215 protein-coding genes, 8 pseudogenes, 1 riboswitch and 1 other annotated feature (1 of these 225 cut by a window edge) are annotated in these 230,686 nt (G+C 35.9%); of the genes and pseudogenes, 188 read left to right on the top strand and 35 right to left on the bottom strand.

The window, feature by feature from the left end:
• From murD to pyrE, 31 genes are all read left to right on the top strand, one after another.
• Window positions 1-880: the 3' portion of a UDP-N-acetylmuramoyl-L-alanine--D-glutamate ligase gene (gene murD, locus DN392_RS24040; RefSeq protein ID WP_064056442.1), read on the top strand. 473 nt of this gene lie to the left of the window's left edge; only the last 880 of its 1,353 coding nucleotides appear in the window; the start codon falls outside the window, past its left edge; it ends in the stop codon at window positions 878-880.
• A 90-nt stretch (window positions 881-970) separates the two neighbouring features.
• Window positions 971-2,062, top strand: a complete 1,092-nt coding sequence (gene spoVE, locus DN392_RS24035; RefSeq protein WP_000753517.1) for a stage V sporulation protein E — start codon at window positions 971-973, stop codon at window positions 2,060-2,062.
• A gap of 104 nt (window positions 2,063-2,166) precedes the next feature.
• Window positions 2,167-3,261 carry an undecaprenyldiphospho-muramoylpentapeptide beta-N-acetylglucosaminyltransferase gene (gene murG, locus DN392_RS24030; RefSeq protein ID WP_001265424.1) on the top strand — a complete coding sequence of 365 codons (1,095 nt, stop codon included), beginning with the start codon at window positions 2,167-2,169 and terminating at the stop codon, window positions 3,259-3,261.
• Window positions 3,262-3,322: 61 nt separating this feature from the next.
• Window positions 3,323-4,228 (top strand): UDP-N-acetylmuramate dehydrogenase, encoded by a 906-nt coding sequence (gene murB, locus DN392_RS24025; RefSeq protein WP_000437052.1) that lies wholly within the window; start codon window positions 3,323-3,325, stop codon window positions 4,226-4,228.
• A 98-nt stretch (window positions 4,229-4,326) separates the two neighbouring features.
• Window positions 4,327-5,097, top strand: coding sequence for a cell division protein DivIB (divIB, locus tag DN392_RS24020; protein WP_000798232.1), 771 nt, complete (start codon window positions 4,327-4,329; stop codon window positions 5,095-5,097).
• Window positions 5,098-5,497: 400 nt separating this feature from the next.
• Window positions 5,498-6,805 (top strand): cell division protein FtsA, encoded by a 1,308-nt coding sequence (gene ftsA, locus DN392_RS24015; protein ID WP_001087543.1) that lies wholly within the window; start codon window positions 5,498-5,500, stop codon window positions 6,803-6,805.
• A gap of 39 nt (window positions 6,806-6,844) precedes the next feature.
• Window positions 6,845-7,999, top strand: coding sequence for a cell division protein FtsZ (gene ftsZ / locus DN392_RS24010; RefSeq protein ID WP_000888983.1), 1,155 nt, complete (start codon window positions 6,845-6,847; stop codon window positions 7,997-7,999).
• Between the two features lie 313 nt (window positions 8,000-8,312).
• A complete protein-coding gene (gene spoIIGA / locus DN392_RS24005) occupies window positions 8,313-9,230 on the top strand; it encodes a sigma-E processing peptidase SpoIIGA (protein WP_000261976.1) in 918 nt (305 codons plus the stop codon).
• A 19-nt stretch (window positions 9,231-9,249) separates the two neighbouring features.
• Window positions 9,250-9,969: an RNA polymerase sporulation sigma factor SigE gene (sigE, locus tag DN392_RS24000; protein ID WP_000976947.1), complete on the top strand. Its 720-nt coding sequence runs from the start codon at window positions 9,250-9,252 to the stop codon at window positions 9,967-9,969.
• Between the two features lie 157 nt (window positions 9,970-10,126).
• Entirely contained in the window at window positions 10,127-10,906 is a 780-nt protein-coding gene (sigG, locus tag DN392_RS23995) for an RNA polymerase sporulation sigma factor SigG (RefSeq protein ID WP_000197753.1), read from the top strand.
• A 172-nt stretch (window positions 10,907-11,078) separates the two neighbouring features.
• Window positions 11,079-11,357 carry a YlmC/YmxH family sporulation protein gene (locus DN392_RS23990; RefSeq protein ID WP_000619414.1) on the top strand — a complete coding sequence of 93 codons (279 nt, stop codon included), beginning with the start codon at window positions 11,079-11,081 and terminating at the stop codon, window positions 11,355-11,357.
• Between the two features lie 117 nt (window positions 11,358-11,474).
• Entirely contained in the window at window positions 11,475-12,293 is an 819-nt protein-coding gene (pgeF, locus tag DN392_RS23985) for a peptidoglycan editing factor PgeF (protein WP_064459842.1), read from the top strand.
• Window positions 12,290-12,964 (top strand): YggS family pyridoxal phosphate-dependent enzyme, encoded by a 675-nt coding sequence (locus tag DN392_RS23980; RefSeq protein WP_000218035.1) that lies wholly within the window; start codon window positions 12,290-12,292, stop codon window positions 12,962-12,964. The genes pgeF and DN392_RS23980 overlap by 4 nt, the downstream gene beginning before the upstream one ends.
• A 19-nt stretch (window positions 12,965-12,983) precedes the next feature.
• Window positions 12,984-13,454, top strand: a complete 471-nt coding sequence (locus DN392_RS23975) for a cell division protein SepF (protein WP_000119131.1) — start codon at window positions 12,984-12,986, stop codon at window positions 13,452-13,454.
• 6 nt (window positions 13,455-13,460) lie between these two features.
• Window positions 13,461-13,724, top strand: coding sequence for a YggT family protein (locus tag DN392_RS23970; protein WP_000259082.1), 264 nt, complete (start codon window positions 13,461-13,463; stop codon window positions 13,722-13,724).
• 15 nt (window positions 13,725-13,739) lie between these two features.
• Entirely contained in the window at window positions 13,740-14,507 is a 768-nt protein-coding gene (locus tag DN392_RS23965) for a YlmH family RNA-binding protein (protein WP_064459843.1), read from the top strand.
• 89 nt (window positions 14,508-14,596) lie between these two features.
• On the top strand, window positions 14,597-15,103 hold the full coding sequence (gene divIVA / locus DN392_RS23960; protein WP_001131609.1) for a septum site-determining protein DivIVA: 507 nt from the start codon (window positions 14,597-14,599) through the stop codon (window positions 15,101-15,103).
• 51 nt (window positions 15,104-15,154) lie between these two features.
• Window positions 15,155-15,379, top strand: a binding site (T-box leader).
• A 71-nt stretch (window positions 15,380-15,450) separates the two neighbouring features.
• A complete protein-coding gene (gene ileS2 / locus DN392_RS23955) occupies window positions 15,451-18,216 on the top strand; it encodes an isoleucine--tRNA ligase (protein ID WP_000455964.1) in 2,766 nt (921 codons plus the stop codon).
• 157 nt (window positions 18,217-18,373) lie between these two features.
• Window positions 18,374-18,703, top strand: coding sequence for a TraR/DksA C4-type zinc finger protein (locus tag DN392_RS23950; RefSeq protein WP_001004658.1), 330 nt, complete (start codon window positions 18,374-18,376; stop codon window positions 18,701-18,703).
• Between the two features lie 124 nt (window positions 18,704-18,827).
• On the top strand, window positions 18,828-19,286 hold the full coding sequence (gene lspA / locus DN392_RS23945; RefSeq protein ID WP_088321345.1) for a lipoprotein signal peptidase LspA: 459 nt from the start codon (window positions 18,828-18,830) through the stop codon (window positions 19,284-19,286).
• Window positions 19,287-19,290: 4 nt separating this feature from the next.
• Entirely contained in the window at window positions 19,291-20,199 is a 909-nt protein-coding gene (locus DN392_RS23940) for an RluA family pseudouridine synthase (RefSeq protein WP_000005846.1), read from the top strand.
• A gap of 203 nt (window positions 20,200-20,402) precedes the next feature.
• Window positions 20,403-20,945, top strand: coding sequence for a bifunctional pyrimidine operon transcriptional regulator/uracil phosphoribosyltransferase (pyrR, locus tag DN392_RS23935; protein ID WP_001156490.1), 543 nt, complete (start codon window positions 20,403-20,405; stop codon window positions 20,943-20,945).
• Window positions 20,946-21,091: 146 nt separating this feature from the next.
• On the top strand, window positions 21,092-22,375 hold the full coding sequence (uraA, locus tag DN392_RS23930; RefSeq protein ID WP_000435919.1) for a uracil permease: 1,284 nt from the start codon (window positions 21,092-21,094) through the stop codon (window positions 22,373-22,375).
• Between the two features lie 148 nt (window positions 22,376-22,523).
• Window positions 22,524-23,438, top strand: a complete 915-nt coding sequence (gene pyrB, locus DN392_RS23925) for an aspartate carbamoyltransferase (protein WP_048565657.1) — start codon at window positions 22,524-22,526, stop codon at window positions 23,436-23,438.
• On the top strand, window positions 23,422-24,708 hold the full coding sequence (pyrC, locus tag DN392_RS23920; RefSeq protein ID WP_001108374.1) for a dihydroorotase: 1,287 nt from the start codon (window positions 23,422-23,424) through the stop codon (window positions 24,706-24,708). The genes pyrB and pyrC overlap by 17 nt, the downstream gene beginning before the upstream one ends.
• Window positions 24,705-25,802 carry a carbamoyl phosphate synthase small subunit gene (locus DN392_RS23915; RefSeq protein ID WP_000828668.1) on the top strand — a complete coding sequence of 366 codons (1,098 nt, stop codon included), beginning with the start codon at window positions 24,705-24,707 and terminating at the stop codon, window positions 25,800-25,802. Before pyrC ends, DN392_RS23915 begins: the two co-directional genes overlap by 4 nt.
• Window positions 25,787-29,005 carry a carbamoyl-phosphate synthase large subunit gene (gene carB, locus DN392_RS23910; protein WP_149238109.1) on the top strand — a complete coding sequence of 1,073 codons (3,219 nt, stop codon included), beginning with the start codon at window positions 25,787-25,789 and terminating at the stop codon, window positions 29,003-29,005. The genes DN392_RS23915 and carB overlap by 16 nt, the downstream gene beginning before the upstream one ends.
• Window positions 29,002-29,781 (top strand): dihydroorotate oxidase B electron transfer subunit, encoded by a 780-nt coding sequence (pyrK, locus tag DN392_RS23905; protein WP_000983347.1) that lies wholly within the window; start codon window positions 29,002-29,004, stop codon window positions 29,779-29,781. Before carB ends, pyrK begins: the two co-directional genes overlap by 4 nt.
• Complete coding sequence (gene pyrD / locus DN392_RS23900; protein WP_001081053.1) at window positions 29,778-30,707, top strand: dihydroorotate oxidase B catalytic subunit; 930 nt, start codon at window positions 29,778-29,780, stop codon at window positions 30,705-30,707. The genes pyrK and pyrD overlap by 4 nt, the downstream gene beginning before the upstream one ends.
• Window positions 30,692-31,408, top strand: a complete 717-nt coding sequence (gene pyrF / locus DN392_RS23895; RefSeq protein WP_000083487.1) for an orotidine-5'-phosphate decarboxylase — start codon at window positions 30,692-30,694, stop codon at window positions 31,406-31,408. The genes pyrD and pyrF overlap by 16 nt, the downstream gene beginning before the upstream one ends.
• Window positions 31,405-32,037, top strand: coding sequence for an orotate phosphoribosyltransferase (gene pyrE, locus DN392_RS23890; protein WP_071742760.1), 633 nt, complete (start codon window positions 31,405-31,407; stop codon window positions 32,035-32,037). Before pyrF ends, pyrE begins: the two co-directional genes overlap by 4 nt.
• Window positions 32,038-32,074: 37 nt before the next feature.
• Here the strand turns inward: pyrE and DN392_RS23885 are convergent, their stop codons facing one another.
• The 3 genes from DN392_RS23885 to DN392_RS23875 all read right to left on the bottom strand — a co-directional run bounded on the left by DN392_RS23885 (window position 32,075) and on the right by DN392_RS23875 (window position 34,582).
• The gene (locus DN392_RS23885) at window positions 32,075-32,752 is read right to left on the bottom strand and encodes an HAD family hydrolase (protein WP_000575809.1); all 678 of its coding nucleotides are present in this window, start codon (window positions 32,750-32,752) and stop codon (window positions 32,075-32,077) included.
• Between the two features lie 22 nt (window positions 32,753-32,774).
• Entirely contained in the window at window positions 32,775-33,029 is a 255-nt protein-coding gene (locus tag DN392_RS23880; protein WP_001003934.1) for a YbeF family protein, read from the bottom strand.
• Window positions 33,030-33,196: 167 nt separating this feature from the next.
• Complete coding sequence (locus tag DN392_RS23875; protein WP_064056438.1) at window positions 33,197-34,582, bottom strand: hypothetical protein; 1,386 nt, start codon at window positions 34,580-34,582, stop codon at window positions 33,197-33,199.
• Between the two features lie 168 nt (window positions 34,583-34,750).
• Between DN392_RS23875 and DN392_RS23870 the strand changes: the two genes are divergently transcribed.
• On the top strand, window positions 34,751-35,113 hold the full coding sequence (locus DN392_RS23870) for a YoqO family protein (protein ID WP_001169219.1): 363 nt from the start codon (window positions 34,751-34,753) through the stop codon (window positions 35,111-35,113).
• A 15-nt stretch (window positions 35,114-35,128) separates the two neighbouring features.
• Window positions 35,129-35,497: a YoqO family protein gene (locus tag DN392_RS23865; RefSeq protein WP_001209170.1), complete on the top strand. Its 369-nt coding sequence runs from the start codon at window positions 35,129-35,131 to the stop codon at window positions 35,495-35,497.
• 32 nt (window positions 35,498-35,529) lie between these two features.
• Here DN392_RS23865 and DN392_RS23860 read toward each other — a convergent pair whose 3' ends face one another.
• Window positions 35,530-36,054 carry a DinB family protein gene (locus DN392_RS23860; RefSeq protein ID WP_071742765.1) on the bottom strand — a complete coding sequence of 175 codons (525 nt, stop codon included), beginning with the start codon at window positions 36,052-36,054 and terminating at the stop codon, window positions 35,530-35,532.
• An 82-nt stretch (window positions 36,055-36,136) separates the two neighbouring features.
• Entirely contained in the window at window positions 36,137-37,207 is a 1,071-nt protein-coding gene (locus DN392_RS23855) for a M24 family metallopeptidase (protein ID WP_000172797.1), read from the bottom strand.
• A 444-nt stretch (window positions 37,208-37,651) separates the two neighbouring features.
• On the opposite strand from DN392_RS23855, the gene DN392_RS23850 reads away from it, so the two are divergent.
• Window positions 37,652-38,815 (top strand): lysozyme inhibitor LprI family protein, encoded by a 1,164-nt coding sequence (locus DN392_RS23850; protein WP_071742767.1) that lies wholly within the window; start codon window positions 37,652-37,654, stop codon window positions 38,813-38,815.
• 49 nt (window positions 38,816-38,864) lie between these two features.
• Here DN392_RS23850 and DN392_RS23845 read toward each other — a convergent pair whose 3' ends face one another.
• Window positions 38,865-40,574, bottom strand: a complete 1,710-nt coding sequence (locus DN392_RS23845; protein ID WP_000863260.1) for an Rqc2 family fibronectin-binding protein — start codon at window positions 40,572-40,574, stop codon at window positions 38,865-38,867.
• Window positions 40,575-40,679: 105 nt separating this feature from the next.
• Between DN392_RS23845 and DN392_RS23840 the strand changes: the two genes are divergently transcribed.
• From DN392_RS23840 to spoVM, 17 genes are all read left to right on the top strand, one after another.
• Complete coding sequence (locus DN392_RS23840) at window positions 40,680-43,403, top strand: calcium-translocating P-type ATPase, SERCA-type (RefSeq protein ID WP_048565651.1); 2,724 nt, start codon at window positions 40,680-40,682, stop codon at window positions 43,401-43,403.
• A gap of 99 nt (window positions 43,404-43,502) precedes the next feature.
• On the top strand, window positions 43,503-44,378 hold the full coding sequence (locus DN392_RS23835; RefSeq protein ID WP_000563110.1) for a YicC/YloC family endoribonuclease: 876 nt from the start codon (window positions 43,503-43,505) through the stop codon (window positions 44,376-44,378).
• 67 nt (window positions 44,379-44,445) lie between these two features.
• Complete coding sequence (gene remA, locus DN392_RS23830) at window positions 44,446-44,709, top strand: extracellular matrix/biofilm regulator RemA (protein WP_001251456.1); 264 nt, start codon at window positions 44,446-44,448, stop codon at window positions 44,707-44,709.
• Window positions 44,710-44,722: 13 nt separating this feature from the next.
• On the top strand, window positions 44,723-45,340 hold the full coding sequence (gmk, locus tag DN392_RS23825) for a guanylate kinase (RefSeq protein ID WP_001257740.1): 618 nt from the start codon (window positions 44,723-44,725) through the stop codon (window positions 45,338-45,340).
• 2 nt (window positions 45,341-45,342) lie between these two features.
• The gene (gene rpoZ / locus DN392_RS23820) at window positions 45,343-45,555 is read left to right on the top strand and encodes a DNA-directed RNA polymerase subunit omega (protein ID WP_000933965.1); all 213 of its coding nucleotides are present in this window, start codon (window positions 45,343-45,345) and stop codon (window positions 45,553-45,555) included.
• A gap of 172 nt (window positions 45,556-45,727) precedes the next feature.
• Window positions 45,728-46,933: a bifunctional phosphopantothenoylcysteine decarboxylase/phosphopantothenate--cysteine ligase CoaBC gene (gene coaBC, locus DN392_RS23815; RefSeq protein WP_000911722.1), complete on the top strand. Its 1,206-nt coding sequence runs from the start codon at window positions 45,728-45,730 to the stop codon at window positions 46,931-46,933.
• Window positions 46,930-49,335 carry a primosomal protein N' gene (gene priA, locus DN392_RS23810; RefSeq protein WP_000666707.1) on the top strand — a complete coding sequence of 802 codons (2,406 nt, stop codon included), beginning with the start codon at window positions 46,930-46,932 and terminating at the stop codon, window positions 49,333-49,335. The genes coaBC and priA overlap by 4 nt, the downstream gene beginning before the upstream one ends.
• An 11-nt stretch (window positions 49,336-49,346) precedes the next feature.
• Window positions 49,347-49,817, top strand: a complete 471-nt coding sequence (def, locus tag DN392_RS23805) for a peptide deformylase (RefSeq protein ID WP_000279468.1) — start codon at window positions 49,347-49,349, stop codon at window positions 49,815-49,817.
• A 23-nt stretch (window positions 49,818-49,840) separates the two neighbouring features.
• Window positions 49,841-50,785, top strand: a complete 945-nt coding sequence (fmt, locus tag DN392_RS23800) for a methionyl-tRNA formyltransferase (RefSeq protein ID WP_000598793.1) — start codon at window positions 49,841-49,843, stop codon at window positions 50,783-50,785.
• A complete protein-coding gene (rsmB, locus tag DN392_RS23795; RefSeq protein ID WP_001249653.1) occupies window positions 50,782-52,116 on the top strand; it encodes a 16S rRNA (cytosine(967)-C(5))-methyltransferase RsmB in 1,335 nt (444 codons plus the stop codon). The genes fmt and rsmB overlap by 4 nt, the downstream gene beginning before the upstream one ends.
• A 4-nt stretch (window positions 52,117-52,120) precedes the next feature.
• On the top strand, window positions 52,121-53,209 hold the full coding sequence (gene rlmN, locus DN392_RS23790; protein WP_000450539.1) for a dual-specificity RNA methyltransferase RlmN: 1,089 nt from the start codon (window positions 52,121-52,123) through the stop codon (window positions 53,207-53,209).
• A 4-nt stretch (window positions 53,210-53,213) separates the two neighbouring features.
• Window positions 53,214-53,966, top strand: coding sequence for a Stp1/IreP family PP2C-type Ser/Thr phosphatase (locus DN392_RS23785; protein WP_000648694.1), 753 nt, complete (start codon window positions 53,214-53,216; stop codon window positions 53,964-53,966).
• Window positions 53,967-53,974: 8 nt separating this feature from the next.
• On the top strand, window positions 53,975-55,948 hold the full coding sequence (gene prkC / locus DN392_RS23780) for a serine/threonine protein kinase PrkC (protein ID WP_071742769.1): 1,974 nt from the start codon (window positions 53,975-53,977) through the stop codon (window positions 55,946-55,948).
• 268 nt (window positions 55,949-56,216) lie between these two features.
• Window positions 56,217-57,098, top strand: coding sequence for a ribosome small subunit-dependent GTPase A (rsgA, locus tag DN392_RS23775; RefSeq protein WP_001113945.1), 882 nt, complete (start codon window positions 56,217-56,219; stop codon window positions 57,096-57,098).
• 2 nt (window positions 57,099-57,100) lie between these two features.
• On the top strand, window positions 57,101-57,745 hold the full coding sequence (gene rpe, locus DN392_RS23770) for a ribulose-phosphate 3-epimerase (protein ID WP_064056435.1): 645 nt from the start codon (window positions 57,101-57,103) through the stop codon (window positions 57,743-57,745).
• 99 nt (window positions 57,746-57,844) lie between these two features.
• Complete coding sequence (locus tag DN392_RS23765) at window positions 57,845-58,525, top strand: thiamine diphosphokinase (protein ID WP_002096352.1); 681 nt, start codon at window positions 57,845-57,847, stop codon at window positions 58,523-58,525.
• A 66-nt stretch (window positions 58,526-58,591) separates the two neighbouring features.
• Entirely contained in the window at window positions 58,592-58,672 is an 81-nt protein-coding gene (gene spoVM, locus DN392_RS23760; RefSeq protein WP_001213599.1) for a stage V sporulation protein SpoVM, read from the top strand.
• 73 nt (window positions 58,673-58,745) lie between these two features.
• Here spoVM and rpmB read toward each other — a convergent pair whose 3' ends face one another.
• Window positions 58,746-58,934, bottom strand: a complete 189-nt coding sequence (gene rpmB, locus DN392_RS23755) for a 50S ribosomal protein L28 (protein ID WP_000124776.1) — start codon at window positions 58,932-58,934, stop codon at window positions 58,746-58,748.
• A 375-nt stretch (window positions 58,935-59,309) separates the two neighbouring features.
• Here rpmB and DN392_RS23750 point away from each other — a divergent pair, with 375 nt between their 5' ends.
• The 56 genes and pseudogenes from DN392_RS23750 to dpaB all read left to right on the top strand — a co-directional run.
• Window positions 59,310-59,672, top strand: coding sequence for an Asp23/Gls24 family envelope stress response protein (locus tag DN392_RS23750; RefSeq protein WP_000021109.1), 363 nt, complete (start codon window positions 59,310-59,312; stop codon window positions 59,670-59,672).
• A 22-nt stretch (window positions 59,673-59,694) separates the two neighbouring features.
• Window positions 59,695-61,371, top strand: a complete 1,677-nt coding sequence (locus DN392_RS23745) for a DAK2 domain-containing protein (protein WP_000027123.1) — start codon at window positions 59,695-59,697, stop codon at window positions 61,369-61,371.
• Window positions 61,372-61,654: 283 nt separating this feature from the next.
• A complete protein-coding gene (gene recG, locus DN392_RS23740; RefSeq protein ID WP_001006891.1) occupies window positions 61,655-63,703 on the top strand; it encodes an ATP-dependent DNA helicase RecG in 2,049 nt (682 codons plus the stop codon).
• Window positions 63,704-63,791: 88 nt separating this feature from the next.
• A complete protein-coding gene (gene fapR, locus DN392_RS23735; RefSeq protein ID WP_000747352.1) occupies window positions 63,792-64,385 on the top strand; it encodes a transcription factor FapR in 594 nt (197 codons plus the stop codon).
• Window positions 64,382-65,374: a phosphate acyltransferase PlsX gene (gene plsX / locus DN392_RS23730; protein ID WP_000684108.1), complete on the top strand. Its 993-nt coding sequence runs from the start codon at window positions 64,382-64,384 to the stop codon at window positions 65,372-65,374. The genes fapR and plsX overlap by 4 nt, the downstream gene beginning before the upstream one ends.
• A 14-nt stretch (window positions 65,375-65,388) precedes the next feature.
• Window positions 65,389-66,333 carry an ACP S-malonyltransferase gene (fabD, locus tag DN392_RS23725; protein ID WP_000516944.1) on the top strand — a complete coding sequence of 315 codons (945 nt, stop codon included), beginning with the start codon at window positions 65,389-65,391 and terminating at the stop codon, window positions 66,331-66,333.
• Window positions 66,333-67,073: a 3-oxoacyl-[acyl-carrier-protein] reductase gene (gene fabG / locus DN392_RS23720; RefSeq protein ID WP_088321346.1), complete on the top strand. Its 741-nt coding sequence runs from the start codon at window positions 66,333-66,335 to the stop codon at window positions 67,071-67,073. The genes fabD and fabG overlap by 1 nt, the downstream gene beginning before the upstream one ends.
• Window positions 67,074-67,142: 69 nt before the next feature.
• Window positions 67,143-67,376, top strand: coding sequence for an acyl carrier protein (gene acpP / locus DN392_RS23715; RefSeq protein ID WP_000786062.1), 234 nt, complete (start codon window positions 67,143-67,145; stop codon window positions 67,374-67,376).
• A gap of 58 nt (window positions 67,377-67,434) precedes the next feature.
• On the top strand, window positions 67,435-68,172 hold the full coding sequence (gene rncS, locus DN392_RS23710; protein ID WP_001146867.1) for a ribonuclease III: 738 nt from the start codon (window positions 67,435-67,437) through the stop codon (window positions 68,170-68,172).
• A 147-nt stretch (window positions 68,173-68,319) separates the two neighbouring features.
• Entirely contained in the window at window positions 68,320-71,889 is a 3,570-nt protein-coding gene (gene smc / locus DN392_RS23705) for a chromosome segregation protein SMC (protein ID WP_048565647.1), read from the top strand.
• 15 nt (window positions 71,890-71,904) lie between these two features.
• Window positions 71,905-72,894 (top strand): signal recognition particle-docking protein FtsY, encoded by a 990-nt coding sequence (ftsY, locus tag DN392_RS23700; RefSeq protein ID WP_000007661.1) that lies wholly within the window; start codon window positions 71,905-71,907, stop codon window positions 72,892-72,894.
• A gap of 133 nt (window positions 72,895-73,027) precedes the next feature.
• Window positions 73,028-73,360: a putative DNA-binding protein gene (locus DN392_RS23695; RefSeq protein WP_000891061.1), complete on the top strand. Its 333-nt coding sequence runs from the start codon at window positions 73,028-73,030 to the stop codon at window positions 73,358-73,360.
• A 12-nt stretch (window positions 73,361-73,372) separates the two neighbouring features.
• Window positions 73,373-74,722, top strand: coding sequence for a signal recognition particle protein (gene ffh / locus DN392_RS23690; protein WP_000863466.1), 1,350 nt, complete (start codon window positions 73,373-73,375; stop codon window positions 74,720-74,722).
• A gap of 100 nt (window positions 74,723-74,822) precedes the next feature.
• The gene (gene rpsP, locus DN392_RS23685; protein WP_000268750.1) at window positions 74,823-75,095 is read left to right on the top strand and encodes a 30S ribosomal protein S16; all 273 of its coding nucleotides are present in this window, start codon (window positions 74,823-74,825) and stop codon (window positions 75,093-75,095) included.
• A gap of 14 nt (window positions 75,096-75,109) precedes the next feature.
• The gene (locus DN392_RS23680; RefSeq protein WP_000737397.1) at window positions 75,110-75,337 is read left to right on the top strand and encodes a KH domain-containing protein; all 228 of its coding nucleotides are present in this window, start codon (window positions 75,110-75,112) and stop codon (window positions 75,335-75,337) included.
• A 121-nt stretch (window positions 75,338-75,458) separates the two neighbouring features.
• Window positions 75,459-75,974: a ribosome maturation factor RimM gene (rimM, locus tag DN392_RS23675; RefSeq protein ID WP_000170282.1), complete on the top strand. Its 516-nt coding sequence runs from the start codon at window positions 75,459-75,461 to the stop codon at window positions 75,972-75,974.
• Window positions 75,974-76,708, top strand: coding sequence for a tRNA (guanosine(37)-N1)-methyltransferase TrmD (gene trmD, locus DN392_RS23670; RefSeq protein ID WP_000686894.1), 735 nt, complete (start codon window positions 75,974-75,976; stop codon window positions 76,706-76,708). The genes rimM and trmD overlap by 1 nt, the downstream gene beginning before the upstream one ends.
• A gap of 146 nt (window positions 76,709-76,854) precedes the next feature.
• Window positions 76,855-77,199 (top strand): 50S ribosomal protein L19, encoded by a 345-nt coding sequence (rplS, locus tag DN392_RS23665; RefSeq protein ID WP_001186518.1) that lies wholly within the window; start codon window positions 76,855-76,857, stop codon window positions 77,197-77,199.
• Window positions 77,200-77,300: 101 nt separating this feature from the next.
• Window positions 77,301-77,852: a signal peptidase I gene (gene lepB / locus DN392_RS23660; RefSeq protein ID WP_000711855.1), complete on the top strand. Its 552-nt coding sequence runs from the start codon at window positions 77,301-77,303 to the stop codon at window positions 77,850-77,852.
• Window positions 77,853-77,872: 20 nt separating this feature from the next.
• Entirely contained in the window at window positions 77,873-78,763 is an 891-nt protein-coding gene (ylqF, locus tag DN392_RS23655; RefSeq protein ID WP_000236708.1) for a ribosome biogenesis GTPase YlqF, read from the top strand.
• 51 nt (window positions 78,764-78,814) lie between these two features.
• Complete coding sequence (locus tag DN392_RS23650) at window positions 78,815-79,588, top strand: ribonuclease HII (RefSeq protein ID WP_001174726.1); 774 nt, start codon at window positions 78,815-78,817, stop codon at window positions 79,586-79,588.
• A 194-nt stretch (window positions 79,589-79,782) separates the two neighbouring features.
• On the top strand, window positions 79,783-80,943 hold the full coding sequence (sucC, locus tag DN392_RS23645) for an ADP-forming succinate--CoA ligase subunit beta (RefSeq protein WP_088321347.1): 1,161 nt from the start codon (window positions 79,783-79,785) through the stop codon (window positions 80,941-80,943).
• Window positions 80,944-80,962: 19 nt separating this feature from the next.
• On the top strand, window positions 80,963-81,865 hold the full coding sequence (gene sucD, locus DN392_RS23640) for a succinate--CoA ligase subunit alpha (protein WP_000115178.1): 903 nt from the start codon (window positions 80,963-80,965) through the stop codon (window positions 81,863-81,865).
• Between the two features lie 87 nt (window positions 81,866-81,952).
• The gene (dprA, locus tag DN392_RS23635) at window positions 81,953-82,822 is read left to right on the top strand and encodes a DNA-processing protein DprA (protein WP_000818023.1); all 870 of its coding nucleotides are present in this window, start codon (window positions 81,953-81,955) and stop codon (window positions 82,820-82,822) included.
• 144 nt (window positions 82,823-82,966) lie between these two features.
• On the top strand, window positions 82,967-85,045 hold the full coding sequence (topA, locus tag DN392_RS23630) for a type I DNA topoisomerase (RefSeq protein ID WP_001286953.1): 2,079 nt from the start codon (window positions 82,967-82,969) through the stop codon (window positions 85,043-85,045).
• A 48-nt stretch (window positions 85,046-85,093) separates the two neighbouring features.
• Window positions 85,094-86,398, top strand: a complete 1,305-nt coding sequence (gene trmFO, locus DN392_RS23625; protein WP_000211997.1) for an FADH(2)-oxidizing methylenetetrahydrofolate--tRNA-(uracil(54)-C(5))-methyltransferase TrmFO — start codon at window positions 85,094-85,096, stop codon at window positions 86,396-86,398.
• Between the two features lie 65 nt (window positions 86,399-86,463).
• A complete protein-coding gene (gene xerC / locus DN392_RS23620) occupies window positions 86,464-87,363 on the top strand; it encodes a tyrosine recombinase XerC (RefSeq protein ID WP_001101235.1) in 900 nt (299 codons plus the stop codon).
• Between the two features lie 43 nt (window positions 87,364-87,406).
• Window positions 87,407-87,949 (top strand): ATP-dependent protease proteolytic subunit HslV, encoded by a 543-nt coding sequence (gene hslV, locus DN392_RS23615; RefSeq protein ID WP_000526271.1) that lies wholly within the window; start codon window positions 87,407-87,409, stop codon window positions 87,947-87,949.
• A gap of 22 nt (window positions 87,950-87,971) precedes the next feature.
• Window positions 87,972-89,363 carry an ATP-dependent protease ATPase subunit HslU gene (hslU, locus tag DN392_RS23610; protein WP_000550070.1) on the top strand — a complete coding sequence of 464 codons (1,392 nt, stop codon included), beginning with the start codon at window positions 87,972-87,974 and terminating at the stop codon, window positions 89,361-89,363.
• Window positions 89,364-89,440: 77 nt separating this feature from the next.
• Window positions 89,441-90,220 (top strand): GTP-sensing pleiotropic transcriptional regulator CodY, encoded by a 780-nt coding sequence (gene codY / locus DN392_RS23605; RefSeq protein ID WP_000421290.1) that lies wholly within the window; start codon window positions 89,441-89,443, stop codon window positions 90,218-90,220.
• 351 nt (window positions 90,221-90,571) lie between these two features.
• Window positions 90,572-91,273 (top strand): 30S ribosomal protein S2, encoded by a 702-nt coding sequence (gene rpsB / locus DN392_RS23600; RefSeq protein ID WP_000111484.1) that lies wholly within the window; start codon window positions 90,572-90,574, stop codon window positions 91,271-91,273.
• Window positions 91,274-91,376: 103 nt separating this feature from the next.
• Window positions 91,377-92,264, top strand: coding sequence for a translation elongation factor Ts (gene tsf / locus DN392_RS23595; RefSeq protein WP_001018585.1), 888 nt, complete (start codon window positions 91,377-91,379; stop codon window positions 92,262-92,264).
• 66 nt (window positions 92,265-92,330) lie between these two features.
• Window positions 92,331-93,053: a UMP kinase gene (gene pyrH / locus DN392_RS23590; RefSeq protein ID WP_000042667.1), complete on the top strand. Its 723-nt coding sequence runs from the start codon at window positions 92,331-92,333 to the stop codon at window positions 93,051-93,053.
• Window positions 93,054-93,055: 2 nt separating this feature from the next.
• Window positions 93,056-93,613, top strand: a complete 558-nt coding sequence (frr, locus tag DN392_RS23585; RefSeq protein ID WP_000531506.1) for a ribosome recycling factor — start codon at window positions 93,056-93,058, stop codon at window positions 93,611-93,613.
• A gap of 85 nt (window positions 93,614-93,698) precedes the next feature.
• Window positions 93,699-94,475: an isoprenyl transferase gene (gene uppS, locus DN392_RS23580; RefSeq protein WP_000971311.1), complete on the top strand. Its 777-nt coding sequence runs from the start codon at window positions 93,699-93,701 to the stop codon at window positions 94,473-94,475.
• A gap of 17 nt (window positions 94,476-94,492) precedes the next feature.
• Complete coding sequence (gene cdsA / locus DN392_RS23575; RefSeq protein WP_000813597.1) at window positions 94,493-95,284, top strand: phosphatidate cytidylyltransferase; 792 nt, start codon at window positions 94,493-94,495, stop codon at window positions 95,282-95,284.
• 23 nt (window positions 95,285-95,307) lie between these two features.
• Window positions 95,308-96,450 carry a 1-deoxy-D-xylulose-5-phosphate reductoisomerase gene (gene dxr / locus DN392_RS23570; protein WP_000790363.1) on the top strand — a complete coding sequence of 381 codons (1,143 nt, stop codon included), beginning with the start codon at window positions 95,308-95,310 and terminating at the stop codon, window positions 96,448-96,450.
• A gap of 16 nt (window positions 96,451-96,466) precedes the next feature.
• Complete coding sequence (gene rseP / locus DN392_RS23565) at window positions 96,467-97,723, top strand: RIP metalloprotease RseP (protein WP_001090235.1); 1,257 nt, start codon at window positions 96,467-96,469, stop codon at window positions 97,721-97,723.
• Window positions 97,724-97,832: 109 nt separating this feature from the next.
• Complete coding sequence (locus tag DN392_RS23560) at window positions 97,833-99,533, top strand: proline--tRNA ligase (protein WP_000814330.1); 1,701 nt, start codon at window positions 97,833-97,835, stop codon at window positions 99,531-99,533.
• A gap of 125 nt (window positions 99,534-99,658) precedes the next feature.
• Window positions 99,659-103,960: a PolC-type DNA polymerase III gene (locus DN392_RS23555; protein ID WP_000060008.1), complete on the top strand. Its 4,302-nt coding sequence runs from the start codon at window positions 99,659-99,661 to the stop codon at window positions 103,958-103,960.
• Window positions 103,961-104,293: 333 nt separating this feature from the next.
• Window positions 104,294-104,764 (top strand): ribosome maturation factor RimP, encoded by a 471-nt coding sequence (rimP, locus tag DN392_RS23550; protein WP_000359098.1) that lies wholly within the window; start codon window positions 104,294-104,296, stop codon window positions 104,762-104,764.
• A 17-nt stretch (window positions 104,765-104,781) separates the two neighbouring features.
• Entirely contained in the window at window positions 104,782-105,888 is a 1,107-nt protein-coding gene (gene nusA, locus DN392_RS23545) for a transcription termination factor NusA (RefSeq protein ID WP_000102596.1), read from the top strand.
• 11 nt (window positions 105,889-105,899) lie between these two features.
• The gene (rnpM, locus tag DN392_RS23540; protein WP_000071127.1) at window positions 105,900-106,172 is read left to right on the top strand and encodes an RNase P modulator RnpM; all 273 of its coding nucleotides are present in this window, start codon (window positions 105,900-105,902) and stop codon (window positions 106,170-106,172) included.
• Window positions 106,173-106,484 (top strand): YlxQ family RNA-binding protein, encoded by a 312-nt coding sequence (locus DN392_RS23535; RefSeq protein WP_001286521.1) that lies wholly within the window; start codon window positions 106,173-106,175, stop codon window positions 106,482-106,484. It begins immediately after the preceding gene.
• Between the two features lie 4 nt (window positions 106,485-106,488).
• Window positions 106,489-108,549 (top strand): translation initiation factor IF-2, encoded by a 2,061-nt coding sequence (gene infB / locus DN392_RS23530; RefSeq protein WP_000036353.1) that lies wholly within the window; start codon window positions 106,489-106,491, stop codon window positions 108,547-108,549.
• A complete protein-coding gene (locus DN392_RS23525; protein WP_000582364.1) occupies window positions 108,546-108,827 on the top strand; it encodes a DUF503 domain-containing protein in 282 nt (93 codons plus the stop codon). The genes infB and DN392_RS23525 overlap by 4 nt, the downstream gene beginning before the upstream one ends.
• 15 nt (window positions 108,828-108,842) lie before the next feature.
• Window positions 108,843-109,199 (top strand): 30S ribosome-binding factor RbfA, encoded by a 357-nt coding sequence (gene rbfA, locus DN392_RS23520; protein WP_000776445.1) that lies wholly within the window; start codon window positions 108,843-108,845, stop codon window positions 109,197-109,199.
• An 86-nt stretch (window positions 109,200-109,285) separates the two neighbouring features.
• Complete coding sequence (gene truB / locus DN392_RS23515; RefSeq protein ID WP_046957399.1) at window positions 109,286-110,209, top strand: tRNA pseudouridine(55) synthase TruB; 924 nt, start codon at window positions 109,286-109,288, stop codon at window positions 110,207-110,209.
• Window positions 110,210-110,252: 43 nt separating this feature from the next.
• A complete protein-coding gene (gene ribF / locus DN392_RS23510; protein ID WP_000766715.1) occupies window positions 110,253-111,224 on the top strand; it encodes a bifunctional riboflavin kinase/FAD synthetase in 972 nt (323 codons plus the stop codon).
• Window positions 111,225-111,324: 100 nt separating this feature from the next.
• Window positions 111,325-111,594: a 30S ribosomal protein S15 gene (gene rpsO / locus DN392_RS23505; protein ID WP_001229392.1), complete on the top strand. Its 270-nt coding sequence runs from the start codon at window positions 111,325-111,327 to the stop codon at window positions 111,592-111,594.
• A gap of 160 nt (window positions 111,595-111,754) precedes the next feature.
• Window positions 111,755-113,893, top strand: coding sequence for a polyribonucleotide nucleotidyltransferase (pnp, locus tag DN392_RS23500; RefSeq protein ID WP_000076761.1), 2,139 nt, complete (start codon window positions 111,755-111,757; stop codon window positions 113,891-113,893).
• Window positions 113,894-114,045: 152 nt separating this feature from the next.
• Window positions 114,046-114,945, top strand: a complete 900-nt coding sequence (locus DN392_RS23495; RefSeq protein ID WP_000647536.1) for a polysaccharide deacetylase family protein — start codon at window positions 114,046-114,048, stop codon at window positions 114,943-114,945.
• Between the two features lie 86 nt (window positions 114,946-115,031).
• Window positions 115,032-116,273 (top strand): M16 family metallopeptidase, encoded by a 1,242-nt coding sequence (locus DN392_RS23490; protein WP_000593006.1) that lies wholly within the window; start codon window positions 115,032-115,034, stop codon window positions 116,271-116,273.
• Window positions 116,274-116,402: 129 nt separating this feature from the next.
• Complete coding sequence (locus DN392_RS23485) at window positions 116,403-116,654, top strand: YlmC/YmxH family sporulation protein (protein WP_001239751.1); 252 nt, start codon at window positions 116,403-116,405, stop codon at window positions 116,652-116,654.
• A gap of 274 nt (window positions 116,655-116,928) precedes the next feature.
• Window positions 116,929-117,831 carry a dipicolinic acid synthetase subunit A gene (gene dpaA / locus DN392_RS23480; RefSeq protein ID WP_000954740.1) on the top strand — a complete coding sequence of 301 codons (903 nt, stop codon included), beginning with the start codon at window positions 116,929-116,931 and terminating at the stop codon, window positions 117,829-117,831.
• A pseudogene (gene dpaB / locus DN392_RS23475) lies at window positions 117,828-118,253 on the top strand (dipicolinate synthase subunit B); the annotation flags it as partial. The gene dpaA and the pseudogene dpaB, both read left to right, overlap by 4 nt.
• Window positions 118,254-118,285: 32 nt before the next feature.
• Here the strand turns inward: dpaB and DN392_RS23470 are convergent.
• Window positions 118,286-119,833: a recombinase family protein gene (locus DN392_RS23470; RefSeq protein WP_061672303.1), complete on the bottom strand. Its 1,548-nt coding sequence runs from the start codon at window positions 119,831-119,833 to the stop codon at window positions 118,286-118,288.
• 184 nt (window positions 119,834-120,017) lie between these two features.
• Between DN392_RS23470 and DN392_RS23465 the strand changes: the two genes are divergently transcribed.
• Together DN392_RS23465 and DN392_RS30950 are read left to right on the top strand one after the other, a co-directional pair.
• Window positions 120,018-120,251, top strand: a complete 234-nt coding sequence (locus tag DN392_RS23465; protein WP_071742778.1) for a hypothetical protein — start codon at window positions 120,018-120,020, stop codon at window positions 120,249-120,251.
• 115 nt (window positions 120,252-120,366) lie between these two features.
• Window positions 120,367-120,536 (top strand): annotated as a pseudogene (locus DN392_RS30950) (N-acetylmuramoyl-L-alanine amidase); the annotation flags it as partial.
• Between the two features lie 191 nt (window positions 120,537-120,727).
• On the opposite strand, the gene DN392_RS23460 reads toward DN392_RS30950, so the two are convergent.
• From DN392_RS23460 to DN392_RS23450, 3 genes are all read right to left on the bottom strand, one after another.
• The gene (locus tag DN392_RS23460) at window positions 120,728-121,108 is read right to left on the bottom strand and encodes a hypothetical protein (protein WP_088321349.1); all 381 of its coding nucleotides are present in this window, start codon (window positions 121,106-121,108) and stop codon (window positions 120,728-120,730) included.
• Between the two features lie 192 nt (window positions 121,109-121,300).
• Window positions 121,301-121,753, bottom strand: a complete 453-nt coding sequence (locus tag DN392_RS23455; RefSeq protein WP_088321350.1) for a YrhA family protein — start codon at window positions 121,751-121,753, stop codon at window positions 121,301-121,303.
• A 487-nt stretch (window positions 121,754-122,240) separates the two neighbouring features.
• Window positions 122,241-122,729: a hypothetical protein gene (locus DN392_RS23450; protein ID WP_061673284.1), complete on the bottom strand. Its 489-nt coding sequence runs from the start codon at window positions 122,727-122,729 to the stop codon at window positions 122,241-122,243.
• A gap of 4 nt (window positions 122,730-122,733) precedes the next feature.
• Between DN392_RS23450 and DN392_RS30945 the strand changes: the two are divergent.
• Window positions 122,734-122,919, top strand: a pseudogene (locus tag DN392_RS30945) (N-acetylmuramoyl-L-alanine amidase); the annotation flags it as partial.
• A gap of 232 nt (window positions 122,920-123,151) precedes the next feature.
• On the opposite strand, the gene DN392_RS23440 reads toward DN392_RS30945, so the two are convergent.
• Both DN392_RS23440 and DN392_RS23435 read right to left on the bottom strand, forming a co-directional pair.
• Window positions 123,152-123,562, bottom strand: coding sequence for a hypothetical protein (locus DN392_RS23440; protein WP_064056432.1), 411 nt, complete (start codon window positions 123,560-123,562; stop codon window positions 123,152-123,154).
• A 20-nt stretch (window positions 123,563-123,582) separates the two neighbouring features.
• Window positions 123,583-123,945: pseudogene (locus DN392_RS23435) on the bottom strand (EndoU domain-containing protein); the annotation flags it as partial.
• Between the two features lie 241 nt (window positions 123,946-124,186).
• Here DN392_RS23435 and DN392_RS23430 point away from each other — a divergent pair.
• Window positions 124,187-124,516, top strand: a pseudogene (locus DN392_RS23430) (N-acetylmuramoyl-L-alanine amidase); the annotation flags it as partial.
• 151 nt (window positions 124,517-124,667) lie between these two features.
• Here the strand turns inward: DN392_RS23430 and DN392_RS23425 are convergent.
• Window positions 124,668-125,177, bottom strand: a complete 510-nt coding sequence (locus DN392_RS23425) for a hypothetical protein (protein ID WP_088321351.1) — start codon at window positions 125,175-125,177, stop codon at window positions 124,668-124,670.
• 365 nt (window positions 125,178-125,542) lie between these two features.
• Here DN392_RS23425 and DN392_RS23420 point away from each other — a divergent pair.
• A pseudogene (locus DN392_RS23420) lies at window positions 125,543-125,872 on the top strand (N-acetylmuramoyl-L-alanine amidase); the annotation flags it as partial.
• 215 nt (window positions 125,873-126,087) lie between these two features.
• Here the strand turns inward: DN392_RS23420 and DN392_RS23415 are convergent.
• From DN392_RS23415 to DN392_RS23395, 5 genes are all read right to left on the bottom strand, one after another.
• Window positions 126,088-126,456 (bottom strand): hypothetical protein, encoded by a 369-nt coding sequence (locus tag DN392_RS23415; RefSeq protein WP_016135238.1) that lies wholly within the window; start codon window positions 126,454-126,456, stop codon window positions 126,088-126,090.
• Window positions 126,457-126,466: 10 nt separating this feature from the next.
• Window positions 126,467-128,020 carry a T7SS effector LXG polymorphic toxin gene (locus tag DN392_RS31100; protein WP_064056229.1) on the bottom strand — a complete coding sequence of 518 codons (1,554 nt, stop codon included), beginning with the start codon at window positions 128,018-128,020 and terminating at the stop codon, window positions 126,467-126,469.
• Window positions 128,017-128,379 carry a DUF3958 family protein gene (locus tag DN392_RS23405; RefSeq protein ID WP_016135236.1) on the bottom strand — a complete coding sequence of 121 codons (363 nt, stop codon included), beginning with the start codon at window positions 128,377-128,379 and terminating at the stop codon, window positions 128,017-128,019. Before DN392_RS23405 ends, DN392_RS31100 begins: the two co-directional genes overlap by 4 nt.
• 41 nt (window positions 128,380-128,420) lie before the next feature.
• Complete coding sequence (locus tag DN392_RS23400) at window positions 128,421-128,696, bottom strand: TIGR04197 family type VII secretion effector (protein ID WP_016135235.1); 276 nt, start codon at window positions 128,694-128,696, stop codon at window positions 128,421-128,423.
• 615 nt (window positions 128,697-129,311) lie between these two features.
• A complete protein-coding gene (locus tag DN392_RS23395) occupies window positions 129,312-129,809 on the bottom strand; it encodes a hypothetical protein (protein WP_061672266.1) in 498 nt (165 codons plus the stop codon).
• Window positions 129,810-130,010: 201 nt separating this feature from the next.
• On the opposite strand from DN392_RS23395, the pseudogene spoVFB reads away from it, so the two are divergent.
• From spoVFB to DN392_RS23220, 34 genes and pseudogenes are all read left to right on the top strand, one after another.
• Window positions 130,011-130,199, top strand: a pseudogene (gene spoVFB, locus DN392_RS23390) (dipicolinate synthase subunit B); the annotation flags it as partial.
• Between the two features lie 150 nt (window positions 130,200-130,349).
• A complete protein-coding gene (gene asd, locus DN392_RS23385) occupies window positions 130,350-131,396 on the top strand; it encodes an aspartate-semialdehyde dehydrogenase (protein WP_000414854.1) in 1,047 nt (348 codons plus the stop codon).
• A 23-nt stretch (window positions 131,397-131,419) separates the two neighbouring features.
• The gene (gene dapG, locus DN392_RS23380) at window positions 131,420-132,652 is read left to right on the top strand and encodes an aspartate kinase (protein WP_000692480.1); all 1,233 of its coding nucleotides are present in this window, start codon (window positions 131,420-131,422) and stop codon (window positions 132,650-132,652) included.
• A gap of 11 nt (window positions 132,653-132,663) precedes the next feature.
• A complete protein-coding gene (gene dapA / locus DN392_RS23375; protein WP_088321353.1) occupies window positions 132,664-133,542 on the top strand; it encodes a 4-hydroxy-tetrahydrodipicolinate synthase in 879 nt (292 codons plus the stop codon).
• A 759-nt stretch (window positions 133,543-134,301) separates the two neighbouring features.
• Entirely contained in the window at window positions 134,302-135,972 is a 1,671-nt protein-coding gene (locus DN392_RS23370) for a ribonuclease J (protein WP_000823081.1), read from the top strand.
• 104 nt (window positions 135,973-136,076) lie between these two features.
• Window positions 136,077-136,826: a translocation-enhancing protein TepA gene (gene tepA, locus DN392_RS23365; RefSeq protein ID WP_000139828.1), complete on the top strand. Its 750-nt coding sequence runs from the start codon at window positions 136,077-136,079 to the stop codon at window positions 136,824-136,826.
• On the top strand, window positions 136,823-137,026 hold the full coding sequence (locus DN392_RS23360) for a YlzJ-like family protein (protein WP_000605020.1): 204 nt from the start codon (window positions 136,823-136,825) through the stop codon (window positions 137,024-137,026). The genes tepA and DN392_RS23360 overlap by 4 nt, the downstream gene beginning before the upstream one ends.
• Before the next feature lie 211 nt (window positions 137,027-137,237).
• Complete coding sequence (locus tag DN392_RS23355) at window positions 137,238-139,622, top strand: DNA translocase FtsK (protein WP_001118773.1); 2,385 nt, start codon at window positions 137,238-137,240, stop codon at window positions 139,620-139,622.
• Between the two features lie 203 nt (window positions 139,623-139,825).
• A riboswitch (purine riboswitch) is annotated at window positions 139,826-139,927 on the top strand.
• A 233-nt stretch (window positions 139,928-140,160) separates the two neighbouring features.
• A complete protein-coding gene (locus DN392_RS23345; RefSeq protein ID WP_000114177.1) occupies window positions 140,161-140,883 on the top strand; it encodes a GntR family transcriptional regulator in 723 nt (240 codons plus the stop codon).
• An 88-nt stretch (window positions 140,884-140,971) separates the two neighbouring features.
• Window positions 140,972-142,039, top strand: a complete 1,068-nt coding sequence (locus DN392_RS23340) for a BMP family lipoprotein (protein ID WP_000730589.1) — start codon at window positions 140,972-140,974, stop codon at window positions 142,037-142,039.
• Between the two features lie 108 nt (window positions 142,040-142,147).
• Window positions 142,148-143,680 (top strand): ABC transporter ATP-binding protein, encoded by a 1,533-nt coding sequence (locus DN392_RS23335; protein ID WP_000456916.1) that lies wholly within the window; start codon window positions 142,148-142,150, stop codon window positions 143,678-143,680.
• Window positions 143,673-144,731: an ABC transporter permease gene (locus tag DN392_RS23330; protein WP_001074492.1), complete on the top strand. Its 1,059-nt coding sequence runs from the start codon at window positions 143,673-143,675 to the stop codon at window positions 144,729-144,731. The genes DN392_RS23335 and DN392_RS23330 overlap by 8 nt, the downstream gene beginning before the upstream one ends.
• Window positions 144,732-145,691, top strand: a complete 960-nt coding sequence (locus DN392_RS23325; protein ID WP_000008847.1) for an ABC transporter permease — start codon at window positions 144,732-144,734, stop codon at window positions 145,689-145,691.
• 198 nt (window positions 145,692-145,889) lie between these two features.
• Entirely contained in the window at window positions 145,890-147,164 is a 1,275-nt protein-coding gene (gene yfmF, locus DN392_RS23320; protein WP_000772422.1) for an EF-P 5-aminopentanol modification-associated protein YfmF, read from the top strand.
• Window positions 147,165-148,451, top strand: a complete 1,287-nt coding sequence (gene yfmH, locus DN392_RS23315; RefSeq protein ID WP_064472412.1) for an EF-P 5-aminopentanol modification-associated protein YfmH — start codon at window positions 147,165-147,167, stop codon at window positions 148,449-148,451. It abuts the gene before it with no gap.
• 99 nt (window positions 148,452-148,550) lie between these two features.
• Entirely contained in the window at window positions 148,551-149,264 is a 714-nt protein-coding gene (gene ymfI, locus DN392_RS23310; protein ID WP_000759596.1) for an elongation factor P 5-aminopentanone reductase, read from the top strand.
• A gap of 75 nt (window positions 149,265-149,339) precedes the next feature.
• Window positions 149,340-149,588: a DUF3243 domain-containing protein gene (locus DN392_RS23305; protein ID WP_000114455.1), complete on the top strand. Its 249-nt coding sequence runs from the start codon at window positions 149,340-149,342 to the stop codon at window positions 149,586-149,588.
• Between the two features lie 139 nt (window positions 149,589-149,727).
• Window positions 149,728-150,513 (top strand): DUF3388 domain-containing protein, encoded by a 786-nt coding sequence (locus tag DN392_RS23300; RefSeq protein ID WP_000574107.1) that lies wholly within the window; start codon window positions 149,728-149,730, stop codon window positions 150,511-150,513.
• 21 nt (window positions 150,514-150,534) lie between these two features.
• On the top strand, window positions 150,535-151,446 hold the full coding sequence (locus tag DN392_RS23295) for a helix-turn-helix domain-containing protein (protein ID WP_000137490.1): 912 nt from the start codon (window positions 150,535-150,537) through the stop codon (window positions 151,444-151,446).
• 63 nt (window positions 151,447-151,509) lie between these two features.
• The gene (pgsA, locus tag DN392_RS23290) at window positions 151,510-152,088 is read left to right on the top strand and encodes a CDP-diacylglycerol--glycerol-3-phosphate 3-phosphatidyltransferase (RefSeq protein ID WP_001052976.1); all 579 of its coding nucleotides are present in this window, start codon (window positions 151,510-151,512) and stop codon (window positions 152,086-152,088) included.
• Between the two features lie 20 nt (window positions 152,089-152,108).
• Entirely contained in the window at window positions 152,109-153,347 is a 1,239-nt protein-coding gene (gene cinA / locus DN392_RS23285; RefSeq protein ID WP_048565642.1) for a competence/damage-inducible protein CinA, read from the top strand.
• Window positions 153,348-153,489: 142 nt separating this feature from the next.
• On the top strand, window positions 153,490-154,521 hold the full coding sequence (gene recA, locus DN392_RS23280; RefSeq protein WP_048563306.1) for a recombinase RecA: 1,032 nt from the start codon (window positions 153,490-153,492) through the stop codon (window positions 154,519-154,521).
• 480 nt (window positions 154,522-155,001) lie between these two features.
• Window positions 155,002-156,567: a ribonuclease Y gene (gene rny / locus DN392_RS23275; RefSeq protein WP_000099731.1), complete on the top strand. Its 1,566-nt coding sequence runs from the start codon at window positions 155,002-155,004 to the stop codon at window positions 156,565-156,567.
• A gap of 154 nt (window positions 156,568-156,721) precedes the next feature.
• Window positions 156,722-157,516: a TIGR00282 family metallophosphoesterase gene (locus DN392_RS23270; protein WP_001221093.1), complete on the top strand. Its 795-nt coding sequence runs from the start codon at window positions 156,722-156,724 to the stop codon at window positions 157,514-157,516.
• 149 nt (window positions 157,517-157,665) lie between these two features.
• The gene (spoVS, locus tag DN392_RS23265; protein ID WP_000404341.1) at window positions 157,666-157,926 is read left to right on the top strand and encodes a stage V sporulation protein SpoVS; all 261 of its coding nucleotides are present in this window, start codon (window positions 157,666-157,668) and stop codon (window positions 157,924-157,926) included.
• Between the two features lie 58 nt (window positions 157,927-157,984).
• The gene (locus tag DN392_RS23260) at window positions 157,985-158,908 is read left to right on the top strand and encodes a dipeptidase (protein ID WP_000688022.1); all 924 of its coding nucleotides are present in this window, start codon (window positions 157,985-157,987) and stop codon (window positions 158,906-158,908) included.
• Window positions 158,909-159,135: 227 nt separating this feature from the next.
• Complete coding sequence (locus tag DN392_RS23255; protein ID WP_000625433.1) at window positions 159,136-160,893, top strand: 2-oxoacid:acceptor oxidoreductase subunit alpha; 1,758 nt, start codon at window positions 159,136-159,138, stop codon at window positions 160,891-160,893.
• Window positions 160,880-161,746: a 2-oxoacid:ferredoxin oxidoreductase subunit beta gene (locus tag DN392_RS23250; RefSeq protein WP_000190158.1), complete on the top strand. Its 867-nt coding sequence runs from the start codon at window positions 160,880-160,882 to the stop codon at window positions 161,744-161,746. Before DN392_RS23255 ends, DN392_RS23250 begins: the two co-directional genes overlap by 14 nt.
• A gap of 429 nt (window positions 161,747-162,175) precedes the next feature.
• On the top strand, window positions 162,176-163,705 hold the full coding sequence (gene miaB / locus DN392_RS23245; protein WP_001005405.1) for a tRNA (N6-isopentenyl adenosine(37)-C2)-methylthiotransferase MiaB: 1,530 nt from the start codon (window positions 162,176-162,178) through the stop codon (window positions 163,703-163,705).
• 3 nt (window positions 163,706-163,708) lie between these two features.
• Window positions 163,709-164,140 carry a YlbF/YmcA family competence regulator gene (locus DN392_RS23240; protein ID WP_000649386.1) on the top strand — a complete coding sequence of 144 codons (432 nt, stop codon included), beginning with the start codon at window positions 163,709-163,711 and terminating at the stop codon, window positions 164,138-164,140.
• Between the two features lie 125 nt (window positions 164,141-164,265).
• Window positions 164,266-164,808, top strand: coding sequence for an outer spore coat protein CotE (gene cotE / locus DN392_RS23235; protein ID WP_001288802.1), 543 nt, complete (start codon window positions 164,266-164,268; stop codon window positions 164,806-164,808).
• Between the two features lie 181 nt (window positions 164,809-164,989).
• Window positions 164,990-167,662: a DNA mismatch repair protein MutS gene (mutS, locus tag DN392_RS23230; RefSeq protein ID WP_046957390.1), complete on the top strand. Its 2,673-nt coding sequence runs from the start codon at window positions 164,990-164,992 to the stop codon at window positions 167,660-167,662.
• An 8-nt stretch (window positions 167,663-167,670) separates the two neighbouring features.
• Window positions 167,671-169,614: a DNA mismatch repair endonuclease MutL gene (gene mutL, locus DN392_RS23225; RefSeq protein WP_000516494.1), complete on the top strand. Its 1,944-nt coding sequence runs from the start codon at window positions 167,671-167,673 to the stop codon at window positions 169,612-169,614.
• A gap of 270 nt (window positions 169,615-169,884) precedes the next feature.
• The gene (locus DN392_RS23220) at window positions 169,885-170,871 is read left to right on the top strand and encodes a choloylglycine hydrolase family protein (protein WP_088321354.1); all 987 of its coding nucleotides are present in this window, start codon (window positions 169,885-169,887) and stop codon (window positions 170,869-170,871) included.
• Window positions 170,872-171,237: 366 nt separating this feature from the next.
• Here the strand turns inward: DN392_RS23220 and DN392_RS23215 are convergent, their stop codons facing one another.
• On the bottom strand, window positions 171,238-171,423 hold the full coding sequence (locus DN392_RS23215; protein WP_000461129.1) for a hypothetical protein: 186 nt from the start codon (window positions 171,421-171,423) through the stop codon (window positions 171,238-171,240).
• Between the two features lie 482 nt (window positions 171,424-171,905).
• Here DN392_RS23215 and DN392_RS23210 point away from each other — a divergent pair, with 482 nt between their 5' ends.
• Window positions 171,906-174,689, top strand: coding sequence for a dynamin family protein (locus DN392_RS23210; protein ID WP_088321355.1), 2,784 nt, complete (start codon window positions 171,906-171,908; stop codon window positions 174,687-174,689).
• A 98-nt stretch (window positions 174,690-174,787) separates the two neighbouring features.
• Here the strand turns inward: DN392_RS23210 and DN392_RS23205 are convergent, their stop codons facing one another.
• From DN392_RS23205 to DN392_RS23190, 3 genes are all read right to left on the bottom strand, one after another.
• On the bottom strand, window positions 174,788-176,707 hold the full coding sequence (locus tag DN392_RS23205; protein WP_064470349.1) for an LTA synthase family protein: 1,920 nt from the start codon (window positions 176,705-176,707) through the stop codon (window positions 174,788-174,790).
• A gap of 465 nt (window positions 176,708-177,172) precedes the next feature.
• Window positions 177,173-178,510: an NAD(P)/FAD-dependent oxidoreductase gene (locus tag DN392_RS23195; RefSeq protein WP_064470350.1), complete on the bottom strand. Its 1,338-nt coding sequence runs from the start codon at window positions 178,508-178,510 to the stop codon at window positions 177,173-177,175.
• Window positions 178,511-178,776: 266 nt separating this feature from the next.
• A complete protein-coding gene (locus tag DN392_RS23190; RefSeq protein ID WP_088321356.1) occupies window positions 178,777-179,574 on the bottom strand; it encodes a cell wall hydrolase in 798 nt (265 codons plus the stop codon).
• A 339-nt stretch (window positions 179,575-179,913) separates the two neighbouring features.
• Here DN392_RS23190 and DN392_RS23185 point away from each other — a divergent pair, with 339 nt between their 5' ends.
• The 11 genes from DN392_RS23185 to DN392_RS23135 all read left to right on the top strand — a co-directional run bounded on the left by DN392_RS23185 (window position 179,914) and on the right by DN392_RS23135 (window position 190,172).
• The gene (locus DN392_RS23185; RefSeq protein ID WP_064469400.1) at window positions 179,914-180,894 is read left to right on the top strand and encodes a phosphatidylinositol-specific phospholipase C; all 981 of its coding nucleotides are present in this window, start codon (window positions 179,914-179,916) and stop codon (window positions 180,892-180,894) included.
• A 223-nt stretch (window positions 180,895-181,117) separates the two neighbouring features.
• Window positions 181,118-182,833 carry a methyl-accepting chemotaxis protein gene (locus DN392_RS23180; protein WP_000008152.1) on the top strand — a complete coding sequence of 572 codons (1,716 nt, stop codon included), beginning with the start codon at window positions 181,118-181,120 and terminating at the stop codon, window positions 182,831-182,833.
• Between the two features lie 223 nt (window positions 182,834-183,056).
• Window positions 183,057-184,466 (top strand): glycoside hydrolase family 1 protein, encoded by a 1,410-nt coding sequence (locus tag DN392_RS23175; protein ID WP_000671623.1) that lies wholly within the window; start codon window positions 183,057-183,059, stop codon window positions 184,464-184,466.
• A gap of 30 nt (window positions 184,467-184,496) precedes the next feature.
• Window positions 184,497-185,204: a GntR family transcriptional regulator gene (locus DN392_RS23170; protein ID WP_001274905.1), complete on the top strand. Its 708-nt coding sequence runs from the start codon at window positions 184,497-184,499 to the stop codon at window positions 185,202-185,204.
• Between the two features lie 215 nt (window positions 185,205-185,419).
• Complete coding sequence (locus DN392_RS23165; protein WP_000006469.1) at window positions 185,420-185,611, top strand: hypothetical protein; 192 nt, start codon at window positions 185,420-185,422, stop codon at window positions 185,609-185,611.
• Between the two features lie 53 nt (window positions 185,612-185,664).
• Window positions 185,665-186,345 carry a bacillithiol biosynthesis deacetylase BshB2 gene (gene bshB2, locus DN392_RS23160; protein WP_088321362.1) on the top strand — a complete coding sequence of 227 codons (681 nt, stop codon included), beginning with the start codon at window positions 185,665-185,667 and terminating at the stop codon, window positions 186,343-186,345.
• A 23-nt stretch (window positions 186,346-186,368) separates the two neighbouring features.
• Window positions 186,369-187,142, top strand: a complete 774-nt coding sequence (locus DN392_RS23155) for an alpha/beta fold hydrolase (protein WP_000273472.1) — start codon at window positions 186,369-186,371, stop codon at window positions 187,140-187,142.
• A gap of 67 nt (window positions 187,143-187,209) precedes the next feature.
• Window positions 187,210-188,643, top strand: coding sequence for a MocR-like pyridoxine biosynthesis transcription factor PdxR (gene pdxR / locus DN392_RS23150; RefSeq protein ID WP_064056207.1), 1,434 nt, complete (start codon window positions 187,210-187,212; stop codon window positions 188,641-188,643).
• A gap of 30 nt (window positions 188,644-188,673) precedes the next feature.
• A complete protein-coding gene (locus DN392_RS23145) occupies window positions 188,674-189,030 on the top strand; it encodes a CidA/LrgA family holin-like protein (protein ID WP_000878480.1) in 357 nt (118 codons plus the stop codon).
• A gap of 23 nt (window positions 189,031-189,053) precedes the next feature.
• Window positions 189,054-189,725, top strand: coding sequence for an LrgB family protein (locus tag DN392_RS23140; protein ID WP_000242956.1), 672 nt, complete (start codon window positions 189,054-189,056; stop codon window positions 189,723-189,725).
• A gap of 21 nt (window positions 189,726-189,746) precedes the next feature.
• Window positions 189,747-190,172 (top strand): YfmQ family protein, encoded by a 426-nt coding sequence (locus tag DN392_RS23135; RefSeq protein ID WP_000214627.1) that lies wholly within the window; start codon window positions 189,747-189,749, stop codon window positions 190,170-190,172.
• 22 nt (window positions 190,173-190,194) lie between these two features.
• Here the strand turns inward: DN392_RS23135 and DN392_RS23130 are convergent, their stop codons facing one another.
• Together DN392_RS23130 and DN392_RS23125 are read right to left on the bottom strand one after the other, a co-directional pair.
• Complete coding sequence (locus DN392_RS23130) at window positions 190,195-190,665, bottom strand: CBO0543 family protein (protein ID WP_000359642.1); 471 nt, start codon at window positions 190,663-190,665, stop codon at window positions 190,195-190,197.
• Entirely contained in the window at window positions 190,571-191,749 is a 1,179-nt protein-coding gene (locus tag DN392_RS23125; RefSeq protein WP_000286276.1) for a DUF2515 domain-containing protein, read from the bottom strand. The genes DN392_RS23130 and DN392_RS23125 overlap by 95 nt, the downstream gene beginning before the upstream one ends.
• Before the next feature lie 306 nt (window positions 191,750-192,055).
• Here DN392_RS23125 and DN392_RS23120 point away from each other — a divergent pair, with 306 nt between their 5' ends.
• Genes DN392_RS23120 through DN392_RS23105 form a run of 4 tightly spaced genes read left to right on the top strand, consistent with a single transcriptional unit; the run spans window position 192,056 to window position 195,409 of the window.
• Entirely contained in the window at window positions 192,056-193,042 is a 987-nt protein-coding gene (locus DN392_RS23120; protein WP_000932620.1) for a UDP-N-acetylglucosamine 4,6-dehydratase family protein, read from the top strand.
• Window positions 193,039-193,950, top strand: a complete 912-nt coding sequence (locus DN392_RS23115) for an SDR family oxidoreductase (protein ID WP_000739088.1) — start codon at window positions 193,039-193,041, stop codon at window positions 193,948-193,950. Before DN392_RS23120 ends, DN392_RS23115 begins: the two co-directional genes overlap by 4 nt.
• Window positions 193,951-193,975: 25 nt before the next feature.
• Window positions 193,976-194,296 (top strand): DUF6572 domain-containing protein, encoded by a 321-nt coding sequence (locus DN392_RS23110; RefSeq protein WP_001014808.1) that lies wholly within the window; start codon window positions 193,976-193,978, stop codon window positions 194,294-194,296.
• Between the two features lie 48 nt (window positions 194,297-194,344).
• Entirely contained in the window at window positions 194,345-195,409 is a 1,065-nt protein-coding gene (locus tag DN392_RS23105) for an undecaprenyldiphospho-muramoylpentapeptide beta-N-acetylglucosaminyltransferase (protein ID WP_088321357.1), read from the top strand.
• A gap of 95 nt (window positions 195,410-195,504) precedes the next feature.
• Here DN392_RS23105 and DN392_RS23100 read toward each other — a convergent pair whose 3' ends face one another.
• Complete coding sequence (locus tag DN392_RS23100; RefSeq protein ID WP_142292452.1) at window positions 195,505-198,225, bottom strand: EAL domain-containing protein; 2,721 nt, start codon at window positions 198,223-198,225, stop codon at window positions 195,505-195,507.
• Window positions 198,226-198,663: 438 nt separating this feature from the next.
• On the opposite strand from DN392_RS23100, the gene DN392_RS23095 reads away from it, so the two are divergent.
• From DN392_RS23095 to DN392_RS23085, 3 genes are all read left to right on the top strand, one after another.
• Window positions 198,664-199,479: an alpha/beta fold hydrolase gene (locus tag DN392_RS23095; RefSeq protein ID WP_000898923.1), complete on the top strand. Its 816-nt coding sequence runs from the start codon at window positions 198,664-198,666 to the stop codon at window positions 199,477-199,479.
• Window positions 199,480-199,509: 30 nt separating this feature from the next.
• Entirely contained in the window at window positions 199,510-200,085 is a 576-nt protein-coding gene (locus DN392_RS23090; RefSeq protein ID WP_064470356.1) for a histidine phosphatase family protein, read from the top strand.
• A 316-nt stretch (window positions 200,086-200,401) separates the two neighbouring features.
• Window positions 200,402-200,719: a hypothetical protein gene (locus tag DN392_RS23085; RefSeq protein ID WP_064449181.1), complete on the top strand. Its 318-nt coding sequence runs from the start codon at window positions 200,402-200,404 to the stop codon at window positions 200,717-200,719.
• Between the two features lie 92 nt (window positions 200,720-200,811).
• Here DN392_RS23085 and DN392_RS23080 read toward each other — a convergent pair whose 3' ends face one another.
• Window positions 200,812-201,450 carry a YczE/YyaS/YitT family protein gene (locus tag DN392_RS23080; protein WP_061672289.1) on the bottom strand — a complete coding sequence of 213 codons (639 nt, stop codon included), beginning with the start codon at window positions 201,448-201,450 and terminating at the stop codon, window positions 200,812-200,814.
• Window positions 201,451-201,643: 193 nt separating this feature from the next.
• Between DN392_RS23080 and pepT the strand changes: the two genes are divergently transcribed.
• Window positions 201,644-202,876, top strand: coding sequence for a peptidase T (gene pepT, locus DN392_RS23075; RefSeq protein ID WP_061672290.1), 1,233 nt, complete (start codon window positions 201,644-201,646; stop codon window positions 202,874-202,876).
• A 37-nt stretch (window positions 202,877-202,913) separates the two neighbouring features.
• Here pepT and DN392_RS23070 read toward each other — a convergent pair whose 3' ends face one another.
• Genes DN392_RS23070 through DN392_RS23060 form a run of 3 tightly spaced genes read right to left on the bottom strand, consistent with a single transcriptional unit; the run spans window position 202,914 to window position 204,929 of the window.
• Window positions 202,914-203,825, bottom strand: coding sequence for a DNA-3-methyladenine glycosylase family protein (locus DN392_RS23070; RefSeq protein WP_000125663.1), 912 nt, complete (start codon window positions 203,823-203,825; stop codon window positions 202,914-202,916).
• Window positions 203,822-204,352 carry a methylated-DNA--[protein]-cysteine S-methyltransferase gene (locus tag DN392_RS23065; RefSeq protein WP_088321359.1) on the bottom strand — a complete coding sequence of 177 codons (531 nt, stop codon included), beginning with the start codon at window positions 204,350-204,352 and terminating at the stop codon, window positions 203,822-203,824. The genes DN392_RS23070 and DN392_RS23065 overlap by 4 nt, the downstream gene beginning before the upstream one ends.
• Window positions 204,333-204,929, bottom strand: coding sequence for a bifunctional transcriptional activator/DNA repair enzyme AdaA (locus DN392_RS23060; protein WP_061672292.1), 597 nt, complete (start codon window positions 204,927-204,929; stop codon window positions 204,333-204,335). Before DN392_RS23060 ends, DN392_RS23065 begins: the two co-directional genes overlap by 20 nt.
• A 154-nt stretch (window positions 204,930-205,083) precedes the next feature.
• On the opposite strand from DN392_RS23060, the gene DN392_RS23055 reads away from it, so the two are divergent.
• The 11 genes from DN392_RS23055 to DN392_RS23005 all read left to right on the top strand — a co-directional run bounded on the left by DN392_RS23055 (window position 205,084) and on the right by DN392_RS23005 (window position 215,481).
• Window positions 205,084-205,842 carry an exodeoxyribonuclease III gene (locus DN392_RS23055; RefSeq protein WP_088321360.1) on the top strand — a complete coding sequence of 253 codons (759 nt, stop codon included), beginning with the start codon at window positions 205,084-205,086 and terminating at the stop codon, window positions 205,840-205,842.
• Between the two features lie 298 nt (window positions 205,843-206,140).
• Entirely contained in the window at window positions 206,141-207,106 is a 966-nt protein-coding gene (locus DN392_RS23050; protein ID WP_061672294.1) for an iron-hydroxamate ABC transporter substrate-binding protein, read from the top strand.
• 27 nt (window positions 207,107-207,133) lie between these two features.
• On the top strand, window positions 207,134-208,141 hold the full coding sequence (locus DN392_RS23045; RefSeq protein WP_061672295.1) for a FecCD family ABC transporter permease: 1,008 nt from the start codon (window positions 207,134-207,136) through the stop codon (window positions 208,139-208,141).
• A complete protein-coding gene (locus DN392_RS23040; protein WP_061672296.1) occupies window positions 208,134-209,156 on the top strand; it encodes a FecCD family ABC transporter permease in 1,023 nt (340 codons plus the stop codon). Before DN392_RS23045 ends, DN392_RS23040 begins: the two co-directional genes overlap by 8 nt.
• A 14-nt stretch (window positions 209,157-209,170) precedes the next feature.
• Window positions 209,171-209,992 (top strand): ABC transporter ATP-binding protein, encoded by an 822-nt coding sequence (locus DN392_RS23035; protein ID WP_000025778.1) that lies wholly within the window; start codon window positions 209,171-209,173, stop codon window positions 209,990-209,992.
• A 17-nt stretch (window positions 209,993-210,009) separates the two neighbouring features.
• A complete protein-coding gene (locus DN392_RS23030) occupies window positions 210,010-210,828 on the top strand; it encodes an alpha/beta hydrolase (RefSeq protein WP_064470359.1) in 819 nt (272 codons plus the stop codon).
• 276 nt (window positions 210,829-211,104) lie between these two features.
• Complete coding sequence (locus DN392_RS23025) at window positions 211,105-211,332, top strand: hypothetical protein (RefSeq protein WP_000849098.1); 228 nt, start codon at window positions 211,105-211,107, stop codon at window positions 211,330-211,332.
• A 292-nt stretch (window positions 211,333-211,624) separates the two neighbouring features.
• Window positions 211,625-211,927, top strand: coding sequence for a metal-sensing transcriptional repressor (locus DN392_RS23020; RefSeq protein WP_000349635.1), 303 nt, complete (start codon window positions 211,625-211,627; stop codon window positions 211,925-211,927).
• A 190-nt stretch (window positions 211,928-212,117) separates the two neighbouring features.
• Window positions 212,118-212,324: a copper chaperone CopZ gene (gene copZ / locus DN392_RS23015; protein WP_000436981.1), complete on the top strand. Its 207-nt coding sequence runs from the start codon at window positions 212,118-212,120 to the stop codon at window positions 212,322-212,324.
• Window positions 212,325-212,419: 95 nt separating this feature from the next.
• Window positions 212,420-214,840, top strand: coding sequence for a heavy metal translocating P-type ATPase (locus DN392_RS23010; protein WP_088321361.1), 2,421 nt, complete (start codon window positions 212,420-212,422; stop codon window positions 214,838-214,840).
• A 161-nt stretch (window positions 214,841-215,001) separates the two neighbouring features.
• Window positions 215,002-215,481: a GNAT family N-acetyltransferase gene (locus tag DN392_RS23005; protein ID WP_000910418.1), complete on the top strand. Its 480-nt coding sequence runs from the start codon at window positions 215,002-215,004 to the stop codon at window positions 215,479-215,481.
• Between the two features lie 19 nt (window positions 215,482-215,500).
• Here the strand turns inward: DN392_RS23005 and DN392_RS23000 are convergent, their stop codons facing one another.
• On the bottom strand, window positions 215,501-215,773 hold the full coding sequence (locus DN392_RS23000; RefSeq protein ID WP_001043902.1) for an HU family DNA-binding protein: 273 nt from the start codon (window positions 215,771-215,773) through the stop codon (window positions 215,501-215,503).
• Window positions 215,774-215,914: 141 nt separating this feature from the next.
• Window positions 215,915-216,730 (bottom strand): formate/nitrite transporter family protein, encoded by an 816-nt coding sequence (locus DN392_RS22995; RefSeq protein ID WP_000110532.1) that lies wholly within the window; start codon window positions 216,728-216,730, stop codon window positions 215,915-215,917.
• 196 nt (window positions 216,731-216,926) lie between these two features.
• Between DN392_RS22995 and DN392_RS22990 the strand changes: the two genes are divergently transcribed.
• Window positions 216,927-217,820 (top strand): metallophosphoesterase, encoded by an 894-nt coding sequence (locus tag DN392_RS22990; RefSeq protein ID WP_001095328.1) that lies wholly within the window; start codon window positions 216,927-216,929, stop codon window positions 217,818-217,820.
• A 145-nt stretch (window positions 217,821-217,965) separates the two neighbouring features.
• On the opposite strand, the pseudogene DN392_RS22985 reads toward DN392_RS22990, so the two are convergent.
• Window positions 217,966-219,057 (bottom strand): annotated as a pseudogene (locus DN392_RS22985) (chitinase); the annotation flags it as partial.
• A 420-nt stretch (window positions 219,058-219,477) separates the two neighbouring features.
• Here DN392_RS22985 and gabP point away from each other — a divergent pair.
• From gabP to entD, 8 genes are all read left to right on the top strand, one after another.
• The gene (gene gabP, locus DN392_RS22980) at window positions 219,478-220,872 is read left to right on the top strand and encodes a GABA permease (protein WP_000360103.1); all 1,395 of its coding nucleotides are present in this window, start codon (window positions 219,478-219,480) and stop codon (window positions 220,870-220,872) included.
• A gap of 133 nt (window positions 220,873-221,005) precedes the next feature.
• Window positions 221,006-221,344 (top strand): hypothetical protein, encoded by a 339-nt coding sequence (locus DN392_RS22975; protein ID WP_074651352.1) that lies wholly within the window; start codon window positions 221,006-221,008, stop codon window positions 221,342-221,344.
• A 317-nt stretch (window positions 221,345-221,661) separates the two neighbouring features.
• Window positions 221,662-222,204: a DUF420 domain-containing protein gene (locus DN392_RS22970; RefSeq protein WP_000228316.1), complete on the top strand. Its 543-nt coding sequence runs from the start codon at window positions 221,662-221,664 to the stop codon at window positions 222,202-222,204.
• Between the two features lie 116 nt (window positions 222,205-222,320).
• A complete protein-coding gene (locus tag DN392_RS22965) occupies window positions 222,321-223,484 on the top strand; it encodes an iron-containing alcohol dehydrogenase (protein ID WP_048565634.1) in 1,164 nt (387 codons plus the stop codon).
• Between the two features lie 158 nt (window positions 223,485-223,642).
• On the top strand, window positions 223,643-224,392 hold the full coding sequence (locus DN392_RS22960) for a DeoR/GlpR family DNA-binding transcription regulator (protein ID WP_000957283.1): 750 nt from the start codon (window positions 223,643-223,645) through the stop codon (window positions 224,390-224,392).
• Entirely contained in the window at window positions 224,392-225,303 is a 912-nt protein-coding gene (pfkB, locus tag DN392_RS22955; RefSeq protein WP_000640837.1) for a 1-phosphofructokinase, read from the top strand. The genes DN392_RS22960 and pfkB overlap by 1 nt, the downstream gene beginning before the upstream one ends.
• 13 nt (window positions 225,304-225,316) lie before the next feature.
• On the top strand, window positions 225,317-227,176 hold the full coding sequence (locus DN392_RS22950) for a PTS fructose transporter subunit IIABC (RefSeq protein ID WP_088321636.1): 1,860 nt from the start codon (window positions 225,317-225,319) through the stop codon (window positions 227,174-227,176).
• A 346-nt stretch (window positions 227,177-227,522) separates the two neighbouring features.
• Entirely contained in the window at window positions 227,523-228,455 is a 933-nt protein-coding gene (gene entD / locus DN392_RS22945) for a cell wall-binding protein EntD (protein WP_000734618.1), read from the top strand.
• A gap of 62 nt (window positions 228,456-228,517) precedes the next feature.
• Here the strand turns inward: entD and DN392_RS22940 are convergent, their stop codons facing one another.
• Window positions 228,518-228,763 carry a hypothetical protein gene (locus DN392_RS22940; RefSeq protein ID WP_000814419.1) on the bottom strand — a complete coding sequence of 82 codons (246 nt, stop codon included), beginning with the start codon at window positions 228,761-228,763 and terminating at the stop codon, window positions 228,518-228,520.
• A gap of 181 nt (window positions 228,764-228,944) precedes the next feature.
• Here DN392_RS22940 and miaA point away from each other — a divergent pair, with 181 nt between their 5' ends.
• Together miaA and hfq are read left to right on the top strand one after the other, a co-directional pair.
• Window positions 228,945-229,898, top strand: a complete 954-nt coding sequence (gene miaA / locus DN392_RS22935; protein WP_000504945.1) for a tRNA (adenosine(37)-N6)-dimethylallyltransferase MiaA — start codon at window positions 228,945-228,947, stop codon at window positions 229,896-229,898.
• 21 nt (window positions 229,899-229,919) lie between these two features.
• A complete protein-coding gene (gene hfq, locus DN392_RS22930; RefSeq protein ID WP_000813896.1) occupies window positions 229,920-230,144 on the top strand; it encodes an RNA chaperone Hfq in 225 nt (74 codons plus the stop codon).
• Between the two features lie 80 nt (window positions 230,145-230,224).
• Here the strand turns inward: hfq and DN392_RS22925 are convergent.
• Window positions 230,225-230,686 (bottom strand): Gly-Xaa-Xaa repeat protein (locus tag DN392_RS22925; protein ID WP_149238108.1); only part of this gene is annotated, 462 nt, incomplete at its 5' end.

The raw sequence follows: 230,686 nt of genomic DNA, 5'->3' as shown, positions 1-230,686 counted from the left end.
AAAAGAAAATGAAGTTGTAGTTACAGAACTTTCATCGTTTCAACTGATGGGAGTAGAATTGTTCCAACCTAAAATTGCTGCGTTTTTAAATTTATTTGAGGCCCACTTAGATTATCACGGGACGAAGAAGGAATATGGTTTAGCAAAAGCAAATATTTTTAAAAACCAAACAGAAAATGATTATAGTGTAATAAATGCAGATGATGCAGATGTGATGGCTTTATCTGCTTATAGTAAAGGGCAAAAAGTACTATTCTCGACAACGAAAGAAATTGAAGATGGTGCGTGTATAAAAGAGAATGCTCTTTGTTTTAAAGGTGAAAAAGTTGTTGAAGTAGGCGATATCGTTTTACCTGGTCAACATAATTTAGAAAATATTTTAGCAGCGATGAGTATCGCAAAATTATTAGGTGTTTCTAATGAAGCGATTACGGCGGTGTTAAAACGTTTTACAGGTGTAAAACATCGTTTAGAATATGTAACAACTATTAACAATCGTAAGGTTTATAATGATTCAAAAGCAACGAATATGTTAGCGACTGAGAAAGCTTTATCTGCGTTTACACAACCGATTGTGTTATTAGCAGGTGGGCTTGATCGTGGAAATGAATTCGATGATTTAATTCCGTATTTCAAAAATGTAAAAGCAATTGTGACATTTGGACAAACAGCTCCAAAATTAGTAAGAGCTGCAGAAAAAGCGGGATTAGATACAATTGAAAGTGTCGATACTTTAGATGAAGCGGTAGTGAAAGCTTATGCTCATTCTACAGATGGCGATGTAATTCTTCTTTCTCCAGCATGTGCAAGCTGGGATCAATTTAAAACATTTGAAGAAAGAGGAGACATGTTTATACAAGCTGTGCATAAACTTATATAAAGTAAATCAAAACATCAGTAGGCTAATACCTACTGATGTTTTGTTACATAGGGCAAAAGTTTCTGCCTAAAGAGGTGGTGTTTATGGGTAATGAAGAAAACCCCTGATTTTATTCTCATCATCGTTACACTTGCGTTGTTAACAATCGGAATGGTTATGGTGTATAGTGCGAGTGCGGTTTGGGCCTCTTATAAAATGGGGGACTCATTCTTTTTTGCAAAAAGGCAATTGCTATTTGCAAGTATTGGTGTAGTGGCAATGTTTTTAATTATGAAAATTGATTATTGGGTGTGGCGTACGTATTCAAAAGTAATTTTGCTAGTTTGCTTCATTCTTCTTATTCTTGTTCTTGTTCCTGGGGTAGGACTTGTTCGAGGAGGAGCGCGAAGTTGGATTGGAATCGGGGCATTTTCCATTCAACCGTCAGAATTTATGAAGTTTGCGATGATTATTTTTTTAGCAAAATTTTTAGCGGAACGACAAAAATTAATTACCTCTTTTAAACGTGGTTTACTACCAGCTCTTAGTTTTGTATTTCTTGCTTTTGGGATGATTATGTTACAGCCAGATCTTGGCACAGGAACGGTAATGGTTGGGACATGTATTATTATGATATTTATCTCGGGAGCAAGGGTCTTTCACTTTGCAATGTTTGGTTTGCTTGGTGTAGCAGGATTTGTAGGGCTAATTGCATCAGCACCGTATCGAATGAAACGTATTACATCATATTTAGATCCGTGGTCAGATCCGCTTGGAAGTGGATTTCAAATTATTCAATCGTTACTCGCAATTGGACCTGGTGGATTATTCGGGCTTGGACTTGGACAAAGTAGACAAAAGTTTCTTTATTTACCTGAACCGCAAACAGACTTTATATTTGCAATCTTATCCGAGGAATTAGGTTTTATTGGTGGTTCATTTGTGTTATTATTATTTAGTCTATTATTATGGCGTGGGATTCGTATAGCTTTAGGAGCGCCAGATTTATATGGTACGTTTTTAGCAGTAGGTATTGTGGCGATGATTGCGATTCAAGTAATGATTAATGTTGGTGTTGTAACAGGATTGATGCCTGTAACAGGTATTACTTTGCCGTTTTTAAGTTATGGTGGATCAAGTTTGACATTAATGTTAATGGCAGTAGGTGTATTATTAAATATAAGTCGCCATTCTCGCTACTAAACCCTGTTTTATAAGACAGGGTTTTTCGTATGTGCGCGAAGAAACATGATGTATATAGAAATAAATACGACTGAAATAAGAAAAGAGAAGCGGAGGAGTTAGTAGTGCGTGTATTAGTAAGTGGTGGGGGCACTGGAGGTCATATTTATCCGGCTCTTGCTCTAATAAGAGAAATAAAAAAATTAAATCCGGAAGCAAGGTTTTTATATATTGGTACGGAGAGTGGATTAGAGAGCACAATCGTTCCAAAAGCAGGCATACCGTTTCAATCTATTGTTATAAGTGGATTTAAGCGTAAAATATCGTTAGATAACGTGAAAACGGTGATGCGTTTCCTAAAGGGTGTACAAGATAGTAAACGATATATTCGTCGTTTTAATCCGGATATTGTGATTGGAACGGGTGGATATGTATGTGGACCAGTTGTATATGCTGCAGCAAAATTAGGTATTCCAACCATTGTACATGAACAAAATAGTGTACCTGGTGTAACGAATAAATTTTTAAGCCGCTATGTTGATAAAGTTGCGGTTTGTTTTGAAGCGGCTGCAGAACATTTTCCACAGTCAAAAGTGGTGATGACAGGAAATCCAAGAGCATCAGAAGTAATGGATCAGAATGGAATGAAAGGAAAACGTTCAGTAGGTTTATCTCTTCCTAAAAAATCGGTACTTATTTTTGGTGGAAGTCGTGGGGCTAGACCGATTAACGATGCTTTCGTAGAGGCAATTGAACAGTTTGGAAATAAAAGTTACGAAATATTGTATGTAACAGGTGAAGTTCATTATGACAAAGTGATGGAAGCAGTGAAGCAAAAAGGGAATCCGAATAATGTTATTATTAAACCTTTCATTCATAATATGCCAGAGGTACTTACAGGGGTAGATCTTGTTGTTTCAAGAGCGGGGGCAACAACACTTGCAGAATTAACCGCGTTAGGTAAGCCAAGTGTGTTAATACCTAGTCCTTACGTAACAAATAACCATCAGGAAAAGAATGCACGTTCCGTTGTCGATAAAGGAGCAGCAAAAATGTTGCTTGAAAAAGACTTAACAGCAGAAACGCTTATTCGTGATATTGATGAGATTTTATTAGATGCACAAACATTACAAAATATGAAGCTGGCTGCGGGGCAATTAGGTATTCCAGATGCAGCAAATAAGCTGTATGAAGTAATGAATAAGCTTGTAAAAAAATAACGTTAGGTGAACGCCCTGCATACTACTGTAATAAGGATACTTAGTATGGGGGAGATTGTTTATGGAGCAATTAGTAAATGAGCTTATAGAAGCAAATGTTGGTCGCGTGTTAGTGAATGAAGCGTTAGCGCGTTATACCACTATGAAAATAGGTGGACCAGCTGATATTTTAATTGTGCCAAAGCATGTTGCCAGTATTGAAAAAACGTTGCAGTTAGTAAAAAAATATAAAACAAAGTGGACTGTAATTGGTCGAGGTTCGAACCTTCTTGTATCTGATCTAGGTATAGAAGGTGTCGTTATTCGTTTAGGAGAAGGATTAGACCACTTAGAAGTCGAAAAACATAGAGTAAGAGTTGGTGGTGGGTATCCCCTTATTAAATTATCAACTTTACTTAGTCGTCAAGGGTTATCCGGTCTGGAATTTGCCAGTGGTATTCCAGGAAGTGTTGGTGGTGCAGTGTATATGAATGCTGGAGCACATAAATCGGATATATCAAACATATTATCAAAAGCTCTTATTTTGTTTGAAAACGGAACAATTGATTGGTTAACACATGAAGAAATGGAGTTTTCCTATCGTACTTCTGTATTGCAAACGAAACGTCCTGGTATTGTTTTGGAAGCTGAGTTTCAATTGCAGGTAGGAGAGCGTGAGGGAATCGTAAGCGTCATGCAAAAGAATAAAGACTACCGTCGTGAAACACAGCCGTGGAATCATCCTTGTGCAGGAAGCATATTTCGGAATCCAATCCCATACTTTGCAGGAGACTTAATAGAAAAGGCGGGGCTTCGTGGTTATCAAATAGGCGGAGCTCAAATTTCTGAAATGCATGGGAATTTTATTATTAACACTGGGGGAGCCAGTGCGCAAGATGTCTTATCTTTAATTGCATTAATAAAACAAACAATCAAGGATAAATTTGGCGTAGAAATGCATACAGAAGTAGAAATCATTGGAAGATAACGGTTATTCGTTCCGCTCATTATCATTTATGTTATAATAAGAAGATAAGAACGGCATGAGGAACATGCCGTTTTTTATGTTACGTAGGGGGATCGTACATGAAAAATAGTAAAGTGATTAAACTACAGGATCGTGTACCAAAGTTAAAAAATCAACAGAAGAAAAACAAGAAAAATGTTAATCATCGGTTGATTTTATACATATCAATTTTATTTTTATTAGTGCTCTTTTTAATTTATTTTCGGTCTCCGCTAAGCAATATCAAAAAGATAAGTGTGTTTGGAAATCATTATATGACAGATGAACAAGTGATGAAGGAATCAGGTGTGACGTATGATACAAGTTATTTCCGAGTGACAGCACATAAAGCAGAAGAAAACCTAACGAAACGAAAAGAAATTAAAGCAGTAAATGTAAAAAAACGTTTTCCAAATAAAATTGATGTTCATATTGAAGAATATTTAACGATTGGTTATATAAACAAAGATGGGAAATTACAACCGTTACTAGAGAACGGGAAAACACTTGATGTACTTCCGAATGGAAAACTTCCTGTTGCAGCACCAATTTTTGAACCTTTTAAAGAGGAAAAAATGAAGGAGTTAATTGCTGAGCTTGAAAAATTAACACCAACTATTTTAAGGTCTATTTCTGAAATTCGTTATTCACCGACGAATGCGAATGAAGATCACCTTACTTTATATATGAACGAAGGGTACGAAGTGAGCACTACGATTCAAAATTTCGCAAAGCGTATGGAAGCTTATCCGCTTATCTTAAAAACAATTGAACCGGGTAAAAAGGTATTAATTGATTTAGAAGTAGGGGCATATACGAAAGAATTAGGAGCGGAAGAAAAAAAAGAATAGAACGATAGTTTTTACTACGTCCCTGTAGAAAAAACGAAACGAACGTTCTATTGAATGCATCTGAATTTACAAGAATGGTTCATTTGATGAAAAAGATGTAAAAATTCTTAGATTCATACTAGGATTGGTACAAGTTTCACTTTTCTATGAGTACATCTTAGTGTAGACTTATACTTGGCGGTAATCTTTACACTTGAAATAGAATTATTTCAAGATAAGCAGTTATTCACAGTTTACTGCGATATTCTTAAATGAATGTTAAATAAAAATAAGAAAAATATAGGGTTAAAAAAGGGAAACGTATAAAGACGTTGAATATTTTTCTTATAAATAGTAAAGTTGCGATTGTTGTTCCATATATTGAGTTGTATGGTATAAATAAAGAAGGAGGTGCCAAAGAATGAACAGCAATGAAATATATGTTAGTCTTGACATCGGTACATCCAATGTTAAAGTCATCATTGGTGAAATGGTTAATGACAGCTTAAACATTATTGGTGTTGGAAATGTAAAATCAAATGGTTTAAAGAAGGGATCGATAGTTGATATAGACGAGACTGTTCGATCAATTAAAAAAGCAATTGAACAAGCTGAGCGCATGGTGGGAATCCACATTGAGCAAGTTGTAGTAGGTGTCAATGCAAACCAGGTACAGCTACTTCCTTGTCACGGAGTAGTCGCTGTTTCAAATGAAGATCGTGAAATCGGGAATGAAGATGTCTTACGCGTTCTAGATGCAGCACAAGTTGTGTCAATTGCTCCAGAGCGTGAGTTTATTGATGTGGTACCTCGACAGTTCATCGTAGACGGTCTTGACGAGATTAACGATCCACGCGGGATGATCGGTGTAAGATTAGAAATGGAAGGTACACTTATAACAGGCTCGAGAACTTTACTACATAACCTACTTCGTTGTGTAGAAAAAGCAGGTCTTGAAATAGTTGATATTTGTCTTCAACCTTTAGCGGCTGCAACAGTTGCTATATCTTCAGATGAGAAACATAGAGGAGTAGCCCTTGTTGATATGGGGGGAGGATCTACAACTTTATCTATTTTTAAAGATGGAGAGTTACAAGCGACGAGCGTATTACCGTTAGGTGGAGACCATATAACGAAGGATATTGCGATTGGGTTGAAAACTTCAACAGACAATGCAGATCAAATAAAGTTGAAATATGGACATGCTTTTTATGATACAGCATCTGAAGAAGAGATGTTTACGGTTCCTATTATGGGAAGCGATCAAACAGAACAATATTCTCAGTTGGAATTATCGGATATAATAGAGGCTCGTGTAGAGGAAATTTTAATGTTTGTTCAAGATGAAGTGCGTAAGTTAGGAGTAAAGCAAGTAGCTTCTGGCTATGTACTAACTGGTGGAATTGCTTCTATGCCGGGTGTTCTTGATCTTGCATATGATATTTTACATGAAAATGTTCGTATAGCGACTCCTGATTATATTGGTGTGCGTGAGCCCCAATATACAAGTGGAGTAGGATTAATTAAACATTCTTATCAAAAAGCTAAATTACGTGGGAAAAATGTGCAGGAAAAGCAAGAACATTTTGAACCAGTACCAGCACCAGCACCAACGCCGGTACAACAGCAACCTGCGAAACAAAAAACTCGTAATCAAAACAATAATAATCAAAATGATGAACGTATGATGTCAAAAGTAAAACGTGTATTCCGTTATTTATGGGATTAAAATTGGACACGAAAAATGAGGTTCTAGGGGGATTTCGACATGTTAGAGTTTGATACTACTCAAGATCAATTAGCGAATATAAAAGTTATCGGTGTCGGCGGTGGCGGAAACAATGCTGTAAACCGTATGATTGAACACGGTGTACAAGGTGTAGACTTTATCGCTGTGAATACTGATGCACAAGCATTAAATCTATCAAAAGCTGAAACAAAAATGCAAATTGGTGGAAAATTAACACGTGGACTTGGTGCAGGTGCAAACCCTGAAGTAGGGAAAAAAGCTGCAGAAGAAAGTAAAGAACAGATCCAAGAAGCACTTCGTGGTGCGGATATGGTCTTCGTAACTGCTGGTATGGGCGGCGGAACTGGAACTGGTGCAGCTCCAGTTGTTGCTCAAGTTGCAAAAGAATTAGGTGCATTAACAGTTGGTGTTGTGACACGTCCATTTACATTTGAAGGACGTAAACGTGCAACGCAAGCAGCATCTGGTATTGCGGCATTTAAAGAAAATGTAGATACGCTTATTGTAATTCCAAACGATCGCTTATTAGAGATTGTTGATAAAAATACGCCGATGTTAGAAGCATTCCGTGAAGCAGATAACGTATTACGTCAAGGTGTTCAAGGTATTTCTGATTTAATTGCAACACCAGGTTTAATTAACTTAGACTTCGCAGACGTAAAGACAATTATGTCTAATAGAGGTTCTGCTTTAATGGGTATTGGTTCTGGTAATGGAGAAAATCGTGCTGCTGAAGCTGCGAAAAAAGCGATTTCTAGTCCATTATTAGAAACATCTATTGATGGAGCTCAAGGTGTTATCATGAACATTACGGGTGGAGCTAACTTAAGCTTATATGAAGTACAAGAAGCGGCAGACATTGTAGCTTCAGCTTCAGATCCAGAAGTAAATATGATCTTCGGTTCTGTTATTAATGAAGGATTAAAAGATGATATCGTTGTAACTGTAATTGCAACTGGTTTTGATGATAGTGCTTCGACGCAGCCACCAAAACCAATTATCCGTCCGACTGCGAATCACACGCAACAACAGCAACAGCAAGTAGCTCAACCTTCAAAACAACGTGAAGTTAAGCGTGAAATGAAACGTGAAGAGCCGGTTGTGCATGAGCGTCATACAGATTCAGATGACATCGATATTCCAGCATTCTTACGTAACCGTCGTAGACGATAAAAGAAAAGGAGTTTTTATGCTCCTTTTTTGTTTTATACAGGGAAAAGATCTGCTAAGCAGGTCTTTTTTTATTTTATATATTTCGATTTATCCCGCTATTTGCTGGGCAGCCTGATTCGTGCGGGGTGATTAAAGTTTCACTTAATATATAAGTAAAAAGATATAGTATTCTATGAAACATATACTTTTATTTTTTACCGACAGATTTTGTCTAGAAAGCACAAAATAACAAAAAAACACCTCCGCAAATTGACACACTTTCCTATTGGATATGCATTATACTAGTCTCAACTTAAAAAAAGAGGTGAATTGTTTGGTTGTTTACGCCGACGTTGTTTGGTTGTTAAACGCCTGCATTGATTTTCTTTTACTTTTATTAACAGCAACCGTGTTAAAAAAGAAGATCAAAAGATGGAGGCTTGTGTTAGGGGCATTTATAGGTTCAACCATTGTTATTTTTGCCTTTACTCCTTTTGCTTCTATGATGACACATCCAATTATGAAACTACTGTACTCGTTACTTATTGTGTATACAGCATTTGGGTTTACAACGTTTAGAAACTATGCACAAACTGTTTTTACTTTTTACTTTGTAACCTTTATGGTTGGCGGAGGGTTAATTGGGACTCATTTCTTTTTGCAAACGAATGAAATGGTAAATGGATTGGTTCAATCTCAATCAATTTCTTACGGTGATCCAATTAGCTGGTTGTTTGTTGTTTTTGGTTTTCCAGTAATTTATTATTTTTCTAAAAAGCGTATTGAAAGCGTAGAGGTTACAAAAATACACTATGACCAAATTGTGAAATTGAAAATTCAATTAGCTGAAGAGGAACTAGAACTCGCAGGTTTAATTGATAGTGGGAACCAACTTTACGACCCGTTAACAAAAACACCCGTTATGATTATGCATATTTCATCATTAGAGCATTGCTTGCCAGCTTGGTTAACAGAACAAATTTATTCCAAAACAGAGATTCCTCAAATACCAGAAAATGATTCTGGCTGGGCGACAAAATTACGCTTAATTCCTTTCAGAGCAGTAGGAGTAGAGAATCAATTTTTATGGGCAATTAAGCCAGACAGTGTGCAAATTTATCATGAAGGTAGTTCTATTGTAGTCAGCAAAGTATTGATTGGGTTGAATACACAACAGTTGTCAACCAATGGAGAGTATCAATGTATTGTGCATCCGAAAATGTTAATTTCGCAAAAAATGGTAATTGCTTAATAATGGGAGGCGGGATAATATGATGAAATTAAAATTTTATTTAGTATACCTTTGGTATAAAGTATTGTTGAAATTAGGAATTAAGACCGATGAAATTTATTATATCGGTGGAAGTGAAGCGTTGCCACCACCGTTAACGAAAGAAGAAGAGGAAGTTCTTTTGAATAAATTGCCAAAAGGAGATCAGGCAGCAAGATCGTTACTGATTGAACGCAACTTACGCTTAGTTGTATATATAGCAAGAAAGTTTGAAAATACAGGGATAAATATTGAAGATTTGATTAGTATAGGAACAATCGGCCTTATTAAAGCAGTGAATACATTTAATCCGGAAAAGAAAATAAAATTAGCGACATATGCCTCACGTTGTATAGAAAATGAAATTTTAATGCATTTGCGTCGGAATAATAAAAATCGTTCAGAAGTTTCTTTTGACGAACCGCTTAACATTGATTGGGATGGGAATGAACTTTTGTTATCAGATGTATTAGGTACAGATGATGATATTATTACAAAAGATTTAGAAGCTACTGTAGATCGTCATCTTCTAATGAAAGCATTGCATCAATTAAATGATCGTGAAAAACAAATTATGGAACTTCGGTTTGGGCTTGCTGGAGAAGAGGAAAAGACGCAAAAAGATGTGGCGGATATGCTTGGGATTTCACAGTCATACATTTCGCGTTTAGAAAAAAGAATCATAAAAAGATTACGAAAAGAATTTAATAAAATGGTGTAAAGAATAAGACCAGCCGTTATCTAGGCTGGTCTTATTCTCTTTCGTTGTATGAGAAGAGACAAAGAAAATGAAAAATGAAGAGAAAACCGCATGCATAAAATCCCCTTCAAAGGAAATACTTTACACTGTACAGCAACTCCCGATAGGAGGGAACACTTTGACGAGAAACAAAGTAGAAATTTGCGGTGTTGATACAGCTAAACTTCCCGTACTAAAAAATGATGAAATGCGTAAATTATTTCGTGAAATGCAAAGTGGAGAGATAAGCGCAAGAGAGAAATTAGTGAATGGAAACTTACGTCTTGTACTGAGCGTCATCCAAAGATTTAATAACAGAGGAGAATATGTTGACGATTTATTTCAAGTTGGTTGCATCGGACTTATGAAATCCATTGATAACTTTGATTTAGGCCAAAATGTAAAATTTTCAACGTATGCTGTGCCGATGATTATTGGGGAAATACGCAGATATTTGCGTGATAATAATCCGATTCGCGTATCTCGATCATTACGAGATATTGCGTATAAAGCGTTACAAGTAAGAGAGAAATTGATTGCAGAAAATTCAAAAGAACCAACAGCAATGGATATTGCAAAAGTGCTTGAAGTGACTCATGAAGAAATTGTTTTTGCATTAGATGCGATTCAAGATCCAGTTTCATTATTTGAACCGATTTATAACGATGGGGGAGATCCTATCTTTGTTATGGATCAGTTAAGTGATGAAAAACAAAAGGACGAGCAGTGGGTTGAAGAGTTAGCGCTGAAAGAAGGGATGAAGCGTTTAAATGATCGTGAGAAAATGATTATTCGAAAACGTTTCTTTCAAGGAAAGACACAAATGGAAGTTGCAGAAGAAATTGGGATTTCTCAAGCACAAGTGTCACGTTTAGAGAAATCAGCTATTAAACAAATGAATAAGACGATTCAAGGATAAGGTTTCACCATTTATGGTGAAACCTTTTTATATGTAATATAGTTTGTCTTCGCTCATAGTAGGGAAGTTGTGTTCATATAATGAAAATAATATGGGATTAGTAGAGGGTGCTTCCTGTTAATTTGAGAAACAGTGTTTTTTCAATTCGTCATATATAAGGGAGAGGATGAAAATGATAAGAATTTCGGAGTTGCAGATGAAAGAGATAATAAATGTTTCAGATGGAAAAAGGCTTGGGAATATTGGAGATATTGAAATTGATATGAACACAGGGAAGATCGGGTCTATTATTATTTCCAAACAGGCACGTATGTTAGGGATCTTTGGGAAGGATGTAGAAATTGTAATTCCTTGGGAGGAAATTATGAAAATTGGGGAAGATGTCATACTTGTTAGAGTAAATCCTGTTAATTCTGTAACAGAATCAATACAAACACCGACAATTTCATAAAGAATATTACAAATTCCTCTTTTTTTTCTGTTGGCATTATGAAAAAATAAAAGTATGGTAAAATAGACAGGAAGTACCATGCTTTTTTATGTTATTTTAATTAAAAGGAGTCACTTTATGAGACAACCATTTAAATATGTGGACGGTATACTGTATTTACAAGCGTGGAAAGAACTTGGAAACATTACTGCTGGATTTACGACAAAAGATGGTGGGGTAAGTACGGGCTCCTATCATGCGATGAATTTAGGATTACATGTGAATGATATCGTGGAGAACGTTCATGAAAACAGACGCATTTTAGCAAATAAGTTACAAAAACCATTAGAAAACTGGATTTGCTCTGAACAAGTTCATGATCATCATGTTGAAAAAGTAGGACAACAGGAAAGAGGAAGTGGCGTCTATTCATATGAAGACGGCATTTCAAAAACAGATGGCATTTATACGACTAATAATGATGTTCTTCTAACATCATGTTACGCGGATTGTGTTCCACTCTATTTTTATGCACCATCACATGGTATGATAGGACTTGCGCATGCTGGATGGAAAGGGACTGTAAAAGAGATTGCAAAGGAAATGATTCAAAAATGGAATGCAGAAGGGATTTCAAGTGATGAAATTCATGTTGCAATTGGACCAGCAATTGGATCTTGTTGTTACGTTGTTGATGATCGAGTGTTAACAGCAGCAGAGCAAGTAGTAAACGGCTCTGTCCCTTATAAAAAAATTTCTGATGGGCAGTACGCAATTAATTTAAAAGAAATTAATCGTATATTATGTGTACAATCAGGCATAAAAGAAGAGAATATTGTAATGTCATCTCTTTGTACAAGCTGTGAAGAACAACTATTTTTCTCTCATCGTCGTGATCAAGGTAAGACAGGAAGAATGTTGAGTTTCATAGGTTTTAAGGAGGAAGAAAGCAAGTGACAGTACAAAAAAATTTAACAACTGTAAATGAAGCAATTAAACAATCTTGCGTACGAGCGGGACGTTCGTTGCAAGATATTAAACTCGTTGCGGTTACAAAAACGGTAGGAATTGAAAAAACAAACGAAGTAATTGAAGCTGGAATTATCGATTTAGGTGAAAATAGAAATGAAAGTTTCTTACAGAAGTACGAACATTTCGGTTCAAAAGTGAATTGGCATTTTATTGGATCATTACAAACGAGAAAAGTAAAAGAAATCATTAATGAAATTGATTATTTACATTCGTTAGATCGTCTTTCACTTGCAAAAGAAATTCAAAAACGTGCTGATAAGAAAGTGAAATGTTTTATTCAAGTGAAAACATCATCTGAAGAATCAAAGCAAGGATTGGCAATAGAAGAAACCGTTTCTTTTATTCAAAGTTTGCAAGAATTGGATAAGATTGAAGTGGTGGGACTAATGACAATGGCTCCGTTTACAGAAGAAGAGGAAGAAATCAGACGCTGTTTTAAGGAGTTGTGTATGCTACAAACAGAGGTGCAGGAGCTAGAATTATTACATGCGCCATGTAAAGAATTATCAATGGGAATGTCTAATGATTACACGATTGCAATTGAAGAAGGTGCTACATATATTCGTTTGGGGACGATTTTAGTAGGAAAAGCGTAAAAGGAAGGAGAATCTTATTATGAGTTGGTCAAAAGTAAAATACTTCTTTTTTGATACACCGGAAGAAAAAGAAGCAGCTCAATATAGTTATGAAAAGGAGCAAACAGACATGAAGAAGCAGCAAGATCCGCCAGAACAACAAGATGTTGCGTTTCCAAAAGCGCAACCGAAACAAAATGTTGTGAGCATTGAAACGGCAAAGCAATCTTCAAAAGTTGTTTTATTAGAACCACGCACATATTCGGAAGCACAAGGGATTTCGGACCATTTAAAAGGTAGACGAGCTGTTGTGATTAATTTACAACGAATGTCTACTGATCAAGCTGTACGTATCGTTGACTTTTTAAGTGGTACTGTATACGCTATAGGCGGGGACATTCAAAAAATAGGACCGAAAACATTTATGTGTACCCCTGAAAATGTAGATATTGTTGGTGCAATTTCAGAGTTATTCGGTGAAGAAGAAGACACAAATATAAAGAGGTGGTAATACGCCATGGTAACAGTTTTAAACGTTTTAATTACTGCTATCGAGATCTACTCGTGGGCACTTATTATTTACATTCTTCTATCATGGTTCCCTGGTGCAAAAGAATCAACTTTTGGAGAAATTCTTGCGCGTATTTGTGAACCGTATTTAGAACCATTTCGCAGATTTATTCCGCCGCTTGGTATGATTGATATCTCTCCACTCGTTGCGATTTTCACGTTAAAGCTTGCTACGAATGGTTTAATAAGTATATTCAACTATTTCTTATAGTAAGAGGTTAAATACATGAGCATCTATGAACATTTCAGACCCGATGAAGAGGTCTTTGTGGATAAGGTGTTAGAGTGGAAGCGAGCAGCGGAGTACCATCAAGTGAAGTTAACAGACTTCCTTGATCCAAGACAACAACAAATTGTCACTATGGTAATAGGACAAGGGGATGTTGCTGTACAGTTTGATGGTGCAACGCCTCATGCAGAGCGTAAGAGAGCACTCATTTATCCGAACTATCTAGTAGTGAATGAAGAGGAATTTCAAGTAGAAGTATTGGAAATTGACTATCCTTCCAAGTTTTATACGCTAGAACATAGGCAAATATTAGGTACATTTATGTCTCTTGGTTTAACGAGAGAAAAATGTGGTGATATTTTGCTTCAAGAAGATCGTGCCCAAATTGTAGTCGCGAAAGAAGTTGTATCTTATATTGAGATGAACTTACAATCTATAGGGAAAGTGAAAGTCTCCTTATCACCAGTGCAAGGAGAAAAAATTCTACAGATGCAAGAAACGTGGGGAGAGAAATCTGGAACGGTTTCTTCACTTCGTTTAGATGTTATGTTAGCTGAAATGTTACATATATCCAGACAAAAAGTACAACCTTTCATAAAAAATGGTTTAGTAAAAGTTAATTGGAAAACAGTGGAGCAAACTTCTTATGAATGTTATCCAGGAGATGTTTTTTCAGTGAGAGGATATGGACGAAGTAAATTGTTTTCTGTAGAAGGTAGAACAAAGCGCGACAAATGGAGAATTTTGTATGGTATACTAAAATGATTGGTTTTTTAGAAGGAAATCCTCCTATTTTGTCGAAGAAAAGATATAATTGAAATAGGAAATTTAGATAACTACTTGGAGGTGGCGTTGTGCCGTTAACACCATTAGATATTCATAACAAAGAATTTGGTCGCGGATTCCGTGGCTATGATGAAGATCAAGTAAATGAGTTTCTTGATCAAATTATCAAAGATTATGAATTAGTCATTCGTGAGAAAAAAGCTTTAGAAGAAAAAGTTGCGCAATTAGAAGGGAAGTTAGATCATTTCTCTAATATTGAAGATACGTTAAACAAATCTATCATCGTTGCACAAGAAGCAGCGGAAGAAGTAAAACGTAATGCGCAAAAAGAAGCAAAATTAATCGTACGTGAAGCTGAAAAGAATGCAGACCGTATTATTAACGAAGCGTTAGTAAAATCAAGAAAAGTTGCCTTTGATATTGAAGAGCTAAAGAAACAAGCGAAAGTATTCCGCACTCGTTTCCGTATGTTATTAGAAACACAGCTTGAAATGTTAAACAACGATGATTGGGATAAACTAATTGAGTTAGAAGACGAAGTAGATGAACTGTTGAAAAAAGAAGAAACAGTGTAAGCTTGACGTTTTTCTCATTATTACATATAATTTTAAACAACATATTTATTAAGAAAAACGAAGATAGGGATAAGTACCTTTTTCATACCTTATATAGCGAACTGAGGATGGTGTAAGCTCAGGATAAGGAGATAATGGGAATATCACCCTGGAGTTCCGCGCTGAACAAATAGAGTAAGCGTAGGCGTATATTCGCGTTAAGAATATAAAGAGGATTGTATACATACGTATAGGATCTACTAGGGTGGTACCGCGGGAGACTTTCTCGTCCCTTTTTGGGATGAGAAGGTCTCTTTTCTATTCCGTTTTTTAAGTGTTTCTTTTATACATGTAAGGAGGAATTGAGCATGGAGTACAAAAATACATTACTAATGCCAAAAACAGAGTTCCCAATGCGTGGGAATTTACCAAAACGTGAGCCTGCAATGCAAGAACAGTGGGCTGAAATGAATATTTATGAAAAGGTACAAGAACATACGAAAGGTCGTCCTTTATTTGTACTGCATGATGGACCTCCATATGCGAATGGTGACATTCATATGGGACATGCATTAAATAAAGTGCTAAAAGACTTTATTGTTCGTTATAAATCAATGACAGGTTACTGCGCACCATATGTACCGGGTTGGGATACACACGGTTTACCAATTGAGCAAGCTTTAACAAATAAAGGTGTAAAGCGTAAAGAAATGACAGTTGCTGAGTTCCGTAAGTTATGTGCAGAGTATGCATATGAACAAGTAGAACGTCAACGTGAACAATTTAAGCGTTTAGGTGTACGTGCAGATTGGGATAACCCATATATTACTTTAGAGCCGGCTTATGAAGCGCAACAAATTAAAGTGTTCGGTGATATGGCGAAAAAAGGTTATATTTATAAAGGACAAAAACCAGTTTACTGGTCTCCAACGAGTGAATCAGCTTTAGCAGAAGCTGAAATTGAATACCAAGATAAAAAATCAGCATCTATTTACGTAGCATTCCCTGTAAAAGACGGAAAGAACGTATTAGAAGGTGATGAGAAATTTATTATCTGGACAACAACACCTTGGACGTTACCTGCAAACTTAGGTATTTCTGTTCACCCAGAACTTGAATACGCTATTGTAAAAGTAAATGATGAAAAATATATTATTGCTTCTGAACTATTTGAGACAGTTGCAAAAACGTTAGAGTGGGAAAATGCTGAAGTTGTGAAAACGGTAAAAGGTAGCGAACTTGAGTATACAGTTGCAAAACATCCATTCTACGATCGTGATTCATTAGTTATGCTAGGAGATCACGTAACAACAGATGCAGGTACAGGTTGTGTTCATACAGCACCAGGACACGGGGAAGATGACTTCGTTGTTGGTAAAAAGTATGGATTAGAAGTACTTTGCCCAGTTGATGATAAAGGTGTATTAACAAATGAAGCACCTGGATTTGAAGGCTTATTCTATGATAAAGCTAACAAGCCAATTACAGAAAAATTAGAAGAAGTAGGCGCGTTACTGAAACTAACGTTCATTACGCATTCATACCCGCATGATTGGAGAACGAAAAAACCAATTATTTTCCGTGCAACAGCACAGTGGTTTGCATCTATTGAAGCGTTCCGTAAAGAATTATTAGAAGCTGTTGCGGAAACAAAATGGGTACCAGCATGGGGAGAAACTCGTCTTCATAATATGGTTCGTGACCGTGGTGACTGGTGTATTTCTCGTCAGCGTGCATGGGGTGTGCCAATCCCTGTATTCTATGCAGAGAATGGTGATCCAATTATTACAGATGAAACAATTAACCATGTAGCAGATTTATTCCGTGAGCACGGTTCTAACGTATGGTTTGAGCGTGAAGCGAAAGATCTATTACCAGAAGGATTTACACATACAGGTAGCCCAAATGGTGAATTCCGTAAAGAAACAGATATCATGGATGTATGGTTCGATTCAGGTTCTTCTCACCAAGCAGTATTAGAAGAGCGCGAAGACTTACAACGTCCAGCTGATTTATATTTAGAAGGATCTGACCAGTATCGTGGTTGGTTTAACTCTTCATTATCAACAGCAGTTGCTGTAACAGGTAAAGCTCCATATAAAGGCGTACTAAGCCATGGTTTCGTATTAGATGGTGAAGGACGTAAAATGAGTAAGTCGATTGGAAACATCGTCGTACCGAAGAAAATTATGGATCAATTAGGTGGAGATATTTTACGCTTATGGGTATCTTCTGTTGACTATCAATCTGATGTACGTATTTCAGATGATATTTTAAAACAAGTAGCAGAAGTGTATCGTAAAATCCGTAACACATTCCGTTTCTTATTAGGAAACTTAGATGACTTTAAGCCAAGTGAAAATACAGTAGCTGTAGCTGAACTTCGTGAAGTAGATCGTTACATGTTAGTGAAATTAAATGACTTAATTACAAAAGTAAAAGAAGCATATGAAACATACGACTTCGCTGCTGTGTATCATGCAATTCATAACTTCTGTACAATTGATTTAAGTTCATTCTACTTAGACTTTGCGAAAGACATTTTATACATTGAAGGTGCAAACCATGAAGATCGTCGTGCAATTCAAACTGTATTATATGATGTTCTTGTTGCATTGACGAAACTTGTAACACCAATCTTACCGCATACAGCTGATGAAGTATGGCCCTACATTCCGGGTGTAACAGAAGAAAGTGTACAATTAACTAATATGCCAGAAGCTGTACAATTAGATGGTGCGGAAGCATTAAAAACAAAATGGGATGCATTTATGACGCTGCGTGATGACGTATTAAAAGCGTTAGAAGTAGCTCGTAATGAGAAAGTAATCGGTAAGTCATTAAATGCAAGTATTACGCTATATCCGACTGTAGAAATGAAAACTATGTTAGAGTCTATTAGCGAAGACTTAAAGCAATTATTCATCGTTTCTGAGTATAAACTTGGTGGTATGATGGAAGAAGCGCCAGCAGATGCGCCGAAGTATGAGCATACAGCGGTTGTTGTTGCTCAAGCAACTGGTGAAACATGTGAACGTTGTTGGGTAGTTTCAGAAACAATTGGTAAAGACGCTGAACATGAAACATTATGTGAGCGTTGTGCAACAGTTGTTAAAGAAAACTATGTAAAATAATAAAAAAACTGACTGTGCGTAAGTACAGTCAGTTTTTTTGTTGATGATATATTAAAATAACTTTCACTCTCTTTCCTATGAAGGAAAAATGTGTGTGAGGTAAGCATAGAAATTTCGGACACACTAATCGTACATTGCAGCTAGGAGGAATGTACACGTGAATGAAATGTATATGGAAATCAAAGAAGAATTGCAATTGATGCGAAAAGAGTTACAAGAGAGGCTAGCTAAAGAGGTCATGCACAAATATGATACAGAGTTTAGCGAAGAGCTTGGATATGAAATTAAGGAAGAGATAAAGAAAAAACTCCTATTACATGATATAAAAGAGGACTTAAAAGATGTAGAACGTGCATTATTTAAAATGGAAATAGATATGTATGGTATTTGTGAAGAAACGGGGAGAGCAATTTCGGTAAAACAAATGAAGACGATGCCGACTGCCCGTACCATTCATGAATTTTTCTATGAAAAAGTAAATGTATGAATGCGCACAACGATATTATATTACCTTTTTTTAATTTATTTTATTCTTCTATAAAGGTTCATTGTGAAAAGGTTGCAGCTATGCTAAAATTTTGAGGTACACTGTCTTTGTGGGGGAAATGAAAATGATATATTATGTAATAGCGTTATTTGTCATTGCCATCGATCAAATATCGAAATGGCTAATTGTAAAGAACATGGAATTGGGTACGAGCATTCCGATTATCGATAATGTATTATACATAACATCACATCGAAATAGAGGAGCTGCCTGGGGGATTTTAGAAAATAAAATGTGGTTTTTCTACATTATTACAGTCGTTTTTGTAGTATTTATCGTAATTTATATGCAAAAATATGCGAAAACAGACAAACTTCTAGGGATTTCATTAGGTCTAATACTAGGCGGAGCAATTGGTAATTTCATTGATCGTGTATTTAGACAAGAAGTAGTGGATTTCATTCACGTGTATATTTTCTCGTACAACTATCCAGTATTCAATATAGCTGATTCAGCATTATGTATTGGTGTTGTATTAATTATTGTTCAAACATTATTAGAAGGCAAGAAAACGAAGGAGTAATTGAATGAGTGAAGTAGTACAAGTAACAGTTGCAGAAGAACAAAAAAGTGAGCGAATTGATAAATTCGTTGCAGAAATAAACAGTGAATGGTCACGTTCACAAGTACAACAATGGATTAAAGATGATGTCGTTACAGTTAATGGAAAATCGGTAAAAGTGAATTATAAAGTTAAAGAAAACGATGAAATTACAGTAACGATTCCTGATCCAGAAGAGTTAGATATCCAAGCAGAAGATATGGGCTTAGAAATTTATTATGAAGATGCAGATGTACTCGTTGTAAATAAGCCACGTGGTATGGTTGTACATCCAGCTCCAGGGCATACAAGCGGTACGCTTGTAAACGGACTTATGCACCATTGTACAGACCTGTCAGGTATTAACGGTGTAATGCGTCCTGGTATCGTGCATCGTATTGATAAAGATACATCTGGACTATTAATGGTTGCTAAAAATGATGTGGCGCATGAGTCACTTGTAAATCAACTTGTAGCAAAAACAGTAACAAGACGTTACAAAGCGATTGTACACGGTGTGATTCCGCATGATAAAGGAACGATCGATGCGCCAATTGGTCGCGATAAGAAAGAACGTCAAAGCATGACAGTTGATGAAAATGGTAAGAATGCTGTTACACACTTCCAGGTGTTAGAACGCTTTAAAGATTTTACACTTGTAGAATGTCGCTTAGAAACGGGACGTACGCACCAAATTCGTGTTCATATGAAATACATTGGCTATCCACTTGCAGGAGATCCGAAGTATGGTCCGAAGAAAACATTAGACATGAATGGACAAGCACTTCACGCAGGTATTTTAGGGTTTGACCATCCTCGTACTGGTGAATATATTCAGTTTGAGGCACCGATTCCAGAAGTGTTTGAAGACGCATTAAATATTTTACGGAAATAGTATTGACAAATCATAAGAAAACTGAGATACTGACAACAGTTAAATAATGATCCTTTAACACAGCCCCGTGAGGTTGAGAAGGTAACGGTTTGAAATACATAGGGTATGCTGTACCCTTTTTTCAAAAGTCCTCTCGCACACGCTGAGAGGACTTTTTTTATACCATTACTCTCACGCAAGAAAAAAGCTTGGAGGTGTAGAGCATGCAAGAGAAAGCTGTCGTTTTAGATGACCAAATGATTCGCCGCGCTTTAACACGAATTAGTCATGAAATCGTGGAACGAAATAAAGGTGTCGATAATTGTGTTCTTGTCGGAATTAAAACTCGTGGAATTTTTATTGCACAACGTTTGGCAGAACGAATTGGTCAAATTGAAGGAAAAGAAATGGAAGTTGGAGAGCTAGATATTACGTTATATCGTGATGATCTAACACTACAATCGAAAAATGAAGAACCACTTGTAAAAGGTTCTGATATCCCTGTAGATATTACGAAGAAAAAAGTTATCCTTGTGGATGATGTATTATATACAGGAAGAACAGTTCGAGCGGCAATGGATGCTCTTATGGATTTAGGTAGACCATCACAAATCCAACTGGCGGTTCTTGTTGATAGAGGTCATCGTGAACTACCAATTCGCGCTGATTATGTAGGAAAGAACATTCCAACATCAAGTGAAGAGCGTATCGAAGTTGATTTGCAAGAGACAGATCAACAAGATCGAGTAAGCATATACGATAAGTAAAGCCCTTTTAAATGTAGTCCTGTGAGGCTGCCAAAGGGTCTTGGCTTTCATATGTCAAATTTGGCATACGAAAGTGTAGGACTCTTTGTGCACAGGCACAAAGAGTTTTTTTATTGCAAAGATTTAAACTGAAGGAGGATGTAACAATGGAACAAAAGCCAGTGTTAGACGTTAATGAAGTACCGAAACCGGGAAAATGGTTATTTTTAAGTATACAACATTTGTTCGCGATGTTTGGATCCACAGTGCTTGTTCCGTTTTTAACAGGATTGAATCCGTCAGTAGCATTAATATCAAGTGGATTAGGAACGCTAGCGTTTCTTCTTATAACGAAAGGTCAAGTACCTGCCTATCTAGGATCATCATTCGCCTTTATCGCACCGATTATAACAGCGAAAACAGCAGGTGGACCTGGAGCAGCAATGCTCGGTGGTTTGTTTGCAGGACTTGTGTACATCTTAATCTCACTCGGAATTAAGAAGTCAGGATCAGAGTGGATTATGAAATTACTTCCGCCAATCGTAGTTGGTCCAGTCGTAATGGTAATCGGTCTAGCTTTAGCACATACAGCAGTTAACATGGCGATGAACGGTGCGGATGGCAAATATAGCTTTACACACTTTTCAGTAGCATTAGTAACATTAGCAATTACAATTATCTGCTCTATATTCGGAAGAGGGTTTTTCAGTATCATACCAGTGTTACTGGGCATTATCGGCGGATATATCTTCGCTTACTTCCAAGGGCTAGTAAACTTAAAGCCGGTAGCTGAGGCAAAATGGTTTGTTGTACCAGATTTCACAGTACCATTTGTAACATATACTCCGGAGTTTTCGTGGAAGATTGTACTCTTGATGGTACCAGTTGCACTAGTAACAATTTCAGAACATATCGGACATCAAATTGTACTTGGAAACGTTATTAAAAGAGATTTAATTGAAAAACCAGGTTTACATCGCTCAATCTTCGGTGATGGAATAGCAACATTGATTGCATCACTAATAGGTGGACCACCGAATACAACGTATGGTGAAAATATCGGTGTGCTAGCAATTACGAGAGCTTACAGCGTATACTTATTCATCGGATCAGCAGTATTCGCAATCATGTTTGGTTTTATCGGTAAGATTTCCGCGCTGATTCACTCCATACCAACACCGGTTATGGGTGGAGTATCAATCTTACTATTCGGTGTAATCGCATCAAGCGGATTACGCATGATGGTAGATGATAAAACAGACCTAAGTGACAAACGAAACTTAATGATTGCATCAGTAATACTAGTAATCGGTATTGGTGGAGCGGTACTTCATGTAGGAGAATCGTTCCAAGTAGAAGGAATGGCACTAGCAGCAATTGTAGGTGTACTGTTAAATCTACTACTACCGGAAACGAAACAAATAAAACAATCTAAGCAGATTGCTTCATAATAACAACCTTTTAATTCAGTCCTGTGAGACCGGAAAGGGTGGCTTCTTCCTTGCACCCTAGTCTCACATGACTAGGGTATTTTTATACGAAAGTTGTTATAAAAATACAAAAGTGGTAACATAAAAATCAGAAAGATGAGGGATGACGATGAGCCATTTGTTAACGATGAGTGAATTATCGGAAGTAGAAATTTCAGAAATCCTAAAAGACGCAGAAGATTTCGCGAATGGAAAAGAGAGCAAAACGACAGAGCAAACTTTTGTTGCGAACTTGTTCTTTGAGAATAGTACGAGAACGAGATTTAGCTTTGAAGTTGCTGAGAAGAGATTAGGACTTGAAGTTTTAAACTTTTCAGCGGATGCATCTAGCGTACAAAAAGGAGAAACTTTATACGATACGGTAAGAACACTAGAATCAATCGGAACAAAAGCGGTGATCGTCCGCCATGAGCAAGATCGCTACTTCGATGAACTAAAAGAACAGGTAAATATCCCAATCTTAAACGCTGGAGATGGATGTGGAAACCATCCAACGCAGTGCCTACTCGATCTTCTTACAATTAAACAAGAGTTTGGAAGATTTGAAGGATTAAAGATTGCGATAGTAGGAGATGTTCGTCATAGCCGAGTAGCACGTTCTAATGCAGAAGCATTAACGAAACTGGGTGCAACAATTTACTTTGCAAGTCCAGAAGAGTGGAAAGATGAAGACAGCACGTTTGGAACATACAAACCATTAGATGAACTTGTTCCAGAAGTGGATGTAATGATGTTACTTCGTGTACAACATGAGCGTCATGATCATTATGAAACAGACATTATGAAAGAGTATCATGAGAAACACGGATTAACAGTGGAAAGAGAAAAGCGTATGAAAGAAGGAAGCATTATTATGCATCCAGCTCCCGTAAACCGTGATGTTGAAATTGCAAGTGAACTTGTTGAGTGTGAGCGTTCACGCATATTTAAACAAATGGAAAATGGAGTTTACGTAAGAATGGCTGTACTAAAACGCGCCTTACCAAATGTATTAGGAGGAATGAAACATGAATTACTTGTTTAAAAATGGTCGTTATATGAATGAAGAAGGAAAAATCGTAGCAACAGATCTTCTCGTACAAGACGGTAAAATCGCTAAGGTAGCAGAAAATATTACGGCAGATAATGCTGAAGTAATCGATGTGAACGGAAAGTTAATCGCACCTGGATTAGTAGATGTACACGTACATCTTCGTGAACCAGGTGGTGAACATAAAGAAACAATTGAAACAGGTACACTAGCAGCGGCAAAAGGTGGGTTCACTACAATTTGTGCAATGCCAAATACACGCCCAGTACCAGATTGCAGAGAACATATGGAAGACTTGCAAAATCGTATTAAAGAAAAAGCGCATGTCAACGTACTACCATACGGAGCAATTACAGTACGCCAAGCTGGTTCTGAAATGACAGATTTCGAAACATTAAAAGAACTTGGAGCATTTGCTTTCACTGATGACGGTGTAGGCGTACAAGATGCTAGCATGATGTTAGCTGCTATGAAGCGTGCAGCGAAATTAAATATGGCAGTAGTTGCACATTGTGAAGAGAATACTCTTATTAATAAAGGTTGTGTACATGAAGGGAAGTTTTCTGAGAAACACGGATTAAACGGTATCCCATCAGTATGTGAATCTGTACATATTGCAAGGGATATACTGCTTGCTGAAGCGGCAGATTGTCACTATCACGTATGTCACGTAAGTACGAAAGGTTCTGTACGCGTAATTCGAGATGCGAAACGCGCTGGAATTAAAGTAACAGCAGAAGTAACACCTCATCACTTAGTGTTATGTGAAGATGATATCCCATCAGCTGATCCTAACTTTAAAATGAACCCACCGCTTCGTGGGAAAGAAGATCACGCAGCACTAATTGAAGGTTTATTAGATGGAACAATCGATATGATCGCAACTGACCATGCACCGCATACAGCGGAAGAGAAAGCGCAAGGAATTGAAAGAGCACCATTCGGAATTACTGGTTTTGAAACAGCATTCCCACTTCTATACACAAACCTTGTGAAAAAGGGAATTATTACATTAGAGCAGTTAATTCAATTCTTAACAGAAAAACCAGCTGATACATTCGGCTTAGAAGCAGGTCGCCTGAAAGAAGGTAGAACAGCTGATATTACAATCATTGATTTAGAACAAGAAGAAGAGATTGACCCAACAACATTCTTATCAAAAGGAAAAAATACACCATTCGCAGGTTGGAAATGCCAAGGATGGCCGGTAATGACAATCGTTGGTGGTAAGATCGCATGGCAAAAGGAGAGTGCATTAGTATGAAAAGACAACTTATCTTAGAAGATGGAACAGTATTAATTGGAAAAGGTTTCGGAGGAGAAATCGAAAAGTCAGGTGAGGTTGTATTTACAACAGGAATGACTGGATATCAAGAAACATTATCTGATCCATCATATTGCGGTCAAATTGTAACATTCACGTACCCATTAATCGGAAACTACGGCATCAACCGTGACGATTTTGAATCGATTCACCCATCTGTAAATGGTTTAATCGTAAACGAAATTTGTGATCATCCATCAAACTTCCGTAATGAAATTTCGTTAAATGATTACTTAAAAGAAAGAAATATCCCAGGGTTAGCAGGAATTGATACAAGAAAATTAACGAGAAAAATTCGTCAATACGGTACATTACGTGGACGTCTATGTAACATGGATGCAGATGTAGAATACATCGTGAGCCAATTAAAAGCGACAGTATTTACAGATCACGTGAAACGCGTATCAACGAAAGATCCATACCCAAGCCCAGGCCGTGGACACCGAGTTGTACTTGTAGACTTCGGAATGAAACATGGTATTTTACGAGAATTAAATAAACGTGACTGTGATGTAATTGTAGTACCTTACAATACAACAGCAGAAGAAATTTTACGTCTTAGCCCAGATGGAATTATGTTAAGTAACGGACCTGGAGATCCAAAAGATGTACCAGAAGCAATTGAAATGTTAAAAGACATTATCGGTAAAGTTCCTTTATTCGGAATTTGCTTAGGACATCAACTATTCGCTCTAGCATCTGGTGCGAATACAAGTAAGTTAAAATTCGGTCACCGTGGTTTAAACCATCCGGTAAAACATCTTGCAACTGGAAAAGTAGCAATTACATCTCAAAATCATGGTTACGCAGTAGAAGAAGAATCAGTTAAAAATACAGAACTTGAAATTACACATGTTGCTTTAAATGATGGAACAGTAGAAGGTCTTCGTCATACGAAGTTCCCAGCATTTACAGTACAATACCATCCAGAAGCTTCTGCAGGACCAGAAGATGCAAACGATTTGTTCGAAGATTTCTTAGCAATGATTGAAAACTTCAAGAAAGAAGGGGAAGAGTTATGCCAAAACGCCTAGACATTAACACAATTTTAGTAATCGGATCAGGACCAATTGTAATTGGGCAAGCAGCAGAGTTTGACTACTCTGGTACACAAGCTTGTCAATCTCTTAGAGAAGAAGGTTACAAAGTAATCCTTGTTAACTCTAACCCAGCAACAATTATGACAGATACTGCAACGGCAGATAAAGTATATATAGAACCATTAACACTAGAATTCGTAAGCCGTATCATTCGTAAAGAACGTCCAGATGCAATCTTACCAACATTAGGTGGTCAAACAGGCCTGAATATGGCTGTTGAACTTGCGAAATCAGGCATACTTGAAGAGTGCGGAGTTGAAATTTTAGGAACAAAATTATCAGCAATCGAGCAAGCGGAGGATCGTGATCTATTCCGTACCTTAATGCAGGAATTAAATGAACCAATTCCATCTAGTACTATTATTCATACGCTAGAAGAAGCACATGAATTTGTAAAAGAAATTGGATATCCAGTTATTGTTCGCCCGGCATTTACGATGGGGGGAACAGGTGGCGGAATCTGTAGTAATGAAGAAGAACTAATTGAAATCGTATCAGGTGGATTAAAACATAGTCCGGTAACACAATGTTTATTAGAAAAGAGCATTGCTGGTTGTAAGGAAATTGAATATGAAGTAATGCGTGATTCAAATGATAACGCGATTGTAGTATGTAATATGGAAAATATCGATCCAGTTGGGGTTCATACAGGTGATTCTATCGTTGTAGCACCGAGCCAAACATTAAGTGACCGTGAATATCAAATGTTACGAAACACTTCATTACGAATTATTCGTGCATTAGGAATTGAAGGTGGATGTAACGTTCAGCTTGCACTTGATCCACATAGCTTCCAATACTATGTAATCGAAGTAAACCCGCGTGTAAGTCGTTCATCTGCACTAGCATCTAAAGCAACTGGATATCCAATTGCGAAGCTAGCGGCAAAAATTGCAGTCGGTTTAACATTAGATGAAATTATAAACCCAGTAACACAAAAAACATACGCTTGTTTCGAACCAGCATTAGACTATGTTGTTTCAAAAATTCCGCGCTGGCCATTTGATAAGTTTGAATCAGCAAACAGAACACTGGGTACACAAATGAAGGCAACTGGTGAAGTTATGTCAATCGGACGTAATTTAGAGCAATCATTATTAAAAGCGATTCGTTCTTTAGAACTTGGTGTTTATCACTTAGAGTTAGAGCATTTAAAAGAGCTTGATAAAGAGACAATGAAAAAACGCATTATAAAAGCTGATGATGAGCGACTGTTTATTGTAGCAGAAGCAATTCGTCAAGGTGTAACGAAAGAAGAAATCAACGATTGGTGTGAAATGGACTTCTTCTTCTTACAAAAAGTTGAAAATATCGTAAACATGGAACGCGAAGTAAAAGCAAATGTAGGAAATATGGAAGTATTACAATCAGCGAAAGAAATGGGATTCAGTGACCATTACATCGCCAATGCTTGGAACAAAACAGAGCGTGAAATTTACGACATGCGTAAAGAAAGCAATATAACTCCTGTTTATAAAATGGTAGATACTTGTGCTGCAGAGTTTGAATCTGCAACACCATACTACTACAGCACATATGGTGACGAGAATGAATCGGTTAGAACAGATCGTAAGAGTGTAGTAGTTCTAGGATCTGGTCCAATCCGTATCGGTCAAGGTGTTGAGTTTGACTATGCAACAGTTCACTCTGTATGGGCAATTAAAGAAGCTGGATATGAGGCAATTATTGTTAATAACAATCCAGAAACAGTTTCAACAGACTTCAGTATTTCTGACAAATTATACTTTGAACCATTAACAATCGAAGATGTAATGCACATTATCGATTTAGAAAAACCAGAAGGTGTTATCGTCCAATTCGGTGGACAAACGGCAATTAACTTAGCTGCTAAATTAGAGGCTCACGGTGTGAAAATCTTAGGAACATCACTTGAAGATTTAGACCGTGCAGAAGATCGTGATAAGTTTGAAGTAGCTCTAACACAGCTTGGTATCCCGCAACCAGTTGGTAAAACAGCAACGACTGTAGAGCAAGCAGTAGCAATCGCTGACAAAATTGGTTACCCAGTATTAGTAAGACCATCTTACGTACTAGGTGGACGCGCGATGGAAATCGTATATCGTCAAGAAGAACTGCTGCACTACATGAAAAATGCGGTTAAAGTTCACGCAGATCACCCAGTATTAATCGATCGTTACATGGTTGGTAAAGAAATTGAAGTAGATGCAATTTCAGACGGTGAGAATGTATTCATTCCAGGTATTATGGAACATATTGAACGCGCTGGAGTTCACTCTGGTGACTCAATCGGAGTATATCCACCGCAAAGCTTATCTGCAAAACTGAAAGAACAAATTATTGAACATACAATTGCACTTGGAAAAGGTTTAAACATTGTTGGATTACTAAACATTCAGTTTGTAGTATTCAAAGATGAAGTGTATGTAATTGAAGTAAATCCACGTGCGAGCCGTACAGTACCATTCTTAAGTAAAATTACAGGTGTACCGATGGCGAATGTTGCAACGAAAGTTATTTTAGGGCAAGACCTAGTAGAGCAAGGATATGGAACGGGTTATCACCCAGAAGAGAAAGAAGTATATGTAAAAGCTCCGGTATTCTCATTTGCGAAACTACGTTCAGTTGATACAACATTAGGACCTGAAATGAAATCAACAGGGGAAGTAATGGGTAAAGACTTAACACTTGAAAAAGCATTATACAAAGGGTTAGTTGCTTCAGGAATTAACATCCCAACGCACGGATCAGTAATCATCACTGTAGCGGATAAAGATAAAGAAGAAGCAATGGAAATTGCAAAACGTTTCCACGAAATCGGCTATAACTTATTAGCAACAGCTGGAACAGCACAGTCGTTAGCAGAGCAAAACATTCCAGTGCAAGTTGTAAATAAAATTGATTCTGAAGAATACAACTTACTTGATATTATCCGTCAAGGAAAAGCACAGTTTGTAATCAATACATTAACAAAAGGCAAACAACCAGCGCGTGATGGTTTCCGCATTCGCCGTGAATCAGTAGAAAATGGTGTGGCTTGCTTAACATCACTTGATACAACGAGAGCAATCTTACGAGTACTAGAATCTATGACATTCTCAGCTCATTCAATGAAAGAAATTACGCAAACGAAGCGTCACGAGGTGGTACATGCATGATGCAAAAGCAAAATATGATCGTCGTTAACCAAAAAGAAATCGCAAAAAACATTTACGAATTAGTGCTTCAAGGGGATCTAGTGCAGCAAATGAACGATCCAGGGCAGTTTGTACACATTAAGGTAGCAGAGGGCATTACGCCCCTTCTGCGCCGCCCAATTAGTATTTGTAATGTCGATCAAGAGAAGAACGAATTTACAATGCTATATCGTGCGGAAGGACAAGGAACAAAAACATTAGCGAAAAGAAAACAAGGCGAACTTGTAGATGTGTTAGGACCACTTGGACATGGTTTTCCTGTAGAAGAAGCGGAAGCTGGACAAACGGCTCTATTAGTTGGAGGGGGAATTGGTGTACCACCACTATATGAATTGTCACAGCGTCTTGTAGCAAAGGGAGTACGCGTTATTCACATCTTAGGTTTCCAAACGAAAGATGTTGTCTTCTATGAAGAGAAATTCGCAGAGCTTGGTGATACGTATGTTGCAACAGTTGATGGTACGCATGGTACAGAAGGCTTTGTAACAGATGTAATTGATAGCTATGGAATCGACTTTGACATTCTATACTCATGTGGACCTTTAGCGATGCTTCGTGCATTAGAAGGACGCTATAAAGAGAGAAAAGCCTACATTTCATTAGAAGAGCGTATGGGCTGTGGCATTGGAGCATGTTTCGCATGTGTATGCCATTTACAAGCAGATCCGAGTGGACATTCTTACAAGAAGGTGTGTAGCGACGGACCAGTATTTCCAATCGGGGAGGTTGTACTATGAACAGATTGCAAGTTGAATTACCAGGGTTATCATTAAAAAATCCAATCATCCCAGCATCTGGTTGCTTCGGATTTGGTCGTGAGTATGCACAGTTCTATGATTTAAGTGTACTTGGATCAATTATGATTAAAGCGACAACAGAACAGCCTCGTTACGGAAACCCAACGCCTCGTGTTGCGGAAACACCAGGCGGAATGCTAAATGCAATCGGGCTTCAAAATCCTGGATTAGAAAAGGTAATGAATTCTGAATTACCTTTTCTCGAGCAATTTGATCTTCCGATTATTGCAAATGTTGCTGGCTCACAAGCTGAGGATTATGTAGCAGTTGCGAAGGAAATTTCAAAGGCACCTAATGTTCATGCGCTAGAATTAAATATTTCTTGTCCAAACGTAAAAACGGGTGGTATCGCTTTTGGTACGAATCCTGAAATTGCTGCTGATTTAACGAAGCGAGTAAAAGAGGTTTCTGAAGTACCGGTATATGTGAAATTGTCACCGAACGTGGCAAACATTGTGGAGATTGCAAAAGCAATTGAAAATGCGGGTGCGGACGGTTTAACGATGATTAATACATTGCTTGGTATGCGTCTAGATTTAAAAACAGCTAAACCAATTTTAGCAAACCGTACAGGCGGATTATCAGGTCCTGCGATTAAGCCAGTAGCAATTCGTATGGTACATGAAGTAAGCCAAGCGGTTAACATTCCGATTATCGGAATGGGTGGTATTGAAACTGCGGAAGATGTAATTGAATTCTTCTATGCTGGCGCAAGCGCGGTTGCAGTTGGAACAGCGAACTTTATCGATCCATTCGTATGTCCGACAATTATTGAAGAATTACCAGCATTACTAGATGAATTAGGATTTGATCACATTTCGGAATGTCAAGGAAGGAGCTGGAAGCAAACATGTCACAGTCGTTAATCGTTGCACTAGATTTTCCAGGGAAACAAGATGTAGAACAATTCTTACACCACTTTGAAGGGGAAGAGTTATTTGTCAAAGTTGGTATGGAGTTATTCTACAAAGAAGGACCTGCGATTATTACGTACTTAAAAGAAAAAGGGCATAAGATCTTCCTAGATTTAAAACTTCATGATATTCCGAATACAGTAAAAAGCGCTATGCGTAGCCTAGCTAGTCTAGATGTTGATATGGTAAATGTTCATGCTGCTGGGGGAAGCAGTATGATGAAAGCTGCGATTGAGGGATTAGAGGAAGGTAAGCAAGAAGGAAAAGAGAGACCGATTTGTATTGCAGTTACACAACTAACAAGCACTTCGGAAGCTATGATGAAAAAAGAGATTGGCATTGAGAAAACGTTAGAAGAAGCGGTTGCTCATTATGCAAAACTAACGAAAGAAAGTGGACTTGATGGTGTTGTTTGTTCAACACTTGAAGTTCCGAAATTACGTGAAGTATGCGGAAATGAATTTGTAACAGTAACACCGGGGATTCGTCTTGCAAGCGATGATGTAAATGACCAGGTGCGCGTAGCAACACCGAAACGTGCGAGGGAACTTGGCTCAAGCTACATCGTAGTTGGACGTAGTATTACAAAAGCGGAAAATCCGCTTGAAGCGTATAAAACAGTAAAACAACAGTGGGAAGGTGTATCAGTATGAAAAAAGAAATCGCATCGCATTTATTAGAAATTGGAGCAGTATTTTTACAACCGAATGATCCATTCACTTGGTCTTCAGGTATGAAATCACCAATTTATTGTGATAATCGTTTAACTTTATCTTATCCAAAAGTACGTCAAGCGATTGCAGCTGGATTAGGAGAGTTAATTAAAGAGCACTTCCCAACTGTAGAAGTTATTGCAGGAACAGCAACGGCTGGTATTGCGCACGCTGCATGGGTAAGCGATCGTATGGATTTACCAATGTGCTACGTACGTAGTAAAGCAAAAGGTCACGGTAAAGGGAACCAAATTGAAGGAAAAGCTGAAAAAGGTCAAAAAGTAGTAGTAGTAGAAGACTTAATTTCAACTGGCGGTAGTGCAATTACATGTGTAGAAGCACTTCGCGAAGCTGGATGTGAAGTATTAGGAATCGTATCAATCTTCACATACGAGCTAGAAGCAGGAAAAGAAAAACTAGAAGCAGCTAACGTAGCATCATACTCTTTAAGCGACTACAGTGCATTAACTGAAGTAGCAGCAGAAAAAGGTATGATCGGACAAGCTGAAACGAAAAAATTACAAGAGTGGCGTAAAAATCCAGCAAACGAAGCTTGGATCACAGCGTAACACGAAAAAAACGACCGCGGGGGAACGCGGTCGTTTTTTATATTATTGTTAAAACTTCATGTAAAGAACAGATAGTAGGAATATCGTACTTGAGTTGTGAGTTATCCCGATTTAACCATATCCCTTGCATCCCAGCTGCTGTACTACTAATTGCATCAGTCTCTAATCGATCGCCAATATAATAGCAATCTTTCATTTCAAGATTCGATTGTAATACGGTTCTGTGAAAAATTTCAGGATCTGGTTTCGATATACCAAGTTCACTAGAAGTAAATATATATTTGAAATGTTTTAAAATGTTTAGGGCAGTTAATTTTTCGACTTGTTGTTCATAGTCACCATTACTAATGATACCTAATGAGTGCCCTTCTTGCTTTAAGGTCTGTAATGTATAGTGTACATCTTCAAACGCGGCCCAGTTGTTCTTATAAAGTTCTATATATTGATTGAATCTGTGCTGAGATTCCTCGGGTGATAAGTTTAATCCATATGTTTTAAATAAATGATACATTCGCATCCTTTGTTGTTCTTGAAAAGATAATTCCTTGGATAAAAATTTGTTGAAATATTCTTCGGATAATTCATGCCAGACTTTTGTGGCCTCTAATTCATTACCTGAAAAAATAGTACTATATACTTGAAAGAAATCTATAATACCATTTCTTTCAGCCGCCTCATAATCAAATAAAGTTCCATCGACATCAAAGAAAATCATATGACAAACTCCTCGTTAATAACTATTTAGCGTTTTCCGCAACTTCATACCCTCTCACAAACAATAGTGTCATATAAGAAACAATAAACGAGAAGATGCTGTACATGCCAACCCAAAAGAAAAATTTTGGAGTAAAGGCGATAACACCTATTATTAAAAAACTAGCAAACGTTACAATCGGCATTACGTAATACGTTTTCGTCTTGCGCGTTCCAATAACAGAAACGATAAAGATAAGTAATGGACAAATTAATAAGACGAAAATCAATTCATTCATAGTTATGTCCCCTTTTCGAATTGCAGTAATCTGTTTCTCGTAAACGTTTTGAAATAATTACTCTCCTAATATAATTTCGCTAAGTAATAACGAATCCCTCTTGAAAACGAGTAATTCATGATGAATTTCACAAGAAAAAAACGTAAGCAAGAGAACACTTGCTTACGTTATAAAATAAACATCGCAACGATTGTGGTGACAATTAAGCCAATCACAACCGGTAAAAAGTTTCGGCGTGCAAGTTCAAATGGATCCACCTTACAAATGGCAGCAGCAGGAATAAGCGCCCAAGGAATTAACGTCCCGCCCCCGGTCCATATAGCTGCAATTTGTCCGAGAGCTGTTAATGTAGCGGTCCCATGCCCAAGCGCTGTTCCGAAAAGATTGGCAATTGAACCAGCAAGTGAAATGCCGGAAAATCCAGATCCATCTAATCCTGTTATGGCACCAACGATAGTTAATGTTCCAGCTGATACATATTGGTTTAAAGGAACAGTTTGTGATAAAGCGATTCCTAAGTCGTTAATGATTCCGTGTGAACCTTTCGGTAAATAGTCTCCGATGATTTTCACAAAGCCGCTATCTCCTAAATAAAAAAGTGCAGCAATTGGAATGACTGGTCCGAAAATTTTAAATCCAAATTGAAGCCCTTCTATAAAATAATCGGTCGTTTTATTTAGTCCATGTCCTTTGTAGGTGATGAGAGAAATGATGATAATCATAATAACAGTCGTCCCGCCGATAAGTGCAGTTGCGTCGCTTCCTTGTAGTTTATATTGAATCATGCAAAGGATGTCAATGATATATACGATAGGGATACATATAGCGAGCCATTTCTTTATGCGAGGAGATAATAAAATGGTAGTTTTAGATGGTTCAGTTGATGAAGAGGTGTCTTGCAATGATAGTCCTGTATGAAACTCTTTTCGTAAGAAGAAAAAAGCGACAGAAGTTGTAACAACGCCCATAACGATAACGAGTGGAACACTTGCAGATACAACGCTGGAAACAGGGAGACCAGCAGCGTCTGCGGTTAATTTTGGTGCGCCTTGTATAACGAAGTCGCCGGATAAAGCAATCCCATGACCGAATAAGTTCATAGCAATTGCAACTCCAATTGGCGGAAGACCGACGCGTACAGCGACTGGTAATAAAATAGCTCCCATTAAAGCGACAGCTGGAGAAGGCCAAAAGAAGAAAGAAATTGTCATCATTAAAAGACCGATAATCCAGTAGGCGAGTGTAGGTGTACGAATCATCTTTGTAAATGGTGAAATCATCGTATCATTTATGCCGGTATGAACGAGTAAATTGCTCATGGATACGATAATGGAGATGATTAATATAGTTGGTAATAGTTCAGTAATGGCGTAAATGAAACTTTGAAAAATGCCGCTAACGGCAAGAGGGATAGAGTTTGTTGCGGTTAATGCTAGTAAAAAGATAAAAACGATACAAATGATCGTCGTATCTTTTCGGAGAATAAAAAAGGTAATAATAGTGAGTAAACAAAGAACATAGAGAGCGTGTAATAGCGTTAATTCAACTCCCATAACATTCACATCCTTTAGGCATTCGTGTAGTTTATTGTATGAAAGCAGTGAAAGTATGTGAGTATAGGAAAAAGAAAAAAGTGAAATTTCATGTACTGTAATGTTAAGTTTTTGAAATGGATGTTACAATACAATTAATCCTAAAAATGGAATTTAAGGAGGGGTTATGTGCAAAAAATTGGATTTTGGGGATTCATCATATCTTGTATTCTAGTAATCATTTTAAATCTATTTACAAATACCGAATGGATAGGTATCATACCTGTTTTCGGGTTTGTTTTTATACTGTTATACCGCTGGGATGACATGACACAATATAGTAAGAAAAGTATCAGAATTATAATAGGTATCACTGTTGTTTGCTCATTTTTCGTAGGGTTTATTTTAATAGAGGGGCAGAAACAAATGGAAAAAATGTCTATTTTTCAAGAATGGATGTCGTCTGCAAAAGGTCTTTATATTGTAATTGTAGTAGTTGTTTTTCTGAAAATTGTTATAAGCATAGCAAGCTACATATTAAAGGGAAAGTAGAATGGGGGAGTATGAATGAGAGAGAGAATAGGTTATTATGGTGTGCTCGTTTGTTTACTATTATCAGTTATTTCAGGACAATTTCTTAAAAGTGAATGGATACCGATTATATTATGTATAGGAGTATTGATTTTTGCTCCCATGTATCGCTGGGATGAATGGAAAGCATATAGTCGAAAAAAGAAAATTGTTTTCAGTATTGAGTTTGTCATTATAATTAGTACAATTCCGTTTTTGTTATTGAAAGGAAATGAGATAATAGGTGAAATTGTAATGTTTCAAGGGTGGTTATTTATCGCGAAATTGCTATATTTAATTTGCATTCTAATAGCGATAGTAGTGATTGCTAAAAAAGTAAATGAAATAATATTTGCTAATGAATAGAAGAAAGTGCCACCGAATAAGGTGGCACTTTCTTACTTTACTGAATGAGCTTTTTGAATTTTCTTAATTAAACGAATTTGTCCGCGATGATTGATTTCATCTTCAAATACGTGAAACCATTTAAAGTAGTTATTTGCTGGTTTATCATACCAAAAGTCTGTCGTTTTAAATAACCATTCATCAGGTAACGATTGAAAAGTCTCGATCGTTTTGGAACGTACTTCTTGCAATGTACGTATGTAAAATTCTATAGAGTTGCCTTTTATTTTCTCGCGTCCAAGATCTCCTAACTCAATAGCAGGTAACCACCGTTCTAACTCAGCCTCCGTTGGTTCACGGTCTTCAAAAGTATGAATCTGGTAGTAAAATTCAATAGCGGCCATATGGTACAATAACATGCCGACTGAATTTGCTTCTTCATCATACAAATAATCAAGTTCTTCAATTGTTAAACCTTCCACCGCTTGCATTGTTGTATAGCGAGCGTAATTCATCATGGAAACAAGTTTGGAAAATTCAAGCTGTAAACCATCTATTTTATCAATTACAAAGTTCAATTTAAATTCCCCCTCTTTAACGATGACTCCAGAGAAAGAATTCTATGTGCAGCGAAAAACTCCTTTTAAAAAGCCCATGATTTTAACAAGGAATAATAATTAGTTCCCGATTTGATTTTGTAATAACTTCATATCCGTCTTTTGTGATGACAATATCATCTTCAATTCTGCAACCGCCCCAGTCTGGTATATAAATGCCTGGTTCCACTGTAACAACCATACCTTCTTCTAAAGTAGCTTTACTTTCTTGGGATAAGCGGAGAGGTTCATGAATTTCTAACCCAAGACCATGACCAGTAGAGTGTCCAAAATATTGGCCGTATCCATGTTCAGTAATGTAATCTCTCGTTATATCATCGATACTTTTCGCAGTTTCCCCAGGTTTAATTGCTTCCGTCCCACGTTTTAACGCTTCTCGTACAACATTGTATATCTTTTTGAATTCTTCTGATGGTTCCCCAATTGCTACAGTACGTGTAATATCGGAACAATATCCGTCGTAAAGTGCGCCGAAATCTAATGTAACGATGTCACCTCGTTCGATTATTTTATTTGATGCAACTCCATGAGGAAGTGAAGAACGGACGCCAGAAGCTACAATAATTTGGAAGGAAGAGGATGTAGCTCCTTTTTTCCGCATGAAAAATTCTAACTCATCTCGTACATCATTTTCACTTATTCCTGGTTTTAGAAACGTAAGGATGTGGTGAAATGCTTCATCAGCAATATTAGCTGCGATTTTCATTGTTTCTATTTCAGGCGTGTCTTTAATAATACGAATATTTTCAATGATTTCGCACACTTGAACCATTTCCGCATGTACGTATTTTTGTAAGTTTTTATATTGTTGCAATGTCATGTTGTTTTCTTCAATTCCAAGTTTTTGAATGTTTAATTTCGATACTTGATGTGCAATTTCTTTTTCTAAATTTCCTGTATGCATAATAATTTCAGCATCTTTTATTTGTGATTTCGCTTGATCTACATAGCGAAAATCAGTGATAAAAACAGCTTTATCCGCAGAGATTAAGACGACGCCCGCACTACCTGTAAAGCCTGTTGCATATTGGCGATTTTCTTTTTTTGTAATTAGTAATCCGTCAATTTCATAGTTTTGTAGTTGATTTTGGATTTTATTAATTTTTAAAGTCATGTTAATTCCCCCTATTCACAGTATTGAATAAAGCAAATAGCGTGCCACAAAAATATTTTTCGAGAGAAGTTAGCAGAAATTGCATATCTTTTAGGTAGGAAATTTAGCCCGCTATTTGTGGGTGGTGGGCTGCTCGTGAAATACAGATTATTTCAATTGTCAGTGGGAGAATGAGAAAAATATCGACCACAATTTCACTTTCTTTACAATTTGTCAAAAAATTTATACAAATTCGAAAGAGCACTGTCAATTTTTTTGACAATATGGAAGAAAAGGATAAGAGGTTTTTTAGTATATATATTTTGAAAGTATGTTCTTTGTTTTGTTCTGATGTAAAATTTAATATATAAATAAATAATTGTTATTGATATAATAGGTAATTGTTGGATTTCTCTCGAAGATAGGGAAACGTAACGAATATGAAGGAATAAGGGTTGTGAATACATGAAGAAATTAAGTAAAGTAATGTCATTTTGCTTGGTGGCTAGTATGTTAGTTGTAACAGGTTGTGAAAAAAGTGAAAACAAAGTTCAAGTAAATGAAACGATTGAACAGCTTAATGAAGCGCCAGAAGTGACAGAAAAAGAAGCGAAAAAGATTGTAAGAAAGAATGTAGATGCAATAGCAAATGCATTTAATGAGATGGAAAAAGAAAATGGATGGAGCCGAAATAATCCTGGAGATTTAGGAACAGCTAAAAAAGGCGTTAAGGGGTTAGTTTCAGATAAGTTTGTGGAGAAGGAGCTTCCAGGATTGCTTGATACATTTAATAGATCAAGAGAAACTGATATGTTACCATTTCCGATTCATATTGAGCCGGACGTGAGGATAACTTATTCACAGAAAAATGATGTTTTAAAGGTTGAGACGCTTACTCTTGCAAATGATATGGGGAATGAAGCGGAGATGTGGGAATTTGTTTTAGTGTATACCGATGGAAATTGGTTAATGGATAAATGGTCATCAAATACGCCAGTAGATTTAAATTTAACTAAAGAAGAAGCTAAAGAACTTCTTAGAGTACAGGGTTTCAAGAATGTCTCTTTTGTTAGAGAAGAGAATAGTGGAAATAAAAAATATATTTTTAAAGAAAGTAACGGAGTAGTTGCTGTTGACGCCAAAAACTCGGTTATTACTCACGATGTAGATGATGAAGAGCAAGAAAAGGTAACGAAAAAGGATTTTATTCAAGAGCAAGAAACAGTTAAGGGGAATGATTCTAGTACGTATACTAGTTCAAAAAAAGAAACTTCGTTAGCGGTAGGTAAAACTAAGGTTTTAAATGAGTTAGCAGCTCTAGAAAACCAAGAAAAACATATAAATGCTATATCAACAAATGACATAGTAAATGAAATAGAAGGAAATTATGAACTGTGGGATAATAAGCTAAATGAAATTTACAGTACATTAAAAAATACGATGTCCCCTGATGCATTCCAGTCATTAAAAACGAAACAAATTGCGTGGGTTAAAGAAAAGGAAAGTAAGGTTAAAGCAATTGGTACTGATACAAATAACGGAACGATGAGACGTATAGAAGCTTCAGAAGAGAAATACAACATGACAAAAGAAAGATGTTATGAATTAGTGAATGGGTATATGAACTAGTTTGAACGAATATAAAAATGCGTTGCTTATGAGCAACGCATTTTTATATTTAAGCTTTTAATTTCATTACAGTATCAGCATCAGGTGTTACATATACGGTTTGCTGATTGTCGTACGTAACAAAACCAAGTTTTGCACCACTCGGTTTTTTGACATGGCGTATTTTGGTGAAATCTACAGGAACAGAACTAGAATCTTTTGCTTTACTGAAATAGGCAGCGATTTTAGCAGCTTCTAACACGGTTTCTTCGGTAGGTTCAAGAGAACGAATGACAACATGAGACCCAGGGATATCTTTCGTATGTAACCAAATTTCATCACGACGGGCAAACTTCGTTGTTAAATAATCGTTTTGCTTGTTGTTTTTACCGACGAAAATTTCTGTTCCGTCACTAGCTAAATATTTGTCTAATACCGGTTTAGTTGGTTTCTTCTTAGCATTTTTTGCTTTACGATTGCGCATATAACCTTCTTCAGCTAATTCCTCGCGAATTTCTTCAATATCTTTTGAAGAAGCAGCTTCCATTTGTTGAAGTAAGCTATCAAAATAAAGAATTTCTTCATTTGTTTTTTCGATTTGTTCTTCTACAACAACAACTGAATTTTTCGCTTTTTGGTACTTTTGGAAATAGCGTTGCGCATTGTCAGATGGTGTTTTTAAAGGATCTAATGTAATTTTTACAGTTCCGCCATTTTCGTCGTAATAGTTAACGACTTCAATATCTTTATCACCTTTTTTCAAAGCGTACATATTGGCTGTAAGTAGTTCTCCAAATAGTTGATATTTATCTGCTTTTCCGGCATCTTGTAATGTTTTTTCTAGTTTAATGAGTTTCTTCTCATTTTTATTTTTTTCGTTTTGCATAAAGCGCTCTAAATCATAAGCTTGTTGTTTTACACGGTCGCGCTCTGCTTTTCCGAAAAAGAAACGGTCTAGCAATTCACTAACAGATGAGAATGTCTTGTCTTCTCCTTGCAAGTGTGCAAGAGGGAAAAGATAAAAGAATTCTTTCCCATTTGAAGTAGTCATTGTTGGTGAATATGTATGAGTTAGTAATGGTTTTTGTATGGAGAAAAATGCGTCCGCTAATGCTTTTTCATTTACCATACCTGCTTTTTTCACTACTTCTTTTGCGAATAACGGCGAAATTCCCGTAAAGGTGCCGACAAGCTGTTTATCCATGTTTCCAGATAGAAAGTCTAGCGGTCTAATAAATTCATCATTTGTTTCAATCTGGAGTGGGTTAATTTTATGTTGTGCTGGTGGTGCAATGTACTCCGCTCCAGCATATACAGTTCGATGTCGGTTTACCGCTAAAGAAACGTGTTTTAAGCTATCTAAAATATTGTTTGTTTTTGTATCTACTAAAATGATGTTACTATGTCGTCCCATTATTTCAATTACTAATGTTTTTAGCGATTCGTCACCAATTTCATTTCTGCTACGAACTGTAATTTGAATAATGCGCTCTAAATCAATTTGTTCAATTTTTTCAATGAACCCACCTTCTAAATGCTTACGAAGAAGCATACAAAACATTGGCGGAAGTGCAGGTGAATCGTAATTTTGATTTGTTAAGTGTAAACGTGCATATGTCGGATGAGCGGAAAGAATTAGTTTTTGATTTTTTCCGTTTGCTCGAATATGTAATAAAATCTCGTATTTTGAAGGTTGATATATTTTGGAAATTCTTCCTGTGTAAAGAGAATTTGCAATTTCATGTGTAATTGCTCTTGTAAATAATCCATCGAATGCCATAAATGAACACTCCTTTCTAACTAAAAGTTAATTATAGCATTTTTTTGGACGAGGCTGAATAAGCTTTCAATAGAGTATGTCTGGAATCAGGAGGTCGATAGCGGGATGAACTGGTATGGAATGCGCGCACACGAAGTGGAAGAAAGAACGAATACGAATGTGAAGGTTGGGCTTACAGAGAAGGAAGCAGAAGGGCGAATAAAAAAATTTGGTACAAATGAATTAGATGAAGCCAAAAGGCCTTCTGCACTGATGGTATTTTTGGCGCAGTTTAAAGATTTTATGGTGCTTGTTTTATTTGGTGCAACAATAGTTTCAGCTTTTTTAGGTGAATACATTGATTCTATTGCGATTGTTGCGATTGTTATTATCAATGGTATTCTTGGCTTTTTTCAAGAAAGAAAGGCTGAAAAGTCACTGGAAGCTTTAAAAGAGCTAGCCGCCCCGCAAGTTACTGTAATGCGGAATGGAAATTGGGTAAAAGCACCGTCTAAAGCACTTGTTTTAGGTGATATCATTAAATTTTCTAGTGGTGATCGTATTGGGGCGGATGTACGTCTTGTTGAGGCATCAAGTTTATATATCGAAGAATCAGCTTTGACAGGAGAGTCAGTACCGGTGCAGAAGAAGGTAGAAGCTCTGCAGGGGAAAGATGTTTCAATTGGTGATCAAAAAAATATGGCTTTTATGGGTACGATGATTACACGAGGAGCTGGAACAGGGGTCGTTGTAGCAACTGGTATGAATACAGCGATGGGCCAAATTGCAAATATGTTACAAAATGCAGAGCAAATGGAAACACCACTGCAAAGAAGATTAGAGCAACTCGGGAAAATATTAATTATTGTAGCTCTTATTTTGACAGCGCTTGTTGTATTAGCCGGTGTGTATCAAGGGAATGAAGTGTATCATATGTTTTTAGCAGGCGTGTCGCTAGCTGTTGCTGCTATTCCTGAAGGATTACCAGCAATTGTTACAGTAGCTTTATCGCTTGGTGTACAGCGTATGATTAAAAAGAGAGCAATTGTAAGGAAGTTACCAGCGGTAGAAACGTTAGGATGCGCTTCTGTTATATGCTCTGATAAAACAGGAACAATGACGCAAAACAAAATGATGGTAACACATATGTGGTCAGGTGGGGAATTATGGAAAGTTACGGGTCAAGGATATGAACCTAATGGCTCTTTTTTGAAAGGTGAAAAAGAATGCGATCCAGCTAAAACAAAAGCACTGTATCAACTACTAACATTTGGTTCACTTTGTAATAACGCAAATATTATTCAAAAGAAAAAGGCGTATGTATTAGATGGAGATCCAACTGAGGGAGCACTTGTAGCTGCAGCAATGAAAGCGGGGATAACGCGTGAGGCACTGAAAGGGAAATTTGAAATTATTCGTGAATTTCCATTCGATTCAACTCGAAAAATGATGAGTGTTATTGTGCGAGATAGGGAGGGGAAAAAGTTTCTTGTTACGAAGGGAGCACCAGATGTCCTCCTGCAAATGAGTCAAACGATTTTATGGGGGGATAAGCAACAACCGTTAAGTGAGTTGTATAGAAAAGAAGTACAGGCGGCTATTCATAGTTTAGGTAGTCAAGCGCTCCGAACAATTGCAGTTGCATTTAAGCCATTAAAAGTAACAGATTCTATTGAACATGAAAGAGACGTTGAAAAAGATTTTATGTTGGTCGGGATACAGGGAATGATTGATCCGCCAAGACCAGAGGTAGAACAGGCTGTAAAAGAGTGCAGAGAAGCTGGTATTCGAACAGTGATGATTACAGGAGATCATAAAGTGACAGCAATGGCAATTGCGGAACAATTAGGGGTTTTACCACCTGGTGGACGTGTTGTTGAAGGAGTAGAACTCGCGAATATGGATGTAGAGGAACTAGAAAGTGTTGTAGAAGATACGTATGTATTTGCTCGAGTATCACCTGAACATAAATTGAAGATTGTTAAGGCGTTGCAAAATAAAGGGCATATAGTAGCGATGACAGGTGATGGAGTAAACGATGCTCCGGCTATAAAAACAGCGGATATTGGGATAGCGATGGGAATTACAGGGACAGACGTTGCGAAAGAAGCTTCTTCTCTTGTTTTGCTAGATGATAATTTTGCTACGATTAAATCAGCAATTAAAGAAGGTAGAAATATATACGAGAATATACGTAAGTTTATTCGTTATTTATTAGCATCGAACGTAGGAGAAATTTTAGTCATGTTATTTGCAATGTTACTTGCATTACCGCTGCCGATGGTTCCCATTCAAATTTTATGGGTGAACTTAGTGACTGACGGATTACCGGCGATGGCATTAGGATTGGATAAGGCGGAAGGAGACGTTATGAAGAGAACGCCGCGTCATCCGAAAGAAGGGGTATTTGCTAGAGGGCTTGCCTGGAAAATTATAAGCCGTGGCTTTCTAATTGGAGCAGTGACGTTAGTGGCGTTTATTATTGCATATAATCAGCATCCAAATGAACTGAAATATGCACAAACTGTGGCGTTTGCGACGTTGGTACTTGCACAACTTATTCATGTATTTGATTGCCGAAGTGAACATTCTATCTTCCACCGTAATCCGTTTGGGAACGTGTATTTAGTAGGAGCGGTTATTATTTCTTTACTGTTAATGTTAGTGGTTATATATTACCCACCGCTACAACCGATCTTTAGTACAATGCCAATACAAGCGAGAGATTGGTTGTTAATTGGAGGTTTGTCATCAATTCCGACCTTCTTATTAGTAGGTTCTTTATTAACAGGGAAAAAGGGGAAGAAGGAAAAGTCAGTATTATATAAGAAGGGATTAAACTTGAAATAGTCAATGATATGAAAATGTGATATAATTTACAGAAGGTAGTAGAGCCTTGTCTCTATTACCTTTTTCATTGAGTTATTTCATGGCTTGGATGTGATAAAAATGATTTGTAGTATGACAGGATTTGGAAGATCGAAAGTGGAAAATGATACTTTTCAAATTACAGTAGAAATGAAATCGGTGAACCACCGTTTCCTAGAGATGAGTATTCGACTTCCGAAGCAAATGATGATATTTGAAGAAAAAATTCGTAAAATAATTGCAGAACAAGTTCGGCGTGGACGCATTGAAGTGTCTATTAGTATAACGGGTGAAGGGCTTGTTGAAAGAAAATTAAGTGTGAATTGGTCGCTTCTTGAGCAGTACCAATCGATTATGGAAGATATAAAAGAAAAATTTCAATTACAAGATTCTATTACACTTCAGCAATTAATGGAAATGCCAGAAGTAACAGCGATTGAAGAAGTAGAAAATGTAAATGAACAATTTGAGAACGGTTTATATGAGGCTGTTCGCCAAGCTGCTCATATGTTAAAAACGATGAGAGATGGCGAAGGAGAACGATTACATAAAGATATAGCGTATCGTTTACAAGAGATTCACAATTGTGTAAATGCAATTATTCCGCATGTACCGATTGTTACACAAAAATATCGTGAACGATTAGAAAATCGCTTAAAAGAATTACATAATCAAGATCTAGATGAACAAAGATTGTTAACAGAAGTCGCAATCTTTGCAGAGCGTTGTGATATTCACGAAGAGTTAGTTCGTTTGCAAAGTCATTTAGAGCAATTTCGTGAAACACTGCAGATTGAAGAGCCTGTTGGAAGGAAAATGGATTTCATCGTGCAAGAGATGCATAGAGAAATTAATACGATTGGTTCTAAGGCAAATGACTTAACAATTTCAAAATATGTTGTAGAAATGAAAAATAACCTTGAAAAAATTCGTGAACAAGTACAAAATATTGAGTAGCTTTCAAAAAATATATAAAGTTATACGTGGTGGAGAAATCGGATAGACTTACTAGGAGGCGCAAACTATGGCCATGCGGTTTTTAAATATTGGATACGGAAATATTGTATCTGCTCATCGAATTATTGCTATTGTAAGTCCGGAGTCAGCTCCTATTAAACGAACAGTACAGGAAGCACGCGAACATAATGCTTTGCTTGATGCTACGTATGGGAGAAAAACAAGGGCGGTTATTGTTATGGATGATGGGCATGTGGTATTAAGTCCAATTCAGCCAGAGACGATTGCACATCGTTTGAATAATAAAGAAGATTTAAGTGAGGAAGGGTAGGTTTTACATATTTATGAGAAGTAGAAGAGGATTGCTCATCGTTCTTTCAGGACCTTCTGGGGTTGGTAAAGGAACGGTTCGAAAAGAGCTGTTTAGTCATGAGGATACACGTTTTCAGTACTCCATTTCAGTAACGACACGTAAGCCACGTGAAGGTGAAGTAGATGGTGTGGATTATTTCTTTAAAGAGAGAGAAGAATTTGAGGAAATGATTCGTAATGAAAAATTACTGGAGTGGGCTGAGTTCGTAGGTAATTATTACGGAACACCGATTGACTATGTTGAAAAAACATTACAAGAAGGAAAAGATGTATTCTTAGAAATTGAAGTGCAAGGAGCAATTCAAGTTAAGAAAGCTTTCCCAGAAGGTGTATTTATTTTCTTAGCACCTCCAAGTTTATCTGAACTAAAGAACCGTATTGTCGGCCGTGGTACAGAAACTGAAGATGTTATTGAAAATCGTTTAACGGTAGCGAAAGAAGAAATCGAAATGATGGACGCTTACGACTATGTTGTAGAAAACGATCAAGTTGAATTAGCTTGTGAAAGAATTAAAGCAATTGTGGTTGGTGAACATTGCCGCCGCGAAAGAGTAGCAAAATATTATAAAGAAATGACGGAGGGTCTATAATTATGTTAAATCCATCAATTGATTCATTATTAACAAAAATCGATTCTAAATATACACTTGTAACAGTAGCTGCAAAACGTGCGCGTGAAATGCAACTTGCTGATAACTGTGTTATCGAGCAACCTGTTTCTCATAAATGTGTAGGTAAATCATTAGAAGAAATCGATGCAGAAGTATTAAAATATGTACCAAGCGAAGGCAAAATCATCGATTAAGACATTCTTTTCGACAAATTAAAACATAGACTTTATAATTTTCTATGTAACGGTAACAACCTATTTACAAGTAGGTTGTTATTTTTTTACGATAGGGAAGAAATATTGGTACTGATGAGCTGGGAATTCTGTTTCAGTATTATAAGTTTGAAAAAGAAAGAGGACGAGCCATATGCTAAAAGGGAAAAAGATACTTCTATGTGTAACAGGAGGCATTGCGGTCTTTAAAGCGGCTGCGTTAACTAGTAAATTGACACAAGCTGGTGCTATTGTAAAAGTAATGATGAGTGAGTCGGCAATGAAGTTTGTTACGCCTCTTACATTTCAAGCACTTTCTCGCCATGACGTATATACAGATACATTCGATGAGAAAGACTCGGCTGTTATTGCACATATCGATTTAGCAGATTGGGCAGATGTAGTACTTGTTGCACCTGCTACTGCCAATTGTATTGGGAAGTTAGCTGGTGGTATTGCAGACGATATGATTACAACTACTTTGTTAGCTACTACAGCCCCAGTGTGGATTGCACCTGCTATGAATGTGCATATGTATGAAAACAAAATTGTACAAAAAAATATGATGACGTTGAAAACGTTAGGATATACATTTATTGAGCCTGGAGAAGGTTTTTTAGCGTGTGGTTATGTTGCGAAGGGAAGACTAGAAGAACCGGAAGCAATTATTGCACGGTTAGAAGAGGCTTTTTCCGAACAAAAACCGTTGCAAGGAAAAAAAATATTAATAACTGCTGGCCCAACTCGTGAAAAGATTGATCCAGTGCGTTTTATGACCAATTTTTCTTCTGGGAAAATGGGATATGCAATTGCGGAAGTGGCAGCGAACTTAGGTGCTGATGTCATACTTGTTTCGGGACCGACAGCATTAAACCCACCATTACATGTAAATACGGTACAAGTGGAATCTGCACAAGATATGTTAGAAGTAGTTCTGCAACAGTATCAAAACGTAGATGTTGTCATTAAAACAGCAGCAGTTGCAGATTATCGCCCGAAATATGTTCATGATAATAAAATGAAAAAGAAAAATGGTGATGCTGTAATCGAACTTGAGAGAACAGTAGATATTTTAAAAACGTTAGGTGAGATGAAGGATAAACAGTTACTTGTCGGTTTTGCGGCTGAAACGACAAAGGTAGAGGAATACGCAACAAAAAAATTACGTGAGAAAAATGCGAATATGATTGTTGCGAACGATGTAAAGGCACAAGGAGCTGGATTTGGTACAGATACAAACATTGTAACAATGTATAGAAAAGATGGAGAAGTTATCGAGTTACCACTTTTAACGAAGAAAGAGGTTGCTCGTGAAATATTAAAGCAAATTGAAATGATGTTAGAAGATGATCGTCTATGAAATTTGCAAGTGTAATTGTTGATGTACCTGCACGTCAGACAGATCGACCATTTGATTATATTATCCCTAAAAAGTGGGAAGATATTGTTCAGACAGGCATGCGTGTAGTAGTTCCATTTGGCCCAAGGAAATTGCAAGGCTTTATTATTGGGATCAAAGATTCGGCTGAAGTAGAAAGTAAGAAGCTAAAGACAATCCATGAAATATTAGATGTAACACCAGTTTTAAACGAGGAATTATTAAAGCTTGGATATTGGCTTACAAGCGAAACGTTATGTTATATGATTTCAGCCTTTCAAGTCATGCTTCCAACGGCGATAAAAGCCACGTATAAAAAGCGTCTACAACTTCGTAAACAAGAAGAAGTAGCACCTGAACTACTGTTTTTATTTCAGGACAAAGAAGCGATAGATTGGGAAGCGATTGAGACGCAGCCGCATCTATACCGCACGATTCAACAAGAAATTAAAAATGGCACGATTGAAGTTGTTTATCAGGTAAAAGATAAAGTGCAAAAGAAGAAACAAAGAGTCGTTCAACCGGAGTTGTCAGAAGATAAATTGGAATTAGCAGCATTTGAACTGAAAAGTAAAAAACAACAAGATGTACTCTATTATTTTGTGGAAAATTATAAAAGTGTGCCGTTGAAAGTGATAACAGAAGAGTTGCAAATAACAGACGCTCCGATTAAAGCACTTGTTAAAAAGGGGCTAATTTCAGAAAAGTATGTGGAAGTGTACCGAAATCCGTATGACGATGATGATTTTGAACAAACGAAACCATTCCCACTTACGGAGGAACAAAAGCAAGTTATTGCACCGATTTTATCATCAATTACAAATGAAACTTACAATCCATTTTTACTATATGGTGTTACAGGAAGCGGAAAAACAGAAGTATATTTACAATCTATAGCAGCGGTGCTCGCGAAAGGGAAAGAAGCTATTGTACTTGTTCCTGAAATTGCACTAACGCCTCAAATGGTAGATCGTTTTAAAGGCAGATTTGGCTCGCAAGTTGCGGTTCTTCATAGTGCGCTGTCTGTTGGAGAAAAATATGATGAATGGCGTAAGATTTTAAGAAAAGAAGTGAAAGTTGTAGTTGGTGCACGTTCAGCTGTATTTGCTCCTTTTGAAAATTTAGGGATTATTATTATTGATGAGGAGCATGAATCGAGCTATAAGCAAGAAGATAATCCGAGGTATCATGCAAGGGATGTAGCTGTCTGGAGGGGGCAATATCATAAATGTCCTATCGTTCTTGGTAGTGCAACACCGACACTTGAATCGTTTGCAAGAGCGAAAAAAGGTGTGTATGAATTACTAACGATGGAAAAACGTATGAATAAACAAGCGTTACCAACAGTAGAGATTGTTGATATGCGTGAGGAACTTCGTGACGGGAATCGTTCCATGTTTTCGAAGGCATTGCATGAAAAAATAGCAGATCGATTAGAAAAGAAAGAACAGATGGTGCTCTTTTTAAATAGAAGAGGTCATTCTACATTTGTTATGTGCCGTGATTGTGGGTATGTTGTACAATGTCCGCATTGTGATATCTCGCTGACATATCATAAAATGAACCATCGTTTAAAATGTCATTACTGCAGTCACGAAGAGAATATGCCGACTGCGTGTCCTGCTTGTCAAAGTACATATATTCGTTTCTTTGGTACAGGTACACAAAAGGTAGAAGAAGAAATTACAAAACTATTTCCAGAGGCACGAGTCATTCGAATGGATGTAGATACGACAAGTCGCAAAGGAATGCATGAAAAATTATTAAAGGCGTTCGGGGAAGAAAAAGCAGATATACTACTTGGAACACAAATGATTGCGAAAGGATTAGATTTTCCTAAAGTAACTCTTGTCGGGGTTTTAACTGCAGATACGATGCTTCACTTGCCTGATTTTCGAGCGAGTGAAAAGACGTATCAGTTATTGACGCAAGTAAGTGGACGAGCAGGCAGACATGAATTGCCAGGGGAAGTTATAATTCAAACGTATACGCCAGAACATTACAGTATAGAGTTAGCAAAGAACCAACAATATGATGTGTTTTTTGACCAAGAAATGCAAATGAGACGAACAAGACAATATCCACCTTATTACTATGTTGTACTTGTAACAGTATCTCATCCAGAATTATTAAAGGCAGTGCAAGTGACGGAAAAAATTGTCGGTCATTTACGGGCGCACTGCACAGAGCAAACGATGGTGTTAGGACCGGTTGCTTCAGCAATTCCAAGGATAAAAGATAGATATCGTTATCAATGCATGATAAAATACAAACGGGAACCAAACTTAAAGAACGTGCTCAAAATGGTAAATGAACATTATCAAGCAGAAATGCAAAAAGAGCTACAAATCTCAATTGATTTTAATCCAACAATGTTAATGTAGCGGAGGGAAATATGGCAGTTTTAGAAATAGTAAAGCATCCAAATGAAGTGTTAGAAACACCATGCGAAAGAGTAATTAACTTTGATAAAAAGTTAGTGAAATTGTTGAAAGATATGCATGAAACAATGTTAATTGCGGACGGAGTCGGTTTAGCTGCGCCTCAAGTAGGTGTAAGCTTGCAAGTTGCGGTAGTTGATATCGGTGATGATACGGGGAAAATCGAGTTAATCAATCCATCGATACTAGAAAAACGTGGTGAACAAGTAGGTCCCGAAGGCTGTCTAAGCTTCCCGGGACTTTATGGTGAAGTGGAACGTGCGGATTATATTAAAGTACGTGCTCAAAATCGCCGAGGTAAAGTATTTTTACTAGAAGCAGAAGGATTTTTAGCACGTGCCATTCAACATGAAATCGATCATTTACACGGTGTGTTATTTACATCGAAAGTGACAAGATATTATGAGGAAAACGAATTAGAATAGGTATTAAAAGGAGCGGTTTTTGAATGATAAAAGTAGTATTTATGGGAACACCGGACTTTTCAGTGCCGGTGCTTCGTCGTCTTATCGAAGATGGCTATGATGTAATAGGTGTTGTGACGCAGCCTGATCGTCCGGTAGGTAGAAAAAAAGTATTAACACCTACACCTGTTAAAGTTGAAGCAGAAAAACATGGTATTCCGGTGTTACAACCGTTAAGAATTCGTGAAAAAGACGAATATGAACAAGTCTTGGCATTAGAGCCAGATTTAATTGTAACAGCTGCTTTCGGTCAGATTGTACCAAATGAAATTTTAGAAGCACCGAAGTATGGATGTATTAACGTCCACGCGTCTTTACTACCTGAACTTCGTGGTGGTGCACCAATCCATTATGCAATTATGGAAGGTAAAGAAAAAACGGGTATTACAATTATGTATATGGTAGAGAAATTGGATGCTGGTGATATCTTAACGCAAGTAGAAGTCGAGATTGAAGAGCGTGAAACGACAGGCTCTTTATTCGATAAGTTAAGTGAAGCAGGGGCACACCTTCTATCTAAAACAGTACCTTTATTAATTCAAGGTAAGTTAGAACCAATTAAACAAAACGAAGAAGAAGTAACGTTTGCATATAATATAAAACGTGAGCAAGAGAAAATTGATTGGACAAAAACAGGTGAAGAAGTATACAATCACATTCGCGGATTGAATCCATGGCCAGTCGCTTATACGACTTTGGCAGGACAAGTTATTAAAGTATGGTGGGGAGAGAAGGTCTCTATTACAGAGAAAGCTGAACCAGGTACAATAGTAGCTCTTGAAGAAGATGGATTTGTTGTTGCAACAGGGAATGAGACAGGTGTTAAAATCACTGAATTGCAACCTTCTGGTAAAAAACGTATGAGTTGTTCGCAATTTTTACGTGGCACAAAACCTGAAATTGGAACGAAGTTAGGAGAAAATGCATGAGACAAAATGTTCGTGAGTTAGCTCTTGATGGCTTAATTCAAGTAGAAAAAAGTGGTGCATACAGTAACTTACTTTTAAATAATCTAATTGAAAAAAATGCAATTGATAGAAAAGATATTGGTTTGTTAACTGAAATTGTATATGGAACGATTCAACGTCGTGACACATTAGATTATTATTTACAGCCTTTTTTAAAAAAGAAGGTTGAGGCGTGGGTAAGAGTATTACTTCGCTTATCTTTATATCAAATGATTTATTTAGACCGAGTGCCAGAAAGAGCGGCTATTCATGAAGCAGTTGAAATTGCAAAGCGTCGCGGGCATAAAGGGATTGCTGGTATGGTAAACGGGGTATTACGTTCGATTCAGAGAGAAGGGGTACCTTCTGTAGATGAAATCAAGGATCCAATAGAACGTTTGGCAATTGCAACAAGTCATCCAATGTGGCTTGTGCAAGACTGGGCTTCTGAATATGGTTTAGAGACAGCAGAGAAAATGTGTGAAGTGAACATGCTACCCCCGGTACCAACAGCGCGTGTAAATGTTGATAAAATAACAGTAGAAGAAGCAATTGAGTTGTTGGCTGGTGAAGGTATAGAAGCGAAGCGCGGCGATTTATCAGAGGATGCAATTCAAATTGAAAGAGGGAATGTAGCGCATACAGATGCGTTCAAAAAAGGTTTTCTTTCTATTCAAGATGAAAGTTCTATGCTTGTAGCACGCGCTTTAGAACCAAATGAGGGAGATGAAGTTCTTGATAGTTGTGCTGCTCCGGGCGGAAAGACAACGCACATTGCAGAGCGATTAAAAGGAACAGGTCAAGTTATGTCTCTTGATTTACATGCACACAAAGTACGTTTAATTAAACAACAAGCGGAGAGACTTGGTTTAGAAAATGTCGAAACAAAAGCACTAGATGCTAGAAAAGTACAAGAACACTTCGCGAATGAAACATTTGATAAAATATTAGTAGATGCACCATGTTCTGGATTTGGTGTGATTAGACGTAAACCTGATATTAAGTTAGGTAAAAATAAAGGCGATAGTGAAAGATTATCGACGATTCAACTTGCAATACTAGAAAAAATAGCACCGTTATTAAAACAAGGTGGTCGCCTTGTTTATAGTACGTGCACAATAGAAAAAATAGAAAATGAACAAGTAATAAAGCAATTTTTACAAGAGCATCCTGAATTTGAATGGGATACTACGATAAAAGATCGCATGCCAGAAAAATTAAATCCGTATATTGATGAAGGTCAAGTGCGAATTTTACCGCATTATTTTGCAACGGATGGCTTTTATATTGCTTGTTTAAGGAAGAAGGTGTAGCATCGTGGAAACGACTGTGAGAAAACAAAAGAAAAATCTAGAAACGAAGAAACCATCAATTTATTCTTTACAACTTCATGAAATGCAAGATTGGTTAAAGGAACAAGGAGAACCTAAATTCCGTGCAGGACAAATCTTTGATTGGCTATATAAAAAACGTGTAAAAAATTATGACGACATGTCGAATCTTTCTAAAGGATTACGCGATAAATTGTCGAATTCCTTTGATATTACTACTTTAAATACATTAGTAAAACAAACATCTTCTGATGGAACAATTAAATTTTTATTCCAATTATATGATGGCTATTCTATTGAAACAGTGTTAATGCGACACGAATATGGAAATTCTATTTGTGTAACAACACAGGTTGGATGCCGTATTGGTTGTACGTTCTGTGCATCTACACTTGGTGGGTTAAAACGAAACTTAGAGGCTGGAGAGATTGTAGCGCAAGTAGTAGAAGTGCAACGTGCACTTGATGAAACAGAAGAACGTGTAAGTTCGCTTGTTGTTATGGGAATTGGAGAGCCGTTTGATAATTACGACAACTTAATGTCATTCTTACGCATTGTAAACCATGAAAAAGGAATTCATATTGGTGCAAGACATATGACAGTTTCAACAAGTGGAATTGTTCCAAAAATTTATAAGTTCGCTGAAGAAGATATGCAAATTAATTTTGCGATTTCATTGCATTCTGCAAATACAGAGTTACGTTCAAAATTAATGCCGATTAACCGTGCTTATAAGCTACCAGACTTAATGGAAGCTGTTAAATACTATGTAAATAGAACAGGGCGTCGTATTACGTTTGAATATGGCTTATTTGGAGGAGAAAATGACCAAGTTGAGCAAGCTGAAGAACTTGCTGCGCTTTTAAAAGGTGTAAAATGTCATGTAAACTTAATTCCGGTAAACTACGTACCTGAACGTGATTATGTACGTACGCCACGTGAACAAATTTTCTTATTTGAAAAAACGTTAAAAGATCGTGGAGTGAATGTAACAATTCGCCGTGAACAAGGTCATGATATTGATGCAGCCTGCGGTCAGTTACGTGCGAAGGAGCGTAAAGAAGAGACGAGGTGACGAGATGAAAGCCGTGTTTCTATCAGATAAAGGAAAAGTTCGTCAACATAATGAAGATAGTGCGGGAGTTTTTCACAATTTAGATGGAAATATTTTAGCGGTAGTAGCAGATGGAATGGGAGGTCATCGAGCTGGTGATGTAGCTAGCTCGATGACCATTCAATTATTCCATGATTATTGGAAGCAAACGCATAATATGAATGAACCAAAAAAAGTAGAAGAGTGGTTACATACGAGTGTTGGGATTATTAATGAGCGTATATATGAGTACTCTAAGCAACATGTAGAATGTAATGGTATGGGAACAACACTTATAATAGCGATTTGTACGCCAAACTTTGTGACAATAGGTCATATAGGAGATAGTCGTTGTTATATGGTATCAGAGGGAGAAATCTCGCTTGTAACGGAAGATCACTCACTTGTAAATGAACTTGTAAGACATGGTGAAATTTCAAAAGAAGACGCAGAATATCACCCGAAAAAGAATGTTTTGTTAAGGGCATTAGGAACAGAAGAAAAAGTCGGATTAGATGTTAAAACATTGGTGCTTGAGGAAGATGATCAGTTACTTCTTTGCTCGGATGGGTTATCTAACAAAGTTTCTATTGCTGATATGCAACAAATTTTACAGTTAAATGAACAGCTTGAAACTAAGGGACAACGTCTCATTCAATTGGCGAATGATCGTGGCGGGGAAGATAATATCACCCTTGTTCTTATTGATTATGCGGGTTCGACAAACGAAAGTAGGTGAAGTGCAACGTGCTGATTGGAAAACGCTTAAATGACCGTTATAAGCTGCTGAAAATGATTGGTGGTGGTGGAATGGCCAATGTGTATTTAGCTCATGATGATATACTTGGCCGAGATGTAGCGGTAAAAATATTAAGACTCGACTATTCAAATAATGAAGAGTTTATTAAACGTTTCCATCGAGAAGCGCAGTCTGTTACAACGTTGTCGCATCCAAATATTGTGAATATGTATGATGTCGGAGAAGAAGATGGTATATATTATCTTGTAATGGAGTATGTACCAGGACAAACATTGAAGCAATACATAATTGAGCGAGGGATGTTACCTATAGGAGAAGCTCTTGATATTATGGAGCAGTTAACATCCGCCATGGCACACGCCCATCATTTTGAAATTGTGCACCGTGATATTAAACCGCACAATATTTTAATTCGAGCTGATGGAGTAATAAAAGTAACAGATTTTGGAATTGCGACAGCTACAAGTGCAACAACAATTACACATACAAATTCGGTACTCGGTTCGGTGCATTACTTATCACCAGAACAAGCACGCGGCGGGATAGCAAATAAACAATCAGATATTTATTCCCTAGGAATCGTTATGTTTGAGTTGTTAACAGGAAGACAGCCGTTTTCTGGCGAATCTGCTGTTGCTATAGCTTTAAAACATTTACAAAGTGAAATTCCGTCTCCAAAGAGATGGAATGAAAATATTCCGCAAAGTGTCGAAAATATTATATTAAAGGCAACTGCGAAAGATCCGTTTCACCGATATCAATCTGCCAATGCGATGAAACGAGATATTGAAACTGCGCTATATCCAGAGAGGATAAATGAGCAGCCATTTTACATACCGGAAGATATGGAAGCGACAAAAGCGATTCCGATTATTCAACAAGAACAATTATTCGAAAATGTAACTGATGAAACAATTGTTTTAAAAGGAAGTAAAGTGGATGAACAGAAAAGAAAAGAAGAAACGGAATTAAATAAGAAGAAAAAACGAAGTAATAAATGGATCAAAGTTTTAATTACGACATTTTTACTTTTAGCAATTGGAATAACGTTAGCGCTTACTGTTATTCCGGGATTCTTTATTCCAAAAGATGTAAAAGTCCCTGATGTGGCTGGTATGAAGTATACGACAGCAGTAAATAAATTAGTTGAAAAGGGTTTTGAGGTTACGGAACCTAATATTGTATATACAGATGATGTTGAAACCGGTGATGTGATAAAAACAGACCCTGTGGCTGGTAGAGTCGTGAAAGAAAACTCTAAAATTACTATCTATCAATCAGGTGGAAAAAAGAAAAGTAAGATGAGTGATCTCACAGGAAAAGATTTTGAGAGTATAAGGAATGAATTAGAAGAAAAATATAAGCAAGTTACAATAAATTATATTGAAAATGATAGGCCAAAAGGTGAAATCGTAGAGCAAATTCCGACGCCTGATCAAATGGTAGTAGAGGCGGAACAAGAACTGAAAATTTGGGTAAGTAAAGGTCCTTATCAAATTAGATCAGGTGATTTTTCAGGATGGACTGAAAATAGCGTAAACGGTTATTTGAATGAGAGAAAACTAACTCCAGATATAAAACGAGAGTATTCCGATACTGTTGATAAAGGACTTGTAATTTCGCAATTTCCAAAACCAGGAACGCCGTTAAAAGAAGGAGATAAAGTGACGATTATCATCTCAGAGGGGCCTAAGCCGAAAGTAACGAAAACAGTGAAAGTGGATAATATTTCTATTCCGTATGAGTCTTCTATAATTGGTGAGAAAAAACCGCAAACAATAGAAATTTATAAAGAAGATATGCAACAAAAAATGGATAGACCAATTGAAACTAGAACAATTTCAGAGTCGGCAACTATTTCTTTAGAATTTGTAATTCAAGAAGGTACAAAAGGACACTATAAAATTGTACGAGATGGTGTAACGATTATCGACAAAGAAGTACCATACCCAACTCAATAACAATGACTTCCATTTTCTTTCTAGAGGGGATGGAATGTATTACTCTTGCCTGTTATGCTGTCTACATATAGTGGACTGTATAACAGGCAAAAATATATGATTCAAAAAGCTATAAAAGTGATACTGTTATAAATAATATTTTAAATTTGATGGTAGATTAAATATATTAACTTGTATATATGACGGGTTTTGAAATAAGTATTTAAAGAATTTTAAACCATTTAATATTAATGACAGCTTCACTTTATACAAAATAAAGGAGAATTATATGCCAGAAGGAAAAATTGTAAAAGCTCTAAGTGGATTTTATTATGTGCAGCATGAAGAAGGGATTACACAATGCCGTGGGCGTGGTGTGTTCAGAAAAAATAAAATTACGCCACTGGTAGGAGACCAAGTTGTCTTTCAAGCAGATAATCCAACTGAAGGATATGTGCTTGAAGTATTTGATCGGAAAAATGAACTTGTTAGGCCTCCTATTGCTAATGTTGATCAAGCAATTCTCGTTTTCTCTGCAGTAGAACCAGATTTTAATCCGGGACTATTAGATCGATTTTTAGTGCTGATTGAATATCATAACATTAAGCCGATTATTTGCATTAGTAAGATGGATTTAGTGGATGAAAAAATGAGAGAGACTGTTGAATCTTATGCAAATGACTATCGTGAGATGGGATATGATGTATTATTTACTTCTATAAATACATCGGAAAGTATTGATATTTTAAAACCATTCTTAGAAGGTTGTATTTCTGTCGTTGCAGGGCAATCTGGTGTTGGAAAATCTTCTATGCTTAACGTTTTACGTCCAGAGTTAGAACTGAAAACGAATGATATTTCCTCGCATTTAGGACGCGGGAAACATACGACAAGACACGTGGAATTAATTGCGGTTGGAAGCGGACTAGTTGCAGATACACCTGGTTTTAGTTCACTTGATTTCATAGATATAGAGGTAGAAGATCTTACATATTGTTTTCCAGAGTTGAAAGAAGCGAGCCAATACTGTAAATTTAGAGGGTGTACACATCTTTCTGAACCGAAATGTGCTGTGAAGACAGCAGTTGAAGAAGGGAAGATTACAGAATATCGTTATAAAAATTACAAACAATTCGTAGAAGAAATTAGAGAGAGAAAGCCGAGGTATTAGTTATGATTAAAATTGCACCATCGATCTTATCAGCAGATTTTTCAAAATTAGGGGAAGAGATTAAAGATGTAGAAAAAGGTGGAGCGGATTACATTCACGTCGATGTAATGGATGGACATTTCGTACCAAATATTACGATTGGACCATTAATTGTAGAAGCTATCCGTCCAATTACATCTTTACCATTAGATGTACATTTAATGATTGAAAATCCTGATAACTATATCCCGACTTTCGCAAAAGCGGGAGCGGATATTATTACTGTTCATGTAGAGGCGTGCCCTCATTTGCATCGTACAATTCAGCTAATTAAGTCTTATGGCATTAAAGCGGGAGTTGTATTAAATCCGCATACGCCAGTTTCGACGATTGAGCATGTATTAGAAGATATCGATATGGTATTACTTATGACAGTAAACCCTGGATTTGGTGGACAGAAATTCATCCATTCTGTATTACCGAAAATTAAACAAGTGGCAGAAATGGTTAAAGAGCGCAATCTAGAAGTAGAAATTGAAGTTGATGGTGGTGTAAACACTGAAACAGCACGACTTTGTGTTGAAGCAGGAGCAAATGTACTTGTAGCTGGATCAGCAGTATACAATCAAAAAGACCGTGGTGAAGCAATTCGTGTCATTCGTGGATAATGAATGAACGAGTCTTTATCCTAGTGAAACTGCTAGTGTAGTAAGTTTTCACTATTTATAAAGGATAGAGAAAAAATATGTAAAAAGGCAATCTACCGAATGGCAGATTGCCTTTTTACAATAGAAGGGGAAGGAAACATGATTATTCATATTTTAGCGGGTGGACCTGCGGAATATTGTGCAGATTTTTCTCGATATGAAAATGAGAAAGTAGTGTGGGCGGCAGTTGATAGAGGAGTATATCGTCTATTAAAAGGAGGGATTACTCCAGCTGTTGCATTTGGAGATTACGATTCAGTTACTGAAGAGGAATTAGTATGGATGGGCCAGCAAACAAATGACTTACATATTGTTCCTCGTGAAAAAGATCAAACAGATTTAGAAATTGCGATTAACTGGGCGTTAGAAGAAAATCCGACATTGATTCGTATTTTTGGTGCCACCGGTGGAAGGCTGGATCACGGTTTAGCAAATATACAGATGCTTTTAAGAGGGTTAGAAGTAGGGATAGAAATGTGTATTGTAGATAATAAAAATGAAATAAGCGTGAAAAAAGTGGGTACACATATAATTGAAGAAAATAAAAATTTCCCTTATGTATCTTTTGTGCCGGTTACTGAAATAGTAGAAGGGATTACATTACTTGGTTTTAAGTATCCTCTAACTAATAAAACAATAGAATGGGGATCAACACTTTGTATTAGTAATGAACTCGTTGAGGAAAAAGGTACTTTTTCATTTACTTCTGGCATATTAATGGTGATAAGAAGCACTGATTAAAGAAACAATTTTGCTCCTTACATCATATAGTGAACAAGTGGAGTAATGGGGATTAGGAGGGAAACCATGAGATTTTATACAATTAAGTTACCTAAATTTCTTGGTGGAATTGTTCGTGCCATGTTAAATACCTTCAAAAAAGATTAAAAAAAGCACCTATTACCGGTGCTTTTTCCATTGTCATAGTAAAAAAAGAGCCTATCGGCTCTTTTTTTTATTATTAAACACGTTCGATTTTGCCAGATTTTAATGCTCTAGCAGAAACGTAAACACGTTGAACTTTTCCGTCGATGCGTACGCGAACTTTTTGAAGGTTAGCGCCCCATTTACGTTTTGTAGCGTTCATTGCGTGAGAACGAGAGTTACCAGAACGAGCTTTTCTTCCAGTGATAGCACAAACACGAGCCATTTATATTTCCCTCCCTTGATACCTTACCATACGTAATTTTTCAATGTTAGTCTTTTTTGCGATGCTAAAAACACTACTATAATTTAACACAACTAAAAAGAGAATGCAACACCGTAGAAAAAAGAAATCAAGAAAAATTACTTGACACCATATGTCGATGATGAAAAGTTGAAATCAAGAAAAATTGCTTGACATATTATAGTGGTACATGTTGTATAATAACAATGGACTATTTTGCTCATCATAAAAAATGTGATTTAAAACATAAAATATGAGAGTGAAAAGAAAGAACGATGGAATTTTCTTTAAAAAGATTATATGATAGTAACTAAAGTAGTCTAGCTCACTTTCACCATTTATGAAGGGGGAAACGAGATGTCAATTGAAATTAAAACGAAGTATGGTCAAATTGATATTAGTACAGATGTAATTGCAACAATTGCTGGAGGTGCCGCAGTAGATTGCTACGGTATCGTAGGTATGGCATCAAAAAATCAGTTAAAAGATGGTTTAACAGACATTTTACGAAAAGAAAACTTCACTAGAGGTGTTATTGTTCGTAAAGATGAAGATGAAGTACATATTGATATGTATATTATTGTGAGCTATGGTACGAAAATTTCAGAAGTAGCACATAACGTGCAGACGAAAGTGAAATATACATTAGATCAAACTGTAGGACTAGCAGTAGATTCTGTAAACATCTACGTACAAGGAGTTAAAGTAATAAACTTGTAATGTGCATTAAGGAGGAAAATCTGTGTCAATTCAAAAAATTGATGGGAAACGTTTATCACAAATGATCATGCAAGGAGCGAATAATTTAACAAATAATGTTCAGCTTGTTGATGCATTAAACGTATTTCCGGTTCCAGATGGCGATACCGGTACAAACATGAACTTATCAATGACTTCAGGCGCACGTGAAGTGAAAGCAAATCCTTCACAGCATGCTGGTAAAGTCGGCGTAAGTTTAGCCAAAGGATTATTAATGGGAGCACGTGGTAACTCTGGAGTTATTTTATCTCAGTTGTTCCGCGGTTTCTCTAAATCCATTGAACAAAAAGAAGAATTAACAACAGTTGATTTTGCTGCAGCTTTAGATGCTGGGGTAGAAGCGGCTTACAAAGCGGTTATGAAACCGATTGAAGGAACGATTTTAACGGTTGCAAGAGAAACGGGTAAATATGCAGTGACAGTTGCGAAAAAACAGCGCGACTTTGTTTTGTTTATGGAAGACGTTGTGAAAGAAGCGAATGCATCGTTAAATCGTACGCCGGATTTATTACCTGTATTAAAACAAGTTGGCGTTGTAGATAGCGGTGGTAAAGGTCTTGTTGTTGTATACGAAGGATTTTTAGCTGACTTAAAAGGAGAAACGATTTCTTCTAATGTGTCTGCCCAACCATCTATGAATGACATGGTACGCGCAGAACATCACCGTAGTGTACAAAGCCAATTGAGTACAGAAGATATTAAGTATGGATATTGTACGGAATTCATGGTGAAATTAGAGCCTGAGAAAATGAAAGAACATAATTTCTCTGAACAAAAATTCCGTGAAGATATTAGTGTGTACGGAGATTCACTACTTGTTGTATCAGATGATGAGGTTGTTAAGGTTCATATTCATGCGGAACATCCTGGAGATCCTATGAATTATGGACAACGCTATGGTAGTTTAATTAAGATTAAAGTAGAAAATATGCGTGAACAGCATACTGCTTTATTAGATGAGCCTACTATGATGCCTGAGCCAACTAGCCAGTCTAAAGAGAAACAACCGTACGGTATCGTAACTGTTGCTATGGGATCTGGTATCAAAACTTTATTTGAGAGCATTGGCGCGACGAAAGTTATCGAAGGTGGCCAAACGATGAATCCAAGTACGGAGGATATTGTGAAGGCGATTGAAGAAGCGAATGCTGAAAAAATCATTATTTTACCGAACAACGGAAATATCGTGATGGCAGCAGAACAAGCAGCGTCAGTTGTGGATCAAGAAGTGATTGTAATTCGTTCAAAAACAGTTCCTCAAGGTATGGCTGCAATGTTAGCATTTAATCCAGTTGGAACGTTAGAAGAGAACGAAGAAAACATGAAAGAAGCTTTATCTCATGTGAAAACCGGTCAAATTACGTATGCTGTACGTGATACGGAAATTGATGGTGTAGCGATTCAAAAAGATGATTTCATGTGTATTGCAGATGGAAAAATTGTATCAACAAACGCTGCAAAAGTAGGAGCTGCAAAGCAATTACTAGAAGCACTTATTGATGAAGATTCTGAAATTGTAACGATTCTTCAAGGTGAAGATGCAACTGACGAAGAAGTAGCTGAGTTAGTTGCATTTGTAGAAGAGAATTTTGAAGATGCAGAAGTAGAAGTACATGCTGGAAACCAACCGGTGTATTCGTTCATCTTCTCTGTAGAATAAGAGAAAATTCGTTTTGAAAATAAATGGATTACTTACTTGCTAATGGATAAGAAGTAGTAATATGAAGTTTATTACTAGTTTTTATTCAAAAGGCTAGCATATTGAAGATAAAAAAGAGCCTTGCTGCTAATAGTGAGGCTCTTTTCTTTCGTATTGTTTATGAGGGATTTGAGTAGTTTCTCTAAGAATGCCTATGATAGAATATATAGGGTGAAAGAGAGCGATTACAGATGTCAATAGTATGAATGAATCAAAGAAAATAATGTGACGGAGCGTGAGAATCTTGAATGAAGTTGTACAAGTTCCTGTTACGGATGTAAAGGGAATCGGAGGAGAAACATCTGAATTACTAAACGAGATGGGGATTTATACAGTTTCTCATCTATTAGAACATTTTCCGTACCGTTATGAAGATTATGCGATGAAAGATCTTGCTGAAGTAAAGCATGATGAACGTGTAACAGTTGAGGGAAAGGTTCATAGTGCTCCTTTACTGCAATATTATGGGAAGAAGAAGTCGCGTCTTACGGTTCGTGTCCTCGTCGGTCGTTATTTAATTACAGCTGTATGCTTTAATAGGCCGTACTATAAGCAGAAGTTAAATTTAAATGAAACAGTAACGATTACTGGTAAATGGGATCAGCACCGTCAAACAATTGCGGTATCAGAGCTTCATTTTGGACCAGTTGTACGTCAACAAGAAGTAGAGCCTGTATACTCAGTGAAAGGGAAACTTACAGTAAAACAGATGCGCCGTTTTATTGCCCAAGCGTTCAAGGAGTATGGAGAATCTATAGTTGAAGTGTTACCTGATGGATTGCTAAGCCGATATAAATTATTGCCGCGTTATGAAGCGCTTCGGTCGTTGCATTTTCCAGCAGGACAGGAAGATTTAAAACAAGCACGTCGCCGTTTTGTATATGAGGAGTTTTTCTTATTTCAGCTAAAAATGCAAACATTACGGAAAATGGAGAGGGAAAATTCGAAAGGGACGAAAAAAGAAATTCCTTCAGCAGAATTACAAGAGTTTATTGATGCACTTCCGTTTCCATTAACTGGTGCGCAGCGTCGGGTAGTAGATGAAATTATGAAAGATATGACATCTCCTTATCGGATGAATCGTCTGTTGCAAGGTGATGTAGGTTCTGGGAAAACAGTCGTTGCAGCGATTGGCCTTTATGCAGCGAAGTTAGCACATTATCAAGGTGCTTTAATGGTTCCTACAGAAATTTTAGCAGAGCAACATTATCAATCGCTTGCAGAGACGTTCTCGCACTTTGGTATGAATGTTGAATTGTTAACCAGTTCTGTTAAAGGTGTAAGGCGTCGAGAGATTTTGGCAAAATTAGAACAAGGAGAAATAGATATCCTTGTTGGAACACATGCTTTAATTCAAGATGAAGTTATCTTTCATAGGTTAGGTCTCGTTATTACTGATGAACAACATCGATTTGGTGTAGCGCAGCGACGAGTTTTAAGGGAGAAAGGTGAAAGTCCGGATGTTTTATTTATGACGGCGACGCCAATTCCGCGTACGTTAGCAATTACTGCATTTGGAGAGATGGATGTTTCTATAATCGATGAGATGCCAGCTGGTAGAAAGGTAATTGAAACATACTGGGCAAAACATGATATGTTAGATCGAGTTCTCGGTTTTGTGGAGAAGGAGATAAAAAAAGGAAGACAAGCATATGTTATTTGTCCCCTTATTGAAGAATCTGAGAAACTTGATGTACAAAATGCGATTGACTTACATAGTATGCTGACTCATCATTATCAAGGGAAATGTCAAGTCGGATTAATGCATGGCAGACTCTCATCTCAAGAAAAAGAAGAGATAATGGGACAATTTAGTGAAAATAAAGTGCAAATTCTTGTGTCGACAACAGTTGTTGAAGTAGGTGTGAACGTACCGAATGCGACTGTAATGGTTATTTATGATGCAGAGCGTTTCGGTTTATCGCAGCTCCATCAGCTCAGGGGACGCGTTGGGCGTGGTAGTGAACAATCATATTGTTTATTAATCGCGGATCCAAAATCGGAAACGGGAAAAGAGCGAATGCGTATTATGACCGAAACGAATGATGGATTTGTATTGTCAGAAAAAGATTTAGAGTTAAGAGGTCCTGGAGATTTCTTTGGAAGTAAGCAAAGTGGTTTACCAGAATTCAAGGTTGCTGATATGGTACATGATTATCGAGCGTTAGAAACAGCTAGACAAGATGCGGCGTTACTAGTAGAATCAGAAGCGTTTTGGCATAATGATCAGTATGCTTCGCTGCGTACTTATCTTGACGGGACAGGTGTGTTCCAAGGAGAGAAGCTCGATTAAAGGGAGGCAACGAAAGTTTTTGTTGCATTCTACTTTTAATGATTATATACTACTGTTAGTACCTAGTCATAAAAATGGATGGTGCGGTATGAAAAAAAGAAGAAGTAAAAAAGAAAGACAAGAATTATTACAACAAACAATAGAAACGAATCCTTTTATTACGGATGAAGATTTAGCAGAAAAATTTCAAGTGAGTATACAAACCGTACGTCTTGACCGTATGGAATTATCTATTCCTGAATTAAGAGAAAGAATTAAACATGTAGCTACAAAGCAACATGAAGAAGATGTGAAATCTTTACCGTTAGAAGAGGTTGTCGGAGAAATTATCGATATAGAATTAGATAGACATGCGATTTCTATCTTTGAAGTGAAGGTAGAACACGTATTTAAAAGAAATCAGATTGCCCGTGGGCATCATTTGTTTGCACAAGCAAACTCACTAGCTGTTGCGGTTATTGATGAAGAATTAGCTTTAACTGCAAAGTCTACCATTCGATACATTCGTCCTGTAAAATTAGGAGAGCGTGTTGTTGCAAAAGCGCGCGTTGAAGATGTAGAGAATGATAAAGGACGGACCGTTGTCAAAGTGCGTAGCTTTGTTGGAGAAGAACTTGTTTTTACAGGCACTTTTGAAATGTATCGATCTAGTAATTATAGTGAGGAAGGTAACAACTTATGAAAATCGCAATAGATGCAATGGGCGGCGATCATGCTCCAAAGGCTGTCGTATTAGGAGCAATGAAAGCTATTAAGGAATATTCTGATTTACATATTACGTTAGTAGGGAAAGAAGAGGAAATTCGTCAATATTTAACGAGTGAAGAACGAATTACTATACTTCATACAGATGAAAAAATCGAATCGACAGATGAACCAGTAAGAGCGGTTCGTCGAAAAAAACAAGCCTCAATGGTACTAGCAGCGCAGCAAGTGAAAGACGGCGTAGCGGATGCTTGTATATCAGCTGGTAGTACAGGAGCTTTAATGGCGGCTGGATTGTTCGTTGTAGGTCGTATGGAAGGGATTGAACGACCAGCTTTATCCCCTACAATGCCAACGGTTGATGGAGAAGGTTTTGTTATGTTAGATGTTGGAGCGAACGTTGATGCAAAACCAATTCATTTATATCAATATGCAGTAATGGGATCTGTATACGCTGAGAAAGTAAGAGGAATTAAAAATCCTCGTGTTGGACTTTTGAACGTTGGAACAGAGGATGGCAAAGGGAACGAGCTTTCAAAACAAGTCTTTGCAATGCTTAAGGATGCCCCAATTAATTTCGTTGGGAACGTTGAATCAAGAGATTTATTGCAAGGTGTAGCAGATGTTGTTGTATGTGATGGTTTTACAGGGAATGTAGCGCTAAAATCATTAGAAGGAACAGCACTTGCGTTATTTTCTATGTTAAAAGAGCAGTTAATGAGTTCGTTTACGAGCAAATTAGCAGCAGCGGTATTAAAGCCAAAACTTATGGTATTAAAAGATAAAATGGATTATTCGGAGTATGGAGGAGCGGCATTATTTGGATTGAAAGCTCCAGTCATTAAGGCTCACGGTTCTTCCAATGACCAATCAATATTTAGTGCGATTCGTCAAACGAGAGAAATGGTAGCGAAAGAAGTTATTCCTACTATTTCAAGCGTAATGGAGAAAGAGCCACTCCAATAAGAGGAGGATTTGAAATGGGAAAACTAGCATTTCTTTTTCCGGGCCAAGGTTCACAGGCAGTTGGAATGGGTAAACAGTTAGCGGAGAATAATAAAGAGGTTGCAAATGTGTTTGCGAAAGCAGATGAGGTGTTGCAAGATTCACTTTCAGAAGTGATTTTTGAAGGGCCGCAGGAAAAGCTTACGTTAACGACAAATGCGCAGCCGGCCTTATTAACAACGAGTTTTGCTATTTTGACAGCTTTGAAAGAGTATGATATTACACCAGACTTTGTTGCAGGGCATAGTTTAGGTGAATATAGCGCTCTTGTAGCAGCGGGTGCAATAACTTTTGAAGACGCTGTATATGCTGTAAGAAAACGTGGGGAATATATGGAAGAAGCTGTTCCTGGTGGAGAAGGTGCAATGGCGGCTATTTTAGGTGCTGATCCACATATGCTGAAACAAGTTACAGAAGAAGTAACAAGTGAAGGATATGCAGTGCAAATCGCTAATATGAATAGTACGAAGCAAATTGTGATTTCTGGAACAAAGCAAGGAGTTGAGATTGCTTCTCAAAGAGCGAAAGAAAATGGTGCAAAGAGAGCAATTCCGCTTAAGGTAAGTGGACCGTTCCACTCTTCGCTTATGAAGCCAGCAGCGGAGAAGTTCCAAAGTGTCTTAAAAGAAATTACAATTCAAGATACGAATATTCCTGTTATCGCAAATGTAACAGCAGACGTTATTACAAATGGTGCACTTATTCAAGAAAAGCTAATTGAACAGCTCTATTCGCCTGTCTTATGGTACCCGTCCATTGAAAACATGGTGAATCAAGGGGTAGATACATTTATTGAGATTGGACCTGGGAAAGTACTTGCTGGACTTATGAAGTCAATTGATTCATCAGTGAAAGCATATGCGATATACGATGAAGAGACATTAAAAGATACCATTTCAAATTTGAGAGGAGAAAACTGATGTTAAAAGGGAAAGTAGCATTAGTAACTGGCGCTTCACGTGGAATTGGTCGTGCGATTGCGATTGATTTAGCGAAACAAGGGGCAAATGTTGTAGTAAATTATGCTGGTAATGAGCAAAAGGCGAATGAAGTAGTTGATGAGATAAAGAAATTAGGTTCGGATGCAATTGCAGTAAGAGCAGATGTTGCAAATGCTGAAGACGTTGCAAATATGGTGAAACAAACTGTAGATACATTTGGACAAGTTGATATTCTTGTAAATAATGCAGGTGTAACAAAAGATAATTTATTAATGCGTATGAAAGAAGAAGAATGGGATACAGTTATTAATACAAACCTAAAAGGTGTATTCTTATGTACGAAGGCAGTATCTCGATACATGATGCGCCAGCGTCATGGACGTATTATTAATATCGCTTCTGTTGTTGGAGTGACAGGTAATCCAGGACAAGCAAACTATGTTGCTGCTAAAGCGGGTGTAATTGGATTAACAAAAACATCAGCAAAAGAATTAGCGAGCCGTAATATTACTGTAAATGCAATTGCTCCAGGTTTTATTGCGACTGATATGACGGATATATTAGATGAAAATATAAAAGCCGAAATGTTAAAGTTAATTCCTGCAGCTCAGTTTGGTGAAGCGCAAGATATCGCAAATACTGTAACGTTTTTTGCTTCTGATCAAAGCAAATATATTACAGGGCAAACGTTAAATGTTGATGGCGGAATGGTAATGTAATAAAAGAATTGATTTCAACTAGTTTTTTTGGCCAATATTTAATATAATATTTGAGGGGAGGTGAATGGAATGGCAGATGTTTTAGAGCGTGTAACAAAAATCATCGTTGATCGTTTAGGTGTAGAAGAAACTGAAGTAGTACCAGCTGCGAGCTTTAAAGAAGATTTAGGCGCAGACTCCCTAGATGTAGTAGAACTTGTAATGCAATTGGAAGATGAATTCGAAATGGAAATTTCTGATGAAGATGCTGAAAAGATTGCTACTGTTGGCGATGCTGTGACTTACATAGAGAGTCATCTATAATGCTTAAGTGAAGTCCCGTTTTTTAGCGGGGCTTCTCGGCTTATATCTGGAGGGACCTATGCCGTACCGAAAACATAGAGAAAAAAAATACGAAACAAAATATCGTGAAGCGTTTAAAGTATTTCAAGAAGAGATAGGTATTACGTTTTCAGATGAAAAATTATTGATTCAAGCATTTACGCATTCATCGTATGTGAATGAGCATCGAAAAAAACCGCATGAAGATAATGAGCGTCTCGAATTCCTTGGAGATGCAGTATTGGAACTTACTGTGTCACAGTATCTGTTTCAAAAATATCCGACAATGAGCGAAGGAGAGTTAACGAAACTACGTGCAGCTATTGTATGTGAACCATCTCTTGTTCGTTTTGCAAACGAGTTGTCATTTGGTAGCCTTGTTTTATTAGGAAAAGGTGAGGAAATGACAGGTGGACGTGAACGACCAGCTTTATTAGCGGATGTCTTTGAAGCGTTTATTGGTGCCCTTTATCTTGATCAAGGGTTAGAAACAGTATGGGGCTTCTTAAAAGAAATTGTATACCCTAAAATTAATGAAGGTGCTTTTTCTCATGTGATGGATTATAAGAGTCAATTACAAGAGTTGATTCAGCGTGATGGTAGTGGCAATATTGAGTATCAAATTTTGCAGGAAAAAGGACCGGCCCACAATCGAGAATTTGTGTCACGTGTTACGTTAAATAACGTGGCTTTAGGTCTTGGTAGTGGCAAGTCGAAAAAAGAAGCAGAGCAACAAGCTGCTGCAGAAGCATTGAAAAAATTAAAAGAACAACTATAAGGAATCCCCCTTTGAATGAGGGGGATTCCTTATGCATAGAATGAAACTTTCTTTTTGTTTGTGAATAAAGGGAAGGGAAATCCGTATAATAGCTTGTGTTTGTATAGACAACAGTTATAACAACGGAGAATAGGAGGAAGGCCTTTCGTGTTTTTAAAAAGATTAGAAATAGCAGGGTTTAAGTCTTTTGCTGAGCGTGTATCTGTTGATTTTGTCCCAGGTGTAACTTCCGTAGTAGGACCTAATGGAAGTGGGAAAAGTAATATTACTGATGCGATTCGCTGGGTACTTGGTGAACAATCTGCAAAATCATTACGTGGTGCAAAGATGGAGGATATTATTTTTGCAGGCAGTGATACGAGAAGAGCAGTTAATGTTGCTGAAGTAACAATAACTTTAAATAATGAAGATCAACGTTTACCGATTGAATATAATGAGGTGTGTGTAACGCGTCGTGTATCTCGTTCTGGTGATAGTGATTTTTATATTAATAAACAATCATGTAGATTGAAAGATATTATCGATTTATTTATGGACTCTGGTATGGGAAGAGAAGCTTTTTCGATTATTAGCCAGGGGAAAGTTGAAGAGATTTTAAGTAGTAAATCAGAAGAACGTCGTGGTGTATTTGAAGAAGCTGCGGGAGTGCTGAAATACAAACTTCGTAAAAAGAAAGCTGAAGTGAAATTAGCAGACACACAAGAAAACTTAAATCGTGTACAAGATATCATTCACGAATTAAGTAGTCAAGTAGAACCTTTAGAAAGACAAGCTTCTATTGCGAAAGATTATCTCGAGAAAAAAGAAGAATTAGAGAAAGTAGAAGCGGCGCTTATTGTACATGAAATTGAAGAATTACATGAGAAATGGGAAGCGCTTCGAAATCAGTTTGGGCATAATAAAAACGAAGAAGCTAAAATGTCAACGCATTTACAAAAAGGTGAAGAAGAGCTTGAGGAATTACGAGGACAATTACAAGCAGTAGATGAGTCTGTAGATTCCTTACAAGAAGTGCTGCTTCTTTCTAGTAAAGAGCTAGAAAAGTTAGAAGGACAGCGTGAGTTATTAAAAGAGAGAAAACAAAATGCAACGACGCATTGTGCACAACTCGAACAGTTAATTGTTGAATTAACAGAGAAAGCTACAAGTTATGATGGTGAAATTGAATCCAGTACAGAAGTGTTGATGCAATTTGTAAATCAAGTAAAAGAGTTGGAGACAAAATTGCATGATAATGAGCTACTGCTTGCAACTTTTGCTGACAATTTAGAGGAACAAATTGAGAATTTAAAAGGTGACTATATTGAACTTTTAAATCAACAAGCTAGTCATCGTAATGAGTTATCTATGATTGAAGAACAATCTAAACAACAAAACTCAAAAAATGAACGCCTCGATGAAGAAAATGCGAAATATGTAGAAATACGCATGGAAATTACAGCGAAAAAGACGAAACTTGTGGAAAGTTATGAACAAGTGAAAGAAAAAGTAGCTGGTATCCTTTCGAATATACAAAAGACAGAAGTGGCACTTGGGAAATGCAAGACGCAGTATAGTGAAAATGAAACAAAACTGTATCAAGCGTATCAATTTGTACAACAGGCACGTTCTCGAAAAGAAATGCTAGAAGAGATGCAAGAGGATTACTCTGGTTTCTATCAAGGGGTACGTGAAGTGTTAAAAGCTAGAGAAGATAGGTTGCAAGGTATCGAGGGTGCTGTTGCAGAACTGCTAACGGTACCGAAAGAATATGAAATTGCAATGGAAATTGCTCTAGGTGCAGCGATGCAGCATATTGTCGTACAAAAAGAAGAACATGCTCGTAATGCAATTACATTTTTAAAACAAAATAAACATGGACGAGCAACGTTTTTACCGCAAGCTGTTATTAAAAGTAGATCGTTATCATTTGAACAATTACGTATTGTAAATCAACACCCATCGTTTGTAGGTGTGGCGGCAGAACTTGTGCAATATAACAATAAATATGAAAATGTAGTTTCAAATTTATTAGGTACTGTTATTGTTGCGAAAGATTTACGCGGGGCGAATGAGTTGGCGAAACAACTGCAATACCGTTATCGCATTGTAACAATCGAAGGTGATGTAGTGAACCCTGGCGGTTCTATGACTGGTGGAGCGGTAAAACAGGCGAAATCTTCTTTATTAGGACGTCAACGTGAGCTAGAAGAGTGGACGAGCAAGTTAACTGATATGGAAGAAAAAACAACGAAGTTAGAAAACTTTGTTAAAGCAGTAAAGCAAGAGATTCAAGAAAAAGAAGTGAAAATACGCGAACTAAGGCAAGGTGTAGAAGCAGAGCGTGTAGATGAACAGAAATTAAGAGAAGAAATTAGTCGCTTAGAATTAGAAGAACATCGTATTAATGATCGTTTATCTATTTACGATTTAGAGATTGAAGGTTTTTTACAAGATCAAGTGAAGATACAAGGGCGTAAAGAAGAGCTAGAAAAGATTTTAGCAACGCTTCAAGCGGAGATTACGGAATTAGATAGCAAAATTGTCGCTTTAACAAAACAAAAAAGTGAGCAGTATTCTTCGAAAGAAAAAGTGCAAAAAGAAATGACTGAGTTAAAAGTGTTGGCGGCTGAAAAGCAACAACGCTTATCTAATCAAAAAGAAAAAGTTGAACGATTGACGAAGGAAAAAGAAGAAACGGATGCAACGCTTGTCAAAACGAAAGAGGATTTAGCATTCTTAAAACAAGAAATGACATCTAATTCAAGTGGTGAAGAACAGATTACGAATATGATTGAGAAGAAAGCATATGATCGTAATCAAACTTCAGAGTTAATTCGCTCTCGTCGTGAACAACGCGTATCGTTACAAGAGAGAGTAGAATATTTAGAACGTAATCTGAAAGAAACAACAGGTAAACATAAATACATTCTTGAGATGCTGAAAAATCAAGAAGTAAAAATAAACCGACTTGATGTAGAGTTAGAAAATAGATTACAACATTTACGTGAAACATATACGATTTCATTTGAAGCAGCAAAACTGAAGTATACAATGATGATGCCTGCAGAGGATGCACGTAAAAAGGTGAAACTAATTAAATTATCCATCGAAGAGCTAGGCACAGTGAACTTAGGGGCAATTGAAGAGTATGAGCGTGTAGCAGAGCGTCATACATTCTTACTAGAGCAAAAAGATGACCTAGAAGAAGCGAAAGCGACATTGCACCAACTTATTACCGAAATGGATGAAGAAATGAAAAAACGTTTTTCTACTACGTTTGAAGGAATTAGAATGGAGTTTCAATCGGTATTCTCTGAATTATTTGGTGGCGGTAGAGCGGATTTAGTCATGACGAATCCAGAGGACTTATTAAATACTGGTATTGATATTGTAGCGCAACCGCCAGGGAAGAAACTGCAAAACTTAGGTTTACTTTCTGGTGGGGAGCGTGCTTTAACAGCAATTGCGCTGTTATTCGGTATTTTAAAAGTGCGCCCAGTCCCATTCTGTGTATTAGATGAGGTAGAGGCGGCTCTTGATGAGGCGAATGTTGCTCGTTTTGCGCAGTATTTAAAGAGATTTAGTGATGAGACACAGTTTATTGTCATTACACATAGAAAAGGTACAATGGAAGAGTCTGACGTATTATACGGTGTAACAATGCAAGAGTCAGGGGTATCTAAACTTGTTTCGGTTCGTTTAGATGATGGAGAAGAACTAGTTGCAAGTAATTAGGAAGGATGGGACAGTATGAGTTTTTTTAAAAAATTAAAAGAAAGAATTTCAAAACAAACAGATACGGTAACAGAGAAATTTAAACATGGATTAGAAAAAACGAGAAATTCGTTTGCAGATAAAGTAAATGATTTAGTTTATCGTTATCGTAAAGTAGATGAAGATTTCTTTGAGGAATTAGAAGAAATTTTAATTGGTGCAGATGTCGGAGTTTCGACGGTAATGGAATTAATTGATCAATTGAAAGAAGAAGTGCAACGTCGTAACATCCAAGATCCAAAAGAAGTACAAGCTGTTATTTCAGAAAAGTTAGTAGGAATTTACAAAGGTGACAGTGAGTTTAGTAACGAAATTAATATGCAAGAGGATCAACTAACAGTTGTTTTATTTGTCGGTGTTAACGGCGTAGGGAAAACGACGACGATTGGTAAACTAGCACATAAATTCAAATCAGAAGGTAAGTCTGTCCTATTGGCGGCAGGAGATACATTCCGCGCAGGGGCGATTGAACAATTAGAAGTATGGGGCGATCGCGTTGGTGTAGAAGTGATTAAACAAGGGTCAGGATCTGATCCAGCGGCGGTTATGTATGACGCTGTACAAGCCGCGAAAGCACGTAAAGTAGACGTATTACTATGTGACACAGCAGGACGCTTACAAAATAAAGTAAACTTAATGAAAGAGTTAGAGAAAGTGAAGCGTGTAATTGAGCGTGAAGTACCGGGGGCTCCTCACGAAGTATTACTTGTTATTGATGCAACAACAGGACAAAACGGTTTAAGTCAAGCGAAGACATTCCGTGAAGCAACGAACGTTACTGGTATTGTTTTAACGAAGTTAGATGGAACTGCTAAAGGTGGTATTGTATTAGCGATTCGTAACGAAATGGATGTACCGGTGAAATTCGTTGGATTAGGAGAGCAAATGGATGACTTGCAGCAGTTTGATCCAGAACAATATGTGTATGGTTTATTTGCGAACTTAGTAGAAACAGAAGAAGTGTAAGTGAAAGAAGCGGCATTTTCCGCTTCTTTTTCTATAAAAATATGTGATGTTAAGAAAAAAACTTGACACTCTTTTGTACTCCATGTAAACTAATTCATGTAAAGGGAAATCACTTAACAAAGGATGATCCAACATGCTCGAGAAAACAACGAGAATGAACTATTTATTTGATTTTTATCAATCGTTGTTAACGCAAAAACAAAGAAGTTATATGTCGCTTTATTATCTAGATGATTTATCTCTTGGTGAAATTGCGGAAGAATTTGATGTAAGTCGCCAAGCCGTGTATGATAACATTAAACGGACTGAAGCGATGCTTGAAGAATATGAAGATAAATTAGTATTACTTCAAAAGTTTCAAGAGCGACAGCGACTTGTTGCAAAGCTAAAACAGCTAATCAGCGAAGAAGAGCATGTGAATGAAGAAATGAAACAAGTTGTTGAAGCTATCGAAAAATTAGATTAGGAGGGCGGCAATATGGCATTTGAAGGATTAGCCGACCGACTTCAACAGACAATGCAAAAAATCCGCGGCAAAGGAAAAGTTTCTGAAGCCGATGTGAAAGAAATGATGAGAGAAGTTCGTCTAGCTCTTTTAGAAGCGGACGTTAACTTTAAAGTAGTAAAAGATTTTGTAAAGCGTGTGTCTGAACGTGCTGTCGGACAAGATGTAATGACAAGTTTGACACCTGGACAACAAGTAATTAAAGTCGTACAGGAAGAACTTACAGAACTTATGGGCGGAGAGCAAAGTAAAATTGCTGTTGCTAATAGGCCACCGACTGTTATAATGATGGTTGGTCTGCAAGGTGCGGGTAAAACAACGACGACAGGTAAGCTTGCGAATTTGCTTCGTAAAAAGCATAATCGTAAACCAATGCTTGTTGCAGCGGATATTTACCGTCCAGCAGCGATTAAACAGCTTGAAACATTAGGGAAGCAATTGGACATGCCTGTATTCTCTTTAGGAGATCAAGTAAGTCCTGTTGAAATTGCGAAACAAGCGATTGCAAAAGCAAAAGAAGATCATCACGATTATGTTTTAATTGATACAGCAGGTCGCCTGCATATTGATGAAGAACTAATGGATGAATTAGCGAAAGTGAAAGAAGTTGCGAAACCGGATGAAATTTTCCTTGTTGTCGATGCGATGACGGGACAAGACGCGGTAAATGTTGCACAAAGTTTCCATGAACAGTTAGGTTTAACAGGTGTTGTATTAACGAAATTAGATGGTGATACGCGCGGTGGTGCGGCATTATCTATTAAGGCGGTAACAAATACACCGATTAAATTTGCTGGTATGGGTGAAAAACTAGATGCGATTGAAGCGTTCCATCCAGAGCGTATGGCATCCCGTATTTTAGGGATGGGAGACGTCTTAACATTAATTGAAAAAGCGCAAGCTACAGTTGATGAAGAGAAAGCAAAAGAACTTGAGCAAAAAATGCGTACGCTTTCGTTTACGCTTGACGATTTCCTAGAACAACTTGGACAAGTGCGTCAACTTGGACCGCTTGATGAATTGTTAGGAATGCTTCCTGGTGCAAATAAAATTAAAGGGCTGAAAAATGCGCAAGTTGATGAAAAACAAATTGGGCATATTGAGGCAATTATTCGTTCTATGACTAAATTAGAGCGAGAACAACCGGAAATAATCAATGCTAGTCGCAAAAAGCGCATTGCCAAAGGTAGCGGTACAACGGTACAAGAAATCAATCGTTTAATCAAGCAATTTGATGATATGAAAAAGATGATGAAAACGATGACGGGAATGCAAAAAGGTAAGAAAAAAGGACTAGGTGGATTGAAGTTTCCATTCATGTAAGGAAAAAAGATGGCTCTGTTAAGAAAAAATACTTTACAAAGCAATAGTCTTTTTGCTAATATAATTATCTGTGTGAAATAAATTCGGAGGTGCTTTATAAATGGCAGTTAAAATTCGTTTAAAACGTATGGGAGCTAAAAAAACTCCTTTCTATCGTGTAGTTGTTGCAGATTCTCGTTCTCCTCGTGACGGACGTTTCATTGAGGAAATCGGTACTTACAATCCGGTTGCTCAACCAGCTGAAGTTAAGATCAACGAAGAAGCAGCATTAAAATGGTTAGGAAATGGTGCTAAACCATCTGATACAGTTCGTAACTTATTCTCTAACCAAGGTATCATGGAGAAATTCCACTTATCTAAACAAGGTAAGTAATTGAGGCAATGACTATGAAGAAGTTAGTCGAGACGATTGTCAAGCCTCTTGTCGATCATCCTGAAGATGTAAAAGTTACACAGGAACTTTACAACGGAGAGATAAAGTATCGATTAACTGTACATCCTGAGGATGTTGGAAAAGTCATTGGAAAGCAAGGGAAAGTTGCGAAAGCAATTCGAATGCTCTTGTATTCAGTGGGACATCATAATGATGAAAAAGTAACACTGGAAATTCAATAAACGTAAAAAGGGCGAGGAGTTATTTCCTCTCCCTTTTTTAACATTTAAAGAGAAGTTGCATGTTCCATATGTGAAATGGAGATGCTTAATTTATATAGAAACCAGGGGTGACATACTATTTATGACAAAATGGTTTAACGTAGGGAAAATTGTAAATACTCATGGCGTAAGAGGAGAAATTCGTGTTATTTCTCGTACTGATTTTCCAGAAGAGCGATATAAAGTAGGAAACACGTTATACATAAGTAATGAGAAAAGTACAGACTACCTTCCAGTGAAAGTAACTTCTCATCGTCAACATAAGACATTTGATTTATTAACATTTGAAGGATACAACAATGTAGATGAAGCAGAGAAGTTTAAAGGTTCTTTAATAAAAGTACCAGAAGAGCAGTTAGGTGAACTAGCTGAAGGCGAATACTACTACCATGAAATTATTGGTTGCAGTGTTGTAACGGAAGAAGGAGAAGCGTTAGGAACAATAAAAGAAATTTTATCTCCTGGTGCAAATGATGTTTGGGTAATTAAACGTCCAAAAGGTCAAGATCTATTAATTCCTTATATTGATGATGTTGTACTTCAAGTTAACATTGAGAATAAATTAGTAACCATTCATGTAATGGAAGGGCTATTATAATGAAAATTGACATTTTAACATTGTTTCCAGATATGTTTACGGGTGTGTTTGGATCTTCAATTTTAAAGAAAGCACAAGAAAAAGAAGCGGTAGAGCTTCGTGTTGTCAATTTCCGCGATTATACAACGAGTAAGCATAATAGCGTAGATGATTATCCGTATGGTGGTGGCGCTGGGATGGTATTAACCCCCCAGCCTATCTTTGATGCAGTGGAAGAGTTAACGAAGGAAACAGACCGTAAACCGAGAGTTGTCCTAATGTGTCCACAAGGAGAGCGTTTTACGCAGAAGAAGGCAGAAGAACTTGCTGAAGAAGAGCATGTTATTTTTGTGTGTGGTCATTATGAAGGGTACGATGAACGAATTCGTGAGCATCTCGTAACGGATGAAATTTCTATCGGTGACTACGTATTAACCGGCGGAGAGTTAGCCTCTATGGTTATTACGGATAGTGTCGTGCGTCTCCTCCCGGGAGTGCTAGGAAATCATGCTTCACAAGTCGAGGATTCGTTTAGTACAGGTTTATTAGAACATCCTCATTATACACGTCCAGCTGATTTTCGTGGTATGAAGGTACCGGATGTACTAATGTCAGGAAATCATAAAAATATTGATGAATGGCGACACAAAGAATCTCTACGTCGTACGTACACGCGTAGACCGGATTTACTGGAAGAACGAGAATTATCTAAGCAAGAAGCGAAATGGCTAGAACAAATTAAAGAAGACAAGTAAGGGCTTGATATATTTTCTATTGCAACAGTCCTAGCAATATGCTATTATAACACTTGTGCTACTGAAATCAGTGGCCGTATTAACGATGTTCCGCTGTAATTTATTAAGACTTTATAAGAGCATCTGTTTAAAGGAGAGAATTTAATATGCAACAATTAATCGCAGAAATTACTCAAGGCCAATTAAAAACTGACCTTCCTTCATTCCGTCCTGGAGACACTTTACGTGTACACGTAAAAGTAGTTGAGGGAACTCGTGAAAGAATTCAGCTTTTCGAAGGTGTTGTAATTAAACGTCGTGGTGGCGGAATCAGTGAAACATTCACAGTTCGTAAGATTTCTTACGGTGTAGGTGTTGAGCGTACATTCCCAGTTCACACGCCAAGAATCGCGAAACTTGAAGTACTTCGTCGTGGTAAAGTACGTCGTGCTAAGTTATACTACTTACGTAACCTTCGCGGTAAAAAAGCACGTATTAAAGAAATTCGATAAGACATGTATGGGAGCTTGTAAATACACAAGCTCCCTTTTTCCAATCTATATAAAATTTTGATATAATACGAGCAGCTTACATAATTGTGGAGGGGAAATGCATGAAGAAAGAAAAGAGTTCACTTTGGGAATGGATCAAAGCAATTTTGATTGCTGTTGTATTAGCGGGTGTTATTAGACAGTTTTTCTTTGCTCCAATTCTCGTAGATGGAGTATCGATGGCGTCTACTTTACATGATCGCGATCGAATGATTGTCAATAAAATCGGTTATCACATAGGAGATCCGAAACGATTTGATATTATCGTATTCCAAGCGACGGAAGATAAAGATTATATTAAGCGCATTATCGGCCTGCCAGGCGATGAAATAGAGTATCGTAATGATAAACTATATGTTAACGGAAAGGCTTATGAGGAGCCGTATTTAGACAAGCAAAAAAAACAAATTGCTGACGGACCGCTTACATATGATTTTACTCTTGAAGAAATGACAGGGAAGAAAACTGTTCCAGAAGGTCAATTATTTGTTTTAGGCGATAATCGTCGTTTTAGTAAAGATAGCCGTTCGATTGGTACAATTTCAATGGACCAAGTGATTGGAAAAGCAAATATACTATATTGGCCGTTAAAAGATGCTCGTATTGTGAAATAAAAGAAAAAGAAGGTGGCAACATGGTAATTCAATGGTTCCCGGGACATATGGCAAAGGCTAGACGCCAAGTAACAGAAAAATTAAAGTTAATTGATGTTGTAATTGAGCTTGTAGATGCTCGATTACCTTTATCTTCTCGAAATCCAATGATCGATGAGATTATTACACATAAGCCGAGGCTTGTTGTTTTAAATAAAGCGGATATGGCAGATGATCGTTTAACAAAGCAATGGATCGCATATTTTAAAGAAAAAGGTCAGATGGCAATTTCAATTAACGCACAAGCTGGACAAGGTATGAAAGAAATTGCAGCGGCTTGTAAAGTGTTAGTGAAAGAAAAATTTGATAAAATGGTTGCAAAAGGTATTAGACCGAGAGCAATTCGTGCATTAATTGTAGGTATACCGAATGTTGGTAAATCTACGTTAATTAATAAGTTGGCGAAGAAAAATATTGCTAAAACAGGAGATCGTCCTGGTGTGACAACAGCTCAACAATGGATTAAAGTTGGGAAGGAAATGGAACTGTTAGATACACCCGGTATTTTATGGCCTAAATTTGAAGATCAATTAGTGGGTCTTCGTTTAGCGACAACGGGCGCAATTAAAGATTCAATTTTAAATTTACAAGATGTTGCTGTTTACGCTTTACGTTTTATGGAAAAACATTATCCAGAACGTTTGAAAGATCGATATAATTTAAATGAAATTCCAGAAGATATTGTGGAGTTATTCGATGCAATTGGAAAAAATAGAGGCTGTTTAATGGGCGGCGGAATGATTGATTATGATAAAACATCTGAGCTTATACTTCGTGAGCTTCGTGGTGGAAAACTTGGGAAAATGACGTTTGAAACACCAGAAGAGTTTGCGGAGCAGACAGAAGATGCAGAAAAAGTAGAAGAAGTATAAGACGTGCGTTTGTACGTCTTTTCTTTTTTGTATATAAAGGGAGTGGCATGAATGCAAAAAGTGACTATTCAAGAAGCGGAACGTTTACTGCATGAAATAATGAGTGAGGAGGACGACTGCTTCCAAATATTAATGAAAGACGAGCGAAAAGGAATACAAAAGCTTATTTTGAAGTGGCATAAACAAAAAGAGTTAGCGCAGAAAGAAAAAGAAAAGTTTTTCGAAATGTCCAAGTACGAGATTGCATTACGTGAAAAAGGGCTCACACTTATCGCCGGTATAGATGAAGTAGGGCGTGGGCCGCTAGCTGGGCCTGTCGTGACGGCAGCTGTTGTCCTTCCAGAAAATTTTTATATTCCAGGGTTAAATGACTCGAAAAAGCTGAGTGAGGCGAAGCGAGAGCGTTTTTATGATGAAATTAAAGCACAAGCAATTGCAATTGGAGTTGGAATTGTATCACCACAAGTTATTGATGAGATAAATATTTATCAAGCGACGAAACAAGCGATGTTAGATGCTGTTGCGAATTTATCTTGTGCACCAGAACATTTATTAATTGATGCGATGAAACTTCCTACACCAATTCCGCAAACGTCCATTATTAAAGGGGATGCGAAAAGTATTTCTATTTCAGCTGCATCCATTATTGCGAAAGTAACGAGAGATCGTATGATGAAAGAGCTTGGAGAAAAGTATCCTGCATATGGATTTGAACAACATATGGGATATGGCACAAAACAACATTTAGAAGCGATTGAAGCGCATGGAGTATTAGAAGAACATCGGAAATCTTTTGCACCAATTAAAGATACGATTCAAAAATAAGCTGTGAATATGCAGCTTATTTTTTTATTTTGGTATATGAACATTATTATTTTCAAAAAAGAATAAAGCGATTTCAGTTTTCTGACACTTTATTGTAGACAGCGTGCCAATCATCTTATACAATGGCAATGTAATGTTTTTTAAACATTAAAAAACTTTTCGAGTAAAACAGGAAAACAGGGGAGGATGGGACCATGAATATCCATGAGTACCAAGGTAAGGCAGTCCTTAAAAGCTATGGGGTTAGCGTTCCAAACGGGAAGGTTGCATTTACAGTAGAAGAAGCTGTAGAAGCAGCGAAAGAATTAGGAACGGATGTATGTGTAGTAAAAGCACAAATTCACGCTGGTGGACGCGGCAAAGCTGGCGGAGTAAAAGTTGCAAAAAATTTAGATGAAGTTCGTACATATGCAGAGAGCATTTTAGGAACTACACTTGTGACACATCAAACAGGTCCTGAAGGTAAGGAAGTAAAACGCTTACTTATCGAAGAAGGTTGCAATATTAAAAAAGAATATTATGTTGGTTTAGTTTTAGATCGTGCAACTTCTCAAGTTGTTTTAATGGCATCTGAAGAAGGTGGAACAGAAATTGAAGAGGTAGCAGAGCAAACACCTGAAAAGATCTTTAAAGAATATATTGATCCAGCAGTAGGCTTACAAGGCTTCCAAGCGCGCCGAATCGCGTTTAACATCAATATTCCAAAAGAGCTTGTAGGACAAGCTGTGAAGTTTATGATGGGCTTATACCGTGCGTTTATCGAAAAAGATTGCTCAATCGCGGAGATCAATCCACTTGTTACAACAGGTGACGGTAAAGTTATGGCATTAGATGCGAAATTAAACTTTGATTCTAATGCTTTATATCGCAATAAAGACATTTTAGAACTTCGTGATCTTGATGAAGAAGATTCAAAAGAAATTGAAGCTTCTAAATATGACTTAAACTACATTCCTTTAGATGGAAATATCGGTTGTATGGTTAATGGTGCAGGTTTAGCGATGGCTACAATGGATATCATTAAACATTACCATGGCGATCCAGCTAACTTCTTAGATGTTGGTGGCGGTGCAACAGCTGAAAAAGTTACAGAAGCATTCAAAATTATCCTTTCTGACAAAAATGTAAAAGGTATCTTCGTTAACATTTTTGGTGGCATTATGAAGTGTGATGTTATCGCAGAAGGTGTTATTGAAGCGACGAAACAAGTAGGTCTTGAATTGCCTTTAGTTGTGCGTCTTGAAGGTACAAACGTCGAGTTAGGTAAGAAAATTTTAAATGAGTCTGGCTTAAATATTGTTGCAGCAGAATCTATGGCAGACGGTGCACAAAAAATTGTTTCACTAGTGGGCTAATAGAAAGCGGGGGAGAAAAATGAGCGTATTAGTTAATAAAGATACAAAAGTTATTGTTCAAGGTATTACAGGTTCTCAAGGTTTATTCCACACAAAACAAATGATTGAATACGGTACGAAAATTGTCGGTGGTGTAACGCCAGGTAAAGGTGGCACTGATATTGAAGGTGTACCAGTATTTGATACTGTAGAAGATGCAGTGAAGGCAACAGGCGCAAATGCTTCGGTTGTATACGTTCCACCCGCTTTTGCGGCTGATGCAATTATGGAAGCAGTTGATGCAGAAATCGATTTAGTAGTATGTATTACTGAAGGAATTCCTGTATTAGATATGGTAAATGTAAAGAGATATATGGCGGGTAAACATACACGTTTACTTGGACCAAACTGTCCTGGTGTTATTACGCCTGATGAATGCAAAATTGGTATTATGCCAGGGTACATTCATAAAAAAGGCCATGTAGGTATCGTATCTCGCTCTGGTACATTAACGTATGAGGCTGTACATCAGTTAACACAAGAAGGTATTGGCCAATCTACTGCTGTAGGTATCGGTGGGGACCCAGTTAACGGTACGGACTTTATTGATGCGTTAAAAGCATTTAATGAAGATGAAGAAACGCATGCTGTAATTATGATTGGTGAAATCGGTGGTACAGCAGAAGAAGAGGCAGCTGAATGGGTGAAAGCTAATATGACAAAACCTGTTGTAGGCTTCATTGGTGGCCAAACAGCGCCTGCTGGCAAACGTATGGGCCATGCTGGTGCAATCATTTCTGGTGGTAAAGGAACTGCTGCAGAAAAGATTAAAACGATGGAAGCTTGCGGTATTAAAGTAGCGGAAACTCCAGCGGTTATGGGCGAAACGCTAATCTCTGTCTTAAAAGAAAAAGGTCTATTTGAGACTTGTAAAAACTACTAATCTGTTGAAAGACACCTTCTCGCTTGAAGGTGTCTTTTTACGCAATTTTTGTTTACATAATAAAAATTATGGGTAAGGGGAATTAAGATGAAAAGAGAACGATTATTACATCTTCATTATTTTTTAGCAGATCATTGGAAGGCGATGAAAAGACTACTATATGTCGATCCTGAATTGAAGGGAATATACACTTTTAATACAAAACAAATGGAATACTACACTGGAATATCCTCGAAAAAATCTTCAGAATTAGTAAATTTTCTTCAAAGTTCAAATCTCCCGCAATATATATCTTATTTAGAGAAAAATCGAATCTTTTATATGACTATATGGGATGAAGATTATCCACAATTATTACGTGAAATACAAGATCCCCCCTTTGTGTTATATGGAAAAGGAGAGAAGGATTTTCTCAATAAAGCGAATAAATTAGCGGTTATTGGCACGAGAGAACCGACTTTATATGGACATGAGAGTTTAAAATTTATTTTACACCCATTATTAGAAAGGGAATGGCTTATTGTCAGTGGGTTTGCAAGAGGTATAGATACAATGTCTCATGAAATTACAGTAAGACGGCATTGCCCGACTATTGCAATACTAGGACACGGATTATCGTATATGTATCCAAAAGAGAATAGACATTTATATGAAACGTGGAATGAATATATATTGTTATTAACAGAGTATCCGCCGCACTATGCACCGAAAAAATGGTATTTTCCAAAAAGGAACCGGATTATTAGTGGTATAAGTAAGGGTGTTTTAGTTGTAGAAGCGAAATCAAGAAGTGGAACACTTATTACTGCGGACCTTGCTTTAGAGCAAAATAGAGAGGTATTTGCACTTCCTGGGCCTATATTTATAGATAGTGCATCAGGAACGAATCATCTGATTCAACAAGGAGCAAAACTAGTAAGAAATGCAGAAGATATCTTGGAAGAGGTTTTAAATTAACCTTATATTTTTATGTTTTTATTAAACAATTATTGACAAATGGTAGATAGGCACTGTATGGTATATTCATTCTTGATTGACAAAAACAAGAGAAATCAATAAGATTGATGAAGACTTGAATCCACCTCTTAAGGAGGCACTAGCATGTCAGATTACCTCGTAATCGTGGAGTCGCCTTCTAAGGCGAAGACCATTGAGAAATATTTAGGGAAAAAATACAAAGTTGTCGCGTCTATGGGACACGTTCGCGATTTACCTAAAAGCCAAATGGGGATAGAAGTAAAGAACAACTTCACCCCGAAGTATATTACCATTCGTGGTAAAGGTCCCGTCTTAAAAGATTTAAAATCAGCGGCCAAAAAAGCAAAGAAAGTCTATCTCGCGGCCGATCCAGACCGCGAAGGGGAAGCAATTGCTTGGCATTTAGCCAATACGTTAAATGTGGACGTTGAATCAGATTGTCGAGTTGTGTTTAATGAGATTACAAAAGATGCAATAAAAGAATCGTTTAAACATCCTCGTGCGATTAATATGGATTTAGTAGATGCACAACAAGCAAGGCGTATACTAGATCGTCTTGTTGGTTACAATATTAGTCCTTTATTATGGAAGAAAGTAAAAAAAGGATTAAGTGCAGGGCGCGTACAATCTGTAGCAGTTCGTTTAATTATCGAACGTGAAAAAGAAATTCAAATCTTTGAGCCTGAAGAATTCTGGACAATTAAGACAGAATTTGTGAAGGGGAAAGACACATTTGAAGCAAGCTTTTACGGTGTAGATGGTGAAAAAGTTCAATTAACGAATGAAACGCAAGTGAATGAAATAATTGAACAGATGAAAGATAATGCGTTTTCAGTTGAAAATGTAACGCGAAAAGAGCGAAAACGTAATCCTGCATTACCGTTTACAACATCTTCCTTGCAACAAGAGGCAGCGCGTAAGTTAAACATGCGAGCAAAGAAAACAATGATGCTCGCGCAGCAATTGTATGAAGGTATAGATCTTGGAAAGCAAGGGACTGTAGGTCTTATTACGTATATGAGAACTGACTCAACACGTATCTCAGAAACAGCTCAAACAGAGGCGCGTACTTACATTACTGAGGCGTTTGGTGCGGAATACATAGGGACAGAAAAGAAGAAAGAAACGAAAAAGTCGAACGCGCAAGATGCGCATGAGGCAATTCGTCCTACTTCGGTAATGAGAAGGCCAGAGGAACTAAAGAGTTTCTTAAGTCGTGATCAACTTCGGTTGTATAAACTGATTTGGGAGCGATTTGTTGCAAGTCAAATGGCGTCTGCTATAATGGATACTGTGACAGCTAGACTCATTAATAACAATGTTCAGTTCCGTGCAAGTGGATCGGTTGTAAAGTTTCCAGGATTTATGAAAGTGTATGTAGAGTCGAAAGATGACGGGGCTGAAGAAAAGGATAAAATGTTGCCACCTTTAGAAGTAGGGGAAACGGTATTTTCGAAGGATTTAGAACCGAAGCAACACTTTACACAACCTCCGCCGCGCTATACAGAGGCTCGTCTAGTAAGAACACTTGAAGAGCTTGGAATTGGAAGACCGTCGACTTACGTACCGACACTTGAAACGATTCAAAAACGTGGATACGTAGGTTTGGATAATAAACGCTTCGTTCCAACTGAACTTGGTGAAATAGTAATTGAACTTATTTTAGAGTTTTTCCCAGAAATTATTAACATTGAATTTACTGCTAACATGGAGCAAAGTCTTGATGAAGTAGAAGAAGGAAATGCGAATTGGGTAAAAATTGTTGATGATTTCTACGTAGGCTTTGAACCGCGTTTAGAAAAAGCGGAAAAAGAAATGCGTGAAGTGGAAATTAAAGATGAACCAGCTGGGGAAGACTGTGAATTGTGTGATCACCCAATGGTCTTTAAAATGGGTAAATACGGGAAATTTATGGCTTGTTCGAATTTCCCAGATTGTCGTAATACAAAACCGATTGTGAAAGAAATCGGTGTTACTTGTCCGAAGTGTGATAAAGGTCAAATTATTGAACGCCGTAGTAATAAAAAGAAACGTCTTTTCTATGGATGCGGTACGTATCCAGAGTGTGACTTTGTATCTTGGGATAAACCAATTGGTCGTAAATGTCCGAAGTGCGAAGGTATGCTTGTAGAGAAGAAGTTGAAAAAAGGCGTGCAAGTACAATGTATTTCGTGTGATTATGAAGAAGAACAACAAATGTGAGCGTAACTGCTCACATTTTTTTCGGGAAGAAAAGGAAAGGTGATAAATATGACAACACAAGTAGTAAACGTCATTGGCGCAGGTCTTGCAGGAAGTGAAGCAGCTTACCAAATTGCAAAACGTGGTGTCCAAGTAAAATTATATGAAATGAGACCAGTAAGGCAAACGCCAGCTCATCACACAGATAAATTTGCAGAGTTAGTATGCAGTAACTCACTTCGCGCAAACACATTAACAAACGCTGTTGGTGTTATTAAAGAAGAAATGCGTTTAATGGACTCTGTTATTATTCGTGCAGCTGATGAGTGCTCTGTACCAGCAGGAGGGGCTTTAGCTGTAGATCGTCATGAATTTGCGGCAAAGGTAACGGAGTATGTGAAAAACCATCCGAACGTAACTGTGATGAATGAAGAAATTACTGAAATTCCAGAAGGACCTACTGTTATCGCGACAGGTCCACTTACGTCTCCTGATCTTGCTGCGCAATTAAAAGAATTAACAGGTGAAGATTATTTTTATTTCTATGATGCTGCAGCACCGATTGTTGAGAAAGACAGCATTGATATGAATAAAGTATATTTAAAGTCTCGTTACGATAAAGGTGAAGCTGCATATTTAAACTGCCCAATGACGGAAGAGGAATTTGACCGTTTTTACGAGGCTTTAATTGCTGCTGAAACAGTACCTTTAAAAGAATTTGAAAAAGAAATTTTCTTTGAAGGTTGTATGCCGGTAGAAGTTATGGCAAGTAGAGGAAGACAGACGCTAGTATTTGGACCGATGAAACCTGTTGGATTAGAAGATCCGAAAACAGGGAAAACGCCATATGCCGTTGTTCAGTTACGCCAAGATGATGCAGCGGGAACGTTATACAATATCGTAGGTTTCCAAACGCATTTAAAGTGGGGGCCACAAAAAGAAGTGTTACAGTTGATTCCGGGACTGGAAAACGCAGAGATTGTACGTTATGGTGTAATGCATCGTAATACGTTTATTAATTCACCTAACTTGCTTCGTCCAACATATCAATATAAACAACGTGATGATTTATTCTTCGCTGGCCAAATGACTGGAGTAGAGGGATATGTTGAATCGGCGGCATCAGGATTACTAGCTGGTATTAACGCTGCTCGACTTGTGAAAGGTGAAGAGCCGGTTGTATTACCGCCTGTAACTGCAATGGGGAGTATGGCGAATTATATTACTGCGACAAACGCGAAAAACTTCCAGCCAATGAATGCAAACTTCGGTTTGTTTGCACCGTTAGAGAAGAAAGTTAAGAGGAAAGCAGAACGAAATGAAGCATATGCAACACGCGCTTTAGAAACAATTCAAAATTTTGTAAATATTTAGTTAAATTTCTTGCAAAGGCTACTAAGTTGTGATACGATTTAGTAGCCTTTATTGAGGTGAATTGTGTGAATGTGAAGAAATTGTTACAATTATTCGTTGGATATTTACAAATTGAAAGAAATTATTCAAAATATACAATTGCAAGTTATCAAAATGATTTAGAACATTTTGTGCAATTTATGGAGCGAGAAGGCATATCCTCTTTTTTAGATGTTACATACGCGGATGTTCGTTTGTACTTAACGACGTTGCACGATGAAAAGTTAGCCCGTAAATCTGTCGCAAGAAAAGTATCAAGCTTACGAAGTTTATATCGTTTTTTGATGCGTGAAGGTTATCGGAAAGATAATCCGTTTGCACTTGCGTCACTCCCCAAAAAAGAATTGTCAATCCCAAAGTTTTTATATGCTGAAGAATTAGAGGAATTATTTGAAGTTGCTGATACGGAAACGCCGTTAGGTCAAAGGAATCAAGCTTTATTAGAGTTGATGTATGCGACTGGAATCCGTGTGAGTGAATGTGTCAATTTACAACTTACCGATATTGACTTCGCGGTGGGAACAATTTTAGTAATGGGAAAAGGAAAAAAACAAAGGTATATTCCGTTCGGAAGCTATGCGCAAGATGCTTTAATTACTTATATAGAGAACGGGAGAAAACAGTTAGCTCACAAAACTGAAGAGCACTCTCATATGGTATTTTTAAATGCGAAAGGCACGCCGCTAACAAGTCGAGGGGTACGTTATGTATTAAACGAACTCATTAAGAAGGCTTCACTGACAATGCGGATAAGTCCCCATATGTTAAGGCATACATTTGCTACACACATGTTAGATGAAGGGGCAGATTTACGTACTGTACAGGAGCTACTTGGTCATGAGAATTTGTCGACGACACAAATTTATACGCATGTCTCTAAAGAAAGATTGCGTTCGGTCTACATGAAGCATCACCCGCGGGCATAAATTGCTTTTAAAGCTATAAAAACATATAAAGGAGTTTTTTTCTATGGGAAATTTCCACGCTACAACGATATTTGCAGTTCATCATAATGGAGAATGTGCAATGGCTGGAGATGGTCAGGTGACAATGGGAAATGCAGTTGTAATGAAACATACAGCTCGTAAAGTCCGTAAACTTTTCCAAGGGAAAGTTTTAGCTGGCTTTGCAGGTTCCGTTGCTGACGCATTTACTCTTTTTGAAATGTTTGAAGGGAAATTAGAAGAGTACAATGGGAACTTGCAGCGTGCTGCAGTTGAGATGGCAAAACAATGGCGTGGCGACAAAATGTTACGTCAGCTAGAAGCGATGCTCATTGTCATGGATAAAACAACTATGCTTCTTGTTTCAGGTACAGGAGAAGTGATTGAACCGGATGATGGTATTTTAGCGATTGGATCTGGTGGGAATTATGCGCTTTCTGCAGGTCGTGCTTTAAAGCAATATGCAAGTGAACATTTAACAGCGAAGCAAATTGCGAAAGCGAGTTTAGACATTGCTGGCGATATTTGTGTTTATACAAACCACAATATAATTGTGGAAGAATTGTAGAATCGTAAGGGAGGCATTTTATATGCATTTACATTTTACTCCGCGTCAAATTGTGGAAAAATTAGATCAATACATTATCGGTCAAAAAGATGCGAAGAAAGCGGTTGCTGTAGCTTTAAGAAATCGATATCGTCGAAGTAAATTAGCTGAAAATCTACGTGATGAAATTGCACCTAAAAATATTTTAATGATTGGACCGACAGGTGTTGGTAAAACAGAGGTAGCACGACGAATGGCGAAACTCGTTGGAGCACCTTTTATTAAGGTTGAAGCTACCAAATTTACAGAAGTTGGATATGTAGGTAGAGATGTAGAATCGATGGTACGTGACCTTGTGGAAACGTCAGTTCGTATCGTGAAAGAAGAAATGGTAATTAAAGTACAAGACAAAGCAGAAGAACAAGCGAACCAACGTCTTGTTGAAATTTTAGTGCCGAGTCCGGAGAAACAATCTGGATTTAAAAACCCATTAGAAATGCTATTTGGCGGTGCTCAAAATTCGAATCAAACATCTGATGCACAGGAAGATGTTGAAATCGAAAAGAAACGTCAAGACGTGGAAAGAAAGCTTGCTGCAGGACTTCTTGAAGATGAAATTGTATCGATTGAAGTGACTGAGCAACAGTCTTCCATGTTCGATATGTTACAAGGAACTGGCATGGAACAAATGGGAATGAATTTCCAAGATGCATTAGGAAGTTTTATGCCGAAAAAAACAAAAAAACGTAAACTTTCTGTGAAAGAAGCAAGAAAACTCTTGACAAATGAGGAAGCACAGCGCTTAATTGATATGGATGAAGTTACACAAGAGGCTGTTTATCGTGCTGAACAGCTCGGGATTATTTTTATCGATGAAATTGACAAAATTGCTGGTAAGCAGTCGAATAGCGTAGATGTATCACGTGAAGGTGTGCAACGTGACATTTTACCAATTGTAGAAGGATCGAATGTTGCGACAAAATACGGATCAGTAAAAACGGATTATATTTTATTCGTTGCAGCTGGAGCGTTTCATATGTCTAAACCGTCGGATTTAATTCCGGAACTGCAAGGGAGATTTCCGATTCGAGTAGAATTAACAAAATTATCGACAGATGATTTCGTTAAAATATTAATCGAGCCTGACAATGCGTTAATTAAACAATATATGGCTTTATTAGCGACTGAAGGTATAGAAATTGAATTTTCAGACGAAGCTATTCGTAAGATTGCTGAGATTGCTTATCAAGTTAATCAGGATACAGATAATATTGGAGCAAGAAGACTTCATACGATTATGGAGAAACTCCTTGAAGATTTATCGTTTGAAGCATCTGAAATTACGTTAGAGAAAATAACGATAACACCTCAATACGTTGAGGAGAAATTAGCAACGATTGCTAAAAATAAAGATGTGAGCCAGTTTATTTTGTAATAGTGTCATCAGGTGACTCGCCCTAGTTTCCAAGTGATGAAAAAATATGTAAGTAACATGTAGGAGGAACTTTTGAAATGGAATTATTAGCAAAAACAAGAAAATTAAATGCGTTATTACAGAGCGCAGCAGGAAAGCCTGTAAACTTTAGAGAAATGTCTGACACAATGTGTGAAGTAATCGAAGCGAACGTATTCGTAGTAAGCCGTCGTGGTAAATTACTAGGTTATGCAATTCACCAACAAATTGAGAATGAGCGTATGAAACAAATGCTTGCAGAGCGTCAATTCCCGGAAGAATACACGCAAAGCTTATTCAACATTACAGAAACATCTTCAAACTTAGATGTAAACAGTGCTTACACAGCATTCCCAGTAGAAAATAGAGAATTATTTGGTCAAGGTTTAACTACAATCGTACCAATCGTTGGTGGCGGTGAGCGTCTAGGCACATTAGTGTTAGCTCGTCTTGGTCAAGAGTTCTTAGACGATGATTTAATCCTTGCTGAATACAGTTCAACTGTAGTAGGTATGGAAATCTTACGTGAAAAAGCAGAAGAAATCGAAGAGGAAGCACGTAGTAAAGCTGTTGTTCAAATGGCGATTAGCTCATTATCTTACAGTGAGTTAGAAGCAATCGAGCATATCTTCGAAGAATTAAATGGAACAGAAGGTTTACTTGTTGCAAGTAAAATTGCTGATCGCGTAGGAATTACTCGTTCTGTAATCGTAAATGCACTTCGTAAATTAGAGAGTGCTGGTGTTATTGAGTCTCGCTCTTTAGGTATGAAAGGAACATACATTAAAGTGCTAAACGACAAGTTTCTACAGGAACTTGCTAAATTAAAAACAAACTAATTTATAAAACTCTCCTCATTTTTTGAGGAGAGTTTTTTTGTGTATAAAAGATTGATGTTGTTTGTAAATAGCGTCATAATCGTGTTTTTCGGAAAAGCTATGAGTTGAATTTTATTTTTTTGCTTAAAGGAAATACAGGTTGGTAATACTAGAATTCGAGCGTGAACAAAGAAAGTTTTACATTGTTCGCATTTTCGACTTGATTGTAATATTTCAGTATGATATAGTAAGCAGTGGTGTCAGTACAAAGTACACACGTTTACTGATTTAAGTGTTGGTGCTACGTTTGTAGTTTCGCTTAGAGATGAAGTAAACGGAGGATATCAAAAACCATTTAGGAGGAACTATATTATGTCAGTAATTTCTATGAAGCAATTGCTTGAAGCTGGTGTTCATTTCGGACATCAAACTCGTCGTTGGAACCCAAAAATGAAGCGTTACATTTTCACAGAGCGTAACGGTATCTACATCATCGACTTACAAAAAACTGTGAAAAAAGTTGAGGAAGCTTACAGAACGATGCGTGACATCGCTGCTGAAGGCGGAGATATCTTATTCGTAGGTACTAAAAAACAAGCACAAGAAGCTATTAAAGAAGAAGCAACTCGTGCTGGTATGTACTTCGTTAACCAACGTTGGTTAGGTGGAACTTTAACAAACTTCCAAACAATCCAAAAGCGTATCAAGCGCCTTAAAGACATCGAAAAAATGCAAGAAGATGGTACTTTCGAAGTACTTCCTAAGAAAGAAGTTGTTCAACTTAAAAAAGAGTTAGAGCGTCTTGAGAAATTCTTAGGCGGTATTAAAGATATGAAAGGTCTTCCAAGTGCATTATTCGTAGTAGACCCTCGTAAAGAGCGTATTGCAGTTGCTGAAGCACGCAAATTACACATTCCAATCATCGGTATCGTTGATACAAACTGTGATCCAGACGAAATCGATCACGTTATCCCAGCAAACGATGATGCAATTCGTGCTGTAAAACTTCTTACATCTAAAATGGCAGACGCGATCCTTGAAGCAAAACAAGGTGAAGAAACTGTTACTGCGTAACAAATTTGGAAAGGTGATAAGGGGTTCGGCCTTTTATCACCTTTTTTAAGGTATAAACACCTTTATAAAAGGTATAAATACATATTTTAGGAGGATGAAAAATATGGCAATCACTGCACAAATGGTAAAAGAACTTCGTGAAAAAACAGGCGCAGGTATGATGGACTGCAAAAAAGCTTTAACTGAGACTAATGGCGACATGGAGAAAGCAATTGACTTCTTACGTGAAAAAGGTATTGCAAAAGCTGCTAAAAAAGCAGACCGCATCGCTGCTGAAGGTTTAACTTTCATCGAAACAAACGGTAACGAAGGTTTAATCTTAGAATTAAACTCTGAAACTGATTTCGTTGCGAAAAACGAAGGTTTCCAAGCATTAATTAAAGAATTAGCTGCTCACTTATTAGCTAACAAACCAGCTAACATTGAAGAAGCTATGGCTCAAACAATCGAAGGCGGCAAAACAGTAGAAGAGCACATCAACGAAGCAATCGCTAAAATTGGTGAAAAACTTACACTTCGTCGTTTCGAAATCGTAACAAAAACTGATGCTGATGCATTCGGCGCTTACCTACACATGGGTGGACGTATTGGTGTATTAACAGTTCTTGAAGGTTCTACTGACGAAGCTGCTGCTAAAGATGTAGCAATGCACATCGCAGCAGTTAACCCTAAATACATCGACCGCGATGCTGTAACAGCTGAAGAAGTTGAGCATGAGCGTCAAGTATTAACACAACAAGCGTTAAACGAAGGCAAGCCTGAAAAAATCGTTGCAAAAATGGTTGAAGGCCGTCTTGGCAAATTCTTCGAAGAAATTTGCTTACTTGACCAAGCATTCGTTAAAAACCCTGATATGAAAGTTCGTCAGTTCGTTGAGTCTAAAGGCGGAACATTAAAAGGATTCGTTCGCTACGCTGTTGGTGAAGGTATCGAAAAACGCGAAGACAACTTTGCTGAAGAAGTAATGAACCAAGTAAAAGGTAGTAACTAATACAGATTAGGGAGCACATTGTGTTCCCTTTTTTAAAATAAAGATGTAAGCAATTGGAGGTTCATTATGAGTAAACCGAAATATAATCGTGTCGTATTAAAGCTAAGCGGAGAAGCGTTAGCTGGCGAACAAGGATTTGGAATTAACCCATCTGTTATTAAATCAGTTGCGGAACAAGTGAAAGAAATTGCAGAACTTGATGTAGAAGTTGCTGTTGTTGTTGGTGGCGGAAACATTTGGCGTGGAAAAATCGGAAGTGAAATGGGAATGGATCGTGCTGGAGCGGATTACATGGGTATGTTAGCAACAGTTATGAACTCATTAGCTCTTCAAGATAGCCTGGAGAACATTGGAATTCAAACTCGTGTTCAAACTTCAATCGAAATGCGTCAAGTAGCAGAGCCTTACATTCGTCGTAAAGCAGTTCGTCATCTAGAGAAAAAACGTGTTGTGATCTTTGCAGCAGGTACAGGTAACCCATATTTCTCTACAGATACAACAGCAGCCCTACGTGCAGCGGAAATCGAAGCAGACGTTATCTTAATGGCGAAAAACAATGTAGATGGCGTATATAATGCAGATCCATCTCTTGACCCAACAGCTACGAAATACGAAACACTTACTTACTTAGATGTATTAAAAGAAGGTTTAGGTGTAATGGATTCAACAGCTTCTTCTTTATGTATGGACAATGATATTCCATTAATTGTATTCTCAGTTATGGAAAAAGGTAACATTAAACGTGCCGTTTTAGGCGAAAATATCGGAACAGTTGTAAGGGGGAAATAAATATGGGACAACAAGTATTGAAGTCTTCAAATGAAAAAATGGAAAAAGCAGTTGCTGCTTACTCTCGTGAATTGGCAACAGTTCGCGCAGGTCGTGCAAGCTCGTCTGTATTAGATAAGGTACAAGTTGATTACTATGGTGCACCAACACCTGTTGTGCAATTAGCGAACATTACAGTTCCAGAAGCACGTTTACTTGTAATTCAACCTTATGATAAAACTTCTATCGGTGATATTGAAAAAGCAATCTTAAAAGCAGATTTAGGCTTAAATCCTTCTAATGATGGAACTGTAATTCGTATTGCATTCCCTGCATTAACAGAAGAGCGTCGTCGCGATCTTGTAAAAGTTGTGAAAAAATATGCTGAAGAAGCAAAAGTTGCTGTTCGTAACGTACGTCGTGACAGTAACGATGATCTTAAGAAGCTTGAAAAAGCTGGCGATATTACAGAAGATGATTTAAGAGGATATACTGAAGATATCCAAAAAGAAACAGATAAATATATTGCAAAAGTTGACGAAATCGCAAAAAACAAAGAAAAAGAAATCATGGAAGTGTAATAGCGATACCTTCGCAAATATGACCCTCTTCTTAAGGGGGTCTTTTTACACTTTTAGGCATACGTCTGCTTGCTGGAGGGTATGAATGATGTTTAAAAACTTTCCTTTTTTTAAAAGTAAAAAGGTCGCATCGTTTGATCATCTCGTTGAAAAAGTGAAAAAAGGATACATCCCAGAACATATTGCCATCATTATGGATGGTAATGGAAGATGGGCAAAGAGGAGAGCGATGCCTCGTATTGCGGGACATCATGAAGGCATGCAAGTTGTAAAGAAAATCACAAAATTTGCAAGCAAACTTAATGTGAAAGTATTAACTCTTTATGCTTTTTCAACTGAGAACTGGAAAAGACCGAAAAAGGAAGTTGACTATTTAATGAGGCTTCCAGAAGAATTTCTAGGTACATTTTTACCAGAATTGATTGAAGAGAACGTACAAGTCCGAGTAATAGGACAACAAGATCGTCTTCCTACGCATACACGCAGAGCGATGGAAAAGGCCATGGAAGATACGAAAGAGAATACGGGATTAATTCTTAATTTCGCGTTAAACTATGGAAGTCGAGACGAGATCGTTTCTGCTGTGCAACATATGGTGAAAGATAGTGAGGAAGGAAAAATTCGTGTTGAAGATGTAAGTGAAGAAATGCTTTCTTCTTATTTAATGACGAGTTCTTTACCTGACCCAGAGTTGTTAATCCGTACGAGCGGAGAGCTACGTATTAGTAATTTCATGTTATGGCAAATTGCATATTCGGAATTTTGGTTTACAGATGTGTATTGGCCAGATTTTACCGAGGAACATTTGCTAAATGCGATTACAGACTTTCAGCATAGAGGGCGCAGATTCGGAGGCGTGTAGAAAGAGAGGGTTTGGTAGTGAAACAGAGAATTATTACTGGAGTGGTTGCTGCCGCGCTATTCATTCCCATCGTAATTTACGGTGGCGTGCCTTTTACGGTTTTAGTGTATGCACTTGCTTCTATAGGTTTATATGAATTAATTCGTATGAGTAAGCTTACGCTTATGTCAATACCAACAGTTTTAGCTGCAGTATTATTATGGATTATTTTAATTCCAAGTAGTGCATCAGAACTGTTTACGCAGATTGGATTAGGTAAATTAGAAATCACATTTGTGATTGTTTTATTACTTTTATCATATACAGTCCTTTCTAAGAATACATTTACTTTTGACCATGCTTCCTTTTTACTAATGGCAACAACATATGTTGCAATGGGATTCTTATATTTGAATGAAACGAGAATTTTAGGAATTAAATATGTGTTTTGCGCATTATTTGTTATATGGGCTACCGATTCAGGCGCATATTTCGTAGGGAAAGCATTAGGAAAAAGAAAATTATGGCCAGAAATTAGTCCGAATAAAACGATTGAAGGTTCATTAGGCGGCATCGTTTGTGGGATTGTTGTGGCACTTGTTTACAATATGTTCTTCCCAGTTGAGGCTAATGTAGGGATTTTAATTGTGTTGACAATTATCATTTCTATTTTTGGACAAATTGGTGATTTAGTACAATCTGCATTTAAACGTCATTATGGCGTAAAAGATTCAGGTACAATTTTACCTGGACATGGTGGTATATTAGATCGAACAGATAGTTGGTTATTCGTTTTACCAATTCTCTACTTCTTATTACAATACAATTAATAAATGAACGAGGGGTTGGAGTCATGAAAAACATTAGTTTATTAGGTGCAAGCGGATCAATTGGTACACAAACTTTAGATGTATTACGCTCGCACCCAGACCAATTCCGTCTCGTTGCTTTTTCTGTAGGGAAAAATATTGACTACGCAGTAAAGGTAATTCAAGAATTTTCTCCGCAAATTGTCTCTGTGCAAAGAGAGGAAGATGTTTTAAAATTACAAGCTGTCTCTGGTAATACAAAAATTGTATATGGTAGTGAAGGGCTTTTAGAAGTAGCATTACATCCAGATGCAGAGATTGTAGTAAATGCTGTTGTAGGTAGCGTAGGGTTGTTACCAACACTTCGTGCAATTGAGGCGAAAAAAACAATCGGAATTGCAAACAAAGAAACGTTAGTAACCGCAGGGCATCTTGTAATGGAAGCAGCACGAAAACATAATGTTTCGTTACTTCCAGTAGACAGTGAACATTCAGCTATTTTTCAATGCTTGAATGGTGAAAATGAAAAAAGAATTTCTCGACTGATTATTACAGCTTCTGGAGGAAGTTTCCGTGATAAAACGAGAGATGAATTGCATCATGTGACGGTAGAAGATGCGCTTCGACATCCAAACTGGTCAATGGGTTCGAAAATTACAATTGATTCTGCTACAATGATGAATAAGGGGCTAGAAGTAATTGAAGCACATTGGCTTTTTGGTATCCCTTATGAGCAAATCGATGTTGTTTTACATAAAGAAAGTATTATTCATTCTATGGTTGAATTTGAAGATCGTAGTGTGATGGCACAGCTTGGCTCACCGGATATGCGAGTACCAATTCAATACGCACTTACATATCCTGATCGATTACCTCTTTCAGACACAAAGCAGTTAAATTTATGGGAAATGGGAACATTGCATTTTGAGAAAATGAACCAAGAACGTTTCCGTTGTTTGCGTTTTGCGTATGAAGCTGGAAAAACAGGTGGAAGTATGCCAGCTGTAATGAATGCAGCGAATGAAGTAGCTGTTGAAGCTTTTTTACAAAAGAGAATTGGTTTCTTAACAGTGGAAGACCTCATTGAAAAAGCAATGAACCATCACAATGTCATTGCACGTCCGAGCTTAGAGGAAATTCTGGAAATTGATGCAACCACAAGACGGTTTGTGATGGAACAAATTTAGCAAAGGTGGTATGGAATTGAATACAGCGATTGCCTTTATATTAATTTTCGGTGCACTCGTATTTTTCCATGAGCTAGGGCATCTATATTTCGCAAAAAGAGCAGGTATTTTATGCCGTGAGTTTGCGATTGGTTTTGGTCCGAAAATATTCTCATTTGAAAAGAATGAAACGGTGTATACGATTCGATTACTGCCCCTTGGTGGCTATGTAAGAATGGCTGGCGAGGATGCAGACACAGTTGAGTTAAAGCCTGGAAAAAAGGTTGGCCTTGTATTAAATGAAAAAGACGAAGTTGCGAAATTAGTTTTTGATGGATACGAAAAGTATCCAAATGTTCGTGTCATTGAAGTCGAACAAGCTGATTTAGAGCATAATTTAGCAATTTCGGGCTATGAAGAGTACGAGGAAGAGCTTCAAACATTCCGAGTGAATGAAAAGGCTCGTATTATTACTGCTGGTGAAGAAATACAAATTGCTCCGTATAATAGGCAGTTCGGCTCCAAGAAATTGGGTCAACGTGCTTTAACAATCTTTGCAGGTCCTGCAATGAACTTCATTTTAGCATTTGTTATTTTTGTGATTCTTGGATTTGTACAAGGTGTTCCTGTTGACAAGCCAATGGTCGGAAAAATAATGGAAAATAGTGCAGCCGAGCAAGCTGGATTAAAAGAAAATGATACAATTCAAGCAATCGATGGGAAAAACACAAGTACATGGAAAGATGTTGTTACCATTGTACGTGAAAACCCAAATAAAGAAATTACGTTACAAGTAAAGCGTGATAGTGAACAGTTTAATGTAAAAGTAACGCCAACGCTCGATAAAGAAGGAAAAGACGAAGTAGGTAGAATTGGTGTTTACTCTCCAGTAGAGAAAACAGTAATGGGTTCTATTAAATCAGGATTTGAACAAACATACCAATGGACAAAACTAATTTTTGATTCACTTGTGAAATTAGTAACTGGTCAATTCTCTATTAATGAGTTGTCAGGTCCAGTAGGAATTTATAATCTAACAGATCAAGTTGTAGATTATGGATTTACGCGTGTATTAAGTTTAGCAGCAGTTTTAAGTATTAACCTTGGTTTATTTAATTTACTACCAGTCCCTGCTTTAGACGGTGGACGTTTGTTCTTCTTCTTAATTGAAGCGTTACGAGGGAAACCAATTGACCGCCAAAAAGAAGGAATGGTTCACTTTATTGGTTTTGCATTATTAATGTTACTTATGTTAGTTGTAACTTGGAATGACATTCGTAAGTTTTTCTTGTAAAATAAGGTGAAACTTATAATGAAATAGAGCTCGTAGAATAAAATCCCTCACCTAACTCGAGGTGAGGGGTTTTACTGCGTGTAAGAGTAAAATGAAGAGGTGCGAATAAATGAAACAAAGTATGGTATTCAGTCCTACATTACGTGAAGTTCCAGCTGATGCGGAGATTAAGAGTCATCAGTTATTACTTCGTGCAGGTTTTATGCGTCAAAATGCTTCTGGTATTTATAGTTTTCTACCATTTGGATTAAAAGTACTACACAAAGTAGAACGTATCGTTCGAGAAGAAATGGAGCGCGCAGGAGCTGTAGAATTATTAATGCCAGCGATGCAAGCTGCAGAATTATGGCAAGAATCAGGCCGTTGGTATTCTTACGGATCTGAATTAATGCGTATGAAAGATCGTAACGCTCGTGAATTCGCATTAGGAGCGACACATGAAGAAGTAATTACGGATCTTGTACGTGATGAAGTGAAATCATATAAAAAATTACCGTTAACATTGTACCAAATTCAAACAAAATTCCGTGATGAACAAAGACCGCGTTTCGGTTTATTACGTGGAAGAGAGTTTCTAATGAAAGATGCATACTCTTTCCATGCTACACAAGAGAGCTTAGATGAAGTATACGATCGCTTATACAAAGCATACTCTAACATTTTTGCTCGTTGTGGCTTGAATTTCCGTGCGGTTATTGCTGACTCTGGAGCAATGGGCGGAAAAGATACGCATGAATTTATGGTATTATCTGAAGTTGGTGAAGATACAATTGCATACTCTGATACATCTAATTATGCAGCAAACATCGAAATGGCTCCTGTGGTAGCTACGTATACGAAGAGTGATGAAGCAGAAAAGGCACTTGAAAAAGTAGCAACACCAGATCAAAAAGCAATTGAAGAAGTATCTGCATTCTTAAACATTGAAGCTGACAAGTGCATTAAGTCTATGGTATTTAAAGTAGATGAGAAATTAGTAGTTGTACTTGTTCGTGGTGATCATGAAGTAAACGATGTAAAAGTGAAAAACGTATACGGCGCTTCAGTTGTTGAGCTTGCTTCTCATGAAGAAGTGAAAGAATTATTAAACTGTGAAGTTGGTTCTTTAGGACCGATTGGTGTAACAGGTGATATAGAAATTATCGCTGACCATGCTGTAGCATCAATTGTTAACGGATGTTCAGGAGCAAACGAAGAAGGATTCCATTATGTAAATGTAAATCCAAAACGCGACTTTAAAGTAAGTCAATATACAGATTTACGCTTCATTCAAGAAGGAGACCAATCTCCAGACGGAAATGGAACAATTCTTTTCGCACGCGGAATTGAAGTTGGTCATGTATTCAAATTAGGAACACGTTATAGTGAAGCAATGAACGCAACATTCCTAGATGAAAACGGAAAAACACAACCACTTATTATGGGTTGTTACGGTATCGGTGTATCTCGTACAGTGGCAGCAATCGCAGAGCAGTTTAATGATGAGAACGGTTTAGTTTGGCCAAAAGCTGTAGCACCATTCCATGTGCATGTAATTCCAGTAAATATGAAATCTGATGCGCAACGTGAAATGGGTGAAAACATCTACAACTCATTACAAGAGCAAGGGTACGAAGTATTACTAGATGATCGTGCAGAACGTGCAGGTGTTAAATTTGCAGATGCAGATTTATTTGGCCTTCCAGTTCGCGTGACAGTTGGTAAAAAAGCAGACGAAGGTATTGTAGAAGTGAAAGTACGTGCTACAGGCGAGTCTGAAGAAGTGAAAGTAGAAGAACTTCAAACATATATTGCAAATATTTTAAAATAAGAAGAGGTACCTCGTAATGAGGTACCTTCTCTTTCTTTGTAAACGTATTTTTGTAAAAGAAGAAGGGAGAAATCTTTCTTTGTAGTACGTTTCAATTTATAATAGCAAATGGAAGGAGAGTGCTTATGTCTTTAACAAATGAACAACAAGAGCGATTTCAAATTTTGCTCCAGCAGTTGCAAATACCAGACGACCTTATAAATCAATATTTACAAGGTGGTGGTATTGAAAGGCTCGTTATTGATAAATCGAATAAAAGTTGGCATTTTGATTTACAAGTGCCACGTATTTTGCCTACAGAATTATATGAATTGCTAGAAACAAAGCTTAAGCAATCATTTTCTCATATTGCAAGAACAACATTTGCATTAGAAACAGAGAATAAACAATTTACAGAAGAAGAAGTGAGGGCGTATTGGCCGCTTTGTACGGAACGAATTACATTTTCACCTATGTTTGCTTACTTAAAGAAGCAGCTTCCGCAGGTGAATGGAGTGAAGTTGCTAATAAATGTGAATAATGAGCTGGAATCTACTGCTTTAAAGAAAAACGTTGCGAAACCAGTAGGGGATCAATACGAAACTTTTGGATTCCCGCGTTTTCAGTTAGACACACATATACAGCAAAATACAGAAGAAATGCAAAAGTTTCGTGAGCAAACGCAGCAAGAAGATCGTGAACGTGTTATACAAGCTATGGAAGAAATGGCGAAGAAGCAAGCTGAAGAAAGTAGCGTTGTGCATGAAGGACCGGTTGTACTCGGATATCTTATTAAGCCGGATGAAGAGATTACACCGATGCGAGAAATTCAAGATGAAGAAAGAAGAAAAACAGTTCAAGGGTACGTCTTCCATGTAGAAACGAAAGAGCTGCGTAGTGGCCGTACGTTATTAACGTTAAAAATAACAGACTATACGGATTCAATTATGATCAAAATGTTCTCGCGTGACAAAGAAGATATTCCAATGCTGCAATCCTTGAAAAAAGGAATGTGGGTGAAAGCGCGTGGTTCTGTTCAAAATGATACATTCGTTCGAGATTTAGTAATGATTGCAAATGATATAAATGAAATAACAGGACCGTCTCGTAAAGATAAAGCGCCAGAAGGTGAAAAACGTGTAGAGCTGCATCTTCACACACCGATGAGCCAAATGGACGCTGTTACTCCTGTTTCTAGACTTGTTGCCCAAGCAGGTAAATGGGGACATGAGGCAATCGCTGTTACAGACCATGCTGTTGCACAGTCTTTCCCAGAGGCATATTCTGCGGGTAAAAAGGCTGGGGTTAAAGTTATATATGGTGTAGAAGCGAATCTAGTTAATGATGGTGTACCAATTGCATATAACGAAGCGCATCGTTTACTTGCAGAGGAAACGTATGTTGTTTTCGACGTTGAGACGACAGGTTTATCAGCTGTATATGATACTGTTATCGAGTTAGCGGCTGTAAAAGTAAAAGGTGGCGAAATTATTGACCGCTTTGAATCTTTCGCAAATCCACATCAACCATTATCTGCGACGATTATTGAATTAACAGGTATTACAGATGATATGTTAACGGATGCACCAGAAGTGGACGAAGTGTTTAAAAAGTTTGAAGAATGGATGGGCGACCATACACTTGTTGCTCATAACGCAAGTTTTGATATGGGCTTTATTAACGTAGGTTTTAAAAAGGCTGGACTAGAAAAAACGAATAACCCTGTTATTGATACGTTAGAACTTGCAAGATTCTTATTCCCAGAAATGAAAAACCATCGATTAAATACGATGTGTAAAAAGCTTGATATTGAATTAACGCAACATCACCGTGCGATTTATGATACAGAAGCAACGGGATACTTACTTGTGAAAATGTTAAAAGATGTGATTGAAAAGGGATTTGAATATCACGATCAATTAAATGATAGCATGGGGCAAGGGGATGCGTATAAGCGTGGACGTCCAAGTCATATGACGTTACTTGCCACATCAGATGTAGGGTTGAAAAATTTATATAAACTTGTTTCCTATTCTCACCTAAATTACTTTTATCGTGTACCACGAGTACCAAGGTCACTATTAAAAAAATATCGTGAAGGAATTTTAGTAGGAACGGCTTGTGATAAAGGTGAAGTGTTTGAGGCGATGATGCAAAAAGCTCCTGAAGAGGTAGAAGAAATTGCGCAGTTCTATGATTATATTGAAGTAATGCCTCCAGAGGTGTTACGTCATTTAGTAGAACGTGAACTTGTTCGAGATGAGGGACAATTAAAAACAATTATTTCTAACTTAGTAAAACTAGGTGAGACGTTAGATAAACCAGTTGTTGCTACAGGAAACGTGCATTATATAGATCCAGAGGATGCGATGTATCGCAAAATTTTAGTCAGTTCGCAGGGCGGAGCCAATCCGTTAAACCGACATTCTTTACCACCTGTACATTTCCGTACAACGGATGAAATGTTAGAGTGTTTTTCATTCTTAGGTGAAGACGTAGCGAAAGAAATTGTTGTAACGAATACACAGAAGATTGCATCATTAATTGGTGATGTTCATCCAGTGAAAGATGATCTATATACACCGAAAATTGAAGGTGCAGATGATGAGACGCGTGACATGAGTTATAAAATGGCGCGTAGCATTTATGGTGAAGAGTTACCTGAAATTGTAGAAGCGCGTTTAGAAAAAGAATTAAAAAGTATTATTGGGCATGGATTCGCCGTAATTTATTTAATTTCACATAAGCTCGTAAAAAAATCATTAGTAGACGGATATTTAGTAGGTTCGCGTGGATCGGTAGGTTCATCATTCGTTGCAACGATGATGGAAATTACAGAAGTAAACCCATTACCACCACACTATGTATGTCCGAAGTGTAAGCAATCAGAATTCTTTAATGATGGTTCTGTAGGTTCTGGTTTTGACTTGCCGGATAAAGAATGTCCTGCATGTAATGTTCCATACGTGAAAGATGGACATGATATTCCGTTCGAAACGTTCCTTGGATTTAAAGGAGATAAGGTACCCGATATCGATCTGAACTTCTCCGGGGAATACCAACCACGTGCCCATAACTATACGAAAGTACTGTTCGGTGAAGATTATGTATACCGTGCGGGTACAATAGGTACAGTTGCGGAAAAAACGGCTTATGGATATGTAAAAGGTTATGCAAATGATCATAATTTAACGATTCGAAATGCAGAGATTGACCGCTTAGTAGCAGGATGTACGGGCGTAAAACGTACAACAGGACAGCATCCAGGTGGTATTATCGTTGTGCCAGATTACATGGATATCTTTGATTTCTCACCAATTCAGTTTCCGGCAGATTCAATAGGGGCTGAGTGGAGAACGACACACTTTGATTTCCACTCCATTCATGATAATTTATTGAAACTTGATATACTAGGACACGATGATCCTACTGTTATTCGTATGTTACAAGATTTAAGTGGTATTGATCCGAAAACAATCCCAACAGACGATCCGGAAGTAATGAAAATTTTCTCAGGCCCGGAATCGTTAGGGGTAACGGAAGAACAAATTAACTGTAAAACAGGTACACTTGGTATACCAGAGTTTGGTACGAAATTCGTAAGGCAGATGTTAGAAGAGACGAAACCTACGACATTCTCTGAGTTAGTCCAAATCTCTGGACTATCACATGGTACAGACGTATGGCTTGGTAATGCAAACGAGTTAATTTATAACGGTACATGTACGCTGAGTGAAGTTATCGGTTGTCGTGATGACATCATGGTATATTTAATCTATCAAGGTTTAGACCCATCATTAGCCTTCAAAATCATGGAGTCAGTTCGTAAAGGTAAAGGTGTACCGGAAGAATGGGAAGATGACATGAAAAGTAATAATGTACCAGGTTGGTATATTGATTCATGTAAGAAAATAAAGTACATGTTCCCTAAAGCCCATGCGGCTGCTTACGTACTTATGGCTGTACGTATTGCATACTTTAAAGTACATTTCGCGCTTCTATTCTATGCGGCATACTTTACAGTTCGTGCAGATGACTTTGATATAGAGGCGATGGCGAAAGGTTCAGCATCTATACGTGTAAGAATTGATGAAATTGCGCAAAAAGGTTTGGATGCAGCGCCGAAAGAGAAAAGTTTATTAACAGTACTAGAAATGACACTTGAAATGTGTGAGCGTGGATACTCATTCCAAAAGGTTGATTTATACCGTTCGCATGCAACAGAATTTATTATTGATGGGGATACTTTAATTCCTCCATTTAATGCAGTGCCTGGACTTGGTACAAACGCAGCTTTAAGTATTGTAGAAGCACGCAAAAATGGAGATTTCTTATCAAAAGAAGATTTACAGCAGCGCAGTAAGGTTTCGAAAACAATTATTGAGTATTTAGATAGTCAAGGTTGCTTAGGCGATCTACCTGATCAAAACCAGTTATCACTGTTCTAATAGGTAGGAAAATTCTTTGCAAATCAACATTTGCTATGGTATACTATTAACCGAGATAACCATGTCATGTATATTGTGTAAAAAAAAGAGTGGGGAAACCCACTCTTTCGTGTTACTATCTACGTTTTATTGATGTGGAGAGGTAAGAAATTTCTGTCGTATATACATATTTTGTTACAAGTTTTACTTCTTAAATTTGGTAATACTAAGACAGATATTCCCTGCTTAACGGCAGGGGCTTTTGTTAGCTAACGAGAAAGAATAAGATGGACCGTTTTTATGGACGGGGTCTTTTCTTGTAAATGGTACATGGCGGCAGGAAGGAGGCTGTTTATGGATAAGAAAGTCACAGAAGTTGTAGAAGCATTTGCGCAGCCAATCGTTGAAGAGTTAAATCTTGAACTTGTAGATGTAGAGTATGTGCAAGAAGGACAAGACTGGTTCTTACGCGTATTCATCGATTCTGAAAAGGGAGTCGACATTGAAGAATGCGGTGCGGTAAGTGAACGTTTAAGCGAAGCTTTAGATAAAGAGGATCCAATTCCTCATCTTTACTTTTTGGATGTATCATCTCCTGGAGCGGAACGCCCATTAAAGAAAGAGAAAGACTTCCAGCAAGCGGTAGGAAAACAAGTGGCAATTAAAACATATGAGCCGATTGATGGTGAAAAAATGTTTGAAGGAAAGCTACTTTCCTACGATGGTACTACAATTACATTATTATTAACAATTAAAACACGTAAAAAAGAAATCCAAATTCCAATGGATAAAGTTGCAAATGCGCGACTTGCTGTTACGTTTTAGTTAGAAGGGGGATCTTCATGAGCACTGAGTTGTTAGATGCCTTGCTCGTATTAGAGTCAGAAAAAGGAATCAGCAAAGATATTATTATTGATGCGATTGAAGCAGCGTTAATCTCTGCTTATAAACGCAATTTTAATCAAGCACAAAACGTTCGTGTGAGCTTTAACCCAGAAGTGGGAACAATTCAAGTTTTAGCACGTAAAGACGTTGTAGATAATGTGTTTGATCCACGTCTTGAAATTTCTGTTGAAGAAGCAAGACAAATTAATCCAAACTATCAAGATGGTGACGTACTAGAGATTGAAGTAACACCAAAAGATTTCGGTCGTATTGCAGCACAAACTGCAAAACAGGTTGTAACACAACGAGTGCGCGAAGCAGAGCGTGGTGTTATTTACTCTGAGTTTAGTGACCGTGAAGAAGATATCATGGTGGGTATCGTACAACGTCAAGATGCTCGTTTTATCTATGTAAGCTTAGGGAAAGTAGAAGCTTTATTACCTGTAAGTGAGCAAATGCCAAACGAACAGTACAAACCACATGATCGTATTCGCGTATTTATTACGAAAGTAGAAAAAACAACAAAAGGACCACAAATTTACGTATCACGTACACATCCTGGTCTTTTAAAACGTTTATTCGAAATGGAAGTTCCTGAAATTTATGATGGAACTGTTGAAATTCGTTCTGTAGCACGTGAAGCTGGCGATCGTTCTAAAATTTCTGTACATGCAGAGAACATTGATGTTGATCCAGTAGGTTCTTGTGTAGGACCGAAAGGACAACGTGTACAACGCATCGTAGACGAATTAAAAGGCGAAAAGATTGACATCGTTCGCTGGTCAAATGATCCAGTAGAATATGTTGCAAATGCTTTAAGCCCATCACAAGTTGTTAAAGTTCTTGTAGATGAAGAAGAAAAAGCAACAACAGTTGTTGTTCCAGACCACCAACTGTCATTAGCTATTGGTAAGCGTGGACAAAATGCACGTCTTGCAGCTAAATTAACAGGTTGGAAAATTGATATTAAGAGTGAGTCTGATGCGAAACAACTTGGTATTGTAACAGAAGAAGATAGCGTAATCGCATTCGGATTCGATTCAGTTGAAGACGAAATCGAATAGAGGTGATGAGTATGAGCAATCGAAAAGTTCCGTTACGAAAATGTGTTGCAACGCAAGAAATGAAATCAAAACGAGAGCTCGTTCGCATTGTTCGTTCCAAAGAGGGAGAAGTGTCCATTGATTTAACTGGAAAGAAATCAGGACGAGGTGCTTATTTATCAAAAGATAAAGAAAGTATTCTTCAAGCCCAAAAGAAAAATGTTTTGGAACATCATCTAAAAGCGAAAATCGACGGTTCTCTATACGAAGAGCTTCTTGAGCTTGTTGAGAAGGAGTCGAAATAAGTGTCCGATTGGAAATCGTTTTTAGGACTAGCAAACCGGGCTCGGAAAATTATTTCGGGTGAAGAACTTGTTTTAAAAGAAGTACGAAGTGGCAAAGCAAAACTTGTATTGCTATCTGAAGATGCGTCAGCAAATACTACAAAACGCATCACGGATAAAGCGACGTATTACAACGTACCAATGAGAAAGGTCGAAAATCGACAACAATTAGGGCATGCGATTGGGAGAGACGAGCGAGTCGTTGTAGCTGTGTTAGATGAGGGCTTTGCGAAAAAGCTGCGTAGCATGCTCGATACAAATTACCGGGGGTGAAGGTATGAGTAAAATTCGAGTGCATGAATATGCAAAACAACATAATATCTCAAGTAAAGATCTTATGACAAAACTAAAAGAAATGAATATCGAGGTTTCGAATCATATGACAATGTTAGAAGATGAAGTAGTAAATAAATTAGATAATGCGTATCAAACTGAAAAACCTTCTGTTGCAGATGAGTTTGAAGTAGAAGAAAAAGTTGTTCGTAGTAAAAAGAACAGCAATAAGAAAAAGAAAAAAGGCAAGGGAAATGAAGACAAACGTCAAGATAACTTTGCTGGAAGACAACAAACACAAACTGTAGAAACACCAGATAAAGTTACTTTCTCTGGAAGTCTTACAGTAGGTGAGCTTGCTAAAAAATTAAGCAAAGAGCCGTCTGAAATTATTAAGAAGCTCTTTATGCTTGGAATTATGGCAACAATTAACCAAGACTTAGATAAAGATACAATTGAGTTAATTGCTACTGATTATGGTATTGAAGTAGAAGAAGAAGTAGTTGTAAGTGAAACTGAATTTGAAACATTCATCGATGAGCAAGATGATGAAGAGAACTTAAAAGAGCGTCCAGCTGTAGTTACAATTATGGGGCACGTTGACCATGGTAAAACAACTTTACTTGACTCTATCCGTAATTCAAAAGTAACTGCAGGCGAAGCAGGTGGAATTACTCAGCATATTGGTGCATACCAAGTTGAAGTAAATGACAAGAAGATTACATTCTTAGATACGCCTGGTCACGCGGCATTTACAACGATGCGTGCTCGTGGTGCGCAAGTAACGGATATTACAATCCTTGTTGTTGCAGCTGATGACGGTGTTATGCCACAAACAGTTGAAGCAATTAGCCATGCGAAAGCAGCTGGAGTACCAATTATTGTAGCTGTGAATAAAATGGATAAACCAGCGGCAAATCCTGATCGTGTAATGCAAGAATTAACAGAATATGAATTAGTTCCAGAAGCTTGGGGCGGAGATACAATTTTCGTACCAATTTCTGCAATTCAAGGTGAAGGAATTGACAACTTATTAGAAATGATTCTTCTTGTAAGTGAAGTAGAAGAATATAAAGCAAATCCAAACCGCTATGCAACTGGTACTGTAATCGAAGCACAGCTTGATAAAGGTAAAGGAACTATCGCGACATTACTTGTTCAAAACGGTACACTTCGAGTTGGAGATCCAATCGTTGTTGGTACTTCATTCGGACGTGTTCGTGCAATGGTAAGTGATATTGGTCGTCGTGTAAAAGTTGCTGGTCCATCAACTCCTGTTGAAATTACAGGTTTAAACGAAGTACCACAAGCGGGAGATCGTTTCATGGCATTCGCTGATGAGAAGAAAGCTCGTCAAATCGGTGAATCACGTGCACAAGAAGCGTTACTTGCTCAGCGTGGTGAAAAATCTAAATTAAGCCTTGAAGATTTATTCCAACAAATCCAAGAAGGCGATGTAAAAGAAATTAACTTAATTGTGAAAGCAGACGTACAAGGTTCTGTAGAAGCAATGGCAGCGTCACTTCGTAAAATTGATGTTGAAGGTGTTAAAGTTAAAATTATCCATACAGGCGTAGGTGCGATTACAGAATCTGATGTTATTTTAGCTTCTGCATCTAATGCAATTGTAATTGGATTTAACGTACGCCCTGATGTGAATGCGAAGCGTACAGCTGAATTAGAGAATGTTGATGTTCGTTTACACCGTATTATCTATAAAGTAATCGAAGAAATCGAATCAGCAATGCAAGGTATGCTGGATCCAGAATTCGAAGAAAAAGTAATCGGTCAAGCGGAAGTACGCCAAACATTCAAAGTAACAAAAGTTGGAACAATCGCAGGTTGTTACGTAATTGACGGTAAAATTACACGTGATAGTGGCGTGCGTATTATCCGTGATGGCGTAGTAATTTTCGAAGGACAACTTGATACGTTAAAACGTTTCAAAGATGACGTAAAAGAAGTTGCACAAAACTATGAGTGTGGTATTACAATTGAGAGATATAATGATCTTAAAGAAGGGGACATCATTGAAGCGTACATTATGGAAGAAGTGAAGCGATGATTATCGCTTCACTCTCATTCGAGTGTATGATTTACGATGTGCATTCTTTAAAAGAGAAACGAGCAATTTTGCAACGGGTGCTAACTCGTGTGAAGCAGCGTTATAATGTAGCTGTTTCAGAAGTAGGGCATCAAGATGTATGGCAACGTACAGAAATTGCAATTGTTTCTGTATCCTCTAATCGTGTTATTTGTGAAAAAGAAATGAATCGTGTACTCGAGTACATCGATTCATTTCCTGAAATTGAACGTACAATAACACAATTGGAATGGTATTGAATGAGGTGAAGAGTTATGAAATTACGTGCAAACCGTGTAGGCGAGCAAATGAAAAAAGAATTAGGCGACATCATCAGTCGTAAAATTAAAGATCCACGTGTTGGATTTGTTACAGTAACAGATGTACAAGTGAGTGGAGATTTACAAATTGCTACAGTATATATTTCTGTTTTAGGTGATGAGGAACAGAAAGAAAGTACATTAAAAGGTTTAGCGAAGGCAAAAGGTTTCATTCGTTCAGAAATTGGCCAGCGCATTCGTCTTCGTAAAACACCGGAAATTTCCTTTGAGTTTGATGAGTCTATCGGATATGGTCATCGAATTGATACACTTTTACATCAAATTAATAAAGACGGTAAACGTGAAGAATAATGGATAGACATTTGTCTATCCATTTTTTCAATGCAAAATTAATTTTGGATAATTACTATGAAAGAATTATGATGAGGTGAACATATATGGAAGGTGTAGTATTATTACATAAGCCAAAAGGCATGACATCACATGATTGTGTATTTAAATTAAGAAAGATATTGCGTGAGAAACGAATTGGTCATACAGGAACATTAGATCCAGATGTAACAGGAGTATTACCTATTTGTGTAGGACGAGCAACGAAGATTGCACAATTTTTAACAAGTGAGACGAAAACATATGAAGGTGAAGTAACACTTGGATTTTCAACGACAACTGAAGATGCTTCTGGTGAAGTTGTTGAAAGGAAAAATGTAGATCGTGTTATTACTCGTAAGGAAGTAGAAGGGGCTCTTGCTGCATTAACAGGTACGATTGAACAAATGCCTCCTATGTTTTCAGCTGTAAAAGTTAACGGAAAAAAATTATATGAATATGCAAGAGCAGGACAAGAAGTTGAACGTCCAGTTCGTACAATTACAATTCATGAATTTGTATTACTAGATGACCGTGAAGTGTTTGAGGGGGAAAATATTTCATTCCGTTTCCGTGTAACGTGTAGTAAAGGGACATATGTAAGAACGTTAGCAGTAATGATTGGTGAAAAACTTGGTTTCCCATCACATATGTCTCACCTTGTAAGAACAGCTTCTGGTGAATTTTTATTAGAAGATTGCATATCATTTGAAGAAATTGAAGAAAACGTGCAAAATGGAACAGTAGAGTCTATCTTCATTTCAATTGATGAAGCATTAAGTAAGTTTCCGAAAATGGTTGTAGATGAAAAGCAAGCAGAGAAAATAAAGAATGGTATGTTCTTAAAAAATGAATTGCAAATAACGGCGCCATTTATAACAGTGTTTGATACAAATAATCGCTGCCTTGCAATTTATGAGCACCATCCAAAACACCCTGGTATGCTAAAGCCCATGAAAGTACTTGTGAATAATCAAGAACTAAAGCTATAATGAATTATTGGAAGGATTATTACAGAAAAAGGTGAATTCAAGCGTGAAACTTATTCATTTAACTCATCCACATGAACAAAATAAATTAGAATTACCACCTACTGTAATGGCATTAGGATTTTTTGATGGCATTCATTTAGGACATCAATGTGTGATTCGAACTGCGAAACAAATAGCTGATGAACGAGGATATAAAAGTGCAGTTATGACATTTTATCCGCACCCATCTGTTGTTTTAGGAAAAAAGGAAGCGCATGCGGAGTATATTACACCAATGTGTGATAAAGAAAAAATAGTCGAAAACTTAGGGATCGATATATTATATGTTATTAAATTTGATGAATCGTTTGCAGGCTTATTGCCACAACAATTTGTAGATGATTATATTATTGGTTTGAATGTAAAGCATGTAGTAGCAGGGTTTGATTATTCATATGGACGTTTAGGAAAAGGAAAGATGGAGACTTTACCATTTCATGCAAGAGGGGAGTTTACACAGACTGTGATTGAAAAAGTTGAATTTCAAGAAGAGAAAGTAAGTTCTACAGCATTACGAAAGTTAATTCGAAATGGCGAAATGGAACAAATTCCATCTATTTTAGGTAGAGCATATACAGTAGGGGGAACGGTTGTACACGGTGATAAGCGTGGACGTCAAATTGGTTTTCCCACAGCTAATATAGGTTTAAGTGATGAGTATCTATTACCACCTGTAGGTGTTTATGCAGTGAGATTAAAAGTTCACGATGAATGGTACGATGGTGTATGTAATATTGGATATAAACCAACATTTAAAGAAGATGAGCGTCAATTATCTATTGAAGTGCACTTATTTGAATTTAACAAAGACATATATGATCAAAATGTTACAGTAGAGTGGCATATGCGTATAAGAGAAGAAAAGAAATTCAATGGCATCGATGAGTTAGTTGAACAAATTGCAAAAGATAAGAAAACAGCACAAGAATATTTTGCGAACGAAAAGAATATACTTGCTTTTTCAAATGAAAAGTAGTATTCTATGTTATGTACTTTATGACAACCATTGCTTGGCATTGCGACTCACCGACGCTTGCTAGGTAATTGGGGGTTTAATTAATAGGAGGTGAAATAGGATGGCTTTAACACAAGAGCGTAAAAATGAAATCATTGCACAATTTAGAACTCATGAGACTGATACTGGTTCTCCAGAGGTTCAAATTGCTGTCCTAACGGAGCAAATTAACACTCTAAACGAGCACTTACGTACTCACAAGAAAGATCATCATTCACGTCGTGGTCTATTAAAGATGGTTGGTAAACGTCGTAACTTACTAACTTACCTTCGTAATAGCGATATCACACGTTACCGTGAATTAATCACAAAGCTTGGCTTACGTCGATAGTCAAAGAAGCGGGAATATTCCCGCTTTTTTGTTAGGTAAAAATATATCTTCTACCCTTTATAGCTTACTTCATTTTCGGTAATACTAGAGGTAGAATATTGTGATATACTATCCATTTACATAGAAGAATTGAATACTTTAAATTGAGAGGGGTACTTAAATGAGTCAAGAAAAGCAAGTCTTCTCGATAGATTTAGCTGGTCGCCAGCTAACAGTTGAAACAAGTCAGCTTGCGAAGCAAGCGAACGGAGCAGTATTAGTAAGATATGGCGATACAGCGGTTCTATCTACAGCAACTGCATCAAAAGAACCAAAAAATGTAGATTTCTTCCCACTTACAGTAAACTATGAAGAGCGTTTATATGCAGTCGGAAAAATTCCTGGCGGTTTCATTAAACGTGAAGGTCGTCCGAGTGAAAAAGCAATTTTGGCAAGTCGTTTAATCGACCGTCCAATTCGTCCTCTTTTCGCAGATGGTTTCCGTAACGAAGTACAAGTTGTGAGCATTGTAATGAGTGTTGATCAAGATTGTTCTTCTGAAATGGCAGCTATGCTAGGTTCTTCATTAGCGTTATCGATTTCAGATATTCCATTTGAAGGTCCAATCGCGGGCGCAACAGTTGGTCGTATTAACGGCGAATTCGTTATTAATCCAACAGTAGAACAGCAAGAACAAAGTGATATTCACCTTGTTGTAGCTGGTACGAAAGATGCAATTAACATGGTTGAAGCAGGAGCAGATCAAGTGCCTGAAGAAACAATGTTAGAAGCAATTATGTTTGGACATGACGAAATTAAACGTCTAATTGCATTCCAAGAAGAGATTGTACAAGCTGTAGGTAAAGAGAAAACAGAAGTGAAACTTTATGAAGTTGACGCTGATCTTAATCAAGCTGTACGTGAAATGTCTGAAAAGGATATGCATTCTGCAATTCAAGTACATGAGAAACATGCACGTGAAGATGCAATTAACGAAGTGAAAAAGCGTGTAATTGAGCATTACGAAGCGCAGGAAGCTGACGCTGATACATTAGGACAAGTAAGTGAGATTTTATATAAAATTGTAAAAGAAGAAGTACGTCGTCTTATTACAGTTGAAAAAATCCGCCCAGATGGCCGTAAAGGTGACGAAATCCGTCCATTAGCATCAGAGGTTGGTATTTTATCTCGTACACACGGTTCTGGTTTATTCACACGTGGACAAACACAAGCATTAAGTATTTGTACATTAGGTGCATTAGGCGATGTACAAATTTTAGATGGTCTTGGTGTAGAAGAATCAAAACGCTTTATGCACCATTACAATTTCCCATCATTTAGTGTTGGTGAAACAAGACCGATGCGTGGACCAGGTCGTCGTGAAATTGGTCACGGTGCACTAGGAGAACGTGCTCTTGAGCCTGTAATTCCATCTGAAAAAGATTTCCCATATACAGTACGTCTTGTGTCTGAAGTTTTAGAATCAAATGGTTCTACTTCACAAGCAAGTATTTGTGGTAGTACTTTAGCAATGATGGATGCTGGTGTTCCACTTAAAGCTCCAGTTGCGGGTATTGCAATGGGTCTAGTTAAAACTGGTGAGCATTACACAATTTTATCTGATATTCAAGGTATGGAAGATCATTTAGGTGATATGGACTTTAAAGTAGCAGGTACAGCAAAAGGTGTAACTGCACTGCAAATGGACATTAAAATCGATGGTCTATCTCGTGAAATTTTAGAAGAGGCATTACAACAAGCGAAAGTTGGTCGTGTGCACATTCTAAATCATATGTTATCTGTTATTGCAGAGCCACGTACTGAATTATCAGCTTACGCTCCAAAGATTATTACAATGACAATTAACCCAGATAAAATCCGTGACGTTATTGGGCCGAGCGGTAAACAAATCAATAAAATTATTGAAGAAACTGGCGTTAAAATTGACATCGAGCAAGATGGTACAGTATTCATTTCTTCAATAAATCAAGAAATGAATGACAAAGCTAAGAAAATTATCGAAGATATCGTTCGCGAAGTACAAGTAGGTGAAATCTACGAAGGAAAAGTGAAACGTGTTGAGAAATTCGGTGCTTTCGTTGAATTATTCAGCGGTAAAGATGGATTAGTTCACATTTCAGAACTTGCACTTGAGCGTGTAGGTAAAGTAGAAGACGTTGTGAAGATCGGTGATGTAATTACAGTTAAAGTTATCGAGATTGACAAGCAAGGTCGTGTGAATCTATCTAGAAAAGTATTGCTAAAAGAAGAGCAAGAAAAAGAAGCTGCTAAAGAAGAAAACAAACAAGAGCAGCAATAAGTAAAAGCCAGTTAAACTGGCTTTTTTTGTTATGTAAAAAATATGATTTATATATATTTTTATGTCAGTATAGGTATAGTTTTCATTATAACGCTCAAATTAACAAAGATAAGAAGAAAAAAGGTTTTTATATAGTTAATGGGAGGGTTTATATGAAAGCTCGTATATTGGCATACATATGTATATTCTTTTTATATGTCAGTGTAGGCTCTTATTCCGTTTTTGCACAGGATAATTTGTATGAAGAAATTCAAAAACATGCAAAACAATATGAGATTGCACCTCAAAATGCGATGGTTGATAAAATATGGAAAGCAACACCAGGATATAATGGAAGAAAAGTTGATATCGAAGCATCTTATAATAATATGAGGAAACTAAAGAAATTTGATCAAAAATATCTGGAATTCAAGGAAGTATCACCGAGTGTCCACTTAGAAGGTTTATCACCAGCTCCAATTTATAGGGGACATCCAAATAAAAAGATGGTGGGATTAACAATAAATGTGGCGTGGGGAAACGAGTATTTGCCTCGTATATTAGAAATATTGAAAAAACATGATGTGAAAGCGACTTTCTTTTTAGAAGGACGTTGGGTGAAGGAAAATTTGCGATTTGCAAAAATGATTGTTGATGCAAATCAAGAAGTCGGAAATCATTCTTACACACACCCTAATATGAAAACGCTATCTTCTGATGAAATCCGAGATCAGTTACAAAAAACAAATCGAATGATCGAAGCAGCTACGAATCAAAAGGTAAGATGGTTTGCTCCGCCGAGTGGAAGTTTTCGGGATGAAGTCGTGAAAATTGCAGATGATTTCCAAATGGGAACGATTATGTGGACTGTAGATACAATTGATTGGAAGCGACCTGAACCAGAGGTACTATTGCAGAGAGTGATGACAAAAATACATCCAGGTGCTATCGTATTAATGCATCCAACTTCATCTACAGCAGAAGCATTAGATACAATGATTACAAAATTGAAGGAACAAGGATATAAAGTAGGGAATATAACAGAATTACTGGATGAAAAACGTGTGGATTAAATACATTTGCATGACATTCATCCTTAAACTTGTTATCATTAAATAATAGCAATTAATTAGAGAAACTGGCAGTAGGAGGAAAGTTTTTGATTAAAAAATATACTTGTAAAAATGGTGTAAGAATCGTTATGGAGAATATACCAACAGTAAGATCGGTTGCAATTGGTATTTGGATTCATGCGGGATCAAGAAATGAAAATGAAAAAAATAACGGGGTTTCCCACTTTTTAGAGCATATGTTCTTTAAAGGAACGGAAACACGTAGTGCACGCGAAATTGCAGAATCATTTGATAGCATTGGTGGGCAAGTGAATGCTTTTACTTCAAAAGAATACACTTGTTACTATGCAAAAGTGCTAGATGAGCATGCTAAATATGCTTTAGATGTATTAGCAGATATGTTCTTTAATTCAACATTTGATGAGGAAGAACTGAAAAAAGAGAAGAATGTCGTATGTGAAGAAATTAAAATGTACGAAGATGCTCCAGATGATATTGTGCATGATATGTTAACGAAAGCAACATATGAAACGCATCCACTTGGATATCCTATTTTAGGAACAGAAGAAACGCTTGATACGTTTACAGGTGATACGCTACGCCAATATATCAAGGATCATTACACACCTGAAAATGTCGTTGTTTCAGTTGCAGGAAATATTGATGAAGCCTTCTTGCAAACGGTAGAGCAATATTTCGGTAGTTATGAAGGAACAACAAACCGTGAACAAGTACATAGCCCAATTTTCCATTTTAATAAGGTAGCACGTAAAAAGGAAACAGAACAAGCTCATTTATGTTTAGGATATAAAGGCTTACAAATGGGACACGAAGATATTTATAACTTAATTGTATTAAATAACGTTTTAGGCGGTAGTATGAGTAGCCGTTTATTCCAAGAAGTACGTGAGCAACGCGGGTTAGCCTATTCAGTATTTTCTTACCATTCTTCTTATGAAGATACAGGTATGTTAACGCTGTATGGTGGAACAGGTAGCCAACAATTAGATACACTGTATGAAACAATGCAAGAAACATTAGAAACATTGAAAAATACAGGTATTACAGAAAAAGAGCTTATTAATAGTAAAGAGCAATTAAAAGGAAACTTAATGTTAAGTTTAGAAAGTACGAATAGCCGTATGAGCCGTAATGGTAAAAATGAGTTGCTACTTCGTAAGCATCGTTCACTTGATGAGATTATTGAAAGTGTAAACACAGTAACAAAAGAAAATGTTGATGAGTTAATTCGTAACATGTTTACAGATGAATTCTCTGCAGCATTAATTAGTCCAGATGGAAAACTTCCAAAAGGAATAAAACTATAATTGCTTTATATGAAGTATGTAAAAATAACCGTATCTCTTTTAAAAGAGATACGGTTATTTTTTTTTGATATACAGAATAGGTACTAATTATGGATAACTTAAATTCATAATTCGGTAGGGGGAGATTGTATGCGATTAAGTGAATTAAGTGGCAAAGAGATTGTAAATTTAGAAAGAGCAGAAAAAATGGGAGTTTTAGGTTATGTGGATTTAGAGATTGATGAGAAGGATGGCCAAATACAGGCTCTTATCATACCGGCTGGGAAATGGGGAGGTTTTAAAAAGGAACCACAAGAAGTAAGAGTCACGTGGAGCCAAATTAAGAAAGTAGGGCACGATATGATCCTTTGTGATATTACGGATCATTCAAATTCGAAGTGAAAGGTGGCCATTTTGGTCATCTTTTTTTTGTTCATTCTCTTCTGAGTAAAAGCTCACATGAATCGAGCGTTTACCGGAAATCAATTTCCCGTATAATGTCCTCTCATATGTCGAATGTTGAGATGGAGGTCTAACTGCATACAAATAGCGGGATAAATCATACATGCTTTCGTTTTTCAATCACCTAAAACTCGTACATTACATATGATGTGGAGGAAAAAGAAAAAGTAGGCACTTTTCTTATAAATGACAGAAAAAGAAGGTGAATTAGGGAATGTTGACTGAGATGCATATTGCTGTCATAGGAGGAGATGCAAGACAGCTAGAAGTAATTCGCAAGCTAGTTGAATTGGATGCGAAACTTTCATTGATAGGGTTTGATCAGTTAGATCATGGCTTCACAGGGGCAGCAAAAGAAAGTATACAAAATTTAGATTTCACTTCTGTAGATGCAATTATTTTGCCAGTTGCAGGTACAAATGCCAAGGGAGAAGTAGATACTATTTTTTCAAACGAAAAAGTTTCTATAACGAAAGAACAAATTGAAAATACACCAGAACATTTTACTATATATTCAGGTATTGGTACGCCTTACTTGGAAAATCTCGTATCTACTACAAACCGCAAACTTGTTAAATTATTTGATCGTGATGATGTGGCAATCTACAATTCTATTCCAACTGTAGAAGGTACATTAATGATGGTAATTCAACATACCGACTATACAATTCATGGTTCCAATGTAATGGTTTTAGGATTTGGTAGAACAGGGATGAGTGTTGCCAGAGCATTTCAATCATTAGGAGCCCATGTCAAAGTTGGAGCAAGACGATCGGAACATATTGCACGTATTACAGAAATGATGTTTTCTCCTTTTCATATGCAAAATATTGAGAAAGAAGTAGGAAATATCGATATTGTCATTAATACAATTCCGCATCTCGTCGTGACAGCGAATGTTATTTCGAAAATGCCGGCTCATACGTTAGTAATTGATTTAGCTTCTAAACCAGGCGGTACCGACTTTAGATATGCGGAAAAAAGAGGAGTCAAAGCGCTGTTAGCACCTGGATTACCAGGTATTGTTGCTCCAAAAACAGCAGGACAAATTTTAGCGAACGTTCTTTCTCAGTTACTAGCAGAAGACGTAATAGCAAGAAAGGAGAATGGGGAATGAATTTAAAAGGGAAAAGAATAGGGTTTGGTTTTACTGGTTCACATTGTACGTACGAAGAAGTAATGCCTCATTTAGAAAAATTAATTGCTGAGGGAGCAGAAGTACGCCCCGTTGTTTCTTACACTGTTCAATCAACAAATACGAGATTTGGAGAAGGAGCAGAGTGGATTAAAAAGATTGAAGAAGTAACAGGATTTAAAGCGATTAATTCAATCGTTGGCGCAGAACCACTAGGACCTAAAATTCCACTAGATTGTATGGTAATTGCACCACTAACAGGAAATTCTATGAGTAAATTTGCAAATGCAATGACAGACTCTCCAGTACTAATGGCAGCGAAAGCGACGTTAAGAAATGGCAAGCCTGTCGTATTGGCTGTTTCGACGAATGATGCTTTAGGGCTGAATGGAGTAAATCTAATTACACCAACAAGGTGACGACAAAGCATAAACGCTTATATGTCGCCATCTTGAGGGAGTTTAGGGTAAAGCACAAGTTCGAAATCATCGAGCCTTTGCCACTTTTCCTTTTTATAAACAGCCTTTTCTAAAACTGACTTTAGGAGGCTGTTTTTCTTTTTGGGATCATCTGTTTTAAAGTACAGATCAAGAACATGCTCCACTTGAGGTATTGTATCTTTCTTCACTTTTTCCTTCTTAATTTCAGTTTTAATTTCTTTCTTTAAGTTTTCCATCGTGGAAGTAATTTCAGTAATGCGATCAGAAATTACATTCGAACGTTCTAAAAACATATCGACTGTGTAAATACCACGCTCTAATAAATCATGTAAATTATTTTTTTGTTTTTGGACATCCACTAATTCTTTTTCAAGCTTACGTAACGCAGCTTCATTCATTTGAATAACTTGTGTTTCTTTTAATTTGTCATCTTGCTTATGTTTTTCAAAATCAGCTTTATAATTGATGTACCATTCTTTTAATGCCTCGAGTAAACGCTTCTCAATTAATTCCGTATAGCTTGATTTGTTTTCGCAACCGCGATGCTTACAATCCATCGTTTCTTTTCGGTTCTTCGGATAACGTTGGACCATACTATAACCACATTTACTACATTTAATAATACCAGCTAGTGGATTTTTAATTCCATTCGTATTGTAAGGAACGTGATACCTTGAATTTAATTTTTCTTGCACTTGCTCAAATAAGCTTTCAGGTATGATAGGCTCATGTTTACCATCAGCAATAATCCAATCTGATTTATCTTGACGAGCACAACTTCTTTTTACGGCATCAGGTTGTTTTACCTCTTTTCGTTTTTGCCACGTTACTTTTCCTATGTATACATTATTTTTTAATATATCCAAGATGCTGTAGGGGTTCCATTCATTACCTAGCTTACTTTTGTAGCCAAGATCATTTAACTTGCTTCGGATTGCGTTAGCGCCCATATCTTCATTTGCATACCAATCAAATATCATTCTTACAACTGAAGCTTCTTCTGGATTAATCGTTAAAGTACGTTCTCGCTTATTTAAGCGATGGATATCATATCCGAATGGTGCATGTGTACCAAGATAATTCCCAGCCTCTACACTGGCTACACGACCTCGTTGCATACGTCGTGTAATAATCTTTAACTCCTTACGAGCCATAAACGCTTCAAATTCGCTGTATTCTTCATCCCACTCATCATTAAGGTCATAAGTCTTCCTAGGTGTCATAATCTTCGTATTCGAGCGTTTAAACGTCTCTAAAATGATTCCTTGTTCTTTCATACCACCACGACCTAAACGGTCCATATCCATACAAAGAACAACATCATATTTGTTATCTTCAATTTCTTCAAGCAATGCTAACATTTCAGGTCGTTTCACTAAACTCTCACCAGAAACGATTTCCTCACGGACAGCTAAAACATTTAAGTTCATTTCCTTCGCTATTTTCAGCAGGGTAGTGCGGTGCTTTGCTAACGTTTCACCTTCGCCTCGTGCCTCGGCTTCGAGATCAGCACGGGATTTTCTTAGGTAGATTGCGGTTTTCATGATTAGACCTCCTTATATAGTTAATTCATATACGAGAAATGTATATATAAGAAGTAGAAATGGCTATTTGAAGTAGCGAAAGTAATGACATGTTTGATTTAAGAAAGCATTTAAGATTCTTCGTCGTTTTCCGATACTTTAATATTTCGATGATTGTTCTGCTTTGAAATGGTTAGCAACTAATATGGCAGTACTAACAAATCAGCAGCATACAAATATAGAAAGCACTTCAAGAGGTGACACCATGAGCCAACAAGAAAAATATGCCGCGTCTTATAAATTTGGGAAAACGAAAGTTTATATTGTGGCTCCAGAGCCGAAAACCAAAAAGGATATTGATAAAATCCTTCGAGCATATTACAAGGCTAGTTGGGCCATCATTGATGAATTGCAAACGAAAGAAAATATTGAGGAGTAATTCCTCTTTTTTTGTATAGAAAATAGACAGGTTATGTGTACTAATAATTTTGACGTTTATTTAATTTGATGTGGAGAAGAAAGATACAGTAATAAAGAAATATTGTGATTAGTTTATTATAGGAAAGTGTTTTGTTTCTAGAGTGGACAATCTGCATTTCTATGAATCTCCATCTTGGCATGATAAAGATGTGGCTGGTTCTGTGGGGGAGTATTAGGATTTACGATTGATGCGAAGATAAGTGTAAATGGTTCGTATCAATGTAAAGTGCATAATAGTTATTAGCGAGTGTTCTATATTACGGCTAGTGATGCGTATGTGAATGTGCGGTCTTTTTCGTGCTGTATGTAACATTATTTACTTGTTATTTTTTTCGGTTGTCAATTTTGTGTGCTCATTTATTCAAATGTGTATTAGATTTCGTAATGTAATAGTTTCTATTTCAAGAGAGATTTCATCTTCATCATAATTATTAACTATGAAAGTTTTATATTTTTGAATATCTGCCCAAAAATATTCGAACTTATTTTTTTTTGTTTTTCTTTTTCTTTAACCCATACTAAAATTAATTCTTGTAGTTCATCGGTTTCGATGTTGCAAGAGTAGTTTTCATCTTCTATATATCGATGGATAATTTTTGTGAAGTCATTACGTATTTCTAAATCACAACTATTTCCACCTAATTCTAGAGAATCAACTTCGCAGTTCAATACTTTATTTATACGAGATAGCCAAAACACACCGTCACTATTTTGAATATCATTTTCTAAAAATTCCCCTACCAACGATATATTTTCAGGAAGTTTAATCATCAAAAGATTAAAAGGTCCTTGATAAAATTCATATGTGTATTTCATATATTAAAGATCATCCTTTCAATGGTTAACGTAATGGAAAGGCCGAAATAACGCGATTCCTTGAATCAATGAACATCATAATTTCTATACCATGTGGCGTTCTACCAATGTATCTATTACCTCGTCCCGTATATTCCTTATTAGTAAAATGATATTCCGTCGTGTAAATTACCTTGTCATTAATACCCCCTATTAAAGCAAGGCTGTTTTCAATGCTTCCTCAAGCATTGTATTGAAATCATTATATGTTTCCATCACTGTACCAGATGGTTTATCAAGTTCTAAGTAAGTACCATCAGATAGTTTTTTACAAAACCATGCAATATCTGAATCTCCAAGGAAAAGGTACTCTTTTTGAAATTCATTTTCATACCAAATCTCATTGGTTTCTATAAGCCCGCAAATTGATTCGTCCCTTTCTATATCTAACAAATAAGAGTCAACTCCATAAAGTACTAGCCCGTTAAAATCTAATCCATTTACAGTTTTGAGAAATTCCTCATATTCACTCGGTAAGTCAATATTAAAATTCTCTTTCATACATTCTTTTAATTTCTGAACTTCACTATCTGTTGCTGGTGTATTCAGTTTATCATTAAAACTTTTCTCTATTTTTTCAATATCTACAATCAGATTTTTCCACATATAAAAATCCCTTTCTAAGTTTATTTTATTTTTCCTTAGGGTAGATGTTGTATTTTTGGATAGGCCAGCTTACGTCTACACTATCTCCATCTTGTAAGTATCTAGTTAATATACGTTGTGTATTAGTTATAGCTTTATGATAGGAATGATTTTGTATTAAAGTTAAATCTTTAAATGCATTTGTTCCTCCTAGATGATATTAATAACTGTATCATTATATCAAAAACTGGAGATGTAGAAATTTTTTCTTCCATTGTGAAATAGTAGAGTAGTGTTGTGAGGACATAGAAAAACTGTCTGTTAAGGGGCTGTCTTCTTTTACGCTTCTATATTTGTTCCTTCTGCTACCACTGTTTGCTCTAACTATTTATCTTGTTCTTTTAAATTCATCTTTCTCCGCCCTTAGAATCTAGCAAAATAGGATAATAACTAATTAAAAAAGACAGTAATTCTATTTATAAAACTATCCACTAAGTTATTACCTTAATTAATCTTTAGAATCCTCATCGCTCATAATATATTCGATATCTTCATCTGTAAATCCATTGCCTTTAAATACTGGATGCCCATTTGGATCGAGCATACCCATCACTTTTTTATCCTTATCAGACACAATTAGTGTATAGTCCTCCATAAGAAAAGGTTTTTTTGGTAAATCCACTAATATTCTCCAAGCTGGTCTTATATCATCTTTGTTTCTATTTTCTTTCTCAATTTTAAATGTATAAGCCTCATCAAAGAAAAGATGGTTGATATCTTCATTAACTACTCCATCTAATTTATTTTTCTTATGATAATGTTTAGCAATTTCTATTGCTTCCTGAGGCTTTAACATCACATCTACAGTAATTTCATTTATTTTCCTATAATGTCTTGAAAAATCTTCTTGCTTTAATCTAATATAATTTTGAAATTCTTCAGTAGACAATTGTTTAAACTCTTCATCAGACATATTTTTATACTTATCTAAAGACATATAAAATTCTCCTTTCTATGAATCTCCTTTTTGGCAGGGGAAAGATGTTGCTGGTTCTGTAGATATGGGATTAGACTTTACTCTTGGTGCAAAGGTAAGTGTAAATGGTTCGCCACAATACAAAATACACAATGGCAAGGGCAAAACATACTATGTATCAGCAATTGAAGCCTATGTGTATGTAAAGTAAGAGTTACAAAAGAGACCTCAAATGTGAGGCCTCTTTTGTTGATTATTCTCCATATGTAACTTCTCTTCACTTAATCCAAGCTAGATAACATGCTTCATTGAAATATTCAATCTTAAAGAAAACTTTTTCTTCGAAAAGTTCTCTACTTTACTTGTGCTCAGAATCTACCAAAATAGCTAGTCAAATTCAATTACTTTCACCCATGCTACTTCTTCTTCATATTCCGAAAAAATTAATTTTTAATATCTTTCAAAAAATCTTCTAGAACTTTTTTGACGGGTAAGCTAGCCTTTTCCAATAATTTTTGTGCTGTATCAATTACTCGACTATTGGATACTATCATCTTTTTATGTTCTTCAGAATTGAAAGACCTTAAAGAATCTATCGTAGTCTCAACAACTTCATCACTTTCATCAAGCATATTCAATAGTAATTCTAATCCATTTATCCCTAAATCATCATCAATGCAATAAGTCAGCCTAATTTTCCACTTATCATTTTTATCATTAATACTTTGAAATAATTTTCCCCAATCTTTGTCAGTAAAATCATTCAGCAGTTCTTGAGCATACATAAATCCATCATCATACCAAGAATCTTCTGAACTATTTTCGGATAATATTTCATTTAATTCTTCATACATTTCTTATTCCTCCTTTATTTCTAAAATCCAGATGGTGGTAATGCATTAGCTTTACCTGTCGGATAGGCACTAATAACACTATCTCCTTTCTTTATCACACCTATTTCTACACCATCAATAGTACCTCGATGCCAAGTTGCTCCGTCCCTAGCTCTAGTACTTATAAATTTAGAATTCCCGATATTCTCAACGCAATTTATTATTTTTGTGTCACGCCACCCATCTGGAAATACTGTACTACTTTTTATTTTAGATAATTTACCATCTGGAAACTGAGTAGTATACTTAATGTTCTTTGTTCCATCTGGATTAATTTTAATTTCCTCTACAACATAGTTATGATGATTATTATTTATTCCAGAAGAATGTCCCCCAATAATTTCATTCTTATTAGGATTTTTTCTTGGTCCCTACAGAATTTTTCTTCCATATCCTATTGTTCTTTATAGGAACTCCTTTGGGAAAATATTGCAGATATAATTATAACAATAAACGGTTAAAGTATCCTCAAAAAAATGTATTTTACAACATATGTGTTTGTTATAGTTCTAAATAGGTAATGTAGTATAACGTAGAGGTAAAATACTAATGGGAAAGTAATAAATTGATGCTAATGATTTATATTATGCTGTATGGGCTGAAAAGGATGGTTGGTTAAATCTTAGTGGAGAACAATGGATTAAGAACGATCCATCTTATGTGAAGTTTAACAAGAAAAGTACAGTAGATTCCTCTATTGTAGGGAAGCGAGTTGTTTCGAAAGTTAACAATCTACGTTTTTATGATTCTCCTTCTTGGCAGGATAAAGATGTTGCTGGTACATTAGATGTAGGCTTAGGATTTGCAATTGATAAAAAAGTAATGGTGAATGGTTTTCCACAATATCGTGTACATAATTCTAAAGGGAAGACATTTTATATTACTGCTAGTGAGAAGTATGTGAGTGTGAAGTAATAGTAAAAGCCGACTCAAATTGATATGAGTCGGCTTTGTTAATTGCAACTTTATTCTTTACTGTTTATAGATTCTTTTAGTGTTCAAGTGTCTACTTTAACCATACTATAGGTGTTAAATTTAAACAGTGTATTTAATAATATGTTCTCATTTAAATGTTCAATTTATTTAATAATTTTTCTATTCTCTTTAATTCATTATTACTCTGTTCTACAAGATATTCATCAGGACATTCTTTCAATATATCAAAAAAGTTTTCTGCTCCTTTTAATAAAGCTAATAATAATTCATCTTTATTAAAACATGTTTTTTCTCCTGCAATAGATAATAAAATTTGCTCTTGCGAAATAACCTGCATTTTTACCTCTAAAGGTTGGTCTGGAAAATCAAAACTTACATCGTTTTGATTTTCAAACAATTCTTCAATTGCATTTATGAAATATGACCATAACTGATCAATCATATCCCATTCTTTAAATCCTAAAATAGTATTTCCGTAATAGTTTATTATTATTGCACCTTCCATATAATCAAAATCAATAACTAGTTCTAAACATTTCGTGTTATCAAAATCTATGAAATATTCAAGAAAGTTACTTTCAATATTATCTAATGAAGTTATTATTTTATCATTTTTTATATATGATTTTACACTAATCATATTAACGTCTCCTCGGATTTCTATTTAGGATATAATTGTCCTATTCTGCCATTTTTAAATCCAACAATATATGTTATTCCATCTACTTTTCCCTCAATTTGATACATACCTTTTGTTCTTATTTCTATGAATGTATTAAGGAAGGGGAGTGCCTAGTATGTATGTCCATTATCTTACTGTTCTTCATAGGGCCTCTCCTGGGAAAATATTGCAGATATAATTATAACAATAAATAGTTAAAGTTTCCTTGGAAAAAATGTATTTTACAACATATGTGTTTGTTATAGTTCTAAATAGGTAATGTAGTATAACGTAGAGGTGAAATACAAATGGGAAAGTAATAAATTGATGCTAATGATTTATATTATGCTGTATGGGCTGAAAAGGATGGTTGGTTAAATCTTAGTGGAGAACAATGGATTAAGAACGATCCATCTTATGTGAAGTTTAACAAGAAAAGTACAGTGGATTCTTCTATTGTAGGGAAGCACGTTGTTTCAAAAGTTAACAATCTACGTTTCTATGATGCTCCTTCTTGGCAGGATAAAGATGTTGTTGGTACTTTAGATGCAGGATTAGGATTTACCATTGATGTAAAGGTAACTGTGAATGGAGCGCCACAATACAAAGTACATAACAGCGAGGGTAAAACATATCATGTATCAGTAATTGAAGCATATGTGTATGTAAAGTAAGAGTTACAAAAGAGCATCCACTTAAATAATAATTTTTAATTTAAATCAACAAAAGAGACCCCGAATGTGAGGTCTCTTTTGTTGATTATTCTCCATATGTAACTTTCTCTTCACTTACTCCAAGCTAGATAACATGGTTCATTGAAATATCCAATCTTAAAGAAGGCTTGTTCTTCAAAAAGTTTCTTTCTTGCCCTCAGAATCTAGAAAAGTAGCTAGTCAAAAGATACTTGTAGTCTGTCAACTTGTAAACAGACATATTGACCTTCTAAATATTTGTAGTCTTCAAATAAGTCACTAGTTATAAAGAATCCAACGTCTAAAATATTATCTTTAAGCAATTTACCAAAAAGAATATAACCTCCATTGGTGGTATTTTCTATTTTTTTAAATTTATCTTCTATTTGCTCTTCTATTGTCAAAGCGTCATTCACAAATATATCTATCTCAGCTTCATATTCTTTATTTACAATAACTTCTTGAGGTGAAGTATTAAAACCTGTTACTTTTTGCTTATTTATCAAAAAATCTATTTCTTCTTCAATAATTGGATCAATTCTACATATCAATATCTTATTTTTCATTTTATAACCTCTATTCTACTGGATTGATAACAGGAATATTGTTACCATTATTCATCATTTTCCAGAAAGTTTTCCCACTTTCTACATGGTATGTTGTAATTTCCCCCAAATTATTAGTTCCTACAAACTCAAATTTAGCATAACTTTTTATTGGAACACCCTTAGGATTAGTTAAACTACTGTTTTTCATAAACTTTACATAGCCAGTTCTCAATTCTATTGTTCCATCTTTTAATTTGTAATTATATTGTACCTTGGTTCCATTCTTAATCACATCATTAGCACCAGCCAGATATTCATTCATATTAGAATATGCACCTCCAAATTCTCCACCATGCTTTCCAAAATGGCCGTCTAATTTTTCTGTGCTACCAAAATTAAGTTCGCTGGCTTTCTTGCTAGTATTATCCATCCCCTTAGTAGTATTTCCTTCTTTATCAAGCTTACCATTCTCTTTAGCTTTATTAACAGGTCCACCAGAAGACGGAGAAGACTGGAATTTTTGAAGAGTATCCTTACCATTTTGAATTGCATTACGCCCAACAAATACACCATGTCCAACAAGACTAACTCCAGCCGCTGTAGCAGCTGCATCAAATGTAATAGCAATTGGTGATGCTAATCCACCAGTTCCTACTGTTGCGACTAGAGTTAAAAAATTAGAGCCGCCTATGACGGTAAGACCTTCTAGAATTTCTATAATGGATGCCGCTCCTGCTATAACATTTCCCGTGAACCTTCCCGCTTGATAAGTTAACTTGCTTTCTAATTCATCATTATCAGGTGATTCGATTCCAATAACGCTTTCGAAAGCTGCACTGCCAGCGCCTTGAAAAAATTCTTTCATAAATTCCCAAGTACTGATAGCTGTTTTTTCATACCATGGTCTATTGGCTTCTTGTTCTCGTAAAGCAATTGCTTTTTCAATTTGTGCTTTACGAGCTTTACTTTCTGTAATTGCTTGAATAGGCCCCGACCATTCCATATTTAATCCTTGTGTACTAAATGTACCACTTGCAGGACTAAATCCTTTTCCACTTTGAACTTCGGTAAGACCAGTAGCAATACTAGCTGCTAGTTGAAGGGCTGTGCTGTAGTTATTACTGGATGTATAATTGAATTCATATAGATGCTCTAGTTTTTCTTCAAGTTTTTTTCTCATCGCAAATAAAACAGCCACAATTGCGTCTATTCCAGGCATTGGTATAGCTACATTTATTGCTTCTATACTTGCAATCGATTGATTGATTTCCTGTATTTGTTCTCTTATTTCTTGTTCGATAACATCTGTCGAAGCGACTTTTGATTGAAAATCATTTGGGAATGCATCATTTTGACGAATTAATTCTTCACATAAATAAATGATACCTTGTGCTAAAGGACGAAAGGTTTGTGCAAAGAATGCTTTTGCACTGCTATATGTTTGTCCTTGTAGAACAGTATCAATTGCAAAAGCGTCAATCGACTGAATGGCTTGTTCCATACCTTGAATGGTAGCGGTACATATAGCGTTCATGCTTTGAGTCTGATTCTGTACTTCTCCCAAATACATATTTAAACTCATGCATTGACCTCCCTTGCTAATTGTTGTTGCTGATAGGAAAGGTCGTTTTCTAAATTACTAAGGTCTCGTCTTTCTTTAAGCAATGTTTCTTTTTGATTTTCCAATTCGAATGTAAGTTTTCGCTCAATGTGTTGTGCTTCTTGACGGATATTCATAAAAAAATGAGATAATTCCCTATCGTTGTGCCAAGTTTCTAAAATACGGTTAAATAAGCGATTACTTCGACCTTTCCACTCGTGAAAATCTGCTTCCCCTTGTTCCTGAGTTTGAATCGCGGATTGATTTCGGTCCTGTTCTTCAAATACATTTCGTAACTTTTGATTTAACTGTTTGATTTGGTTTTCGATATCTCGATCCATCTTTTTCCTCCTACCGTTTTATCTTTACGAAGGTGGTCACATTAGCGAAAAGTGTTGTGAAGCTCGTGATCCATTCTCTCAAACTCTTTGGCTACCGAATGAATATTATCGACCGCTTGTTGAAAGGCCGCGGAAAATTGTTTCGTTAAATCTAAAGCTTGTTGGTTCGCCTGTTGTGCTTTGGAATTAACAGATAGCGTAGTACGCGTCGCTTTTGTTATAGAACGATTTGTTGCACTTTGGATGGTATCCGACGCTGCTCTCATCTGCGTAGCGATTTGTTGTGCCGATTGAAAATTACTTTGAAATTGTCCCATCGTATAAACCCTTTCTATATTTCTATGAACGTATTAAAGAAGGGGAGTGCCTAATATGTATGTCCATTATCCTATTGTTCTTTATAGGACCTCTCCTGGGAAAATATTGCAGATGTAATTATAACAATAAATGGTTAAAGTTTCCTCAAAAAAATGTATTTTACAACATATGTGTTTGTTATAGTTCTCAATAGGTAATGTAGTATAACGTAGAGGTAAAACACTAAGGAGAAAGTAATAAATTGATGTTAATATTTTAAATTATAATGATATTTTTCAAAAGAATAGTTTTATGAACAAAAAATAGTATCTGATTCTATAGGTAGATAATTATATATTGATTTTTGAATTTATAAATGTTAGTGTAAATATACAACGTTTCTTATTTTCATATTTATATTCAATGTCTGTAGAATAAATAGAATAAGAGAAAAATCCCCTTGTGCACTTATATGCAGAAGGGGATTTTAATTTTTGTGAGATTTATAATTTACTTTTAGATAATGCTTTAAGTACTGGCTTTACAATTAAACCTACTAAACGAAAAGTTTTAAATATAGAGCGTACAACCTTCATGGAGATGCCCCCTGAATCAAATCATATATCAAGTATGTATTATTTTTTTTCTTTAACTTCGTATTTAGCTTCAACGAAATTTAATACTTTACCTTTTGGATCATCATTTTCAAATTGAACTGCTGTAACTGTATGTACCCCTGGTTTTAATGTATCTTCACTTAAAATAATTGACGTTTGAGTTAATTCTGCGACTTGTAATGTTTCTTTGAAAATCTTATCAACATAAACAAATGTTTGTTTGTCTCCTTGGAAGTTAGCATAATCTATACCAAGATGCAGCATTAAATCATTATTATTTGCAAATAAAACTGGTGCGTTTCCATTTTCAGAGTTTCCTGCTGGTGTACTAACTTTTATCTTTCCTTCTCCAACTGATGTGGCATCTTTAGGGAAAGGATATTTACTTGTTTTTTTATTACTAGTTTCTGATGTACTACTTTGTGCTGTATTGTCTTTAGCCTCACTCTTGCTATCTGTAGAACCACATCCAGCTAAAAGTCCTATTGATAGTCCTGCAATAATTAATTTTTTCAAAGAATGTTCCTCCTAGTTGATGTTAATAACTGCATTATTATATCAGAAAACAAAGATGTAGAGATTGTTTATGAAATAATAAAATGAATACTTTATGCTTAGAAAATTTTTCTTCCATATAAAATTATAACAATTTAACAAAACATGATTTCTATATATAATAGAAGAAATAAAAAATCCTTCTTGTGTTATCACCCTGTGGGTGTCAACCTCATGCGCCTAATGGCAACAAAAAACATCTATTTCGTCCCATTCGGCCAAGATGCACCAGAGAAAAAACCGAACTCAATGGTAGCTCGCATGGAGCTGCTTGAAGATACAGTATTAGAAGCGCTACAAGGGAAGCAATTGCAACCGGTTGTCGTAGAAAAATTCAGATATATGAATTAAAAAACGAAAAAAAACGGACAATTTTTGATGAAACCATCATTCTTACTGTAGAATATGATAAAATTAACGTTATTAAGATTAGAAGGGGTATTGTATACTCCTTCTAATTCTAAGTTATAGAAGGATTGGTATCTAGAAAGGGGCATAGTGATGGAAAAGCAAAAAACTTTTCATGTCGCTGTAGTTGGAGCAACCGGCGCAGTTGGTGAACAAATGTTAAATACTTTAGAGAAACGAGAATTTCCAATTGGGAAGTTAACGTTACTTTCATCTAAACGATCTGCAGGTAAGAAACTTGTATTTAAAGGCGAAGAATTTACAGTTCAAGAGGCAACTCCTGAAAGTTTTGAAGGAGTAGATATCGCACTATTTAGTGCTGGTGGATCTGTATCAAAACAATTAGCGCCAGAAGCAGCAAAGCGCGGTGCGATTGTTGTTGATAATACAAGTGCATTCCGTATGACAGAAAACGTGCCACTTGTTGTACCTGAAGTAAATGAAAACGACTTAAAAGAACATAATGGTATTATTGCAAATCCAAACTGTTCTACAATTCAAATGGTAGTAGCTCTTGAGCCAGTTCGTCAGCAATATGGTTTAAAACGAGTAATCGTTTCCACATATCAAGCTGTATCAGGTGCTGGTGCGGCAGCGATTGAAGAACTTCATGAACAATCACAAGCAATCTTAAATGGTGAAGAAGTGAAGGCGAATGTTTTACCTGTATCAGGTGATAAGAAACATTTCCAAATTGCTTTCAACGCGATTCCACAGATTGATAAATTCCAAGATAATGGATTTACGTTTGAAGAAATGAAAATGATTAATGAAACGAAAAAAATTATGCATATGCCTGAATTAGAAGTAGCGGCAACATGTGTACGTTTACCAGTTGTATCAGGTCACTCTGAGTCTGTTTACATCGAAGTAGAAAAAGAAGGTGTAACAGTAGAAGAATTCAAGAGCTTACTTGCAAATGCGGAAGGTATCGTTCTGCAAGATAATCCAGAAGAGCAGTTATATCCAATGCCAGCTACTGCAGTAGGTAAAAACGAAGTATTCGTTGGAAGAATCCGTAAAGATTTAAATAACGATAAAGGATTCCATCTTTGGGTCGTATCTGATAACTTATTAAAAGGCGCTGCATGGAATTCTGTTCAAATTGCAGAGCGCTTAGTAAAATTACAATTAGTGTAAACGGCTAAGAGAAGGTGCAAAATATGAAAATTATTGTTCAAAAATTTGGTGGCACATCCGTACGTGATGAAAATGGACGTAAGCATGCGCTTCATCATATAAAAAAATCGCTAGATGCGGGTTATAAAGTAGTTACTGTCGTATCTGCTATGGGCCGTAAAGGTGAACCATATGCAACTGATACTTTGTTAAGTCTTGTAAATCAAGAGGAATCTCGCATTTCTAATCGTGAGCAAGATTTATTATTATCATGCGGAGAATTAATCTCAGCAATCGTCTTCTCTAACATGTTAAATGAGAACGGTATAAAAGCAGCGGCATTAAATGGTGCACAAGCTGGTTTTGTAACAAATGAGGATTTTACGAATGCTAAGATTATTGAAATGAATTGCGATCGTGTACATGAAGAATTAGAAAATGTAGATGTAATCGTAGTTACAGGATTCCAAGGACAAACGAAAAAAGGTGATACGACAACACTTGGACGCGGAGGTAGCGATACTTCAGCTTCAGCGTTAGGTGTTGCGCTTCATGCTGAATACATCGATATCTTCACAGATGTAGAAGGTGTTATGACTGCGGATCCTCGCATTGTAAAAGATGCACGTCATCTTCAAACGGTAACGTACAATGAAATTTGTAACATGGCATATCAAGGTGCAAAAGTTGTTCATCCACGTGCAGTGGAAATTGCGATGCATGCAAAAGTACCACTTCGTGTACGTTCTACGTATTCTGATAGTGAAGGTACGCTTATTTCAGCATCGGACGGTGCTACAAAAGGCCGTGATGTAGAAGAACGGCCTGTTACAGGTATCGCTCATGTGTCAAATGTGACGCAAATTAAAGTGCTTGCAAAAGAAACAGCATATGATTTGCAACAGCATGTGTTTAAAGAAATGGCGAATGAAGGAATCAGTGTCGATTTAATTAATATTTCACCTACCGGGGTAGCTTATACGGTGAGTGATAGTGTATCAAGTCGTGCAGTTGAATTATTAAAAAACCTTGGATATGAGCCAATTGTGACAGAACATTGTGCAAAAGTATCTATTGTAGGAGCTGGAATGGCAGGATACCCAGGGGTTACTGCGAAAATCGTTACAGCTTTAGCGGAAAAAGGTATTCAAATTCTGCAATCGGCAGATAGCCATACAACAATTTGGGTTCTTGTAAAAGAAACTGATTTAGTGGAGGCTGTAAATGCATTACATAGTGCGTTTGAGCTTTCAAAAGAAAAGCAACTGGAACAATAAGGAGTGAGACCATGATAGATTTTGGGACAATTGCAACCGCGATGGTAACTCCGTTTGATAAAAACGGAAATATCGATTTTGCGAAGACAACGAAATTGGTAAATTATTTAATAGATAACGGTACAACAGCAATCGTGGTAGGAGGAACGACAGGAGAATCTCCTACATTAACTTCAGAAGAAAAAGTAGCGTTATATCGCCATGTCGTATCTGTTGTCGATAAAAGGGTGCCCGTAATCGCTGGAACAGGTAGTAATAATACGCATGCTTCTATTGACTTAACTAAAAAGGCAACAGAGGTTGGTGTTGATGCAGTAATGCTAGTAGCACCGTATTATAACAAACCGAGTCAAGAAGGAATGTATCAGCATTTTAAAGCAATTGCTGAAAGCACGCCGCTTCCGGTTATGCTATATAACGTTCCAGGACGATCTATTGTACAAATCTCCGTTGATACAGTTGTTCGTTTATCAGAAATAGAAAACATTGTTGCGATTAAAGATGCAGGCGGCGATGTGTTAACAATGACAGAAATCATTGGAAAAACAGCGGACGACTTTGCGGTATACAGCGGTGATGATGGTTTAACGTTACCAGCTATGGCAGTTGGAGCGAAAGGTATCGTTTCTGTAGCATCTCATGTTATCGGAAATGAAATGCAAGAAATGATTGCAGCATTCCAAGCAGGAGAATTTAAAAAGGCGCAAAAATTACATCAATTACTTGTAAGAGTAACGGATTCATTATTTATGGCGCCAAGCCCAACGCCAGTAAAAACAGCGTTACAAATGGTTGGATTAGATGTAGGCTCTGTACGTTTACCACTTCTTCCATTAACAGAAGAAGAAAGAGTAACGTTACAATCTGTTATGCAATCTATCCCTCGTTAATAAAAAATGACCTAGTATAGAACTAGGTCATTTTTTTATGGTATGAAAATCTTTGCCGCTCTTTTTTACCTACCATATTACTCCATGTGTTTGATCGCTTTTTCATTATGTATTGCAACATATACAAGAAAATAATTGTACCCCCTTTAAATGAATCAAAAAAACATAGTTATTATAGAATAAACATTTGTATAAAAGTAATAAACTATCGATTCTATTTTTCAGAGGAATTGCCTCAAATGTGATGTGATTCATAAAAAAGCTTTATTTTATAAGTTTTTTTGTTCGATTCTAGAAGAATAAGTCATGAAAATCCATATTATGAAATAAATTTAGTGTATTTATGGCTATTTCTTCAAAAAATTATGGAGTACAAAATCGAAGCAAATATAAAGGAAATACGTTCGATACTTTTGTTGTAATTCCGTTCTTTTACTTTCTCTTTCGCACGATTTAACTTGTGTTCTATTTCTTGTATCAGGTATAATATGGCTAAGTAGCTTAGTACGGGTATGCTTAGCAAAATTGGTAAAAATTATAATTTGATTACATTTTCATATCATATCGAATAAGATATTTGATTTATATAATGAAAGAGAGGTGAAACCTGGTTTAAAAAATAAATAAGGACATGATATCGCATAACGGTAAGGACATTCGTCTTGGACGGTGAATATATGGTGGTTGTAGAGTTTCCCCTGGTGTCTCTGCAATTTTAGTGAAATCAGTGTTTGAAAGATTTTTAAACCAGGCAACAACATGAAGAGAAAAGAGAATGAGTCTGTTAAAGTATTTGCTCTTGGTGGAGTAGGTGAAATCGGGAAAAACATGTACTGTGTTGAAATTGATTCTGAAATCTTTATTGTAGATGCAGGATTAATGTTCCCAGGAGATGAAATGTTTGGAATTGATATTGTTATTCCTGATATTACATATTTAGTGGAAAATCAAGAGCGAGTAAAAGGTTTATTTATTACTCACGGTCATGAAGATCATATTGGAGGTATTGTTTACGTACTTCGTAAATTATCTATTCCAGTGTATGCAACGAAATTAACGGTAGGACTTATACAAGAAAAACTTGGCGAAGCGGGTATGTTAGGCCGTGTAGACTTAAAAACGATCGATTCAAATTCAACAGTAGAGTTTAATACTACAACGGTGTCATTCTTTGGAACGACACATAGTATTCCAGATTCTGTTGGTGTTTGTTTCCATACATCAAAAGGTGCTATCGTATACACGGGAGACTTTAAATTCGATCAAACTCCAATTGGAAATAGTGGGGCAGACCTTGGGAAAATGGCACAAATCGGAAATGAAGGCGTACTGTGCTTATTATCTGATAGTACAAATGCTGAGCGTCCAGGCTATACAGGTTCTGAAAAAGAAGTTGGTGTAGAAATTTCTAAAGTGTTCTACGGCGCAGAAGGACGTATTATTGTTGCTTCATTTGCATCGAATGTACATCGCATTCAACAAGTATTTGATGCAGCTGCTGAAACAGGACGAAAAGTAGCGGTTGTAGGTCGTAGCATGGTGAAAGTGGTAGATATCGCAAGACGTCTTGGTTATTTAGATGTTCCAGAAGGTATGGTTATTTCACTACAAGAAGTAGACAATTTCCCAGAGAAAAAGGTAGCTATTTTAACGACAGGTAGCCAAGGTGAACCGATGGCAGCCCTTTCTAGAATGGCGAAGCAAGCTCATAAACAAATTTCAATTCGTAAAGGCGATACGGTTATTATTGCGGCTTCTCCAATTCCGGGTAATGAAATATCTGTATCGAAAATTATTGACTTGTTATTTAGAGCTGGAGCTGATGTTATTTATTACGGTGAAAGAAAAGTTCACGTTTCAGGTCACGGTAGCCAAGAAGAATTAAAATTAATGTTAAATTTAATGAAACCTAAGTATTTTGTACCCGTACATGGTGAGTTCCGTATGCAAAAAGCACATGCATATTTAGCTGAAGATGTAGGTATTGCAAGAGAGAATATCTTTATCGTAGAAAAAGGCGATGTAATTGCTTTTGGTGAAGATGAAGCAAACTTAGTTGGCAAAGTACAAGCTGGTAATGTGTTAATTGATGGATTAGGTGTAGGTGACGTTGGTAATATCGTTCTTCGAGATAGAAAAATGTTATCTCAAGATGGAATATTAGTAGTTGTTGTAACACTTGGTAAAGATGAAAAGAAAATTATCTCTGGTCCAGAAATCATTTCACGTGGTTTTGTGTATGTTCGTGAATCAGAAGCGTTAATTGACCGCTCTACAGAGATTGTACGTATGATTGTTGAGCAATCGATTAAAGAGTATTCAATTGAATGGTCTATGTTAAAACAAAATATTCGTGAATTATTAGGGCAGTTCTTGTACGAAGAGACAAAGAGAAAACCTATGATTTTACCGATTATTATGGAAGTATAAAAAAGATCACCTTTACGGGTGATCTTTTTTTCTTTTTAAACTCTATCGAATGAAATTTATAACTTAAGAAATAATAGTTATATACGAGTGAAAGGGGATGCGATATGACAGAACGTGATCGTTATACAAATGAAGGGAAAGAGGCTGAGCCGAAAGAAACTGGGAAAGAAGCCTCGATAGTGGAAAAAATTCAACAGCTAGGGCAAACGAATGTACCACAAATGAATGAATCGAGTATTCATTGTTTAACAATCATTGGACAGGTGGAAGGGCATGTTCAGTTGCCGCCGCAAAATAAAACAACAAAATATGAGCATATTATTCCGCAAATTGTTGCGATAGAACAAAATCCGAAAATTGAAGGTTTGCTTTTAATATTAAACACGGTCGGAGGTGACGTTGAAGCAGGGTTAGCAATTTCTGAGATGGTAGCTTCGCTTTCAAAGCCAACGGTATCACTTGTTCTGGGCGGAGGGCATTCTATCGGTGTACCAATCGCCGTCTCTACGGATTATTCATTTATTGCGGAAACTGCGACGATGACAATTCATCCCATTCGTCTAACAGGTCTTGTTATAGGTGTGCCGCAAACATTTGAGTATTTAGATAAAATGCAAGAAAGAGTCATTCGATTTGTGACGAAGCATTCGAAAGTAACCGAAGATCGTTTTAAAGAACTTATGTTTGCGAAAGGGAATTTGACGCGAGATATTGGGACGAATGTAATTGGTGGCGATGCAGTGAAATATGGTCTTATAGATGATGTCGGTGGTATTGGGAATGCGATTCGAAAACTGAATGAATTAATAGATGCTCGCATGGATGATAGTGCAGAAGGGACAATGTTACAATGATTTTATACACAATTATGCCAGAGCAACTTGTATATCCAGCTGATTATTCGCAATGTGAAAGCCAAAAAGTTGTAAATATAAACGGTGTTGAATTAATGGTTTCTGAAGAAGAACATGGGTGTTATTCTATTGTACGTGTGTTAAGTACAGATCCGCTACACTACTTAGAGTTTGAGCCCGGCCAGAAAATAACCTTTTAGCAAAAAGCAGGATTTTGTTTAGAAGCTATGGTATAATATAAAAAACAAGACGGTTGAGCAGCCATGAGAGGGCTGCTTTCTTCTGTTTATTTAACAATTTACAAGAAGTGTAAAAATAGAAGATATAAGACCTGAAAAATAGAGAAAACAGACATATAAGTAGTGCTTTTTTAAGGAAGCCCTACTTACATGTAGAACACGAGGTGAAGAAATGGCAAAACAAAAGCAAAGAGGGACGAAGGCAAAAGCAAGACGCACGATAAAGCCAACTTTGTATTATGAAATCGTAGGTTTAACTCTTTTTGCACTTTCAATCATTACGATTTTACAGCTAGGTGTTGTAGGGAAATCGTTTGTGTTATTTTTTCGCTTCTTCTTTGGTGAGTGGTACATAATTGGTGTGTTAGGTGTAATAGCTTTATCGGTTTCGTTTGTTATCAAACGTGGATGGCCGAACCTTTTAAATAAACGGTTAATTGGTTTTTATTTAATAGTATTGGCGATATTAATGTTTAGTCATATTACATTATTTAACCTTCTTACGAAAGATGGAGCAGTGCAAAATACTTCTGTTATTGTGAGTACGAAAGATAACTTCTTTCTTGAAATGAAAAAGGGGCCGGATAGCGTTCATTTAGGCGGTGGTATGTTTGGGGCGCTTATGTTCGCGACGTGTTACTTTTTATTTGACGAAGTAGGAGCTTATATCATTGGTATTATTTTAGTGATTCTCGGCATACTGTGTATAACAAATAAGCATATTGGAGAAGTACTTGCCCCTGTAGGAAGAATCCTTAGAAGTCAATTTGAAGTAATGCAAGGGGATTATAAAGATTGGAGATCCAAAAGGACGGCTGAACAAACAGAAAAGAAAAAAACAACGAGAAGCACAAGGAGCAAACGTGCTGCAGAACAAGAAGAGATTATTGAGCCGATGGAAGAAATCTCAATTGATCCTCCAATTATTTCGAATTTCACTGAGAATTATCCTGTAAATGAAGAAGAGAATAAACGAATTAGCGAAGAACAGGAAGCAGAGTTAATAACTTCACCGTCTATTGAAGAGGCTCCGCCTGTTGAAGAATCTAAGAAAAAGCGTGGAGAAAAGATTGTAGAATCTTTAGAGGCGGAAACAAGTGCCCCGCCAATGCAATTTTCAAATGTAGAAAATAAAGATTACAAGCTTCCTGCACTTGATATATTGAAATTTCCTAAGAATAAGCAAGTTACAAATGAAAATGCAGAAATTTATGAGAATGCTCGTAAATTAGAACGTACATTCCAAAGTTTTGGAGTGAAAGCGAAAGTAACAAAAGTACATAGAGGTCCTGCAGTTACAAAATATGAAGTGTATCCTGATATGGGAGTAAAGGTAAGCAAAATCGTTAGTTTAAGTGATGATTTAGCACTTGCTTTAGCTGCGAAAGACATTCGTATTGAAGCACCTATTCCCGGGAAATCAGCTGTAGGGATTGAAGTTCCGAACTCAGAAGTATCTATGGTAACGCTAAGAGAAGTTCTTGATTCTAAGGCTAATAATCATCCGGAAGAGAAGTTGTTAATTGGTCTTGGACGAGATATTACAGGTGAAGCTGTATTAGCCCGTTTAAATAAAATGCCCCATTTACTAGTAGCTGGTGCGACAGGTAGCGGGAAAAGTGTATGTATTAATGGTATTATTGTTAGTATTTTAATGCGTGCAAAACCACATGAAGTAAAATTAATGATGATTGATCCGAAAATGGTAGAGTTAAATGTATATAACGGCGTTCCGCATTTATTAACACCGGTTGTAACTGATCCGAAAAAAGCATCACAAGCTTTGAAAAAAGTCGTGAGTGAAATGGAACGACGTTATGAATTATTTGCTCATAGTGGCACGCGTAACATTGAAGGATATAATGATCATATTAAAGAACATAATAGTCAATCAGAAGCGAAACAACCGGAATTACCTTATATTGTAGTAATAGTGGACGAGTTAGCCGATTTAATGATGGTTGCTTCATCAGATGTAGAGGATGCGATTATGCGTTTAGCACAAATGGCTCGTGCGGCTGGTATTCATTTAATTATTGCGACGCAGCGTCCATCGGTTGATGTTATTACGGGAGTTATTAAAGCGAATATTCCATCACGTATTGCATTCGCGGTATCTTCTCAAACGGACTCTCGTACAATTCTTGACGGTGGTGGTGCAGAGAAACTGCTAGGTCGTGGAGATATGCTGTTTATACCAATTGGTGCATCGAAGCCTGTACGTGTACAAGGTGCATTTTTATCCGATGATGAAGTTGAGAGAGTTGTAGAGTATGTTATTGGTCAGCAAAAAGCGCAATATCAAGAAGATATGATTCCACAAGATGTTCCTGATACGAAGCAGGAAGTAGAAGATGAATTATATGATGAAGCAGTTCAGCTTGTAGTGGAAATGCAAACAGCATCTGTTTCTATGTTGCAACGTAGGTTTAGAGTAGGTTATACGCGAGCTGCCCGTTTAATTGATGCAATGGAAATGAATGGTGTAGTAGGTCCGTATGAAGGTAGTAAACCACGAGAAGTGCTCATTAATGATGTACAAGAAAAAAGTTCATAAAAAAAGCCTAATTGTTTTTACAATTAGGCTTTTTTATATGCTAGTTTTGTTATATACTATATTCAGTGATAAAGAAAGGGCTTACATCTAAAGCGATTCTTTAGAATACGAATACTTTGATTATGTTTTTAATGAATGTTCGATATTTAATGTAGAAAAATGTTGAATTTTGTTGACACGTATGGGAGCAAGTGGTAAGATTACTTCGAAAAGAATCACTGCCTCATATAATCTTGGAGATAAGGTCCATAAGTTTCTACCCGGCAACCATGAATTGCTGGACTATGAGGGGAAAAGTGTGTAACAAAGGATGTAAGAGATCTTTGTGCCGAACTTTTTCTCGAAATGAGGAATGTTTATGGTGCGAAGTTTTTTTTATGCAGTAAAGAGTGAAAATTTCATCTTGAAAAATTATTAATATTTATTCGACAATTAAGCTTATTTTTAGTATTTAGCAATTTTTATTATGTTGTAAGTTGAAAAAAGAGAAAAGAAGTCTTACATCAGAGGTCGAATAATTGAAATGCGGGGGAGTCTTATGTCAGTAAAATCCGATAGTCGTCACCTATATTTACGGGTGATTGATCACATCAAAGAAAAAATTAAAGATGGAGCTTACAAAGAAAGACAGAAGTTACCATCAGAGTTTGATTTAGCGAAAGAACTTGGTGTAAGTAGGGCGACTTTAAGGGAAGCGCTGCGTATTTTAGAAGAAGAAAATGTTGTCATTCGTAGACATGGTGTAGGAACATTTGTAAATGCAAAGCCGTTATTTTCTTCTGGGATTGAACAACTTTCTAGTATTACAGATATGATTTCTAGTGTGGGGAAAACACCAGGAACTATCTTTTTATCATCATCTACAACAAGTTTAACAGAAGAGGAAAAAGAGAAGTTTAATAGTGAAGACGGTTTTAATGCGGTAATGATTGAGCGTGTGCGTACAGCAGATGGGGAACCTGTTGTATATTGTATCGATAAACTTGCAAAAGAAATCTTGCCAGATTTATCAGGATACAACGAAGAATCGTTACTTACAGTGATACATAACAATACGCACAAACGTATCACATACGCAGTTGCTCACATTGAGCCAATTGGCTATCATCCGAAAATCTCACCGATTTTAGAATGTGAACCGGAAACGGCACTGCTAGTTTTAAAACAAATGCACTATGATCAAAATGATGAGCCAATCTTATATTCTATCAATTACTTTAGAGCTGATAAGTTTAGCTTCCACGTATTAAGAAGTAGGTAAGTTCCATTTTAGGGAGGTGACAGCAAGAAGTTAGGGACAGCAGCGTAAGAATAAAGAGATATATATAATTTTAGGAGGGGTTTCTAGTATGAAGAAAAAAACAGGTCTTTTATTATCATTAACATTAGCAGCAAGCGCGATTTTAGGTGCATGTGGTAACTCGGATAAGGCGAGTAGCGACAAAAAAGAGTTCAAAGTTGGTATGGTTACAGATGTTGGGGGCGTTGATGATAAATCATTTAACCAATCAGCTTGGGAAGGTTTAACGAAATTTGGTAAAGACAACGATTTAAAGAAAAATGAAGGATATCGTTATCTTCAATCAAGTAAAGATGCAGACTATATTCCGAACTTAACAAAATTTGCGAAAGATCATTATAACACAACATTCGGAATTGGATTTTTAATGCAAGACTCGATTGAAAAGGTTGCAAAACAATATCCGAAAGAGCAATTTGCTATTGTAGATACTGTTGTAAAAGAGCCGAATGTAACAAGTATTACATTTAAAGACCATGAAGGTTCATTCCTAGTTGGTGCTGTAGCAGCAATGACGACAAAATCAAATAAAGTTGGATTTGTTGGTGGAGTGAAGAGCCCATTAATTACAAAGTTTGAATCAGGTTTCAAAGCTGGTGCAAAAGCAGTAAATCCAAATATCGAAATTGTAGCGCAATATGCAGATGCATTTGACAAACCAGAAAAAGGATCTGTATTAGCTTCAGCAATGTACGGTGGTGGAGTTGACGTAATTTATCATGCTTCAGGTGCAACTGGTAACGGTGTATTCACAGAAGCGAAAAACCGTAAGAAAAAAGGTGAAAACGTTTGGGTAATCGGTGTTGACCGTGACCAAAATCAAGAAGGTATGCCTGAAAACGTAACTTTAACTTCTATGGTAAAACGTGTTGATATTGCAGTAGCAAAAGTAGCACAAGAAGCGAAAGATGGTAAATTAAAAGGCGGTAAAGTAGAAGAGTTCGGATTAAAAGATGACGGTATTGGTATTGCAAAAACTACTGACAATGTGAAAAAAGTAAATCCAGAAATCTTAACAAAAGTAGAAGAGTTTGAGAAGAAAATCACTGACGGTGAAATTAAAGTACCTGCAACTGACGAAGAATATAAAACATATGAAGCTTCTCTAAAGAAATAATAATAGAGAAATAGCAAAGGTTAGTTCTTAGAACTAACCTTTGTATATATAAAAATACCTTTAATAGACTGCAATTGGGGAGTGTTCCCTGCTAGAAGGAGGAACAAAATGGAATACGTAATTGAGATGAACAATATTACAAAAGTATTCCCAGGCATTGTAGCGAATGATGATATTACGCTGCAAGTAAAACAGGGAGAGATACACGCTTTACTTGGAGAAAATGGTGCAGGGAAATCAACATTGATGAATGTACTGTTCGGTTTGTATCAACCAGAACAGGGAGAAATTAAGATTAAAGGAAAACCTGTAAAAATTACAAATCCGAATATAGCAAATGACCTTGGTATTGGGATGGTCCATCAGCATTTTATGCTTGTTCATAATTTTACAGTTACAGAGAATATTATTCTTGGAAATGAGCCGAAGAAAAAAGGAAGAATTGCTGTTGAAGAGGCTGCGAAAGAAATTAAACAATTATCTGAACAGTACGGTTTAGCAGTTGATCCAAATGCAAAGATTGAAGATATTTCGGTTGGGATGCAGCAAAGGGTTGAAATATTAAAAACGCTTTATCGTGGTGCGGAGATTTTAATATTCGATGAACCAACTGCGGTGTTAACTCCTCAAGAAATTCACGAGTTGATTCAAATTATGAAAAAGCTTGTGCAAGAAGGAAAATCTATCGTTCTTATTACACATAAATTGAAAGAAATTATGGAAGTTTGCGATCGTTGCACAATTATTCGTAAAGGTAAAGGAATTGGTACAGTTGACGTTGCGGAAATGAATGAACATAAACTTGCAGAATTAATGGTCGGACGTCAAGTGAATTTTAAAACAGAAAAAATAGAGGCTAAACCGAAAGAAGAGGTTCTATCTGTTTCGAATATTTTCGTTCATGATGCACGCCAATTACCTGCTGTAAAAGGCCTTGACTTAACTGTTCGTGCAGGAGAAATCGTTGGTATTGCAGGGATTGATGGAAATGGACAAAGTGAATTAATAGAGGCAATTACTGGTTTACGAAAAGTTGAGTCAGGTTCTATTGCAATTAAAGGAAAAGAAATAACAAATTGGCCTGTTCGAAGAATTACAGAGGAAGGAATTGGTCATATTCCAGAAGATCGTCATAAACACGGTCTTGTGCTTGATTTTTCTGTTAGAGATAATATAGTTTTACAAACGTACTATAAAAATCCATTCTCAAAGAAAGGGATTTTAAACTTTAGTCAAATCACACAAAAAGCAAAAGCGCTTATTGAACAGTTTGATGTGCGTACACCCGGTGAACACACATTAACTCGTGCACTATCTGGTGGAAACCAGCAGAAGGCAATTATCGCACGCGAAGTGGATCGTAATCCAGATTTATTAATTGCAGCACAGCCAACACGTGGTTTAGATGTAGGTGCGATTGAATTTATTCATAAAAAATTAATCGAGCAAAGAGATAAGGGAAAAGCAGTATTGCTTCTATCGCTAGAACTGGATGAAATTTTAAATGTAAGTGATCGAGTTGCTGTTATATATGAAGGGGAAATTGTAGCAATTGTTGATGCGAAAGAAACAAATGAACAACAGCTTGGTTTGTTGATGGCTGGCGGAACGGAGAAAGAGAAGGTGAATACAAATGGCTAAAAAATTTTTAACGGAGCGAACAATTAATATTTTAGTTCCTGTATTATCCGTTATTTTTGGTTTACTTGTTGGTGCCATTGTAATGTTATTTAGTGGATATGATCCAATTGTTGGGTATGCAGCGCTTTGGGAAGGAATGGTTGGAAATCCACAAGCAATTGGTGAAACATTACGTACGATGATTCCGCTTGTATTAGCAGGACTTTCTGTAGCATTTGCATTCCGTACAGGCCTTTTTAACATCGGAGTAGAAGGACAGTTATTAGTCGGGTGGCTTGCTGCTGTTTGGTTTGGATATGCAGTATCATTACCGGCAATTTTACATATTCCGTTGTCAATTTTAGTAGCGGCAATAGCTGGTGGGCTATGGGGATTTATCCCGGGATATTTGAAAGGGAAATTTAAAGTAAATGAAGTAATCGTAACGATTATGATGAATTATATTGCACTTTACGTGACGTATGATTTAATTAAACGCTTTTTACATGAGGCGAATGAGAAGTCATATGATATAAAATCTAGTGCTTCTTTATCTTCTGAATGGTTATCTTCTTTAACAGATGGTTCTCGTTTGCACTGGGGGATTGTCGTAGCGATATTAGTAGCAATTATTATGTGGTTCTTATTGGACAGAACGACATTGGGATACGAATTGAAATCTGTTGGATTTAATCAACATGCTTCTCAGTATGCGGGGATGAAAGTTTCTCGAAATGTTGTACTATCTATGACGATTGCGGGTGCATTTGCAGGGATTGGTGGTGCTATGGAAGGGCTTGGTACATTCCAAAACATGACAGCGATGTCTTCGTTTACTGGTATCGGATTTGATGGGATTGCGGTAGCTCTACTTGGGGGGAATAATCCGTTTGGTATATTATTAGCGGCTTTACTGTTCGGTGGTTTGAAAAGTGCAGCCCCACAAATGAATTTTGAAGCAGATGTACCTTCTGAGTTAATTAACGTTATTATTGCATGTATTATTTTCTTTGTAGCGTGCAGTTATGTTTTACGCTGGGCACTTACACGCATGAGCAAGGAGGGGAAATAAATGAGCTTTTTAGATATTTTAGCCATTCTTGTGACGGGTACGTTATATACGGCAGCGCCACTTATTTTTACGGCGTTAGGTGGAGTGTTTAGTGAACGTTCTGGGGTTGTAAATATAGCGTTAGAAGGTTTAATGTTATTTGGTGCATTTACTGGTATCGTTACAACGTTATTAATGGGTGATACGTGGGGAGCGATGACTCCTTGGATAGCTCTATTATTTGCAGCAATTGGTAGTGGGTTATTTGCACTTCTTCATGCGGTAGCATCCATTACATTCCGTGCGGATCAAGTAGTGAGCGGGGTAGCGATTAATTTCTTAGCTCTTGGTTTAACGGTATTTGCCATTAAGAAAATCTTTGGCAAAGGACAAACTGATTTCATTCAATATCGTATTGAAAAAATCGATGTTCCGGGTCTTTCGGATATTCCGGTAATCGGAAAAATCTTTTTCTCAAATGTACCATTAACATCGTATATTGCTATTATTTTAGCGTTTGTCGTTTGGTATGTCATTTATAAAACGCCGTTCGGTCTTCGTCTTCGTGCGGTTGGTGAACATCCAATGGCAGCAGATACGATGGGTATTAATGTATATAAAATGCGTTATATTGCAGTTGCTATATCTGGAATGTTTGCAGGGGTTGGTGGAGCGGTCTTCGCTATGTCGATTTCTGGTAACTTCTCAGGTGCTACAATTACTGGACAAGGTTTCTTAGCGCTAGCAGCTATGATTTTCGGTAAATGGAATCCACTCGGTGCTCTTGGAGCGGCTCTGTTCTTCGGATTTGCTCAATCACTTGGAATAACAGGTGGTACGATTCCGGTACTAAAGGAAATTCCAAGTGTATTCTTAACGATATTACCGTATGTATTCACAATATTAGCACTTGTTGGTTTTGTAGGTCGTTCTGAAGCTCCGAAAGCGTTAGGAACGCCGTATGAAAAAGGAAAACGATAAGTATAAAAAAGCTCGCACATTAGTGCGGGCTTTTTTACATAGACTATATGTAATACGGAATTTTACGATGTTCCTTACATATGACAGTTTTTAGAAAGAGCCTCATGTAAGTATAGTGAGGAAGAAAAGTTGATTTTTTATTTCTAAAAACTGTATATTGAAGAGGAATATTCCTATATACGTAAAGGAGGGCTATAAATGAAACTAATGGAACAACAGTTACATGAGTTAGGTGGTTTGCGAGTACATATTATCCCGACTGATAAATATAAAACAAATACTTTTGTATTTCGTTTTAAAGCACCTTTAAATGAAGAGACGGTGACAGAGCGTGCCCTATTGCCATACGTATTGCAAAGTGCGACAGAAAAGCTTCCTTCTGTAATTCGTCTTCGTCAATATTTAGAAGAATTATACGGATCTTCTTTGGCAGTAGATGTAAGTAAAAAAGGAGAAGACCATATTATCTCTATTTATGTAGACATTGCAAATGAAGTATATTTACATGATGCACCACCGCTATTTGAAAAAGTACTTTCTATGTTATCGGATATCGTTTTACATCCAGCAACAGAGGGGGATGGTTTTTTACCTTCTATCGTAGAAAGTGAAAAGAGAGCGCTCTTGCAACGAATTGAAGCTACGTATGATGATAAAATGCGCTATGCAAACGAGCGTTTAATTGAAGAAATGTGCAAAGTAGAACCGTATCGATTAAGTGCAAATGGAAAAAAAGAGAGTGTTGCATCTATTACAAATGAAAGTTTATATCAATATTATCAAAAAGTGTTAGCGGAAGATGAAATGGATCTATACATTATTGGTGATATTTCAGAAAACGCAGTGGATCTTGTAAGTAAGTATTTTTCTATTTCAGCACGTCCTGTGAGAGAGAGAAATGTACTTCTTCATAAGAGAAATAATGAAGAAAAAGAAGTTGTTGAAAAACAAGAATTAAAACAAAGTAAATTACACATTGGTTATCGTACGTTTATTACGTATAAAGACGAAGATTATTTTGCACTACAATTGTTCAATGGATTGTTTGGAGGATTTTCTCATTCGAAGTTATTCGTTAACGTTCGTGAAAAAAATAGTTTAGCGTACTATGCGGCATCCCGCTTTGAAAGTCATAAAGGCTTATTGTTTGTCATGTCAGGGATCGAAGCGAAAAATTATGAAAAAGCTGTTGAGATTATTAAAGAACAAATGTTGGCGATGCAAAATGGTGATTTTTCTGAAGAAGAGATGCATCAAACGAAAAGTGTCATTCAAAATCAAATATTAGAAGCGATTGATACACCGCGCGGATTTGTGGAAATGCTGTATCATGGTATTATTTCAGACCGTACGCGTCCGGTTGAAGAATGGCTTTCAGGTATTGAAAGTGTGACGAAAGAAGAGATTGTGAAAGTTGCTAAAAATATTGAACTAGATACAATTTACTTTTTACATGGAACGGAGGGAGAATAAATGGAGAAAATTGTTTATGAGCAATTAAAAGAGACACTCTATTATGAAAAACTTCCTAATGGATTAGATGTATATATTTTACCGAAGCAAGGATTTAATAAAACATTTGCAACGTTTACGACAAAATATGGTTCTATGGATAATACATTCGTACCACTAGGTAAAGAAGAAATGATTCGTGTGCCTGATGGAATTGCTCATTTTCTTGAGCATAAATTATTTGAAAAAGAAGATCACGATGCTTTCCAATTGTTTAGTAAACAAGGGGCATCAGCAAATGCTTTCACATCTTTCACAAGAACAGCTTACCTGTTTTCATGTACATCAAATGTAGAACAAAATTTAAATACATTGTTAAACTTCGTACAAGAGCCTTACTTCTCTGAAAAAACAGTTGAAAAAGAGAAGGGAATTATTGGGCAAGAAATTCAAATGTATCAAGATAATCCAGATTGGCGCTTATACTTTGGATTAATTGATAGCTTGTTTGTAAAGCACCCAATTAAAATTGATATTGCAGGGACAATCGAGTCTATTAGTAAAATTACGAAAGACTTATTATATGAATGCTATGAAACATTTTATCATCCGAGCAATATGTTATTGTTCGTTGTGGGGGCAATTGATCCAGAGAAAACAATGGATTTAGTACGTGAAAATCAAGCGAAAAAAGATTATAAAAACAAGCCAGAAATTGTACGTTCATTTGAGGAAGAACCAGATGAGGTAAATGAAAAGAAGAAAATTATTTCCATGCCTGTACAAACACCGAAATGTTTAGTTGGTATTAAAGCGACAAATTTAAAAGAAAAAGGGAAAGCCCTTTTAAAACAAGAAATTGCGCTTACGTTACTTTTAGATTATTTATTTGGGAAAAGCTCCGTTCATTACGAATCTTTATATAATGAAGGTCTTATTGATGATTCGTTCTCGTATGATTATACGGAAGAAAATAACTTCGGTTTTGCAATGGTTGGCGGCGATACGAAGCAACCTGATGAGCTGGAAGAGCGTTTGAAAAGCATTTTACTAAATACAAATTATGATCAATTAGATGAGGTGGCATTAGAACGAGTAAAGAAAAAGAAAATAGGTGGCTTTTTACGCTCGTTGAATTCGCCGGAATATATTGCAAATCAATTTACACGATATGCGTTTAATGAATCTAGTCTGTTTGAGGCATTGACTGTATTAGAAAGTTTAACTGTTCAAGATTTACAAGAAGTAGCCAAATTATTATTATCAGAAGAGAAAATGAGTGTTTGTCAAGTTTTACCGAAAAAATAAAAGGTTTCATAATAATACCCTCATCTTATCATTGATAAATTGTAAGATGAGGGTATTATTTATAGGAGAAAGATTTTGTTGAGATAAGAGAGGAATTGTATGAAAAAGTATGCATTAGTAACTGGAGGAAGCGGAGGGATTGGCTCTGCTATTTCAAAACAATTAATTCAAGATGGATATACAGTATATGTTCATTATAATAACAGTGCAGAGAAAGTGAACGAGTTGCAGAAAGAATGGGGTGAAGTGATTCCTGTTCAAGCGAATTTAGCTTCTACTGATGGGGCAGAGCAGTTGTGGGAACAAATTGAACATCCTCTTGATGTTATCGTATATGCAGCTGGGAAGAGTATCTTTGGACTCGTAACAGATGTAACGAACGATGAATTGAATTATATGGTAGAACTTCAAGTGAAGAGTATCTATAAATTATTATCAAGGGCGCTGCCATCTATGATTCAGCGGAGAAGTGGTAATATTGTACTTGTTTCTTCTATATGGGGCCAAATCGGCGCATCATGTGAAGTGCTTTACTCGATGGTAAAAGGTGCACAAAATTCATATGTGAAAGCTTTAGCGAAAGAAGTTTCATTAAGTGGATTAAGGGTTAACGCGGTGGCGCCAGGTGCAATTGAAACGGAAATGTTACAAGTATTTTCAGAAGAGGATAAAAATGAAATTGCTGAAGAGATCCCGTTAGGTAGGTTGGGACTACCAGAAGAGGTAGCGAAAACAGTGTCATTCCTCGTATCACCAGGAGCATCTTACATAACTGGACAAATTATCGGAGTAAATGGTGGTTGGCATTGCTAAAAATTTCTTACATAAAAAATGAAAAACTGTACAAATTAAGCATGATTCTATTACTAAGTAGTGAGGTGCTTACACATGTCAGTTTTAGATAATTTTGATCAATGGAAGAGCTTTTTAGGAGAACGTTTAGAACAGGCATCAGGAAAAGGTCTTGATGGTGGTGCTGTATCAGATATGGCATTTCGTGTTGGAGATTATTTAGCAAATGAAGTAGAAGCGCGCAACGATCAAGAGAAATTATTGTCTGAGCTTTGGAAAGTTGCTGATGAACAAGAGCAACATACAATCGCAAACTTAATGGTGAAGTTTGTACAGCATAAGTAAAAAATAGAGAGGAGAATCTCCTCTCTATTTTTTTTGTATAATAATTGAACGGGATAGATTATACATTTAGCTTCCCTATTAAGGTGAAATCATATAATATAGTACGTAGGTGTAAAGTAAGCAAGGGGAGTGATCTTGGATGATTGAATGGTATTTTGAATATGAAATACATAAAAACCGACCTGGCTTGCTTGGTGACGTTTCTTCGTTAATCGGTATGCTCGGCATTAATATTGTCACAATTAATGGTGTAGATAATGCACGACGTGGATTACTCCTTATGTGTGATAATCAAGAGCAAATCTCTAGACTTGAATCAATTTTAAATACGATGGATAACATAACGGTAACGAAATATCGTCCGCCAAAGCTAAGAGATAAGCTAGCGGTTAGACATGGTAGGTACATACAACGAGATGCAGATGATAAGAAAACATTTCGATTTGTACGTGATGAATTAGGGTTACTTGTAGACTTTATGGCTGAAATAATGAAAAAAGAAGGTCATAAACTAATCGGGATACGAGGAATGCCTCGTGTCGGAAAAACAGAATCCATTGTTGCCGCAAGTGTTTGTGCAAATAAAAGATGGTTATTTGTATCATCTACTCTTATTAAGCAAACTGTTCGTAGTCAATTGATTGAAGATGAGTATAGCGACGACAATATTTTTATCTTAGATGGAATCGTGTCAACAAAGCGTGCTAACGAAAGGCATTGGCAGCTTGTTCGTGAAATTATGAGATTACCTGCAACGAAAGTTGTGGAACATCCTGACGTATTTGTGAGTCAGTCAGAATACACATTGGATGATTTTGATTATATTATCGAGTTGCGTAACGATTATGATGAAGAAATTCAATATAATTTAGTAGATGAAATTGAGCAAGGTACGCAAAATAATTTCTCTATGTTTGACTTTTAAAGAAATATTGAGGTGTTAGTAGTGACAGAATTAGGACAAAAGCTGAAAGAAGCAAGAGGAACGAAGGGCTTGTCTATGGATCAGCTGCATGAGATTACAAAAATTCAAAAACGCCATTTAGTAGCGATTGAGGAAGGCAATTATGATGTATTGCCAGGAGCTTTTTATGCGCGTGCATTCATTAAACAATACGCAGATGCGGTTGGGTTAAATGGAGAGGAACTGCTTGTAGAATATCAGAGTACGATACCACAATCTGAAAAACGCGACGTTCCACAAGTATCAACAGGACAGAAAACACAAGAAACAATGCAAAAATCTTCATCATGGCCAATTGCAGATCATATGCCGAAAGTTTTAGTTGCGCTATTAGTAATTGCATTTGGAGTGGTAATTTGGTTTGTTTTCCAAGCGTTAACTGGAAAAGGTGATGAGAAAGTTCCGAATGCTCAAAGTGAGAAAATTGAAGTTAAAAAAGCAGAAAACTCTCCGTTAGATACGAAGAAAGATGAAGTGAAAGCGGAAGAGCCGAAAAAAGAGGAACCAAAGAAAGAAGAGCCAAAGAAAGAGGAACAACCGGCACAACCAACGGGACAAGAAGAAGTAAAAGTAGTTGGTACAACTGGTAAAGTATCTACTTTGGAAATTCATAACAATAAAACATTAGAACTGGAAATATCGGGTAAAGGTGCGAGCTATGTAGATGTTAAAGATGATGCGGGGAATGTGATTCTAAACGCTACAGTACAAGAGGGCCAAATAGAAAAACGTGATGTATCAACATTAAAAGAAGTGCGACTTAATATTGGGAATGCAACGAATGTTGAAGTTAAACTGAATGGCCAAGTGGTCGCTTATCCATTGGATCCAGAAAAAGAACTTCACCAAAGATTGGTGATAAAAAACCAAGGGATAGGGCAACCAGCACAATAATAGTCATCGCCTCGATGACTTTTTTCAATGAACAAATGTTTTTGATATGATGGAGGAATAGCTGTGAATTTACCAAATAAAATTACAATATCTAGAATCTTCTTAATTCCAATTTTTATGGTAATTATGTTAGCGCCCTTTGAATGGGGTTCATACACAATTGGTGATGTTGATTTACCAATTCAACATTTAGTAGGGGCACTTATCTTTATTATTGCTTCGGCTACAGATTGGATTGATGGACATTACGCAAGAAAGTATAATCTTGTAACGAATTTAGGGAAGTTTCTTGACCCGTTAGCTGATAAATTACTTGTTTCAGCAGCGCTTATTACATTAGTTGAGATGCAATACGTACCTGCTTGGATCGTTATTGTAATTATCAGCCGTGAGTTTGCAGTAACTGGTTTACGCCTTGTACTTGCTGGAACAGGAGAAGTAGTGGCAGCAAATCAGTTAGGGAAAATTAAGACGTGGACACAAATTATTGCAATTGCGGCGTATTTATTACACGATGTACCTTTAAATTTAATCCATATCCCAGTTGCTGATATTTTCATATGGATTGCATTAATCTTTACTGTTATTTCAGGGTGGGATTATTTCTGGAAAAATAGAGCTGCTTTTGTAAACTCAAAATAGAAGTTTATGGGGGAATTGGGATGAATGCTGAAATTATTGCGGTTGGAACTGAATTATTACTTGGACAAATTGCAAATACAAATGCCCAGTTTTTATCTGAAAAGTTAGCTTCAATCGGAATTAATGTGTACTACCATACTGTAGTTGGAGATAATAACAAGCGATTACAGCAGGCGATTGAAGTTGCGGAAGAACGTGCTGACATACTTATTTTTACAGGTGGATTAGGCCCGACAAAAGATGATTTGACGAAAGAAACGATATCTTCTAGGTTGGGTGAAGAGCTTGTATATGATGAAAAGGCATTAGCATCGATAAGCGAGTACTTTAAGCGTACAGGTCGGGAGTTCACAGAGAATAATAAAAAGCAAGCGCTCGTTTTGAATGGAGCAACTGTATTTGCGAATGATCACGGCATGGCACCTGGTATGGGGCTAAATAAGAACAGGAAAGTTTATATTTTATTACCAGGACCACCGAAAGAGATGAAGCCGATGTATATAAGTTATGTAGAGCCTTTTTTACGTAACTTTACAACAGGAGAAAACATTTATTCTCGTGTGCTTCGCTTTTTCGGGATTGGGGAATCTCAATTAGAAGTGAAAGTTCAAGATTTAATTGATGGACAAACGAACCCGACAATCGCCCCCCTTGCGAATGATGGAGAAGTGACACTACGTTTAACTGCCAAACATCAAAATGCTGATGAAGCTGCGAAACGAATTCAGCATATGGAAGATTTGATTTTAGAAAGAGTAGGAAAATTTTTCTACGGGTATGATCAAGAGTTTCTGCATGATAAGGCGATAGAGTTATTGAAGAAAAAAGGATTAACTTTAGCGTGTGCAGAAAGTTTAACCGGTGGTCTCTTTGGTAATCAAGTAACAGAAAGTGCTGGTGTGTCTTCAGTATTTAAAGGCGGTGTCATTTGTTATCATAATGATGTGAAGCAACATGTTTTACATGTACCTGCGGAAGTGTTGTCTACTGATGGTGCAGTTAGTAAAGAATGTGCTCGTTATCTTGCTGAAAATGTTAAGGGCTTATTAAAAGCGGATATCGGAATTAGTTTCACTGGGGTAGCAGGACCGGATGCTTCAGAACATAAAGAGCCGGGAACAGTATTCGTTGGATTGGCGATTAAGGATAAACCAACTGTAGTCTTTCCTCTTATTTTAAGTGGAAGTCGTCAACAAATTAGGGAACGTTCGGTGAAATATGGATTTTATCATTTATATAAAAAGCTAGAAGAGATATAAGTTTCTTCTAGCTTTTTTTATGGTTAAACTCATTTTTATTTAATGGAAAATAAAAAAATCGAATAAATGTTCGATTTTGTTGGCAAATTGAATTGAAAATAGGTATAATAAGATTAGCAATTCAGTTAAGGAGGAATTTTGAATGAGTGATCGTCAAGCGGCGTTAGATATGGCGTTAAAACAAATAGAGAAGCAATTCGGTAAAGGTTCAATTATGAAATTAGGAGAACAAGCGGAGCGTAGAATTTCTACAATTTCAAGTGGTTCTTTAGCACTTGATGTGGCATTAGGGGTAGGCGGCTACCCACGTGGTCGTATTATCGAAATTTATGGACCAGAAAGTTCAGGTAAAACAACAGTTTCATTACACGCAATCGCGGAAGTACAGCGTCAAGGTGGACAAGCAGCGTTTATTGATGCGGAGCATGCAATGGATCCTGTATATGCACAAAAATTAGGCGTTAACATAGATGAATTACTATTATCACAACCTGATACAGGGGAGCAAGGACTAGAAATCGCAGAAGCACTTGTACGAAGTGGCGCGGTTGATATTATCGTAATTGACTCTGTAGCAGCTCTTGTACCGAAAGCTGAGATTGAAGGAGACATGGGTGACTCACACGTAGGTCTACAAGCTCGTTTAATGTCTCAAGCACTTCGTAAGCTGTCAGGTGCAATCAATAAATCAAAAACAATCGCAATCTTTATTAACCAAATTCGTGAAAAAGTTGGGGTTATGTTCGGGAATCCAGAAACAACTCCAGGTGGTCGTGCGTTGAAATTCTATTCAACAGTTCGTCTTGAAGTACGTCGTGCGGAGCAATTAAAGCAAGGTAATGACATTGTTGGTAATAAAACGAAAGTAAAAGTAGTTAAAAATAAAGTAGCACCACCATTCCGTGTTGCTGAAGTTGATATTATGTACGGAGAAGGTATTTCAAGAGAAGGTGAAATCTTAGATATGGCTTCTGAACTTGATATCGTTCAAAAGAGTGGTGCTTGGTACTCTTATAATGAAGAGCGTTTAGGACAAGGTCGTGAAAATTCGAAGCAATTCTTAAAAGAGAATACGGATTTAAGAGAGGAAATTGCCTTCTTTGTTCGTGATCATCACGGAATTGGTGAAGACTCTGGTGTGGAAGACACGGAAGATTCAAATCTTCAAGATTAAAAATAAAAGACACGGTCCCGTGTCTTTTATTTTTAATTATTATGAAAGCGTTGTATATCGTTGGAAATAAAATATTTAATTTAACTAAAAGGCTATGTATAAAGAGGGATATATGCATGTTTTGTATGCATAAACTGGAATTTACTAAGGTTTTCCAGGATAATATGCTGTCTGCTTTTTAAATTCATATATGAATTAGGGCTGAAGGTAAAGAAAGTAAAAGTAGACAACGCTTGACAATGAAAATTGCGATAGATACAATGAGAATGTATATTTTTTCTTATATACGAAACACTCTTCTCAAGAAGAGAAGTAATATTCGGAGTAAGACTTAAATCTTGCCGAAATAATAATATGACATTTTAATTGTGAAATGAAGAAAGTCCCTTAAAAAAGTGGGGCGACGGTCTTTGCTGTATGTTGGTATTCAATGTACATGCCGACAGTCTTTTTTCATTCATAGCAAGGGGAGGTGAAATCATGAGTAGTACTACAGTTTGGATACTCATCTCCATTTTGCTTGCAACAGTCGGTGCAGTTGTTGGCTTTTTTGTTCGAAAGTCTATTGCTGAAGCGAAGATTAATGGTGCAGCTAATGAAGCGAAACGTATTATAGACGAAGCGAATCGTGAGGCTGAAGCACTTAAGAAAGAAGCGCTTTTAGAAGCAAAGGATGAAATTCATACACTTCGTACAGAAGCTGAATTAGAAATTCGTGACCGTAGAAGCGAATTACAAAAACAAGAAAATCGTTTAATGCAAAAAGAAGAGAACCTTGATCGTAAAGACGAAACGCTCGATAAACGCGAGCGACAGTTAGAAAAGAAAGAGGATTCTCTTGTAGCGAGACAACAACAGATTGAAGAGTTGGAAAGCAAAGTGGGAGAGTTAGTTCAAAAGCAACAAACAGAATTAGAGCGCATTTCCAATCTGACACGCGAACAAGCGAAAGCAATTATTCTTGGTAAAGTAGAAAGTGAAGTTTCTCATGAAATTGCCGTAATGGTAAAAGAAAGTGAAGTTCGTGCGAAAGAAGAAGCGGATAAGAAAGCAAAAGAAATCTTATCTCTTGCAATGCAAAGATGTGCAGCTGATCATGTTGCTGAAACAACCGTTTCGGTTGTAAATCTTCCAAATGACGAAATGAAGGGACGTATTATCGGACGTGAAGGTCGAAATATTCGTACGTTAGAAACGTTAACAGGTATTGACCTTATTATCGATGATACACCAGAAGCGGTTATCCTTTCTGGATTCGACCCAATTCGTCGTGAAACAGCTCGTATCGCTCTTGATAAACTAGTACAGGACGGACGTATTCATCCAGCGCGTATTGAAGAGATGGTCGAAAAATCAAGACGTGAAGTGGACGAGTATATTCGCGAAGTCGGAGAGCAAACAACGTTTGAAGTGGGTGTTCACGGATTACATCCAGATTTAATTAAGATTTTAGGTCGTTTAAAATACCGTACAAGTTACGGACAAAACGTCTTAAAACACTCTATGGAAGTTGCATATTTAACTGGACTTATGGCAGCGGAGCTTGGTGAGGATGAAAAACTAGCAAGACGTGCTGGTCTATTACATGATATCGGTAAAGCAATTGATCATGAAGTAGAAGGTAGCCACGTTGAAATTGGTGTCGAACTCGCAACGAAGTATAAAGAGCATCCTGTAGTTATAAACAGTATTGCATCTCACCATGGGGACACAGAACCAACTTCTATCATTGCAGTTTTAGTTGCAGCAGCAGATGCATTATCAGCTGCAAGACCTGGAGCTCGTAGTGAAACACTTGAGAACTATATTCGTCGTCTTGAAAAGTTAGAAGAGATTTCAGAGTCTTATGAAGGCGTAGAAAAATCTTTCGCAATTCAAGCAGGACGAGAAGTTCGTATTCTGGTAAAACCAGATACAATTGATGATTTAGAAGCTCATCGTTTAGCTCGTGATATTCGAAAACGTATTGAAAATGAACTGGATTACCCAGGACATATTAAAGTAACTGTTATTCGTGAAACACGTGCAGTGGAATACGCAAAATAAAGTGGTGAAACACCACTTTATTTTTTTGTGTTGGAATTGGTTAAAATAAAGGGAATTAGTATACAAGTGAAACAAACTTATAATAAATATATTGTAAGGAAATCACTTGAAGCTATAGTAATAAAAAATGTAGTACATAGGAAGGGTAAGACATATGAGAATATTATTTGTTGGGGATGTAGTAGGATCTCCTGGTAGAGGTATGATTCAACAATACGTACCGGCATTAAAGAAGAAATATACACCTACAGTAACCATTATTAATGGAGAAAATGCAGCAGGTGGACGTGGAATTACGGAAAAAATATATCGAAACTTTTTAGAATGCGGGGCACAAGCGGTTACACTTGGAAACCACGCTTGGGATAACCGTGAAGTATTTGAATTTATTGATGACGCAAAATATCTTGCAAGACCAGCTAACTTCCCAGAAGGAACTCCAGGAAAAGGACTTATCTTTGTGAACTGCAATGGAACAGAAGTTGCAGTTATTAACTTACAAGGACGTACATTCCTTCCTCCAATTGATTGTCCATTCCGTAAAGTGGATGAATTAATTAACATTGCAAAAAAACGTACGAATATTATCTTTATTGATTTTCATGCGGAAACTACAAGTGAAAAACAAGCGTTAGGTTGGTATGTAGATGGTCGTGCTACAGCAGTAGTGGGTACACATACACATGTTCCTACAGCAGATAATCGTATTTTACCAAGCGGAACTGCATATATCACAGATGTTGGTATGACAGGTCCTTACGATGGGATTTTAGGTATGGATCGAGAAGCGGTATTGAAGAAGTTTTTAACAAACTTACCAGTACGATTTGAAGTGACAAGTGGTAGAACACAATTAAGTGCAGTGCTAGTTGATGTGGATCCTAATACAGGAAAAGCTAAGAAAATCCAGCGTATCTTAATTAATGATGATCAGCCATTTTTTGAGTAATTTCTGGATAAGATTTAGAAAAGTTATTATTTTTTAATTTTTTAGAAAAATTACAGAAATTTAGCAGGAATACGCGTCATTCCTCGTGAATATAAGTTAAAGTGAAATAATTGCTAATACTTTTTATAGAAACGAGGAGGAAACGCGGAATGGAAATATTAAAAGTTAAAGCAACGTCGGTCCCTAATTCTGTAGCTGGTGCACTTGCAGGTGTTATTCGCGAACGCGGAACAGCAGAAATTCAAGCCATTGGTGCAGGTGCATTGAACCAAGCGGTAAAGGCAGTAGCAATTGCAAGAGGATTTGTAGCGCCTAGTGGTTTAGACCTGATTTGTATCCCAGCGTTCACAGATATTATGATTGATGGGGAAGAGCGTACAGCAATAAAATTAATTGTAGAACCTCGTTAAGTTTAAACAACCTGTTTGCAGTATGCAAACAGGTTGTTTTTATAATGGAGGAATGGAAATGAAAATTTTTGATGCTCATTGTGATGTACTCTTTCGATTATGGAGTGCACAGGGGAAAAAGGATTTTAAAAACGATCCGCAATTACATATTACATTTGAACAGTTAAAGAAAAGAAAAGGAAGTATACAATGTTTTGCTATATATGTGCCAGAAACGGTGCTATATGAAAAACGATTTGAAGTGGCATTACAAATGGTAGATATTTTTTATAATGAAATTTTATCATTACCGGGTGTAAAGTTTATTCAGACAAAAGATGATATTAACATGTTAAAACAGGACGAGATTGGAGCGATATTAACACTAGAAGGATGCGAAGCAATTGGAAAAGATGCAATGAAATTACGGTTGTTTTATCGTCTAGGAGTACGTTCTTTTGGACTAACATGGAATTATGCCAATTTATTAGCTGATGGTGCGCTAGAGACACGTGGGGCGGGTTTAACGACCTTTGGTAAACATGTTGTACAAGAACTTAATACGTTACATGTATGGACCGATGTGTCGCATCTGAATGAAAGAAGCTTTTGGGATGTGATAGAAATTGCAAAAAATCCTATTGCCTCCCATTCAAATTGTACGAAACTTTGTCAGCACCCACGTAATTTAAACGATGAACAACTTAGAGCTCTTATAAAGCGAAATAGCATGATCGGTGTTACTTTCGTACCACAGTTTCTAATAAGTGAAAAACAAGCGAATATAGCAGATATAGTAAAACATATCGAATATATTTGTTCATTAGGTGGAGAGAACAATATAGGGTTTGGTTCGGATTTTGATGGGATATTAGAAACAGTTGTAAATGTATCAGCGTATGGAGAATATGAAAATGTAATTAATGAGCTTTGTAAACACTATGCTGCATCTACTGTAGAGCGATTTTTATATGATAATTTTGTTGAACATATAAGCTTTTAAGATTTTCGTTTTAAAAATCCAGAAAAATTAGAATTAATTCATTTGATATTATTGCTTTTTTTAAGACCTAATACTAGAATGAAAAACAAAATAGCTTTATACTAAAGATTCAGGGAAATCAGAAGAGGCATAATTTGCGTCCGTTGTAGTTTATTTGTATAAAAAATGCTAAACTATTACTGTAAAAAAATACACTACAATGAATGCAGCCAAAAGGGGTGTAGGAGATGATTAGTCAACTTTCATGGAAAGTTGGAGGCCAACAAGGTGAAGGAATTGAAAGTACAGGAGAAATCTTCTGTATTGCATTAAACCGATTAGGATATTACCTATACGGTTACCGCCACTTCTCATCACGTATTAAAGGCGGCCATACAAATAATAAAATTCGTGTAAGTACAACAGAAGTACGCGCGATCTCAGATGATTTAGATATTTTAATTGCTTTTGATCAAGAAACAATTGATTTTAACTTCCACGAACTACGTCCAGGTGGAATTGTAGTTGCGGATGCGAAATTTAATCCAACAATACCTGATAATACAGATGTAAATCTATATGTGATACCGTTTACAGATATTGCTTCAGAATTAGGTACATCATTAATGAAAAACATGGTTGCTGTTGGGGCATCAAGTGCGGTATTAGGATTAGATGAAACAGCTTATTTAAATGTTGTTGAAGAGATCTTTGGTCGTAAAGGAGAGCAAGTCGTTCAAAAGAATATGGACGCAATTAAACGTGGCTCTCAATATATGAAAGAGTTGTTAGGTGAGAAAGTTAACATGATGCAGCTTGAAAAAGCTGATGGTAAGAAACGCATGTTTATGATTGGAAACGATGCAATCGCATTTGGTGCGGTAGCTGGTGGTGCTCGCTTTATGTCTGCATATCCAATTACACCTGCATCTGAAATTATGGAATACTTAATTAAAAAATTACCAAAAGTTGGCGGAACAGTAATCCAAACTGAGGATGAAATTGCAGCTTGTACAATGGCAATCGGTGCAAACTATGCTGGTGTTCGTACATTAACTGCATCTGCTGGTCCAGGTCTATCTTTAATGATGGAAGCGATTGGTTTAGCGGGGATTACAGAAACACCATTAGTAATTGTTGATACACAACGTGGTGGTCCAAGTACAGGATTACCAACGAAACAAGAGCAGTCGGATTTAATGGCGATGATTTACGGTACGCACGGTGAGATTCCAAAAATCGTAATGGCGCCAAGTACAGTTGAAGAAGCTTTCTATGATATTGTAGAAGCATTTAACCTAGCTGAAGAATATCAAGTACCTGTTATTTTCTTAACGGATTTACAGCTTTCTCTAGGAAAACAAACTGTAGAACCGCTTACGTTAGATAAAGTGGAAATTCGTCGCGGCAAGCTTGATTTAGAAGCGGAATTACCAGAACGTGAAAATAAAGCATACTTCAAGCGTTATGAAGTAACCGAAGATGGCGTTTCACCACGTGTTTTACCTGGTATGAAAAATGGTGTTCACCATGTTACAGGTGTAGAACATGATGAAACTGGTAAACCATCTGAATCAGCAATAAACCGTAAAGATCAAATGGACAAACGTTTCCGTAAAATGGAGAACTTGAAGTTTAACACCCCTGTCTATAAAAATGTTAAGCATAAAGATGCGGACGTATTGCTTGTTGGGTTTAACTCAACTCGTGGTGCAATCGAAGAGGCAATGGAGCGCTTAGAACAAGAGGGTATGAAAGTAAACCATGCTCATGTACGTTTAGTTCACCCGTTCCCAACAGCTGAAATCGATCCACTTGTGAAAAATGCGAAGCGTGTTGTAGTGGTAGAAAACAACGCAACAGGTCAGCTTGCTAACATTATGAAAATGAATCTTGGTAACGGTGAGAAAATTTCTAGTCTTTTAAAATATGATGGGAACCCATTCTTGCCGAAAGAGATTTACAACGAATGCAAAAAAGGGGTTGTATTAAATGGCAACATTTAAGGACTTTCGTAACAGCGTAAAACCAAACTGGTGCCCAGGTTGCGGAGACTTCTCGGTGCAAGCTGCAATTCAACGTGCGGCAGCTAACGTTGGTTTAAATCCAGATGAACTTGCTGTTATCTCCGGTATCGGCTGTTCAGGTCGTATTTCAGGTTATATTAATTCATATGGTGTGCATAGTATTCATGGTCGTGCCCTTCCAATTGCACAAGGTGTGAAAATGGCAAATCGTGATTTAACAGTTATCGCATCAGGTGGTGACGGTGATGGATTTGCGATTGGTATGGGACATACAATCCATTCTATTCGTCGTAACATCGACATTACGTACATCGTAATGGATAACCAAATTTACGGATTAACAAAAGGGCAAACTTCACCGCGTAGTGAAGCTGGATTTAAAACGAAAAGCACACCACAAGGTTCAATTGAACCGTCACTAAATGTTATGGAAATGGCTTTAACAGCTGGTGCTACATTTGTGGCGCAAAGCTTTTCAAGTGATTTAAAAGAACTAACACAAATTATTGAAGCTGGTATTAACCATAAAGGATTTTCATTAATTAACGTATACAGCCCATGTGTTACTTACAATAAAGTAAATACTTACGATTGGTTTAAAGAGAATTTAACAAAACTAAGTACAGTAGAGGGATATGATCCATCTAATCGCATGATGGCTATGCAAACGTTAATGGAAAATAACGGATTAGTAACAGGTTTAATATATCAAAATACAGCGCAACCTTCGTACCAAGAACTTGTAAAAGGCTATAGTGAGAAGCCTTTAGTGCAAGCTGATTTAAATATGGATCAGAAAATGTTTGATGAACTCGTAGCTGAATTTATGTAATGTAAGAAGAGGAGGTTGCCATTTGGTAACCTTTTTTTATGAGTAAAAAATATAGGATAGTCTTATTTACTTAGAAAATTCAGAATGGTAAAATAATATATAAATCGTTGTATGAAAATGGCGAGTTCATTGCTGATGAAATGTAAGATCAGACAGAGCCTCTTTCTTGTTAAAATTGGCGCAACGCTTCATACTATGGTAATGTTTATAGGGATAAAGCAATATGCTTTTGGATAGGACAAAAAGAAGTATGAAAAGGGAATGTCTATTTGTGTGGGGAAGACTTCATTCTTATGAATGATTAGATTGATTACTCAAGTTTCAAAGGACAAGTTATCTCTCAAGCTATCTAACCATTTTTGAGGTGAGTCAAAGCGCATTAAAATGGACTATAGAGTGTGTATAGTTAAGGGTGAAAGGAGATTACCAATGAACGAGCAACAACGATTAGCAAGTCGACAAGCAAATTCCTCTACGAAAAAAGAAGAGAAAGATTATAGTAAATACTTTGAAAGTGTATACCAACCACCTTCCTTAAAAGATGCGAAAAAACGAGGGAAAGAAGAAGTTAAAATTGAACGGGATTTTGGCTTACCTGAAGAATTTCGCAATTTTGGTACAGGAAGAAAGTTCTATATTCGTACATATGGTTGTCAAATGAATGAGCATGATACGGAAGTAATGGCGGGTATTTTCACCGCACTTGGATATGAGCCAACCTTTTCAACTGAAGATGCAGATGTAGTTTTATTAAATACTTGTGCAATTCGTGAAAATGCTGAAAATAAAGTTTTCGGTGAATTAGGTCATTTAAAGTCATTAAAAAGAAGAAATCCGGACCTTTTAATTGGTGTATGTGGTTGTATGTCTCAAGAAGAATCTGTTGTAAATAAAATTATGCAAAAAAATCAGCATGTAGATATGGTGTTTGGAACGCATAATATTCATAGATTGCCGTATATTCTAAAAGATGCGATGTTCTCGAAGGAGACGGTAGTTGAAGTTTGGTCAAAAGAAGGGGATGTAATTGAAAACCTTCCGAAAGTACGCCGTGGTGATATTAAAGCTTGGGTAAATATTATGTATGGCTGTGATAAGTTCTGTACATATTGTATCGTGCCGTATACACGTGGAAAAGAGAGAAGCAGACGTCCAGAAGACATTATCCAAGAAATTCGTCATTTAGCTGCGAATGGTTATAAAGAAATTACATTACTTGGCCAGAACGTAAATGCATATGGTAAAGACTTTGAAGATTTTGAATACGGTCTTGGCGATTTAATGGACGAACTCCGTAAAGTTGATATTGCCCGTATTCGTTTTACAACGAGCCATCCACGTGATTTCGATGATCACTTAATTGAAGTGCTTGGAAAAGGTGGAAACTTAGTAGAACATATTCACTTACCAGTTCAATCTGGAAGCACAGATATGTTAAAAATTATGGCGCGCAAATATTCACGTGAGCATTATTTAGAACTTGTAAGAAAAATTAAAGAAGCAATTCCAAATGCAGTATTCACAACTGATATTATCGTTGGTTTCCCGAATGAAACAGATGAGCAATTTGAAGAAACGATGTCGTTATATCGTGAAGTAGGATTTGATACTGCCTTTACCTTTATTTATTCTCCGCGCGAAGGTACACCAGCTGCAAAAATGAAAGATAATGTACCGATGGAAGTGAAAAAAGAACGTCTTCAACGCTTAAATACACTAGTAAATACGTTGGCAATTGAAAAGAATAATCGTTACAAAGGTCAAATTGTAGAAGTGTTAGTTGATGGGGAAAGTAAAAATAATCCAGAAGTACTCGCAGGTTATACTCGTACGAATAAACTTGTAAACTTCGTCGCTTCAAAATCTTTAATTGGTCAGCTTGTGAAAGTAAAAGTAACGGAAGCAAAAACTTGGTCTCTTAACGGGGAATTAGTTGAAGAGCCGATTGAGGTGGAATAATAGATGAAAGCATATTCGAAAGATGAAATTGTTGAACAAGCGAAAGAATTAGCAAAAATGATTTCTGAAACAGAAGAAGTTGATTTCTTTAAGAAAGCAGAGGCGCAAATTCATAAAAATGAAAATGTAAAGCGCGCAATTGATGAAATTAAAGCACTGCAAAAACAAGCAGTAAACTTGCAGCATTACGGGAAATGGGAAGCTTTGAAAAAAGTAGAAGCTGACATTGATGCATTGCAAGATAAGTTGGATAGTATCCCAGTTGTGCAAGAATTTAAATCTTCACAAACATATGTAAATGACTTACTACAGCTAGTTGCAAGTACGATTTCTAACAACGTAACAGATGAAATATTAATTTCAACTAATGGCGATGTATTGAAGGGTGAAACGGGCGCAGCGGTAGAAAGTAAAAAAGGAAATTGTGGTTGTTAAAGAGATGTCGAATTGACATCTCTTTTTTTAATGGGTTAAACGTAAGTTCTTCTCGAAAAAAGAATGACACATTCCGCTATTGTCACGCATATGATTAAGTGAATAGTGATTGAGGAGGGTTACGAATGTCCGAATTTAGAGAGATTATTACAAAAGCAGTGGTTGGAAAAGGACGTAAGTATACAAAGTCAACGCATACATGTGAATCGAATAATGAGCCAACAAGTATTTTAGGGTGCTGGGTAATTAACCACTCGTACGAAGCAAGAAAGAATGGAAAGCATGTGGAAATTGAAGGTTTCTATGATGTGAACACTTGGTATTCATTTGATGGTAATACAAAGACAGAAGTTGTAACAGAACGTGTGAACTACACTGATGAAGTGAGTATTGGGTATCGTGATAAAAACTTTTCTGGTGATGATTTAGAAATTATTGCTCGTGTCATTCAGCCACCAAATTGTTTAGAAGCTCTTGTATCACCAAATGGTAATAAAATTGTTGTAACTGTAGAACGTGAATTTGTAACAGAAGTAGTTGGGGAAACGAAAATTTGTGTAAGTGTAAATCCTGAAGGTTGCGTAGAATCAGACGAGGATTTCCAAGTCGATGATGATGAGTTTGAAGAATTAGATCCGAACTTTATCGTCGATGCAGAAGAAGAGTAATAGAAAGCTAGGGAGAAGTTCTTCCTAGCTTTTTACTTTACATAAGTGATGCTTGAATGAACATGATTCCTTATGAAATGTGCTATAATGAGGAAAGACTCCTGAAATAGGAGATATGGATGTCCGTGAAGTGTGACATATATGAAAATTGATTACTATGTAAGAATTATGGAGGAAAAGTATGACTCAATATACCCCTATGATACAGCAATATTTAAAGGTTAAGGCAGACTATCAAGATGCCTTTTTATTTTTCCGATTAGGTGATTTTTATGAAATGTTCTTTGAAGATGCGGTTAAAGCAGCTCATGAACTTGAAATTACATTAACGAGCCGAGATGGTGGTAGTAGTGATCGTATACCGATGTGCGGTGTACCACATCATGCAGCTAAAAATTATATTGAACAACTTGTTGAAAAAGGATATAAAGTAGCTGTTTGTGAGCAAGTGGAAGATCCAAAAACAGCTAAAGGTGTAGTACGCCGTGAAGTAGTACAACTAATTACGCCAGGAACGATGATGGAAGGGCGTACTATTGATGAGAAAGAAAATAACTTCTTAGCAGCATTAACACATTTTGAAGATGGATCGTATGCTTTAGCTTGTAATGATTTAACGACTGGACAAAATACAGTAACGTTGTTAACAGGTTCAGTAGAAGATATTTTATTAGAAGTGTATGCAACTGGTTCAAAAGAAATTGTTGTAGATTCTACATTTTCAAAAGATGAATTAAATAAATTAACTGCAACATTAAAAATGACGATTTCGTATGAAGATGCAACAACGATTCCGGAAGGGTTAGAACATCTTGTGAAAAACGTTTCGCAAGCAAAGTTAATTAAAGCAGTTGGACGTTTATTTAACTATGTAATAAGAACGCAAAAACGTTCGTTAGACCATTTACAACCAGTGGAAATTTATTATACGAATCAATTTATGAAAATTGATGTGCATTCAAAGCGAAATTTAGAGCTGACAGAAACACTCCGAACGAAAGAAAAAACAGGATCATTATTATGGCTATTAGATAAAACGAAAACAGCTATGGGTGGTCGTATGTTAAAACAGTGGATGGAACGTCCGCTGATCCAAAAAGAAAAAGTAGAAGAGCGTTTAGAAATGGTTGAAACATTTGTAAATGATTACTTCTTACGTGAAGATTTAAAAGAAAAATTAAAAGAAGTATATGATTTAGAACGTTTAGCAGGGAAAGTTGCATTTGGTAATGTGAATGCACGGGACTTATTACAGTTAAGACGATCTTTACTTCAAGTACCGGCTATTTTAGAAGCGATTAGTCTGTTAGATAATGCTTATGCAGCAAGGTTAATTCAAGGTGCGGATCCATGTGAGAGCTTAACTGAATTACTAGGAAGAAGTATTCAAGAAAACCCACCGCTTTCTATTAAAGATGGAGATATTATTAAAGACGGTTATAATGACAAGCTTGATCAATATCGTTACGTTAGTAAAAACGGGAAAACGTGGATCGCTGAGCTTGAAAAACGAGAGCGTGATATTACAGGAGTTAAATCGTTAAAAATCGGGTACAACCGTATTTTCGGCTACTACATTGAAGTGACGAAGGCGAATCTTGCAGCACTTCCAGAAGGCCGCTATGAGCGTAAACAAACGCTTGCTAATGCGGAACGTTTCATTACAGATGAATTGAAAGAAAAAGAAACATTAATCTTAGAAGCAGAAGAAAAAATTGTACAATTAGAATACGATTTATTTACAGCGCTTCGTGAAGAAGTAAAAGTATTTATTCCGAAATTACAACATTTAGCGAAAGTAATTAGTGAATTAGACGTACTGCAAAGTTTCGCGACAGTTAGTGAAGAAGAACAGTTTGTAAAACCTGTTTTAACAACTAAGCGCGAAATCTTTATTAAAGATGGTCGTCATCCTGTCGTTGAAAAAGTATTGAACGGGAAATTGTATGTACCGAATGATTGTATTATGCCGGAGAAGATGGATGTCTTTTTAATTACAGGACCGAACATGTCTGGTAAAAGTACGTATATGAGACAATTAGCACTTGTAACTGTTATGTCACAGATTGGTTGTTTCGTACCAGCAACAGAAGCGGTATTACCTGTATTCGATCAAATCTTTACGAGAATTGGTGCAGCGGATGATTTAATTTCGGGTCAAAGTACATTTATGGTCGAAATGTTAGAAGCGAAAAATGCAATTGCAAATGCATCAGAAAGAAGTTTAATTTTATTCGATGAAATTGGACGCGGTACATCTACGTATGATGGTATGGCACTTGCACAAGCAATCATTGAACATATTCATGACCAAATTGGTGCGAAAACGTTATTCTCTACGCATTATCATGAATTGACGGTGCTAGAAGAAAGTTTAGGACAATTGAAGAATGTACACGTTTCAGCTATTGAAGAGAACGGAAAAGTAGTATTCCTTCATAAAATTCAAGATGGAGCAGCTGATAAAAGTTACGGAATTCACGTTGCGCAACTTGCGGAGCTTCCAGATAGCTTAATCGCTCGTGCGAAAGAAGTGTTAGCGCAACTAGAAGGACAAGAAGAAATTATTATTCCAAAGCGTACAGAAGTGAAAGTACAAGAAGTGGCTCCAGAAGCAGCTGTTGTAAAAGAAGAACCAGCAGAAATACAAGAGACGAAAGTAGAGACTGAGGAAGAATCGCAATTATCATTCTTTGGTGGAGAACAATCTTCGAAAAAACAAGACAAGTCAGTTCTAGATGCAAAAGAAACGGCAGTACTTGCGCAAATTAAAAAAATTGATTTACTTGATATGACACCTTTAGAGGCGATGAACGAACTGTATCGCTTGCAGAAAAAGTTAAAGAAAGGATGAGTAAGTAGATGGGGAAAATTCGCAAACTCGATGATCAACTCTCTAACTTAATTGCGGCAGGGGAAGTAGTAGAGCGCCCTGCCTCAGTCGTAAAAGAACTTGTGGAAAATTCTATCGATGCGAATAGTACATCTATTGAAATCCACTTAGAAGAAGCTGGTTTATCAAAAATTCGCATCATTGATAATGGGGATGGCATTGCAGAAGAAGATTGTATCGTCGCTTTTGAACGACATGCGACGAGCAAAATTAAAGATGAAAACGATCTGTTTCGTATTAGAACACTCGGTTTCCGCGGTGAGGCATTGCCGAGTATTGCCTCAGTTAGTGAATTAGAATTAATCACTAGCACAGGTGATGCGCCTGGTACACACCTTATGATTAAAGGTGGAGACATTATAAAGCAGGAGAAAACAGCGAGCCGAAAAGGAACAGATATTACAGTACAAAACTTATTTTTTAATACACCAGCGCGTCTTAAATATATGAAAACCATTCATACAGAGCTTGGGAATATTACAGATATTGTGTATCGTATTGCAATGTCACATCCAGAAGTATCATTAAAGCTGTTTCATAATGAAAAGAAATTGCTTCATACATCAGGAAATGGTGATGTAAGACAAGTACTTGCATCGATTTATAGCATTCAAGTTGCGAAGAAGCTTGTTCCAATTGAAGCTGAATCTTTAGATTTTACAATTAAAGGCTATGTAACATTACCAGAAGTAACGAGAGCATCTCGAAATTATATGTCAACGATCGTAAATGGCCGTTACGTTCGAAATTTCGTATTAATGAAAGCCATTCAGCAAGGATACCATACGTTACTGCCAGTCGGACGATATCCAATCGGCTTCTTATCGATTGAAATGGATCCGATGCTTGTTGACGTTAACGTACATCCAGCGAAATTAGAAGTTCGTTTTAGTAAAGAACAAGAATTACTAAAGCTTATCGAAGAAACATTGCAATCGGCATTCAAAAAAATACAGCTCATTCCAGATGCAGGTGTAACAACGAAGAAAAAAGAAAAAGATGAAAGTGTGCAAGAACAGTTTCAGTTTGAGCATGCGAAGCCGAAAGAACCATCTATGCCGGACATCGTTTTACCGACTGGCATGGATGAAAAACGAGAAGAACCACTGGCTGTGAAACAGCCAGCACAACTGTGGCAACCACCGAAGCAAGAATGGCAGCCACCACAGTCGCTCGTAAGAGAAGAACAAAGTTGGCAGCCATCTATTAAACCGATAATGGAAGAACCAATTCGAGAAGAGAAACCGTGGAACAGTAACGATGAAGACTTTGAATTAGAGGAATTGGAAGAAGAAGTTCAGGAAATAGAAGAGATTGAAATGAACGGTAATGACTTACCACCGCTTTATCCAATTGGACAAATGCATGGAACATATATTTTCGCTCAAAATGATAAAGGTTTATATATGATTGACCAACATGCCGCGCAGGAACGTATTAATTATGAATACTTCCGTGATAAAGTAGGAAGAGTAGCGCAAGAAGTACAAGAGCTACTTGTACCGTACCGTATTGACCTATCTCTTACTGAATTTTTACGTGTCGAAGAGCAACTCGAAGAACTGAAAAAAGTAGGCCTATTTTTAGAACAATTCGGCCATCAATCCTTTATCGTCCGCTCTCATCCAACATGGTTCCCGAAAGGGCAAGAAACAGAAATTATCGATGAAATGATGGAACAAGTCGTCAAACTAAAAAAAGTTGATATTAAAAAGTTACGTGAAGAAGCAGCCATCATGATGAGCTGTAAAGCATCGATCAAAGCAAATCAATATTTAACGAACGATCAAATATTTGCTTTACTGGAAGAACTACGTACAACAACAAACCCATACACATGCCCGCACGGAAGACCGATTCTTGTGCATCATTCTACTTATGAGTTGGAGAAGATGTTTAAGAGGGTTATGTAGGGATACTGTTCATAGAGAAAAATGGTTCCTTGTTATTTTAATAAAATATAGAGAGAAATAAAAAGGAGCGATAGTAACAAGTCGCTCCTTTTTAATATAATTCTTTTGCAACTATATTTTAAAAATTCATTTATAAACTAGAGATAACCTCAACCTATTTGTAATGTATATGTGCTTTATCAATTTTTTTGTAAGGAAAGAGATTTTTAATTTACAGATTTATCAGAATTATGTAAAGTGTAGATAAAACCATAAAATGGGGTGTTCTTTATGTGTACTAGTTTGACATTACAGACAAAAAACGGTCAGCACCTTTTTGCAAGAACGATGGACTTCACACTAGATTTGAATCAAGAAGTAATAATCATTCCTCGACATTACCAGTGGAATAATATAACTGGTGAAATCATTAATACGAAACATGCTACGGTCGGAATGGGAATTAATCATCAAGGAAGGATCATTATGGCGGACGGAGTAAATGAAGCAGGTATGACATGTGCAACACTCTATTTTCCAGGATTCGCTACTTATAGTCAAAGCATAGATGACAACAATACGAATTTGGCTCCATTTGATTTTGTGACTTGGAGTCTGACACAATTCAATTCTGTCAAAGAGTTAAAGAAATCTGTAGATAGCCTTACCTTTTTGGATATACCATTACCGGATTTAGGGCTTACGCCACCACTACATTGGATTTTAGCGGATAAATGGGGAGATTGTATTGTACTGGAGCCGACAAATGAAGGATTAAAAATGTATGACAACCCACTAGGAGTGATGACGAATAGTCCGGAGTTTAATTGGCATTTGCAAAATTTAAGACAATATATAGGCCTTAAATCGCAGCCATTCGCGCCAACTGAGTGGAGTAACTTACCATTAAGTGCTTTTGGTCAGGGCTCAGGTTCAATGGGACTTCCAGGGGATTTCACCCCGCCATCAAGGTTTGTGCGTGCAGCATATGGCAAACAAAACATTCAAGGTATAGATAGTGAAGAAGAGGGAGTATCGGCCCTATTTCATATTTTATCAAATTGCGAGGTTCCTAAAGGCGGAGTAATAACAGAAGAAGGTGCATTAGATAATACCATATATACAAGCGTAATGTGTATGGAATCTGGAACATATTATTATCATACTTACGATTGTAGACAAATTATAGCCATTCATTTATTTCATGAAAATTTAGATACAGATGAGATTAAAGCCTATTCGTTCCAGCGGAAACAAAAAATATTTTATGAAAACTAAGTTGCTTTGAAACTGCGTTTGGTAAATTTTAAAATATATATAATAGAGCAATAACGGCCTATAAAAAGTAGGGATTGGAAGGGATATAAATTCAATCCAATAACTTCTAGAAGGCCTATTAAAGTACCATTAAGTAAAATAAACATGGAAGTACTTTATTTATAAATAGTAAAGAACAAAAAGGTATGGAAAATATCCATACCTTTTTTGTCCTTCCATTATCTATGTATAAAAAAGCGCCGTATATCAGCACTTTTTAAAAAATACGTGGGTTGTATAATAAAGATTTATATATTACTAAAAATATAACTATACAAGGTCTAACATAGATCCTTATTTGGCTAATTGTCATAAGGATCTATACGCTTATTTATTTTTATTATTATTAATTTTTTCCGTATATAACACCTGTTCTTTATAGTGTTTTTTAATTGGGAAAGTATGTGTACCTGAGCCGTTTTTGAAAGTTTTATTGATGGGATTTTTTAGCGGGATTGTTGTAGTTTCAGTAAATTCATATGGGTAGTTTATTTTAGATTTATCTTCAAACATGAAAATGCCTCCTTTTAGGATTTCCTGAATTCTTTACTATAACATGATATGCATATAGATTTTTTTTGGACTAGTTATTTATATAGGTTAATGGAATTAAATTACGTAACTACTGAAATATTTCAAAGGAAAACAATGTGAGAAATATATGATAATGCTTCTTTTATTTATTAGGGAAGGAAATATTGCATATATATTCGTTATAAATTGTTTTTATAATATGGTTTATATAGACTTTTCCTGATAATATAATGCGGGAGATTATAGTGTTATTAGGTTATTAGGAACATTTAATGCTGTTTCACAACTGAAAGGAAAATGAAAAAAAACTGAAACTTTTCTCATAAAAATTCAATCTAACTTGAAAAATGAAAGGAAAATGAAATTTTCCAAAAGATATTCTTTGTTAAGATAAAAAGCATACATACAAAAAGTATTGACATATCTTAAAAATGTATTTTTAAGATATAGTGGGGGAAAAGATGAGAGTAGAAAAACAATTAATAAAAAAGATGTATTATGAAACATTCCTAATGGAGAATGAAACAAAACCACCTATTGATGTACTTGGAGAAGCTTATGTAAACGAAGAAAGAAATGAGATTTCTGATGGATCTTACATTCGTTTTGCACAAGGTGAATTTTATTATCGCCATCAAGATTTTGAAGCAGCTATTTTTAAATGGGAAAAAGTTAATAATGAATTAGCACCATGGGCACAAAAAAATATTGCCGATGCTTATTTCGAGCTTAATCAATTACCAGTTGCTGAAAATGTTTATACGTCCATTACTACTGATAATATAATATTGATGACGGAGATTAGATTACAATTACTTTCTCTTTACATAGAGCAAAATAATTTTGACTCTGCTTTCGCTGTTATTAAAGAAGCAGTTTCTTTAAATCCGGATTATCCAAATGTCACAAAAATTGCCCGTTCCTTTTATGAGGAGCAGCAAGATTTTGATAGTGCAGTAGAGCTTGCTGTGAATGAGTTAATTCGAACAGAATCTTATCCGTGGTTTGAAGTTTTAAAAGGGTATATTGATAAAGGATTTACTAAACATATTTCACCAGATTATTTTTATGAAGTATTAGTTACGTTAAATAATGTGGATCAAGTACAATTTACGCAAATGGTTTCATCACTTTGGAATAGTTATAAAAATGAACAAAATTACTTATTATGGCTTAACACAATAAATGAATTTTTCTTACATATTGAAATACATTCGTCCGATATATGGGACAAAATTTCTTCTCTTTACGAAGGAACGTACTTTGAATTAATTCAAGGTCAATATATGCTTAAAAAATTGCACGATATCATTCCAAGCTTGTTAACAAATTGGTTAAAGGTAGTCAATCCATCTTATGCTGTATTTCCATCAGCAGCTGTATTGGCATGGGATGAGATTTTCCCTTCCGAAATAGATTCAGCAAATATAAAACATGCTGAAAACCTGTTGTTATATTCTATTAATCATGTGAACGGCTTAGAGTATAGTTTGCATCTTTTTGAATCTATTACAGAGTGGGCACAAAAGCATAATATAGAAATGGGTCACCGATTTAGATGGTTAGTTGGCGAGCTCGCAGATTTAAGCACAAATCGCATTTTAGTAACGGGAACTTCAGGAAACGGAAAAACTACATTTATTAACTCTATAATAGGAGAAAATATATTAGAAAAATCAATTTCAAATGTAGTAGTTTTAAAAAATGATGCGCATACAGAAATTAACGCCATAACAGACTTAGCAATTACAACAACTGAAGATGTCTCGGATTACCATCATATGATGTCTCAGCACCATCAAACATATAGAGATAGAGCATGTGTTGAATTTAAATTACCATGCAGATTTTTAAGTGAAAATAAACTTACATTTGTAGTTACACCTGGATTTAATAGGAATAACGATACTAGAGATGAGGTATTCGAATATTTAAATTCTGTAGACGAATTACTATTCGTATTGAATGCGGATTCACCTTTTACTGACAAAGAACGTGATATTCTATTAAGCATTCAAGAACATACACCAAATTTAAAAATTCATTTCTTATTAAATAAAATCGATAACATTTACAGTGATGCAGAAGTGAAAAGAGTATTACATGATACGCAAGCGAGAATAAACACATATTTCCCGCATGCGAGAATTTTCCCTTACTCTTCGTTATATACAAGTAGTCAACAATTAAATGATTTAACTGAGTTTATTCATTTTAACTTTAATCATAAAAATGTCGATGCAGAACGTACGGAAAAGCTATTGTTTTTCATTCGAAAAACAATTACATATCTATTGGATAAACGCGTTGAGAAAGAAAACAATTTAGTGGATTCTATTCATTGGAATGAAGATATGCTAGTGAAACTAAATGGTAGCATTAATAATCTTACTACTTTTGAGAAGGAAAAAATTCATTTCATTACAAAATCATATCGCACAATGAAAATGGAAATTACGAATGAACTTACTGAAAATATTCCGAAGATATTACAGAGTTGTTCGGATTTAATTAGTGAAGAAAGTGATTTTGGGCACATTGATACGGAACTAAATAAAGCGATGAATGAAAGAGTACATAAATATTTAGAACAAACTGTATTACCTAATTTTGCTCTTTCTATGAAAAATTGGATTGCGATTTCTAATAATGAGCTCCTTCAAAGTCAATCGTACTTAGAAGAACTTAGTGAAGGACTTAATTCTTTATTTGGAGAAAATCGAATACAGTTAGAATGTGATTTTAAAGTGCTTGATGACTGGCGCAGAGATACTGACAGAATGACGACTAGAATACAAATGGATGAAGTAAATATTTTACGTCGCTTTACGCCAGCACAATTTTTACTGAAAAGTGCCGGTAAATTATTTGGAGTTCTTCCTAAAAACAAAGGTATGCTATATAACAAATACAAACAGTATGTAGAACATGAAGATTATACAGAGGTAACGGCTTCTATTATGAAGAAATTTTTCTTGCAATTTGAGCTATTTGAAAACACGCAAGAGCGGGATATTAATATATTCTTTAGGAATCCATTTAACTCCTTGAAACAAGCTGTAGAAAACACTCATTTAGAAATACAAGAAAAACAAGAGATGTTACATAAGATGAAATCACAACCTGAAGTTTATCATGATTCTATCATGCTCTTTGAATTGAGATTACGTCAATGTGAAGTAATTTTAAATATAGGTGATGATCATACCTATACAGATGTAACTTTAGAAACAAGCGTAGAATAAAAGTAAAATATACGAGGTTTTTATATGACATTGCATCATATGTTATACGATAGTAAAAGGGAGCAACTTATTACAGTTGCTCCCTTTTACTATTTAGATTATTTTTCAGTCTCTTTAATTTTAGTTTGTACTTCGCCAGTTTTAATTTTATTACTTTCTGAGAAACGTAATAAATCACCTTCAATAATTTTGTCAGACATTCGTAATTCATTTTGTGCACGGTTAATGAGTGCTTGTGCTTCTTTTTTTGGTAAATCTACAATTTCACCCGTTATGCGGTCATAGAAAGTGTTGTTTGTGTATGCATACTTGTCTGTAATAAAGCTACCATCACGTAAAACAACAAAACCGGTATATTCATCTGAAAACATATCATGACCAAAACGAATATCGTTCGTAGTATCAATCCCTAATAAATTTAGAATAGTAGGTTTCATATCGATTTGTCCCGTAGGTTTTGAAATTGTTTGACCTTCTGTTTGGCCAGGCATATGAATATATAAAGGTGTGCGTTGTAAATTTAAAGTATCGAATTCTGTTATTTGATCTTTTTCTAAAAACTGTGCCATTGCACGATTATGTTTTTCAGAAATGCCATAATGATCACCATACAACACAATAATAGAATCATCATACATTCCTTCGGCTTTTAAACGCTCAATAAATTTTTTAATTGATTCGTCTAAGTAACGTGCTGTTACGATATAACGATCAAATACGCCATTACCAGAGTTGTATGGTTCAATAAATTTTGTATCTTCATCATACGTAAATGGATAATGGTTCGTTAAAGTAAGGAAACGAGCGTAAAATGGTTGATCAACAGTTTTTAATATATCTACTGATTGATCAAAGTATTCGATATCTTTTAATCCCCAATTTAAATTTGTTTCTGGCGTAATTTTGTAATCAAGTTCATTATAGTAACGATCATAACCGAGAGCAGAGTACATAATGTTACGATTCCAAAATGTTGCGTTATTCGCATGGAATACAGAAGTGAAATAACCTTGCTGACGTAAAATTTCTGGAGTCGCAGTATAATCATTGTTACCGTGCGTGAAAAATACAGCTCCTCGATTTAATGGATACAACGACGTATCGATTAGAAATTCAGAATCGGACGTTTTTCCTTGCCCAGTTTGGTGGAAAAAGTTATCAAAGTAATAGCTTTCATTTATGAATTCATTCAAGAATGGTGTAACTTCTTGACCGTTAACTGATGCGCCTATTAAAAAGGTTTGCAGGGATTCAAGAGTAACGACAATTACGTTTTTTCCTTTCGCTGCACCAAACATGTTAGGGTTTGGCTCACTTTGGTTTGCCTTTACGTAGTTTGCAGTTTCTTGTAATTTACTACTATCAGCAAGTGCTTTTTGTGATCCTGCTTTTACTTGTAGTGTTAAATCATATACTTGATGAGTGTATAGTCCCAAATTTTTAACAAGCATGACTCGGTCGAATGATCTCGTTAATAGTTCAGGTCGTTCTTTTTCTGCAAGGTGTAGATTCGCAAAAAATACACCAAACGTTAAGAGAAAATATAACAAGCGTGCCGGATGAGTTACACGTCCTGTTTGGAAGACTAGTGCTTTCTTCTTTAATAAAATAAAGAAGAAAATAATGTCTACGAATGCCAGAATAATTTTGTAGTTCAATATTTCTATAATACTGCCGCCTAATTGACCAAAGTTTGATGTTTGCCCGAGTACTGGTAACGTAACGAAATCACTATAAAAATCATAGAACATGACATTCCCAACAAGTACGATTGTTAATAAGAGATTAATACATAGCGCGATATAATTTCTCTTTTCACCGGTTGCAAATAATGCTAATCCAACAAAAGCTAATGATGCAGCGAGAGGGCTAATAAACAAAATAAGCTCTTGTGTAGAAGACTCAATTTTTAAATCGAAACTGAATCTTGTAATAAGATATGTTTTTAACCATACTGCTAAAGCAATTATTAAAACAAAGCTTATATTTTGCATTTGTAGATTGATTTTATTTTTCATTTTTACACCTTCTTTATACAATTTATTTAACTTGTGTTATATATTATATTTTCATAACTATTAGAGTGTAATGAACCATTTAATGGTTTCTAAAGGTAATAATATGAAGTATTCATATACGTACAATGGGGAATTTTAAAGCGCAAATCTATTTTTTGAAACAGAACAGAAAAAGTCATAGTTGTAGTAAAAAATACTTATAGACATCCTAACATATTAAACACTATGATGATGTTACAAAATATCGAACAAATGAAAGTGGAAATGAATAGAGGCTTTTAAAACTGTTGACATTCAATTTGTTAGAATTGAATGTCGATAGTTTTACCATACATAGTTATGTTACATATGTATTTCGTAAAATCCCGATTCTTGGCGGGATAATCATTAGCAGGGGAAGGACAAGGTACATAAACAAAGTGTTATAGAAGTTAAAATATTTGATTGCTATCTTAATGAAAGAAATTAAATATGAGATAAATATTTTCCAACATACAACCCACTTGCAGCAGCTTGAGATAATGAATGAGTGACGCCTGAACAATCTCCAACTAAAAATAGCCCATGCACACTTGTTTCAAAATGGTTATTGGTTTTTATCGTAGGAGCATAGAACTTTCCGTCAATTCCATATAATAAAGTATCTTTATCGATCGGTTCCTGGATAAATTGTTCTAAACGTAATAAAAATTCTTTAAGCCCTTCAATATATAATCGAGGAATTTCTGTATTCAAATCTCCATAATCTCCTTGTAGTGTAGGCTGTATACGGTTATGTTTCATGCCGTTCTCTGTTGTAGGTTGTTTATTTAGTAAGTCCTCTAAGCGCTGTATAACAATTCGATCTTGTCCTTGGTTAATGCTTTTAATAATTGAACTTGCGTATACATTTGCTTCTTTGAGAGTTGAAAAATAGCGCGGGATAAATAAAGTGAAATTTAAGTTAGGTGTGCCAGTTCCTTCCTCTCGAAAATTTTGACCGTCAGGCATAACTAAACCTTCTTCGTACTTTCTAATGATGCGTCCTTTTGGATTCATACAGTATGTAGTTGCGGTGAAGTGTTCATGCTCATAAGAAAGTTTTGTCTCAAATGTATCTTTTAATATAGAACGTAATTGGTGTTCGTTCATCTCTACTCTAATCCCTAAATCTACACGAGTTTGCTCCTGAGAAATATTGAGAGAAGTGCACATTTTTTTTAACCAATCCGCTCCAGAACGCCCAGTTGCAAATACTAGTTGCTTAGATTGAACTGTTCCTTCATTTGTCTCTATTGTAAAATGATCTTTCTGTTTCATAATGTGTTGTACATCTATATGAAATTGTATATTTATTTTCGTAAGTAAAAATTCATAGAGCTGCTGAAAAATGTCACTTGAAAGGGTAGTACCAAGATGTCTTACTTCTGTTGTTAGCATTTGTAAACCACACGTTTCAGCTCTCTTATTGAGATTTGGATTTTCTGTAGAGTATTTTGAAACAGAACTTCCTCCGAACTGACATAGAATTTCATCTACTTCAGCCATAAGTTGTATAAAGCCTTCTTTACCGACTTTTTGCTCAAGTTCTCCGCCAAATCCGTTTGTATAATTAAATTTCCCTTCAGATTTTCCTAAACCACCAAACCCAAAATATTTATCGCATGTAGTACAATTACACACTTTTCCTTCGTCTAAAGGACAATGGCGATCTTCTAGCGCTTTACCTTTATCAAGAATTAAAACCTTTTTGTTACTTTTAGCCAGTGAATAAGCCATAAAAATGCTACTTACTCCAGCACCGATAATTGTAACATCATACATTTTCTTTCACCTGCTAACGAATAGTTTGTTTTTTATTTTTCTAGTGTATAACAATTTTATGAAGTTAAGAAATAGCTTTTATTAATAAAGAGAGAGTTTTTGAACTGGATGCTTTTTTAATTTCTCGAAGTGGTGGGATAAATACAAATGTTTTTATTTGAAAGAAGAAATAGTTTTAAATGATCACTATGTCATATGATTAATAAAATCTAACATATAAAAAAACAGACCTTTCAAGTGAAGAGGTCTGTTAATGATTTCAAATGTTATTTAGCAAACAGATGGTTACCAATTACTGCTACTGTTTGACGTGTCGTAATCCATTTGTCTGTTGATGTTTTTGGATTATAGAAATAAAGCCAATCAGAATGTATGCCATTTGTGGAGATAGCTTCTTCTACTGCCATTTTTGCTTCTGGGCTTGCAGGCTGATTAATTCTTCCATCTGTAACAGGAGTAAAGGCATATCCATATTTAATAGGTTCATAAATAACGCCTGTTATTGTATTTGGAAAACCTTTTGCGTTTACACGATTTAGTATAACTTTTGCTACAGCCACTTTTCCTTTATATGACTCTCCACCTGCTTCAGCAGTAACTAAGCGTGCCATTAAGTCTTTTTCTTTTTCTGAAATGTTTGAGTTGATTTTTAAATGTTGTCCTGTATAAAGTTTATTTCCGGCTGTATTGTTAATTTGTTTTATAGATTGAACGGTAACATTGTAACGCTTTGCTATCGTTTCTAATGAATCTCCCGGTTGTACTTGATAAATAATTTGTCCAGAAATGTTCGCAGGTTTGACGTTTTGACGAACGGTGATTTCATTTGATTTCGTGGACCCTGGAATATTTAACTGTTCACCAATAAAGGTTTGATCGTTTCCTTTATTATTAGCCTGTTTAATGGATTGTATTGAAACCCCGTATTGTTTACTAATGCCCCAAAGTGTATCATTCTTTTTTACTGTATGAATGGTAGAAGCTTCAGCTGTACTTTGATTACATACGAATGTAATTGCAGCTGCAGATAAAGGGATTATATGTTTTATTTTTAATAATTTCATTGCAAATCCTCCTAAGAAAAATTAAGGCGAAACGGTTAAGTAATGTAGTTCAGAATGTCTATTTATAATATTTTAATGTAAGTATATTAGCACATATGGAATAAATAATCATTATAAGTTTCTTATTTATTTAGTGTAGAGTCCGAATATGAAATATTGCATATGAAAATACAGTGAAGTTCCTTTCAATTTTTCTGATTGTATTGAGGATATGTGAATGATTTTTTAACTTTACTTCTATGCAATATTTCATATTGATGAAATGTTATTTATTTTTTACTCACCAGATTATATTATATTCAATAAGTTTGATATAAAACAGAAAAAGGAGGAATAATAATGAGCAATAAGAAGTTTATTTTGAAATTATTCATATGTAGTATGATATTTATCACATCTGTATTTGCTTTACATGATAAGCAAGTCGTTGCAGCTAGCTCTGTTATTGAACTTGAAAATTGGTCAAAATGGATGCAACCTATACCTGATAACATCCCGTTAGCACGAATTTCAATTCCAGGAACACATGATAGTGGTACGTTCAAATTACAAAATCCAATAAAGCAAGTATGGGGAATGACGCAAGAGTATGATTTTCGTTATCAAATGGATCATGGAGCTCGCATTTTTGATATAAGAGGCCGTTTAACAGATGATAATACGATAGTTCTTCATCATGGGCCATTATACCTTTATGTAACACTGCATGAATTCATAAACGAAGCGAAACAATTTTTAAAAGATAACCCAAGTGAAACAATTATTATGTCTTTAAAAAAAGAGTATGAGGATATGAAAGGGGCAGAAGGTTCCTTTAGTAATACGTTTGAAAAAAAATATTTTGTTGATCCTATCTTTTTAAAAACAGAAGGAAATATAAAACTTGGAGATGCTCGAGGGAAAATTGTACTACTAAAAAGATATAGTGGTAGTAATGAATCTGGAGGATATAATAATTTTTATTGGCCAGATAATGAGACGTTTACGACAACTGTAAATCAAAATGTAAATGTAACAGTACAAGATAAATATAAAGTGAGTTATGATGTGAAAGTAAAATCTATTAAAGATACGATCAATGAAACGATGAACAATAGTGAGGATTTAAATCATCTATATGTTAATTTTACAAGCTTGTCTTCTGGTGGTACAGCATGGAATAGCCCATATTATTATGCCTCTTATATAAATCCCGAAATTGCGGCATATATTAAACAAGAGAATCCAAAAAGAGTTGGTTGGGTGATCCAAGATTATGTTAGTGATAAGTGGTCACCGATTCTCTATCAAGAAGTTATAAGAACTAATAAGTCACTTTAAGTTTCACCATAATTTCATAGAAACAATGTAACGCTATTAAAAGTCTTGTGGAATTCCCATAAGACTTTTTAGTATTTGATATTATGAGAATCAAAGTTCTTTGAATAGGTTTATATAATAATTTAATGCAGTTATAAAATCGACATGAGAAAATTGTCGATAAATGTCGATTATTATTGTAATATAAAACATATAAGTATAATATACAGATGAGGTGGATTTATTGTCTTTTATTAAAAATAGTAAAATTGGAACGAAATTAAATGTGTTAGTCATTATATCGAGTTTGGCTTGTATCATGTTATCTTCTCTGGGGTTTTTAGGGCTTCAAAAAGGTGAAAATACATCTTCTAGTATGTATGACGAAAGGCTATTACCAATTGAATGGATAGGAACTGTAGAATCAAATTTTTACCATGTTAATATGAATTTTATGGAGATTATGATATCGAAAGATGAAAAAAGAATGAAAGAACTAATAACAGAAATGGATAAGACTAGGAAAGAAAATGATGAGTTATTAAAACAATTTGAAACTAGAATTAGTTCTCATAAAGAAAAGGGCTTGTATAATGCATTTCAAAGTCAATTCAAAGATTTAAGAATACAAATGAAGAAAGCACAGGACTTGGGACTGACTAATAATGAAGAAGCGTATAGCTATTATTTAAAAGAAATTGAGCCTAATATGGGAAAAACAATTCAGTCTATTCGTGAACTTATTTTATATAATAATACCGCGGCTGAACAACTACAAAAAGAGAATGTGAATAGTGTGAAAAATACAATAATAACATTTGTAATTATTTCATGTGTTGGAATCATAATAATTATTTTTATTGGTTTTATAATAAAAAATGTTATAAAAAAACCAATTGTATTATTACAAAAAGATATGGAACGAGTATCTGCTGGAGATTTAACAATTCGAACTTCTTATAAATCCGAGAACGAATTAGGCCATATTGTACAATCTTTTAATAGTATGTTAGATAACTTGCAACAATTAGTCGGTCAGGTGAAGGTTACAGCAAAAGAAGTGATTATTTCAACTGAAAATATGTTACAAGAGACAAAAACGGCAGCAAATATATCAAACGAGGTTGTTCGAACTACTTCTGAAATAAATAAAGAAATAGAGGGACAAGTGACTAGTATTCAAGAAAGTTCAACTGCGATGGAAGAAATTGCAACTGGAGTTCAAACAGTAGCTGAATCTTCAGCGATGGTTGCTGAAGTTGCTGTTGCAACAATAGACCAAGCAAATGCTGGTAGTGAAGTTATAAAACAATCTATTCGTCAAATGAATAGTGTGAATGAAGTTGTCGAAGAAACTTCTAAGGTCATTGATAGACTTGTTACACGTACACAACAAATTGAAGAAGCGCTAGATATTATTACTAATATTGCAGAACAAACGAATTTACTGGCCTTAAATGCTGCGATTGAGGCAGCACGCGCCGGAGAAAATGGAAAAGGATTTGCAGTAGTTGCAGCTGAAGTAAGAGGTCTGGCTGAGAAATCTAAAACGTCTGTAAATGATATAAATAATTTATTACGTTTTATACATCAAGATACACAGGATACAGTTCATGTAATGAAAAAAGGTCATCAACAGGTTAGTGGTGGTAAAGAAGCAGCATATAAGGCAGAACTCGCATTTTCATCTATTATGCAAGATATTAATAGAATAACGTCCCAAATTCAAGAAGTGTCTGCTGCCACAGAAGAAATGTCTGCTGGGACAGAAGAAGTGAATGCCTCTTTATCAATAGTTTCTGAAACTGCAACACAAGTCGCACAAGAAACGAATCGAACGGTACAATCAATTCAAGCACAAGCCACATTGATTCAAGAAATAACGACGAAATCTAATGAAATGAAAAAGAAAGTCGAAAATTTAGAAATGCTAATTTCACAATTCATTATTGAAGAATAAGTTTGTTAACATTTATCATTAGTATAAACTTTAAGATAATCAATATAGTCTGCGTTGCACAATTTGAAAAAGGACCTTTATAGGTTCTTTTTTTGTAAATGGTGTGAATGCTATGTTCTATTATAGTGAAAAACAGAAACTTAATAATCATTTAAATTTGTGCCTATAAATTTAATATGTAATAATGAATTTGATTTATTCTAATGAAATGGAGGTATATACTATGAAGTTTCCACATGATTTTTTATTCGGAGCTGCTTCAGCTTCTTATCAAGTAGAAGGTGCATGGAATGAGGATGGAAAAGGTGTTACGAATTGGGATGAGTTTTCAAAAATTCCTGGCAAAACATACAATGGAACAAATGGTGATGTAGCGGTTGATCATTATCATCGATATAAGGAAGATGTTCGTTTAATGGCTGAGATGGGATTGGAATCGTATCGTTTTTCGATTTCTTGGGCGAGAATATTGCCGACTGGAGATGGAGAGGTAAATGAAAAAGGCATTAAATTTTATAACAATTTAATTGATGAATGTTTAAAGTACGGGATTGTACCGTTTGTCACTTTATATCATTGGGATCTACCATTACCGTTAGAAAAGGATGGTGGGTGGACGAATAAACGAACAGCAGATGCTTTTGTAAAGTATGCCGAAATTTGCTTTAAGGCATTTGGTGATAGAGTGAAACATTGGATTACTTTTAATGAAACAGTAATGTTTTGTGGATTAGGCTATTTAAAAGGTGCACATCCACCAGGAATACAAAATGATGTTCCAAAGTATTTTCAAGCGACTCATTATGTATTTTATGCGCATGCGAAAACAGTTGCGGTGTACAAGCAGCTGAAACAATATGGGGAGATTGGGATTACACATGTTTTCTTACCTGCTTATAGTGTGGATGATGAAAAAGAAAATATACTAGCAGCAAATCATGCGAATGAATATGAAACGTATTGGTATTATGATCCAGTTTTAAAAGGTGAGTATCCACCTTATGTTGTTCAACAATTAAAGGAAAAAGGGTGGACTCCTAATTGGACGGTTGAAGAATTAGAAATCATTAAACAAAATGCCGAAAAGAATGATTTTATTGGCTTGAATTATTATCAACCAATACGAGTAGAAAGATACGATATGGATATAAAGAGCGATGAGCATTCTCGAGAAAACTCAACACTTGCTCCAGGTAATCCTTCTTTTGATGGTTTTTATCGCACAGTAAAAATGGATGATAAAACATATACAAAATGGGGATGGGAAATATCTCCCGAAGGTTTCTTAGATGGATTGCATATGTTGAAAGAGCGTTACGGTGACATAAAGATGTATGTAACGGAAAATGGACTTGGTGATGAAGATCCAATCATTGAAGGAGAAGTTGTAGATGTTCCGAGAATTAAATTTATTGAAGAGCATTTAAAAGTAATAAAGCGTGCAATTGAAGAGGGAATCAATTTAAAAGGTTATTATGCATGGTCAGTGATTGATTTATTAAGTTGGTTAAATGGGTATAAAAAGCAATATGGCTTTATTTTTGTCGATCATAATGATAACTTAAAACGTAAGAAAAAACTTTCGTTTCATTGGTATAAACATGTGATCGAAACGAGAGGAGAAGAGTTATAACAGATAAAAGAGTATTTTAGGAGAAAGTGTATGAGTGCAAAGTATAAACAAATTGCAGATGTGTTAGAGCAAAACATTCGAGATGGGCTTTTTAATGAAACGAAAAAACTACCTACAGAAGAAGCTTTGATGAATCGGTTTGAAGTAAGCCGTAATACGATACGTAAAGTAATTAGTCAGCTTGTAAATAGAGGTTATATTTTTCAAGTGCAAGGTAGTGGTATGTTTTTACGCGAAACTTCTGTAACAGATTACATTAATTTAGGAAGTTTACGTGGATTAACGAAAAATCTCGTTTCGCAAAATATTGAAACGAAAGTGTTAGAGCTTGAAGTAATAGATGCGGACGAAGATATAGCAAAGCGGATGCAATGCGAAGCTGAAACTAGGATATATTTTTTGAAGCGTTTAAGAATTGTAGATGGTAAACCGTTCTCTATTGAAGTAAGTTATTTCAAAAAGGATATTATTCCATATTTGAATAAAGAAATAGCATTAAGCTCTGTATACAGTTATTTCATTGAAGATTTACGATTAAATATTGGCTTTGCCGATAAAGTTATTAGTTGTGAAAAAGTAAATAAAGAAAACGCGCAGCTGTTAGAATTAAATGAAGGTGATCCGGCGCTTCTTATTGAAAATACAGTATGTCTTGTAAACGGGACAATTTTCGAGTTATCTCAATCGATGTTTCATTATGAAAAGACTAAACTTTTAAATCGAATTAATTTCAAATAAAAAAAGAAAATAATTTATCTTGTGAAAAGCAACTGAGTCCAAAGTGATCAGTTGCTTTTTATTTTTCAAAGTGGATGAGCAAAAAAACACAAAAGTGGTTGGTCCGTTTTTGGCAAACATACATTATGATAAGAGAAGAAAGGTAGTATGTTATTAACGTTTTAAAGAGGAAGTTCTTTATTAAAATAGATTGTCTTTAGAGAGGTGAAGATACAATGAGTTTTGCAATTTCACTAGTGGTTATTATTGTAATTGTATCGCTGTTTGGGACCGTGCTAGTTGCACGAAATGTGGAGGAGAATTACGGCAAGTCTACAAAGAGAAATGTGAAAAACTTATCAACTATTTATATTCTCCTTCTTTTTGTACTACTTGTTGGGGTAACGTGGTATGCGGTAGTGATTTAATAGTTTTGAAAGAAAAAGGTTAATATTGTATATGATGGAGGAGTATGATTTTGATAAAAAATGAACGCCACGTATTAATTGTTTTTCCGCATCCAGATGATGAGTCATATTGCGTGGCAGGTACAATTTTAGCTTATGCGCAGCGAAATGTTCCTCTTACTTATGTTTGCTTAACGTTAGGTGAAATGGGGAGAACGATGGGGAATCCTCCTTTTGCAACACGTGAATCATTAAATGTTATAAGAGAGAAGGAACTAAAGAGGGCTACAAATATTTTAGGGATTAAAGATTTACGTATGATGGGATATCGTGATAAAACTCTTGAATTTGAAACTCCCGGAGAGTTAAGACGTGTAATACAAAAATGTGTAGAAGAAGTGAATCCTTCGTTAGTCATTTCTTTTTATCCGGGATATGCGGTTCATCCAGATCATGATGCAACAGGAGAAGCGGTAGCAGAGGCGTTAGCTAATATTCCGGAATATAAAAGGCCAACATTTTATGCGGTAGCTTTTTCGAAGAATCATGAAGCGGAAATAGGTCCTCCACATTTTAAAAATGAAGTGAAAGAATATGTTCCCAAAAAGTTAGAGGCATTGCAAGCACATGCATCACAATTTGCGACGAAAGTAACGGAACTAAAAAGAGAGTATAAAGAAGGTGTACCGGAAACAGTAGAGTGGTTAGAAAAGGAACCATTTTGGATATATTCATTCAAAGATAAGCGTAAGTGACGTTATAGCTGAAGGTGATGAATATGTATTTTGAATATAAGAATCGGAAAATTTCTTACAATATAGAAGGATCGGGCCCTGTTATATTGTTATTACACGGTCTTGGTGGGAACGCAAACAATTGGCTATATCAAAGGCAATATTTCAAAGAGAATTGGACGGTGATTTCTCTTGATTTACCGGGGCATGGGAAATCTGAAGGGCTGGAAATTCCTTTTAAAGAATATGCAAATGTTTTGTATGAGTTATGCAGTTATTTAAAGCTACAAAAAGTAGTTATGTGTGGTCTTTCAAAAGGAGCTAGAGTCGGTATCGATTTTGCTATTCAATATCCAGGCTTTGTTTCCAGTTTAATTGTTGTAAATGCATTTCCCTATTTGGAGCCTGAAGATCGAAAAGAACGAATTGAAGTATATGATTTACTTAGCTTACACGATAATGGAAAAACATGGGCGGATACATTATTGAAGGCGATGGGAGTAGCAAATAATGAAGTAATTGTTAGGGGATTTTATCAATCTTTACAGTCTATTAATTCGGTACATATTCAAAGATTATTTGCTGAATTAGTAGATTATGATCAAAGACCGTTTCTTTCAAATATTTCATGTCCTACTTTAATTATAAGAGGGGAAAATGATGATTTCGTTCCCGAGAAATATGTAAGAGAGTTTGAAAGACGTTTGAAAAATACAACTTTTATTGAGTTTAAAAATAGTGGACACTTACCTTATTTAGAACAGCCGACTAGCTTTAATATGACGGTAGAAAGATTTTTAAATCATGCACTTAATTAATACTATTATTACAGTCAATACTGTTATTAGGAAATCAAGTATATTTCGTTTTGAGAGGGGCAATAAGGTGGAATGGAAACCAAATCGTGCAGATAAGACGCCTGTATATAAACAAATAGCGGATTATATGGAAAGGGGTATTTCTTCAGGTGAGTTTCCTTCTGACAGCAAGTTACCTTCTGAGCGTACGTTAGCGAAAGAATTACAAGTGAACCGAAGTACGATAGTAGCTGCATATGAAGAATTAAAATCACTTGGAGTAGTAGAACGGCAAAAAGGAAGCGGAACACGGGTGAATACAGACATATGGGGTGTTTCACATAAACGAATACCAAACTGGGGTAGGTACGTTGAGGATGGATCATTCTTACCTAATGTACCACTCGTTCAACAAATTCGAACAGAAACACAAAAAGACGAATTGATTAATTTAGCAAGTGGTGAATTGTCACCAGAATTAATTCCGAGTGATAGATTCCGAACGATTTTGTCAGAGAAAATATTTAGGGAAAACCTCGGTTATGACCATCCACTTGGAAATGAAATGTTGAGAAAAACAATTGCAGTACATGTTCAGCAATATAAACAAATTGAAGCAGATTCGAATTCTATCCTTATTACATCTGGAGCGCAACAGGCACTTAATCTTATCGTTCAATGCTTATTAAAACCTGGCGATGCGATTGCAATTGAGGACCCTTCGTATTGTTTCTCATTGCCGATGTTTAAATCCGCTGGCTTAAAAATATTCCATTTACCTGTTGATCAGCATGGAATGAATCCAGATGATTTAATTGATTTGCATAAAAAGCATCGTATTCGCATGGTATTTTTGAATCCAGATTATCAAAATCCAACGGGAACTGTGCTTTCATTAGCAAGACGTAAAAAGATTTTAGAACTGTCTTCTGAATTTGGGATACCGATTGTAGAAGATGATCCGTATAGTTTAACTTCATTTAATGGAGAAGTGAATCCAACATTAAAATCAATGGATCAAAACGGAAATGTTCTTTATATAAGTTCATTATCAAAAATTGTTGCATCAGGATTACGTATTGGCTGGGTAATTGGCCCTACGCGTGTAATAGAACGTTTAGCAGATGCGAAGCAGCAAGTTGATTTTGGCCATAGCGTATTTACGCAGTGGGTGGCAAATCAATTTTTAGAATCAGAAGATTTTCATGCACATATTACAATGCTTCGTGGACAATTGAAGGAAAGAAGAGATGCATTAATTAGAAAGCTTGAAGAAATATTGGGGGACCAGGTTGAATTTTTTGTTCCAGAGGGTGGAATACATTTATGGTGCAAAGTGCAAGGAACATTTGATGAATATCATTTATTAGGTGAATCTATACGAAATGGTGTAGCGTTTGTTCCGGGAAGTGTTTTAGGTACTAAAAGTGAATATATTCGATTTACTTTTGGGAGAGTAGATGTCGAACAAATTCAGCTGGGAATTACGAGGTTTGCGGAAACGTTAAATGAGATTTCATAATAGTGATGCATATTGAAATGAGGGAAAGAAATGAAGTACGTGACGCTTTTACTTCAAGTAGGCGTGCTATATGTATTTAGCATAGTTGGTACGTGGATTCAGGGAGTATTCCATCTATCAATGCCGGGAAGTTTAATAGGGATGTTAATGCTGTTTTTACTCCTTTCTACTCGTATTTTACCATTAAAGTGGTTTGAGGAAGGTGCGGAAAAGTTAATCATATTTTTACCGTTATTTCTAATTCCTTCGACAACAGGGCTGATGGAATATGGGTCTTTTCTTTTCAGTAAGGGGAGTGTTATATTCCTTTTAGTAGTTGCAAGCACGGTAGTAACTTTGATTGTTTCAGGGTATATAAGTCAATTATTAGTAACATCAAAAAAATAAAATCGACAAGGTGCATGATGCAAATGGTCTTAATTATTATTACTGTAGTAATGTATGTATTCGCGACAAAGTTATATAAAAAATTTACGTTTCCATTTACATTACCGGTGTTAACAGTTACAGCGAGTATGATTTGCTTATTTCTGATTTTTGGTATTTCTCATCATGAGTATAGAGAAAATGGGGGAGATATTCTTTCCGGTTTATTGAGTCCTGCAATTGTAGCGTTAGCGATACCTTTATTTAAAGAGCGAAAAATACTTATGAAAAACGTTTTGTCGATACTTATCGGCGTAGCGGTAGGTATAGTGGCTTTAACGAGTATGAATGTAGTGATTGGTGAGATGTTAAATATAGATAAGGAGCTCATATTAACAACACTGCCGCAATTAGCGACGATGCCTATCGCCGTTTCATTAGCGGATCAAATTGGTGGTATTCCATCTATGACTTCTAGTTTTGTAGTTGTTGCAGGAATAACAGGTGCTATTATCGGACCAACAGTACTTAAGCTTTTCCGAATAACAAGTACGATTGGAAAAGGAGTGGGGATGGGATGCGCATCACATATTATCGGTGTGAGCCGTCTCGTGAAGGAGGGCGAGAAAGAGGCGACGATCGGTTCGGTGACGATGATTGTAACCGGAATACTCATTAGTATATTTATACCTTATGGAACGAAATTTATATTTTAAAATGTAATGGAGATGGTGAAAATGACAACATGGTTTATAGTTACATTATTTATTTTTGGAGCTCTTAAAGTACTAGTTTCTAGTATGCCAACTTCTGTTGTAGAATCAATTATTAGTAGATTTGAATTGCATCAAAAACTTGAAGAAGAGAATACCTCTATATCGATAAATGGAAAAAATATAGAGGGGGAAATGAAACTACAAGTTATTCATGAATTTAATGAGGCTTTATTTTTAGATAAACATTATTTCCCACCGCACGGGGAAGGAACACCGATCGTTATTAACACGAAGAAAGGGAATAAAGAGATTAGGTTTTCTCTATATAGCCATGAGGAACATGTTGATGTAATCAAGCAATATAAGAAGAAAATCGTTGCCTACCGTTTACGTTCAAAAATTCTTCAAAATCCTGCATCATTAGCAATAACTGAAGATTATGCTTAAGAAGAGATCTATAATGGTCTCTTTATTTTTGTATGAAATGATATATTTTCCAAATAAAAGAAAAGAAAATCATATAGCCAAATAAAGAGTATGTATGATTCCAATCTACGCTATGGATAAAGAAACCGAATCTTTCAGCAACCTGTTCAAAAATGCTAGCACAAATACCTATTGAAACAATAAATAGCATTCTAGAAACTGCAGTTAATGTTTTTGAAATTTGTATGAAAATCGTTGTTAAAATCGGTAGTGCAAACAAAGTAAAACCAATGTTAACTGAAAATATGGATGAGAATGGTCTAACCGGAAAGGCATACATTTGTTTCGCGACAAAGAAAGCATCTAAGCAAGTTCCGATAATACAAGAGAGTAAGATTGTAACTGCTAATGCTAAAAAATCATTCTTCTTCTCGAAGGAGGACGTTTTTCTTTGCAAGAATGGCGAGTTCAATTTTTTCGAGCGTTTTACAGTAGTCTTCTGTAATTTGTCCATTTATATTTTCCTCCTTATCTACTAAGTAATTTACAACTTGCCAGTCCGTAAACCAATCTTCACTGTCAACTTCTTCATGCTTCATATCTCGCCATGCATAGATGAGTTCAGGACTGTATATACGATAAGCGCCACTACGCAACTGGCATTTTTTTATTCGACGCTTATAAAATTCACGGGAAAAAGATTCATTTACACTTGAAAATAAATGAGGCCAGTAATCTTTCCTTGATCCTGTATGTGGATGGTGCTGGGCCCAGCTTATTATTTGAGATAAAACATGTGTGTCTCGAAATAATAAGGAATACAACCTTTTTCCAATTAAGATTCGTTCGTGTAAGGAAGTGAAATGCTTCATTGTATCACCAAATAGTAATACTTTGTGTTTCTTATCATTTTCGTAGAATGGGAAAAGGATATGATTAAACTGAAAGAAATCAAAGAGTTTAAATCCAATACTATTAAGTACAGTCTTTTTAAATTGTATATTTTGAATCACTCTTTTTTCTAAGTAGTTTTGTTCATTAATAATAGTTGCAATGGCTAATGTTTTTTTGTTACCTGTTTTCCAAAAATCGTTCCACATCGTTTCCATAAATGTAGAAACATTTAGGTGAGGGAGAAGGTGAAATAGCTTTTGTGCTCTTTTTACACTTTGTTCGTAAAGCAGAAATTGAGGATATACATCTTGGAAAATAAGCCAATTCCCTCTTTCTAAAAAAGAAAAAAATGTGACTTGATCTTTCTCTGATAAAATTTTCGTATATAAATCGCCCTTTAAATCAGTCATATTCCAACCGCCGTTACGTGATACCATATGCCCAAGTAGTGCCCAATGTATTTCTGGATATTGAATGTAAAATTGGTAGTATGCGCGTGTTCTTGTAACATTATTTTTATTTAGCTGTTCTGTTTGTATTTTTATGTTGTTGATGATGAGTTGCTCTTCTTTCGTTAATTTATACATCGTGTCAGAATGAATGAGCTTGTTTTTTTGTTTCAATTCATTTTTTACATCAAATAGGGATAGAGGCAATGCTTTGGAAAGTCCGTTATCTGTATGATTTGAATTGCTTCGGTACATTCCATTACCTCCCTTTTTCATAAATTTAAACATGATTATTGGCTATGAATCATTCTATTTATTTTATTACGAGTATAAGAAATAAATGAGCGGTGTTTTTTACAAGGTATTTATTATGCAAACAGTATAAAAAATCTTACTGTTGTGAGGTGAAATGAAAAACAGAAACTATTTTTAATAGTTTCTGTTTTTTTATTTTGTCAATTAAATGTAACAAACGACGATTATGATTTGAATCAATTGAAAATAATTCAATACATTTTATAAATACTATATTAATTGAAATGTTTAGTAGGAGGAAAAGAAATGCTGAATAAAATAATTTTAATTACTGGTGGTACAGGTTCGTGGGGACGTGAACTTATAAAACAACTATTAGAAAAATCACCGAAAGAAATTAGGGTTTTTTCAAGAAACGAAACGGTTCAGTTTGAAATGCAGCAACAGTTTATAAATGATGATAGGTTAAAATTTATTATTGGAGATATTCGTGATAAAGATCAACTAGCCTATGCATGCCAAGGTGTACATTATGTATTCCATCTTGCAGCTTTAAAGCATGTTCCAGTATGTGAGTATTATCCTTATGAAGCTATAAAAACCAATATACATGGTACACAAAATGTAATTGAAGTATCTATACAGATGCAAGTTGAGAAAGTTATATATGTTTCAACGGATAAAGCAGCTGACCCATCAAATACGTATGGGATGACAAAAGCAATTGGTGAAAAGTTAATGGTTCATGCGAATATGCAAACGAAGAAAACAAAATTCATTTGTGTTCGTGGTGGAAATGTTTTAGGGACGAGCGGAAGTGTGGTACCACTTTTTAAAAAACAAATTAAAAAATCTTCAAAAGTAGGGATTACCGATGCAAATATGACTAGATTTTTCTTAACGATTGAAGATGCTGTTGGATTGTTATTTAAAGCCGTATATCAAGGTAGAGGTGGAGAAATCTTTGTTATGAAAATGCCGGCATGTAAAATAACAGATTTAGCAGAAGTGTTAATTGAAGATTCAAAAAAAGAAAACGTGAAGGTAAAAGAGGTAGGGATAAGGCCGGGTGAAAAATTAAGTGAAATGCTTTTATCTGAGGTAGAGAGTAAAACAAGTATAAGCTTTGATCAAAATTATTTTGTGGTACTACCGACTATTCCTATAGAAGGGCTGCAAGAATATTATGCTAGTTATCCGCTAGTGGATGTGAAGAGTTTTAGTTCTCAACAAGACTTACTTACAAAACATGAGGTGAAACAAATGCTAGAAAAAGGAGGGTTTTTACGATGAAAAAAAATGCGAGCCTCTTAATAACTGGCGCAAATGGCTTCACAGGGCGCCATGCTTGCCAATATTTTTTAGAGCAGGGCTTTCATGTAATTCCTATGTTTCAAAATCGTGCACATAGAGAAATAATTGGGAATGGTATTACTTGTAATTTAACTAATAAGAGCGAAGTAATGAAGGTAATGAAACAAATAAAGCCAGATTATGTATTGCATTTAGCAGGAAGGAATTCGGTCATAGAGTCTTGGACAGCTGCTCTTGAATATGTAGAGGTTAATGTAATAGGGACATTATATTTATTAGAAGCAATTAAGCAAGAAGTACCTCACTGTAGAACATTGGTTATAGGATCTGCTTTGCAAGCAGATAGTATGAACAACATAAAAATTTCAAATCCATATAGTTTAAGTAAAACGATGCAAGTCATTATTGCAGAGGCGTGGAGTGAATTAATGAATTCAAATATTATCATTGCAAAGCCCTCGAATTTAATTGGTCCAGGAGTATCGAATGGTATTTGTTCTATTCTTGCAAAAAAAATGATAACTATAGAGTCGAATAAAAGTGAAGCAATTATTGAAGTAAACAGTTTGAAAGATAGTAGGGATTTTCTAGATGTACGTGATGCGGTTAAAGCGTATCATGTGTTATTACGCGATGGAATAAATGGAAAACAATATAATATTGGATCAGGGGTAAAACGGTCTTTATTAGATGTAATAGAACAATACAAAGAATTAACACAGCTGAATTTTTCCATAAAAGAAGCAGAGCATAGTGGGAGCGAATCGAATGAGAGTTTAGTAATAGAAGATATAAAAAGGTTAGGTTGGGTCCCAGAAATTCAATTCCATCAATCATTAAAAGATGTACTCGAGTATGCGAAGTGTAGTGAAATCTGTATTCAATGAAAAATGAAAAGGATGTAAGAAATATATGAATGGCTATAAAACAATAGATAATCAAAATACGCTACTTCTTTTAATTGTTGATACGCTGGACTGGAAAGATGAGGAAGAGCATGTTTTGTGTATCTATGAGGCGATAAATAAATGTCGAGCCTATGTGGAAGGTAAAAAGGATGATTGGAAAAATCCAGTAATAAATACAGGAACTAGGCTTGTAATCCAAGTTTTTGCTCAGTATGAATGTAGTGAGTATGGAAAAGATTTTTATGATCTCATTAAAGATTTTTTGCAAGATATAGGATTTGAGTTACATGTTTATATAAATAATAGTAAGTTTACTTACATTTAATAGATTAGTATAAAACAAGATTTTTAATGATAAAGGTGGATAAAAATTATGAATAAAAAGATTCTCTTTACTGGGGGCGGTACAGCCGGACACGTAATGATTAATATGGTATTGATTCCTAAATTTATGAAAAAAGGGTGGGGAGTTGAGTATATTGGATCTCAAAATGGAATTGAAAAATTATTAGTTCAAAATGTTAAGTATAATAGTATTTCAACAGGGAAGCTTAGGAGGTATTGGGATTGGGAGAACTTTAAAGATCCTTTTAAAATAATAAAAGGTTGCATACAAAGTTATAAATTGATGAAACGAATAAAACCAGATGTTGTTTTTTCGGCAGGAGGATTTGTGTCCGTTCCTGTAGTAATAGGAGCGTGGATGAATAAAGTACCTGTAATAATACGTGAACCAGATAGTACGTTAGGATTAGCAAATAAAATAGCATTACCTTTTACTACAAAACTATGCACAACATTTCCTCAGACAGGAGAAAATGTAAGTAATGAGAAGAAGGTTTATGTAGGACCAATTGTAAGGGAAGAAATTGAGAGGGGCAACGTATTGCGGGGAAGAAGCTATTGTAAATTTCAGCAAGATAAACCAGTATTGTTAATTATGGGTGGGAGTCAAGGTGCTCAATGGATAAATGATATGGTAAGGGAAAGTTTGGAAACATTACTATTAAATTTTAATATTGTTCATATGTGCGGTAAAGGGAAGGTGGATTCATCTATTGGTATGGAAGGTTATATGCAATTTGAGTATATAGGGGACGAGTTGGCGCATATACTAAATATGGCGAGTGTTGTAGTTTCTAGAGCGGGTTCTACTGCTATTTCTGAATTGCTATTTTTGAAGAAACCGATGTTGCTTATCCCGTTAACTAACAGTTCCAGTAGGGGAGATCAAGTTTTAAATGCTGAATATTTTTCTCGGCAAGGATATGCGGAAGTTTTACTCCAAGACAGAATAAGTACGAATGTATTCATACATGCAGTAAATAAGTTGCATACAAATAAGGAGAGATATATTCAAAACATGAATGGATATAAGAAAACAAATGATGAGGGGATTCATCAATTAATAGATATAATAAATGAAGTGGTGAAGTAATAGAAATTTAAATAGTAAAAAGGAAAGAAGGTATCTTCTTTCCTTTTTACTATAGTTGTTCAAATTCATTATTACTTATCCAAATTAGCTATATACTATGGGTGAATACCGGTTTCTAATAGCTCAGTAAATGCATGAGTATGGATAGGTTTACTATAATAGTAACCTTGAATAAACTGACATTTATTTTTTTGAAGGAAATTCACATGTTCTTTCGTTTCTACACCTTCAGCAATGACAGACATTTCTAATGTATGTGCTAATGTGATAATCGTTTTAATAATTTCCATTCCATCTTCACACGTTTCAGACATTGTTATAAATTCTCTTGGGATTTTTAACGTATCTATTGGATATAAAGGTAAATACGCTAGTGAAGAATAACCTGTACCAAAGTCGTCGATTGAAATGTGAACTCCTAAACCCTTTAGTGTGCGGAGCTTTATCAATGTTTCTCGCTCATCCATCATTGCAATGCGCTCTGTTAATTCAAGGTCGAGAGAACTTGCCGATAAGCCTGTAGCTACTAATGTAGAAGAAATAGACTTTACAAAATCTTCTTGTTCAAATTCTTTAGCAGATAAGTTTACACCAATTTTTAAATGAGAATATCCGAGTGTGTGCCAACGTTTCATTTGCTCACAAGCTTGGTGTAACGTCCATTTTCCTATTGGAATAATTTGTAGTGTTTCTTCTGCAATCGGAATAAACTCGTATGGAGAAATAACGCCTAATTCAGGATGATTCCACCTGATTAGAGCTTCTGCACCGATAATTTTATTAGATTCACTATCAACTTGAGGTTGATACAAAAGGAACAATTCTTCATTTTGTATTGCGTTTGGTAAATCTTTTTCTAATCGTAATCGTCTTTCGATTTTTTTAGCGATTAGATCGTCATAAATAGAGACAGAGTTAAGTTTTTTTGCTTTCGCATCATACATGGCAACATTAGCGTTTTTCAAAAGTGTAGCGGTATCGATTCCGGAATGTGGATAAATAGCGATGCCGATACTAAGTGATAAAGTTAATGTATGCTCATGTATGACAAACGGTTTTTCTATGCATTCAAATAACTGGTTGCATAAATCGAATAAGGAATCTTCGTCAGTATAGTTTTCAATTAAGATTGTAAATTCATCACCACCGATTCTTGACAGATGAGTATGTGATGGAAGACATGATTGGAATCGCTTCGCTACTTCTTCTAATATGTGATCTCCTGCCGAATGTCCAAGTGTATCGTTAATTGCTTTAAAGCGATCTAAATCTAAATATAATAATGCAAACTCGCTTTCTATCGTTTTAGCATGTTTTATAATTTTTTTTAATTTCTTATGGAAAAAGGCACGGTTCCCAATTTTCGTTACAGTATCATGGAATGCTAAATACTTTATTTCTTCTTGTTGCTTTTTTAGTGCGGTAATATCTTTTACCATAATATAGCTTCCTGAAATTTGTCCGTCTATTATAATAGGGACGATGGTAACGTATAAAAAATAAGTAAAACCATCTTTATATTTAGAACTTAGTTGTAAGTATGCCGATTCTTGTTGTTTCACCTTTTCTAATGCAGATGTTAGTTTATGTTTGTCTTCGTCTAAAATAATTGAAAAACATGTTTCACCGAGTAACTCATCTGTTGGTGCCCCAAGTAGTATACTCCCGGCTTGATTTACATTTAAGAATACGCCGTGTAAATCAATTGTAAAAATAGGATCAGGGTGATATTCATATAACGATTTAAACTTTTGTTGTTTTTGAGATAGAGCCTCTGATTTATGAACTAAATCAGAAGTCCGTAAAGTCACTTTTTCTTCTAGTTGCGCATTAAATGCCTGTAAACGTTTTGTTAGGGAATTGTTTTGCATACGTACAATAGAATGACGAATGAGTACGAAAATGAAAGTAATACAATTTCCTGTAATGAGAGTTGAAGATGCTGTTTGTTCTTTTAATGTAAACCCGATTAGTATTGCAACAGCAAGATAGGGAAATACAACTAAAGCCTTTTTTCCTATTATAAGGTTAACAATGAAATAATTTTTATGGCTATTACGATCTGCTGAAATAGATCCAGCTATTGCAATAAACAATATAGGTATTCTATATAAAAGACGTAATAATGTTATCGTTTCAGTTGATAAATGGTTATTTAAGTAGAAATAAATATAGTTAAAAGTTGCAGAACTTATTAATACAAAAATAAAGATATAAATCTTCCGTTTAGAATTAAAAATTGTCGGACGGAAAAAGAGACTAACGCCTAGTAGAAGAAATAATAAATCTGCAATTGGATATAGAAATGAAAGGAAAACATCTCCTAGTGAAAGAGAGAATATATTTAAATTTGGTTGATTAAATAAATACCACTCTAATGTGAATATGGAAGTAAGTACTATACATATATCACAAATAAAGAACGCTTTTTCCCATTTATCGCATTCTTTTAAAATTTTATAACTGAAAGCGATAAGACAAAAGAGTAGAAAAAACATGTAAAATACATCAGAAATAGTAAAACGATGTATTGGAATTTCGAAGAAGCTATCTTGATATGTATATACTATTTTTCCTAATAAAAAACTCCCAATTGCTATTGTGATACATATCCAAAATGGATTTGAACTGACTTTTTTAGAATATATAGAATAAATTAGTGATACAAATGTAATGGCTTCAACGATAAGTGAAGCGAAGCGTACATCCGAATTTGAAAAATGAGTAGGGAACAGATAAAAAAATATAAAATAGATTGAATAGCATATTAATGTTCCGATTAATATACATAGTTGTAAATTTTTATTTAATTTCAATAAAATCACCTTCTTTAATTATGCACTATATTCGTAATATCTATACATAATAATATTATTTAAGAATTGTATCAGATTTCCTTGTAAAAATCTTGTTTATAAGGAAAGTATTGAAGAGTTTAATACTTCTTAAAATTGAAAAATATTGAGTTTGATAATATGTACTTCATCAAGATTTTAAATGGAAATTGTATATTTAGTCATCCTTTGAATTGTAAAGGTTTTTTAGTAATTTGTAAGTGGAGATGCACAATTGCATATAAAATGATGAGAATCCTCTTTTGTGCTGATCTTTTGATTGTTATAGGCTATTTTAAGTAAGGTTTTCATTTTTAATCTGAAAATTAACATTTGTAAAAATATTACAAAAGGATATAAAATAAGAACGTGTATTCTTACAGAGTGGATAGTATTTTCACTAAATAGGGAGGACTTTTTATGTTATTTCGAATGAAAGGTGCAGAAGTATACTATGAAATTGTGGGTGAGGGTAAACCAGTCATTAATATACATGGCTGTGCGCCGGATCATAGGTTAATGATGAAATGTATGGAATCAGTATTTCAAAAATATGAAGGTTATCAACGAATATATATTGATTTACCTGGAATGGGGAAATCGAATGCTCCAGATTGGATAAATAGTTCAGATCATATATTAGAAGTGTTAAATATATTTATTGAAGAAATCATTCCAAAGAAAGATTTTTTACTAGTAGGAGAGTCTTTCGGCGGATATTTAGCTAGAGGGATACTTTCAAAAATGTTTGAGAGAGTCAATGGATTATTATTAATATGTCCTGTGGTTGTTGCGCTGCAAAAAGAAAGACGTTTGCCGGATAAACAGATAATTGTACAAGATAAGGAGTTTTTAAATACGTTAACTTCTACCGAAAGAAATGAATTTAGGGAGTTAGCAGTGGTAGCAAATGAATATACATATAAGCGATTTAAAGAAGAAATTAAGCCGGGGTTAGATGTTGCTAATTATGAATTTATTGAAAGGTTGCAAAAAAATTATTCTCTTACTATGGAGTTTCACCGAAAGAAATATGAGAAACCCGTTCTTTTATTAGCAGGAAGACAAGATATATCGGTAGGTTATCGAGATGTTATAGAAATTATTGAAGATTATCCAAGAGCAACATTAGCGGTGCTTGATATGGCGGGACATAACTTGCAAATTGAACAGCCTGAACTATTCGAGAGTTTAGTAGGAGAATGGATTACACGAACAAAACAACAAAATTTATAAAAAACAAATGAATATTTTCAAGGAGGAAGTATGAATACATATATCTATATGGTTAGGCACGGTGAATCATCAAAATTAGAAGGGAGTGAAAGAACACGTGGTTTAACTGAAAAGGGAAGTTTAGACGCTCATAGAGTAACAGGCATATTAAAAACAGAGGGAATTGATACTTTCATTTCAAGTCCATATAAGAGGGCTGTGTTAACGATAGAAAAAACAGCCAATTTCTATGAAAAAGAAATATTAATATATGAAAAACTTAAAGAGTGTATGTTTTCCAGTGGGGATCAAGTTATATCAGATAAAGAGGTGTATCCGCTTGTAAAGAAGATGTTCTCTAATCCTGACTTTGCACTCATGGAAGGAGAGTCATATAAGGATTGTCAGAGACGGGTAGTGAAAGTGTTAAAGGAAATATTAATGGATTTTCAAGGACAAAAAATTGTAATTGGCACACATGGGCTTGTAATGACACTCATGATGAATTATTTTGATAAGCAATACGGGTTTGAATTTCTAATACATACATCAAAGCCTGACATATATAAGCTGGAATTTAATGATGAACAATTATTGAATGTAGAAAAATTATGGATAGGAGAATGAAACTGAATATATGGAGTGTGTTTTAATTCGTACTTATAAAATATACTTTTTTATAGAAAGCATTTTTATCAACTATTTTTAGAATGTTAAATTAATAAGTAATTATTCAATTTCTGAATAATATAAACGGAAGTTGGTTTAAGGAAACAATTTTAAGTTTGACGAAACTCCAAACGTTGGATTTATATTCAAACAGAGAAAAAGATGTAGAATTTTGTCTTACGGTCCCCGTTTACTTTTCATTTCATTACATATAGGCTTTGTGTTGTAAAGGGGAACATCATCTTTACACAAAATTTATAAGGAGGACATTGTGATGAAAAAGATTAAAAAGTTTGCGGGAGTTGCTTTAGCGGGGACGATTGGATTAAGTGGACTACTGTTTTTAGAACCAAGTGTAAGCGCTGCGGAAACCCAGCAGGTGAAAGAAGGAAATTTCAATGCAATTGATGTAACGATGAATCAAAGTGAATTTTATGTATTGAGTGGTAGAAGTATTGATATTCTTTCTGGAGATAAAGAAGCAATTCAGTTAAATAAATACACAATTCGTTTTAGTAAACCAGGGAAGTATGTAATTAAAGTAAATGGCTGTATTTATGACGATGTATATACTTTTATTGTGAATGAGTAGTATATATTCTGAAATTGTGAGATGAAAAAAGAAACACCCTATTTGCGGTGAGAATCGTAAATAGGGTGAATTTATTTGTATTAAGCTGTACTTTAAATATGTTCACTAACTTTCTCTTTGTTATGTAAAGTATGTAAGAGTGTTTGAAACATCTTAAATGATTGCTGAAAGATTGGACTTTGAATAAAGGTGTAAAGAAAAGTTACGATGAAAACAGGACCTCCTAGCATAAATCCAATAACTAGTACAACACATTCTACTATAATTCTAGCACGGCTAATAGACAGTCCTGTTTTGTCGGAAATAGTAAGCATGAATCCATCGCGAGGGCCAGCACCAATCCCAGCCGCAACATACATCCCTCCCCCAATACCTGTAATTGCAATACCAGCAAATAAAATGAGTAAGTTTATCCATAAATAATCACTAGCGTTTGGAAGAATGTTTGATTGTAAGAAAAAGTCCATAATGGGACCGATAAGTAGTGCATTTAAAAATGTACCCACATTTATATATTTTCGATTTACTAATAAAGAAATGAGAACGAGACATAATCCACATATGACACTCCACGTACCAATGGTCCATCCAAATCTTTGGTAGAGAGCCATATTTAAAACTTCCCAAGGATGTAAACCGAGAAATTTAACTTTGACTGCAAGGGCGTTTCCAAGGCCGAAAAAAATTAATCCTAAGAAAAAAAGAAAATAGCGAAAGAGAGTTAGCCTCATCTTTAAAACCTCCTATATTGTATAATTATGTATATTACATGTAAGAGTTTTGATGTACAAATATTACGACTTTTTAGCTGCTATTTAAAATTGCTAAAATACAAATGAAATATATATTCGCAGTCAAAAAAGTTAAAATATTTCGTTTTAAGGATTATAATAGAACGAGAAACATAAAAGGGAGTGAATGAGTTTGAAACAAGAACTTATTGAAAGATTTACGAGATATGTAAAGATTGATACACAATCAAATGAAGAAAGTCATACAGTACCAACAACACCTGGACAAATTGAGTTTGGTAAGTTATTAGTGGAAGAGTTAAAAGAGATTGGCTTAACAGAAGTAACAATGGATGATAATGGGTATGTAATGGCAACACTTCCTGCTAATACGGATAAGGATGTGCCAGTAATCGGCTTTTTAGCACATTTAGATACGGCAACAGACTTTACAGGTAAAAACGTAAAACCACAAATTCATGAAAATTTTGATGGCAATGCGATTACGTTAAATGAAGAGCTAAATGTTGTGTTAACGCCAGAACAGTTTCCAGAATTACCATCATATAAAGGACATACGATTATTACAACGGATGGTACGACACTTCTAGGAGCAGATGATAAAGCTGGTCTGACTGAAATTATGGTTGCAATGAACTATTTAATACATAATCCGCAAATTAAACATGGGAAAATAAGAGTAGCATTTACGCCGGATGAAGAAATTGGTCGTGGGCCAGCGCATTTTGATGTAGAAGCGTTTGGTGCATCATGTGCTTATACGATGGATGGAGGTCCATTAGGTGGTTTAGAGTATGAAAGCTTTAATGCTGCAGGTGCTAAGTTAACGTTTAACGGAACGAATACACATCCTGGAACAGCGAAAAATAAAATGCGTAACGCAACTAAACTTGCTATGGAGTTTAATGGGCACTTACCAGTAGAAGAGGCACCAGAATATACAGAAGGCTATGAAGGATTCTATCATTTACTTTCATTAAATGGTGATGTTGAGCAAAGTAAAGCGTATTATATTATTCGAGATTTTGATCGTGAAAATTTTGAGGCGCGTAAACATAACGTTGAAAATATTGTGAAGCAAATGCAAGAGAAGTATGGACAAAATGCAGTCGTTTTAGAAATGAATGATCAATACTATAACATGCTTGAAAAAATCGAACCAGTGAGAGAAATTGTTGATATTGCATATGAAGCGATGAAAAGTTTAAATATCGAACCAAACATTCATCCGATTCGTGGTGGAACAGATGGATCACAATTATCGTATATGGGATTACCAACGCCGAATATTTTCACAGGTGGTGAAAACTATCACGGTAAATTTGAATATGTTTCGGTGGATACGATGGAAAAAGCTGTTCAAGTTATTGTGGAAATCGCAAGACGATTCGAGGAACAAGCTTAAAAAAGAACCAAGTAGTGCGGATGCGCTACTTGGTTCTTTAGTATAATACTCGCCACAAATAAAAAGTTGCGTAAGACTCCCAGTTGGTCCAATTTGCCGCAAAATCTTTTATTTCATGTTTAGTCGGTTTACTTTCAGAACCTGTTATATATTTAATTGCATTGTGCAAGCCAACATCGTCAATTGGAAAAGCGGAAGGAAATCGTAAACAACGCATTAAAACATAGTTGGCAGTCCACGGTCCTATACCGTGTATAGCAGTTAATTGTTTTTCAGCTTGTTTCACATCTTGTATTTGCAATAAAGATTCTTTTGATAGTTTTCCTTCTGTAATAAGCTTTGCAATACCGATTACATATTCACATTTTCTAGTCGTCATTTTTAAGTTTTTGAGATCCTCTACATGTAAATTGGCAATCGTTTCAGGAGAAGGGAATATCCAATGTTTTCTACCGTTCCATTCTACATAATTTCCAAAGTGTTCGACTAATCTTCTTTTTAGTGTATAAGCATATGTGAGATTAATTTGCTGACCGATAATTCCCCAGGAAAGTGCTTCAAATAAGTCTGGAATGCCTAAAGTACGAAGCCCATAATATTGTTCAATTGGTCTTTGAAGGAGTACATCATGTTTAGCTAATGTATAAAAGGGAGCTAAATCAGTAGTTAAATCAAACCACTCTTTTACATAGTGAGCTACAGCTTCGCATATCGATTCTTCAGATGTATATGATTCTTCTAAAAAATGTATTTGAATATTATCATCCGAGTTCATACTAATTTCCACTAAAGGATGTACATCCTGAACAGGGATCACTTTATAAATTTTGTTATCTTCAATGTAGAACATACATTCATTGTTAGAACGTGATAGATAGCGTAAATTTTCTTGGAAACTAAATTCTGTTGGAACTGCTAAAGTTAATGCGCTAGTATATTTTGCTGTCATATGCATTCTACCTGAGACTTTTCTAATGTAAGCAACACTTTCTTCATTTCTAATCCGCCCCTAAAACCGGTTAGTTTACCATTCTTTCCAATAACACGATGGCAAGGAATTGTAATGAGAAGAGGGTTGGCAGCAATAGCAGTAGCAACGGCACGCACAGCAGTAGGTTTGTGCATTCTTTCGGCAATTTCTGAATAAGAGTATGTCTTTCCATAAGGAATTTCACGTACCGTATTCCAAACAGATAATTGAAAATCAGTTCCGTAAGCATCGATAGAGAATGTAAAAGTTTCTCGCTTACTTTCTAAATACTCGATAACTTCTTTCGTATATGATTGCAGGTAATCTGGATTACAGGTCAATATATGTTGTGGCAATTTTTTTCTAGCCCATATATTTAGTTCTTCAAATTTTTCATCTTGTGATCCAATGAAGCATAGTCCATTTTCAGTTGCCGCAATATGAAACTGCCAATTTTCATGTGTAAGTAGCGTCCAATATATAAATTTATTTTTGGAGGAATTCATTATTGTATCCTTCTTTCATTTCGTTCTTTTTTCGATATTCAGTAGGAGTAAATCCGGTATTCTTTTTAAATAAAGTTGCGAAATACTCTGGGTTTTCTATCCCGACAGCAGTACTAATTTCTTTAATGGATTGATTTGTGTGTAAAAGGTGTTCTGCCGCTTTAACAATCCTAAACTGCTGTATATATTCTATTGGACTTATTCCAGTCATTTTTTTGAAAGTGCGTTGTAAATGAAATGGGCTACCATGACACATTTCAGCAAGTATGTCGAGAGTTAATAATTCGTCGAAATGCTTTTTGATATAATCTTTAATTTGTTCTACCCACTCTTCATTAGGTAAAGTGAGCCCATTTGGTTTACAACGTTTGCAAGGGCGAAATTTTTCGCTTAATGCTTGCTCTGCATGATGAAAAATGCGTACATTGTTTCTATTCGGTATTCTTGATTTGCATGACGGTCGGCAAAAGATTCCGGTTGATTTCACAGCATAAAAGAATTTACTATCATAGGAAGGATCATTATGAATAATTGCTTGCCAATGCTCATTTGTTAACGTAATCCCTTCATTGTGCAAAGAACATCACCTCTGCAATTAGTATAACCTGAATAAAGTGCGTATGTATGTATTCACAAATGTAAGAACAAGATTACAAAGGTGAAAATATGATTGTTTTTCTATTTTGTGATAGCATGAAATTTGAAAGTGAACATCAAGAGGAGGACTATAGGTGAAGTTAATTTCGTGGAATGTAAATGGTTTGCGAGCAGTTATCGCAAAAGGTGGATTTTTAGAATATCTTGAGGAATCAAATGCTGATATATTTTGTTTACAAGAGATTAAATTACAAGATAGGCAAATTGATTTAAATCCAGAGGGATATTATACATACTGGAATTATGCTGTGAAAAAAGGCTATTCAGGAACAGCTATTTTCACGAAAAAAGAACCGCTATCTGTAACATACGGTTTAGGAATTGAAGAGCATGATCAAGAAGGACGAGTTATTACTTTAGAATTCGAAGATTTTTACATAATCACGTTATATACACCAAATTCAAAACGTGGATTAGAACGATTAGATTACAGAATGAAATGGGAAGATGATTTTCGGGCTTATATTAAGCAATTAGATAAAAAAAAGCCCGTTGTTTTTTGCGGAGATTTAAATGTTGCTCATAAAGAAATCGATTTAAAAAATCCAAAAAGTAATCGTAAAAATCCTGGATTCTCTGATGAGGAAAGGGAGAAATTCACACGTATTTTAGAAGAAGGATTTATTGATACGTATCGTTATCTGTATCCTGATCAGGAAGGTGCATATTCGTGGTGGTCGTATCGTATGGGAGCGAGAGCAAAAAATATTGGATGGCGTTTAGATTATTTTGTTGTTTCGGAAAGAATGAAAGACAAAATAACAGAGGCGAAAATTAATAGTGAAGTAATGGGATCAGATCATTGTCCAGTTGAATTACATATAAATTTCTAAAAAAAGAAGTATCTTCCTAGGATTAGGCGGATACTTCTTTTTTTATTCAGTTTGTTAAAATTTTTCAAATCTTTCTTGAAATAATTGCATATTAAATATATAATTAGTAACGATAATCATTATCAATGGAAATATTGTCAATGGATGAGGTGTAAAAGAATTATAGTTTAGGGGAAGTGAACGAGAATGAGTTCTGGATAGAATTATTAATCTAATGAAATATATATGTGAGATAAGTTACATATAGTTAAATTTTATTGAGAATATAGTTTGAAAATTCGAGAGGAGTTATATAAAGATGAACAAGAAGTTATTTACTTTAGGGATGGTTACAGTTTTAAGTATAGGACTAGCAGCATGCAATAGTACGGATAAAACTTCAGGAGAACAAAAGCAACAGACAAAAGCTACGGAAACGAAAAAAGACGAAAAAAGAAAAATTACATATTTAGGTAAAGAATATACAGTACCAGCAAAAGTAGATAAAATTGCGACAGCTAGTTTAGAGTCAATGGAAGATGCAGCGGTACTTGGTATTAAGCCGGTAGGTGCCATTACTGTTGGTGGTAAATTACCGAAGTATCTTGAGAAAGATTTAGAGGGTGCGAAATCTGTTGGCGAGAAAATGCAACCAAATTTTGAAACATTACTACAATTAAAGCCAGACGTTATTACATCAAGTACAAAATTCCCAGCAGAAACAGCTGAAAAGTTTACGAAAGTAGCGCCTACATTCCCGGTATCACACGTTTCAACAAATTGGGAAGATAACTTAAAGTTAATGGGAGAATTAACTGGTAAAAAAGATAAAGCAGAAAAAATTATTAAAGATTACAATTCAGACGCTGAAAAGGCAAAAGCAAAACTAGGAGATAAGTTAAAAGACAAAAAAGTACTTGTCATTAGACTAAGAGCAAACGAATTATTCCTATATCCAGAAGGAGTATACTTCAACCCTGTCATTTATAAAGATCTTGGATTAACTGCTCCAGAACAATTGAAAACTGTAAAAGCACAAGAGAAAATTTCATTTGAAAAACTTGCCGAACTTAACCCAGATTATATTTTCTTACAATATGAGACAACTGAAAATAAAAACCCGAAAGTGCTAGAAGAAATTGAAAGTAATCCAATTTGGCAAAGTATGAATGCTGCGAAGGAAAAGAAAGTGTTTGTAAACGTTGTAGACCCAATGGCACAAGGTGGTACTGCTTGGAGTAAAACAGCATTCTTAAAAGAAACAGTGAAAAATTTATCTAAATAATACAATAAGTAAGGTGCGTTGAATGATATGCAGAAAACAAATGCAGTACCAGTGACTATATTATGTATAGCACCCATACTCATCTTATTTACAGTTATACTTTCTATTTTGTATGGGGCGAAGAGTATTGATGCTGAAATAGTGTGGAACGCATTATTTCATTTTGATTCAAGCGATGTAAATCATAATATTATTATTACTTCACGTTTACCAAGGGTAGTTGCAGCTCTTTTAGTTGGAGCATTTCTAGCCATATCAGGAGCACTTATGCAGGGGATGACAAGAAACTATCTTGCATCCCCTTCTATTATGGGTGTGACGGATGGGGCAGCCTTTGTTATTACACTTTGTATGATTTTTCTTCCGGGAATGTCATCAATTGGTATGGTTTTATGTTCAATGATTGGTTCTGCACTAGGAGCCGGTATCGTATTTGGTTTTGGTTCGCTCCTTCAAAATGGCTTATCACCAGTTAGGTTAGCGATTATCGGAACAGTTATTGGAACATTTTTAAGTAGTGTATCGGCCGCGATGGCATCATATTTCCAAATCTCTCAAAATGTTAGTTTTTGGTTTAATGCAAAGTTAGACCAAGTGGACCCTAATATCATTAAAATCACGATACCGTTTGGGATAATTGGAATAATTTTAGCATTGTTAATATCAAAATCTATTACTATTCTTTCTTTAGGCGAAGAGATTTCTATTAATCTAGGGCAGCGTACAAAACTAGTTAAAGCGATGGCGATTTTATCAGTTATCTTTTTAACAGGAACAGCAGTTGCTTTAGTAGGAAAAGTTGGTTTTGTAGGTTTAATTATTCCGCACATTACTCGCTTTATAATTGGGGTAGATTATAAGTGGATTTTGCCATGTGCAGGCGTTATTGGTGGAGTTTTCTTAGCGTTATGTGATGTTTTAAGTAGATTTGTAAACTATCCATTTGAAACACCTATTGGGGTCGTTACCTCCTTAATTGGAATTCCTTTCTTCCTTTATTTAATTCGTACAAGAGGAGGAGAGAGACATGCTTAAAAGTTCAAGTCAACGTTTTGGAATGACGATGGGGATTATTATATTTTTAATACTATGTGCTATTTATATTAGTTTAACGAATGGTACGTTTGATATTACGATTAAAGATGTATTTAAAACACTCTTTAGAATAGATCCAGTACCAGACCATGATTTAGTTATTTTTGAGTTTCGTCTTCCGCGCATCGTAATTGCTGGATTAGTAGGATTAGGCCTAGGCGTTGCAGGTGCTGTAATTCAAGGGATTACGAGAAACGGCCTGGCAGACCCGGGAATTTTAGGAGTAAATGCCGGAGCAGGAACAGCAATCGTCATTTTTATGTTTTTCTTTCAAGGGCAATTAAAGAGCACAGACTGGGTTTCTATTATGATGATGCCGATGTTTGGTTTAGTTGGCGGGTTAGGAGCTGCTATCATTATTTATCTGTTTTCGTGGAAAAACGGTAAGTTAGATTCGCAGCGTCTTTTATTAACAGGGATTGCGATTGGATCAGGATTTGGAGCATTTTCCATGTATTTATCACTCAAAATGAAGTCAACTGATTTCGAGATGGCTGCAGTTTGGGTGTCAGGAAGTATATATAGTGCAAACTGGAAGTATATTATTGCTATGTTGCCGTGGCTTATCATATTAATTCCGCTTATACAAAAGAAAGCTTATTTATTAGATTTATTTCAATTGGAAGAAACGAGTATTACAAGTTTAGGTGTTCCAGTAGAAAGAGAGAAATCTATTTTACTACTAAGTAGTATCGGACTTGTAAGTGCATGTGTTGCAGTTTCAGGAAGTATTGGTTTCATTGGTTTAATGGCACCGCATATAGCGAAAAGGCTTGTCGGTATTCAGCATAAGCATATCATTCCTACGTGTGGAGTAATCGGAATGTTCCTTGTAATAGCTTCAGACTTTATTGCAAAAACAGTTTTCAACCCTGTAGAGTTACCTGTTGGGATCGTTATTTCTATTGTCGGTGTACCGTATTTCTTATATTTACTTTATAAGGCGAAAGCGTAAGAGGAGGAATAAAAGTGAGTATTTTAAGTGCAAAAAATTTAGAAACGAGTTATGAAAAGCTTACAGTGTTTCGCGATTTAAATGTGGAAATACAAGAAGGAAAAGTAACGACAATTATAGGGCCAAACGGGTGCGGTAAATCAACACTGTTAAAAACAATGGGAAGAATTTTAAAGCAAAAGAGCGGTAAAGTATATTTGCAAGGACAGGATTTAAATACGATTCCAACGAAAGAAATTGCGAAGCAGTTAGCTTTACTCCCGCAAACTCCAATTGCACCAGGAGAACTTAAAGTGGAAGAATTAATTTCCTATGGACGCTATCCACATCGAAATAATGTAAATAAGTTAACTTCAAAAGATAAAGAGATGATTGATTGGGCATTAGATATAACGAAAACTTCTGAATTTCGAACGAGACAAATTGCAAATTTATCAGGTGGTCAACGACAAAAGGTATGGCTAGCGATGGCTTTAGCACAAGAGACAGAAGTATTACTACTAGATGAACCAACTACATATCTTGATATGTCTCATCAATTAGATGTATTACAAATTGTGGAGAAGTTAAATAAAGAACATAATTGTACGGTTGTTATGGTACTGCATGATATTAACCATGCAGCAAGGTTTTCAGATGAAATTATTGCGATGAAGGAAGGGGAAATCGTTACAACTGGTAGCCCAGAAGAAATCATTACAAATGAAGTGTTAAAAGAAGTATTTCATATTGATGCGCGTGTCATGATTGATCCGTATAATGGGTCTCCTGTTTGTTTCGGTTACGATAGCGTTGTATCTCAAGAAGAGAAAGTAGAGATATATGTAACGAGTTAAGAAGGGGGGAATATAAGATGAATACTACTATTGAAAAAAAGCAGATTATTACATCTAATACAGAACAGTGGAAAATGTATTCAAAATTAGAAGGTAAAGAATATCAAATTCATATTTCAAAGCCGAGGCAGCCAGCACCAGAGTCAGGATATCCTGTTATATACGTATTAGATGGCAATGCCTTTTTTCAAACATTCCATGAAGCGGTTAAAATACAATCAGTTAGAGCAGAGAAAACAGGTGTTTCACCAGCCATTATAGTAGGTATTGGTTATCCAATTGAAGGGGCATTTTCAGGTGAGGAAAGATGCTATGATTTTACGCCTAGTGTAATTTCAAAAGATGCCCCTTTAAAACCAGACGGTAAACCGTGGCCTAAAACAGGAGGAGCACATAATTTCTTTACTTTTATTGAAGAAGAATTAAAACCTCAAATTGAAAATAATTATGAGATTGATAAAGGGAAGCAAACATTATTTGGGCATTCGCTAGGTGGTTTATTTGCTTTACATATACTATTTACAAACGTAAATGCCTTTCAAAGTTATTTTATTAGTAGTCCATCTATTTGGTGGAATAACCAATCCGTGCTTGAAAAAGAAGAGAATCTAATAAATGAGTTAAACAATGCAAAAGTTGAAACAGGAGTATTTCTTACAGTTGGTTCACTAGAACGAGAGCATATGGTTGTAGGTGCAAATGAATTATCAGAGCGCCTTCTCCGAGTGAAACACGATCAGTTTCTATTTACGTTTTATGAAGCTGAAGGGGAGAATCATGCATCAGTTGTGCCGACCTCTTTAAGTAAAGGGTTAAGATTTATTAGTCACGTATAAATTGAAATGAATATCTAATAAAATGCAAACAAAAGGCTATGGGAAATTCTCCATAGCCTTTTGTTTGTGCAAGTAGAATTGTCCTTTTTGAAAGTTTTGTTTCAACTTTTCGTCTAAAGAGACAAAAAGTTGTCACAATTCGGTCACAATTAGCATAAACATAAAATAGACGAAATGAACTTATTTCCAAAAAGGCTTGATTCATTCCATTCATGATTAGTAGAGCTGAAAAAGCATGGATTAAAAGTTCACTATATTTTCAAGGAGGTAGATCGTATGAAAACTATTCTTGCTATCGCTGGGCTTATTTGGGTTTTATCACATGGTATTCCAATTTATGAAGGAGAACAAATTCGCAGTGCTCTGAATAAAAATTTTAATGAATATCATATCATTGATCGTCAAGATAAAGTCGTGACAGTTCGTGTAAATGACTGTTTTCATACGGTAACCGTTGAAGGAACTTCAGTAGTGAATGATACAAAAGTATGTGATCAGCAATAATTATATATAGGAAGAAAAAAGTCTCAATTTACACGTGTGAAAATTGAGACTTTTATATTTGTGGATGAATAATAAGCGGGGATGGATAATCCCTGCTTATTATTGTTTTTTGAAAAAAAGGCAAGGGTATCATAATAATTGAGTCTGAGAAGCTAATAAGTTGTTAAGAATAAGCATAGAGCGGAAATATACTCATATGGGGTATCATACGTAGATATTTAATGCTATAATTGGTATACTCGTAAAAGCAATTGTTTTATTGGATGAAGAGAAACTTTAAGAAGGTGATAATATGGATCATAAAGATCATGAAGCGGTAACACATAGATCAGAAAAAGAAAAAGAACAAATTATAAATAGATTAAAGAGAATTGAAGGACAAGTCCGCGGTATTCAAAATATGATTGAAAATGATCGTTATTGCGTGGATATTTTAGTGCAAATTTCAGCGATTAATGCAGCAATGAAAAAAGTAGGAATGGGTGTATTAAAAAACCATACAAGTCATTGTGTTTCAGGTGCTATTAAAGATGGCAATGGTGACGAAGCAATTGAAGAATTAATGACAGTATTTGAACGTTTTTCAAAAGCGTAAAAACAAGCTAGTATGTAACTGGCTTGTTTTTTGTTTACCTCTATATAGGATTTCGAGGTATTGATGTGTAAAATAAACTTTTAGAAAATAATTGAAAAATCATGATACAAAACCATTGATTACCTTAGGGGGGTATGGTAAGATGTAATTGTGATTAACAAACAATGAAGAAACAAGAGGAGGATTTTAAATGGAACAGTTAACATTACAAGTTGAAGGTATGTCTTGTGGACATTGTGTAAATTCTATTGAAAGCAGTGTGAAAGAACTAAACGGTGTTGAACGAGTGAAAGTTCAATTAGCAGAAGGAACTGTTGAAGTTACGATCGACTCATCAGTTGTAACGTTAAAAGATATTGTTGCTGTAATTGAAGATCAAGGATACGATGTTCAATAATTATTTTTAGATATGGAAATAAATCGTACTTTATAGGAAGTACGATTTATTTTGCTAATAATTATACCTCATAAGGGTATATAGAGGTGAGAGACATGAATGAACAAAAAGAGGCCAATCTTCAAATATCAGGAATGACATGTGCGGCATGTGCGAATAGAATTGAAAAAGGCTTGAAAAAAGTAGAAGGTGTTCATGATGCAAATGTAAATTTTGCACTTGAAAAAACAAAAATAATGTATGATCCCCAAAAAACAAATCCGCAACAATTTAAGCAAAAAGTTGAATCGCTAGGGTATGGAATTGTAAGTGATAAAGCTGAGTTTACTGTTTCAGGGATGACATGCGCGGCATGTGCGAATAGAGTAGAAAAGCGCTTAAATAAATTAGAAGGTGTGAACGGAGCGACAGTAAATTTCGCTTTGGAATCGGCTACAGTAGATTTTAATCCTGATGAAATTCATGTAAATGAAATGAAGAGTGCAATTACGAAATTAGGCTATAAATTGGAAGTGAAATCAGATGAGCAAAATGGATCAACTGATCATCGCTTACAAGAAATTGAGCGACAAAAGAAGAAATTTATTATTTCGTTTATTTTATCATTCCCGTTACTGTGGGCAATGGTAAGTCATTTCTCATTTACATCGTTTATTTATTTACCTGATATGCTTATGAACCCTTGGGTGCAGCTAGCTCTTGCAACTCCGGTTCAGTTTATCATTGGTGGGCAGTTTTATGTTGGAGCTTATAAAGCGTTACGAAATAAAAGTGCCAATATGGATGTTCTCGTTGCACTTGGAACGTCTGCAGCGTATTTCTATAGTGTGTATTTAAGTATTAGGTCGATTGGTTCTTCTGAACATATAACAGACTTGTATTTTGAAACGAGTGCAGTACTTATTACATTAATTATTTTAGGTAAATTATTTGAGGCGAAAGCAAAGGGACGCTCGTCAGAAGCAATTAAAAAATTAATGGGATTACAGGCGAAAACCGCTACTGTTTTACGAGATGGAACAGAAATAAAAATTTTAATCGAAGAAGTGGTAGCTGGTGATATCGTTTATGTAAAACCTGGTGAAAAAATCCCGGTAGATGGGGAAATTGTAGAAGGAAAGTCAGCAATAGATGAATCGATGTTAACAGGTGAGAGTATTCCAGTTGATAAAACAATTGGGGATGTAGTAATCGGTTCTACAATAAATAAAAACGGATTTTTAAAAGTGAAAGCAACTAAGGTAGGAAGAGATACTGCATTAGCTCAAATTATTAAAGTAGTAGAAGAGGCGCAAGGTTCAAAAGCTCCTATTCAAAGGGTAGCTGATCAAATTTCAGGTATTTTCGTACCGGTTGTAGTTGTGATTGCTATTATCACATTTGCAGTGTGGATGCTATTTGTTACACCTGGTGATTTTGGCGGAGCACTTGAGAAAATGATAGCCGTACTTGTTATCGCTTGTCCATGTGCATTAGGTCTTGCGACACCTACATCTATTATGGCGGGATCAGGAAGATCAGCAGAGTATGGTATTTTATTTAAAGGCGGGGAGCATTTAGAAGCAACGCACCGATTAGATACAGTTATTTTAGATAAAACAGGTACAGTGACAAACGGGAAGCCGGTGCTAACAGATGTAATTGTAGCAGATGGATTCCACGAAGAAGAAATACTACGTTTAGTAGGTGCGGCAGAAAAAAATTCTGAACATCCACTTGCAGAAGCGATTGTAGAAGGAATTAAAGAAAAGAAAATTGAAATCCCAAGTTCAGAAATGTTTGAAGCGATTCCAGGATTCGGTATCGAATCAGTTGTAGAAGGGAAACAATTATTAATTGGTACACGTCGATTAATGAAGAAATTCGATATTGATATTGAAGAAGTTTCTAAATCTATGGAAGAGCTAGAACGAGAAGGAAAAACAGCAATGCTTATTGCGATCAATAAAGAATATGCTGGTATAGTGGCCGTTGCAGATACTGTAAAAGATACTTCAAAAGCAGCTATCGCAAGACTTAAGAAAATGGGTCTAGACGTTGTTATGATCACAGGAGATAACACACAAACTGCTCAGGCAATCGCTAAGCAAGTTGGTATTGATCACGTAATTGCAGAAGTATTACCAGAAGGAAAAGCAGAAGAAGTGAAAAAACTCCAAGCACAAGGTAAGAAAGTAGCAATGGTTGGAGATGGAATAAATGATGCTCCTGCTCTTGCTACGGCGGATATCGGTATGGCAATTGGAACAGGAACGGATGTAGCGATGGAAGCGGCAGATATTACGTTAATCCGTGGGGATTTAAATAGTATTGCTGATGCAATCTTTATGAGTAAGATGACGATAAGAAATATTAAGCAAAATTTATTCTGGGCACTAGCTTATAACGGATTAGGAATCCCGATTGCGGCGTTCGGTTTCTTAGCACCTTGGGTTGCAGGAGCGGCTATGGCATTTAGTTCTGTATCCGTTGTATTAAATGCATTACGATTACAAAGAGTGAAATTAAAAAAATAAAAATCTAGAGAGTAATTGCATATGCTTTTAAACGAAAAACAATACTTTGAAATAAGTATTGTTTTTTGTTTATATAGAAAGAAAAAAGATATAATAAAGCAGAAATATTGAATACTAGATGGTAGACAAGTTAAATGATAGTTTAGTAAGGAGGTTCATATATGTTAAAAGATACGATCATTAGAACATTCCATAAGGAGGATTTAGAACAAGTATTACAGTTGTTCTATGAAACAGTTCATACAATTAATGCAAAAGATTATAACGTGTTACAGCTACAGGCATGGGCACCAGATCGACTAGATAGAGAAAGCTGGTTAAAGTCTTTAGAAAAGAATATTAGTTATGTAGCGGATCATAACGGTGTGATCGTGGGATTTGGGGATTATAATGATGATCATTACGTGGATCGCTTATTTACGCATAAAGATTATCAAGGAAAAGGGATAGCTTCCTACATACTACAGAAGTTAGAAAAAGAAGCAGTAAGCTTGGGTCATAGGGAGATATATACAGAGGCGAGTATTACAGCAAAACCTTTCTTTGAAAGTAACGGTTTTATTTGCATAAAGGAACAAAAGAAACAGCATAATGGTCAGATTTTTATTAATTATGTAATGAAAAAAATAGCCTTCTCATAAACGAGAAGGCTATTTTTCATTATTTTACAGCTTCTTTTAGTTCTTTACCAGCTTTGAAAGCAGGTACTTTAGAAGCTGCGATTTGCATTTCTTCACCAGTTTGTGGGTTACGGCCTGTACGAGCAGCTCTTTCGCGAACTTCGAATGTACCGAATCCGATAAGTTGTACTTTCTCACCAGCAGCTAAAGTGTTAGTGATTGATTCTACTACAGTTTGTAAAACTACAGTAGCTTCTTTTTGAGAAATCTCAGCATTTTGTGCTACGTTTTTGATTAATTCTGTTTTGTTCATGTTTTTCACCTCATATGTAAATAATGCTATTTAAGTTGTTATTATAACGTATAAAACATTCGAGAACAAGTGTACGCACATATATTCGTAAAAAAAATGAAATTTGTAATATTTTTGAGAGCCACTTTATAGACATTCAATTTAAGCGGATACAGATTTTTTCTTTAATGCAGTTTGCTCTTTATTGGAAGGGAGTTTCTTATTATAGGATATGAAATAAGGTAATGCTACAAATAACATACCTCCTACTAAGTTTCCAAAGAAAACAAAAATGAAGTTTGGAAAATATTCAATCCAAGTTAAATGACCGGCAAAAATTGCAGCTGGGATAACAAACATATTGGCTACAACGTGTTGAAATCCAATCGCAACAAAAGTCATAACTGGGAACCAAATGCCGATAATCTTTCCGATAAATTCTTTACTTCCCATACTAAGCCAAACAGCTAAACAAACGAGCCAATTACATCCGATTGCAGAAATGAAGGCTTGTAGTGGTGTATCTTGAAGTTTAGCTTGCGCAATAGAAACTGTTTTCGCTAAAAAAGCGCCTTCTGTTAATCCGACGATATGACCGAAAAAATAAGCAACGAATACAGCACCTATGAAGTTGCTAAACGTAACAATAACTAAATTTCGGATGAAGTGAAATAAGTCGATTTTTTTGTGAAGCCACGCCATTGAAACGGTCATCATATTGCCAGTTACTAACTCACCGCCTGCAAGAATAACGAGTATAAGACCGATAGGAAATACAGCGGCACCTAGAAAACTAGTAAATGATCCCCAAGATTTTGGCATTGTTCCAATAACATGAATATCGAGTAAATACCCTAATGCTATGAAAGCACCACCAAAAAAACCGAGAATTAGCATAGGGAGTAATGATAAATGAGCTTTTTTTCTACCGGAATTCGCAGCAAGTTCCGTAATTTCTTCTGGTGTAAATACAGACATGAATAATCTCTCCTTAATAAAATGATAGAATGAATAGAAGGAACATTTTTAAGAATCTATGTATTATAAAAATATGTTATGACTTCTGTATAAATTTGTCAAAGTGAATGAGGATAGAATTGGATATAGCTAACATTGTTCATGTTGTCACATTAATGTAACAATAAGGCTTTAAAGTACTTCTAGAGGTGAGAACATGAATACGAATCATGTAAAAAAAGAACAAAAAAAATCAATCGTCAAGATATGTATAATCAGTTTCATAAGTATAGTAGTGATTTCAATAAGTTTGTATTTCTATGCGACAGAAATAGAACGAAAACTAGTAACAGTTACGTGGAATGAAATAGAAGCTTCTACAATTCCTAAAGAGTTTAATAACAAAAAGATATTACAATTCTCAGATGTGCATTTAGGGCCAGAATTTACATTGAAACAACTAGAAAATTTGGTAGAGAAGATGAATGCATTACATCCAGATGTAGTAGTTTTTACAGGGGATTTAATAGATAAGTTTGGATCGTATAAGGCGGAAAGAGAAGAAGCGAAAAGTATTTTACAGAAAATACATGCGCCCTTAGGGAAATATGCAGTGTTTGGGAATCATGATAGGGGCGGGGGAGGTAGTTTATTTTATAAAAAGTATATGGAGGAAGCTGGTTTCTCTGTGTTAGTAAATGAAGTGCATAAAATTAATGCAGAAAATGGCAAATATATTACAATATCAGGTTTGGATGATTTTTTATTAGGGAATCCGAAAATAGACGCGACTTTAAAACAAGTAAGGCAACAAGATTTTAATATGCTCTTAGTACATGAGCCGGATATTGTAGACAAAGTAGCTCGTTACCCAGTTGATTTTCAAATGTCAGGACATAGTCACGGAGGACAAGTTCAAATTCCTTTTATAGGTCCATTAATTACTACAAAATTAGCTGAGAGTCATGTTGAAGGTATGTATGAATTAGAAGGGAAGAATAAGTCGTTACATTTATACGTAAATCGTGGTATTGGGACAACACGAATGCCTGTTAGATTTTGGAGTGTACCTGAACTTTCAGTATTTGTGTTAAAGCAAAATAGCAACTAGACTATTTTAGAGTAGTAACAGGACTTTCAGAGAAAGTTCTCTTTTTTTATTGGGTAAATACAGAATGTTATGTGATTTTTATTTAAAGTGTTAAAAAGGAAAGGGGAATTTCTATGGTAGAAACATGGCATAAAGAATTGGAAAGTTTATATAACGAAATGGTTTCGTGGCAAATTACTTTTAAGTATTGTAAATAGTTATGTAGAGATGGAAAAGAATTTTTTGCATCATTAATAGACCAAGACATTAGGCCGCGGAATGCAGGGTAGCCACTCTGATTTGAAAGTTTATACTTTCCTCCGAAAGGAATTCCTTTAATGATATAATCTAAAGCTTTTTTCATTTCAGTTGGAGAAATATATCCGCCACTTGGAGCGGCCGCTGGTGCTGCAGGAAGTCCAATCATGACTTGATCCGAACGAAGAGCTGGGAAAATGTTATTTGTATTACCACCTACAGGAAAACCATGTAAGAGCATATCTGCCATAGCGACTTCGTAGTCTGCAGTACCTTGATTGTAGTTATTACCGTCCATTCCAATCCCGCTACCAGCGTTGTAGTGTTGAACGTGAATGTATGTTAGTTTGTCTTTTACTCCGAAAATAATCGGTAAATAAGCACCCCAGATGCTTCCGTATGCGCTATAACCACCTTGAACATAAGCTGTTTCAGGAGCCATGCTTAATAAAAAATCTGGACCGTAATGATCTGAGATTGTTCGAATAGCTGAGATAAGATTTACGATTTGAGGAGTAGTTGGGTTTTTAAAATTAGTGTCATTTCCGTTTAAGTAAATACCTGATTCAAGGTCAATATCTATTCCATCAAAACCATATTTATCGATCAGAGATTGTAGGGAATTAATAAAACGTTGCTTAGCCGCATTGTCAGGAAGTAAAACGACCCCATTTTGTCCACCTATTGAAAGAACTATTTTCTTACCTTTACTTTTTAAATAAGAAATATCTGATTTAAACTCTGCATCTGTACCATACACAGGAGAAAATTCAACAGTGGAACGATCACCACCAGTTTCACCGAAAGATACATTGATTACATCCCATTTTGGTGAAACGTCTCTTAATTTAATAATGCCAGTACCGTTGTCGAAGTTATGCCAGTATCCAACGAGTAATTTTGATCCTAAATTGTTTGCAGCTTGTGCTTGGAAGGGAGCTAGCGGTAGCAGTAAGAAAATTACTAACGTACAACAAATAAATTTGAACTTGTTTAACATATCAACACTCCTATACAAAAAGTTGTCTAGATGTATAATCTTGTTTATTTTATGATATCTGAAAATTCGATCTTTTGTAAGGTGACTATAATTTTCTCAACAATTGTGTATGGAAAATTATTAAACCTAATGTAATAATTTTTGGAGGAGATCGAATTACGATTGTTAAATTCAGAATATTTTGATATATTTTAAAGTATAGGACAAGATTTTTCGCATAATACTCTTACATAAAGTGAAACTTTAATCAGTGGGGCTTTGTTCATCCCCGCTGATTATCAGCCCTCACCAATCGGGCTTTTACGGGCAGTAGATTCCCACCTAACTTCTTTGCTTCCGCTGAATTTTGAGGTGGGGGTCTTACTGCCCGTTAATGCGGGGTAAATTTCAAAATTAAGTTTGGAAGGGGATGTACAAGAGTTGGATAAAAATCTTAAGAAAGACCTCAAAATACGCCACATTACAATGATTTCCATTGGTGGCGTAATAGGAGCTGGTTTGTTTGTTGGAAGCGGTGCGGTTGTGCATTCAGCCGGACCAGGTTCTATCGTTTCATATGCATTAGCAGGACTTCTAGTCATTTTCGTTATGAGAATGCTAGGGGAAATGGCAGCTATTAACCCGACAAGTGGTTCATTTGCAACATATGCAAGAGAAGCAATTGGTCCATGGGCCGGTTATACAATTGGGTGGCTATATTGGTTTTTCTGGGTAATTGTTATTGCGATAGAAGCTACAGCAGGTGCTGGTATTATTCAATATTGGATTCCAGAAATCCCGCTCTGGTTATTAAGCTTAATATTAACGATTTTATTAACATTGACGAATGTTTTTTCGGTGAAATCATTTGGAGAGTTTGAATATTGGTTTTCATTTATTAAAGTAATAAGTATTGTTTTGTTCCTTTGTCTTGGACTCGCTGTTATTTTAGGGTTTGTACCAGGAACGGAAGCACCTGGCACTTCGAATTTAGTAGGGCAAGGAGGATTTATGCCAAATGGTATAAGTTCGGTGCTACTTGGAATTACCGTCGTTATATTTTCATTTATGGGATCAGAGATTGTCGCAGTAGCCGCTGGAGAGTCTGCCGAACCTGTAAAAGCAGTAAAAACAGCAACAAATAGTGTAATTTGGCGTATTCTCGTATTTTTTATTGGATCGATCGCTGTAGTTGTTACACTCCTTCCGTGGAATTCAGCGAACATACTAAAAAGCCCGTTTGTGGCGGTGCTGGAACATATAGGGATACCAGCGGCAGCACAAATTATGAACTTTATCGTTTTAACAGCTGTACTTTCTTGTTTAAATTCGGGTTTATATACGAACTCAAGAATGCTTTTTTCAATGGCAGAAAGAGGAGACGCGCCAAAGGCATTTTTGAAATTGAATAGTAGTGGTGTTCCAGTTCGGGCGGTTTTATTTGGAACTTTCTTTGCTTACATTGGAGTTGTTTTTAGTTACATATCTCCAGATAAAGTATTTTTATTTTTAGTGAATGCATCTGGCGGGATTGCGTTACTCGTTTATCTCGTTATAGCGGTTTCACATTTCAAGATACGTAAAAAAATGGGGAAAGCGGAACAACAAAATTTGAAAGTCAAAATGTGGCTTTTTCCATATGTAACATATGTTACAATTACTGCGATTATAGCAGTTTTAGTTGCCATGCTCGCAATTGAATCTTTACGTTCACAAGCGCTTTTAACAATGCTTGTTACTGTTCTTATAATAATTTCTTATTTTATTTTTAATAGAAATAAAAATAGTACATTATTGAATCCTAAAAGCAAGAATGAGGAATCTGTTCGATTTTAATTTCTTGTTTTAGAAGAGAGTTACACCCAATCATTGCTATAAAAGAATCATATATAATCATAGAAACAAGTAATTACTATTGTCATAGTGAATATAAACTTTTTTCTTGACTTTTTATATGAAGGCGAGCAAAATGGTAAAAAAGGAAGGGGGGATGACGATGGAAGAGTACGTACTAGAGCTGTATAACTTGTTATATACGACAGAATGGCAAGATATTGTTTCATTTCTAGGAATAATGTTTTGTATGAAAATTGTAATTGTATATATGGAAGAGCAAGGTATGTTCTATTCCTTCTCATCTCCGTTCGATGTGCAGCGCGAGCCGTTGCCAAACTATGCCAAGGTAAATTACGAACAATTTCCTTTTGTGATTTTCTTTATGATTCAATTTATAACAGCAATTGTAAAGAAAAAGGAAAGTGACGATGAAGAGTGCCATTCAACTTGTAATATAGCGACTGCTTTTTAAGCTAAATACAAGGAGGAGATTTATATGTGGTTTCGATTTCTTATGATTGGTTTCTTTTCATTAACAGCAATTTCTTTAATGGGATATCAAGTGTCTGAAATTTATCAAGCATATAGCAATACGTTTTTTAACAAAAACTAATTACATTGCTATTTAAATAATAAAGCGATAAAATCCTTCTTAAGAAGTTTTATTAAGAAGGATTTTTTTCTATGCTCTGTCTTACTGTGTCAAACTATTGTCACATTTACACTGTGAATAATATGTTAAAATAGTGAGGTTACGTATACATATTTGAAGGAAGAGGAGTGACCATTTTGGTGGATCAATCAACTAATCAGAAAAGCTATGCTCCTATTGTGATAACGCTTTCTGTAATTGTAAATGCGATTATTTTATTTTTGTTCTTTGGACCTGTTGGCTATGAAGGAGAAGTACATTTTGATGTAACAATTTTACCAATGTTAAATGCAATTTTTAATAGCTTTACGTTCGTATTCTTATTAGCAGCTTTATACTCTATTATTAAGAAAAATGTGAAAATGCACCGCGGTTTTATCCTGGCAGCATTTACAACGACGTTGCTATTTTGTGTTTCTTATTTATCGTATCATTACTTGGCGCCGGCAACACATTTTGGTGGAGAAGGATTCATTAAATATGTGTACTTCATTATTTTAATTACACATATTATCCTTGCAGCAATTATTGTACCACTTGCATTGTTTGCACTTGTATTTGGTTTTACAAATCAATTAACACGTCATCGTAAAATTGTACGTTGGACGATGCCGATTTGGTTATATGTAAGTTTATCTGGTGTTATTGTTTACTTAATGATCTCACCTTATTACCAATAAAAAATCTCAGCCTGTAGGCTGGGATTTTTTTGTTAGGCAAATATTTTTGTGAAATGAAAAAAATATGGTATACAAAAGTATAGTTGCTTTTCATATAGAAGGGATGGTAAAGGAATATGCAAAATTTTGTATTTCGTAATCCAACGAAACTTATTTTCGGTAAAGGGCAGTTAGAACAGTTGAAAACTGAAATTCCACAGTTCGGTAAAAAAGTTCTTCTCGTATACGGGGGAGGCAGTATTAAAAGAAACGGTATTTATGATAATGTAATTTCTATTTTAAAAGATATAAATGCAGAAGTATTTGAATTGACAGGCGTTGAACCGAATCCTCGTGTATCAACTGTAAGGAAAGGAATTCAAATTTGTAAAGATAATGGTGTTGAATTTATTTTAGCAGTTGGCGGAGGAAGTGTGATCGACTGTACGAAGGCAATTGCTGCTGGTAGCAAATATGATGGAGATGTATGGGATATTGTAACGAAAAAAGCATTTGCTAGTGAGGCGTTACCATTTGGTACGGTGCTTACTCTTGCAGCGACAGGCTCTGAAATGAATGCTGGTTCTGTCATTACAAACTGGGAAACGAATGAAAAATATGGCTGGGGTAGCCCAGTTACTTTCCCGCAGTTTTCAATTTTAGATCCAGTCCATACTGCGTCTGTACCGAAAGACCAAACAATTTACGGTATGGTAGATATTATGTCGCACGTATTAGAGCAGTATTTCCACCACGGAACAAATACAGAACTACAAGATCGTTATTGTGAATCTGTATTAAAAACAGTAATTGAAACCGCTCCTAAGCTTTTAAGTGATTTAGAAAATTATGAGCATAGAGAAACCATTTTATATTGCGGTACTATGGCGTTAAACGGCATTTTAGCGATGGGAGTAAAAGGAGACTGGGCAACTCACAATATTGAGCACGCAGTTTCTGCGGTTCATGATATACCACACGGGGGTGGCCTTGCGATTTTATTCCCGAACTGGATGAAGCATGTTCTAGATGAAAATGTAAGTCGTTTTAAACAGTTCGCTATTCGTGTATTCCATGTAGAAACAGATGGGAAAACTGATCGAGAAGTTGCGTTAGAAGGAATTGAGGCGTTACGTCAATTTTGGACTTCAATTGAGGCGCCGGTAACATTAGCTGATTACGCTATTGGGGAAAATGAAATTTATTTAATGGCGGATAAAGCAATGGCTTATGGCGAATTTGGTAACTTTAAAAAATTAAATAAAGACGATGTTTTAAGCATATATAAAGCTTCTTTATAAGTGAATCAAGCAAAGAAACCCATTTGATATAACAATCAAATGGGTTTCTTTTTTGTTGTTTATAACTGTTTGTGACTGGTTTTGGTTATTTTTGAATGTTTATGGTTGATTTTTGTGATCGTTTTCATTATACTGTAATCAAAGAAGAGGTGAATAAAATGTTAACTCCTGAACGTCATCAAATGATATTGCAACTTGTAAAAGAGCAGAAGGTTGTTAAATTACAGCAATTAGTGGAAAGAACAGAAAGCTCTGAATCAACAATTCGTCGTGATTTAGCGCAATTGGAAAAGCAAAGGTTATTAAAAAGAGTTCATGGTGGTGCTGCTGTTTTAACAGGAAAAGGACAAGAGCCAACGATGGTTGAAAAATCATCCAAAAACATTCAAATAAAACAACAAATTGCTAACTATGCGGCTAGCATTGTTGAACAAGGTGATTGCATTTATTTAGATGCAGGAAGTACAACATTTGAAATGATCCCATTTTTAATAAATAAAGATGTTACTGTCGTTACGAATGGACTTATGCATATTGAAGCTTTAGTTGAAAATAATATTCGTGCGTATTTACTAGGCGGAATGATGAAAAGTAGGACGAAAGCTTTAATTGGTGCTATGGCACAGGAAAGCATGCAGAAGTACCGTTTTGATAAATGTTTTTTAGGAGCAAATGGTGTGCATGAACAGCTTGGTTTTACAACTCCAGATCCAGAAGAGGCACTTTTAAAACAAATGGCATTAACATTTGCGAACGAAGGATATTTCTTAATTGATGAAAGTAAGTTTTCAGAAGTTGCGTTTGCGAAAATTGCCAATGTTGAAGAAGCAAATATTATTACAAACCATTTAGAAATTGATTTAGAAAAATATAAAAGACAAACCAATGTAATTGAGGCTGATAAATAATGATCTATACAGTTACTTTAAACCCATCTATTGATTATGTAGTACAAGTTAATTCCTTCGATTTAGGCGCAGTAAATCGAGCAGAGAAAGATATGAAATTTCCTGGAGGGAAAGGCATTAACGTTTCTCGCGTTCTTCATCGTTTAGGTGTTGAAAATGTAGCGCTTGGATTTACTGGTGGATTTACCGGTCGATTTATTAAAGATGTATTACAGGCGGAAGGTGTAACAACAAACTTTGTTCAAGTAGATGGAGATTCTCGAATTAATGTGAAAATAAAAGGGCAAGAAGAGACAGAATTAAATGGACAAGGTCCTAGTGTGACAAATGGGCAATTTGAACAATTAATGAAACAAATTGAAAGTATGAGGCAGGGAGATTGTGTTGTACTAGCTGGAAGTTTACCGGCGTCTATCCCAACTACTTTTTATGAATCAATCGCAGCGTTCGGAGCTGAAAAAGGCATTCGCGTAGTAGTCGATGCAAGTGGTAGTGCACTGCATCATGTAATTAAAAATAAGCCATTTTTAATAAAGCCTAATCATCATGAACTTGGTGAGTTATTCGGAGTAGAGATTTCAACAGTAGAAGATATTTTACCGTATGGAAGAAAATTAGTTGAACAAGGTGTAGAGCATGTTATCGTATCAATGGCTGGAGATGGGGCTTTATTATTTACGGCAGAAGGTATATATGAAGCAACTGTTCCAAAAGGTGTTGTAATTAATTCGGTTGGGGCCGGAGATTCACTCGTTGCAGGATTTGTAGGGAAATATGAACAGACAAAAGATATTGAAAAGGCATTTCAATATGGCGTTGCAACAGGGAGTGCAACGGCATTTTCAGCTGATTTATGTGAAAAGGAAAAAGTAGAAGAATTATTGTCGCAAGTAATTGTAACTAAGCGATAGGGGGAAACAACATATGAAAATTACAGAACTATTAAAAAGGGATACAGTTATTATGAATTTGACAGCTTCAAATAAAGAAGCTGTCATAGATGAATTAGTTGAGAAATTAGACGGCGCAAATCGTTTAAATAGCAAAGCGGAATTTAAAGAAGCTATTTTAAAGCGGGAGTCACAAAGTACGACTGGAATAGGGGAAGGGATTGCAATACCTCATGCGAAAACAAAAGCTGTTAAGCAACCAGCGATTTGTTTTGGTAGAAGTGTAAGCGGTATCAACTATGAATCGCTTGATGGGCAGCCTGCACATTTATTCTTTATGATTGCTGCGAGCGAAGGGGCGAATAATACTCATTTAGAAACGTTATCGCGCCTATCTACATTATTAATGGATGAAGGATTTCGTAAGCAATTGTTAGAAGCAAAGGATGAAGAGGAACTTCTTCGTTTATTTGATGAAAAAGAGAATGAAAAAGAAGAAGAAGACATTGAGGTTGCAAAACCAGAAGGAAATGAACCGTACGTATTAGCAGTTACGGCTTGTCCAACTGGAATCGCTCACACTTATATGGCTGCGGATAGCTTGAAAGCAAAAGCAGCAGAGCTAGGAATAGCGATTAAAGTTGAAACGAATGGATCAACAGGTATAAAAAACGCTTTAACGAAAGAGGACATTGAACGAGCAACAGTTATTATCGTTGCCGCAGATAAACAAGTAGAAATGAACCGTTTTGCTGGGAAACATGTCATTCAAGTGCCAGTCGCTGATGGGATTAGAAAAACGGAAGCGCTTCTTAATCGAGCTGTAAAACAAGACGCGCCAATCTTTAAAGGAATAAAGGAAGATGGGAAGACAGAAAGTACAGAGAAAGAAAAAGGGTTAGGAATTTATAAGCACTTAATGAACGGTGTAAGTAATATGCTTCCATTCGTTGTTGGTGGAGGAATTTTAATTGCACTAGCATTTTGGATTGGTGGCATAAAAGCAGAAGGACCATTGGCTGAATTGTTAATGTCTATTGGTGGAGGCAAAACAGGTGCGTTTTTATTCCTCGTACCAATTTTAGCTGGATTTATTGCAAGTTCTATTGCTGATCGCCCTGGTTTCATGCCTGGTGTTGTAGGTGGATTTTTAGCTGCACATGCGAATGCTGGATTTTTAGGGGGATTAATTGCTGGTTTCTTAGCTGGGTATGTTGTTTTAGGATTGAAAAAATTGTTTTCAGGATTACCAGCACAGTTAGAAGGAATTAAACCTGTATTGTTATATCCGGTCTTTGGATTGTTGATTACAGGAGTTGTTATGCAAAAAGTAGTAATTCCGCCTGTAGTAGCATTGAATGAAATGTTAACAGGATGGTTAAATGGTTTGAACGGTACAAATGCTATATTACTAGGTCTTATATTAGGTGGTATGATGGCAATTGATATGGGTGGTCCAATTAATAAAGCTGCATTTACATTTGGTATTGCTGCAATAGAAGCGCAGAACTTTGGCGTGCACTCTGCTGTTATGGCCGGTGGTATGGTACCACCATTAGCGATTGCATTCGCAACTACTTTCTTTAAATCAAAATTTACTGAAGCAGAACGTAAATCTGGTTTAACAAATTATATTATGGGAGCATCGTTTATTACAGAAGGTGCGATTCCATTTGCAGCTGCAGATCCGATTCGAGTAATAGTAAGTTGTGTTGTTGGTTCAAGTGTTGCGGGTGCATTATCTATGTTATTCCAAATTACGTTACCAGCACCGCATGGTGGATTGTTTGTTATCGCATTAGTAAATAAACCGGTGTTATATATTTTCTCGATATTCATAGGGACAGTTATTTCAGCTCTTATGATGGGGATTTGGAAAAAGAAAGTTAAATAACACATGAAAAAGGAGTAGCTTTTATTAGCTGCTCTTTTTTATTACAAAAAAGGAGATTAATAATTGGAGAATGATGAATTTTGGTAAAAGATGTAATGAAATATGTTTTTTTTGTAACAAAAAAGTAATACTGTAATTTTTTCTGGAAAAAATTTTGGGCTAGTATGTGGAAAATATATGAAAACTATTGGGGATTCTATTAGAAATGGAATTCATTAATATGGAAATTTATGTTACAACTCATTAATCGTGTATTACGAATGGTTTGTAATTGTGTGATTTCTAAAAATCCTAAAAATCTGTTGCTATAATGAAAATACGAAAACAAAGCAAATGGAGGCTATTCATGAAAAAATTATTAGGTATAGCAACGGCGGCAGTTTTTGGTCTTGGGATTTTTGCAGGTTCTGCGAAAGCAGAAACGATTGTAACAACAGACGTATTAAATGTTAGAGAAAACCCAACTGTAGAGTCAAAGCTTGTAGGTAAAATGTTAAGTGGAAATAAATTAGATGTTATAAATACAGAAAACGGATGGGCAAAAATTAAATTAAATGGTAAAGAAGCGTTTGTAAGTGCTGAATTTACAAAAAGTACATATTATGTAACGGCGGGCGTGTTAAATGTTCGTGCTGGAGCGAATACTGACTCTGAAATTCTTGGTAAACTGAATAAAGATGATGTAATTGAAACGACAAATCAAGTTCAAAATGAATGGTTACAATTTGACTATAATGGAAAAACGGGATATGTTCACATGCCATTTTTAACAGGGACGGTACCTGTAATTGAAAAGAAAGAAGTTGTAACGCAAGAAGAGGCGCCAGTAAGAGTAAATACGCCGGTTAAAAATAATAAAGTAGTTAAGAACAAAGAGTCTGTTAAAAATGTAGAATCAAGTAAACCTGTGGCAAAACAGCAGTCAACTACGAAACAAGTTACGAAATCTACTGAAACAAGTGCACCTGCTGGTGGACGTGAAATAACAGTAGAAGCGACAGCGTATACAGCGCATCCAAGTGAGAATGGTACGTATGGTGGTCGTGTATTAACTGCAATGGGGCATGATTTAACAGCAAATCCGAATATGAAAGTAATTGCTGTTGATCCTAAAGTAATTCCGCTTGGATCAAAAGTATGGGTAGAAGGATATGGAGAAGCAATTGCTGGAGATACTGGTGGTGCGATTAAAGGAAATCGTATTGATGTATTAGTCGGTTCAGATGGTAGTGCCGATAGCTGGGGGCGCAAATCTGTAAAAGTGAAAGTGATCAAATAGTGTATATGTATTAATATAAAAGGCGGTTGCTTGAAAGTATGTAAGCAACCGCCTTTTATGGGTTATTGAAAAGGATAAATAGTTTTACCTGTAATAATTTTATAGGCACTGCAAAATTGATTTTGTATATACTCTGTATTTTTATTTTCTGGATGTAATGTTGTTTCTTGGAGAGTAGAATGAAAAGAACGTAGCAAACAATTTAAGGCGAAATATAATTCTTCTTGTGAACAATTTTGTTCTTTTGTAGCAGTAGCTAAAATAAGGTCTTTTGTTAAAGATGAAAAATTGATGGTGGATTGTTTCATAGTCAACTCATCCTCTCGAAGGTATTTTTAATCATGTATATGCGGAATTGGACAAACTATGTTCTTTTTTATTTGTAATTTCATGTACCGGAATGAAAGAACTTGCAATCATGCCGTTAAAATTGGTAAGATTGGATATAATCAATAGATGGAGTACATTACATAAAGAGAGTTGAATGATATGGGAGAAGTGCAACGTGAAAAAGTTGCTGTCATCATTGGACCAACTGCTGTTGGAAAGACGAAGTTAAGTATTGATCTTGCCAAAGCGTTGAATGGTGAAATTATAAGTGGAGATTCCATGCAGATTTATCGTACGATGGATATTGGAACTGCAAAGGTGACAAAAGAAGAAATGGATGGAATTCCGCATTATATGGTCGATATAAAAAATCCAGAAGAATCATTTTCTGTTGCCGAATTTCAAGAACGTGTTCGTAAGCATATTCGAGAGATTACAGAGCGTGGTAAATTGCCAATTATCGTTGGTGGAACTGGTCTGTATATACAATCTGTTTTATTCGATTATCAGTTTACGGATGATGCTGGCGATACTATATACCGAGAACAAATGGAAAAGTTAGCATTAGAACGTGGTGTGGAATATGTACATAAGAAATTACAAGAAGTAGACCCAGAAAGTGCTGAGCGTATTCATGCAAATAATGTACGTCGTGTCATTAGAGCGTTAGAAATTTTCCACACGACGGGTGAAAAAATGAGTGATCAACTTGAAAAACAAGAAAACGAGTTATTATACGATGTTTCCTTGATTGGCTTGACAATGGATCGAGAAATGCTATACGATCGCATTAACTTACGAGTTGATATAATGATGGACCAAGGGTTATTAGAAGAAGTAGAAGGATTGTATAATAGAGGGATACGAGATTGTCAATCTATTCAAGCGATTGGGTATAAAGAGATATATGATTATTTTGAGGATCGTGTCTCTTTAGAAGAAGCGGTATCACAATTAAAGACGAATTCACGTCGTTATGCAAAGCGTCAATTAACGTGGTTCCGTAATAAGATGGATGTCACGTGGTTTGATGTTACAGGCGGTGAAAAAACGTCAGAAATTTTACGATACATAGAAGGAAAGTTACAACTAAAGTCGAATAATAGTAAGTAGAGAAAAAGAGGAGGATTCGACATGAAGCAATCAATCAATATTCAAGATCAGTTTTTAAATCAACTCCGTAAAGAAAATACGTTTGTTACGCTGTACTTATTAAATGGTTTCCAGCTTCGTGGATTAATTAAAGGATTTGATAATTTTACAGTCCTACTGGAAACAGAGGGTAAGCAACAGCTTATTTATAAACATGCAATTTCTACATTTGTACCACAAAAAAATGTTTCAATTGAATTAGAGTAGTAATGAATTATTGTACATAACAAAAAAAGAGCGAGTTTCTCGCTCTTTTTTTATTTGCTATAAACAATACATAGTGAAATTTAAGCAATTCTAAATACAGTAAGGCGAATGTTAGTGTTTCCTGTTGCAGGGATCGTAATCTCGTTAAGAGTAGATTGGACAGAAATGTTTGCGCCAGCTCTTAACGTTTCGATTGTAGTGAATGAAAGTGAGTCGCCTATTAAATTTGAAGAGAAGTTATCAGTTGCGACTGCTCCATTTATTGAAATGCCTACTCCAAGAGGAGCGCATCCTGGTGCAGTTGTAGAGATGGATACGCTAATGACATAAATACCACCGTTGATAACTGTAACTGTATCTGTGCCATTAAAGATAATATTGTTTACGTTAATTGCAGTACTGAAAATAAAGTTATTAAATTGTAGTACTGTTTGTTGAATGTTGTTTGTTACAACAATTGTTGCTACAGGGAAGCTAGGTCCAGTAGGCCCGGTAGGTCCAGTAGCTCCTATACCAGTGGCGCCGGTAGCGCCCGTGTTACC

It is taken from the genome of Bacillus sp. BB51/4, from assembly GCF_008368845.1.
Classification (GTDB): Bacteria; Bacillota; Bacilli; order Bacillales; family Bacillaceae_G; genus Bacillus_A; species Bacillus_A wiedmannii.
Note: the sequence above shows the minus strand (reverse complement) of the source record. Positions and strands in the feature narration are given on the sequence as shown.

Excerpts from the sequence above, each read along its gene's own strand:
- spoVM (WP_001213599.1), top strand. The coding sequence starts at position 58,592 with ATGAGATTTTATACAATTAAGTTACCTAAATTTCTTGGTGGAATTGTT.
- DN392_RS23940 (WP_000005846.1), top strand. The coding sequence starts at position 19,291 with ATGAGTGAAGTAGTACAAGTAACAGTTGCAGAAGAACAAAAAAGTGAG.
- DN392_RS23695 (WP_000891061.1), top strand. The coding sequence starts at position 73,028 with ATGCTCGAGAAAACAACGAGAATGAACTATTTATTTGATTTTTATCAA.
- DN392_RS22940 (WP_000814419.1), bottom strand. The coding sequence starts at position 228,763 with ATGAAACAATCCACCATCAATTTTTCATCTTTAACAAAAGACCTTATT.
- trmFO (WP_000211997.1), top strand. The coding sequence starts at position 85,094 with ATGACAACACAAGTAGTAAACGTCATTGGCGCAGGTCTTGCAGGAAGT.
- DN392_RS23135 (WP_000214627.1), top strand. The coding sequence starts at position 189,747 with ATGACAACATGGTTTATAGTTACATTATTTATTTTTGGAGCTCTTAAA.
- divIB (WP_000798232.1), top strand. The coding sequence starts at position 4,327 with ATGAAAAATAGTAAAGTGATTAAACTACAGGATCGTGTACCAAAGTTA.
- pyrC (WP_001108374.1), top strand. The coding sequence starts at position 23,422 with ATGAATTACTTGTTTAAAAATGGTCGTTATATGAATGAAGAAGGAAAA.
- rpe (WP_064056435.1), top strand. The coding sequence starts at position 57,101 with ATGATTAAAATTGCACCATCGATCTTATCAGCAGATTTTTCAAAATTA.
- DN392_RS23155 (WP_000273472.1), top strand. The coding sequence starts at position 186,369 with ATGTATTTTGAATATAAGAATCGGAAAATTTCTTACAATATAGAAGGA.
- DN392_RS23190 (WP_088321356.1), bottom strand. The coding sequence starts at position 179,574 with ATGAAATTATTAAAAATAAAACATATAATCCCTTTATCTGCAGCTGCA.
- miaB (WP_001005405.1), top strand. The coding sequence starts at position 162,176 with ATGAACGAGCAACAACGATTAGCAAGTCGACAAGCAAATTCCTCTACG.
- entD (WP_000734618.1), top strand. The coding sequence starts at position 227,523 with ATGAAAAAATTATTAGGTATAGCAACGGCGGCAGTTTTTGGTCTTGGG.
- pnp (WP_000076761.1), top strand. The coding sequence starts at position 111,755 with ATGAGTCAAGAAAAGCAAGTCTTCTCGATAGATTTAGCTGGTCGCCAG.
- DN392_RS23120 (WP_000932620.1), top strand. The coding sequence starts at position 192,056 with ATGCTGAATAAAATAATTTTAATTACTGGTGGTACAGGTTCGTGGGGA.
- dxr (WP_000790363.1), top strand. The coding sequence starts at position 95,308 with ATGAAAAACATTAGTTTATTAGGTGCAAGCGGATCAATTGGTACACAA.
- DN392_RS22950 (WP_088321636.1), top strand. The coding sequence starts at position 225,317 with ATGAAAATTACAGAACTATTAAAAAGGGATACAGTTATTATGAATTTG.
- miaA (WP_000504945.1), top strand. The coding sequence starts at position 228,945 with ATGGGAGAAGTGCAACGTGAAAAAGTTGCTGTCATCATTGGACCAACT.
- DN392_RS23845 (WP_000863260.1), bottom strand. The coding sequence starts at position 40,574 with ATGGCATTCGATGGATTATTTACAAGAGCAATTACACATGAAATTGCA.
- DN392_RS23195 (WP_064470350.1), bottom strand. The coding sequence starts at position 178,510 with ATGTATGATGTTACAATTATCGGTGCTGGAGTAAGTAGCATTTTTATG.
- DN392_RS23850 (WP_071742767.1), top strand. The coding sequence starts at position 37,652 with ATGAAGAAATTAAGTAAAGTAATGTCATTTTGCTTGGTGGCTAGTATG.
- DN392_RS23855 (WP_000172797.1), bottom strand. The coding sequence starts at position 37,207 with ATGACTTTAAAAATTAATAAAATCCAAAATCAACTACAAAACTATGAA.
- rsmB (WP_001249653.1), top strand. The coding sequence starts at position 50,782 with ATGAGACAAAATGTTCGTGAGTTAGCTCTTGATGGCTTAATTCAAGTA.
- ftsY (WP_000007661.1), top strand. The coding sequence starts at position 71,905 with ATGAGTTTTTTTAAAAAATTAAAAGAAAGAATTTCAAAACAAACAGAT.
- DN392_RS23080 (WP_061672289.1), bottom strand. The coding sequence starts at position 201,450 with ATGAGGCTAACTCTCTTTCGCTATTTTCTTTTTTTCTTAGGATTAATT.
- dpaA (WP_000954740.1), top strand. The coding sequence starts at position 116,929 with ATGTTGACTGAGATGCATATTGCTGTCATAGGAGGAGATGCAAGACAG.
- DN392_RS23090 (WP_064470356.1), top strand. The coding sequence starts at position 199,510 with ATGAATACATATATCTATATGGTTAGGCACGGTGAATCATCAAAATTA.
- copZ (WP_000436981.1), top strand. The coding sequence starts at position 212,118 with ATGGAACAGTTAACATTACAAGTTGAAGGTATGTCTTGTGGACATTGT.
- DN392_RS23105 (WP_088321357.1), top strand. The coding sequence starts at position 194,345 with ATGAATAAAAAGATTCTCTTTACTGGGGGCGGTACAGCCGGACACGTA.
- coaBC (WP_000911722.1), top strand. The coding sequence starts at position 45,728 with ATGCTAAAAGGGAAAAAGATACTTCTATGTGTAACAGGAGGCATTGCG.
- DN392_RS22990 (WP_001095328.1), top strand. The coding sequence starts at position 216,927 with ATGAATACGAATCATGTAAAAAAAGAACAAAAAAAATCAATCGTCAAG.
- tepA (WP_000139828.1), top strand. The coding sequence starts at position 136,077 with ATGACAGAACGTGATCGTTATACAAATGAAGGGAAAGAGGCTGAGCCG.
- DN392_RS23915 (WP_000828668.1), top strand. The coding sequence starts at position 24,705 with ATGAAAAGACAACTTATCTTAGAAGATGGAACAGTATTAATTGGAAAA.
- fmt (WP_000598793.1), top strand. The coding sequence starts at position 49,841 with ATGATAAAAGTAGTATTTATGGGAACACCGGACTTTTCAGTGCCGGTG.
- DN392_RS23340 (WP_000730589.1), top strand. The coding sequence starts at position 140,972 with ATGAAGAAAAAAACAGGTCTTTTATTATCATTAACATTAGCAGCAAGC.
- DN392_RS23255 (WP_000625433.1), top strand. The coding sequence starts at position 159,136 with ATGATTAGTCAACTTTCATGGAAAGTTGGAGGCCAACAAGGTGAAGGA.
- DN392_RS23305 (WP_000114455.1), top strand. The coding sequence starts at position 149,340 with ATGTCAGTTTTAGATAATTTTGATCAATGGAAGAGCTTTTTAGGAGAA.
- DN392_RS23750 (WP_000021109.1), top strand. The coding sequence starts at position 59,310 with ATGTCAATTGAAATTAAAACGAAGTATGGTCAAATTGATATTAGTACA.
- uppS (WP_000971311.1), top strand. The coding sequence starts at position 93,699 with ATGATGTTTAAAAACTTTCCTTTTTTTAAAAGTAAAAAGGTCGCATCG.
- DN392_RS23450 (WP_061673284.1), bottom strand. The coding sequence starts at position 122,729 with ATGTCTTTAGATAAGTATAAAAATATGTCTGATGAAGAGTTTAAACAA.
- DN392_RS23145 (WP_000878480.1), top strand. The coding sequence starts at position 188,674 with ATGAAGTACGTGACGCTTTTACTTCAAGTAGGCGTGCTATATGTATTT.
- infB (WP_000036353.1), top strand. The coding sequence starts at position 106,489 with ATGAGTAAAATTCGAGTGCATGAATATGCAAAACAACATAATATCTCA.
- DN392_RS23495 (WP_000647536.1), top strand. The coding sequence starts at position 114,046 with ATGAAAGCTCGTATATTGGCATACATATGTATATTCTTTTTATATGTC.
- tsf (WP_001018585.1), top strand. The coding sequence starts at position 91,377 with ATGGCAATCACTGCACAAATGGTAAAAGAACTTCGTGAAAAAACAGGC.
- DN392_RS23415 (WP_016135238.1), bottom strand. The coding sequence starts at position 126,456 with ATGAAAAATAAGATATTGATATGTAGAATTGATCCAATTATTGAAGAA.
- ftsA (WP_001087543.1), top strand. The coding sequence starts at position 5,498 with ATGAACAGCAATGAAATATATGTTAGTCTTGACATCGGTACATCCAAT.
- DN392_RS23400 (WP_016135235.1), bottom strand. The coding sequence starts at position 128,696 with ATGGGACAATTTCAAAGTAATTTTCAATCGGCACAACAAATCGCTACG.
- frr (WP_000531506.1), top strand. The coding sequence starts at position 93,056 with ATGGGACAACAAGTATTGAAGTCTTCAAATGAAAAAATGGAAAAAGCA.
- DN392_RS22995 (WP_000110532.1), bottom strand. The coding sequence starts at position 216,730 with ATGTCTGTATTTACACCAGAAGAAATTACGGAACTTGCTGCGAATTCC.
- DN392_RS23840 (WP_048565651.1), top strand. The coding sequence starts at position 40,680 with ATGAACTGGTATGGAATGCGCGCACACGAAGTGGAAGAAAGAACGAAT.
- DN392_RS23680 (WP_000737397.1), top strand. The coding sequence starts at position 75,110 with ATGAAGAAGTTAGTCGAGACGATTGTCAAGCCTCTTGTCGATCATCCT.
- DN392_RS23405 (WP_016135236.1), bottom strand. The coding sequence starts at position 128,379 with ATGGATCGAGATATCGAAAACCAAATCAAACAGTTAAATCAAAAGTTA.
- DN392_RS23965 (WP_064459843.1), top strand. The coding sequence starts at position 13,740 with ATGAGCATCTATGAACATTTCAGACCCGATGAAGAGGTCTTTGTGGAT.
- DN392_RS23485 (WP_001239751.1), top strand. The coding sequence starts at position 116,403 with ATGCGATTAAGTGAATTAAGTGGCAAAGAGATTGTAAATTTAGAAAGA.
- DN392_RS23765 (WP_002096352.1), top strand. The coding sequence starts at position 57,845 with ATGGCAGATTGCCTTTTTACAATAGAAGGGGAAGGAAACATGATTATT.
- pyrF (WP_000083487.1), top strand. The coding sequence starts at position 30,692 with ATGTCACAGTCGTTAATCGTTGCACTAGATTTTCCAGGGAAACAAGAT.
- DN392_RS23240 (WP_000649386.1), top strand. The coding sequence starts at position 163,709 with ATGAAAGCATATTCGAAAGATGAAATTGTTGAACAAGCGAAAGAATTA.
- DN392_RS23970 (WP_000259082.1), top strand. The coding sequence starts at position 13,461 with ATGGTAACAGTTTTAAACGTTTTAATTACTGCTATCGAGATCTACTCG.
- DN392_RS23020 (WP_000349635.1), top strand. The coding sequence starts at position 211,625 with ATGGATCATAAAGATCATGAAGCGGTAACACATAGATCAGAAAAAGAA.
- rsgA (WP_001113945.1), top strand. The coding sequence starts at position 56,217 with ATGCCAGAAGGAAAAATTGTAAAAGCTCTAAGTGGATTTTATTATGTG.
- DN392_RS23070 (WP_000125663.1), bottom strand. The coding sequence starts at position 203,825 with ATGACAGCAAAATATACTAGCGCATTAACTTTAGCAGTTCCAACAGAA.
- rimP (WP_000359098.1), top strand. The coding sequence starts at position 104,294 with ATGGATAAGAAAGTCACAGAAGTTGTAGAAGCATTTGCGCAGCCAATC.
- nusA (WP_000102596.1), top strand. The coding sequence starts at position 104,782 with ATGAGCACTGAGTTGTTAGATGCCTTGCTCGTATTAGAGTCAGAAAAA.
- DN392_RS23185 (WP_064469400.1), top strand. The coding sequence starts at position 179,914 with ATGAGCAATAAGAAGTTTATTTTGAAATTATTCATATGTAGTATGATA.
- rpsP (WP_000268750.1), top strand. The coding sequence starts at position 74,823 with ATGGCAGTTAAAATTCGTTTAAAACGTATGGGAGCTAAAAAAACTCCT.
- DN392_RS23370 (WP_000823081.1), top strand. The coding sequence starts at position 134,302 with ATGAAGAGAAAAGAGAATGAGTCTGTTAAAGTATTTGCTCTTGGTGGA.
- DN392_RS23835 (WP_000563110.1), top strand. The coding sequence starts at position 43,503 with ATGATTTGTAGTATGACAGGATTTGGAAGATCGAAAGTGGAAAATGAT.
- DN392_RS23050 (WP_061672294.1), top strand. The coding sequence starts at position 206,141 with ATGAACAAGAAGTTATTTACTTTAGGGATGGTTACAGTTTTAAGTATA.
- uraA (WP_000435919.1), top strand. The coding sequence starts at position 21,092 with ATGGAACAAAAGCCAGTGTTAGACGTTAATGAAGTACCGAAACCGGGA.
- DN392_RS31100 (WP_064056229.1), bottom strand. The coding sequence starts at position 128,020 with ATGAGTTTAAATATGTATTTGGGAGAAGTACAGAATCAGACTCAAAGC.
- rplS (WP_001186518.1), top strand. The coding sequence starts at position 76,855 with ATGCAACAATTAATCGCAGAAATTACTCAAGGCCAATTAAAAACTGAC.
- spoVS (WP_000404341.1), top strand. The coding sequence starts at position 157,666 with ATGGAAATATTAAAAGTTAAAGCAACGTCGGTCCCTAATTCTGTAGCT.
- def (WP_000279468.1), top strand. The coding sequence starts at position 49,347 with ATGGCAGTTTTAGAAATAGTAAAGCATCCAAATGAAGTGTTAGAAACA.
- rpmB (WP_000124776.1), bottom strand. The coding sequence starts at position 58,934 with ATGGCTCGTGTTTGTGCTATCACTGGAAGAAAAGCTCGTTCTGGTAAC.
- DN392_RS23270 (WP_001221093.1), top strand. The coding sequence starts at position 156,722 with ATGAGAATATTATTTGTTGGGGATGTAGTAGGATCTCCTGGTAGAGGT.
- remA (WP_001251456.1), top strand. The coding sequence starts at position 44,446 with ATGGCCATGCGGTTTTTAAATATTGGATACGGAAATATTGTATCTGCT.
- rpsO (WP_001229392.1), top strand. The coding sequence starts at position 111,325 with ATGGCTTTAACACAAGAGCGTAAAAATGAAATCATTGCACAATTTAGA.
- DN392_RS23360 (WP_000605020.1), top strand. The coding sequence starts at position 136,823 with ATGATTTTATACACAATTATGCCAGAGCAACTTGTATATCCAGCTGAT.
- DN392_RS23455 (WP_088321350.1), bottom strand. The coding sequence starts at position 121,753 with ATGTGGAAAAATCTGATTGTAGATATTGAAAAAATAGAGAAAAGTTTT.
- DN392_RS23215 (WP_000461129.1), bottom strand. The coding sequence starts at position 171,423 with ATGTTTGAAGATAAATCTAAAATAAACTACCCATATGAATTTACTGAA.
- DN392_RS23650 (WP_001174726.1), top strand. The coding sequence starts at position 78,815 with ATGCAAAAAGTGACTATTCAAGAAGCGGAACGTTTACTGCATGAAATA.
- ffh (WP_000863466.1), top strand. The coding sequence starts at position 73,373 with ATGGCATTTGAAGGATTAGCCGACCGACTTCAACAGACAATGCAAAAA.
- DN392_RS23000 (WP_001043902.1), bottom strand. The coding sequence starts at position 215,773 with ATGAACAAAACAGAATTAATCAAAAACGTAGCACAAAATGCTGAGATT.
- DN392_RS22960 (WP_000957283.1), top strand. The coding sequence starts at position 223,643 with ATGTTAACTCCTGAACGTCATCAAATGATATTGCAACTTGTAAAAGAG.
- DN392_RS23335 (WP_000456916.1), top strand. The coding sequence starts at position 142,148 with ATGGAATACGTAATTGAGATGAACAATATTACAAAAGTATTCCCAGGC.
- DN392_RS23330 (WP_001074492.1), top strand. The coding sequence starts at position 143,673 with ATGGCTAAAAAATTTTTAACGGAGCGAACAATTAATATTTTAGTTCCT.
- pyrK (WP_000983347.1), top strand. The coding sequence starts at position 29,002 with ATGATGCAAAAGCAAAATATGATCGTCGTTAACCAAAAAGAAATCGCA.
- DN392_RS23045 (WP_061672295.1), top strand. The coding sequence starts at position 207,134 with ATGCAGAAAACAAATGCAGTACCAGTGACTATATTATGTATAGCACCC.
- DN392_RS23095 (WP_000898923.1), top strand. The coding sequence starts at position 198,664 with ATGTTATTTCGAATGAAAGGTGCAGAAGTATACTATGAAATTGTGGGT.
- rnpM (WP_000071127.1), top strand. The coding sequence starts at position 105,900 with ATGAGCAATCGAAAAGTTCCGTTACGAAAATGTGTTGCAACGCAAGAA.
- DN392_RS23010 (WP_088321361.1), top strand. The coding sequence starts at position 212,420 with ATGAATGAACAAAAAGAGGCCAATCTTCAAATATCAGGAATGACATGT.
- ftsZ (WP_000888983.1), top strand. The coding sequence starts at position 6,845 with ATGTTAGAGTTTGATACTACTCAAGATCAATTAGCGAATATAAAAGTT.
- DN392_RS23885 (WP_000575809.1), bottom strand. The coding sequence starts at position 32,752 with ATGATTTTCTTTGATGTCGATGGAACTTTATTTGATTATGAGGCGGCT.
- fabD (WP_000516944.1), top strand. The coding sequence starts at position 65,389 with ATGGGAAAACTAGCATTTCTTTTTCCGGGCCAAGGTTCACAGGCAGTT.
- DN392_RS23345 (WP_000114177.1), top strand. The coding sequence starts at position 140,161 with ATGTCAGTAAAATCCGATAGTCGTCACCTATATTTACGGGTGATTGAT.
- sigE (WP_000976947.1), top strand. The coding sequence starts at position 9,250 with ATGATGAAATTAAAATTTTATTTAGTATACCTTTGGTATAAAGTATTG.
- DN392_RS23975 (WP_000119131.1), top strand. The coding sequence starts at position 12,984 with ATGAGTTGGTCAAAAGTAAAATACTTCTTTTTTGATACACCGGAAGAA.
- pfkB (WP_000640837.1), top strand. The coding sequence starts at position 224,392 with ATGATCTATACAGTTACTTTAAACCCATCTATTGATTATGTAGTACAA.
- DN392_RS23210 (WP_088321355.1), top strand. The coding sequence starts at position 171,906 with ATGAGAGTAGAAAAACAATTAATAAAAAAGATGTATTATGAAACATTC.
- DN392_RS23555 (WP_000060008.1), top strand. The coding sequence starts at position 99,659 with ATGTCTTTAACAAATGAACAACAAGAGCGATTTCAAATTTTGCTCCAG.
- DN392_RS23170 (WP_001274905.1), top strand. The coding sequence starts at position 184,497 with ATGAGTGCAAAGTATAAACAAATTGCAGATGTGTTAGAGCAAAACATT.
- rpoZ (WP_000933965.1), top strand. The coding sequence starts at position 45,343 with ATGTTAAATCCATCAATTGATTCATTATTAACAAAAATCGATTCTAAA.
- topA (WP_001286953.1), top strand. The coding sequence starts at position 82,967 with ATGTCAGATTACCTCGTAATCGTGGAGTCGCCTTCTAAGGCGAAGACC.
- DN392_RS23260 (WP_000688022.1), top strand. The coding sequence starts at position 157,985 with ATGAAAATTTTTGATGCTCATTGTGATGTACTCTTTCGATTATGGAGT.
- DN392_RS23880 (WP_001003934.1), bottom strand. The coding sequence starts at position 33,029 with ATGAATGAATTGATTTTCGTCTTATTAATTTGTCCATTACTTATCTTT.
- rbfA (WP_000776445.1), top strand. The coding sequence starts at position 108,843 with ATGAAATTACGTGCAAACCGTGTAGGCGAGCAAATGAAAAAAGAATTA.
- DN392_RS23140 (WP_000242956.1), top strand. The coding sequence starts at position 189,054 with ATGGTCTTAATTATTATTACTGTAGTAATGTATGTATTCGCGACAAAG.
- DN392_RS23525 (WP_000582364.1), top strand. The coding sequence starts at position 108,546 with ATGATTATCGCTTCACTCTCATTCGAGTGTATGATTTACGATGTGCAT.
- DN392_RS23110 (WP_001014808.1), top strand. The coding sequence starts at position 193,976 with ATGAATGGCTATAAAACAATAGATAATCAAAATACGCTACTTCTTTTA.
- DN392_RS23785 (WP_000648694.1), top strand. The coding sequence starts at position 53,214 with ATGAAAGCCGTGTTTCTATCAGATAAAGGAAAAGTTCGTCAACATAAT.
- DN392_RS23205 (WP_064470349.1), bottom strand. The coding sequence starts at position 176,707 with ATGAAAAATAAAATCAATCTACAAATGCAAAATATAAGCTTTGTTTTA.
- DN392_RS23115 (WP_000739088.1), top strand. The coding sequence starts at position 193,039 with ATGAAAAAAAATGCGAGCCTCTTAATAACTGGCGCAAATGGCTTCACA.
- DN392_RS23220 (WP_088321354.1), top strand. The coding sequence starts at position 169,885 with ATGTGTACTAGTTTGACATTACAGACAAAAAACGGTCAGCACCTTTTT.
- pgeF (WP_064459842.1), top strand. The coding sequence starts at position 11,475 with ATGAGACAACCATTTAAATATGTGGACGGTATACTGTATTTACAAGCG.
- gmk (WP_001257740.1), top strand. The coding sequence starts at position 44,723 with ATGAGAAGTAGAAGAGGATTGCTCATCGTTCTTTCAGGACCTTCTGGG.
- DN392_RS23005 (WP_000910418.1), top strand. The coding sequence starts at position 215,002 with ATGTTAAAAGATACGATCATTAGAACATTCCATAAGGAGGATTTAGAA.
- asd (WP_000414854.1), top strand. The coding sequence starts at position 130,350 with ATGGAAAAGCAAAAAACTTTTCATGTCGCTGTAGTTGGAGCAACCGGC.
- codY (WP_000421290.1), top strand. The coding sequence starts at position 89,441 with ATGGAATTATTAGCAAAAACAAGAAAATTAAATGCGTTATTACAGAGC.
- DN392_RS23130 (WP_000359642.1), bottom strand. The coding sequence starts at position 190,665 with ATGGACAAATTACAGAAGACTACTGTAAAACGCTCGAAAAAATTGAAC.
- hslU (WP_000550070.1), top strand. The coding sequence starts at position 87,972 with ATGCATTTACATTTTACTCCGCGTCAAATTGTGGAAAAATTAGATCAA.
- DN392_RS23040 (WP_061672296.1), top strand. The coding sequence starts at position 208,134 with ATGCTTAAAAGTTCAAGTCAACGTTTTGGAATGACGATGGGGATTATT.
- DN392_RS23175 (WP_000671623.1), top strand. The coding sequence starts at position 183,057 with ATGAAGTTTCCACATGATTTTTTATTCGGAGCTGCTTCAGCTTCTTAT.
- pyrE (WP_071742760.1), top strand. The coding sequence starts at position 31,405 with ATGAAAAAAGAAATCGCATCGCATTTATTAGAAATTGGAGCAGTATTT.
- ileS2 (WP_000455964.1), top strand. The coding sequence starts at position 15,451 with ATGGAGTACAAAAATACATTACTAATGCCAAAAACAGAGTTCCCAATG.
- DN392_RS23165 (WP_000006469.1), top strand. The coding sequence starts at position 185,420 with ATGAGTTTTGCAATTTCACTAGTGGTTATTATTGTAATTGTATCGCTG.
- DN392_RS22975 (WP_074651352.1), top strand. The coding sequence starts at position 221,006 with ATGGTAAAAAAGGAAGGGGGGATGACGATGGAAGAGTACGTACTAGAG.
- DN392_RS23085 (WP_064449181.1), top strand. The coding sequence starts at position 200,402 with ATGAAAAAGATTAAAAAGTTTGCGGGAGTTGCTTTAGCGGGGACGATT.
- pyrD (WP_001081053.1), top strand. The coding sequence starts at position 29,778 with ATGAACAGATTGCAAGTTGAATTACCAGGGTTATCATTAAAAAATCCA.
- DN392_RS23425 (WP_088321351.1), bottom strand. The coding sequence starts at position 125,177 with ATGATTAGTGTAAAATCATATATAAAAAATGATAAAATAATAACTTCA.
- DN392_RS23465 (WP_071742778.1), top strand. The coding sequence starts at position 120,018 with ATGGCAGTACTAACAAATCAGCAGCATACAAATATAGAAAGCACTTCA.
- yfmH (WP_064472412.1), top strand. The coding sequence starts at position 147,165 with ATGGAGAAAATTGTTTATGAGCAATTAAAAGAGACACTCTATTATGAA.
- dapA (WP_088321353.1), top strand. The coding sequence starts at position 132,664 with ATGATAGATTTTGGGACAATTGCAACCGCGATGGTAACTCCGTTTGAT.
- acpP (WP_000786062.1), top strand. The coding sequence starts at position 67,143 with ATGGCAGATGTTTTAGAGCGTGTAACAAAAATCATCGTTGATCGTTTA.
- DN392_RS23865 (WP_001209170.1), top strand. The coding sequence starts at position 35,129 with ATGAGAGAGAGAATAGGTTATTATGGTGTGCTCGTTTGTTTACTATTA.
- murB (WP_000437052.1), top strand. The coding sequence starts at position 3,323 with ATGGAGCAATTAGTAAATGAGCTTATAGAAGCAAATGTTGGTCGCGTG.
- fabG (WP_088321346.1), top strand. The coding sequence starts at position 66,333 with ATGTTAAAAGGGAAAGTAGCATTAGTAACTGGCGCTTCACGTGGAATT.
- ylqF (WP_000236708.1), top strand. The coding sequence starts at position 77,873 with ATGGTAATTCAATGGTTCCCGGGACATATGGCAAAGGCTAGACGCCAA.
- DN392_RS23325 (WP_000008847.1), top strand. The coding sequence starts at position 144,732 with ATGAGCTTTTTAGATATTTTAGCCATTCTTGTGACGGGTACGTTATAT.
- pyrB (WP_048565657.1), top strand. The coding sequence starts at position 22,524 with ATGAGCCATTTGTTAACGATGAGTGAATTATCGGAAGTAGAAATTTCA.
- lepB (WP_000711855.1), top strand. The coding sequence starts at position 77,301 with ATGAAGAAAGAAAAGAGTTCACTTTGGGAATGGATCAAAGCAATTTTG.
- mutS (WP_046957390.1), top strand. The coding sequence starts at position 164,990 with ATGACTCAATATACCCCTATGATACAGCAATATTTAAAGGTTAAGGCA.
- rncS (WP_001146867.1), top strand. The coding sequence starts at position 67,435 with ATGCCGTACCGAAAACATAGAGAAAAAAAATACGAAACAAAATATCGT.
- DN392_RS23440 (WP_064056432.1), bottom strand. The coding sequence starts at position 123,562 with ATGTATGAAGAATTAAATGAAATATTATCCGAAAATAGTTCAGAAGAT.
- truB (WP_046957399.1), top strand. The coding sequence starts at position 109,286 with ATGGAAGGTGTAGTATTATTACATAAGCCAAAAGGCATGACATCACAT.
- sucD (WP_000115178.1), top strand. The coding sequence starts at position 80,963 with ATGAGCGTATTAGTTAATAAAGATACAAAAGTTATTGTTCAAGGTATT.
- DN392_RS23250 (WP_000190158.1), top strand. The coding sequence starts at position 160,880 with ATGGCAACATTTAAGGACTTTCGTAACAGCGTAAAACCAAACTGGTGC.
- hslV (WP_000526271.1), top strand. The coding sequence starts at position 87,407 with ATGGGAAATTTCCACGCTACAACGATATTTGCAGTTCATCATAATGGA.
- yfmF (WP_000772422.1), top strand. The coding sequence starts at position 145,890 with ATGAAACTAATGGAACAACAGTTACATGAGTTAGGTGGTTTGCGAGTA.
- sucC (WP_088321347.1), top strand. The coding sequence starts at position 79,783 with ATGAATATCCATGAGTACCAAGGTAAGGCAGTCCTTAAAAGCTATGGG.
- cotE (WP_001288802.1), top strand. The coding sequence starts at position 164,266 with ATGTCCGAATTTAGAGAGATTATTACAAAAGCAGTGGTTGGAAAAGGA.
- recA (WP_048563306.1), top strand. The coding sequence starts at position 153,490 with ATGAGTGATCGTCAAGCGGCGTTAGATATGGCGTTAAAACAAATAGAG.
- hfq (WP_000813896.1), top strand. The coding sequence starts at position 229,920 with ATGAAGCAATCAATCAATATTCAAGATCAGTTTTTAAATCAACTCCGT.
- mutL (WP_000516494.1), top strand. The coding sequence starts at position 167,671 with ATGGGGAAAATTCGCAAACTCGATGATCAACTCTCTAACTTAATTGCG.
- DN392_RS23875 (WP_064056438.1), bottom strand. The coding sequence starts at position 34,582 with ATGGGAGTTGAATTAACGCTATTACACGCTCTCTATGTTCTTTGTTTA.
- pyrR (WP_001156490.1), top strand. The coding sequence starts at position 20,403 with ATGCAAGAGAAAGCTGTCGTTTTAGATGACCAAATGATTCGCCGCGCT.
- plsX (WP_000684108.1), top strand. The coding sequence starts at position 64,382 with ATGAAAATCGCAATAGATGCAATGGGCGGCGATCATGCTCCAAAGGCT.
- DN392_RS23025 (WP_000849098.1), top strand. The coding sequence starts at position 211,105 with ATGAAAACTATTCTTGCTATCGCTGGGCTTATTTGGGTTTTATCACAT.
- dprA (WP_000818023.1), top strand. The coding sequence starts at position 81,953 with ATGAAAAGAGAACGATTATTACATCTTCATTATTTTTTAGCAGATCAT.
- DN392_RS23460 (WP_088321349.1), bottom strand. The coding sequence starts at position 121,108 with ATGAAATACACATATGAATTTTATCAAGGACCTTTTAATCTTTTGATG.
- fapR (WP_000747352.1), top strand. The coding sequence starts at position 63,792 with ATGAAAAAAAGAAGAAGTAAAAAAGAAAGACAAGAATTATTACAACAA.
- cinA (WP_048565642.1), top strand. The coding sequence starts at position 152,109 with ATGAATGCTGAAATTATTGCGGTTGGAACTGAATTATTACTTGGACAA.
- pyrH (WP_000042667.1), top strand. The coding sequence starts at position 92,331 with ATGAGTAAACCGAAATATAATCGTGTCGTATTAAAGCTAAGCGGAGAA.
- DN392_RS23125 (WP_000286276.1), bottom strand. The coding sequence starts at position 191,749 with ATGTACCGAAGCAATTCAAATCATACAGATAACGGACTTTCCAAAGCA.
- DN392_RS23300 (WP_000574107.1), top strand. The coding sequence starts at position 149,728 with ATGATTGAATGGTATTTTGAATATGAAATACATAAAAACCGACCTGGC.
- rny (WP_000099731.1), top strand. The coding sequence starts at position 155,002 with ATGAGTAGTACTACAGTTTGGATACTCATCTCCATTTTGCTTGCAACA.
- DN392_RS23990 (WP_000619414.1), top strand. The coding sequence starts at position 11,079 with ATGATAAGAATTTCGGAGTTGCAGATGAAAGAGATAATAAATGTTTCA.
- DN392_RS23030 (WP_064470359.1), top strand. The coding sequence starts at position 210,010 with ATGAATACTACTATTGAAAAAAAGCAGATTATTACATCTAATACAGAA.
- ymfI (WP_000759596.1), top strand. The coding sequence starts at position 148,551 with ATGAAAAAGTATGCATTAGTAACTGGAGGAAGCGGAGGGATTGGCTCT.
- carB (WP_149238109.1), top strand. The coding sequence starts at position 25,787 with ATGCCAAAACGCCTAGACATTAACACAATTTTAGTAATCGGATCAGGA.
- lspA (WP_088321345.1), top strand. The coding sequence starts at position 18,828 with ATGATATATTATGTAATAGCGTTATTTGTCATTGCCATCGATCAAATA.
- spoVE (WP_000753517.1), top strand. The coding sequence starts at position 971 with ATGAAGAAAACCCCTGATTTTATTCTCATCATCGTTACACTTGCGTTG.
- DN392_RS23065 (WP_088321359.1), bottom strand. The coding sequence starts at position 204,352 with ATGAATTCCTCCAAAAATAAATTTATATATTGGACGCTACTTACACAT.
- rimM (WP_000170282.1), top strand. The coding sequence starts at position 75,459 with ATGACAAAATGGTTTAACGTAGGGAAAATTGTAAATACTCATGGCGTA.
- trmD (WP_000686894.1), top strand. The coding sequence starts at position 75,974 with ATGAAAATTGACATTTTAACATTGTTTCCAGATATGTTTACGGGTGTG.
- rpsB (WP_000111484.1), top strand. The coding sequence starts at position 90,572 with ATGTCAGTAATTTCTATGAAGCAATTGCTTGAAGCTGGTGTTCATTTC.
- priA (WP_000666707.1), top strand. The coding sequence starts at position 46,930 with ATGAAATTTGCAAGTGTAATTGTTGATGTACCTGCACGTCAGACAGAT.
- DN392_RS23560 (WP_000814330.1), top strand. The coding sequence starts at position 97,833 with ATGAAACAAAGTATGGTATTCAGTCCTACATTACGTGAAGTTCCAGCT.
- DN392_RS23355 (WP_001118773.1), top strand. The coding sequence starts at position 137,238 with ATGGCAAAACAAAAGCAAAGAGGGACGAAGGCAAAAGCAAGACGCACG.
- dapG (WP_000692480.1), top strand. The coding sequence starts at position 131,420 with ATGAAAATTATTGTTCAAAAATTTGGTGGCACATCCGTACGTGATGAA.
- DN392_RS22965 (WP_048565634.1), top strand. The coding sequence starts at position 222,321 with ATGCAAAATTTTGTATTTCGTAATCCAACGAAACTTATTTTCGGTAAA.
- DN392_RS23470 (WP_061672303.1), bottom strand. The coding sequence starts at position 119,833 with ATGAAAACCGCAATCTACCTAAGAAAATCCCGTGCTGATCTCGAAGCC.